Origin of the sequence: Methylobacterium endophyticum (genome assembly GCF_050591105.1) — a bacterium.
Lineage (GTDB): Bacteria > Pseudomonadota > Alphaproteobacteria > Rhizobiales > Beijerinckiaceae > Methylobacterium.
On record NZ_JBNHES010000009.1, the window covers coordinates 1 to 178,065 of the forward strand.

Below are 178,065 nucleotides of genomic sequence, written 5' to 3' on the forward strand. Positions count from 1 at the left end.
CACGACCAACATCCCGCGCAAGCCTCCCGTTCGAGCCGGAAGGCAGTGTGGATGACTTGTCCTGGGGTCCCGTTTGGACGCCGATTACCCCAAAAACGGGGTCCTTATTCCACGCCTAATCACAAAATAATGGTTTTTCATCAATCCTTTGCGGCAATTCGCCCGGTCGGGCGATTTCGGCAATCGCCACCCGCCGATCACGCAACGGCCGCGACTACGGACCGGGACGGGGCGGCCCCTCAGGCGCCCCCGATGGCGCGCGGACAGGCACAAGCGACCCTCGAATCGGGCACCGCGACCGCCCGAATCGCCGGCTAACGCGCGGCCGCCCGACGCTTTCCGGAGGCGCCCGGCCGGTCCGGTAGGCGAATCTTGCCGGCCTCCTCCGCCGCCGACGCGGGCTGGGTCGACGGCCGCCGGGCCAGCACCTCGCGCAGGAAGCGCCCGGTATGGCTCTCCGGCGCGGCGGCGATGGCCTCCGGGGTGCCCTGCGCCACCACCGTGCCGCCGCCGTCGCCCCCCTCGGGGCCCATGTCGATCACCCAGTCGGCGGTCTTGATGACCTCGAGATTGTGCTCGATCACGACGACCGTGTTGCCTTGGTCGACGAGTTCGTGAAGCACCTCCATCAGCTTGGCGACGTCGTGGAAGTGCAGGCCCGTGGTCGGCTCGTCGAGGATGTAGAGGGTGCGCCCGGTGGCGCGCTTCGAGAGCTCCTTGGAGAGCTTGACCCGCTGCGCCTCGCCCCCCGAGAGGGTCGTCGCCTGCTGGCCGACATGCACGTAGTCGAGGCCGACGCGCTTCAGGGTCTCCATCTTCTCGCGGATCGCGGGCACGGCCTTGAACAGCTCGGCCGCCTCCTCGACGCTCATGTCGAGCACATCGGCGATGGACTTGGCCCGATACTTCACCTCGAGGGTCTCGCGGTCGTAGCGCCGCCCCTTGCAGACGTCGCAGGTGACGTAGACGTCCGGCAGGAAGTGCATCTCGATCTTGATGACGCCGTCGCCCGAGCAGGCCTCGCAGCGGCCTCCCTTGACGTTGAAGCTGAACCGGCCCGGCTGGTAGCCGCGGGCCTTGGCCTCGGGCAGCCCCGCGAACCAGTCGCGGATCGGCGTGAAGGCGCCGATATAGGTTGCCGGGTTCGAGCGCGGCGTGCGCCCGATGGGCGACTGGTCGATGTCGATGACCTTGTCGAGATTCTCCAGCCCCTCCAGACGCTCGTAGGGGGCGGGGTGCTCCAGGGCGCCGTTGAGGCTCTTGGCCACCGCCTTGTAGAGCGTGTCGACGACGAGGGTCGACTTGCCGCCGCCCGAGACGCCGGTGACGCAGGTGAAGGTGCCGAGCGGAATCGCGACGGTGACGTCCTTCAGGTTGTGGCCGCGCGCACCGGAGAGGGTCAGCGTGCCCTTGCGGGCCTTTCGCCGGGCCTTCGGCATCCGCACCGACAGCGCGCCGGTGAGATACTTGGCGGTGAGCGAGGCGGGGTCCTTCAGGAGCTGCTCGGGAGTGCCCTGGGCCACGATCCTGCCGCCGTGGATCCCCGCGCCGGGTCCCACGTCGACCACGTAGTCGGCCTGGAGGATCGCGTCCTCGTCGTGCTCGACCACGATCACCGAGTTGCCGAGGTCGCGCAGGCGCTTGAGCGTGCCGAGCAGCCGCTCGTTGTCGCGCTGGTGCAGGCCGATGGAGGGCTCGTCGAGCACGTAGAGCACGCCGGTCAGCCCCGAGCCGATCTGCGAGGCGAGCCGGATGCGCTGGCTCTCGCCGCCCGAGAGCGAGCCGGAGCCGCGCGCCAGGGTGAGATAGACGAGCCCCACATCGACGAGGAAGCTCAGGCGGTCGCGGATCTCCTTGAGGATGCGGACCGCGATCTCGTTCTGCTTCGCCGTGAGCTTCTCGGGCAATTCGCCGAACCAGCGATGCGCCTCGCTCACCGAAAGCCGCGTGACCTCACCGATGTCCTGCATGGCGACCTTCACCGCGAGCGCCTCGGGCTTGAGCCGCTTGCCGCCGCAGGCCGCGCAAGGGGTCTCGCTCATGAAGCGGCCGATATCCTCGCGCGAGGCGTCGCTGTCGGTCTCCTTGTAGCGGCGCTCGAGATTCGGGATCACGCCCTCGAAGGGCTTGTTGACCTCGTAGGCGCGCAAGCCGTCATTGTAGGCGAAACGGATGCGCTCGCTCCCGGAGCCGTGGAGCACCGCGCGGCGCACGGCCTCCGGCAGCTCCCGCCAGGGGGTCGTCGGCTTGACGTTGTAATGGGCGGCGATGGCATCGAGGGTCTGGCCGTAATAGGGCGAGGTCGACTTCGCCCAGGGCGCCACCGCCCCGCGCCGCAGGCTCAGGCCGGGATCGGAGATCACCAGCTCGGGGTCGATGCGCATCTCGTGGCCGATGCCGCCGCAGGTCGGGCAGGCCCCGAAGGGGTTGTTGAACGAGAAGAGTCTGGGCTCGATCTCGGGGATCGTGAAGCCCGAGACCGGGCAGGCGAAGCGCGACGAGAACGTGATCTTTTGTGGGGTCTCGCCCTCGGGGGCATCGGCGTATTCGATGTCGGCGATGCCGTCGGCGAGCTCCAGCGCCGTCTCGAAGGACTCCGCCAGCCGCGAGCCGATGTCGTCGCGCACGACGATGCGGTCCACCACCACGTCGATGTCGTGCTTGAGCTTCTTGTCGAGCTTGGGCACATCGTCGATGGGGTAGTACTCGCCGTCGATGCGCAGGCGCTGGAAGCCCTTCTTCTGGAACTCGGCGATCTCCTTGCGGTACTCGCCCTTGCGGCCCCGCACGACGGGGGCGAGCAGGTAGAGCCGGGTCTTCTCGGGGAGCGCCAGCACCCGGTCGACCATCTGGCTGACCGTCTGGCTCTCGATGGGCAGCCCGGTGGCGGGCGAGTAGGGGATGCCGACCCGCGCCCAGAGCAGGCGCATGTAGTCGTAGATCTCGGTGACGGTGCCGACGGTGGAGCGCGGGTTCTTCGAGGTGGTCTTCTGCTCGATGGAGATCGCCGGCGAGAGCCCGTCGATCTGATCGACATCGGGCTTCGACATCATCTCCAGGAACTGCCGGGCATAGGCCGAGAGCGACTCGACGTAGCGGCGCTGGCCCTCCGCGTAGATGGTGTCGAAGGCCAGCGACGACTTGCCCGAACCCGAGAGCCCCGTGAACACCACCAGCTTGTCGCGCGGAATGGTGAGGTCGACGTTCTTGAGGTTGTGCTCGCGCGCGCCACGCACCGCGATCACCCGCGCCTGATCGAAGAGGGCTCCGAGCCTGGCGTCGCGCTCCGCTTCCGCGCCGTCCGGCGCCTGCGCGGCGGCGGCGGATTTGCCGCGCGCGGGGGCGGGCCCCTTGCGGGCATCGCGCCTGGCGGCGCTCGGGGCGGCGGCTTTGGCCATGGATCGGATCACTCCGGTCGGATCGCTTGGATCGGATCACTCGGGTCGGACCGCCCGCAGCCGTCTCTCGGCCGGCGGGCGCGACGTCATGCAGGGAGGCGGCCAAGGCACAGGCCCCGCGCGGGCGCGGGACCCTGCTAGAACAAACACAGTACAATCGCAATATCGGAGACGCTCCCCGCGACGGGAGCGGCGCCCGCGATCATCCGTGATGTAAGGCCGGCCGTCGCGAATCCAACGCGCGGCGACGCCCCTGCGACCGAGGAGGCCTCAGCTCGCCTTGCGGCGCCGGGCCTGACCCGGATCGGCCGGCGGGTCGATCTCGACGATGCGTCCCGCCTCGCCGTAGACCGCACCGAGCACCACCTCGAAATGGCGCTTGACGCTGCCGTGGCACTCGCAGGCCGAGCGCTCGGCGCCCGCCGGATCGAGGATAGTGATGCGCCCGCGCCCGACCTTGATCAGGCCCTGCACCTGGAGGCTGCGCAGGATGCGGGTGAGATAGGTGCGCTGCACGCCGAGCATCGAGGCGAGCAGCTCGTGCGTGACCGGCAGCGCATCGGAGCCGATCCGGTCCTGAAGGGTCAGCAGCCAGCGCAGGCAGCGCTGCTCGATGGGATGCAGGGCGTTGCAGGCGCCGGCCTGGAGCACCTGGGCGAGCAGACAGTCGGCATAGCGGGTGAACAGGTTGCGCAGCGAGACCGAGCGCTGCTGCAAGTCCTGAAGCTTCAGCGCCTCCATGCGCAGCACGGGGCCGGCGATCTGGATCAGCGCCTGCGTGGAGGCGGGGAGCCGCCCGTCGCTCACGACGCCGCCCACCGCGCCCTCCCGGCCGATGGTGGCGGTCTCGGCGGTGCGGCCGTCGCGCATGGCGATGACCAGCGTCACCACCGTCTGCTCGCAGGGAAAGGAGATGTAGGACACGTCCGAGCCCGCCTCGAACAGCGTCTCGCCCTTCTTGTACACCTCCCGTTCGAGATGCGGGGCGACGAGCGCGCGGTCGTCGTCGTTCAGAGCCTTCAGGAGAAGGTTTCCCTCGATATGGCTCTCGGAGAGGGACGTCATGGAAAGGGAGGCTTCACCAACGGCTTCGGCGCGGTCGTATCCCAGCAACAAGATTTAAGTCTGTCCGGTTTCATACAGAACCGGAAATAATTCCAATTGCGCGAAATCGAGTCGGTGCCGCGCTATTTCTGCGTGCACAATCCCCGCTGCGACAGGGCGGGGTGCTCGCGCGGGTCGCAATCGGTGGCGAGGAAGGAGGCCCATTCGGAGGGCGTGCCGTAGAAGGCGTTGCGGTCGACATCGCCGCGCACCCCCGGCACCCGGCCCGTGGAGGTGAACTGCCAGAGCATCCACTGCCGGTTGGCGAAACGCTGCTCCGGCTCGGCCGCGGTGGAGCGGACCCAGTGCGGATAGTCCGGCAGTTCGCCCTCGAGCACGTCCTTGTGGAAGGTGATGTCGGTGTAGATGATCGGCCGCTTGCCGGTATAGGCCTCCATCTCGGTGAGCATGGTGCGGATCATGGCGAGCGCCTCGGCCTTCGGCAGGGTGCGCGGGCACTTCACCGAATGACCGTTCCACTCCACGTCGAGCACCGGGGGCAGGGCGCTCGGATCGGCGGGCACGTTGCGCTTGAACCAGTCCATCTGCTCGCGCGCCGAGCGGCACCAGAACACGAAATGATAGGCCCCGCGCGGCACGCCGGCCGCGGCCGCGCCCTCCCAGTTCTCGCGGAAGCGCTCGTCGAGATGGTCGCCGCCCTCCGTCGCCTTGATGAAGGCGAACTGCGTGCCGGCGCCGCGCACCGAGGCCCAGTCGACAGGCCCCTGGTAGCGGGAGATGTCGATGCCCTGGATCGGGTGCCGCTTGGCCCTGGCGACCCCCGGATGGGGCTTCACGTCGCCCTTGGTGGGGTAGAAATCGTTGTTGGAGGCGCAGGCCGCGAGGCTCGCGAGCAGGGCGGCGGCGGCGATCCGGCGGCCGGACCGATAGGCGGCGCGGACCAGGGCGCCCGAACGTCCGGGCATCGACAGCGAGAACGTGCGCGTCAGCGACATCGATGCCAGGTCCGTCATTCCCGTACGCCACCAATCTGGCTAATCGATGCTCCGGCAGCGGTTAACAGAGCTTTGCCGTGATTGCGGCGGAATTCCGCAGGGCGTTGCGGCGCCGACACATAGGCGCGAGGACGGCAGGCGAGGGGATGCCGGCAAAGCCTTCGGACACTTGGCCTTTCTGGAGGAGATGCGCGTGGGCAACATCCTGTTCACCATCGGCTACGAAGGGCTCGGCCAGGAGCGTCTCGTCGCCGCGCTGACGGACGCGGGAATCGGCGTGCTGGCGGATGTCCGCGCCGTGGCGAACTCGCGCAAGCGCGGCTTCTCGAAGAGCGCCCTGAAGGCCGGGGTGGAGGAGGCGGGGCTCGTCTATGCGCATCTGCGTGCCCTCGGCACGCCGAAGGCGGGGCGGCAGGCCGCCCGCGCGCAGGATGCCGGGCTGATGCGCGCGATCTACTGCGAGGAGGTGCTCGACACCGCCGATGGCGGGCTCGCCCTGGACGCGCTCGCGGCGCTCGCCGCGCGGGCGCCGACCTGCCTGCTCTGCTTCGAGCGCGATCCCGCGCTCTGCCACCGGCGGGTGCTGGCCGAGCGGCTCGGCCCGCGCGGGTTCGCGGTCATCGACCTGTTCGGCTGAGCCTCAGGCCGCCTCGGTGCGCTGGGGTGCGGCTACCGGCGGGGCAAAGGCGTCGGCGAGGCGGTTGAGGCGCTGGGCGAGGTCGCGCACCTCGTTGAGGGCGATGGATTTCTGCCCCTCCTTCACCGCGCGGGTGATGTCGGCGACCTGGGTCGCGGCGAGGCGCTTCAGCTCGAGGGCGAGCTGATCCTTGGTCATCATCGGCGGGGTGTCCGGCGCGGGGAATCGATGGGCGCCAGCTTGCCGCGCCGCGCGTTACCGCAGGGTTTCCTCGCGCCTCCGCGCCCTCAATGGGCCGAGATTGCCTCCGGCAGACGGCGCGCCGCCTCGCGGTGGCGCCTGCGCTCGGCGGGCGTCGGACGCATCAGGCCGCAGAACAGCGGCGGCGGCAGGCAATCCGCGCGGATGACCGCCTCGTCGGACACGGCGTCCAGCAGGTCGGGCATCGCGGCCAGGAAGGACCGGGAGGCGGGCGGGGGAAAGGAGAGCTCTTCGATCGGCATGGCGGCGTATCCGAGGGCGGGTGTGGAGCCCGACGGACGGACCCGTTCCCGCGTTTCGAGGGATACGGCCGAGCCGGCGTTTCGTTCCCTCGCGGGCGCGGGCTGCGAGGTCGAAACCGGACACAATCCGGAATCATGGAGAGGCTACGGTGACGTTCGTCGAAGGCCCCGCCCCCAGGCTCTCGACGGAGGCCAGCGGCTCGCGAACGACCGCTCCCCGGCCCGGAGCCGCTGGCCTCCTTCCGATCCTTGTCCCGATCCTTGGCGACCCGATCCCTGCGACGTTTCCCGTCCGCGCGTCCGTTTTTCCCGGAACCTGCGCCGTCATCGGCGATTGCGCTGTCGGAACATGCCCGATGCATGGCGGCCCGCCGTCGCGGCGCCGAAGGAAACGTCGTCCCATGAAGCTCTTCAGCTGCCAGTCCTGCGGCAACATCGTCTATTTCGACAACCGCTCCTGCGAGCGCTGCGGCCACCGCCTCGCCTACATGCCGGAGGCCGGCACGCTCACCGCCCTGGAGCCGGCGGGCGGCATCGAGTGGACGGCCCTCGGCGACCGGCCGGGGCGCTCGCGCATCCTCTGTGTCAACGCCCAGCAGGACGGCTGCAACTGGCTGGTCCCGCCGGGAACGGGCGACGCCTTCTGCCGCGCCTGCCGGCACAACGGCACCATCCCCGACCTGACCCAGGGCGAGAACCTCGAACGCTGGCGGCTGATGGAGCTCGCCAAGCACCAGCTCTTCTACGCGCTGCTGCGCTTCGACCTGCCGCTCGCCACCCGCATGGAGGACCCGGAGCACGGGCTGATCTTCAACTTCCTCGCCGACCCGCCGGCGCAGGACGGCGACAAGGTGATGACCGGCCACGAGAACGGCGTCATCACCATCGCGCTGGTCGAGGCCGACGACGCCGAGCGCGAGAAGCGCCGGAGCGGCATGGGCGAGCCCTACCGGACGCTGATCGGCCATTTCCGACACGAGGTCGGGCATCATTACTGGGATCTGCTGGTGCGCGACGCGGGCAAGCTCGACGCCTGCCGGGCGGTCTTCGGCGACGACAGCGAGGATTACGAGGCGGCCCTCAAGCGCCATTACGACGAAGGCGTCCCGCCCGACTGGCAGGAGCGCTTCGTCTCCTCCTACGCCACCACCCACCCCTGGGAGGACTTCGCCGAGACCTGGGCGCATTACCTCCACATCGTCGATACGCTGGAGATGGCCAGCGCCTTCGGCATGGAGGTGAAGCCGAGCCTCGATACGGAGGGCTCCCTCTCGGCGCGGATCGACTTCGACCCCTACGCCGCCGAGAGCATCGAGCAGATCATCGCCGCGTGGCTGCCCTTCGTCTTCGCCATGAACAGCACCTCGCGGGCGATGGGGCAGGGCGACCTCTACCCCTTCGTGCTGGCCCCGGCGGTCATCGCCAAGCTCGGCTTCATCCACCGCCTGCTGCACCGCCAGGTGTGACGGAGGTGCCGTCCGCCACCGGGAGGGAGGCGGACGGCGCGGAGGGGCTCAGCCCTTGAGGCGCTTGTTGCACTCGGAGTAGTAGCCACCGCCCTTCTGGATCCAGTTCATGCCGCCGTTGCCGGTGGCGCCGGCGGCCTTGTTGGCGTTGTACTGGTCGAGACAGGTCTTCTGGCGGCCCTTTCCGGCGGATTCGCTGGCGTATTTCGGATCGACCGCCTTCGGGAACACCGCCGCTCCGGCGGCGGCCGGGGTGGCGGCCGGCGCAGGGGCGGGCGCGGGCTTGGCCGCCGCCGTCGGAGCGGGCGCCGCGGGAGCGGGAGCCGGCGCGGCGGTCTTCGTCGGCGCGGGAGCGGCGGCGGCGGGCGCGGGGGCCGGCGCGGCGGCGGCATCGCTGCACTGGGCCTTGCGGAAGTCGTTCCAGCTCTGGCCGTTCAGGGTGTTGGCGGATTTGGCCGCCTGATACTTGACCGAGCAGTCCTTGGCCGAAAGGGCGGCCGCCGGCCCGATGGGGGCGAGACTGAGGGCGAGGGCGGTGCAGACGGCGAGACGATGAGACATGACGAGCTCCCTTCCGACGATGCGGAGACGGCGGCGGCAATCTAGGCGCGCTCAAGGCCCCGCGCCACAGGCGTTCATCGACCGTCAATTCACAAATGCGCGCCGGTCCGCAGAGGGCCGCGAAGGGCCCGCCGGAAGCGCGGGACATGCTCGCTCGACGGTCTCAATCATCGCGGACGAGCGTTCGGCACGAAGACTGCTTTTCGCGCACTATCGGCCTGCCGCCGCGCGGCGTAGGGCAGGAAAACCGGCCCGACGCGGACGGTTCGTCGAAAATTCGCGCCGCCCCGCCGCCCGACCTCTGGACATGCTCCTGTCCGCTGCTTAGGTGGCCTTATTCGTGGGACAATGTCCCACAACTAGAAAGTGCGATGCCGCGGTTCTTCATCGACCTTCACGACGGTGCGAACTTCGTTCGCGACACGGTCGGCTTCGATCTGCCGGACGCGGCGGCGGCCCGCACGCGCCTCGTGCGGATCATGTCGAAGATCGCGCAGGATCTCGGCCCCGGCGACGAGAGGCAGGATTACCTCGCCGTCGTCCGGGACGAGGCGCGCCAGGTGGTGTTCCGCGCGCGCCTGTCCTTCGAGATCGAGGATGTCGGCCGGGTGTGACGGCTTACCAGCCGCCGTAGCCGTAGGGCCGGTCGCAGTCGCGGTTCCAGCGATGGGCGACGGGACGGTAGCCGTAGCCGACAGGGCCGGCGTCATAGGCGTCGAACCGGCGCGGGCGATAGACCGGCGCATCGTCGTCGTAGCGATGGACGTAGCCGTAGCGCGCCGGGCGGTAGGCCACGGCGGGCGCCTCCTCGTAGCCGTAGGCGGGCACGCCGTAGCCATAGGCCGGGGCGGCATGCGCCTCCGAGACGGCGGCACCCAGAAGGGCACCGGCCGCGAGCCCGCCGATGAGGCCGGCGGCGACCGCGCCGCCGCCGCGCGCCTCGGCGGCGGAGGGAGCGAGGGCGCTGAAGCCCATGAGGGCGGCGACCGAAAGCACGGCGAAAGTCTTCATGGCCTATCCCCTGACCTTGCGAGGAGGCCGGCGCCCGGCGGGCGCCCGGTCTCGGATGAGGCGGCTGGTGCCCGGCACCAACCGCAGAGACAGAATGGCCGGGCGTCGCTGTAGGAAGGCTGAGGGCGCCCGACAGGAATCGTTCAGGCGCAGGGGGAAGCGAGCGCAGCTCTCATAAAAAAGCCCCGCCGGACCCGGCGGGGCTGATGTCTGTCGCCGTCGCGGCGGCTCAGCGTCCGCCGCCGCCGCCCGCGTTGGGAACCGCCAGCTCCGGCTTGCCGGAATTGGCGTCCGCGCCCGAGTTGTTCGAGGTGCTGTCGGCCCCGAGCCCGCTCCGGGCCACCGTGCCCACCGAGCCCGGCCCGCCATTGTCGAGCCCGCCCGGCTTCACGAAGGTGGAGCCCGTGGCGTCGGGCGCCGCGACGCTCGGAGGAGCCGGCTGCCGGATCTCGGCGGGGGGATTGGCCTGGGCCAGGGCCGGCAGCGTCGCCGCGAGCATCAGGGCGCCGGCCGAGAGCGCGATCTTCGTCATCCTGCGTTCCTTCGAAACGTTTCGATGGAGAGAGCGGGACCAACGTCCTCGGGAGCGGCCGGTTTCCTTCACCCGGTCACGCCGCCGGCGCCCCGTTGGCCAGGGCCAGGAAGTTGCGCAGGGTCTGAGCGTGGCTGGCGCGGCTGGAGACGAGCCGCAGCCGGGCGAGCGGGACGGGGCCGTCGATGGGCCGGAAGCGGACCCCCGCCACGCGGACCTGCGCGAGGGAGGCGGGCACCAGCGAGACGCCGAGCCCGCTCGCCACGAGATTGATGATCGAGGGGAACTGCTGCGCCTCCTGCCCGCGCAGGGGCTCGAAGCCGGCCGCCCGGCAGGCATTCGTGATCGTGTCGTGCAGGCTCTCGCCCATGGGCCGTGGGAACAGCACGAAGCGCGCGCCGGCAAGGTCCGCGAGCCGCACCGCATCCGCTCCGGCGAGGGGGTGGCTCTCCGGCAGGGCGACCTCCATCGGCTCGTCCACGCCGCCATGGGCGCGCAGGGCCGGCGGCAGGCCCTCGTGCGGGCGCAGGAAGGCCGCGTCGAGGAAACCGGCTGAGAGGCGTTCGAGCAGCAGCCCGGTATTGCCCTCCTCCAGCACGACGGACACGTCCGGGTAGGCCGCGCCGAAGGCCCGCAGCGCCCCCGTGACGAGGGGGTTGAAGAAGCCCGATCCGGTGCAGCCGATGCGCAGGCGCCCGATCCGGCCTTCCGCCGCGCGGCGGGCGGCCAGCGCCGCGCGCTCGGCCGCCGCGAGGGCGGCGCGGGCCTCGTCGAGGAAGGCCGCGCCGGCCTCCGTCAGTTCCGCCCCGGTGGGCAGGCGCCGGAACAGCCGCGCCTCGACCTCCGCCTCGAGGTCCTTGATCTGCTGGCTGAGGGGCGGCTGCCCGATGCCGAGGCGGGTGGCGGCGCGGGTGAAGTTCCGCTCCTCCGCGACGGCAACGAAGTAGCGCAGGTGCCGCAGTTCCACGGGGTATCTCCAAAAGCGATCGCACGGACCTCCGCGAGATATTGGGCGGATCGACGAGCGGGCCATACCTCCTGGGCAACGGAGGACCCGATGTCCCACGAACCCATGCCTCACGAGCCCATGCCTCACGCGCCCGCACGCCCCCTTCGCAGCCTGCTGTTCACGCCGGCCACCCGGCCCGAGCGCTTCGCCAAGGCGGCCGAGGGCGGCGCCGATGCCGTCATCGTCGACCTGGAGGACGCGGTCGCTCCCGGCGACAAGGACGCGGCGCGCGCCAACGCCCTCTCCTGGCTGGCGACGCCCGCCGCGAGAGGGGGCCCCGTCCGGGCGCTGCGCGTCAACGCCGTCGAGACCCCGGCGGGCCTCGCCGATCTCGCCGCCCTCGTGGCGGGCCCCGCGGAGCCGGACGTCGTCGTCCTGCCGAAGGTCGAGGCCGCCGCCCATCTGCATATCCTCGACCGGCTGCTCGGCGCCGGCGGCAAGCGGGCGCGCCTCGTCGCCCTGATCGAGAGCGCGCGGGGGCTCGCCGCCCTGGAGGAGATCGCCCGCGCGACGCCCCGGCTCGCCGGCCTGATGTTCGGCGCCGCCGACATGGCCGCCGATCTCGGGGCGCAGACCGCCTGGGAGCCGCTGCTCGCCGCCCGGTCGCGCCTCGTGGCCGCCGCCGCCCTGTCAGGCATCGCCCCCATCGACACGCCGTTCTTCGACATCCGCGACGCGGACGGCCTGGAGCGGGAGACGCGGGCGGCGGCGGCGCTCGGCTTCACCGCCAAGGCGGCGATCCACCCGGCCCAGATCGGCCCGATCAACGCCGCCCTCACGCCGGACGACGCGGCGGTCGCCTGGGCTAGGCGGGTGCTCGCCGAGAACGCCAAGGGCGTCGGCACCGTCGACGGGCACATGATCGACGAGGCGGTGGCGCGCAAGGCCCGCCACCTGCTGACCGCCGCGGGCGAGCCCGTCCCGGCCGCCTGACCCCGAACCGCAACCCCAACCACGGAGACTGAGATGGACACGCTTCTGCCCGCCTACAAAAGCGTCGGAGAGCGGCGCTACCGGGAGACCTCGGGCCTCTATTTCGAGGATTTCGAGCCCGGCGACGTGTTCGAGCACCGGCCCGGCCGCACGGTTCTCGAGACCGACAACACCTGGTTCACCCTGCTGACGCTGAACGTCCAGCAGGTCCATTTCGACGCCGCCTACGCGCAGAAGACCGAGTGGAAGCGGATGCTGGTCGACTCGACCTTCACCCTGGCGCTGCTCACCGGCATGAGCGTGCGCACGGTCTCGGCCAAGGTCGTGGCCAATCTCGGCTGGGACAAGGTGAAGGCGACCCATCCGGTCTTCGCCGGCGACACGCTCTATGCCGAGAGCACCGTGCTCCACAAACGCGAGTCGAAGAGCCGCCCGACGCAGGGGATCGTCACCGTGGCGACGCGCGGCCTCAACCAGGACGGCAAGGAGGTGATGAGCTTCGAGCGGACCATGCTCGTGCACAGGCGCGGCCATTCGCCCGAAGAGGCGGCGGGCTACTGAGGGAGGCCGACATGACACCGAGCGAACTCTACCGCGCCAAGCTGGCGAGCCCCGAGGCGGCGGTGGCCGCCATTCCCTCCGGCAGCCGCGTCGCCATGGGCATGGCGATGGCCGAGCCCCCGGCGCTGCTGAAGGCGCTGGCGGGACGGGCCGAGGCCGAGCCCGCCCTCGACCTGCGGCTCTACTATTTCGAGGCGACCTCGATCGCCGGCGACACGGTGCTGGCCTACGGCCTTCGCGACCGGATCCGGCCCTATTGCATGTTCATGACCGGCATCGACCGCGCCCGCGTGAAGGAGGGGGTCGCCGACGGGAACACCAAGTTCCTGAACTACGTGCCGAACAACTTCCATCAGTCGCCGCGCCTCCTGATCGAGGAGGCGCAGGTGGACACCTTCGTCTGCACCGTCTCGGCGATGGACCGGCACGGCTACATGAGCTTCGGCACCGGCAACGACTATTCGACCGCCGTGGCGCGGGCGGCCAAGCGGCTGATCGTCGAGGTCAACCCGCGGATGCCGCGGGTGTTCGGCTCCGGCGCGGCGCTCCACGTCTCCGAGGTGACGGCAATCGTCGAGCACGAGGCGCCGCTCCTCGAACTGCCGGTCCGCTCGGGGTCCGACACCGACCGCACCATCGCCAAGACCATCGCCGGCATGGTGCCGGACGGGGCCTGCCTCCAGATGGGCGTCGGCGCGCTGCCCAACCTGGTCTGCGGCGAGCTGCGCGGGCGCAGCGACCTCGGCATCCACAGCGAGGTGATGTGTCCGGGCATGGTCGACCTGATCCGGTCCGGCAACGTCACCAACCGGGCCAAGGCGCTCAACCGGGGCAAGAGCGTCTTCACCTTCGCCATGGGGCAGACGGCGATGTACGATTTCCTCGACGACAACCCGGCGGTGGAGAGCTGGCCGGTCGACTACGTCAACGACCCGCGCACGATCTCGCGGAACGACCGCGTGGTATCGATCAACGGCACGATCGAGATCGACCTGACCGGGGCCTGCAACTCCGAGCACATGCTCGGCCACCAGTACTCGGCCTCGGGCGGGCAGCTCGACTTCGTGCGCGGCGCCTATGCCTCGCGCGGCGGCCTCTCGATCATCGCGGCCACCTCCACGGCCGCGCACGGAAAGGTCTCGCGGATCGTGCCGCGCCTGTCCGGCCCGGTGACGACCCCGCGCATCGACACGCACTGGATCGTCACCGAGCACGGCGCCGCGAACCTGAAGGGCCGCTCCTCCACCGAGCGGGCGCAGGCGCTCATCGGCCTCGCCCACCCGGACTTCCGGGGCGAGCTGACCGAAGCCGCCAAGGCCATGCACCTGATCTGAAGGGGAAGCGCGGAGACCGTCCGCGCCGCTCAGAACCGTCCGGCCAGCGTCAGCCGGACGGCGGTGGGCTCGGCCGGGTGGAAGTGCTTGTCGGCGACGCCCTCGGCCGGCTCGCCGGGCAGGCGGGACTCGTAAAAGTAGGTGATCTGGTCGGCCCTGGCGTTCGTCAGGTTGAGGATGTCGAGGGACAGGCTGAACCCGTTCTCGAAAGCGTAGCCGACGCGGCCGTTGAGGAGCGCCGTCGCCTTCGAGCGCACCGAGTTGTCCTCGATCAGCGGGCGGGGCCCGAAATAGCGCAGGCGCAGCGCGCCGAACCAGCCGAGCCCCTCGCCGAAGGTGATGCCGGTCGCGGCGATCAAGGTCGGCGCCTCCGGGATGCGGTTGCCGGCGGGGTCGTAGGACGAGAAGCGGGCATTGGTGAGCGTCAGGTCGCCGTCGAGCCTCAGCCAGGGCGCCAACGCGTAGCGGTTGGTCCACTCGACGCCGAAGCGCCGGCTCGGCCGGCTCGGCTCTGTGGTGCCGGTATCGCCCTGGAAGAGGTTTTCCGAGGCGAAATCGAGCCGGAACAGGGCCACCGCCGTCTCCAGCCCCGCGACCGAGCGGTTGCGGATGCCGATCTCGTAGCCCTCGGACGGCACCAGGAAAGGCGAACGCTGGAGATTGAACAGCGAGCTCGCCGGATCGACGGTGGCGGTGACGCCGCGCGCGTCGTTCGAGTGGAAGCCGCCGCCGTAATTCACGAACAGCTCGGTGCCGGCCCAGGGCCCGAGCACCAAGCCGAGCTTCGGGTTGGCGATGCTGTCGCGAGCCTTGCCGGAATTGGCCGCCGTGTCCGAGACCACGTCGGCATAGTAGGTGTCGACGCGAAAGCCGATGCTCGTGCGCAGCCAGTCGGTCCAGCGCACGCGGTTGTCGAGATAGAAGGCGCCGCTCGCCTCCAGCACCCGGTCGTCGAGAACGGTCGAGAGATAGCCGCGCCGCGCCGTGTTGAAGAGGCCGACCCGGATCGAGTCGGTGCGCGTCTGGACGCCGATCTCGGTCTCCATCGGCCGGCCGAGGAGGTCTCCCTTGAACACGCGCGAGACCTCGCCGCCGCCGAGGATGCGCTGGTCGACCTGATGGAATTGGTCGCCGTCGACGGGATTGTTCAGAAAGTAGGTGAAGTCGTTGAAGAGGCTCATCCGGTAGCCGATGACGTAGGCCGAGGCCCGCGTGATCCCGCCCGCGTCCGATGCGCTCCAGCGGCCGGAGAGGGAAAGGCGGCTGGTGTCGCCGCCATCGGTCGGGTCGAGCGTTCCGAAGCGGCCGATCAGGCCCTCGGAGACGGCCCGCTCCGGGATCTGGTTCGTCGCGGTCCAGCGGCCGGCATAGGCCATGCCGGTGATGGCGAAGCCGTCGGTTTGCGTGCCCTGGCTGTAGCGGGCGACGCCGTTGACCTTGCGCAGCCGGTCGGGAACGTCCCAGGGGCCGTCATAGGTCTGCGCCTCGCCGGCCACGAGCAGGGTGCCGGCCCCCAGCGGAGCCGAGGCGATGGCGAGCGCGCGCTTGTAGCCGAAGCTGCCGAAGCCGGTCAGGGCGAGATTGCGCTCGGTCTTGTCGAGATAGTCGATGCGCACCGAGCCGGCGGAGGCGAAATCGCCGTCGCGCACGAAATACGGGCCCTTGTGGAACTCCACCGCGCCAACGAGCTCGGGGATCAGGAAGTTGGCGTCGGCATAGCCCTGGCCATGGGCATGCGTGCGCATGTTGACCGGCATGCCGTCCACCGAAATGGCGATGTCGGTGCCGTGATCGAGATTGAACCCGCGCAGGAAGTACTGGTTGGCCTTTCCCTCCCCCGAATGCTGGGTGACGATGAGGCCGGGCACCGCTTCCAGCACCTCGCCGGGCCGGGTGACGGGGCGGCTGTTGATCGCGGCACCGGAGACCGTCCCGGCGCTCGCCGCATCGACGGTCGGCGGCGCGCCGCCGATGCCGCTGGCGCCACCACCGGCGGAGGGCGTCTCGGCAACCGGGGCCTGCGCCGAGACCGCCAGCTCGGACAGGCTCACGGCCTCGCCCCCTGCGGGCTGCGCCCAGGCGGTGCCGCCCGCCAGAAAGAGGCAGGCCGCCGCGCCGCCGCGGAGCGGGACGCGCGCGCCCGCCTGTCGACGGCGAGGGGCGGAACGGCGATGAAGGATCGGCATCGGCGGGGAGGGGCGGGCGTGGCGACAGCCCCCAGCTTACACGGCGCATGTATGAGAAAAATACGAAAACTTCATACGTTCGCGCGATCGCCCGGCCTGTTGCGGCGCAGCATCAGCCGGCGTCCGGGACGGTCTCCCGATGACGAGGATCGTGCGCGTGATCGTGTCCGCCAACCTCAGCCCTGCCTTCCGGGATCAGGTGCAGATGGCCGTAGCGGACGCCGCGCTGGGTGGTGACGCTGTCGGCATAAGCGCGCATGGCGTCGGCCGATCCGCGCAGCACCGCGACCTCCAGGCAATCGTCATGCGTGACATGGACATGCATGCTGGCCACGGAGACGCCGTGCCGGTGCCCCTCGTCGGTCAGGCGGCGCGCCAGGTCGCGCGTGGAGTGGCTGTAGACGTAGCTGAGCGCACCGTAGCAGGCCGGCGACCCCGCCTGCGCCGCCTGGGCCGGAGCGAGCGCGTCCCGGACGATGTCGCGCACGGCCTCCGAGCGGCTGCCGTAGCCGCGCGCGTCGCAAAGCCGGTCGATGTCCGCCAGCAAGGCGTCGTCGATGGTGATGGTGATGCGCTGCATGCCGATCCGCCCGTTGCCCGACCGCCTTGGTACGGGGACCGGCCCCGGCTGGCCAGATCGCCAACGCGGCCGTCGCGTTCGGCCTTCCGGCACCGTTGCCCTCGGCGGTCAAGCCGCCTATAGAACCCGCGTTGCCGAGAGCGCCCTTCGTCTATCGGTTAGGACGTCAGCCTTTCACGCTGAAAAGGCGGGTTCGACTCCCGCAGGGCGCGCCACGCCGGCTCGAGCGAGCTGTCGGCGACAGAGACCTTCCTGGACGGCGGGGAGGCGCAGGCCCGCTGGCACTCCCTCATCCAGGCAGGACGGCACCTCGCCCGGACCCTCACGCGCGCCGCGCGCGTTCAAAGCATGGCCGCAGTCCTGCACTTTCTGCGGCGCCTGCTCGCGACCTCGACGAGCCTGCGAAACGTCGGGCATTCCATATGCGACGGGGCGGGGCAGTCGGCGACATGGCGGAGCGTGTCGCGCAGCGCGGTCAGCTCGCGGATCCGCCGGTCGATCGCGTCGGCCTTCCGATGCAGCACGGCGCGCGGCAGGTCCGGCCGCCCGCCCGGCCCGAGCATGCCGGCGATCTCGCCGAGCGAGAACCCGGCCGATTTGCCCATCGCGATCAGCTCGAGCCGCAACATCACCTCGGGCGGGAACTGCCGGCGCAGCCCGTGCCGCGACACGGACGCGATCAGCCCGGCATCCTCGTAGAAGCGCAGCGCCGACGGCTTGACTCCGCTCCGCGCCGAGACCTCTCCGATATCCAGAACCTTCATGCTTGACCTCAAGCTCACTTGAAGTGGCAAGGTGCCGAGGATCGTTACCTCAGACAAGGCTATCGCCATGGACCGTCGGCAGAAGGTCGAACCACTGTCGTGGAATTCCCCTCGCGGCAACGCGTGGGCCGACCTGCAACCGATGCTCGATCGGCTGTTCCGGCCGTTCGAGGATTGGATCGCGGATTGCGTCGCCGACCGGGGTGCCCGTGACGTGCTCGATGTCGGGTGCGGCGCCGGCGCGACCAGCCTGGCCATCGCGCGGCGGCTGGAGCCGGGCGGATGTTGCACCGGCATCGACATTTCCTCGGTGCTGGTCGAGATCGCGCGGCGTCGCATCGCCGAAACCGGCCTGGACAATGTCCGCTTCCTGGCGGCGGACGCGCAACGCCATGACTTTGCCGGGCAACGCTACGATGCCGTCGTCTCCCGCTTCGGCGTCATGTTCTTCGACGATCCGCTCGAAGCCTTCGCCAATATCGCCGGCGCCGTCCGGCCGGGCGGAACCTTGCACTGCGCCGTATGGCGAGGCCCCGCCGACAATCCCTTCATGACGACGGCGGATCGGGCCGTCCCGGACATCCTGGGCGCGGCCGCCCCGCCCGATCCGCACGCGCCCGGCCAGTTCGCCTTCGCCGACGCGCAGAGGGTCGAAACCCTCCTCGCCGCGAGCGGCTGGGACGGTATCGAGATCCAGCCTCTCGACCTGCCCTGCACCTTGGCGGCGGGCGATCTGTCGGTCTACGCGCGCCGCATGGGGCGTGTCGGCATGATCCTGCCGACCCTGGACGAGGCCGCGCGCCGCGAGGCCGAAGCCAGGCTCGACCAGGCGTTCGCTCCCTTCGTCGCGGGGGGAACGGCGCGGTTCAACGCCGCCTGCTGGAACGTGAGCGCACGCAAGCGGTCGTCGGACTGAGGCGAGCGCGGGAGCCGGGCCCCTCACGCTGGAGGCCGAGAGCGCCCGCCGAGGCGGTCCGCCGGACGTCGCTTACGTCGAGCGTGGGCGCGAATCGGCGGACGGACCCGAGGCCAGCAGCAATGGCCTCCGGGACCATCTCATGCATTCGACCCTGTGAGCATGCGCGTTTTTGCTCCCGATAGCGCGCCGCCCCCCCCTCGGAAGCGCTCGCCCTCGCGCGAGCGGGATCGGGCGCTCGGCGCGGGCTCACCAGCGATAGCGGGCCGTGGCCAGCACCGTGCGCCCCTCGCCGAAGGAGCAGGATCCGAATCCGTTGCAGGCGGCGATGTATTCCTTGTCGAAGAGGTTCTTGACGTTGACCGTCAGGCTCAGGCCGAGCAGGCGGGGATCGCGCTTGCCGAAGTCGTAGGTGATCGCCGCGTCCCCCAGCAGGAAGCCCGGAACCTTGGACCGGCGGGTGACGTAGCCCGGCTCGTTCCAGACGTTGGACGCCGTCCCGTAGGTCGAGCTGATGTAGCGGATGCCTCCGCCGATCGCGAAGCCGTAGAGGGGGCTCGACGGCAGGAAGGCGTTGTCCGCCCACAGGGCGGCGGTGTGCCGCGGGACCGCGACCGGCACCTTGCCCTGGTTGGAGATGCTGCCGCTCCCGTCGATGAGGACGGTCGTCTCGGAGCTCTTCGTGACCTCCATGTCGATATAGGTGTAGCTGGCGATCAGGTTCAGCCCCTCGGACAGGCTCGCCTTCGCCTCCATCTCGAATCCGCGCGAGCGGATCTGGCCGTCGACGGTGACGTCGAAGGTCGGCGACACGGTGGCGACGTTGTTCTTGACGAGATCGAAGGCCGCGAAGGTGATGAAGGCGTTGTAGCCGGGGGGCTGGTACTTGAGCCCGACCTCCCATTGCTCGCCGGTGGTCGGCGGATAGGCGCTGCGCCCGCTCACGTTGGAGAGAGAGGGCTCGAACGAGGTCGCGTAGCTCGCATAGGGCGCGAGCCCGTTCTCGAAGAGATAGACGAGGCCGGCGCGGCCCGTGAACGCCTTGTCCGCCGCCTCGGCATTGCTGAGCAGCGTGCCGGTCGCGATCATGGTCCGGCTCGTGCCGATCTGCGACCAGTCGTGCCGCCCCGAGAGCCACAGCCGCCAGTTGCCGAAGGCGATCTGGTCCTGCGCGTAGACGCCGGTCTGCTCGATCCTGTTGCCGAAATGGACGAGGGGGCGCGGCTTGACGAAGGGCTGGCTGTTGTTGGGGGCGAGGATGTCGATCGTCGGGGCCGCCGAGAAGCCGTAGTCCCAGGGGCCGTCCATCCACTGATAGTCGACGCCCACGAGCGCGGTATGCGCCAGCGGCCCGGTCGAGAACTTCGCCTCGAGCTGGTTGTCGAGGGAGAGATTGGCGATCTGGTGCCGGGAGATCGTGGCGAAGCGCGACAGCGTCCGGCCGTTGGCGGCGAGCGCGCTGAAGTCGACGCTCTTGAACGTGTCGGTCAGTTCCCCGTAGCGCAGGTTCGAGCGGAAGGTCAGCGCCTCGTCGAAGCGGTGCTCGAACTGCGCGCCGATCCAGGCCTCGGTCCGCGCGAAGCGGTTCCAGCTCCTGTCGCCCTGGAAGAAGGTCTCCCGCACCCGGCCGCCGCCGGGGATGCCGAGGATCGTGCCGCGCGGCGAGACGAAGCCGGCATCCGAGGTGCTCGGATCGCGCTGATAGACCCCCTGGAGCGTGAGCGAGGTCTGGGCCGAGGGCCGCCAGGTGAGGGACGGCGCCAGAAGGACGCGCTGCTCCTCCTGGTAATCGACCTGGGTCCGGGCATCGCGCCCGAGGGCGACCATCCGGTAGAGGAAGGTGCCCTCGTCGTCGAGCCGGCCGCCGACATCCACGCCGCTCTCGACATAGCCGCGGCTGCCGACGCGGGTGAAGACCTCGCGCACCGGCACGTCGGTGGGCTTCTTCGTCACCAGATTCACGAAGCCGCCCGGCTGCGCCCGCCCGTAGAGCACGGAGGAGGGGCCCTTGAAGACCTCGACGCGCTCCAGCAGGTAGGGATCGAACTGGACGGCCGTGCGCGCCGGGAAGTTCCAGCGCAGGCCGTCGAGATAGGACACGTAGGAGGCATCCGCCGAGAAGCCGCCGAAACCGCGCACGAACACCGGATCGAACCGGCGGCTCTGGAGGCCGGCGGTTCCGGTGACGATGCCGGAGCTGTAGCGGAGCGCCTCGCTCACGGTGGTGGCGCCCTGCTCCTCGATCTGGTCCCGCGTCACCACCGAGATCGACTGCGGCGTCTCGATGATCGAGGCGTCGGTCTTGGAGGCGGTGGCCGAGCGGGAGGCGACGAAGCCGCGCACCGGGCCGTAGGCGCTCTCGGCGCCCGTGCCGCTGCCGATCACCGACAATTGGTCGAGGGCCACCACGCCGCTCTCCGTGCCGGGCACGGCGCTCCAGCTCGCCGGAACGATGGCGGCGGTTTCCGCGTCGGTGAAGCGATGCACCAGCCCGGTGCCCGCGAGCAGCAGCGTCAGCGCCTCGCGCGGGGCGTGGGCGCCCGTCACGCCCCCGCTCAGCCGGCCCGCGAGCAGGCTGCTTTCCGCGACGAGGCGGAAGCCGCTCGCCCGCTCCCAGGCGGCGGCGGCCCCGGCAAGGCCGCCCGCCGGGATGTCGAAGGAGACCGCCGCCGCCGGCGCGGTCGCGGCGTCCTGGGCCCATCCGGCGGAGGTCTGGACGAGGCCGAGGGCGGTCGTCACGAGCAGGCCGGCGAGGCGCAGGCGGAGGGAAGAGGGCAGGCGCGGCATGGGGCGGGCGACTTGGGGCACGGAGTCCTGAGAGGGGAGGCCGTCGTGCCGGAAGTCGACCGTCCCGATCACAAAGACGCCGCCGCCGGGCGGACGCACACCCTCCGTCGCAAAAAAATCCGGTCGGCAAAAAATCGGTCGTCAAGACTTTTGCCGGGCCGCCTTCAACGGGAGCCGGCGGCCCGTTCGGGATCCGCGCGGATCACCACGAGCCAGGGCAGCCGGAGCACGCGGATCGGCAGGGCGGCCTCCAGCGCGTCGAGCATGCGCTCGCTGTCGCCCGCCGCGAAGGTGCCGGTGACGCGCAGCCGGTCGAGCCCCGCCCCCGCCAGCACGATGCGGCCCCGCCGGTAGCGCCCGATCGCCGCCGCGACCTCGGCGAGGGGGCGTCCCTCGAAGGCGAGCCGGCCCTGGCGCCAGGCCGAGAGCTTGCGGGTGTCGACGGTCTCGACGGCGCCGAGCCCGGCGCGGGTATAGGCGACCTGCTGGCCCTCGCCCAAGGTCACGTCCTTCGCGCCGGCATCGACGCGGACCCTGTGCTCGGTCACGAAGACGCTCGTCCCCGTCTCGTCCTGGCGCATGTCGAAGGCGGTCCCCAGCGCCCGCGCCGTTCCCGTGTCGGCCTCCACGACGAAGGGCCGGCCCGCGTCCGGCGTCACGGTCACGAAGATCTGCCCGGCATACAGGACGAGCCGGCGCCGGCCGCCGTCGAACCTCACGTCGAGGCTCGTTCCGCCGTCGAGCTCGACCCGCGAGCCGTCCGCGAGGACGAGGTTGCGCCGTTCGCCCACCGCCGTCCGCTCGTCGGCGAAATAGGCCTCCGGCGGCCCGAAGGCGCCCGACAGGAAGAGGAAGCCGAGGGCTCCGGCGAGACCGAGACCGCCGACGAGCGCCGGCATCCGCGATTTGCGGCCGCGCAGGGCCGGCCCGAGGGCGCGCCACAAAGTCTCCGCCCGCCGTCCGGCGGCGCGATGGGCCGGGTCCTCGTCGAGCCAGCGGTCGTAGCCGGCGCGCGCGCCGGCCTCGTCCTCGCCCGCATGCAGGCGGACCTGCCAGTCGAGGGCGGTCTTCGTCAGCGGGTCGAGGGAGGCCGGATCGGGGGGGAGATCGTCGGGATCGGTGTTCGGATCCATCGCGGGGGGCGGGCTCGAGCGCGGGGACGCCGCCCCCGCTTCCATAAAGACGCCGGAAGGCGCCCGATCAACACGGCCGCCGCGCGAAATTCCCCGGCCGGGGTCGTCAGGGGGCGTCCGCGAGGGCGGCGAGACAGTGCTTGAGGGCGCTGCCGATATACTTCGCCACCGCGGTCGGTGAGACGCCGAGCCGCCGGGCGATGGCCGCGTGGCTCAGGCGCTCGACCCGGTTGAGCAGCAGCGCCTCCCGGCAGCGCGGCGGCAGGCGGGCGAGCGTGCCGCAGAGAATGCGGTACTCCTGGCGCGCGCAGAGCGTCCGCTCCGCGTCGGGCGCCGGATCGGCGACGATCTCGACCATCCCGTCGAGCGGGACATGGAGCCCCCGCCGCCTGTCCTGGCGCAGCATGTCGCGCGCCAGATTGGCGACGACCCGGCGCAGGAAATGCCTGGGGTTGGCCACGGGAAGCCCCCCTTCGGCCCCCGCGCTGAGAACGCGCACGACCGCGTCCTGAACGACGTCGGCCGCCCGCTCCCTGTTGCGCAGATGAGATTGCGCCAGCGCGTGCAACTCTTCGTAATACTGGCGGAGCAATCCATCGAGGATCGTTCCGTCGAGGCACACCGGCTCGATCGAGTGGCAAGAGGCCGTCATGGATATTTTCGGCTGGTTCTATGATGCTTGGATGTCGCTCGAAATCCTGCCGCCGAACAAGAGCGATGTTTTAGAGACGATCCAGACTGATCTCATCCTGAACGCGGCAAAGCCGCGATGATCTTGCAAGCCATTGAAGCGGCTTCGAAAAAATCCCGTCCGCGCGATCGCCGCCCTCATGGGCCGGGCCGCGGATTCGGGCGACGCGTGGATCCTGTGCAACATCCTCGGCGGGAGCGGCCTCCCGAAACGGGTAAGGGGAGGCAGGCGACGGGCTTCAGGCCGGGCGGCAGAGGGCCTGGGCATGGGCGACGCGCAGGGCGTTGCGCGCCTGCCGGTCCGCCGCGCAGGGCTCGCCCCCCGCCTCGACGGCCCGCTTGACCGCGAGCAGGCGGGGATCGCCCCAGCGCGCGAGCAGCGCCTGGAAGGCAGCGTGCCGCTCGGGCCGGTACGCGATGCGCCGGCCCTCGCGATCCTTGCAGGGGTGGGACGGATGGCAGGCCGCCAGCGGGACGAGCCCCGCCGGGATCGAGGCCGTCGCGGCATGGGTGCGGCCGCCGCGCAGCAGGCGCGGGACGATGAAGGAGCGCGGCCCCGGCCCCGCGCCGGGCGGCGCGAACAGCTCGATCCGGCCGATGCGGGCGACGAACAGCCGGTGCGCGTCGAGCGTGTCCAGCCGGCACAGGACCGGGACGTCCGCATCGAGGACGGAACGGCCGGCCGCCGCGCGCAGGGCCGCCAGCGTGGCCGGGTCGCGTGTTCGCAGGCAGGCGTCGGCGGCGGCAAGGCCCAGGCCGAGATCGAACAGCACGCCGCCGCGATCCTCGGGGCGCGCGGCCTCCGCATCGGGCCCGAGCTCGGTGAGCACCCTGCGCCGGCCCATGGCGCAGGCGGCTTCCGGGAGGCAGAGGGCGACGGCATGGCTCCAGTCCCGGCCGAAGGCGGTCTCGTAGGCGACGGGGCGCAGACCCGGCAGGTCGCGCAGGGCGATGGCGCCGCGCGCGGTGGCGAGGCCGAGGCGCCCGTCGGCGAGGGCGGAGACGGGCTCCTCGGGATCGCGCCGGAACTCGGCGAGCGCCCCGAATCCGCCGAGGCTCCACCCGGTCTCGGGATCGGCGAGCGCATCGCGCAGGAAGGCCGGCACCGCGTCGAGCCGCCGGCTCGGGAACGCCGTGCCGGGCAGGGTCAGCCGCGCTCCCAACCTTCGCGGGTCTCGGCGACGAAATCGGCGAGCCGCCCGTGGAGAATCGCCGTCCGCAGGCCCGCCATCAGGTCCTGGTAATAGGCGAGGTTGTTCCAGGTCAGCAGCATCATGCCCAGGATCTCGTCCGAGCGGACGAGGTGATGGAGATAGGCGCGGGAATAGTCGCGCGCGGCCGGGCAGGAGGAGGCGGGGTCGAGGGGCGCGGGGTCCTCGGCGTGGCGGGCGTTGCGCAGGTTCACCCGACCGTGCCGGGTATAGGCGAGGCCGTGGCGGCCGGCGCGGGTCGGCATCACGCAGTCGAACATGTCGATGCCGCGCTCCACCGAGCGGACGATGTCGTCGGGCGTGCCGACGCCCATGAGATAGCGCGGCTTCCCCGCCGGCAGATGCGGCTCCACCGTCTCGATCATGGCGAGCATCACCGCCTGCGGCTCGCCCACCGCGAGGCCGCCGATGGCGTAGCCCTTGAGGTCGAGATCGGCCAGCGCGCGGGCGCTCTCGACGCGCAGAGCCGGGATGTCGCCCCCCTGCACGATGCCGAACATGGCCTTGCCCGGCTGCTCGCCGAAGGCGACGCGGCAGCGCTCGGCCCAGCGCAGGGACAGGCGCATGGCCTTCTCGATGGCAGCTTCGTCGGCCGGCAGGCGCACGCATTCGTCGAGCTGCATCTGGATGTCGGAGCCGAGCAGCCCCTGGATCTCGATGGAGCGCTCGGGGCTCATGCGGTGGGACGAGCCGTCGATATGCGAGCGGAAGGTGACGCCGTCCTCGTCGAGCTTCCTCAAGCCGGAGAGCGACATCACCTGGAAGCCGCCGGAATCGGTGAGGATCGGGTGCTCCCAGCCCATCATCCGATGCAGCCCGCCGAGCCGGGCGACGCGCTCCGCGCCGGGGCGCAGCATCAGGTGATAGGTGTTGCCGAGCACGATGTCGGCGCCGAGCGCCCGCACCTGGTCGGCATACATCGCCTTGACGGTGCCCGCCGTGCCGACCGGCATGAAGGCGGGCGTGCGGATGTTTCCGCGCGGCGTCGCGATCTCTCCGGTGCGGGCCTGCCCGTCCGTGGCATCGACCCGGAACGCGAACTCGGTCATGGGGCGGGGTCCGGGAAGAGCAGGCTCGAATCGCCGTAGGAGTAGAAGCCGTAGCCCTCGGCGATCGCGTGGGCATAGGCCGCGCGCATGGTGTCGAGACCGGAGAAGGCCGAGACCAGCATGAACAGGGTCGAGCGCGGCAGGTGGAAATTGGTCATCAGCGCGTCGACGGCCCGGATCTTCGTGCCTGGCGTGATGAAGATGTCGGTGAGCCCGGCGAAGGCCGAGAGCCGGCCGTCCGCGTCCGCCGCGCTCTCCAGCAGACGCAGCGCCGTGGTGCCGACCGCCACGACCCGGTTGCCGCGCGCCCGCACGGCGTTGAGCGCCTCGGCGGTCTGCGCGTCGAGGAAGCCGGTCTCGGCATGCATGCGGTGCTCGACGGTGTCGTCGGCCTTCACCGGCAGGAAGGTGCCGGCACCGACATGCAGCGTCAGCCGGTGGCGAGCGATGCCCCGCGCGTCGAGCTCGGCGAGCAGCGCGTCAGAGAAGTGGAGGCCGGCGGTGGGGGCGGCGACCGCGCCGGGCTCGGCGGCGTAGACGGTCTGGTAGTCGGTGGCGTCGCGCGCGTCCGCCGGGCGCTTGCCGGCGATGTAGGGCGGCAGCGGCAGGGTGCCGATGGCGGCGATGCGCTCGTCCAGCAGCGGCCCGGAGAGCGCGAAGCGCAGGGCGATCTCGCCGCCCTCGCCCTTCTCCTCGATCGTCGCCGACAGCTCTCCGAGATCGCAGGGCGCGCCCTCGGCCCGCGCGCCGAAGCGCAGCGCGTCGCCGACGGCGAGACGCTTGCCGGGCCGGGCGAAGGCGCGCCAGAGATCGGGCGCCTCGCGCCGGTGCAGCATCGCCTCGACCCGGATCGCGGGCAGGCCGGCGCGCAGGCGGACACCCTCGAGCCGGGCCGGAATCACCCGCGTGTCGTTGAAGACGAGGGCATCGCCGGGAGAGAGCAGGGCGGGCAGGTCGCGGACCGCGCGGTCGGCCAGGGCCTCGCCGGGGCGCACCACGAGGAGCCGGCCGGCATCGCGCGGGACCGGCGGCCTCAGCGCGATCCGCGCCTCCGGCAGCTCGAAATCGAACAGGTCCACGCGCATGGCGCGGGCTCTGCACCCTTCGCGGGCCAGGATCAATGGCGGATGCCTTGACCCGGCCGCGCGAACGGCCACGTCTTCCCTCGTCGACAACAAGAGAGGGCAGGGGATGGCCGAGGATCGCAAACCGGCGGCGCGCAGGCCGAGGATCACCCTCGACGGCCAGCTCGTCGGCTACTGGGACCGCGAGGCGGCGCGCCTCGACGCGCTCGCCGCGCAGGCGCGATTCGGCTGGGTCGGCCGGCGCTATGCCCGCAAGGCCGGGCAGGCCCGCGCCCAGGCCGAGCGCAGCCGCGCGCGAGAGGCCGCGCGGGGCATCGCCCCAGAGCCGGAGGCCGACACGGTATAGCGCAAGCTAAACCGTTTGCCGTGGCCTTGCGGGGGGACGGCCCGGTAGAGGCGTCGCAGCCGACACATCCGCCGGACACCTCCCCATGGACCGCACACAGAAGGCCGCGCTCGCCAGCGCCGGCGTGGGCCTGCTCGTCACCGGGCTGAAATTCGCCGCCTGGTGGCTCACGGGCAGCCTCGCGCTCTACTCGGATGCGCTCGAGAGCATCATCAACGTCGTCGCGGCGGTCTTCGCCCTGGTGGCGCTGCGGGTGGCGGCGACGCCCGCCGATGCCGAGCACCCCTACGGCCACCACAAGGCCGAGTATTTCTCGGCGGTGATCGAGGGCGCGCTCATCATCGTCGCCGCCCTGCTGATCCTGCGCGAATCCTATTACGGCATCCTCGCCCCGAAAGCCCTGGACGCTCCCGTGCTGGGGCTCGCGGTCAACGTCGCCGCCACGGCGATCAACGGGGTCTGGGCGGTCTACCTGATGCGGCTCGGCCGGCGCTGGCGCTCGCCCGCGCTGATCGCGGACGCCAAGCACGTCATGGCCGACGTGTTCACCTCCGGCGGGGTGCTCGTGGGCCTCGGCCTCGTCATCGCCACGGGCTACGCCGTGCTCGATCCGATCGTGGCCGGGCTGGTGGCGCTCAACATCCTGTGGTCCGGCTGGGGCATGGTGCGCGAATCGGTCGACGGCCTGATGGACCGCGCCGCGCCGCCCGAGCTGGTGCGCCGGATCCGCGCGCTGATCTCGGTGCATGGCGAGGGCGCGCTCGAGGCCCACGACGTGCGCACCCGGCACGCCGGACAGGCGACCTTCATCGACTTCCACCTCGTGGTGCCCGCCGAGATGACCGTGCAGGAGGCGCACGCCATCTGCGACCGGGTGGAGGCCGCCATCGAGGCGGAGGTGGAGGGCGCCGTCGTCGTCATCCATGTCGAGCCCGCCGATCACGCCAAGGCGATGGGCGTGCCGGTGCTCTGACGCCGGAAATCCATCGACAATCTCCGGCAAACTCAAGAAACATCTTTCCCGATTTAGATCAGCAACATGGATGAAGGCTGCGTGACCGGGAAATATTCGCTGACACAGGCCCCGTTAACCATCCCGAGGTAAGCCTTCTCTTGCGCTGCACTTCGACGGCGCCAGCAAGAACGCTCACTTTCCGAGAACGCTCATGGGCCTCTTCGATGCCATGGCGACATCCACGATGGGGGTGTCGGCCCAATCGTATGCGCTGAACAACATCTCCGGGAACATCGCCAACGCCTCGACGGCGGGCTTCAAGGGCACCGACACCAGCTTCGCCGACCTGCTCGACCAGACCGGGAGCGGCGTGCGGATGACGTCGCGGGCCAGCACGCATGTGCAGGGGAGCGTCGCGACGAGCGACGTCGCCACCAACCTCGCCATCTCCGGCAACGGCTATTTCGTGGTCCGCCAGAACACCGGCAGCACCGACGCGCCGGCCTTCACGGGCGACACGGCCTATACGCGCCGGGGCGATTTCGCGCCGGATGCGAACGGCTATCTCGCCAACGGCGCCGGCAACTACCTGTTCGCCGGCCCCTCGGCGAGCGCGCCGGTGCGGGTTTCCAGCGCCGACAGCGCCTCCCTGGCGAGCGTATCGGTCGCCAATGACGGCTCCCTCACCGCGACCTATGGCGATGGAAGCACGAAAAGCCTCGGGCAGGTGACGCTGGCGCAGTTCGGATCGCAGGACGGCCTGGAGGCCACGGACGGCGGCGCCTATCTGGCGACCGACCGGTCCGGCCCGCCGAGCTTCGGCCTGAACGGAGCCACCCTCACGGCGGGCTCCGTCGAGCAGTCGAATGTCGGCATCTCGGACCAGTTCTCGAAGATGATCGAGACGCAGCAGGCCTACACGGCCAACACCAAGGTGCTCAACGCCTCCGACGAGATGCTTCAGGACGCGATCACCATGTATGTCTGAGCTCAGCCGCCGTCCGGCTCCACGGACACGGTCTCCCCAAAGATCGGCTCGAAGGCGGCGCGCAGGCGCATGTCGGCCTCCTCCAGGCTGACGATGCGCCCGAGATCGGACAGGCTCGTGACCCCGTGACCGGCGATGCCGCAGGGCACGATGCCGGAGAAATGCGAGAGGTCGGGCTCCACGTTCAGGCTGACGCCGTGGAAGCTCACCCAGCGCCGCACCCGGATGCCGATGGCCGCGATCTTGTCCTCCACCGCCTCGCCCTTCTCGGGCCGCCGCACCCAGACGCCGACGCGGTCCTCGCGGCGCTCGCCCCTGACGTTGAAGCTGTCGAGCGTCGCGATCAGCCAGGCTTCGAGCGCCGCCACGAAGGCGCGCAGGTCCCGGCGGCGGCGGCTGAGGTCGAGCATGACATAGGCCACGCGCTGGCCGGGGCCGTGATAGGTGTACTGCCCGCCCCGGCCGGTGCGATGCACCGGGAACCGGCCCGGCTCGACGAGATCGGCCGCGTTCGCCGAGGTGCCGGCCGTGTAGAGGGCGGGATGCTCGATGAGCCAGACGCGCTCGCGCGCCGCCCCCGCCGCGATCGCCTCGGCCCGCGCCTCCATCGCCGCCACCGCCGCCTCGTAGGGCACGGGCGCATCCTCCACGACCCATTCCACCGGCCCGGCCCCCTGCGCGGGCAGGAACGAGCGGGGGGCCGCCGAGAGCCTCTGATCGGGCGCGTTTACCAAGGCTTCACCCTCTTGCGCGGACTATCGGAACGGACGCCGCACGGTCGCGGCGCGGGGCTTGGGCGGCGCGTGGCGATTCTCGAAGATCTCAAGGTCGATCTCACGGTGGTGCTCGGGCGCAGCCACATGCCGCTGCACATGCTGCTGCGCATGGGCCGCGGCGCGGTGATCGAGCTCGAATCCAGCGAGACGGATATGGTCGAGATCCTCGCCAACGACCACCCGATCGCGCGCGGCCAGATCGTCGTCACCGGCAACCGCATCTCCGTGGAGGTGACGGAGCTGATCCGCAAGGCCGAGGTGGTCCGGGTTCCGGGCGTCACCATCGGCGAGGGCGCGGTGCCCGTGCTGGAGGCGCCGAGCTTGATGGCCTGAGAGGGCCAAGTGGGGCCGGGAGCCGAATGAACCCGCGAGCGCGCTTGTCGGGGCGGATTCGATCTGTTATCCGCTGCGCCGCTCCCGACGGTCTTGCGGCGGGACGCGATGCGGCCATGGCGGAATTGGTAGACGCGCTAGCTTGAGGTGCTAGTCCCGAGAGGGGTGGAGGTTCGAGTCCTCTTGGCCGCACCAACCTGATCCTTATTGCAGATCAAAAGGTTGGTGCTTTGCTTCGGCTTACGGGCGAGCGCGCTTCCATGCGGCGGTGCCCCATATGGCCCTCACGACAGCCCGATCCTGGAAAGTCCCGAAGGCAGGGGCCTCGCCCTCGTCGGCTCATGCCCCCGTGACTCTTCCGGCATGGGGAAGCCCGTCCCGAGCTTCCGTGCACGGCAGGGCGGGCTCGCTCCTCGCCTCGCGTGGCCGCGACGATCCTCGTTAACGCCTTGCTCACCACGCAGGGCAGCCATCCGGCATTGCGCCCGGCGCATGTGCGCCAGAGCACCCGAGCCCCTTAGGCTCGGCCTTAGACCACCGCCACGTAAGCGTGGCGTGAGGGTCCGGGGCTATGGCCTCCAAGGTGTTGTTGGTGCTGGCGATGCTGGTCTTTCTGGTGGACGGGCATGCTCCGGGGGCCCGCGAGATGCGCAACCCCGATGCCGAAGGCGGTGGCGGCAAGGGTCCGGGCTCGGCCCGCCTGTCGCTCACGGCCAAGCGAACCTGAGCGTGACGGCCGGCGTCTGTCCCGGCTCACCTCTCAGTGAGGAATGAAACGGAAGACGCGCCGCGCATCCACATCGAAGGAGCCGAGGAATGTCGGGCAGACGCCCTTGAGGGCCGGCCGGGGAGCGAGCTTAGGGTGCGCTGCGCCCCGCTCGACCTCGTAGGTGGCCAGGAAGTCGTGGAGAAGGATGCTCCCGGTCGAGGAGCGGCAGACCCTGACCCAAGAATACCCGCCGGTATCCATATCGAGGTCGAGGGTCGCCGCCGCCGCGCCATCCTGCTCGATGACGAGTCTTCTGTCGTACTCGGCCAGAAACCAGTGCACGGAACGGCGCTCGACAGCGACGTTCAAGCCGTCGAGCCGGGCTACCGCCCGGTCGTCGAAGTGATCCTCGCGTCCATCCGAGAAGACCATCGCCCCCAAGGCCAAGACGAGGCCGGCACCGACCGCCATCAGGCTGAGCCCAGGAAAACGCGGCATCGTCGCTCCGATCGAGGGGAGTGGGACGTGGAGCACCGAGCCGGCAGGCTCGCCGTGGCCGCAGGGAAGCAGCCGTTTCGGGGGCCGATCAGCGTCCCGCCGGATGCGCTTGGCGGAACAGGGTCCATTCCTCCACCACGCGCCCGTCGGGGAGCCGGCAATACCCGACCGTTCCGCCGGTCTCCTCGCGCATCTCCAGCGTCCCGCCGATCTCCAGGCAGTAGGCGGAGGCGGGGTTGGGAAGACCGGCGGCGGCCGCCCCGCCCGACGGTGCCGCCGCGAGCGCCAGCACCGAGAGGGTCGCGACGCCGATCCTTCGCATCCTCACGGTCCCCTCCCGGAGCGCCCCCCCTCGCGCGGGTGGCAAAACACGCCGAGCGGGAAGCATCGTCGCCCCGGCGGCGCGGCGCAAGCGGGCTCGTCGGGGCGCGGGCCGATCCGCTCAGCGGGCCTGGAGGAGCTTGTCCAGGAGGGGCATCAGCGCGTCCACGCAGGCCTTGGTGCTGTCCTCCGCCGCGCATTTGAAGTCGATGCCGGTTTCGCCCCGGCGGAACCGGAGATGGCCGCCCTTCATGCCCGGCATCGGCGGACGCGGATGCCATGCGCCGTCGCGGTCCCCCTCGGGCGGTCCCCGGCGCGGGCCATCGGCCATTCCGGGCGGGGGCGGCGGTCCGGGCGGGGCGGGAGGCGGCGGTTCGGCCAGGGCGGCGGACGCGCTCAAGGCGACGACGAGGCCGGCTGCGACGAGCGTCTTCATGGATGGGGATCTCCTCGGGTCCATCGAAACGGGTCCGCCGTAGCGGCCCGGCGTTTCTCCAATGCGTCGCGATCGAATCGGCTGCCTTCGAACGGCACGAGCCTCGTTCCTCGAGCCCCGTGCCTCAAGTCCTGCGCCTCTTGCGCCTGCGCCTCTTGCCGATGCGGCGCCGGGCGGCGATGAGGCATATCCGCCCCGTCCACAGCCGCCCGTCTCCGCGCCATGCTCATCCAAGAGGGCGATGCCCGCACCCCGCAGACCGACGAACGTCTCGCCTGGACCTTCGCCGCCGTCGCCGGGGCCCTCAACGCGGCGGGTTTCTACGCGTTCGGGTTCTACTCCTCGAACATGACCGGCAACGTCTCGGCACTGGCCGACCATCTCGGCATCGGGGAGGGGAGGCTCGCGCTCCAGGCCCTGGCGCTGGTGGCCGCCTTCGTCACCGGCGCGATGCTCGCCACGCTGCTGACGAACGCGGGCCGGCGCCGGCGCCTTCGCGGGGTCTACGCCTACAGCATCTTCGCGGAGGCGGTGCTGCTGGCCGTTCTCGGCGTTGCCGAGCCGTGGCTTACCGCCAGCGGGCGCGGGACCCTGCTCCCCCTGTGCCTGAGCTTCCTGCTGGGCCTCCAGAACGCGACGGTGACGCAGATCACCAACGCGCGGGTGCGCACCACCCATGTCACGGGGATGGTCACCGATATCGGCATCGGACTGGCCAATCTGCTGGAGCGCCACCCGACGATAGCCCGCGGCAAGCTCCGGCTTCACGTCGTCACCGTCGTGGCGTTCCTCCTGGGCGGCATCTGTGGCGTGCTGGCCTACAGGCTGATCGGCACCTCGCTGCTGCTCCTGGCCGCCGCCGCCCTGCTGATGATGCTGGCGTTGCCCGGCATCACCTCCCTGCGCCGGGACGGCATCGCACGCATGCCGCCGATGTCGTAAACAGGAACGCTCGCCCCCCCCCCGGAGCACCGCGATTTGACGCCTTCCGAAGCCCTCCGCCTGGCTGCCGGCCTGACCCTGGTCGCCGCGCTGTCCGCCCCTGCCGGCGCCGAGGAGATCGACAACGGCATCCTCGCCATCGGCGTCAGCGGACGGCACGGAGGGGCGATCGACTCCCTGCGGGTGCTCGGGCAGGAGACCGTCGACACGGCCGACCTGGGGCGCCACATCCAGGCCGTCCACTTCTTCCCCTTCGCCGAGTTGCCCGCCGGGGCGCCGCGCTGCGACGGCCCGAAGCCGCCCTGGGCCGCCCCCCAGGACGCCGGGGACCAATGCGCGGGCACCTCCGAGATCGTCGCCCTCGAGAGCAGTGGCCGGCGGCATCTCGGCGTGAATGTCCGTCCCAGGGAATGGGCCACGGGCGAGACCTTCCCCGGCCTGCGCTACGAGACGCGGATCGCGCTCGGGCCGCTCCCCTATCTCGATGCGCGGGAGGTCGCGGAGCTGCGCTACCGGGTCCGTTGGGACGCCTCCGCCGCCGGCCGTCCGCCGCCGCAAGCGATGCACGCGGTGGGCGCGGGCAACGGCGCGACGCCGGTGCCCTTCATCCCGGCCGCCTATTTCGGCAGCCGGACCCTGACGCGCCTCTACGGCCTGTCGCTCGACGGCGCGGCATGGCAGGAGGTGGCGCCGACCGTCAGCCCGGACGGCAACTACGCCCCCTCGAACTACCGCTTCCGGGCCATGGCCTGGATGCGCCCCGACCTCGGCTGGGGCGTCGGCTTCTACAGCCGGCGGACGCTGGACCAGCACTGCCACGGCGTGGCCTTCCCGATGGCCCTACCGGCCCAGGCCGGGCAATGCCCGAACTTCGCCGCGCAGGCCTTTCCGAACCACGGCACCAACAACGTCTCGGTTGTCGACCAGACGAGCGGCGCGCCGGACCGGACGCGGGAGGTCGAGGAGCTGATCTCCCACGTCTTCGTCGGCAACCTCGCCACCATCCAGGCGAACGTGAACACCGTCCACGGCTCCGGCCATTGAGGCGGCCCTCGGCCGGCGGCGGATGACCCGCCGCCGCCGAGATGATCCGCGCCGCAGCTCGTCCAGGATGCGGCATCGCGGTCGCCGGAGCGGGGTCGCGACCATCGAATTATTCCAAAAACAGGCAGCTCACCCAGAACAATAGGCTATTCATGCGTTTTGTGCATGGATAGCCCGCGCCCAGGCGGCGATCAACGCGCGGTCGCGACCTGCTACATCGGAGCATGCCCGCCGGCTTCGCCCGCGCCGGCCGCGAAGAGCGCGGCGGACGGGGAGCCGATGGTGTTCCAGCCTCTCGCGCATCGGACCTCCATGGACCGTCCTCAGGCCGCCCCCAAGCGTTCCTCCGCCGCCGGCGGCTGGGGCGCGCTGAAGAGTTGCGGGAAGCACCTTCTCGGCAGCCGGGCGCCGTTGTCGGGCGCCCGCGCGCTGCTCTCGGCCAACCAGCCGGACGGGTTCGACTGCCCCGGCTGCGCCTGGGGCGACCCGGCCCACGGCTCCTCCTTCGAGTTCTGCGAGAACGGCGTGAAGGCGGTCTCCTGGGAGGCCACCGACAAGCGCACCCCGCCGAAGTTCTTCGCGCGCCACACCGTCGCCGAACTGCGCGGCTGGACCGACTACGCCCTGGAGATGGAAGGGCGGCTGACCCACCCGATGCGCTACGACGGGCAAAGCGACCGCTACGTCCCCGTGACCTGGGACGAGGCCTTCGCCGAGATCGGCGCGACGCTCCGCGGCCTCGACCATCCCGACCGGGCGGAGTTCTACACCTCCGGCCGCGCCTCGAACGAGGCGGCGTTCCTCTATCAGCTCTTCGCGCGCCACTACGGCACCAACAACTTCCCCGACTGCTCGAACATGTGCCACGAGGCGAGCGGCATCGCGCTCACCGAGGCCATCGGCATCGGCAAGGGCACGGTGCTGCTGGAGGATTTCGAGAAGGCGGACGCGATCTTCGTCGTCGGCCAGAACCCCGGCACCAACCATCCGCGCATGCTGGCGGACCTGCGCCGCGCCGCAGAGCGCGGAGCGCGGGTCGTCGCCTTCAACCCCGTGCGCGAGCGCGGGCTCGAGCGCTTCGCCGATCCGCAGAACAGCGTCGAGATGCTGCGCGGGGCGAGCCGCCCCATCGCCAGCCACTACTTCCAGCCGCGCCTCGGCGGCGACATGGCGGCGTTCCGTGGGCTGGCCAAGGTGGTTTTTTCCCGCGACGACGCCGCGCGGGCGGCCGGCAAGCCATCGCTTCTCGACCGCGCCTTCCTGCGTAGCCAGACCTCGGATTTCGAGGCCTACCGGGCCGCCGTCGACGCCACATCCTGGGAAGCGATCCTCGACCAGTCCGGCCTGACCCGCGCCGAGATCGAGACGGCGGCGGACGTCTATCTCGGCGCCGACAAGGTCATCGCCACCTGGGCCATGGGCGTGACCCAGCACCGCCATTCCGTCGCGACGATCCGCGAAATCGCAAACGTCCTATTTCTGCGCGGAAATGTCGGGAGACCGGGCACGGGGCTCTGCCCGGTGCGCGGGCATTCCAACGTCCAGGGCGACCGCACCGTCGGCATCAACGAGAAGCCGCCGGCCGCCTTCCTCGACGCCATGGACCGCGCTTTTGGCTTCGTGTCGCCGCGCCGGCACGGCCACAACGTGCTCGCCGCCATCGGCGCCATGCTCGACGGATCGGCGAAAGCCTTCATCGGGCTCGGCGGCAACTTCGCCCGCGCCACGCCCGACACGCCCCTGGTGGCCAAGGCACTGGCGTCCTGCGAACTCACCGTCCACATCGCGACGAAGCTCAACCACTCGCACCTGCTGCCGGGCCGGGTCTCCTACCTGCTGCCCTGCCTCGGCCGCACCGAAATCGACCGGAATACGAAGGGCAAGGTCCAGATCGTGACCGTCGAGGATTCGATGAGCATGGTCCACGGCTCGGGCGGCATCAACAAGCCGGCCTCCCCGGAGCTGCGCTCGGAGATCGGCATCATCGCCGGCATGGCGGCGGCCACCGTCGGCTCGGAGCATGTGGACTGGGCGGCGCTTGCCGACGACTACGACCGCATCCGCGACCTCATCGAGCAGACCGTTCCGGGCTTCTCCGGCTTCAACGTCCGGGTGCGCCGGCCGCGCGGCTTCATGCTGCGCAACCTCGCCGCCGAGCGGGTGTTCGAAACGGCGAGCGGCAAGGCCGGCTTCTCGGCGGACGCGCTGCCCGTCGCCACCGCGCATCAGCGCGCGGCCGCCACGAGCGACACCTTCGTCCTCCAGACCTTCCGCAGCCACGACCAGTACAACACCACGATCTACGGCCTCGACGACCGCTATCGCGGCGTCTACGGCGAGCGCCGCGTGGTGTTCGCCCATCCCGCCGACCTCGCGGAATTGCGGGCGCGGGCGGGCGAGCGGGTCGATCTCGTCTGCGCCCACGAGGACGGCATCGCGCGGATCGCCGAGGATTTCCGCCTCGTGCCCTTCGACATGCCGCGCGGCTGCCTCGCCGGCTACTATCCCGAGCTCAACGTGCTGGTGCCGCTCTCCACCTTCGGCGAGCTCTCGGACACGCCGACCTCGAAATCGGTTCTGGTGAAGGTCCTGCCACGGGGCGGGGCGATGCCGGCGGCGGCATGAGCGAGCCCCCGGCCGACGCCGAGACCTTCCTCGCTGCCACCGACACCGTGGCGGCGATGCGCCCCGACCTCGGCCTGCTCGAAGCGGGCATCCTCGCCGGGCTCCATCTGGGGTTCGCCGCCGACAGCCGCAGTTTCGCGCGGGTCTTCGGGGTCGAGCACGCCCTGGTGCTGCGCGCCCTCGACGCGCTGGCCGGACACGGCCTCCTCGCGACGACGGCGCGCGACCGCCGCACCCAGCGCACCCGCTACGAGGCGAGCCCGGAAGGCGAGGCGGTCCTGCGCGGCCTGATCGCCTGAGCGGCAAGGACAGCCACAGGTTGTCGGCGGATGAACGGACGGCCGTCGTCTTGCGAAACACGCTCACGGCCACGGCGATGGATCGCTCTGCAAGCATAGATCCGACCGCCGAAGTCATCGCCTGCTTTTCGACTCTCCGAAAAAGCGTTCGCGCGCGGCCGATGCAAACGGTCCGGTAATTTTTGCTCGACAAACTCGCCAAAGATGCGCATTCGCTCTCAGGCGCTCTCGGGCGCCCCCCTCGGACCCATCGAGATTCCATCAGCATGTCACGCCAGCGCGTGCGGCGGTCGTTCACCGTCGAAGTGAAATCGGGCACCCGCCAGAGTGCCTCCCTCATGATCCCGAGCCGCGTCCAGGCCGCTCCGCGCCCCGAGCCGGTCCGGGCCCCCGCCTGGGACATCTTCGCGCCGGCAGCCCCCGCCGCGCCCCGCGTGCTCCCGAGCCTGCTGGTCCCGGAAGCTCCCCCGGAAGCCGAGCCGGCCCCGGTCGCCGCCGAGCCGCCGCTGCCCCGCGTCCGCCGGGTCAAGCGGGTCGTCAAGGCGGCCGCGCCCTTGCGGGACGAGCCGGAGGCCGCCGTTGCCGAGGCCGACGCTCCGAGCCCGGACGAGGACGCCGCTGGATCGCCGTCTCCGGCGCTGCCGGAGCGGTCGGCGAAGCGCCGCCTCGCCGCCGGCGCCGGAGCGCCCCTGCGGCGCGGGGAACGCTGGAAGAGGCGCCTGCCGCAGGCCTGCTGGTAGCCGCCCGCATCGTCGGTCGGCCGCTCCTCGCGGCGCCGTAACCCTCCGTTCACCCAACCGGACGCGCCCCCGCGCCGGCCGGCAGGGCTTAACACTCTCGAAAGCGCCCGATCCTAGGCACTGCCCCTTAACCACGAGGGGACCGCGCCATGACGCGCGCCATGACGGCGAGGACGGGTTCGAAGATCGTTCTGGCCTTGACGCTGCTGGCCTATCTGGCGAGCGGCCGTGCGCCCGGCATGCGCGAGCTGCGCAACCCCGACGCCGAGAGCGGCCTCGTCCGCGTGGCGGCAGCGGCCAAGCGCTCTCCGCCGACCTGACAAGACGCCCCGGCGCGGAACGTCCCGAGGCGGCGGCCGTTGGCCGGGCATCCGAACCGGCGCGCGAGGAGGCACGGCGGCCATGCCACGCTACTACTTCCACACCGACCTCGGGGACGACGTCATCGCGGACGACGCGGGCGTGGAGCTGCGCGATCCCGATCACGCCTGGGAGGTCGCCCGCGACACCATCCGCGCCACCATGGCGAGCACGAAGAGCCAGGCGAGGCTGATGAGCGCGCGGCTCGTCGTCACGGACGAGGCGGGCGAGGTGGTGCTGGAATTTCCCTTCTCGGAAGGCATCGAGGCCCCCGAGCCGGACCCTGGAACGGTTCATTGACGAAGAGCGGCGACGGCGCGGATTCCCCTGCCGAACCCCCTTGCCACGCCCCGCCGAACGGGCTTAGCCTCCCTTTTGCCGGCGCATCGTCCCCGCGCCGGCCGATAGAGACAGGAGGTCGGCCATGAGACATCACGGCAGTAGCTTCCATCAGCCGCGTGCCGCCGACGCGGACCAGGACACGCCACCCAACCACCACCGGCAGGGATAGTGGCCCCTCGCGCGACGAACGGTCGAGTTCCCCAGCCGGTCCGCTGCCGGTAGGGCCGAAGCTCCCTCGTCGGAACGAAGGGCGTGGACCCTGCATGAGGCCCGTCGGCTCGCGCCGGCGGGCTTTTTTCGGTTCGCGAGCGGGAAACGGGAGGCCGGCCCCGGCCTTCGGGACGACCATCGCGGGATCGGGAGGTCCGGGCGAGGACAGAGATGCCGACCGCTCACACGACCCTGCGCTCGCCGGTGGGCGAGCTGACGCTGGTGGCGACGCAGACCGGCCTCGCGGCGATCCTCTGGGAGGACGACGATCCGAGGCGCGTGCCTCTCCCCTGGGGCGCGCGGGATCCCGGCCACCCGGTGCTGCGCGAGACGGAGCGGCAGCTCGGCGAATATTTCGCGGGGGCGCGGCGCGCGTTCTCGCTGCCGCTCGATGTACGGGGCACGCCGTTCCAGCGGACGGTATGGCGGGCGATGGGCGAGATTCCCTTCGGCGAGACCCGCAGCTACGGCGATCTCGCCCGTCGGATCGGAAACCCCGGCGCGGTGCGGGCGGTCGGGGCCGCCAACGGCCGGAACCCGATCTCGATCGTCGGCCCCTGCCACCGTGTCGTGGGATCGTCCGGCAAGCTGACCGGCTTCGCCGGCGGGCTCGCCGCAAAGGCCTTCCTGCTGCGGCTCGAAGGCGCGCAGGCCGAATTCGGGCTCTCTACCTGAAGCGTCCGGGTCGCGGGCACGGAAAGCGCCCGCGACAGGCTCAGCCGCGCCGGTCGAAGCCCGGCATCAGGTTGCGCTCGAGGGCGGTGAGCGCGTTGGCATAAGCCTTCTGCTCGGTGGCCTGGGGCCGGTCCGACCGCTCGATGAGCTTGCCGCTGCGGCGCAGGGCCCAGCCGAAATAGCCGGCGGGCCGCTCGAGCGCAGCGACTTCGATGGAGTAGGGGTGGGGGACGTCCGTGAGATCTGCCATGGGCGCTCATATGGCAGTCCCGGCGGCGCAGGACCAGTCTCTCGTGTCGCGATCCTGCGCTGCACGGGTGGAAAGGGTCTTGCTAGAGCATTTCTTCGCGTGAGGTGGCGCCGGCTCACGCGAAGAAATGCGTTCCACCAAAAGGAGCGAGGCGTTTCCGCCGGAGGCGGAGCGACTCCGGGGATCGTTTCCATGGATCTCGACAGCATCGACGCAGTGCTCGCCCCGCGCACGCGGGACACGCTTCCCGCCTGGAGGCCGGGCGACGCCTGGCTCGCGGGGGGCACCTGGCTGTTCTCCGAGCCGCAGCCCGAACTCTTCCGGCTCGTGGACATCTCCGGCCTCGGCTGGCCGGCGGTGGAGATCGGCGAGGCGGGGCTCTCGGTCTCGGCGACCTGCACCGTGTCGGCCCTCGACCGGCTGGAACTCCCCGCCGCCTGGATCGCCGCGCCGCTGATCCCGCAATGCTGCCGCTCGCTGCTCGGCTCCTTCAAGATCCGCAACGCCGCCACCGTCGGCGGCAATCTCTGCATGGCGCTCCCCGCCGGGCCGATGACCTCGCTCGCCGCCGCCCTCGACGGCATCTGCGTGATCTGGACGCCGGAGGGCGCCGAGCGCCGGGTCGACGTCACAGACTTCGTGCGCGGCCCCCAGGCGACGGCCCTGCGCCCCGGCGAGCTCCTGCGCCGGATCGACATCCCGGCGGCGGCCCTGCGGCGGCGCACCGCCTTCCGCCGCGTCTCGCTGAGCCCCAACGGCCGCTCCGGCGCCCTCGTCATCGGGACGCTCGACCCGGAGGTTGGCGGCTTCGCCCTGACGGTGACGGCCTCCACCCGCCGGCCGCTGAGGCTGAGGCTACCGGCCATCCCCTCCGCCCACGCCCTGCGCGAAAACCTCGCGGCGCTGGTCCCGGACGACCTCTGGTACGACGACCTCCACGGCGCGCCCGCCTGGCGCGCGCATGTCACGCGCCTGTTCGCCGAGGAGATCCGGCGGGAACTGCACGAGGGAAGCGCGGCATGAGGCTTCTCGTCAACGGGCAGGAAACGGATGCGGCGCCGCGTCCCGGCCAGTGCCTGCGCACGTTCCTGCGCGAGCAGGGCTGGTTCGGCGTCAAGAAGGGCTGCGACGCGGGCGATTGCGGCGCCTGCACCGTTCATCTCGACGGCGAGCCGGTGCATTCCTGCGTCACCCCGGCCTTCCGGGCGGCGGGGCGCAGCGTCACCACCATCGAGGGGCTCGCCGGCCCCTGCGATCCTGAAGGCGGCGTGCCGGAAACACTCCACCCGATGCAGGACGCCTTCCTTGCGGCGCAGGGGTTCCAGTGCGGATTCTGCACGCCGGGCATGGTGATGACGGCCGCCGCCCTCGACCAGGGCCAGAAATGCGATCTCGGCGATGCGCTGAAAGGCAATCTCTGCCGCTGCACCGGCTACCGCGCCATCCGCGACGCGGTCGCCGGCATCGCCTCCATGGACGACCGCGACCGGGTCGACCCGGTGGGCCGGAGCCTGCCGGCGCCGGCCGGGCCCGGCGTGGTGACGGGGCGGGCCGCCTTCACCTTCGACATCGCCCTGCCGGGGCTGCTGCATCTGCGGGTGCTGCGCTCGCCGCACGCGCATGCGCGCATCCTGCGCATCGACCGCGAGGCGGCGCTGGCGCTTCCGGGGGTCGTGGCGATCCTCACGCATGAGGACGTGCCGCCGAGGCGCTTCTCCACCGCCCGCCACGAGAACCCGGCGGACGACGCCGCCGACACGCTGATGCTCGACAGCGTCGTCCGCTTCGTCGGCCAGCGCGTGGCGGCGGTGATCGCCGAGAGCGAGGCGGCGGCGGAGGCCGGGTGCCGCGCGCTGCGGGTGGAGTATGCGCCGCGCCCGGCGGTGCTCGACCCGGAGGCGGCGCTGCGGGCCGACGCCCCTCTCGTCCATGACGGATCGGACCGGCCGGGCGAGGACGCAGCCCCGCTATTCTCGCATCCGAACCTCGCGGCGGAAGCCCACGGCCATATCGGCGACGTAGAGGCGGGCTTCGCGCAGGCCCATGCGGTCTACGAGGAGACCTTCGTCTCCCAGCGCGTCCAGCACGCGCATCTGGAGACCCACGGCTCGCTCGGCTGGCTCGACCCGGACGGCCGGCTGACGATCCGCTCCTCCACGCAGGTCCCGTTCCTCACCCGCGACGCGCTGGCGAGCCTGCTCGGCCTTGAGCGGGAGCGGGTGCGCGTGGCCTGCGGCCGGGTCGGCGGGGGGTTCGGCGGCAAGCAGGAGATGTTGACGGAGGATCTCGTCGGGCTCGCCGTGCTGCGCACCGGCCGGCCGGTGAAATGGGAGATGACCCGCCGCGAGCAGTTTTGCGGCACCACCACCCGGCACCCGATGCGGGTGCGGGTGAAGCTCGGCGCGAAGGCCGACGGAACCCTGACCGCCATCGCGCTCCATGTCGTCTCGAACACCGGCGCCTATGCCAACCATGCCGGCGGCGTGCTGCATCACGGCTGCAACGAGGTGATCGCGGTCTATCGCTGCCCGAACAAGCGGGTCGACGGCTATGCCGTCCACACCCACACCCTGCCGAGCGGGGCGTTTCGCGGCTACGGCCTCAGCCAGACGGTGTTCGCGGTCGAATCCGCCCTGGACGAGCTGGCGCGACAACTCGGGATCGACCCGTTCGAGATGCGCCGCCGCAACGCCGTGCGCCCCGGCGACCCGATGGTCTCCACGAGCCTCGAACCGCACGACGTGGAATACGGCAGCTACGGGCTCGACCAGTGCCTCGACCGCGCGCAGGCCGCGATGGCCGATCCCGCCGGGGAGCCGGCGCCCGAGGGCTGGCGCGTCGGGCAGGGCATGGCGATGGCCATGATCGACACGATCCCGCCGCGCGGCCACTTCGCGCATGTCCGGATCACCCTGGAGGCGGACGGCGCCTACGCCCTCGACATCGGCACCGCCGAGTTCGGCAACGGCACCACCACGGTCCATGCGCAGATCGCGGCGGGAGCGCTCGGCACCACCACCGACCGCATCCGCATCCGGCAGGCCGATACCGACGCGGTCGCCCACGATACCGGCGCCTATGGCAGCACCGGCACCGTGGTGGCCGGGCAGGCGACGCTTCGCGCGGCGACCGCCCTCTCCGAGGCGATGCTCGCGGCGGCGACCGCGAAGACGGGCGTTCCCGCCGCCGACTGCCGGCTCACGCCGGAGGGCGTCGCGCATCCGGGCGGGCTGCTGCCGCTCGGCGCCCTCGGCCGGCTCTCGGCGGAGGGGAGGGCGGACGGCACGCCGCGCTCCATCGCCTTCAACGTGCAGGGTTTTCGCGTGGCGGTGCATCCCGAGACGGGGGAGCTGCGCATCCTCAAGAGCGTGCAGGCGGCCGATGCGGGCAAGGTCATCAACCCGATGCAGTGCCGCGGGCAGGTCGAGGGCGGCGTGGCTCAAGGCCTCGGCGCGGCCCTCTACGAGGATGTCCGCATCGATGCGGAAGGCCGCGTCGAGACGCCGGTCTTCCGCGCCTACCACATCCCCGCCTGCGCCGACGTGCCGACGACGCAGGTGATCTTCGCCGACACCCATGACGGCATCGGCCCGCTCGGCGCGAAATCCATGAGCGAGAGCCCGTTCAACCCGGTGGCGGCCGCGCTCGGCAACGCCATCCGCGACGCCACCGGCGCCCGGCTCACCGCGACGCCCTTCGCGCCCGACCGGATCTTTTCCGCCGTGAAGGATGCGATCTCAGCCGGCGAAGCATCCTCCTCCGCCGGCTGAGAACGGCTCAGGCCGTCCGCTCCGAAAAGATCGACTTCTTGACGATGGCGTGGACGCCCCAGTTGCCGTCCACCACCTGGGTGATGCCGAAATCCACCGCGATGGACATCAGCGAGATCGCCTCGTCCTCGGTCAGCCCCTTCGCCTGCATCAGGAACTGGCGCATCTTGCGGAAGGCGTCGCGCATGGCGAGGTCGATGGAGGACTTTGCGAAGATCGCGTTCTGCGCGTCCGGCCCGAGGTCCTTGAGGTAGTTCGGATAGCTGAAGCCCGAGAGCACCCAGTCGTCGGCGGTCTCGATCATGGGGAAGTCCAGCGCCTCGAGCGAGGTGCCGGCGAGATCGGCCTTCTTGTGCAGGACGAACTGGAAGGTGCCGGTCAGCGAGCACTCGATGGCCGTGCCACAGAGCTCGGAATCGCCCTGGCTAGCATGGGGATCGCCCACCGAGAACAGCGCGCCCGGCACGGCGACGGGGTAATACATCGTCGCGCCCTTGCCGATGCGCCAGTTGTCGATGTTGCCGCCGGTGTAGCTCGGGGGAATCGAGTTCACCATCTCGGCCTCGGCCGGCGCCAGCCCCATGGTGCCGAAATGCGGGCGCACCGGCAGGCGGATGCCCTTGAGCACCTCCCAGTTGCGCTTGGTCTTGGCGTGGTCGACGGGGATGCCGGGATAGTCGATGGTCGGATGCTCGACGCCGTAGGGGTCGGTCACGCCGGGCCACTGGAAGTTGTAGACCGCCTTCGCCCAATCGCGCCCGCCGGTGGCATCGACCTCGTAGATGGTGACGACCTCGCGCTTCTTGCCCCCCAGCATGTCGTTGTAGTGGTAGCCCCACCAGGCGGCGGCGTTGCTGCCGAAGGACGAGCCCTTGAACTTCGGGTTGGCGCTGGGGCGCGGCGTCACGTCGAGGATGCGCACCTCCAGCACGTCGCCGGGCTCGGCGCCGCGAACCGCCACCGGCCCGGTGCAGATATGGACGCCGAGCCCGCCGCCGGGGCCGAGCTTGGCATCCTCGGGCCCGGCGCCGCGCCGCGCCACGCCCTTCTTGTCCTTGGTCCAGAGGAAGACGCTCTCCGCGCCCGGATCGCCCGTCACCATGCGCTCGGCATCGTCGTTGGCGTGGTGGGTCAGGGTCTCGATGGTGACGAAATCGCCGGACGCGATCTCGACCTGGGGCTTGAGGCTCTTGCTGAAATAGCCCCAGTGCACCGTCTCGGCGGTGGCGGGCAGGTGATAATGGGCCGCCGTCTTGACGGCCTTGGCCGCCGCCTGCGCGAGGGCCGGGCTCACCAGGGAGAGGCCGCCGGCGGCCATCGCGGCGGCCCCCCCGGTGGCGACGAAGCCGCTCTTCAGGAAGGCTCGCCGCTCGGGGAGCATGTCGCGCTTGTAGCGCAGCCTATGCTCCTCGAAGGCCACGCAGTTCGGATCGTCGCCACGGCACATGGTCTTCGCTCCCTCATCCGTTCGCGCGGAGGATGTATGCAAAGGCACGGCCATGCCAGGGCCCCGACGCCATGTGCGGCGGCGCACGCCGGAACCGGGGCGTCATTCCCAGATCACGCATCACCAGGAGCACACGGCCACCATTTCGGAGACCGCGCGTCGTCTTTTCAGGATCGCGTCATGACCCTTCGTTTCACCACCGCCGCCCTCGCCGCCGCCCTGAGCCTTTCGGCCGGGGGCGCCTTCGCGCAGAGCTACACCGCCCCCGCCGGCATCCCGGCATCGGCCGCGTCCGCCAGCCTCGGCTACTCGGCGAGCCCGCTCGTGGCGCAAGGCTACCTGCCGGCCTATCAGGACGGCACCCGCGCCGAGCCCGCGACCACCGGCTCCGTGCAGCCGCGCGGCGCGCATCGTCACGTTCACTGAGTCTTCGGCACATGCCTCACGATATCGGGCCGGTCCCTCGCGGGGCCGGCCTTTTCGTGCGCGGGGGTCAGCCGAGGCTGCGCCGGGCGCGGCGGCGGCCGAGCCAGGTCACGGCGGTGAGCGCGCAGCCGATCACCAGGGCCGAGACCGCCGTGGTCAGGGTGCCGAGCGCGTAGATCTCGGGCGTCGTCACCGTCGTGGTGAGCCCCTGCAATTCGAGCGGCAGGGTGTTGCGGCCGCCGATGGCCTGGCTGGTGCGGGCGAGCTCGTCGAAGGAGAGCGTGAAGCCGAACAGCGCCACGCCCACCAGCGACGGCGCCAGGATCGGCACGACGACGTGGCGGAGCGTCTGGCCGCCGCTGGCGCCGAGGTCGCGCGCCGCCTCCTCGTAGGCCGGATCGAAGCGGTTGAAGACCGCGAACATGATGAGCAGGCCGAAGGGCAGCGTCCAGGTGAGATGCGCGCCGAGCGCCGAGGTGTAGAGCCCCATGCCCGTGCCGTAGTCTTGCAGGAAGCCCCAGCCGGTGGCGGATGCCAGCCCCTTCACGGCATCGTCGATGAGCCGGAACTCGAGCCCGATGCCCAGCGAGACCACGATCGAGGGCACGATCAGGCTGGCGATGGCGAACGCGAACAGCGCGCCCGAGCCCCGGAAGCCCTTGCGGAAGGCGAGCCCGGCGAAGAAGGCCAGCACCACGGTGAGCGTCATCACCACGAGCCCGAGCCGCAGCGAGCGCCCGAAGGCGGCCCAGATGTCGACGACGCCGACCCCCGCCCAGAGCCGCGAGAACCAGTGGGTCGAGACCCCGTTCAGCGGGAAGGTGAGGCCGCCCTGCGGGCCCTGGAAGCTGAGCACCAGGATCGTCAGCGTCGGCCCGTAGAGGAACAGCACGAACAGCGCGAAGAGCGCGGCCAGCACGTAGAAGCTGAAAGGTCGGGGACCGTCCTTCACAGCTCGCGCCTCAGGTCGATGAGCCGCGTGAGGCCGCCGATCATCAGCATGACGGCGCAGAGCAGCACCACGGCATTGGCGGCCGCCGCCGGGAATTGCAGGTAGGACATCTGCACCTGGATCACCTTGCCCACCGAGGCGATCTGCTGGCCGCCCATCACGCCCACCGTGACGAAATCGCCCATCACCAGGGTGACGACGAAGATCGAGCCGATGGCGATGCCCGGCTTGCAGAGCGGCACGACGACGTTCCAGAGGGTCTGGCGGCCGCTGGCGCCGCCGTCATAGGCCGCCTCGATCAGCGCCTTGTCGATGCGCGCCATGCTGTTGAAGATCGGCACGATCATGAACACCGTGTAGAGGTGCACGAAGGCGAGCGTCACCGAGAAATCGGAATAGAGCAGCCCCTCGATCGGCGCCCTGGTCAGGCCCACGGCCTGGAGCGTGTCGTTGACGAGCCCGTTGCGGCCGAGCAGCGGAATCCACGAGATCATGCGGATCACGTTCGAGGTCCAGAACGGGATCGTGCAGATCAGGAACAGCACCGTCTGCATCGTCTTGGTGCGGACGTGGAAGGCCAGGAAATACGCGACGGTGAAGCCGATCGCGAGGGTGAAGGCCCAGGTCAGCGCGCAGAACTTCAGGGTCGAGAGATAGGTCCGCGCCGTGGTGCAGAGGTCGCTGGCGTTGGTGCAGCCCTCGAACACGTCGCGGTAGTTCTGAAGGGTGAAGGCCGGGATGATCTCGTACTCGTTGTACTCCCAGAAGCTGACGACCAGCGTCAGCAGCAGGGGCACCGCGAGGAAGACGACGAACACGAGCGCCAGCGGCGCCGCCTGGAGATAGGTCAGGCGGTGCCGGCGGCGCGCGACCGCGCCGAGGCCGGCGGCGGGCGGGGCGGCGGCTCGCGCGGGAGCGGACAAAACGACGTCGGTCATGTCCCGCTCCGCCGACGAGCTTCCCCTCTCCCCGCGCGCGGGGAGAGGGGCGAGCCCCCCTTGCAGGGGGCGAGCCGAGCGGAAGCGACGGTGAGGGGGCGTCTCCGGGACTGACTTGTCCGGGCAAGCCCCCTCACCCTCGGCTGCCGCCTCGCTTCGCCGACGACGAGGTCGGCGAAGCCCTCTCCCCGCAGGCGGGGAGAGGCGGATGCGCGGAAATGCCGGCGAGACCGCATGCTCACGCCGCGATGAACTCGTTCCACTTGCGGACCATGTAGGTGTTCTCGTCCATCACCGCGTTCCAGCAGGCCACCGCCCCCATGCGGGTGTCGAAGGAGCCGCCGTCGCGGGTGGCGCCGGCCTTCTCCAGCACGGAACCGTCGGGGCCCTTGATGTCCTTCTCGGCGGGCTTGCCCTCCATCCAGTAGGCCCATTCGTAGGGCTCCATCTGGGTCTTGGCGGTCTCGAGCACGGCCGAGTAGTAGCCCTGGCGGTTCAGGTAGGCGCCGGCCCAGCCGGAGAGGAACCAGTTGATGAAGTCGTAGGTCGCGTCGAGCTTGCGCCCGGTGAGGGTCTTGGGCAGGCCGAAGCCCGTGGCCCAGGCGCGGTAGCCCTCCTTCAGCGGCTGATAGGTGCAGGCCACCCCTTGCGTGCGCACCTTGGTGACGGCGGGCGACCACATCGACTGGATCACCGTCTCGCCCGACGCCATCAGGTTCACGGATTCGTTGAAGTCCTGCCAGAAGGCGCGGAACTGGCCGGCGCGCTTGGCCTCGATCAGCACCTTGATGGTGCGGTCGATCTCGGCCTTGGTCATGTTGCCCTTGTCGGCATAGGTGTAGTCGCCGCTGGCCTCCACCACCATCGCCGCGTCCATGATGCCGATGGAGGGGATGTTGAGGATCGACGCCTTGCCCTTGAACTCGGGGTTCAGGAGCTCCTTCCAGCTCGTGATCGGGCGCTTGATGAGGTCGGGCCGGATGCCGAGCGTGTCGGCGTTGTAGGTGACGGGGATCAGGGTGATCCACTCGGTCGGCGAGGCGGCGAAGGACTTGCCGGTCTGGCCCTCGAGATAGAACACCTTCTTGGGCGCGGTGCCCTGGTCGCCGATCTTCTTGCCGGCGACCTCGCCCTTGGTGAAGACGGAGGTGATCTTGTCGGCGTTCTTGATGCGCTTGGCATCCATGCCGACGATGTTGCCCGAGGGGATGATCTTTTTCAGGCTGAAGAACTCGGTGTCGAGGATGTCGAAGGAGTTCGGCTGCGTCACGGCGCGCTTCGTCACCTCGTCGGTGACGACGGGGATGTATTCGAGCGTGATGCCGAGATCCTCCTTCACCTTCCGGGCGATGTCGGAGGACTGGTTCACGGCCGTGCCGAGATAGCGCAGCGTGATGGGCTCCGCCGAATGAACCGCCGGAAAGCCGGTGATCGGACCGGCCCCGAGCACCAGCCCGGCAGCGCCCGCGCCGGTGAGCACCGTGCGCCGGGAAGGTTTGGTGATGTCGCTCATCGCTGCTGCCTCGTGATCTCGGATGGTGCGTGAAGGGCGTCAGGCCCGGAGACGATGTGCCGCCGCCTCGTCCCAGCCCACCGCGACGGTGTCGCCGGGGGCGAGCGGCATGGCGGCGAAGGCGCCGTCGCCGACGACGGCGGTGAGCGCGGCGGGGCCTTCGGGCGGGCGCTCCAGCCCCTCGGCATCGAGGCCGACATGGACGCTGGTGCCCTGGTATTCCACCGCCACCACCCGCGCCATGCGGGCGCTCGGCCCCGCATCGAGCCCGAGGCGCATGCGGTCGGCGCGCACGGCGACGAGCCCGTCGGGCAGGGCGATGACGTTGTGGCCGCCGATGAAGCGGGCGACGAAGGCGCTCGCCGGGCGCTCGAACACGGTGCGCGGATCGGCGGCCTGCTCGATCCTGCCGCCGTTCATCACCACCACGAGGTCGGAGAGCGCCATCGCCTCCTCCTGGCTGTGGGTGACGTGGATGAAGGTCAGCCCGAGCTCCGCCTGGATGCGCTTCAGCTCCACCCGCATGCGCACGCGCAGGAAAGGGTCGAGGGCCGAGAGCGGCTCGTCGAGGAGCAGCACCTTCGGGCCGGTGACGAGGGCGCGGGCCAGCGCCACGCGCTGCTGCTGCCCGCCGGAGAGCTGCGCGGGCAGGCGCTCGGCGAGATGCCCCATCTGGACGAGGGCGAGCATCTCCATGGCGCGGGCGTGGCGCTCGGCCTTGCCGACCCCGCGCATCTTGAGGCTGAAGGCGACGTTGTCGCGGCAGTTCAGGTGCGGGAACAGCGCGTAGCTCTGGAACATCATCGCGGTGCCGCGCTCGGCCGGCGTCGCGTCGCCCACGGAATGCGGGCCGATGACGACATCGCCGGACGAGACGGCCTCGTGGCCGCCGATCATGCGCAGCGTCGTGGTCTTGCCGCAGCCGGACGGCCCGAGCAGGCAGCAATAGGCGCCCGAGCGGATCTTGAGGTCGATATTGTCCACGGCGAGCGTGTCGCCGTAGCGCTTGGTCAGCCGGATCAGCTCGACGTCCATGCGGCCCCGATCACCCGATGCATCCACCGCTGCCGCGAGCAAGCGCCGGGCCAGACGGTGCCACGGCTCACGCGGGCGGGCGCCCGTCCGGGTCGACGGCGCGCCGGATCACCGCCCCGCGTCCGGGCCGCGACAGGATACGGCCCTCCTCGGCGATCACCTCCCCGCGCGCGATGGTCATCACCGGCCAGCCGGTGACGGAGAACCCCTCCCAGGGGGTGTAGTCGCTGCCGTGGTGGAGGTTCTCCTGCCGGATGGTCTCGCGCCGGTTCGGGTCCCAGAGGGTGATGTCGGCGTCGAAGCCCGGCGCGATGGAGCCCTTTCGCGGATAGAGCCCGTAGAGCCGCGCGTGGTTGGTCGCTGTCAGCGCGACGAAGCGCTGGAGCGAGATGCGGCCCTTCGAGACCCCCTCCGAGAACAGGATCGGCAGCCGCGTCTCGATGCCGGGAATGCCGTTGGGAACCCAGCGGAACGACGTTTTTCCGCGCGGGTTCAGCTTGCCCTGCGGATCGTCGTAGCGGAACGGGCAGTGGTCGGAGGAGACCACGTCGAAGATGCCCCGCCGGATCCCGGACCAGATCGCCTCCTGGTTGTCGGCGTCGCGCGGAGGAGGGGAGCAGACGTAGCGGGCGCCCGCCATCGGGTCAGCGTCGCCGATGCCCTTCATGTCGTCCGCCGTCAGGGTGAGATATTGCGGGCAGGTCTCGGCATGGATCTTGAGGCCGCGCGCCTGCGCCCAGGCGATCTGCTCCATGGCGTCGCGGCCGGAGACATGGACGATGACGATGGGCAGGTCGACGAGCTCGGCATGGCTGATGGCGCGGTGGGCCGCCTCGCGCTCCACCGACGCGGGGCGGGAGAGCGCGTGCCCGTAGGGCCGGGTCGTGCCGGCGCGCTCGAGCTTCTCCGTCATGTAGCGGATGGCGTCGTAGCCCTCCGCATGGACCATGACGCGGGCGCCCTCGCGGCGGGCGAGGTCGAACACGTCGAGGATCTGGCGGTCGTTCAGGACGAGGTCGTCATAGGTCATGAAGACCTTGAAGGAGGTGTAGCCCTCCGCGATCAGCGCCGGCAGCTCCTGGCCGAGAACCGCCGGCGTCGGATCGGAGACGATCAGGTGGATCGCGACGTCCACATGGCACTGCCCCTCGGCCTTGGCGCGATAGGCATGCGTCGCCTCCCGTAGCGACGCGCCGCGCGGCTGGAGCGCGAAGGGCATCACCATCGTGTTGCCGCCGGCCGCCGCCGCGCGGGTGGCGGAGGCGAAATCGTCGGCCATGACGATGCCCGGCCCCGATGCTTGGGCGATGTGGACATGGCTGTCGATGCCGCCGGGCAGCACCAAGAGGCCGCGCGCGTCGATGGTGCGGGCGGCATCCGCCACGCGTTCGGCCACGGCCACGACGCGGCCGTCCCGGATGCCGATCTCGGCGGGAAAGGTGTCGGAGGCGGTGGCGACGGTGCCGCCGCGGATGGCGAGGTCGAACTCGGGCATCAGGTGTTGTCCACGCGCGCGATGATCGCCACCGGGCCGCCCCCGTCCGGCCCCTGGTGCTCGGCCCCGCCGGAGACGTAGAGGTCGGTCCGGCCGATGGCGGCGGCGGCCACGCCGCCGACGAGGGCGCGGGCGTGGCGGGTGGCGTTGATGTCGCTGTCGTCGTTCATGATGTGGCGCCGGCCCCGGATCAGCCCGTCACTGGCGGGTTCCGCCTTGGCGAGGAGGGCGACGACGCGCGCCTCCTGCTCGGGGGCGAGCTGGCCGGGCGCGTCGAGGCCGAGATCGGCGAGCGCCCCCCGGATCGCGGACAGATCGATGCCGTCGCGCATGACACGGTGCGCGATGCGCAAGGGGCCGCCCCAACCGGGGGCGTTGCCGAGCACGATGATCTCGTTGTGCATCAGCTCGATGCCCGCCGAGGCGCTGGCGCGGCCGGAATGGAGGTCGGTCCGGGCGCAGACCGCCGCGTCGTCGAGCGCGGCCTCGTCGATCTCGCCGAGCGCCAGGCCGATGCCGAGGGCCGAGGCGCCGCGCGAGAACCCCATCGACGCGTAGGTGTCGTGGCTGACCACCGTCTCCCCGCGTCCCTGGGCTTGCGCGATGCGGGCGCTGGTCAGCAGCGGGCATTTCACCTGCACGAAATGAATGTCGGCCGGGTCGGTGAGGCCGGCCGCCGCCATGGCGCGCCGCACCGCCTCGGCGGTGGCGCGCACCTGCGCCATCCGCCCGATATCCTCCGGCGCGAAGGCGGGGGTGAAGGCGGTGCCGACCGCGAGCGCCCCGGAGCCCGCCGCCCCGCCCTCGCGCCGGGCGAGCACGAGGAGATGGGGCGAGAGGCCGCCCTCGGTGCCGCCCGACATCACCAGCGCGACGCGGGCGCCGACCTCGGCCGGGGCGCAGCCGAGCCGGGCGGCGAGGGCGGCCTCCAGGGCCATGACGGCGAGCGGCCGCGAGAAGTCGTTCACGCAGCCGTTGCCCTCGGTCTTGCCGAAGACGGCGACGATCTCGGACGCCGCCACCTCACCGGCGTCGATGAGCGCGGTCAGCCCCGAGACGTCGGCGGGATGGCGGGTGGGCAGGCGGAAGACGAGGCACTCTGGCATGGGGAATCCGTGGGGCTTTGGGCGGAGGTCGTTCGGTCCGGCCTGTCGTGGCGGCGTGGCGCGCGATCGGGCAGCGCCGGAGCCGTCCTCCCGCTCCGGCACTGCCTTGTATACAGGCAGGGGCTCATCGCGGCGCGAGCAGCCGGGCCAGCGCCGGGCCGAGGCCGACGCTGTCGAAGCCGGCATCGGGATCGCGCGCGCCGTCGCGCGAGGAAGCGGCCGCCGCGATCGCCGCGCGGGTGCCGGCCTCGACGGAGCAGATCACCGGCACCGGGACGGACGGCTGAATGCGCTCGGCGAGGCCGGCGAGCGCCGCCCCGCCGAGGATCACGGCACCCGCCCCGTCCGACGCGGCATCCCGGCAGGCGCCGGCCAGCGCGTCGAGGGCGGCTGCCGGATCGCGCGCGATCTCGCCGCCGGTCGGGGCGATGGTGCGCACGCTCGCGAGCCGGTCGCCGAACCCGAGCCCGGCGACGATCTCGCGCAGCAGCGGCTCCCAGCGGGCGCCCCCCGTCACGATGGAGAAGCGCGCGGCGCGCGAGGACGCTTCCCGGCACGACGCCTCGACCATGCCGGCCACGGGCACCGGGGAGACCTCGCGCAGGGCCGCGAGCCCCGGATCGCCGAAGCAGGCGAGATAGACCGCGTCGCAACCCGCGACATGCTCGGCGAGGCAGTCGAGCGCGCCATGCGCGGCGATCGCCAGCGCCGCGCGGCTGGCGATGTAGGCCGCGCCGAAGCGCGCCGTCACCGGCACGAACTCGGCCTCCCCCGCCGCGATGCGTCGGACATGGCCCGTCACGAGATCGGTGACGCTCTCGCTCGTGTTCGGGTTGATCAGCAGGATCCGCATGCGCCTCGCCCGTCTGGGTCGGCTCCGGCACGCAAGGGCCGTGCAGAGCGAGCGCTCTCAGCCCTCACGCGCCAGCTCCACCGGGGCGATCCGCGCGAAGACGCAGTCCCCGTCCGAGCCGTCCTCGTGGACGAGCATGGCGAACACGCCGGGCGCGTCGAGCGTCACCATATGCGCGTGCCACGCGTTCGGATGGTAGCTCAGGCCGACGCCGCCGGGCACGAGGAAGGCGAGGAGCCCCGCCTCGTCCGGCACGCCGCCCGCGTCCGGTGCGACCACGACGACATAGGCCGAGACGGAGAGCGGCAGGAACGCCTGGCTCGAATGCGGATGCCGCTCCAGGCGCCGCAGCGGCATCGCGGTGGCGTAGGGCTCGCTGCGCACCAGGGCGAGATTGGCGGGCACGCCGGGACGCGTGTTCACGACGGCCGCCGCCCGGTCCTGGCGCGGGTCCTTGTCCGGGGCTTCGAGCAGGCTGCCGAAGGGGGCGAAGCGTGCCGCGTCGATGGGCACGATGGGTATCAGGCGCATGCGCGCGTCTCCGGCGGGGGCTTGTGTCGAAACGCTCTCCGGCGCCTTGCATGGCACGATGCATGCCCGGATCATCCACGCGAGCAAGCCAGAACCGAAGGATCCGATGACCCGTTCCGCGCCGCTGAACCGCTTCTCGGTCGCCCCCCTGAGCCGCATGACCCGGCGCCTCGCCGACGTCGCCGGCGGCCGGGCCGAGCCGGATCTCGTGATTACCGGCGCGCGCGTGCTCTCCACCTATTCCGAGCGCATCCTGCCCGACCGGGAGATCTGGATCGCGGGTGGGCGCATCGCGGCGGTCAAGCCGGCCGGCAGCCACAATGGCGCCGCGCCCCGCTACGACGTGCGCGGCGGGCTGATCGCGCCGGGGCTGGTGGACCCGCATCTGCACATCGAGAGCAGCATGATCACGGCCTGCGCCTACGCGGAGGCGGCGCTTCTCAACGGCACCACCACCATCGTCTGCGACAGCCACGAGATCGGCAACGTGCTCGACGTGAACGGCGTCGAGTGGATGCTGGAGGATGCCCGCGAGGCGGCGCTCAACATCTACCTCACGGTGCCGAGCACGGTGCCGGCCACCACGCCCGACCTCGAGACCGCCGGCGGCGACCTCACCCCGGAGAAGATCGCGGCACTCTTCGACAAATGGCCGGAGGCCCTGGCGCTCGGCGAGAAGATGGATTTCGTCGCCGTCGCCATGGGCGATCCGCGCGCGCATGCCATCATCGCCGCAGCATTGGAGCGCGGGCGCCCGGTCTCCGGCCATATCTACGGCCGCGACTTCGTGGCTCCCTATGCGGCGAGCGGCGTCACCGACACGCACGAGGCCATCGACGCCGACATCGCCGACGACCTGCTGGAAGCCGGCGTCTGGATCTTTTTGCGCGGCGGACCGCCGACTACCCCCTGGCACAGCCTGCCCAAGGCGATCGGCACCGTGACGGAGTACGGCGCCGCCTGGAAGCGCGTCTGCGCCTGCACCGACGACCGCGACGCCGAGGACCTGCTCGCCTTCGGGCTCGACTGGGTGGTGCGGGAGGCGGTGCGCATGGGAATCTCGAAGCCCGCCGCCTGGTCCATGGGCTCGCTGCATCCCGCGACCCGCTACGGCCTCGACGGCGAGATCGGCGGCTTGGGCGGCGGGCGCCGGGCCGACCTCGTGCTCCTCGACGACGGGCTCGTGCCGCAGGCGACCTGGTATGGCGGCGAGCTGGTGGTCGAGGATCGCAAGCCCACGCCCCGCCTGGAGCAGGCGCTCGAGAAGCCCTACCGCTACCCCGCCCCGGCCTATGCCACGATTCACCTGCCCGATCCGCTGCCAGCCCTGGTGCCGCCGCTGCCGGCCGCTCCCTGCACCGTCAACGCCATCCGCACCACGCTGCCGGGCATCGAGCTGGTGCACGAGCGCGTCGCGATCACCCCCGGCGCCGACTGGGCCGCGACGCTCGCCGGCAACGATCTCTGCCATGTCGCCGTCATCGAGCGGCACGGCCTGAGCGGGGAGGTCGCCCACGGGTTGCTGCGCGCCTTCGGGCTGAAGCGCGGGGCGGTGGCGAGCAGCGTCGGCCACGATTCGCACAACCTCGTCGTCGCCGGGCTGAACGAGGCCGACATGCGGGTCGCCATCGAGGCGGTCGCCGGGCTCCAGGGCGGCGTCTGCGTGGTCGAGGAGTGCCGGGTCGTCGCCATGGTGCCGCTGCCCGTGGCCGGCCTGATCTCGGACAAGCGCGTGGGCGCCGTCGCGGAGGAGGTGAGGGCGCTCAAGGTCGCCTGGGAGAGGGCCGGCTGCGCCATCCCCTATATGGGCTTCAACCTGATCCCCCTCTCGGTGATCCCGCAGATCCGCATCACCGACAAGGGTCTCGTGCTGGTGCCGGAGATGCGGCAGGTGCCGCTGTTCGAGCCCGCCTGACGCCGCGCCCTCGTCCCGAGGGGCGAGGGCCGCGACGGAGCGGGAGCCCTCAATCCCCGGCGGAGGCGACGTAGCCGCGCCAGCCGCCGTAATGGGTGATCTCCTGCGCGTCCGCCACCGCGTGGGCCTCACACAGGAAGCCCGCCACGGCGCCGCCATCCGCCAGCGCGATCCGCCCGATCCCGAGGGGCGCGGGGATCGCCGCGACGAAGCGCCCGAAGGCGGAGGGCGTCAGCGACCAGATCTCGACCTCGATCCCCGGCCCGTGGAAGCCGGGATCGCGCACCAGGCCAGGCTTGGCCGGCACCGTGCCGGGCAGCGCGTAGAGCCGGTAATCGGCCTTGGTGCGCGCCTTGCGCAGCAGGCCGGCGCCGAGTTCGACGAGCTCCCGGTTCAGCGGCAGGCGCGAGAGATGGGCGCCGACGACGGCGAGCGCGATTCCGTCCGGCTCCGCCTCCTCGGCGGGCGGCGGCTTTGGCACGGCGGCGGTCCGGTCGATCCCCATGCCGCAGGCGGCGCCGCGATGGACGAGATCGGCGAAGGGCGCCAGCGCCTCGTCGCCGCCCCCCGGCCCGACGAGGGTCACGCCCGCCGGCAGGCCGTCCGCGCGGAACCCGGCCGGCACGGCGATGGCCGCGAGCCCCAGCAGGTTGACGAAGTTCGTGTAGAGCCCGAGCCGGCTGTTGAGCACGATCGGATCGCCGCGCATCTCGGCCACCGTGTAGGTGGTGGGGGCGGTGGGCAGCAGCAGCAGGTCCACCTCCGCGAGGATCGCGTCGGTCGCCTGCTTCAGCGCCTCGAAGCGGTAGCGGGCCCTGAAGGCGTCCACCGCGCTGTAGCCTTGCGCGGCGTCGACGATCGCCCGCACGCTCGGATCGAACGCGTCGGCGTGGCTCGCGAAGAACGCCTCCAGCGCCGCCAGCCGCTCGGCCACCCAGGGGCCGCCATAGACGAGCGCCGCGATCTCGCGGAAGGGCGCGTAGTCGACGGGCACCGGCTTCGCGCCCATGGCGGCCAGGCGCGCGATCGCCGCCTCGTAGAGCCGCTCGGTCTCCGTATCGCCGAAGAACGCGCGATCCGCCGCCGAGAGCACGCCGAAGACCGGCGCCGAGGGCAACGGGACGGCCGCGACGCGCCGGGAATAGGCATCGGCCGGATCGAACCCCTCGGCGACGCGGCGCACGGCGATGCCGTCGGCGACGCAGGTCGAGAAGACACTGATGCAGTCGAGGCTGCGGCAGGCCGGCACGAGCCCCGTGGTGCTGAGCAGGCCCGGCGTCGGCTTGATGCCGACGATGTTGTTGAAGGCCGCCGGCACCCGGCCCGAGCCGGCGGTGTCGGTGCCGAGGGAGAAGCAGGCGAGCCCCGCCCCCACCGCCACCGCCGAGCCGGAGCTCGACCCGCCGGAGATGTGGTCGGCGGAAAACACGCTGCGCGGCGCGCCGTAGGGCGAGCGGGTGCCGTTCAGCCCCGTGGCGAACTGGTCGAGATTGGTCTTGCCCGTCACCAGCGCGCCCGCCGCCTTCAGCCTGGCGACGACGGCGGCATCGGCCTCAGGCGTATAGGCGAAGGCGGGGCAGGCCGCCGTGGTCGGCATCCCGGCGACGTCGATATTGTCCTTCACCGCGAAGGGCACGCCCCAGAGCGGCAGCGAGCCGGGACGGGGATGACGCTCCATGAGGGCGCGCGCGGCGTCGATCAGCGCGGCCCGCGCGACGGGGGTGATGAACGCGGCGGGGTCGGCGCCGGCCTCCATGCGGTCGGCGATCGCCCCGGCGACGTCGACCGGCGTGAAGGCCCCGGAACCGTAGCCCTCGGCGAGCGCCGCCAGCGTCAGGACCGCCGGGAGCCGGGCCGCGCCCGGTTGCTGCCCGCCAGCACTCATGGATGCCTCCGATGTATACACGATTGCACCGCGCAAAGGCACCGTGCCGGCGCTCCGATGCGCCTTCGGCAGACTACCAGCAAGCCCGCTGCCACTCATCCCGCCTGTTCGGCGAAGCGGCGGATCAGCCAGCGCCCGGCCGGTCCGGGGGGCCGGTCGGCGCGGTAGATGGCGGTGAAGGGCAGGCGCCGGTGCTTGGCCTCGGGAATGCGCAGCTCGACGAGGCGCCCGAGCGCGAGGTCCTCCTGCACCAGATGCGCCGGCATGCTGCCCCAGCCGATGCCGGCGCGCAGCAGCGTATGCTTGGAGCTGAGATCGGAGAGCCGCCAGGTGCGGGTCGCGATGACGCCGAACTCCTGGCCCGCCGAGAGCGGCGAGCGGTCGGCGACGACGAGCTGGGTATGCTCGCGCGCGAGCCCCGCCACGGTGCCGTCGGCCAGGGCGAGGGGATGCGAGGGGGCCGCGACGGTCAGCATCTCGACCTCGCCCACCGCGATCTGCTCGAGGGGATCGCCGCCCTGCTGCCAGATCTCGACGCTGACGCCCACCGCCGCCTTGCCGCTGATGACGTGCTGCTGGACGGCGCCGAGCGATTCCACGTTCAGGCGCAGGGCGACGGTGGGGAACTCCGCCTGGAAGGCGGTGAGCGCGTCGACCAGCCGCGAACCGGGCAGCAGCACGCTGACGACGAGGCTCACCTCCGCCTCCAGTCCCCCCAGCATGCCGCCGACCTTGGCGCGCAGCGCGTCGATGCTGTGGGCGACGGTGCGCGCCTCCGACAGCACCGCGCGCCCGGCCTCGGTGAGCTGGGGCTTGCGGGTGGATTCGCGGTCGAACAGGGGCAGGCCGAGCTGCATCTCCAGGTTGGCGATGGCGTAGCTGATGACGGAGGTGGCGCGGTTCAGCCGCCGCCCGGCCGCCGCGAAGCTGCCGACCTCGACCACGGTGAGGAAGACGGTCAACTGATCGAGGGTCGGTGTTCCGGGCCCCTGCATGCCGATGTCCTGACACCCCGGACGCGCGCCGTCCGACGAATGTCGTAAGCAAGCCCGAAGCCGGGCCCGGACACGGAAAAGCCGGCCCCGCGCGGGCGGGACCGGTTTCCGGCAGGGAGCGGGGCTTTCGGATCAGCGGCGGACGGGGCGGCCCTGGCGGGCGGGCGTCACCGAACCGGTGGCGAGGCCGTCATAGGCGTCCGGGGCGGTGACGGCGCGCGGCGCAGGCGCCACCGAGGCGGCCTGGGCGGAGATGCCGGCGGGGGCCGTGTAGCTCTGGGCCATGGCGCCGGTCGCGGACAGGCCGGCGGCGAGCGAGGCGGAGAGGACGGCGGCGGAAAGGATACGGGACATGACGGGCTCCATCTTCGGGCGATGACGGCACCGCCCCTGCGGCCCGTCCTTCGATGGAGAGAAGATGGCCCCGTCCCAGCCTTCCGAAAACCCGAATAAGATCGAACGAAACGGTCGAGAAAATCGAAAAGGCCGCCCGGCTCAGTCCGCCGTGCCGTCGATGACGCTGACATGGGCAGCGACCACCTTCCAGCCTTCCGGCAGGCGCACCCAGGTCTGGCTCTGGCGGCCGACCTTGCCGGGGGCGCCGGGGCGGGTGAACAGGGTCGAGGCCACCGCCATGTCGGTCCCGTAGGTGGTGACGACGGTTCGGGCGAGGTCGCGGGCCAGCCCCGCCGGAGAGCGACCCCGGCGGAAGGCGCGGATCGCGTCCATGCCGTAGAGGTTCTCCCCGACGCCGTAGCGGATGGTGCGGGGGTCGTCCCGGAAGAGGTCCTCCAGGGTCGCCACGTCGTTGCCGACCAGCGCCGCCTCGTAGCGGCGGAAGACGGCCTCGACCTCGGCCTTCGTCGCGGGGTCGTCGATGATCACGGGCAGCCTCGGGTCAGGAGAGGATCGCGGCGGGAGCGGCGGCGACGCCGTCGCGCTCCAGGGCCCTGGCGACGCGCAGCGCCGTCGCCTCGCGCCAGGGCGCGGCGATGACCTGCACGCCGAGCGGCAGGCCGTCGTCGATCCGCACCGGCACCGCCGCCACCGGCAGGCCGATGAAGGAGATCGGCTGCGTGAACACGCCGATATTGGCCCGCACCGGCAGCTCGACCCCGTCGAGGACGAAGGTCTTCTGCCCGGCCAGCGGCGCGCGGCAGGGGGTCGAGGGCGCCAGGATCACGTCGACGGACTCGAACAGTCGCAGCACCGCGTCACGATACCAGCGGCGGAAGCGCTGCGCGCGCTCCACCCAGGTCGCCGGCACCATCGCCCCCGCGATCAGGCGGTCGCGCACGGCGGGGTCGAAATCACTCGCCCGCGTCCTCAGGCGGTCGAGATGCAGCGTCGCCCCCTCGGCCGAGGTGATGAGATAGGCCGCCGCCCGCGCGCGGGCCGCCTCGGGGATCTCGACGGTCCCGTCCGCGCCGAGCGCGCGGGCGACCTTCGCCACCGCCGCGAAGGCGTCCGCGTCGCCGCCGCGGGCGAAATAGCCGCCGGCCACCGCGATGCGCAGGCCGCCGATGCCGGTCTCGAGGCCCGGCAGGGCCGGCTCGGCGGGGCGGGGCGATGCGGCCGGATCCTCGGGATCGGGCCCCTGCATGGCGTCGTAGGCCAGCGCGAGATCGGCGACGCAGCGGGCCATGGGGCCGAGATGGTCGAGGCTGCCGACGAAGGGGAAGCTGCCCGCCCGCGTCAGGCGCCCGTAGGTCGGCTTCAGCCCGAAGCAGCCGCAGAAGGCCGAGGGCACCCGGATCGAGCCGTTGGTGTCGGAGCCGAGCGTCAGCGGCACCAGCCCGGCGGCGAGCGCCGCGCCCGAGCCGCCCGACGAGCCGCCGGTCATGTGGCCCAGCGCGTGCGGATTGTGCGAGTCCCCGTCATGGACGTTCTCGCCGGTGAAGTCGTAGGCGTATTCGCCCATGTTGAGGGCGCCGACGAGCACGGCACCCGCCGCCTCCAGCCGCGCGATCAGGGTGGCGTCGCGCTCCGAGGGCGGCCGCTCGCGGTTGATCCTGGCGCCGGCCCGCGTCGGCAGGCCGGCGACGTCGAAGAGGTTTTTTGCCGCGAAGGGCACGCCGGCCAGCGGTCCCAGGGGCTCGCCCCGGCCGCGCGCCGCGTCGAGGGCCTCGGCGCGGGCGAGGGCGCGCCCGGCCACCACGTCGGTGAAGCTGTTCACGCGCGGATCGAGGCGCGCGATCTTGTCCAGCGCCGCCGATACGGCGGTCCGTGCACTGACGGTTCCCGACGAGACCGCCGCCGCGATCTCCGCCGCCGAGGCGAGGGTGATATCCTGCATCCCGCTCACGCCTCGAAGACCGGGGCGGCTTCCGCCTCGTCGGGGAGCGCGAAGCCCTCGACGAGGTCGGCGCAGGCGCGCAGCACTTTCAGATTGGCGACGATCGCCTCCGTCCAGGCGGGATCGACGGGCATGCGGATCACGGCGGCGGCCGCCTCCGCGAAGGCCGTGAGGTCCGGTGCCGACATTCCCGCTTCCGTCTCCGCCATGGTCCCGTCCCGTGATCCGCGCCCGAGATGCCTATTCCGCCGGCGCCTGCATGGGCGGTGCCATCCTCGGCATGGCGACGCCGCCGCGCGAGGCCGCGTAGAGCAGCGCCGCCACCATCATGTAGGCGAGCGCCAGGGTCGGGCTCACCGCGACGCCGACGGAAGGCCCGTGCATGAAGCCGAAGAAGGTCAGCACCCCGCCGGCCGCCGCGAAGGCGGAGGCGCGCAGGAAGTCCTTCTCGATGATGAACACCGCCACCGCGCCGAGGATCAACCCGCCGAGGATCGCGCCTTCGCCGAGCACGCCGAGCCCGTGATAGAGCACGCCGGCCTGCCCGAGCTTCTCCATGCCGACCGCCGCCGCGCTGGTGCCGGCGGCGCCGAGCGCTCCGTCGATCAGGGTCTTGGCCCAGGCCGCGAGATGCGGCGCGAAGGACAGCACGATCGCCGGCGCATGCGCGTGCGGCGTCTCCTGGAACGCCTGCGCCCCGATCAGCATGCCGATATAGAGCAGGATCGGCGAGATCGCGACGACGGGCACGAGGCTCGAGAGCAGCGAGATCAGGTTCAGCCAGGCGAGCAGCAGCACCACGATGCCGGTGGCGAAGGAGTAGCCGATCCGCCCGCCCATGGCCTTCCAGCCGGGGTGGCCGATATAGACCGCGTTGATGAAGGGGTTGCCCATCAGGCAGCCGATCAGGCTGATGACACCGTCCGCCGTCAGCACCCGCGTGGTCGGGTAGGGGTCGCCCGCCACCTCCGCGCTCTCCACGTTGTCCATGGCCTCGACGAGGTCGTAGATGCCGAAGGGGATCGCCGTGACGAGGATGATCCCGATGAACTCGAACCCCGAGAAGACGTGACCGAGCGCGGGCAGCGGCACCGAGAAGCCGATGCCGTGCAGCGCCGCCGAGAGGCCCGGCCCGCTCACCCCGCCGATGTCGAAGCCCACGAGCTTGGCGCCCCAGGCGATCGCCATGCCGAACAGGATGGCCACCAGCCCCGCCGGCAGGCGGCCGGGATAGCGCAGGCCCCCGAACCAGGCGAGCAGGATGATGGCGAAGGCGACGACGCCGATCACGGGCGTCTGGATCAGCTCCAGCGCCGGGCGCATGGCGATGAAGGTGACGGAGACGCCGGCCAGCGTCCCGAGCAGCGCCGCGCGCGGGGTGATCCGCCGGATCACCGGGGCGACGAAGCCGCCGGCCATCAGGATGAAGCTCTGGATGAACACCCAGGCGAGCCCGGCCTCCCAGCCCTTCACAGGGTCGCCGGTGGCGAGCTTGATCGGCAGCATGATGACGAAGACGACGATGAACATGTGCGGCACGCTGATGCCGGAGGGCAGCGCGCAGACGTCGTCGCGGCCGGTCTCCTTCGCCAGCCGGTAGCCGAGCCAGCCGTAATACAGGGTCGAGAGGCAGAGCATCAGCCCGACGGCGGGCAGGATGCGGCCGAAGGTGATGGCGTCGGGCATGCCCAGCACGAAGCGCAGCAGCCCCGTCAGCACCAGCATGTTGACGAGGATGTTGGTGCCGAAGCCGAAGAAGGCGTTCCAGTCGCCCGGCACCCACAGGGCGGGCCCTCCTGACGATGGGGTCGAACGGCCTGTCATGATGCCCTCCCTCGTGCTCGCCCGCGAGGCGCGTCTGCCCGCGGGCCCGAACCTCTGGAAATTCAGCTCTTCGCGGCGAGCGCGGCGATCGCCGCGGCGGAATCGGAGACCCAGCCGAAGATGCCGCCCTGCGCCTTGATCATCGCCAGGCCCGCCTCGTGGAAGGCGGGGATGTAGGAGCCGCAGGCATCCGCGATGACGGCGCAGCGGTAGCCCCGGTCGTTGGCCTCGCGCACGGTGGTGTGCACGCAGACCTCCGTGGTCACGCCGCAGACGAGCAGCGTGGCGATGTCGCGGGCCTCCAGCACGGCGGCGAGCTCGGTGGCGTAGAAGGCGCCCTTGCCGGGCTTGTCGATCACCGGCTCGCCGGGCAGCGGCGCCAGCGCCGGGACGATGTCGTGGCCGGGCTCCCCCCGGATCAGGATGCGGCCCATGGGCCCCGGCGCGCCGATGCGGGCGGTGGGCTCGCCGCGCTCCAGCTTCGCCTTGGGCGCGTCGGAGAGGTCGGGCTTGTGGCCCTCACGTGTGTGCACGACGAGGATGCCCGCCTCGCGCGCGGCGGCCAGCAGCGCCCGGCAGGGCGGCACGGCGGCGGCGAGCAGGCCGACATCGTTACCCAGCGTCTCGCCGAACCCGCCGGGCTCCAGGAAGTCGCGCTGCATGTCGATGATGACGAGCGCCGTGGTCGCGGCATCGAAGGGCAGGGGGGCGGGCTCGGCCCGGAGCAGGCTGGACATGCGCGTGAGACCCTCCGATGCGGCGATGCGAGGCGCTGGAATCGCTCCCATCATGTATGCAAGCCGCATCGGGCGCGCGCCCAAACGGACCGCTCTCAGCGCGAATATTCCGCAAGACTTGGCGTCTGCATGGGCAGCGGCGCGAAGACGCGCCGACGATTGCCGTCAGCGCCGGGCGCGCGCGGCCGTCCCCTTGCCGGCTGCGCCGCCGGCGCGGTCGCGGCGGTCGCGCGCCTCCTCGGCGGCCGCCTCGCGGTCGGCGGCGCTCGCCGCGTCGAGGGCCTCGAAGGCGTCCTCGACGACGCTCATATGCACGAGCATGGCGGCGTTGGCGGCCGCCGCGTCGCGGGCGAGCACGGCGCGCACCACCAGCCCGTGCTCGGCATGGGAGCGCGCGAGCCGCCCCGGCGCCGAGAACTGAGCCTTGCGGTAGGGGGTCAGGCGCCGGCGCAGGTTGAGCGCGAAGGATTCCACCACCGAATTATGCGCGCCGACATAGATCAGCGCATGGAAATCCTGGTTGGCGAGGACATAGCCCTCCTGGTCGCCGGCCTCCGCCATCTGGCCCATGCGCTCGTGGAGCGCGCGCAGCCCGTCGCGCTCCGCCCGGCTCATGGAGAGCGTGGCGAGCCGCGCGCAGGTCGCCTCGATCTCGCCCATGGCGATGAACATCATGTCGAGCTCGTCCGCCGTGATGGTGCGGACGGTGGCCCCGAAGCGCGGGCGCAGCTCGATCAGGCCGGTGCCGTTGAGCATGCGCAGGGCGTCGCGCACGGGCGTGCGCGAGACGCCGAAATGCCGGGCCAGGACCTGCTCGTCGAGATGGGTGCCCGGCGCGAAGGCCCCGCTCAGGATGGCGTTGGCGATCTGGTCGGACAGGCTTTCGGCACGGGTCGGGACGGTTGACACGGTACTCTCGTTCTGCGCGCCGACCCCATGGCCCGACGCTCGCGCATGCGCTGACCCCTGGAGATAAAGGCGAGTTTGCATCCCGCCGCAATGGGCCGCCCCGAACCGTGATCGCGCCGGGCGGCGGTCGCCGCGTATGCATGGCCGCCAATGGGGCGCGAGACCGGTTTTCGGGCAGACCGCTCGCGGCGAGGGCAGGCGGGGGCGCTCCTCACGGAGGCCGCGACCGGCTCCCGAGCGCGACTGTTCGACTTCTTGGAAGCAAAGCCGGACCGATCCGGCATAAAAACTGCGACGTTTTCGCCTTGGCCGATGAAAACGTTGCGATTCTGTGACACCCCCTCACGGGCGTTCGGACAACGCCGCCGATGGCATATCGGTTGCTGCCTGCTCCTCAAGATTTTTGCGAATGAGGAGAAGAAGATGTTCGCGCGGGGATTGTTGGCGGCCGTGACGTCGCTCGGGCTGGTCGGAGGAGCGCTCGCCGCCGATCTCGACGCGGTCAAGAAGAAGAAGGCCCCCGAGGTGGTCCCGGTGAAGGAGATGCCGTTCTTCCTCTTCGCCGACACGCAGGTGAGCTATCGCTACCAGTTCCCTGCGGCCGAGCCGGGCGTGCAGGTGCTGAAGGCCAACGGCCAGTTCGAGAACCGCGGCATCCCCAAGCAGATCTACAACATCTCCCATGCCGACGCCTGGGCCTACGGCACGAACTTCTTCTCGCTCGACATCCTGAAGTCGTCCTCGCAGGACCCGTCGGGCACCACCAACGTGCCGGGCGGCTTCTTCCAGGGCACCGAGGGCGCGACGGAAGCCTACGGCCTGTATCGCGGCACGCTCAGCCTCAACGCGCTCTCCGGCACCAAGGCGTTCACGATTCCGGGCCTGATCAAGGACGTGTCGCTCGCCTACGGCTTCGACGCCAACTCCAAGAACACCGCCTTCGGCCCGAAGAAGCGCGACGTGGTCGGCGGCCTCGCCTTCTCGGTGGACGTGCCGGCCGGCTTCCTCAACGTGTCGGTCCACGCCTACAAGGAGTGGAACCGCAACGGCTTCAACCTCCAGCCGAACCGCGACGTCAGCTTCAACACGGTCCCCGAGTTCGAGATCGTCTACAACTTCCCGCTGGCCTTCACCGGGCTGCCGCTGAGCCTCGCCGGCTTCAACAACATCGTCCTGCCCAAGGGCCGGGGCGTGCAGGACGTCACCGCCTTCGCCTTCAACCCGAAGACAGGCCTCGAATTCCTGTCGCGCACCAACCTCGTGCTCGACGTGGGCAAGCTCGTCTACGACCAGCCGAACAAGGTCGATGTCTTCGTCGGCTTCCAATACTGGCTGAACAAGTTCGGCAACCGCGAGACGGCGAACTTCAAGGGCACCGAGGAGAAGAGCTTCCTCGCCGGCGTCGCCTTCCACATCTTCTGAGGAGGCCGCATGGTCCGGGACTGGCATGGGTCCGCCGTCGCCCTCGGCGGACCCTCGGCAACGGAACGGACGCGCGCATGACCGACACCCCCGCCACTCCCCGCCGGCTCTGGATCAGGGATCCGATGGCGATCCTGGCGGAGGAGTCCGCCGGCGGGATCGTCGTCGAGGGCACCCGCATCGTCGAGCGGGTGCCGGCGGCGGGCAAACCCTCCGCACCCGTAGACGAGACCTTCGACGCCTCGCGCCATGTGGTCATCCCCGGCCTCGTCAACACGCATCACCACTTCTTCCAGACGCTGACCCGCGCCCATCCGGTGGCGATCAACAAGCCGCTCTTCCCGTGGCTGAAGTCGCTCTACACGGTCTGGGACAAGCTGAACCCCGAATCCTTCCGGCTGGCGAGCCGGCTCGCCTACGCGGAGCTGCTGCTCTCCGGCTGCACCACGGCGGGGGACCACCACTACCTCTTCCCGAAGGGCCTCGAAGCCTCCGTCGACATCCAGGTCGAGGAGGCGCGCGCGCTCGGTATCCGTGCCTTCGTCACGCGCGGTTCCATGAGCCTGTCGGAGCGCGACGGCGGCCTGCCGCCGGACGCCCTTGTGCAGGACGACGACACCATCCTCGCCGACAGCGAGCGGGTGCTGCGGCTGTTCCACGATCCGAGCCCCGGCGCCATGGTGCAGATCGGGCTCGCCCCCTGCTCGCCCTTCAACGTCACCAAGCGGCTGATGCGCGAGAGCGCTGCGCTCGCCGACGCCCATGACTGCCGCCTCCATACCCATCTCGGCGAGACCCTCGACGAGGACGCCTACTGCCTCGCCATGTTCGGCCAGCGCCCGGTGGACTATCTCGAGGAGGTCGGCTGGATGACGAACCGGGCCTGGCTCGCCCACGGCATCCACTTCAACGACGACGAGGTGGTGCGCCTCGGGCGTGCCGGTGTCGGAATCTGCCACTGCCCGACCTCGAACATGACGCTGGCCTCCGGCTGCTGCCGCACCTGCGAACTGGAGGCCGCCGGCAGCCCCGTGGGGCTCGGCGTCGACGGCTCGGCCTCCAACGACAACTCGAACCTGATCGAGGGCGTGCGCCACGCGCTGATGCTCAACCGGCTCACCTACGGGGCCGAGAAGGTCACGCATCTCGACGCGCTGCGCTGGGCCACCGAGGGCTCGGCCCGCTGCCTCGGGCGCTCCGACATCGGCCGCATCGAGGAGGGCCGCGAGGCCGATCTCGCGCTCTTCACCCTCGACGAGCTGCGCTTCTCCGGCAGCCACGATCCGCTCGCGGCGCTGGTGCTCTGCGGGGCCTACAAGGCCGACCGGGTGATGGTGGCGGGCGCCTGGAAGGTGATCGACGGCAATCCCATCGGCCTCGACACACGGCGCCTGCGCGAGGAGCACACCCGGCTCGCCCGCTCTCTGTTCGGCACCGCCTGAGATGGACGCGGCCGCCGCGCTCACTCCCTCCGCCGGGCCGACCCCGCTCTTCGGGGCCTACGGCATCGTCAAGCGCTTCGGCGACTTCACCGCCAACGACAAGGTGGACCTGGAGATCCGGGCCGGCGAGATCCACGCGCTGCTCGGCGAGAACGGGGCCGGCAAGTCGACCCTGATGAAGATCCTCTACGGCCTCTTGGAGCCGACGGAGGGCGTCGTCACCCACAAGGGCGACATCGTGAAGCTGCCGAACCCCGAGGCCGCGCGCAAGCTCGGCATCGGCATGGTCTTCCAGCACTTCTCGTTGTGCGACAACCTGACGGTGGCCGAGAACATCGCGCTCGTCATGCCCAAGGACCTGTCGGGCAAGGCGCTGGCGGAGCGCATCGCGGCGCTGGGCGCGACCTACGGCCTGCATCTCGATCCCCACCGGCCGGTCTGGTCGCTGTCGGCCGGCGAGCGCCAGCGCATCGAGATCGTGCGCTGCCTGCTCCAGGACCCGAGCCTCGTCATCCTCGACGAGCCGACCTCGGTGCTCACCCCCGGCGAGGCGGAGGTGCTGTTCACGGTGCTGGAGCGGCTGCGCGAGGAGGGCAGAGCGCTGCTCTACATCTCGCACCGGCTCGACGAGGTGCGGCGCCTGTGCGTGCGCGCCACCATCCTGCGCCACGGCAAGGTGGTGGGGGCCTGCTCGCCGCGTGACGAGACCGCCCGCTCGCTCGCCGCCATGATGGTCGGTCAGCAGGTCGGCGAGATCAAGACGCGCGACGCCCGGCCGGGCACGCGCGAGCGGTTGCGGGTGGAGCGCCTGTCGCTGCCGGCGCCCGGACTGCACGCCACCTCGCTGCGCGACATCTCCTTGAGCGTCTCCGGCGGCGAGATCTTCGGGATTGCCGGCATCGCCGGCAACGGGCAGGCGGAGCTTTTCGCCGCGCTCTCCGGCGAGAGCCTGTCCGCCGAGGCCGCCGCCGTGCGGGTCGACGGCAAGCCGGTCGGCCGTCTCGGCATCAACGCGCGGCGCCGGATCGGCTGCGCCTTCGTGCCGGAGGAGCGCAACGGCCACGCGGCCGCGCCCACCATGAGCCTCTCCGAGAACGCGGTGCTGTCGCGCTACGCCACGGCGCCGCTGACCCGCTTCGGGATGCTGCGCGGACGCGCCGCGCGCGACCTCGCCGCCCGCGTCATCGAGGCCTTCGACGTGCGCAAGGCCGGCCCCGATCCCGCCGCCGGCACGCTGTCGGGCGGCAACCTCCAGAAATTCGTGGTGGGGCGCGAGATCCTGGCCGAGCCCGGCGTGCTCGTCATCAACCAGCCGACCTGGGGGGTCGACGCGCTCGCCGCCGCCTTCATCCGGCAGGCGATCGTCGACCTCGCCGCCAGGGGCGCGGCGATCCTCGTCATCAGCCAGGATCTCGACGAGCTGTTCGAGGTCGCCGGCTCCATCGCCGTGCTGCATGCGGGCACGCTCTCCCCCGCCGTGCCGACCGCTGAGACCACCCGCGAGGCCGTCGGCCTGCTGATGGGCGGCTCCGGGGAGCCGGAGGCTCGGACGGACGGACCGATCGCAAGCCCGGAGACGGCGCATGCGCACTGACGTCACATGGAATGGCGGCGCTCCCTCCCCCCTTTGCGGGGGAGGGTGGGCCTCGCGTCAGCGAGGGTCGGGTGAGGGGAGCGCCGTCTCCGGTACCGTCGCTCCCCTCTCCCGACCCGTTTCGCGGGCCACCCTCCCCCGCAAAGGGGGGAGGGTCGTCGCGGCGCGTCTTTCGCGCAGGCCCGGAGCCGGTCATGCGCCTTGATCTCCGCCCCCGCGCGCGGCGCTCGCCGCTTGCCGGCGCGCTCTCGCCGGTGCTCGCCTTCGTCGCCGCCGTGCTGATCGGGGGCATCGCGGTGGCGGCGATGGGCGTCTCGCCGGGGGCGGCCTTCGCCACCTATTTCGTCGCCCCCCTGAGCGAGGTCTGGTCGTTGCAGGAGGTGGCGCTCAAGGCCGCGCCCCTCGCGCTCATCGCGACGGGGCTCGCCTTCTGCTACCGCGCCAATCTCTGGAACATCGGCGCGGAGGGCCAGTTCGTGGTCGGCGGGCTGGCCGGCGGCTGGGTCGGCGTGGCGACGCATGGAAGCGCCGGCTTCACCCTCTGGATCCTGCCGGCGATGCTGATCGCCGGCACGCTCGCCGGCATCGCCTACGCGATGATCCCGGCGGTGCTGAAGGTCCGCCTCGGCGTCTCCGAGATCCTGACGAGCCTGATGCTCGTCTATGTCGCCGAGCTCATGCTCGACTACATGGCCCGCGGCCCCTTGCGCGATCCGGCGGGGTTCAACTTCCCGCAGAGCGTGATGTTCGACGCCCCCGCCCGGCTCCCCTACCTGATGGAGGGCGAGAGCCTGCATGCGGGAGTGCTGGTGGCCTTCCTCGCGGTCGTCCTTGCCACGCTCGTGCTGGCGCGGACGCTGTTCGGGTTCGAGGTGCGGGTCGTCGGGTCGAGCCCGCGCGCGGCGCGTTTCGCGGGGTTCAGCGACGCGCGCCTGACGCTCGCGGCGTTTGCCATCTCCGGCGGCGCGGCGGGGCTCGCCGGGATCAGTGAGGTCGCCGGCAAGATCGGCCAGCTCCAGCCGACGATCTCGCCGGGCTACGGCTTCACCGCGATCATCGTCGCCTTCCTCGGACGGCTCTCGCCGCCGGGCATCCTGGTCGCCGCGCTCGTCATCGCGCTCACCACCATCGGCGGGGAGGGGGCGCAGATCGACCTGAAGCTTCCGCTCGATCTCACCCGCGCCTTCCAGGGGCTGCTGCTCGGCCTCGTGCTCGGCGCCGACGTGCTCGCCCGCTTCCATGTCCGCCTCGTGCCGGGAGGCCCCGCCGCGTGACCCTCGAGATCGTCCAGCTCGTCCTCGTCACCGTGGTGACGGCGGCCACCCCGCTCGTCATCGCCGCCATGGGCGAGCTGGTGGCCGAGCGCTCCGGCGTGCTCAATCTCGGCGTCGAGGGCATGATGGTGCTCGGCGCCGCCACGGGCTTCGCCGTCGCGGTGGAGACCGGATCGACCGTCCTCGGCGCCCTGGGCGGGGCGGGGGCGGGGCTGCTGCTCTCGGCGCTGTTCGGCATCCTCACCGTAGGGCTCGCCGCCAACCAGGTGGCCTCGGGCCTCGCGCTCACCATCATGGGGCTCGGGCTGTCGGGGCTCGTCGGCGCCAACTACGTGGGCCTGAAGCGCGAGCCGGCCGGGCATCTCCACGTTCCGGGCCTGAGCGAGATTCCGGGCGTCGGGACGCTGCTGTTCGGGGAGGACGCCTTCGTCTACGTCGCGCTGGCCCTCGTCGTCGGCGTGTCGTGGTTCCTCTGGCGCACGCGCGCCGGGCTGGTCCTGCGCGCCATCGGCGACGACCATACCGCCACCCACGCCCTCGGGCTGCCCGTCCGCAAGGTCCGCTTCCTCGCGGTGCTGTTCGGGGGCGCCTGCGCCGGGCTCGCGGGGGCCTATCTCTCGCTGTCCTACACGCCGTTCTGGGCGCCCGCGATGACCGCCGGGCGCGGCTGGATCGCGCTGGCGCTCGTCGTGTTCGCCTCCTGGCGGCCGTTGCGGGTGGCGGCCGGCGCGCTCCTCTTCGGCGGCGCGACGGTGCTCCAGCTCCATGCCCAGGCCGCGAGCATCGGGCTCCCCGGACAGGCGCTCTCGGCGCTGCCCTACCTCGCCACCATCCTGGCCCTGGTCTTGCTCTCCCTCGGGCGGCGCCAGGGCGGATCGCTCGCGCCGGCGGCGCTCGGGCGCGACTTCACCCCGCACCGCTAAAAGCGGGGACCACACAAGGGGATACCGGGCACATGCGTAAATTCACCGGCGCGCTTCTCGGCGCCCTGCTTCTCGCCCTCGGCCCGGCCAGGGCCGAGGACAAGCTCAAGGTCGGCTTCGTCTATGTCGGCCCCGTCGCCGACTACGGGTACTCCTTCCAGCACGATCTCAGCCGCAAGGCGCTGGAGGCGGCGCTGCCGGGCAAGGTCGAGACGACCTATCTCGAGAACGTGCCCGAGGCCGACAGCGAGCGCTCCATCGAGAAGCTCGCCCGCTCCGGCGCGGGGCTGATCTTCACCACCTCCTTCGGCTTCATGGAGCCGACCCTGAAGGTGGCCAGGAAGTTCCCCAAGGTGAAGTTCGAGCACGCCACCGGCTACAAGCGCGCGGACAACGTCTCGACCTACTCCGCCCGCTTCTACGAGGGGCGCTACGTCTGCGGGAAGATCGCCGGCAAGCTCTCGAAATCGGGCACGGTGGGCTACATCGCCTCCTTCCCGATCCCCGAGGTGGTGAGCGGCATCAACGCCTTCATGCTCGGCGCGCAGTCGGTGAACCCGAACATCAAGGTCAAGATCGTCTGGGTGAACACCTGGTTCGATCCCGGCAAGGAGGCGGAGGCCGCCAAGGCGCTGCTGGCGCAGGGCGCCGACATCCTCACCCAGCACACCGATTCCGCGGCGCCCCTCCAGGAGGCCGAGAAGGCCGGCAAGCTCGCCTTCGGCCAGTCCTCCGACCAGTACCGCTTCGCCCCGAAGGCGCAGCTCACCTCCATCACCGACGACTGGAACGGCTATGTCGTGGCCGAGGCCAAGGCCGTCATGGCCGGCACCTGGAAGAGCCACGACACCTGGGGCGGCATCAAGGACGGCATGGTCGTGCTCGCGCCCTTCACCAACATGCCCGACGACGTGAAGAAACTCGCCGAGGAGACGCGCGACGGCATCGCCGCCGGCAAGCTCCATCCCTTCCAGGGGCCGGTGACGAAGCAGGACGGCAGCGTGGCGGTGAAGGAGGGCGAGACCGCCCCCGATCCGATGATCCTCGGCATGAACTGGTACGTGAAGGGCATCGACGACAAGCTGCCGCAATAGGCGCTGGGAACGCCCGGCTGAATCGAAAAAAGGCGCCGCCGGATCGCTCCGGGGGCGCCTTCTTCGTTGTCGAGACGATCAGGGGCGCAGGGCCGGCGGCGGCGGGGGCGCGACCATGTCGGGAGCGGGCGGGGGCGCGACCACCACGGTGCCCGTGGCGGCCGGCGGAACGGCGATGGCATCGCCGGAGCGGACGGCCTCGACAGCGTTGCCGGGGCCGGCGGTCCCTTCGAGGCCGCCCGGCGCGGTCGCCGGATCGCGTCCGGCCGGCGCGCCGGTGGACTGGGCGAGCGCGCCGCCGCCGAGGCCGAGGGCGCCGAGCAGGGCCAACGTGGTGGTGAGCGTCGAACGCATGGGGCGGGGTCTCCCGATCCGGGCGGGCCTGAGAGTCAAGCCCTTACGATGACGGGAGAATTCGCCCGAGGGCGTGCAGGTTCCGGCCTATCGGCGGTGATGATGCCGCCAATGTGCATTCATTTTGTGCATGCGGCGGCGATGGGCAGCGCGCCCGAACCGTCCGCCCGGCGCCGTGACCCTCGGCTGGCCGGCAAGCGGCGTCACCGTGCCCTGCGCATACGCGGCCGGCGGTGTCGCGATCCCCGCGCCGAGGAAGCCGGCGGCGAGGGGAAGCAGGAGCAGGAGGCAGAGCCGTGGCCGTCGCATCGTGGGTCTCCCATACGGGCGCTCGTATTGGTCCTCGTGGGCGGCAGGCGCCGTGCCCGTTCAACTGCCGCGATAGGTCTGGTAGCTCCAGGGCGTCGCCACCAGCGGCACATGGTAGTGCCCCTCCGGGTCGCCGACGCCGAAGCGCAGGGGCACGACGTCGAGGAAGGCGGGATCGGGCAGCTCGAACCCGGCGCGGCGGTAGTGGTCGCCGATGGAGAAGCGCAGCTCGTAGGTGGCGATCGGCACCGGACGGCCGCCGATGAGCGGCGCGTCGGTGCGCCCGTCCGCGTTGGTGACGGCGCGCGCCACCACCACGGATTCGGTCGAGGAGACGAACTCGGCGAGCTCCACCTCCACCCCGGCCGCCGGGCGCCCGGACACCGTGTCGAGCACATGGGTGGAGATCCGCCCCGTCGTCCGCAGCGGCCCCTCGCCGGAGACGAGCGCGTTCAGCCGGATCGCGGCGATGCGCAGGACCTCCGCCTCGGCGGCCGCCCGCTCCGCCTCCGGCGTGGAGGCGAGGCGCGCCTCGAAGTTCCGCAGCAGCGACACCCGGCCGTGCCGCTTGATGCAGAGGATGTAGGGCAGGCCGAATTTTTCGCGATAGGCGGCGTTCAGCGCGGCGAACCGCGCGTATTCCGCCTCCGAGAGCCTGTCGAGACCGGCGGATGCCTGCTCGGCGACGGAGGCGGGCTCCATCCGGCCGTCACGGGCGGCGCGCCCGGCGAGCTCGGGATGGCCCGCGAGCAGGGCCAGCCGGCGCTCGTCGGAGGCGTTCCGCACCGCCGCGCGCATCGCGGCGAAGAGATCCTCGACGCGGGCGAAGGGCCGATGCGCGGCGGCGGCCTCCGCGACCCAGGGCGCGTGCTCGAACACGGCGCCCAGCGCCGCGACCACCTCGCCGACGGAGGCCGCGTTCAGCTCGGAGAGGGTCCGCGTCATCATGCTCTTCCATCTCTGGACCTGCCACCCCTGGACCTGCCCTGCGGCGAGGCGGGATCGGCCCGAACCGTGGGCAGCGCCGTAGCAGGCAACGGGCCAGCGGGCATCCGCGCGGGGTGCGTGCCGCCGCGCCCGGTCCTGGCATGTGCCTTGCGCCTTCCCGGCGATCCGCCGCCCGGCCTTCTCCCGGCGGCGGACCGACGAAGGCGCCCGCCCATGGCCGACAGCATCTCCGCGACCTCCCACGAGCCGCCCGTGCCGCTCGGCCCGGCGACGGCTCCGGTCGGCAAGGTCGGCTCCCTGGCCCTCGGGCTGCTCGGGCTTCAGCACGTCCTCGTCATGTATGCCGGCGCGGTCGCGGTGCCGCTCATCGTCGGGCGGGCGCTGAAGCTCGCGCCCGAGCAGGTGGCGATGCTGGTGAGCGCCGATCTCTTCGCCTGCGGCATCGCCACGCTGATCCAGAGCTGGGGCCTGCCGGGGATCGGCATCCGCATGCCGGTGATGATGGGCGTGACCTTCGCCTCCGTCACCCCGATGATCGCCATGGGCACCAACCCCGACCTGGGTCTCGCCGTCATCTACGGCTCGGTGATCGTGGCAGGCCTGTTCGGACTCCTCGTCGCGCCGCTGATCGGCCGGCTGCTGCCGCTGTTTCCCCCCGTCGTCACCGGCACGATCATCCTGGTGATCGGGGTGTCGCTCATGAAGGTCGGCGTCAACTGGGCGGCGGGCGGCGTCGGCAACCCGAATTACGGGGCGCCGGTCTTCCTCGGCATCAGCGCCTTCGTGCTGCTCGTCATCATGGCGATCACCCGCTACGGCACCGGCTTCGTCTCCTCGGCCTCGGTGCTCATCGGCATCGTCGTGGGGATGGTGGTGGCGGGACTGTTCGGCCTCGTCGACCTGTCGCGGGTCGCCAGCGCGCCCTGGTTCGACGTGGTGCGCCCCTTCGCATTCGGCTGGCCGGCCTTCGACCCGGTCTCGGCGGTGACGCTGTGCATCGTCATGATCGTGGTGATGATCGAGTCCACCGGCATGTTCCTGGCGCTCTCCGAGATCACCGCCGATCCGGTGGACGAGGCCCGCCTCACCAAGGGCCTGCGGGCCGACGGGCTGGGCACGCTGATCGGCGGCATCTTCAACACCTTCCCCTACACCTCGTTCTCGCAGAACATCGGGCTCGTCGGGGTGACGGGGGTGCGCTCGCGCTTCGTCACGGTGGCGGGCGGGGCGATCATGCTGGTGCTCGGGCTGATCCCGAAGCTCGCCGCCCTGGTGGAGGCGGTGCCGCAATGCGTGCTCGGCGGCGCCGGGCTGGTGATGTTCGGCATGGTCGCGGCCACGGGCGCGCGCATCCTCGGCGCCGTCGACTTCGCCCGCAACCGCAACAACCTCTTCGTGGTGGCGATCTCGGTGGGCTTCGGCATGATCCCGCTGGTGGCGCCGAACTTCTTCAAGCAGATGCCGCACGCGCTGCATCCCTTGCTCGAATCCGGCATCCTGCTCTCGGCGCTGGCGGCGGTGTTCCTGAACCTGTTCTTCAACGGGCTCGGCAACACGGCGGACGCGCGCGAGCAGGCCATGCGGCAGGCCCAGGCCGCCGAGGCTCACTAGCCGGCATCCCCTCAGGTCGGGCCGCATCGCCGCCGGGACCGATCCTCGACGGGTCGGGCTCGCCGGGAGCCGGCTCGGAACACTTCTTTTCCCTAGGAGACCACCATGGCCCTGACGGCATCCACCTACGGCAAGGGGCGGGTGCGGGTGATGCGGCTCGCCCGCGACGGCGACCACCACACCCCGCGCGAACTGACCCTCACGGTGCTGATGAAGGGCACCTTCGACGCCGCCTGGACGGCGGCCGACAACCGCGCCTGCGTGGCCACGGACAGCGTCAAGAACATCGTCAACGTCACCGCCGCGAAGAACCCGACCCTCGACAAGGAGGCGTTCGCGCAAGCCGTCGCGGCCGTCTTCCTCGACACCTATCCGCAGGTCGAGGAGATCTCCGTCGAAGCGAAGGAGACGCGCTGGCTGCGCCATTCCATCGGCGGCACGCCGCACGGCCACACCTTCACCCTGGACGGCAACGGCTTCGGCTACGTGAAGCTCGTGGCGAGCCGGGGCAAGGCGGCGATGCAATCGGGCCTGCGCGGCTTCACCTTCATGAAGACCACGCAGTCGGGCTGGGTCGATTTCGTCGACGACGGCTACAGGACGCTTGCCGACACCACCGACCGCATCGCCGCCACCGCCATGGATGCCACCTGGAGTTGGGCCGGGGTGCCGGCCGACTACACGGAGACGAACGCCAAGGTGCTCGAGATCCTTATCGCGGTCTTCGGCACCACCTACAGCTACGGCGTCCAGGACAGCATGTACCGCATGGGCGAGGCGGTGCTCGCCGCGATCCCAGAGATCGCCGAGATCGGCTTCGCCATGCCGAACAAGCATTACATCCCCATCGACATGGCCCCCTTCGGCCTGACGAATCCGGGGGTGGTGTTCCTGCCCACGGACGAGCCGCACGGGCAGATCGAGGCGACCATCGGGCGGACGGGCTGAGCCCGGCCGCGCGCCGCCCTTCCTGATCCGATCCACCGAGAGCCGGCCTCTGCCGGGGACCGCGTCCTCGGCGCCGTTTGGCGTGTGCGGAATCGCACTCTTCGGGAAAGCTTCGTGCCAACCTGCCGCCGGCATGGGCAGCGGCTCTTGGACGTCCGCACAAGCCCTTGAAGAAAATCGGATATTTTTGACAGAACCGTGGCCCTTCAGTCGAAGGCGGCGGCGGATACTGGCGTCGGCGCAGGGGTTTTGTTCAAATTCTGAGCAACAACTGTCACTTGTGATAGCAGACATGCACAAAATACAGGAACTTGAGCGGCGACAGCGCGTAAAGCTGCGCCGACAAGAACACCTGCAAGAACACCTGGGAGACCGTCATGTCCGCTCGCTTCGTCACGGGGGCCGCTCTCGCCCTCGCCACCGCCGTCCTCGCCACCGCCGCCTCGGCCCAGAGCTACACCGCCCCCGCCGGCATCCCGGCCGTGACCGCCCCCGGCGGCCTCGAGGGCCGCGCCGCGCTGCCGAACCTCCACGGCACCGAGAGCCGGGGCTACCTCCCCGCGGGCGCCGTCAATGACGGCCTCTCGACGGGGTCCGTGCGCGAGCCGCGTCACGGCGCCGGCCACCACAACCGCTGATATCCGCGCGTCCGGCGGCCTCGCGAGGGCCGCCGGCGGACACCGACCAAGGCCGGCCGGCTCGCAGCGGCCGGCTTTTTCATGCGCGCGCCCGCAGGGCCCGGAAGGGCCGCGAATCCGGGCCGTCGGACAAGGGCATCCGGCCCCTGACGGCTCTCGGGAAGCCGGCTACGAGATGCCGCGATTCCGTGCATACACAGGCCGATTTCTGAGCGAATCCAGTTCCCGGAGACCGTTCGCGCAGGAGAGCGCGCGCAATACAAGTGCCGAAAATCTCGGCTTCGCCGGCCCGAACGCCCCGCCTAGACTTCGTGCCGGCCATCGCCGTCGATGCCGACACGGAGCGTGCACGCGTGACCGACCCTTTCCTTTCGCGTCGTCGTCTCCTCGCGGGCACGGCCGCTCTCGGGCTCGCCGGACTGCCCGTCCTCCGGGCCAAGGCGGCGGGCAAGCTCACCGTCGGCTTCATCTATGTCGGCCCGAAGGACGATTACGGCTACAACCAGGCGCATGCGCAGGCCGCCAAGGCGCTGAAGGGCATGCCCGGCATCGAGGTCACGGAGGAGGAGCGCGTCCCCGAGACCAACGCCGTCGAGAAGACCATGGAGAGCATGATCAATCTCGACGGGGCGAGCCTGCTGTTCCCGACCTCGTTCGGCTATTACAGCCCCTACATGGTCGCGCAGGCCAAGAAGAACCCCAAGATCCAGTTCCGCCACTGCGGCGGCTTGTGGACCGAGAAGGACCCGGCGAATGCCGGCTCGTATTTCGGCTACATCGCCCAGGGCCAGTACCTGAACGGCATCGTCGCCGCGCATGCCTCGAAGTCGAAGAAGATCGGCTTCGTCGCGGCCAAGCCGATTCCGCAGGTGCTCAACAACGTCAACGCCTTCCTGCTCGGCGCCCAGAGCGTCGATCCGTCGATCACCTGCCAGGTGATCTTCACCGGCGAGTGGTCGCTGGCGGTGAAGGAGGCGGAGGCGACGAACGCGCTCATCGACGGCGGCGCCGACGTCGTCACCTGCCATGTCGACAGCCCGAAGGTGGTGGTGGAGACCGCCTCGCGGCGCGGCGCCTTCGTCTGCGGCTACCATGTCGACCAGTCGCCGCTCGCCCCGCAGAAGTATCTCACCGGCGCCGAGTGGAACTGGCTGCCGATCTACAAGGGCTTCATCGAGGCGATGCAGGCCGGCAAGGTGCCGGAGCATTTCGTGCGCGGGGGGCTGGCCGACGGCTACGTCAAGATGAGCCCCTATGGCCCTGCGGTCAGCGACGCCGCGCGGAAAAACGCCGACGCCGTGAAGGCCGAGATGCTGAAGGGCGGCTACCAGATCATCAAGGGCCCGCTCAAGGACAACGCCGGCAAGGAGATCCTCGCGTCCGGCAAGGGCTACCCCGAGAAGGCGGCCGAGCTCGAGAGCACGAACTACCTCGTGGCCGGCGTGAAGGGCTCCGTCTGAGCGGCGTGGCACGGTTTCTGCCGCGCATCTCGCGACACCGCGCAACGGGAGGGATCGCAGCATGGTCGCGGAGGCCGCTCCGGCGGGCGTGACGGGCATCGGCCGGACGGCCTCGCGCGGTCTTCAGGTTCGGGCCTGGATCGCGCGCCATTCCGAGTCCGTGGCGATCCCGGTGGGCGCGGCGCTGGTGGGGTTCGCGCTGTTCGGGGTGTTCCTGGCGCTGCTCGGCAAGTCGCCGCTGCAACTCGTCGAGATCGTCTATCGCGGCGGCTTCGGCTCCTCCTTCGCCCTCGGCAACAGCCTGCAACGGGCGGCCCCCCTGCTCTTCGCGGGCCTGTGCGTGGCGCTGCCGGCCCGGCTCGGCCTCGTCGTCATCGGCGGGGAGGGCGCCATCGTGCTGGGAGGGCTCGCCGCGGCCGCCGTGGCGCCGGCCCTCTCCGGCCTGCCGCCCGCCCTGGCGATCGCGCTCATGGCGCTGGCCTCGGCCCTGGTCGGGGCGGTCTGGATCGGCTCGGTCGGCTGGCTCCAGGCCTATCGCGGCGTCAACGCCACCATCTCCAGCCTGCTCCTGTCCTACATCGCCATCGCGCTGGCCAACCATCTGATCGAGGGGCCGCTGCGCGACCCGTCGAGCCTCAACAAGCCCTCGACCTATCCGCTGGGCGACGCCTTCATGATCGGGCCGATGCCGCTGATCGGCGTGCATTGGGGGCTCGGCTGCGGCGTCCTCGCCTGCCTCGTCGCCTATATGCTGATGGACCGCACGACGCTGGGCTTCGCGGCGCGGATCGCGGGCGGCAACGTGCGCGCCGCGCAGATCCAGGGCCTGCCGGTGGGCCGGCTGATCGTCGGCTTCACCGCGCTGGGGGGCGCCTTCGCGGCGCTCGCGGGCTTCTTCGAGGTGGTGGCCGTGCAGGGCACCGCCAACGCGACGCTGGTGGCCGGCTACGGCTATACCGGCATCCTCGTCGCCTTCCTCGCCCGCCAGAACCCGCTGGCGATCGTGCCCGTGGCCTTCCTGCTCGGCGGGATCGAGGCGTCGAGCGGGCTGATCCAGCGCCGCATGCAGCTCCCCGACGCCACCGTGCTGGTGCTGGAAGGACTGCTCTTCCTCGTGGTGCTGATGAGCGAGACGCTCTACGGCCGCTTCAAGGTCTTCAGCCCGCATCTGTGGAGCGAGAAGCGGGCGGCCGCGCCGGTCCCGGCGGGGAGCCCGGCATGAGGACACCGGCATGAGCGGCGATCTCGGCCTCTGGAGCGTGCTGCTCGCCGTGATCGGCGGCGCCATCCGCGTCTCGACGCCCTTCCTCTTCGTCAGCCTGGGCGAGACCATCACCGAGCGCTCGGGCCGGATCAATCTCGGCCTCGAGGGCACCCTCGTGTTCGGCGCGATGTCGGCCTACGCGGTCGCGGTGATGACGGACTCGCCCTGGGCGGGGGTGGCGGCGGCGGGGCTCGCGGGCGGGGTCTTCGGTCTGCTGCACGGCTATGTCTGCAAGTTCCCCGGCGTGAACGACGTCGCCATCGGCATCGCGCTGATGCTGTTCGGATCGGGGCTGGCCTTCTTCCTCGGAAAGCCGTTCATCCAGCCCTCCGCCCCGCCGCTGCCGGCGATCCCCTTCGGGTTCTGGTCGGGGGTGCCGCAGGTCGAGGCGGCGCTGCGCGTCAACGTGCTGTTCCTCGCGGGCGCCGCCCTCGCGCTCGTGCTGTGGTGGGGCTTCCGCAACACCAAGGCCGGCCTGATCCTGCGCGTCGTCGGCGACAGCGCGGATGCCGCCCGCGCCATGGGCTACGACGTCGACCGCGTGCGCCTCTACGCCACCGCCGCGGGCGGGGTGCTCGCGGGCATCGGCGGGGCCTATCTGTCGCTCTACTATCCGGGCTCCTGGAACGAGGGCGTCTCCTCCGGCCAGGGCCTGATGGCGGTGGCGCTCGTCATCTTCGCGCGCTGGAACCCGCTCGCCTGCTTCGGCGCGGCGCTGCTGTTCGGCGGCGCGGGCGCGCTCGGGCCGGCGCTGCAATCGGTCGGCGTCACGCAAGGGTATTACCTGTTCTACGCCGCGCCCTACGTCCTGACCCTGATCCTGCTGATCGCCACCTCCTCCCCCGACCGTGCGCTGGCCGGCGCTCCGGGCGAGCTCGGCGTGTCGAAATAGGGAAGTTCTCCATGAACGGACATTGGTCATGAACGGGCACTTCTGATGAACGGGCACTTCTGATGAACGGACTTGGCGGACTGAACAAATCCCCGAACGGCGTGGTCATCGGCCTCGTGCAGCTCCAGCTGCCGACCGTCGTCACCAAGGCCGATCTCGCCGCGCAGACGGCGCGCATCGTCGCCCTGGTGAAGAAGGCGCGGGCCAATCTCGGCACCATGGATCTCGTGGTCTTCCCGGAATACGCGCTCCACGGCCTGTCCATGGATACCAACCCGGAGATCATGTGCTCGCTCGACGGGCCGGAGGTCGCGGCCTTCAAGCAGGCCTGCATCGACAACAGGATCTGGGGCTGCTTCTCCATCATGGAGTTCAACCCGAACGGAAACCCGTTCAATTCCGGCCTCGTCATCGACGATACCGGCGCGCTCAAGCTCTACTATCGCAAGATGCACCCCTGGGTGCCCGTGGAGCCCTGGGAGCCCGGCGACATCGGCATCCCGGTGATCGAGGGGCCGAAGGGCGCCAAGCTCGGGCTCATCATCTGCCATGACGGCATGTTCCCGGAGATGGCGCGCGAATGCGCCTACAAGGGCGCCGAGATCATGATCCGCACGGCGGGCTACACCGCCCCGATCCGCCAGTCCTGGCGCTTCACCAACCAGTCGAATGCGTTCTGCAACCTGATGGTGACGGCCAATGTCTGTATGTGCGGATCGGACGGCAGCTTCGATTCCATGGGCGAGGGGATGATCGTCGATTTCGACGGCACCGTCATCGCCCACGGCACCACGGGGCGCGTCGACGAGATCATCACGGCGGAGGTGCGGCCCGACCTCGTGCGCGAGGCGCGCATCCACTGGGGCGTCGAGAACAACATCTACCAGCTCGGCCACCGCGGCTACACCGCCGTGAAGGGGGGCGCCCAGGACTGCCCCTACACCTACATGCACGACCTCGCCGCCGGCCGCTACCGGCTGCCCTGGGAGGACGAGGTGAAGGTCGTCGACGGCACCTCCTGCGGCTTCCCCGCGCCGACGCGCACCTTCGGCGAGACGTCCACCCCCGACACGCGGGAGGCTGCGGAATGAGGCGCGGCGTCCCGTCAGCGCCCCTTCAAGGCCGCCAGCATCTCGCGGCGCAGGATTGCGTTGATGCGGGTCTGGTAGCCCGACCCTTGCGCGCGCAGCCATGCCAGGACGTCGGAGTCGATGCGCAACGTCGTCGAAGTCTTGGTCGGCCGGTAGAGCGTCCCGCGCACGGCGTTCTTCCAGGCGTCCTCGGTCAGAGGCGGTATGTCGCCGTAGTCGATCGCGGCGTCGGACATGGCGGCGAGCCGCTCCAACTGGGCGCGGTCCTTCTCCGTGAGCGGCGGCAGGTCCGCAAGATCGACGGACCGGCTAACGAGGTTCTTCTTCATAGCGTCGTCTCTCCGAACGATCGGCCTTGCGGGCGGAGATGATGCGGATGACCTCCATGTCCTCTCCGTCCTCCACCGTCTCGCGAAGCGTGTGGACCACGAGCAGCAACACATACCCGGACGCCGATCCGAGGGTCTGCCAGCGCTGCTCACCGTCTTCGACCCGATCCTGGATCATGAGCAGGAATGGATCGGCGAAGACGCGCAAGGCCAAGTCGAAGGTGATCCCGTGCTTCCGCTCGTTGGCGGCGGCCTTGGCGGGGTCCCACTCGAAACGCGACCTCATGATCGCGGTGTTACTACAAATCTGTCCTGCCGGCCATCGATGGGAGGTCGCATGAGCGTCGTCGCGTTTCCCTCCGTCGATGAGGCGCCTCCGGGCGGCCTCTTCGTCGCATCCGAGCCCTATCCCTGGCCTTTCGACGGCGACCTGAGCCCTCGGAACACGGCGCTCGTCATCATCGACATGCAGACCGATTTCTGCGGCAAGGGCGGCTATGTCGACGCCATGGGCTACGATCTGGCGCTCACCCGCGCGCCCATCGGCCCGATCTCCAGGCTGCTGAACGCCGCGCGGGCGAAGGGCTACCACGTCATCCATACCCGCGAGGGGCACCGGCCCGACCTCGCGGACCTGCCGGCGAACAAGCGCTGGCGCTCCCGGCGCATCGGTGCCGGCATCGGCGATCCCGGCCCCTGCGGCCGGGTGCTGGTGCGCGGCGAGCCGGGCTGGGAGATCATTTCGGAACTCGCGCCGCTGCCGGGCGAACCCGTCGTCGACAAGCCCGGCAAGGGCTCGTTCTGCGCCACGGACCTGGAGCTGATCCTGACGAGCCGCGGCATCCGCAACCTGATCCTCACCGGCATCACCACGGATGTCTGCGTCCACACCACCATGCGGGAGGCCAACGATCGCGGCTTCGAATGCGTGATCGTCTCCGACGGCACCGCCGCCACCGATCCCGGAAACCACCACGCCGCGCTGAAGATGGTGACGATGCAGGGCGGCGTGTTCGGCGCCGTCGCCTCCTCCGAGGCCATCCTGAAGGCCATCGGATGAGCCTCATCCCTCCGGAACCCGAGCCCGGCACCGGCGCCATCGGCGTCGAGACCATCGGAATGACGAAGCGCTTCGGCGCCTTCGCGGCGCTCGACGACGTGTCGATGAAGATCGAGGCGGGGGGCTTTCACGCGCTGCTCGGCGAGAACGGCGCCGGCAAGTCGACCCTGGTGAAATGCGTGATGGGCTTCTACGCGCCGACCTCCGGCAGCGTGCTGGTCGATGGGCGCGAGGCCGAGATCACCAACCCGAAGGGTGCGCAGGCGCGCGGCCTCGGCATGGTCTACCAGCACTTCACCCTGGTGCCCTCGCTCACCGGCGCGGAGAACCTCGTCATCGCCCGCGCCGACGCCCCCGCGATCATCGACTGGGCGCGCGAGCGGGCAGTGCTGGCCGACTTCATGACGCGGATGCCGTTCCGGCTGAACCTCGACCGGCCCGTGGCCGAGCTCGCGGCCGGCGAGAAGCAGAAGCTCGAGATCGTCAAGCAGCTCTATCTCAAGGCCCGCTTCCTCATCCTCGACGAGCCGACCTCGGTGCTCACCCCGGCCGAGGCCGAGGAGGTGCTGGGCCTCTTGCGCGCCATGACCGACCGGGCCGAGCTGACGGTGCTGATGATCAGCCACAAGTTCCGCGAGGTGGAGACCTTCGCCCGCTCCTTGAGCGTGCTGCGGCGCGGCAAGCTCGCGGGGAGCGGCCGGGTCGGCGAGCTCTCCCGCGACGACATGGCGGCGATGATGATGGGCGAGCGCACCACGCGCACCCCCGCCCCCCGCATCGGCGAACCTGACCTGTCGCGCGAAATCCTGCGCGTCGACTCCGTGACCGCCACCGACGTCTCGGGGCTGCGCCACATCGACATCGCGGACCTTAGGGTCCGTTCGCGCGAGGTGGTCGGCATCGCCGGGGTCTCCGGCAACGGCCAGAAGGAGCTCGCCGACGTGCTCGGCGGCCAGATCAGGGCGACCGGCGGGCAGGTGGTGGTGGCGGGCAGCCGCTACACCGGCACGCGGGCCGAGAGCCGGGCGCGGCGCGTGCGCTTCATCCCCGAGGAGCCCCTGCGCAACGCCTGCGCGCCGCGCATGTCGGTGGCCGAGAACCTCGCCTTCCGCGCCTTCGACCGGCGCGGCGACGATGCCGGCAAGCCGCCGACGCTCTGGCTGGACCGGGGCGCCATGGGCCGGCGCGCCAAGGATCTCATCGCCCGCTTCAAGGTGAAGACGGCCTCCTCCGAGGCGCCCATCGCGACGCTCTCGGGGGGCAACGTCCAGCGCGCCGTGCTCGCCCGCGAGCTGACCGATCCGGTCGACCTGCTGATCGTGGTCAACCCGTGCTTCGGCCTCGACTTCGCGGCCGTCTCGGAGATTCGCGGCCGGATCGTCGCGGCGCGCAACGCCGGCGCCGCCGTGCTCCTCATCAGCGAGGATCTCGACGAGATCCTCGAGCTGTCCGACCGCATCGTGGTGATGTCGGAAGGCCGCCTCGTCTACGAGACCCCCGCCGCGCAGGCCGAGGTCGGGGTGATCGGCCGGCACATGGCCGGCCACCACTGAGCCGGCTAAACCGCCTTCAGCGCCCTGAGCGGCCGGGACTTCGCCGTCGGCGGCCGACGGCGGGGCAGGGGGTGGTAGCCCCTGTCGGCATAGACGAGCGCGTCCGCCTCGTCTGGCCCGACGAGGCCCGTCACCTCGCAGAACAGCACGTCATGGGTGCCGACGCTCGCCCGGCTGGCGATCCGGCAGCGGAAGGCGACGAGGGCGCCCGCCAGCACCGGGGCGCTCCCCGCCTCCTCGCGCCAGCGCGCGGCGGCGAAGCGCTCGGCCATGGGGACGCCGCCGGCGAAGGCTTCGGCGACCGGCTGCTGCTCCGCGCTGAGCGTGTTGACGCAGAGGCTGTCGTTCCGGCTGAGCGCCGCATGCGCCGAGGACCCGCGATTGACGCAGACGAGCAGCGTCGGCGGCGCATCGGTGACGCTGCATACGGCCGAGGCCGTGAAGCCGGCCCGCCCCCCCGGACCGTCCGTGGTGACGAGATGGACGGCGCTGGCGAGCCGCGCCATCGCGGCGCGGTAGGCGCCGGCCTCGACGGGAACGGTCTCGCTCACGGCTGTCTCGCTCATGGGCTCAAGCCTCTTAAAGGGACCACCCGGCTTTGCTCACGCCCGCGCCAGAAAGTCGAGGAGGTCGCGGTTGAACGCCTCCGCGCGGGTGACGCTATGGGCATGGCCGCCCTCCGCGGAAAGAGCGAGCCGCGCGTTCGGCAGCCCGGCCGCGAGCCGCTCGGAGGCGGTGTAGGGCACCAGCACGTCGTCGCGCGCCGCCATCGCCAGGGTCTCGTGCGGGATCGCGCCGAGCCGGCCGCGCAGATCGAAGCTCTCCAGGGCCGCGATCCGCGTCAGCACGGTCTCGGCGCCGGGGAAATGGGCGAGCGCATGAGCTTCTTCACCGGCAAGGCGCTCGGCATGGGCCGAGATCCAGGGGGCCGGGAACAGGAAGATCGCCTGAGCGCGCACATAGGCTTCCGGCCCGCCCCCGGAGAGGATCGCCTTGCGGGCGGCGAAGCAGCGGCGGGTGGCCGCCTCCATGGCGTCCCAGCCGTTGACGACGACGATGCGGCCGACCCGCTCGGGATGGTCCAGGGCGAGTTGCAGCGCGATCAGGCCGCCCAGCGCATGCCCGACGATGTCGGCCCGCTCGGTCCCGCTGGCGTCGAGCACCGCGCGCGCATCCGCCGCCATGGCGGCGATGTCGTGGCCGGGCTCCAGCGGGCCGGCCGAGCGCCCGGTGCCGCGATGGTCGTAGGCGACGACGCGGAAGCGTTCGGCCAGCGCCGGCATCTGCGGCGCGAAGTAGCCGGCCGACCCGCCGAGCCCCGGCGAGAGCAGCACGGTCCTCTCGCCACGCCCGTGGACCTCGTGATGGATGAAGGCCACGATGGTCAGATCGAGGCGCCGGCGGGGGCCGCCGACGGCTTGCCGACATGCGCCACGGAGGCGATCTCGACGAGCGCGTCGGGCTTCACCAGCCCGCACTGGATGCAGTAGCGGGCCGGCTTCTCGCCCGGAAAATACTCGGCATAGACGGCGTTGATCGCCGCGTAATCGGCCCAGTCCTTGAGGAAGATGTGGTTGAAGGTCACGTCGTCCATGACGCCGCCGGCGGCCTCGAGCACGCCCTTGATGGTCTCCAGCACATGCCGGGTCTGGGCGGCGGCATCCCCCACATGGACGACGTTCGCCTCCGCATCGAGCGGCAGGGTGCCGGACACGTAGAGCACGCCGTCGGCGAGCGTTCCAGGGACGTAGGGCGCCAGCGGCTTGCCTGTGCCGGGCGGGATCACGACGCTCTTGGGCATTTTTTTCGGACTTTCCGTTCGCGGGGCGTTCCTACTCGGCGGCGAGGCTGGCACCGGGCTTCAGCGCCGCCTCGAAGGAGGCGACGTCCGAGACCCAGCCGAAGAAGGTCTCGATGTTGAGGAGCGCGCCCTCCTGAAGGCTCGGCGGCCCGGCCTGATGGGTGGCGTCGGCGAGCACGATCCCGAAATATTCGAGGAAGAAGCCGTCCCGCAGGGTCGATTCCACGCAGACATTGGTGGCGATCCCGGTGAAGACGAGGGTGCGGATGCCGCGCGCCCGGAGCGTGCTGTCCAGCGCCGTGTTGTAGAAGCCGCTGTAACGGGGCTTCGGCATCACGATGTCGCCGGGCTCGGGTCTCAGCGCGTCGACGAGGGCGTAGTCCCAGGAGCCCTTCGCCAGCAGGCTGCCGGCGAGCTCCGGGCGCCTGCGCATGGTCTTGAGGGCATTCGACTTATGCCAGTTGGGGGAGCCGGGGCCGCCGGCCTCCACGTAGGCCGCGTCCCAGCCGTTCTGGAACCAGACGACGGCGATGCCCGCCGCCCGCGCGACGGCGACCGCCCGCGCGATCCTCTCGATCACCGGGCCTGTTTCGGAGACGTCGAAGCCGGCGAGGTCCAGATAGCCGCCCTTGGCGGCATAGGCGTTCTGCATGTCGACGACGATCAGCGCCGTGGCGCCCGCGTCGAAGGCGACGGGCTCGGGCCGCGCGGGCAGGCGGATCGCGCCGCAGCGGCCCGCGGGATCGCGGTATCCGGCGGGCTCCATCAGGCCACCTCGGCGAGCGGGGCCGATGCGGCGGCGACATGCCGGCGCGTCCGCATCAGGGGCTGGACCTGCCGGCCGAACACGTCGAGACCTTCGAGGAAGTCGTCGAAGACGAGGAGCACGCCGCCGACGCCGGGCACCGTCATCACCTCGTCGAGCAAGCGCGCGACGGTGGCCGGCGAGCCGACCAGCGTGCCCATGTTGATGTTCACCGGCGAGGTCGGGTCGGTCATCTGGCGCACGTTGGTGTCGCCGCCGGACTTGGTGTCGGCCGCCCCCTGCACGCCGAGCCAGGCGATGGCGTCCATGTCCGCGCCCACCTTGTAGTGCTCCCACTTGGCGTGGGCCGCCTCGTCGGTCTCGTCGCAGATGACCATGAACAGCACGTAGGAGGAGACCTCGCGGCCGGTCTTGGCCTTCGCCTCCTCCAGCCGCGCCACGGTGGGGGCGAAGGCGGTGGGGGTGTTCACGCCCTTGCCGAAGCAGAAATTGTAGTCGGCATAGGTCGCGGTGAAGGCCATGCCGGCGCCGCTCTGGCCGGCGCAGATGATCTTCATGTCGGCCTGCGGGCGCGGGCTCAGGCGGCAGTCGTCCATCTGGAAGAACTCGCCCTTGAGGTCGCTGGCGCCGGTCTCCCAGAGCTCGCGCAGGACGGTCGCGTATTCCGACAGGTACTCGTAGCGCCGGGCGAAATACTCGTCGCCGGGCCAGAGGCCCATCTGCGAATATTCCGGTCGCTGCCAGCCGGTGATGAGGTTGATGCCGAAGCGCCCGTTCGAGATCGAGTCGATGGTGGAGGCCATCCGCGCCACGAAGGCCGGCGGCAGGCACAGTGTCGGCGCGGTGGCGTAGAGCTTGATCTTCGTGGTGACGGCGGCGAGCCCCGCCATCAGCGTGAAGGATTCGAGGTTGTGGTCCCAGAACTCGGTCTTGCCGCCGAAGCCGCGCAGCTTGATCATCGAGAGGGCGAAGTCGAACCCGTAGGATTCCGCCTTCAGGGTCACATCTCGGTTCAGGGCGAAGCTCGGCTTGTATTGCGGCGCGTTCTCGGAGAGCAGCCAGCCGTTGTTGCCGATCGGGATGAAGACCCCGACATTCATCGCGGGAGCGGCTATCTCGGTCATCGGGCACCTCGCGGGAGGCTCGCGGCCCCGCCCGTCGCGAGACCTGGTGACATCGGACGTCCTTCGCGCGGGAGCGGCGCGAAGACTGTCGACCGGCCGGAACGATACGCAAGCGGACCGGATGGTCAAACTCCCGGACCCCGATTCTTGACCGTTTGCTCAAACTCTCCGCGCGATGCCCGCGCTTCGTGCGGGCCCTGCCTGCGGGAAGGGCGGCTCAGGCGATCCCGAGGCCGCCGAGCACCAGGCGCTGGGTGCTCTCCACCGTCGCCTCGAAGAAGTCTGGATCGTCCAGCGAGCGCCCCGTCACCGCGTCGACCTGGGCGGCGAAGTCGGCGTAATGCTGGGTGATCGCCCAGATCGCGAAGATCAGGTGCCGGGGGTCGTGCGGGGCGATCCGCCCGGCGGCGATCCAGCCGCGCAGGACGGCGGCCTTGGCCTCCACCAGATCGCGCAGCGGGCCCTCCAGCTCGGCGCGCAGGAGTTCCGCCCCGCGCACCACCTCCAGGCAGAACAGGCGCGAGGCCTGGGGCGCGTCGCGGGAGAGGGTGATCTTGCTGCGGATATAGGCGCGCAAGGCGTCCGCCGGCTCGCTCTCGGGGTTCAGCGACTGCAACGGGTCGAGCCAGACGTCGAGCACGCGGCGCAGCACGGCGACGTAGAGCTCCTCCTTCGAGGGGAAGTAGTAGAGCAGGTTGGTCTTCGAGAGCCCGGCGCGCTCGGCGATGGCGTCGAGGCTCGCCCCGTGCAGCCCGAGGCTCGAGAAGATCTCGAGCCCGGCATCGAGGATCGCCTCGCGGCGGATCACGCCGTCCTTGCGCCGCCGTCGCGCCGGGGCGCCGCCTGCCTGTAACGCCACGCCCGATCCGACCCGTCCGCCCCCGCTCGGGGCCCGCGAGTGTCGTCGCCCTCGCGCCCGGCCGCAAGGGGCGGGTGCAAGAGGTGCTCGTGGAAGGGGCGGCTCAGGCGTTGGGCGCCGCCACCGGGCTGCGCAGGCCGGCGATCACCGCGCGCAGCGCGTCCGTGCCCGGCGCGGCGGCGAAGGCCGCGCTCTCGCGCAGGGTGTAGATGCGCTCGTGCACGAAGGCGAGCTTGGCGATGACGGGGGGCGTGAGCTTGAACGGATAGAGGGCCGGCTGTCCCATGCTGCGGCTCAGCGAGTTCACCGCATAGGTGAGCGGCAGCCAGACCTCCACCAGCCGGTCGAAATCGGCGGTCTGGTGAGGGTCGAAATCGATGATCGCCGGCGCCTCGGGGCCGCGCCGCAGGCGGGGCCGCAGGGACAACTCGAAGGTGCTCGCCGTCTCGATGGTGTCGACGATGTGCAGGTAATGGGCGAAGGTCTCGGCGAAGTCCTCCCAGGGGTGGCTCGCGGCGTAGGCGGAGACGTAGCTCTCCTCCCAGCCCTCCTTCGGCCCCTGCGCGTAATGGCGCTGGAGGGCGGCCCCGTAATCGACGCTCTCGTCGCCGAACAGCGCCCGGAAGGTCCACAGGCACGGGTCGCCCTGCACCAGGATCGTCCAGAAGTAATGCCCGATCTCGTGGCGGAAATGGCCGAGCAGCGTCCGGTAGAACTCGCCGAACAGCATCCGCCGGCGCTCGCGCTCGACGTCGTCGGCCTCGGCGATGTTGAGGGTGATGAGCCCGTCGAGATGGCCGGTGAGCACGGGCGGCCCGGCGGCGAAGCTCTCGGCCGGGTCGACCAGGAAGTCGAAGGCGAGGCCGGCGCGGTCCTCGGTGCGCGCCCGCAAGGGCAGGTCGAGGCGCAGCAGCGAGTAGAACAACCGGTGCTTGGCCGTCTCGATCTGGCGCCAGCGGGTCAGGTTCCAGCCGAGCGAGAGGTCGGGCACCACGCGGTTGTGGCGGCAGGCGACGCAGAACGGCTCGGGGGAGGCGTCGTCGACCAGCCAGTTGCAGGCGTCGTGGACGGCGTTGGCGCAGAAGCGGAGCTTGACGCCGGGGCGGGCATAGGCGTGGAAGGCCGGCGCGGCGACCAGGGCCGACTGCCCGGACGGCTCCAGCGCGGAGACCTCGTGCACCTCGCAGACATAGCCGAGGCGCCGCTCGCAACTCGGGCACTGCGTGCTCTCGAAGCTCACGGGCTGGTCGCAGGCCTGGCACTGGAAGATCTTCATCGCTGGTCCCGGTGCCCGCACGCGCCGGGACACGGCCGCCGCTTCATCTCAAGGGACGGCCGATCCCGAAGTTCCCCGCCGCCGCCCGCGCGCAGGATAGACGAGGCGGGAGACAACGCGAAACGCATGGCGAAACGCGTGCATGAAACTTGCCTCGGCCAGCGCTCGCGGCCCGGAGCCGGGCCGTCGACGAACGGGCGCGCGGCGCGGACGACGGCATGGGGAGTTGTGACCCCGGCCGAGCCGGGCCATACCCGCCACCGGGCCCATCTCGCCCGGCGCCGGCGGGCGCTCTTCGACAGCCACCGCCCGGCCGCGCCGCCGGAGACCAGACCACGACGGGAGACCCCGTGTCGATCCAAGCAGCCCTGCACCACGTCACCCGCTACCGCTACGACCGGCCGATCGCGCTCGGGCCCCATGTCGTGCGCCTGCGGCCCGCCCCGCACACCCGCACGCGCATCCCCTCCTATGCGCTGAAAGTGAGCCCGGCCAACCATTTCGTGAACTGGCAGCAGGACCCCAACGGCAACTGGCTCGCCCGCCTCGTCTTCCCCGAGAAGACCGACGAGCTCGTGGTCGAGGTCGACCTCACCGCCGACATGTCGGTGATCAACCCGTTCGACTTCTTCCTCGAGGAATACGCCCAGACCTGGCCGTTCTCCTACGATCCCGAGCTGAGGGCCGAGCTCGCGCCCTTCCTGGCGCCCGACGACGCGGACGGGCCGGAGATGGACGCCTTCCTCGCCCACCTGCCCACGGAGACCACGACGATCCCGTTCCTGGTGGCGCTGAACGGCCTGATCGCCTCGCGGATCGCCTACGGGGTGCGCCTGGAGCCGGGCGTGCAGACGCCCGCCGAGACCCTGACGCTGAAGGGCGGCTCCTGCCGCGATTCCGGCTGGCTGCTGGTGCAGGTGCTGCGCCGGATCGGGCTCGCCGCGCGCTTCGTGTCCGGCTACCTGATCCAGCTCGTGCCCGACACCACCGCCGTGGACGGGCCGGAGGGGACCAAGAACGACTTCACCGATCTCCACGCCTGGGCGGAGGTCTACCTGCCGGGCGCCGGCTGGGTCGGGCTCGACGCCACCTCCGGCCTGTTCTGCGGCGAGGGGCACATCCCGCTGGCCGCGACCCCGCATTACCGCTCGGCCGCGCCGATCGAGGGCCTGGCCGAGCCGGCGAAGGTCGATTTCGGCTTCGAGATGAGCGTGACCCGGATCGCCGAGGCGCCCCGGATCACCCGGCCCTATTCGGACGACGTCTGGGCCGGGATGGACGCGCTGGGCGAGCAGGTCGACGCGGATCTCGCCGCGCAGGACGTGCGCCTGACGCTCGGCGGCGAGCCGACCTTCGTCTCCGTCGACGATTTCGAATCCCCCGAGTGGAACGCCGCCGCCGTCGGCCCGACCAAGCGCGGCCTCGCCGACACGCTGATCCGGCGCCTGCGCGAGCGCTTCGCGGCCGGCGGCGCGCTGCATTACGGCCAGGGCAAGTGGTATCCGGGCGAGAGCCTGCCGCGCTGGGCCTTCGGGCTCTACTGGCGCAAGGACGGCAAGCCGATCTGGCGCGACCCGGCCCTCATCGCCTCGGAGACCGGCCCGCGCGACGCCGGCATCCACCACGCCGAGGCGCTCGCCAAGGGCATCGCGCGCCGGCTCGGGCTGGACGACTTCGTGCTGCCCGCCTTCGAGGATCCGGGCTACTGGCAGGAGCGCGAGGCGGACCTGCCGGTCAACGTCTCCACCGACAAGCCGATGCTGGCCAACGCCGAATCCGACGCGCGCATGAAGCGCGTCTTCGCGCGCGGGCTCGGCAACGCGGCGGGCTACGTGCTGCCGCTGGCGAGCCTGCCCACCGGCAAGGACGGCGCCGACGCGGACCGGATCTGGATCTCGGAACACTGGCGGTTCCGGCGCGGGGCCGTGTTCCTGGCGCCGGGCGATTCGCAGCTCGGCCTGCGCCTGCCGCTCGCGACGCTCCCCTACGTGCCGCCGGAGCACTATCCCTACTACCAGCCGCAGGATCCGCTCCAGGACCGCGCCCCGCTGCCCGAGGGCAAGGGCGAGGGCGACGGCAAGGTCCGCAACGGCGCCGGCATCACGGGCGTCGCCGTGCGCAGCGCCCTGTCGGTGGAACCGCGCGAGGGCATCCTGCACGTCTTCATGCCGCCGGTGCAGCGGGTGGACGAGTATCTCGCCCTGCTCGGGGTGATCGAGGAGGCCGCCGCCGAGACCGGCAAGCCCGTGCATATCGAGGGCTACGAGCCGCCCTACGACCCGCGCGTCGGCATCATCAAGGTCACGCCCGATCCCGGCGTCATCGAGGTCAACGTGCATCCGGCCGCGACCTGGCGGGAGGCGGTGGAGATCACCACCGGCCTCTACGAGGACGCCCGCCAGACCCGGCTCGGCGCCCAGAAGTTCATGACCGACGGCCGCCACACCGGCACGGGCGGCGGCAACCACGTCGTCATGGGCGGCGTCACGCCCGACGATTCGCCCTTCCTGCGCCGGCCGGACCTGCTGAAGAGCCTCGTGCTCTACTGGCAGCGCCACCCGGCGCTCTCATACCTCTTCGCCGGCCTCTATATCGGCCCGACGAGCCAGGCCCCGCGCTCCGACGAGGCCCGCCACGACGGGCTCTACGAGCTCGAGATCGCCATGGCGCAGGTGCCGGCCCCCGACGAGCCGAACATCCCGCGCTGGCTGGTGGACCGGATCTTCCGCAACATCCTCGTGGACGTCACCGGCAACACCCACCGGGCCGAGATCTGCATCGACAAGCTCTACTCGCCGGACGGCCCCACCGGCCGCCTCGGCCTCCTGGAGTTCCGCGGCTTCGAGATGCCGCCGGACCCGCGCATGAGCCTCGCCCAGCAGCTCCTGCTGCGCGCGCTGGTGGCCTGGATGTGGCGCGAGCCCCAGGTCGGCGGCTGTGTCCGCTGGGGCACGTCGCTGCACGATCGCTTCATGCTGCCGCATTTCCTCTGGGCGGATTTCCTCGGCGTGCTGGAAGACCTGCGCGCCGCCGGCTACGCTTTCGATCCGACCGCCTTCGTGGCCCAGCGCGAGTTCCGCTTCCCCGTCTTCGGACAGGTGGAGCATGCGGGCGTCCGGCTGGAGCTGCGGCAGGCGCTGGAGCCGTGGCACGTCCTCGGCGAGGAGGGGACGTCCGGTGGCACCGTGCGCTACGTCGACAGCTCGGTCGAGCGGCTCCAGGTCAAGGTCGAGGGTTTCGTCCCCGGCCGGCACGTCATCGCCTGCAACGGCCGGCGCCTGCCCATGACGAGCACCGGCACCGGCGGCGAGGCGGTGGCGGGCCTGCGCTTCAAGGCGTGGCAGCCGGCCTCCTCCATCCACCCGACGATCCCCGCCCAGACCCCGCTCACCTTCGACATCCTCGATGCCTGGAGCGGGCGCTCGCTGGGCGGCTGCCGCTACCACGTCGCCCATCCGGGCGGCCGCAACTACGAGAGCCACCCGGTCAACAGCTACGAGGCGGAAGGCCGGCGGCTGGCCCGCTTCCAGGCGCACGGGCACACCCCCGGCAAGATCGAGATGCCGCCGGTGGAGTCGAATCCCGAGTTCCCGCTGACCCTCGACCTGCGGATGCCGCCCCCGAAATGAGCCCGACGGCGGTCGCGGATCGGGAGGACGTCCTCGCGCGGGTGGCCCGCTGGACGGGCGGCTATCGCCCGGTCCCCGGCCTGCCCGACGAGTTCGTCGGTCCCGACGGCTGGCCGCGCGGGGCGTGGCCGCGCTTCCTCGACCGGCTCGCCACCGCGGGCGATGCCGAGATCATCCAGCGCTTCGTCTCGGCCGAGCGCCACATCCGCGACGCGGGCATCTCGTTCCGCATCTACGGCGACCGGCGCGAGCATGCCTGGCCGCTGGGATCGCTCCCCCTCGTCATCGAGGCGCGGGAGTGGCGCGCCCTCAGCGAGGGGCTGATCCAGCGCGCCGAGCTGATGGAGCGCGTCCTCGCCGACGTCTACGGGCCGGGGCGGCTGGTCTCGGAGGGGCTGCTGCCGGCGGCCGTGGTGGCGGGAAGCCCGGAATTCCTGCGCCCGCTCCACGGCGTCACCCCGCCGGGGGGCCGCTACCTCAAGCTCTACGCCGCCGATATCGGGCGCGGCCCCGACGGGCGCTGGCGGGTGCTCGCCGACCGCACCCAGGCGCCCTCGGGCCTCGGCTACGCGCTGGAGAACCGGATGGTCCTGGCGCGGACCTTCCCGGACGTCTTCGACGACCTCCATGTCGAGCGCTTCCCCGGCTTCTTCCAGGCGTTCCGCGAGGGGCTGGCGGCGGGCGCCGAGCGCGCCGACCCGCGCATCTGCCTGCTCACCTCCGGGCCGTTCTCCTCGACCTATGTCGAGCAGGCGGCGCTGGCGCGCTATCTCGGCCTGATGCTGGTGCAGGGCGACGACCTCGTCATGCAGGACGGGCGGCTGCATGTGCGCACCGTCTCCGGCCTGAAGCGGGCCGACGTGCTCTGGCGCCGGATCGACGCCGACTTCCTCGACCCGCTGGAGCTCAACCCGGCCTCGCGCCTCGGCATCCCCGGCGTGCTGGAGGCGCTGCGCAACGGCAGCCTGGTGATGGGCAACATGCCGGGCTCGGGGGTCGTCGAATCCGGCGCCCTCGGCCCCTACCTGCCGGGCATCGCCCGCGCGCTGCTGGGCGAGGAGCTGCGGCTCGACAGCCCGCGCTCCTGGTGGTGCGGCGACCCGAGGGGGCTCGCCCATGTGCGCGACAATTTCCACGGCCTGAGCTTGCGCCCGGCGGCGACCCCGCAGCGCGGCGCCGGGCGCGACGCCATCCTCGGCCCGCTCACCCTGGAGGCCGAGCGCCACCGCGTGGTCCGCGCGCTGGAGGACCGCCCGTTCGACTACGTCGGCCAGGAGCCGAGCCCGCTCTCGACCATGCCCGGCTGGGAGCGCGACGAGACGGGCCTGCGCCTCGTGCCGCGCCCCTTCGCGCTGAGGGTCTTCGCGGCCTGGACCCCGGCCGGCTGGCAGGTGATGCCCGGCGGCTTCTGCCGCATCTCGGAGCGCGAGAATCTCGACCCCACGGAGATGCGCCTCGGCATCCGCTCCGCCGATGTCTGGGTGCTCTCGGAGGCGCCGGTCGAGACGCCGCCGCTGGTCTCCCAGCGCGCCGCCCGCCCGCGCCGGATCGCCGGGCACCTGCCCTCGCGGGCAGCCGACCAGCTCTTCTGGTTCGGGCGCTACACCGAGCGGGCGGAAGCCGTGATCCGGCTGGTGCTGGCGCATCTGCGCAGCGTCGGCGCGGCGGTGGCCACCGACGTCGTGGGCGACGCCAAGGCCGTCACGGCGCTGCGCATCCGGGGCCTGCTCGACGAATGGGGCGCGGTCAGCGCGCCCGACCTGCCGACTGCGGCCCTCGCCCAGGAGGCGCTCGTCGGGCGCGAGGTCCGCGCCTCCGCCCGCGCCCACATCCTCGAGGCGCGCACCAACGCGGCGGCCCTGCGCCCGCGCCTCTCGGGGGAGGCGTGGCGGGTGCTCGCCGACCTGACCGACCTGCTCTCCCTCGACGAGAGCCGCGACTTCGCCGAATCGCAGCTCCTCGGCCGGGCCGAGCGGGCGCTGAGCCACATCTCGGCGCTGGTCGGCCTCACCCACGAGAACATGAACCGCGGCGCCGGCTGGCATTTCGTGGAGATCGGGCGGCGCATCGAGCGGGCCATCAACACGTCGAGCTTCGCGGTCGCCTTCGCCTCCGACGAGGCGGGGGCCGACGATCTCGGGGTGATGCTGGCGCTGTGCGATTCGCAGATCGCCTACAGCGCGCGCTACATGCAGGGCGCGGCGCTGGCCCCGGTGCGCGACATGGTGCTGCTCGATCCCTACAACCCGCGCTCGGTGGCCTTCCAGGTCGAGGCGCTGGCGCGGCACCTCGCCGAATTGCCGCCGCTCACCGCCGACGGCATCCCCGAGCCGCATCGCCGGCTCGCCGCGAAGCTCTGCGGGGACTTCGCCGCCGGCGAGGCGCAGGCCTTCGACGGCGCCGCCATGGCCGGGATCGAGGGGGAGCTCGAGAAGCTCGCGGACGCCGTCGCCGCCCGCTACTTCGCCGGAGGACCGCTGGCGCTGCGCGCGGAGAAGCTCGCGGGGCTCGCGTGATCTACACGCTGCGCCACCTCACCACCTACAAGTACCGCAAGCCGGTGCGCTACGCGCGCTGCACGCTGCGCCTCGACCCGATGCAGGGGGAGGGGCAGACGGTGCTGGAGAGCGCCATCCGCGTCTCGCCGCCCCCCGAGAGCCGCACCCGGCGGCGCGACTTCTTCGGCACGGCCATCGATTCGATCGTCGTCGTCTCCCCCCACACCGAGTTCAGGGTCGAGGCGACCTCGCGCATCGCCGTCGAGCGACCCGTCCTGCCGGAGCCGGAGGGCGGCCCGTCCTGGGAGGCGGTGCGCGACGCGGCGGTGGCGCGCAGCCATCTCGGCCCGGCCGAGCCTGTGCATTTCCTCTTCCCCAGCCCCCGCGTCCCCCTGGTCGACGCGGTGACGGACTATGCCCGCGAGAGCTTTTCCCCCGGCCGCAGCGCCTATGGGGCGGCCTTCGACCTGATGGCCCGCATCCGGGCCGATTTCCGCTTCGACGCCAAGGCGACCACCGTCTCGACGCCCCTCGCGGACGCCTTCGCCCAGCGCGCCGGCGTCTGCCAGGACTTCACCCATGTGATGATCGCGGGGCTTCGCGGGCTCGGCATGCCGGCGGCCTATGTCAGCGGCTACCTGCGCACGGCGCCGCCCCCCGGCCGGCCGCGCCTGCGCGGGGCCGATGCCAGCCACGCCTGGGTCGCCGTGTGGTGCGGGGAGGGCTGGATCGGCCTCGACCCGACCAACGGCGTCTGCGCCAGCGACGACCACATCATGGTGGCGCGCGGGCGCGACTACGCCGACGTCTCGCCCATCGACGGAGTGGTGACGGGGTCCGGCCAGCAGAAGCTCAAGGTCGAGGTCGACGTCATCCCGGAGGACGAGGAGGCCCCCGCCCGCGCCGCCTCCTGGGTCTGAGGACCGCCCGTCCGCGATGGACTTTTGCGCCCCGGCTGGCTAATGGCCCGCGCTCCGGGGCGACCGGGCAGGGGACGAGCATTCCGGTGTCTGTCGAAACGCAAAGCGCGGTGCGCGAGGCGATCCTCGCCTTCATCGCCGCCCGCAATCCCGGCCTGCCGCCGGGCTCCGTCACGGCCGGGACCTCGCTGGTGACGAGCGACGCCCTCGATTCGATCGGCGTGCTCGACCTCGTGCTCGATCTCGGCGAGCGCTTCGGGGTCGAGGTCGGGGAGGACGCCTTCGCGCTCGAGAACTTCGAGAGCGTCGATGCGCTCGCCGCCTTCATCGACGGCAAGATCGACGGCAACCGGGCCGGCTGATCCGATCCCCATGAGCGCGCCGGTCCTGCTCCACGACCTGATCGACGGCCCCGCCTGCGCCGCCGGCCGCACCGCGCTCGTCCATGGCGAGGACGCCCTGAGCTACGGGCCCTTGCGCGAGCGGGTCGCGCGCCTCGCCGGCCGTCTCGTCGCGGCCGGGCTGAAGGCGGGGGACCGGGCGGCGGTGCTGCTGCCGAAATCGATCCCCGAATGCGTGGCGCTCTTCGCCGTCTCCCGCGCGGGCGGCGTGGTCGTGCCGGTGCATCCGAGCCTCAAGGGCCCCCAGGTCCGCCATATCCTCGCCGATTGCGGGGCGCGGGTGCTGATCTCGGACGCGGCGTCGCTCACCGGGCTCGGCGGCGCTCTCGACGGGCTGGCGGACCTGCGCGTGGTCGCGGCGGCGGAGGATGCGGAGACCGTCGCCGGGCCCCTGCCGGAGCGGCGGGAAGCCACGGATCTCGCCGCGATCCTCTACACCTCCGGCTCCACCGGCCTGCCCAAGGGCGTGATGCTCTCGCACGCGAACCTGATCGCGGGGACGCGCATCGTGCGGACCTATCTCGGCATCGGCCCAGACGAGCGCATCCTCTCGGTGCTGCCCTTCTCCTTCGACTACGGGCTGAACCAGCTCCTCACCGCCCTAGAGCAGGGTGGAGCCTGCGTGCTGCTCGATTTCCGCTTCGGCGACGAGGTGGTGCGCGCGCTCGAGCGGTATCGCATCACCGGGCTCGCCGGCGTGCCGACCCTGTGGACGCTGCTGACGCGGGCCGCGCCGAGCCTCGCCCGCGCCGACCTATCGTCCCTGCGCTACCTCACCAATTCCGGCGGCGCGGTGCCGCAGGAGACGGTGGAGCGCCTGAGACGCGCCCTGCCGCAGGCCGACATCGTGCTGATGTACGGCCTCACGGAAGCCTTCCGCTCCACCTGGCTGCCACCTGCCGAGCTCGACCGGCGCCCCGGCTCCATCGGCCGCGCCATCCCCGAGACGGAGATCTTCGCGCTCACGCCGGAGGGCCGCGTCGCCGGGCCCGGAGAGCCCGGCATCCTGCATCACGCCGGCCCCACCGTCTCGATGGGCTACTGGAACCGGCCCGAGGACACAGCCCGCGTCCTCGTGCCCGATCCGCGCGATCCGTCGCGCGGCCTCGTCTGCCGCTCGGGCGACAGCGTGGTCGGGGACGCGGAGGGCTATTTCCGCTTCCTCGGCCGCGAGGACGCGATGATCAAGACGCAGGGCTTCCGGGTCAGCCCCACGGAGGTCGAGGCCGCGCTGATGGGCACGGGCGCCTTCCGGCAGGCGGCGGTGATCGGCCTGCCGGACCCGAGCCTCGGCCAGCGCATCCATGCCGTCGCGGTGGCGGCGGAGGAGGGCGCGCCGGATGCCGAGATCCTCGCGGCGATGCGCGGCGCCCTCGCCCCCCACATGGTGCCCCGCGCCATCGAGCGGGTGGCGCGGCTCCCGGTGACGCCGAACGGCAAGGTCGACTACAAGCGCCTCGTGGCAGAGCGGACGGCCGGTGCCTGAGGAGACGCTGGCCGAGCGCCTGATCGCCGAGAATCTCGGCCGCCGCGACGGCGTGCTCCATGCCGGCGGCCTCGACCTGCGCGGGCTGGCCGAGCGCCACGGCACCCCGCTCTTCGTCTACGATTCCGGCCTGATGCGCCGGGCCTATCGCGACCTGTCGCGGGCGGTCGCCGGCTTCGCGCGGGTGTATTACTCGGTGAAGGCCAACCCGCGCCCGGAGGTGATCCGGGTGTTCCGGGAGGAGGGCGCCGGCGCCGAGGTCGCCTCGGCGGCCGAGTTGCGCGCGGCGATCGCCGCCGGCGTTCCGCCGGAAAGCATCTTGTTTGCCGGCCCAGGAAAAAGCGATGCCGACATCGCGGCGGCGGTCGCCGCCGGCATCGCCGAGATCCATCTGGAGAACCGCGAGGAGGCGGCCCGCGTCGCCGAGGCCGGACGCCGGCACGGGCGGGCCGTAGCGGTGGCGATCCGGGTCAATCCGGGCGCGGCGGCGCAGGGCGGGGCGATGCGCATGGGCGGCAAGCCCTCGCCCTTCGGCTTCGACGAGGAGGAGCTCGACGAGGTCGCAGACGCCATCGAGGCGGAGCCGGCCCTGCGCCTTACGGGGCTGCATCTCTTCGCCGGCACGCAAGGGCTGAGCGCGCCGACGCTGCTCGCGCAATGGGCCTACGGGCTCGACCTCGCGGAAACACTCGCGCGCCGCATCGGCCGGCCGCTGGAGACGATCGATCTCGGCGGCGGGCTCGGCATCCCGTATTTCCAGGGCGACGCGGCCCTCGATCTCGGCGCGCTGGAGGCGGGCGTCCCGTCCCTTGCCGCGCGGGCGGCGTCCGATCCGCTGCTCGCCCCGGCCCGGATCGTCCTGGAGCCCGGCCGCTTCCTCGTCGGCGGGGCCGGGGTCTACGTGGCGCGGGTGCGGGCGGTGAAGCTGTCGCGCGGCAGCCGCTTCGTCGTCACGGACGGCGGCATGCACCACCACCTCGCCGCCTCCGGCAATCTCGGGCAGATCGTGAAGCGCGATTTTCCGGTCGTCGCCGTGGCGGAGAAGGCGGGCGCGGAGCGCAGCCCGGCTGCGGTGGTCGGCCCACTCTGCACGCCCCTCGACATGCTGGCCCGCGCCGCGCCGCTGCCGGAGCTGAAGGCCGGAGACCTCGTCGCCGTGCTGCAATCGGGCGCCTACGCGCTGACCGCCAGCCCCACCGGCTTCCTCGGCCATCCGCCGCCGGCGGAGGTGCTGGTCGACGCCGGCCGCGAGATCGCCATCGGCGCCTGAGCGGCTCAGGCGGACGGGCGCCCGTCCGCGAAGCGCCGGAACGCCTCCAGCGTCTCGCCGCTGACATGATGCTCGATGCCCTCGGCGTCGCGGCGCGCCGTCTCCGGGCTGACCCCGAGGGCGCAGAGGAAGCGCTCCACCACGCGGTGGCGCTCGCGCGACTGCTCCGCGAGCACCCGGCCGGCGGGCGTCAGGAAGACCCCACGATAGGGCCGCTGCTGCACGAATCCGTCCTCGGCCAGGCGCTTGAGCATCTTGGCCACCGTCGGCTGGGCGACGCCGAGGCGCGCGGCGATGTCCACCTGCCGCGCCTCGCCGCCGTCGCCGATCAGGTCGGCGATCAGCTCCACGTAATCCTCGACGAGTTCGAGCCGGCGCGCCTCGCGGGCCTGCCGGAAGCTCTCGACATGGACTTCCGGGTCGAGCAGCGCGGGCTCGGGCGCGGGGCGGGGAGGATCCTGCATGGTCTGGCGCCGTCTCCCTCTCGCCGCCGAAGCGGGCTGCCGGCCCTGTCTAGCAAAGGTCGCGGGCGAGGGGAGCCCCGTCGCGGCGAGATCGCGGGATACGCCCTTGACCTGAGCCGAGGCGCAACCTTATAGCCAATGCTATATGAACCGCCTACGGGAGCCGAGATGGCCGGCGCCAGCCTGACGAAACCGAGCGCCGGACCGACGGGCGGGGGCTTGAGCGGATCGACGGAGCGCGAGATCCGCGACGTGCTCGACGGGCGCCATCGCGGGCGCGGGCGCTTCCTGCTCTTCACCGGGCCGGCGGTGATGGCCTCCATCGCCTACATGGACCCCGGCAACTTCGCGACGAACATCCAGGCCGGCGCGAAATACGGCTACGGCCTGCTCTGGGTGGTGCTCGTCGCCAATCTCGTGGCGATGCTCTTTCAGGCCCTGTCGGCGAAGCTCGGCATCGTGACCAACCGCAACCTCGCCGAGGTCTGCCGCGACGAGTTCGGCAAACCCGTGCGGCTCTCCATGTGGCTGGTGAGCGAGCTCGCCGCCATGGCCACCGACCTCGCGGAGTTCTTAGGCGGCGCCATCGGGCTGGCGCTGCTCACCGGCATGCCGCTGATGGCCGGCATGGGGGTGACGGCGGTGATCACCTACGCGATCCTGCTGCTCGAGCGGCGCGGCTTCCGCCACATGGAGATCGCCATCGGCGCCATGGTGGGCACCATCGCGCTCTGCTACCTCGTCGAGGTCTTCATCGCGCCGATCGCGTGGGGCGAGGCGGCCAAGGGCCTCGTGACGCCCCGCATCCCCGACGCCGAGGCGCTCACCATCGCGGTGGGCATCATCGGCGCGACGGTGATGCCGCACGCGCTGTTCCTGCATTCCGGCCTGACCCAGACCCGCACCGTCGCCCGCCACGACGAGGACCGCCGCCGGCTGCTGCGCTACTCCAACCGCGAGGTGGTGATCGCGCTGGCGGTGGCGGGCTTCGTCAACATCGCCATGGTGCTGATGGCGGCGGCCGCCTTCCATGCCGGGCACAGCGACGTCGCCGAGATCTCCCAGGCCTACCACACGCTGACCCCGCTCCTCGGCTCGGCGGCGGCAGGGGTCTTCCTGGTCTCGCTGATCGCCTCCGGCATCTCCTCCTCCGTGGTCGGGACCATGGCGGGACAGCTCGTGATGCAGGGCTTCGTCGGCTGGCGCATCCCGCTCATCGTGCGGCGCCTCGTGACCATGCTGCCGGCCTTCGTCGTGGTCGCCGTCGGCGTCGATCCGACGCGGGCGCTGGTGCTCTCGCAGGTGGTGCTATCGCTGGCGCTGCCGGTGCCGATGATCGCGCTGGTGCTGTTCACCCGCCGGCCCGACATCATGGGCGCCTTCGCCAACGGACGCGCCACTCAGGCCGCCTCCATCGCCGGCGCGGCGATCGTGCTCGGCCTCAACATCGTCCTGCTGGCGCAAGCCTTCGGCGTGCCGGTGCCGGGGCTCGCGGGAGGCTGAGCCTCCTCACGCCCGCAGATGCGCGACGAAATCCCGTGCGAAGGGCGGCAGCGCGGACAGGTCCCGCAGGCAGAGCGTCAGATCGCGCACGGTCCAGGGATCGGTCAGCGGCACCACGGCGACCGCCATACCCCGCGCCGCGCGCCGGGCCGTGCTCTCGGGCACGATGCCGAGGCCGACCTCGCATTCCACCAGCCGGCAGAGCCCCTCGAAGCTGCGCAGCTGCACCCGCAGCCGCATGGCCTTGCCGATGCGCGCCGCGCGCTCGCCGAGGAAGCGGGTGATGGCGCTCGCCCGGTCGAGCCCGACGAGATCGTGGTCGAGCACCTCGGCGAAGGAGATCGCGTCGTGCCGCGCCAGCGGATGCGCGCGGCTCGCCACCAGCACGAACCGGTCTTTGCGGAAGGGAAAGACCTGGAGCGCCCCCGTATCGACGGTGCCCGACAGGATGCCGAGATCGGCCGCGCCCTCGGCCACGAGACCGACGATCTCGTCCGACGTGTGCTCGTCGAGATCGATGCCGATGCCGGGATGCCGGGCGAGATAGGCCGAGAGCACCTCCGGCAGGAACTCGGTGAGCGCGTGGGTGTTCGAGACCACCCGGATCTGGCCGGCCGTGCCGCCGGAATAGGCCGAGAGGTCCCCCTGGAGCCGGTCGATGCCGGCGAGCAGGGCGCGGGCATGGGCGAGCAGCGTCCGGCCGGCGGCGGTGGGCACCACGCCCTGGCGGTGGCGGGTCAGCAGCGCGGCGCCGAGGGTCTCCTCCATGGCGCGGATGCGGGTGGAGGCGGCCGCGAGCGCCAGATGGGCGCGGGCCGCGCCGCGGGTGATCGAGCCGGCCTCGGCCACATGGCGGAAGAGGGCGAGATCGACGAGATCGAAGCGCATCATCGGCAAGCCGCCCATTCCTGCCCCGGCCTGCGTCCAGGACGAAGCCTTGCCGCATCCGCCCGTCCCGATGCCGGCGGGAAACCATCGTAGAGGGCCCATCGAGCGCGGAACAGCCTTCGTTCGCGACGAAGCCACCCTCGCTCTTTTTCGAATTGCGGCGCGCTCCGGTTTTCACGACAGTCCCGCCCCCGGCGCGGTCGGCCGGCGGGAGGTGAGGGCGGATGGTCGGCGATCTCGGGGCAGGGTTCGCGAGCTGGATCGGCAACGGCGGAGCGGTGCTCGCGGGGGGCCTGCTCGTGCTCTGCATGGGGCTGTGGGCCACCGCCGTCGTGCCGGAGGTCGTGACCGCGCTGCTGTTCTTCGCGCTCGCCATGCTGCTCGGCCTCGGCGCCCCGGCGGTGGTCTTCTCGGGCTTCGCCTCCTCCGCCTTCTGGCTGGTGCTGTCGGGCATGGTGGTCGGGCAGGCGATGACCGAGACGGGGCTCGGGGCGCGGCTCGCCCGCTCGCTCAGCGGGCGGCTGTCGGGCTCCTATGCGCGCTTCATCGCCGGGCTGGTGGCGCTGTCCTTCCTGCTCTCCTTCGTGATGCCCTCGAACCTCGGGCGCATCGCGCTGCTGGTGCCGGTGGTGCTGGCGCTCTGCGACGGATTCGGCCTGGCGCCCGGCCGGCCGGGACGCGTCGGCGCGGTGCTCGCGGTGGGCATCGCCACGCCGGTCCTGTCGGCGGCGATCCTGCCCGCCAACGTGCCGAACCTCGTCATGGCCGGCACGGCCGAGGGCCGCTACGGGCTCCACCTCGCCTATCTGCCCTATCTCTGGCTGCACGCGCCGGTGCTGGCGCTGGTCAAGGGCGCGCTCCTCGCCTGGCTCGCCGTCAGGCTCTTCCCCGACCGGCTGGAGGCGCGCGGGCCGGACGCGGCGACGGCGGCAACGCCCCTCTCGGCGGCGGAAGGGCGCCTGTCGGCGATCCTGCTCGCGACCCTGGCGCTCTGGGTGACGGACAGCCTCCACCACATCGCGCCCGCCTGGGTGGGGCTCTCGGCCGCGGTGATCTGCCTGATGCCGCGCATCGGCGTGATCCCGCCGGAGTCCTTCGCCAAGGTGAACCTGCGGACCTGCTTCTACATCGCCGGGCTGCTCGGGCTCACCGCCGTGGTCTCGGAGACCGGGCTCGGGGCGGTGCTCGGGCGGGCGCTGCTGGCGGTGGCGCCCCTCGAGCCGGGACACGACGCGCGCAACTTCGCGGTGCTGACCCTCATCGCCACGGCGCTGGCCTTCGCGGTGACGGCGAACGGCGCGCCGGCCCTCTATACGGCCATCGCGGGCGAGCTCTCGCGCGCCAGCGGGCTCGACATCATGAGCGTGGTGATGGTGCAGGTCGTCGGCTACGCGACGCTGTTCCTGCCCTATCAGGCCCCGCCCATCGTCTTCGCCAGCGATCTCGGCAAGGTCGGGCTCGCCGACGCGACCCGACTCACCGCCGCCACCGGGCTCGCGTCGCTCTTGATCTGCGCGCCGCTGGACTACCTGTGGTGGCGCGGACTCGGGCTGCTGTCGTGACAGAACGGCCGCGCTGTCAGGTGCGGGCACAAGGAGCCGTGCCGCATTGCGGCATTGCGGGTTGCACCGCTCCGCTCTAGCCCTACGACCTTAGACACACTCCAATTCGCGACTGCGCCTTCACCGAGCCTCGAGGATCCCGCCACGATGGCACCCACCGCAAGACCGACCGTCGCCTCCCCGCTCTCGCCCCATCTCCAGATCTACCGCTGGACCTGGACGATGGCGATGTCGGTGGTCCACCGCGCCACCGGCTGCGCCCTCTACGGGGGCACCGCGCTGGTGGCGATCTGGCTGCTGGCGCTGGCCTCCGGGCCGGCCGCCTATGGCTGGGCGGCCTGGTTCTTCGGCTCGCTTCCGGGCAAGCTGGTGCTGTTCGTCTACACCTGGGTGCTGCTGCACCACATGCTCGGGGGCCTGCGCCATTTCGTCTGGGACGCCGGCATCGGCTTCGAGCGCGCCCGGCGCATGGGGCTCGCCCGCCTGACCCTCGTCGCCTCCACGGCGCTCACCCTCGCGATCTGGGCGGTCGCCCTGATCGCGCGCTGACGGAACCGGGAGAGATCGCCATGGCCGGAAACAGCCAAACCTCCATCCGCACCCCGCGCGCCCGCGTCCGGGGCCTCGGCGCCGCCGGCCACGGGGCCGGGCACTGGTGGATCCAGCGCGTCACGGCCGCCGCCAACGTGCCCCTGATGATCGCCTTCGTGATCGTCGTGGCGATGATGGCCGGGCGGCCCTACCCGGAGGCGGCCGCGCTCGTCGCCAACCCGCTGGTGGCGGTGATCCTGATCCTCGCCGTGGTCTCGGTCTGCATCCACATGCGGCTCGGCATGCAGGTGGTGATCGAGGACTACCTCCACGATCACGTCCTGAAATACGCGGCGCTGCTCGCCAACACCTTCTACGCCGTCGCGGTCGCGGCCGCCTGCCTCTACGCGATCCTGCGCGTCGGGCTCAGGGCTCTCGGCTGACCCCGCGCGAAAACCTCTCCAAGGGACATCACCCCATGGCCGCAAACGGATCGAACGGAACGCGTCCGTCCTACACGATCAACGACCATACCTTCGACGTGGTCATCGTCGGGGCGGGCGGCGCCGGGCTTCGCGCCACGGTGGGCTGCTCCCAGGCGGGCCTGCGCACCGCCTGCATCACCAAGGTCTTCCCGACGCGCTCGCACACGGTGGCGGCGCAGGGGGGCATCTCGGCCTCGCTCGGCAACATGGGCCCCGACGACTGGCGCTGGCACATGTACGACACCGTGAAGGGGTCGGACTGGCTCGGCGACCAAGACGCCATCGAGTACCTCGTTCGGAACGCCCCGGCCGCCGTCTACGAGCTGGAGCACTGGGGCGTGCCCTTCTCGAGGACCGAGGAAGGCAAGATCTACCAGCGGCCCTTCGGCGGCATGACCACCGACTACGGCAAGGGCACGGCCCAGCGCACCTGCGCGGCGGCCGACCGCACGGGGCACGCCATGCTCCACACCCTCTACGGGCAGGCGGTGAAGAACCAGACGAACTTCTTCATCGAGTATTTCGCCCTCGACCTCATCATGGACGAGGAGGGCCGCTGCCGGGGCGTCATCGCCCTCGATCAGGCGACCGGCGAGATCCACCGCTTCCGCGCGCAGATGGTGGTGCTCGCCACCGGCGGCTACGGCCGCTCCTACTTCTCCGCGACCTCGGCCCATACCTGCACCGGCGACGGCAACGCCATGGTGCTGCGCGCCGGCCTGCCGTTGCAGGACATGGAGTTCGTGCAGTTCCACCCGACCGGCATCTACGGCGCCGGCTGCCTCATCACGGAAGGCGCGCGAGGGGAGGGCGGCTACCTCACCAATTCCGAGGGCGAGCGCTTCATGGAGCGCTACGCGCCGAGCGCGAAAGACCTCGCCTCACGCGACGTGGTCTCGCGCTCGATGACCATGGAGATCCGGGCCGGGCGCGGCGTCGGCAAGGGCGGCGACCACATCTTCCTGCATCTCGACCACCTGGATCCGAAGATCCTGCACGAGCGCCTGCCCGGCATCTCGGAATCGGCCAAGATCTTCGCCGGCGTCGACGTCACCCGCGAGCCGATCCCGGTGCTGCCCACCGTGCACTACAACATGGGCGGCATCCCCACGAACTATCACGGCGAGGTGCTGACGCTCCGCGACGGCAACCCCGACACCGTGGTGCCGGGCCTGATGGCCATCGGCGAGGCGGCCTGCGTCTCCGTGCACGGCGCCAATCGTCTGGGCTCGAACTCGCTCATCGACCTCGTGGTGTTCGGCCGCGCGGCGGGCCAGCGCTGCGCCGAGATCGTCGAGGCGGGCGGGCGCCAGCCGGAGCTGCCCAAGGGCTCGGCCGACAAGGCCCTCGGCCGGCTCGACCGCTTCCGCTACGCCGACGGCGGCACGCCGACGGCAGAGCTGCGCCTCGACATGCAGAAGACCATGCAGAACAACTGCGCCGTCTTCCGCACCGGCGAGGTGCTGGAAGAGGGCAAGGGCCTGATCCACAAGGTCTGGAACGCCGCCGCCGACATCCGCGTCACCGACCGCTCGCTGATCTGGAACACCGATCTCCTCGAGACGCTCGAGTTCGACAACCTCATCGGCCAGGCCGTGGTCACGATGGAATCGGCGGCCAACCGCAAGGAGAGCCGCGGGGCGCATGCTCGCGAGGACTTCCCCGACCGCAACGACAAGGAGTGGATGAAGCACACCCTCTCCTGGCTCGACGAGACCTCGCATCGGGTCACGATCGATTACCGTCCGGTCCACACCTACACGATGTCGAACGAGATCCAGTACATCGAGCCGAAGGCGCGGGTGTACTGATGCCGCTTCGCCTCGCGAGGATCGGAGCGGCGGCCGTGGCGATGCTCGGGGCGGCTCCCGCCTCGGCCGCCGGCCCCGCCGCCGATCCCTGCGGGGCGGCCGCCGCCCAACGCTTCGTCGGCCGCCCCGTCGAGGAGGCGCGCGCCGCTCTCACGCCCGGCCCGGACACCCGCATCGCCTGCGAGGAATGCCCGGTGACCTTCGATTTCCGGCCGAACCGCCTGACCGTCCGCTTCGCGCGGGACGGCCGCGTGACCTCGGCATCCTGCATCAACTGACGCGAGCGCCATGGCCGAGTTTGCACTCCCCAAAAACTCCCGCATCACCGAGGGCAAGTCCTGGCCCGCGACGACGGGAGCCAAGAACCTCCAGGAGTTCCGCATCTACCGCTGGAACCCCGACGACGGGCAGAACCCGCGCATCGACACCTATCAGGTCGACCGCGACGATTGCGGGCCGATGGTCCTCGACGCCCTGCTCTGGATCAAGAACAAGATCGATCCGACGCTGGTCTTCCGGCGCTCCTGCCGGGAGGGCATCTGCGGCTCCTGCGCCATGAACATCGAGGGCCAGAACACGCTCGCCTGCACCATGGGCATCGACGAGTGCCGCGAGCATCTCAAGGCCAAGACCGGCGCGGTGAAGATCTACCCGCTGCCGCACATGCCGGTGCTGAAGGACCTCGTCCCGGACCTGACGAACTTCTTCGCCCAGCACGCCTCCGTCGAGCCCTGGCTCCAGACCGACACGCCGGCCCCCGAGCGCGAGTGGAAGCAGACGCCGGAGGACCGCGCCCAGCTCGACGGGCTCTACGAGTGCATCCTGTGCGCCTGTTGCACCACCTCCTGCCCGAGCTACTGGTGGAACGGCGACAAGTTCTTAGGGCCGGCGGCGCTGCTCCAGGCCTATCGCTGGCTGATCGACAGCCGCGACGAGGGCACGGGCGGGCGCCTCGACGCCCTGCACGATCCCTTCCGGCTGTATCGCTGCCACACGATCATGAACTGCGCCAACACCTGCCCGAAGAGCCTCAACCCGGCGAAGGCCATCGCCGAGATCAAGAAGATGATGGTCTTCCGCGAGGTCTGAGGACGGCCTCCGGGGCCGGTGCGGCGCGCCGGCCACACTCGGCCCGAAAGGCGGCTCCCGCCGCGCTTGCCGCCCGCACCGCCTTGCGGGCAGCGCAATTCCCCCCGAGGCAGTCCGCCGAAGCTGCTCCGGGCATCGAGCCTGCCGGGAGCGCGCGAGGGGAAGTGTTGTCCATGCCGCGTCCGTTGCTGTCGACCGCCGCCGTCATCGCGCTCGCCGCGAGCCTCGGCGCCTGCGCCTCCTCGCGCCTCGAGGGCCCGAGCCGCCGGGCGGGGCCCCAGGTCGCAATGGTCGAGCCAGTGACGCCGCTGCCCTCGGGGACCGTCACGACCGCCCCGCTGGCGCCGCCGCCCGGCGTCGCGGCGGCCCCGGACGGGGCGCCCCCCTCCGCGCCGGGCGCCGTCGCCGTGGCCCCCGGCACCGCCGTGATCGCCGAGCCCGTGGTGCCCCCCGCCCCGCCGCCGCCGGTGGTGACGACGGGCCGCTCCTCGGTGGTCGGCTCCTGGAACGCGCGCGACGCCACGGGCGGCACCTGCAAGGTCTCGCTGTCGAGCGCCCCGGCCCTCGACCTCTACAAGGCCACCGCCTCGGGCTGCCCGAACAAGGATCTCGCCAAGGTCACGGCCTGGGACTACCGCGACGGCGAGGTCTATCTCTACCAGCCCGGCGGCACGGTGGCCGGGCGCCTGCGCCAGGCCGGCGGCAGCCTCGAGGGCGCCCTGTCGAAGTCCGGCGCGTCCCTGGCGCTCGCGCGATGAGCCGACACCTCATGGGGCATCGCCCCGTGAGGTCCGATGCGCGCGCGGGCCGCGCGTGAGCCCCGCCGGCGAAGCGCCCCGGCAGGCGGGGGCCTATCCCGCCGCCCTCGGCGGCATGACGGTGCTCGCCGTCGCGATGGGCATCGGCCGCTTCGTCTACACCCCGATCCTGCCGGCGATGCAGGAGGCGCTCGGCCTCTCGGGCAGCGCCGCCGGGTTGATCGCAGCGGCGAATTTCGTCGGCTATCTTCTCGGCGCGCTGCTGGTGGCGCTGCCCGGCCTGCCGGGCCGGCGCCGGACCTGGATGTTCGGCGCGCTGCTGGCCAGCGCGCTCACCACGGGGGCGATGGGCCTCGCCGACGGCCTTGCCGCCTTCGCGGTGCTGCGCTTCCTCAGCGGTGTCGCCAGCGCCCTGGCCTTCGTCTTCGGCGCGGCCCTCGTCCTCGACCAGCTCGCCGCGCGCGGGCGCCCCGGCCTCTCGGCCCTGTATTTCGCGGGCCCCGGCATCGGCATCGCGCTCTCCGGGATCCTGGTGCCGGCGCTGGAGATGGCGGGCGTCGGCTGGCACGGCCTCTGGTTCGCCTGCGGGCTGGCGAGCCTCGCGGGGCTCGGCGTGGCGGCCCTGCTGATCCCTTCGGACGAGCCCGGCGCGGCGCGGGCGAGGGCGGCCGATCGCGGCGACGGGCGGCCGCTCGGCCCGCTGATCCTGTCCTACGGATTGTTCGGCTTCGGCTATGTCATCACCGCGACCTTCCTGGTGGCCATCGCCCGCGCCGATCCGGCGCTGCGCAGCTTCGAGCCGGCGCTGTGGCTCAGCGTCGGGCTGGCCTCCGCGCCCTCGGTCTTCCTCTGGCGCGCCGCCGCCCGGCGGATCGGGACGCTGGCCGCCTACGCCCTCGCCTGCGGGGTCGAGGCGGTCGGCGTCGCGGCGAGCGTGCTGTGGCCGTCCTGGGCGGGCGTGCTTCTCGCGGCGGTGCTGCTCGGGGGCACCTTCGTGCCGCTGACGGCGCTGGGCTTCGACGCCGCGCGGGTCCGGGCGGGCGGCGCGGCCCGGCCGCTCGCCCTGATGACCGCGAGCTTCGGGGTCGGGCAGGTGATCGGCCCCGTGGTCGGCGGCCTGATGCGGGACGCCTTCGGCAGCTACCGGGCGCCGAGCCTCGTCGCCGTCGCCTTCCTGGTGACGGCGGGCCTGATCGTGCTCGCCGAGATCAGGCGCGCTTAGAGCCGCATCCGATAGCACTGCGACGGATCGCGTCTCCAAGTTCCTGTCTTGAAGCTCCTGTCGTGCCGCGCACGCGCGCGCCGAACCGGCATCCCCTTCGGCGGAGGGCGCTCAAGGGTTCACCCGCAACCCGAACAGGACGGTGTTGTCCGAAAAGCTCGATCCGGCCGAGGAGCTGTTGATCTCCTGATAGATGTAGGAGCCGCGGAAGGTCAGCCAGCGGTTGAAGCGGTAGTCGAGCCGGGCGGTGGCGGAGAAGCCGGTCTCCTTGATGCGCGCGCCCTGGTAGTCGTTGCTGAGCAGCGCCCCGCCCAGCGTGATCGAGAGGTTGCGCAGCAGGTCGTGCTGCACCTCCAGCGTCACGGCGTCGGTGAGGACGCCGCTCGACCCGGCGACGGAGGTCTCGGTCACGCCGGTGACGGCGTTGAAGCGGACCGTGGTGAGCGGGCTCGCCGACCAGATCAGCGCGGCGTTGACGAGCGGCGCGTCGATGGCCTTGAGGGTCGGGTCGACATAGCTGCGGTGCTGGATCCCGGCCGAGACCTCGCCGGTAAGGAAGCGGGTCAGCGCGAAGGAGGCGCCCGCCGTGATCGCGACCCCGTCCGAGTCGCGGCGCACGCCGTTCTGGTCGCGCCGGCTGTCGTAGATGCGTGTGTCGGCGAGCAGATCGACGAAGGGCGTGACGACGGGCGAGATCTCGTAGGCCGTGCGCAGGCGCAAGGAGTACTGGTTCATGTTGCGGTCGCTCTGGATCACGGTCTGACCGTTGGAGAGCCGCGCGTCCTCGAATTCCGAGCGGTCGACGGAGCCGCGCAGGGACACCTGCAACCGGTTGAAGCTCTGCGTCGCGCCCACCGAGGTGCCGTAGGTGGCCACGATCGGCCGGCTGACCACGGCAGCCTGGAGATCGGGGCTGCCGGCGCGCTGGGTGTCCACCAGGAAGCGGCCCTCGACGTCGAACCGGAGGTCGCGGTTGGCGTCGAGGCGCAGGCGCACGCTGCCGGCCCCGTTGGGGCGGCTCGCCTGATCGGTCTCGGGAAAGCTCGAATAGCCGCCGCGCAATTCGCCCGCGAGCTCGTGCGCAGACCAGTCCGAGCGGAAGGCGACCTCGCCCTCGCTGCGCAGCGCCGCCGAGCCCTTCGCCGCGCGGGGCGTCGTCTGGTCGGGGTTCGAATCGTAGCCGACGAACTGCGTGAAGGCCGGCAGCACCGTGAAGCTGCCGAGCCTCAGCCCGAGGGGCGCGTAGGCGCTGTCGACGGGTGCCGGCCGGCGCAGCGCATTGCCGAGCAGCGCGCCGGGGGTGATGAGGCCCAGCGTCGACGCCGCGACGGGGAGCGGCACGCCGACCACCGGCGCCTGCACCACCGGCGAGAGCCTCAGCGCCGTGGGGGAGACCTGCGTGGCCTCGCGGGTGATGCGCCGGGTCGACAATCCGATGCGGCGCGGAGGAGCGGCGCGCAGGCGCAGCAGGCTCGTCGGCGCCGTGTTGGCGCTGCCGGCCCCGCCCGTGCGCGCGCCGCCGGAGCGGACCTGCGTGTCGAGCCCGCTCAGTTGCGCGCCCGAGAGCCCGGCGCCCGAGAGCCCGCTGCGCAGGCCGGGAGGAGGGGGATCGCCGGAGGCCGCATCGCCTCCGCCGGAATTCGCGCGCAGCGCCGGCAGGCCGTTGCTCCCCTGGACCTGTCCACGGCCGGGATTGCCGGGCAACGGCGCGGTGGCATCGAAGCCGGGGGACTGGGCAAGGGCGGGCAGAGGGGCGAGCGCGGCCCCGACGGCGAGGACGAATAAGGGGCGGGCGAGCAGGGAGAGGGCGGGCACGGCGCGGGCCGCCTCGAATCCCCTCGCGCTCGGCCCAAGCCCCTTCACCGACGGTCGTCTCCCGGACGGGCCGGCGACAAGCCGGGGAGCGGCCTTCGACCCATGGTTAACGGATCTATGCCGGACGTGGTTAATGGGCCGTCAACGCGGGGCGCGCCCGGTCCCGTCTCCGGCCCCGTTGCCACCACATTCGCCGGCCAAGGACGGCGCCGAAGAGACGGACACTGGCGCCGGACCAGGGAGACGACCGGGCATGGCTCTCGCACAGCGGGTCGAGGACGCGGATCGAGGAGAGGCGCATCACGCCCCGGCGGTGGCCTCGGCCCTGCGCACCATCGGCACCGAGCGCGACGGCCTCGCCTGCCTGATGGAGGCGGTCGGCAACGGCCTGGGAGACGCCTTCACAGCGGCGGTCGCCCTGATCTCCGGGGCGCGCGGGCGGGTCATTCTCACCGGCATGGGCAAGTCCGGCCATATCGGCCGCAAGATCGCGGCGACGATGGCCTCCACCGGCACGCCGGCCCTCTACGTCCATCCGGCCGAGGCCAGCCACGGCGACCTCGGCATGGTGCAGCCGGAGGACGTGGTGGTGGCCCTCTCCTGGTCGGGCGAGACCACCGAGCTCGCCGACATCATCGGCTACGCCCGGCGCTACCGGGTCGGCCTCGTGGCGATCACCTCCAACACCGGCTCGACGCTGGGCCGGGAGGCGGATGTCTGCCTGACGCTACCGAAGGCCAGGGAAGCCTGTCCCAACGGGCTGGCGCCGACCACCTCCACCGCCATGCAGCTCGCCCTCGGCGACGCCCTCGCCGTGGCGCTGCTCGAAGCGCGCGGCTTCTCGGCCCGCGAGTTCGGCATCTACCATCCCGGCGGCCGGCTCGGCGCCTCCCTGCGCCAGGTCCGCGAGGTCATGCATGGGGGCGGCCAGATGCCGGTGGTCCCGCGCGGCACGCCCATGCGCGCGGCCATCGCCGAGATCGACGCCAAGGGCTTCGGCTCGGTGCTGGTCGTAGAGGCGGACGGACGGCTCGCGGGCATCGTCACCGACGGCGACATCCGCCGCAACATCTTCCGCAACGACCTCGACGCCCTCAACGTCGAGGCGGTGATGAGCACGAAGCCCCGCACGGTCGGGCCCGAGACCCTGCTCGCCAAGGCGCTCGAGATCCAGGAGAGCATGAAGATCACCGCCCTCGTCGTGGTCGAGGACGGGCGCCCGGTGGGGCTGCTGCACTACCACGACCTGCTGCGCTCGGGCGTCGCCTGAGGACAGGCCGGAAGGGGTCCGCCGGCCCGATTCCGGGCCTCGCGCGCGGGCGGCGGATCGCCCGCCGGGTGCGCCCGCGCACCGTCCTGCATCCGCTTTCCGGCGAAGGTCGCGCCAACAAAAAAGCGCGCCGGCTTTGAGGCGGCGCGCTGAAGTCTGAGGTTGCACACGCATCCGGGCGACCGGATGCGGCCCGCCCACCTGGCGCTCTTGAATACACTTCGTAAATAGGTTTCCGGCGGCGGATGATCACGTTCCCGCGGACGTGTCACCGGGCCGCAACAAAACGCCGCATGCCGCGCCATGGCCTGGCGCTTGCGGGCTCGTGCGGTACGCGATGGATCGACACCGTATCGGTGTTTATAGTCGCGCGCCATCCTCTCGCGCCCAATCAGGCAATGTTCATGCCGCACCGCCCGGTCCGCCGCCTCGACGCGGTGCTCGTCGACCGGATCGCGGCCGGCGAGGTGGTCGAGCGGCCGGCCTCCGCCGTCAAGGAACTGGTCGAGAACGCCGTCGACGCCGGCGCGGGCAGCATCGAGATCGGCATCGAGGCAGGCGGCCGCCGGCTGATCCGCGTCGTCGACGACGGCGCCGGCATGAGCCCTGAGGATCTGGCGCTCGCGGTCGAGCGCCACGCCACCTCCAAGCTGCCCGAGGGGGATCTCGCGCGCATAGACTCCCTCGGCTTTCGCGGCGAGGCCCTGCCCTCCATCGGCGCCGTGGCGCGGCTCTCCATCGTGAGCCGCACGGCCGATGCCGAGAGCGGCGCCGGCCTCACCGTGGATGCCGGCCGCAAGGGCGAGGTCCGTCCGGCGCCGGCCGCGCGCGGCACCCGCGTCGAGGTCGCGGATCTCTTCTCCGCCACCCCCGCGCGGCTCAAGTTCCTGAAGTCGGACCGGGCCGAGACCGCCGCCGTCGCCGACATCGTCCGCCGGCTGGCGCTGGCCAAGCCCGGCATCCGCTTCAGCCTGAGGAGCGACGGAGGCACGCCCCTCGTCTTTCCCGCCGAGATGGGCGAGAGTCCGGACGCGGTGCTGCGCCGGCTCTCCGCCGTGCTGGGGGCGGAGTTCTCCGCCAACGCGCTGCCCGTGGAGATGGCCCGCGAGGGCTTCTCGCTCTCGGGCTTCACCGGCCTGCCGACCTATCACCGGGGGGCGGGGACCCATATCCATTTCAGCGTCAACGGCCGCCCGGTGCGCGACCGGCTGTTGCTCTCGGCGGTGCGCGGCGCCTATGCCGACACCATGGCCTCCGACCGGCACCCGGTGCTGGGGCTGTCGATCGCCTGCGATCCCGGCCTCGTCGACGTCAACGTGCATCCGGCGAAGACGGAGGTACGCTTCCGCGATCCGGGGCTGGTGCGCGCGCTGGTGGTCAGCGCCATCCACGACGCCCTGCGCCGGGGGGGCGCCCGCTCTGCGACCACCGGCGCCGCCCGGACCCTGGAGGCCCTGCGGCCCGCAGCCTTTTCCGGGGCGGGATGGTCGGGGCCGCATCGCGAGGGCGCACGCTTCAGCCCTGGCCTGCCCTCGGTCGGCGCGCCGGCCGGCTTCCGGGGGATGCGCGAGGATCGGCAGGGCCTGGACGATCGGCTCGGCCTGGGGGAGGGCGCGCAGGCGCGTTTCGAGGATGCGCTCGCCCCGCCCTCCGCCGATATCCGCGCCCAGGGCGAGGAGGACGGGCTCGACGGCGCGCCGCTCGGGGCCGCCCGCGCCCAGCTCCACGAGACCTACATCCTCGCCCAGACCCGCGACGGCATCGTGCTGGTGGACCAGCACGCGGCGCATGAGCGCCTCGTCTACGAGCGGCTGAAGCGCGAGCGGGCGGCCGGCGGCATCCCGCGCCAGGGGCTGCTGATCCCCGACGTGGTCGAGATGGCCCCCGCGGACGCCGCCCGGCTCGTCGCCGCCGCCCCCGATCTCGACCGGCTCGGCCTCTCGCTCGAAGCCTTCGGGCCCGGCGCCGTGCTGGTGCGCGCGGTGCCGTCAGCGCTGTCGGGGGCCTCCGCCAAGGCCCTCGTCGCCGACATCCTCGACGCGCTGGACGAGAGCGGCGCGGAGGAGGGCACCGCCTCGGAGGAGGGCGGACCGCTGGCCCGCCGCCTCGACGCGATCCTCTCGCGCATGAGCTGCCACGGCTCGATCCGGGCCGGGCGGCGGCTGCGGCCCGAGGAGATGAACGCGCTGCTGCGCGAGATGGAGGCGACGCCGCTCTCGGGCTCGTGCAACCACGGCCGCCCGACCTTCGTGGAGCTGAAGCTCTCCGACATCGAGCGCCTGTTCGGGCGGCGCTGAGGGGAGGGTATCGTTCCGGGCGAGGGGGCGAAGCCCGGCACTCCGGACAGGCGGGCCCGCCGCAGTCCTTGAAACAACCGTGCCAATGGCAGATAACAATGGCGTGGGATCCAAGCACCGTGACGTTCGAGTTCCGAGAGGACGGGCTCTCGGACGACACCGTCGTGACGGTTCGGATCATCACTCCGCACGGCATCGTGCATGTGATGGCCGAAGTGCGGGAAGTCGGTGGCGGGTTGCGGCTTTCCGGGCTGCACATCCACTCCGACACGGGCAGGAACACCCTGGGTCACGCCAGGCTGCGCCAGTTGGCGCAATGGGCTCTCAAGGAGACCGGCTACGATGAAATCGTCGTTGAAGGAGCGGCTCGGACGTCTGGGGCCAATCCGGGACGTACCCCGCGTCGCCTCAGGTTCACCCTTGATCCTGTCCCTGAGCCCGAACCGGACGGCGCGGGAGGTCCTGACGGTCCCGGCGACGCTGGCCCTGGCTAAGCGGGGCCTGACTCTCCTGAAGGCGAAGCGGGTGATCGAGGAGATGCTCGACAAGGGGCGCGCCGTCGCCCGCGTGCCGACGGTCGAGGACGAGGGTGCCATGGCCCGTGAACTGGGCGAGGCCGGCTGCCGCGCGTCCCGACTGGATCGTCCGGAGGTCGACGTTCGCGCCCTGCGCGAGCGTCTCGGATTGACCCAGGAGCAGTTCGCTCTTCGCTATGCCCTGGATGTCGATACGCTCAGGAACTGGGAGAGCAAGAGGCGGCATCCGGATGCGGCGGCCCTCGCCTATCTCGGCGTGATCGCCAGCCTGCCCGAGCAGGTGAGCATGGTGCTGGAGCGGCCATTGGCGTCCGCGCAGGCGCCAAAGGCGGAACCGCTTCGATAGCGGGCGATGGCGGTCGGCGCGATCGCAGGACAACCGGCTGGGGACATGAGCGTGGCGGACGGCAACCTCTTCGCGGACCTGCCGGCTTCCGCGCCGGACGAGATCGTCGGCCTCCTCGCGGCGGGGCGGGGCGTGCGGATCGAGCGCATCGTCTCGACGGGGCAGGCGAGCCCGCCGAGCTTCTGGTACGACCAGCCCCAGGCCGAATGGGTCGTCCTGCTGTCGGGCTCGGCCGTGCTGCGCTTCGCCGACGAGCCAGGCCCGAGGGCGCTGAACCCCGGCGACCACCTCTTCATCGCCCCCCGCCGCCGGCACCGGATCGAGGCCACCGACGCGAACCGGGCGACGGTCTGGCTCGCGGCGCATTTCGACGCCGATCAGCCTTCCGCGTAGCGGGCGATCGCCACCACCGTCTCGCCGTAGCTCCGCCGCTCCAGTTCGGAGAAGGCCGGCGGCAGGACGAGGGCGGCGCTCGCGGCCTCCTCGACGATCACCAGCGCGTCCGGCGAGAGCCAGCCTCCGGCGGCGGCCGAGACGAGGGCGCGCGGGGCGAGGTCGCGCCCGTAGGGCGGATCGCAGAAGACGAGATCGAAGCGGCCGCTCGGGCCGGAGGCACCGAGCTTTCCGGCGTCGCGCCGGAACAGGCGCGTCGCGCCCTCCAGGCCCAGCGCCTCGATGTTCTCGCGGATGAGCGCGCGCGCCTCCGATCCCTCGTCCACGAGGAGCGCGTAGGCCGCCCCGCGCGAGATCGCCTCGAAGCTCAGAGCCCCGGTGCCGGCGAAGAGATCGAGCACACGCGCCCCGTCGACGGCGTCGGCATAGGCATGCGCGAGCACGTTGAAGAGCGCCTCGCGCAGCCGGTCGGAGGTCGGACGGATCGCGTCCGTGCGCGGCCCCGCGAGCCGGCGCCCCTTGAGGGCGCCGCCGACGATCCTCACGGGATCCGCCTAGCGGCCGGCGCGGGGCGGACGCCCGCCCCCGGAGCGGCCGCCGGAACCGCCCGGCCGACTCGGGCCCCCGGTGCGTCCCGATCCGCCGGGCGGACGGCCGCCGCCGCCACTGCGCGGGCGCTCGCCCTGATCGCGCGGGCCCTTGAAGCCGCCGGACTTGAACCCGCCTCCCTTGGAAGCGCCTGCTCCGGCCGCTCCCTTGAAGCCGGGCTTGCCGCCGCCGCGATAGCCGCCTTCCTTGCCGGAACCGGCGCGATCGTCGCGGCCGGAGCCCGCCCGATCGCCCTCGGAGCGCGGTCCCGCCGAACGTCCGGGCTTGGCCCCGCCGAAGGGCTTCTCACCGAAGGACCTGCCGCCGCCGCCGGACGGCTTGTCGGACGAGCGGAAGGGCCGGGCCGCCGGGCGCCCGCCTTCCGCGCGCTCGCCGCCGGCATCGCGCGAGCGGACCGGAGGGCGGGACGGACGCTCGCCGGAGGAGGCGCCGCGCGAAGGCCGCTCCTCGCGCGCGCCGCTCCGGGGCATGTCCCCGCCGCGCGGGGCCTCGTCGCCGCTCTTGCGGAAACGGGTGCGGCGATGGGGCTCCGCCACGGGTTCGGGGGGGCTCGCCTTCAGGCGCTCCACCACCACCCGGCGCTCGCCGGTCTTGATCGCGCCGACGCGCTCGCGGCCACGCTCGGCCGCCACGGCGCGCTCGGCCTTCGGATCGGCGCCCCGGCGCGGGGGCTTGGACGGCCGCACGAACCCGGCCGCCGCCTCGGTCTCGTCGGCGGAGCGCCAGACCGAACGGCGCGGGCCGGGGCCGGCGCCGCCGGTGGGCACGCGCGCGGGCTTGGCCGGAGCGGCGGGGGCGCCGCGCGGCCGGCGATCGCCGGAGGGCGCGTCGCGGCGCTGCCGGGCGGGAGGCGCCTCGGACCCGCGGGCGGCGGCCTTCGGCGAGCCGAACGGGGCGACGGGCTCGCGCACGGCGCTGTCGAAATCGACGCCCGCCGCCTCGGAGAGGCTGCGGCCGAGCTGCTCCTTCAGCACCTTGGTGCGCACCTCCTCGACGAGGCCGACCTCCAGCTCCCCGAGCTGGAACGGCCCGAAGGACAGGCGGATCAGCCGGTTCACCGAGAGCCCGAGATGCTCGAGGATGCGCTTGACCTCGCGGTTCTTGCCCTCGCGCAGGCCGAGGGTGATCCAGAGGTTGTCGCCCTGCACGCGGTCGAGGGTCGCCTCGACGGGCCCGTATTCCATGTCGTCGACGGTGACGCCCTTGCGCAGGCGGTCGAGCTCGACCTGCGTGGTCTCGCCATGCGCGCGCACCCGGTAGCGGCGCAGCCAGCCGGTGTCGGGATGGGCGATGACCTTGGCGAGGCCGCCGTCGTTGGTCAGCAGCAGCAGCCCCTCGGTGTTGATGTCGAGCCGGCCCACCGCCACCACGCGGGGCATCTCCTCGGGCAGCGCCTCGAACACGGTCTGGCGCCCTTCCGGGTCGCGGGCCGTGGTGACGAGGCCGCGCGGCTTGTGGAAGATCCAGAGCCGGGTGCGCTCGCGCGCCGGCAGCGGCTCGCCGTCGACGGTGATGCGGTCGGATTCGGTGACGTTGAGCGCGGGCGAGTCGATCACCGCGCCGTTGAGGGTGACGCGGCCCTCGCGGATCATCTCCTCGGCGTCGCGGCGGGAGGCGATGCCGGCCCGCGCGATGGCCTTGGCGATGCGCTCGCCCTCGAAGGTCTCGGGGGCCGCCGTTTCGGGAGCCGCCACGGTATCCTCGGGCTCCTCCCCGGACGAGGCCGCGGACCCGGCGAGGTCGCCGTCGGCGGGATGCGGCGCGGCCTCGCTCTCGGCAACCGGCGCGGCCTTCACGGGCCGGGCCGGGGCCTTGCGCTTGGGCGGCGCCTTCCCGGCGGGGGCCTGCTCGTGCGTCGTCGCGTCGGTGGCCGGGGACCACGGCTGCGAGGACGAGGGGGTATCGGCCGGCTCGTCCGGCGGCGCGCCGGCGCCGGTCTCAGTCATGTCGCTCATGCGCGCCCCATACCAGAGCGGGTGGACGGGCGCGAGGAGCCTCGGCCGCCGGAACGGAAAAAGGCGGCCCCGAGGGGGGGGCCGCCTCGTCCGCTCGTGGCGAGGATGAGTTCGTCAGAGTCGCGGGGCGCGCCCGCGCATCGCCCCGAACACCGCCGAGATGACGAACAGCGCGATGGCCACGAAGAAGACGATCTTGGCGGCTTCCACGGCCGTGCCGGCGATGCCGCCGAAGCCGAGCAGCGCCGCGACCAGCGCGACGACGAGGAAGGTGATGGCCCAACCGATCATGATGCTCTCCGCTCTGCTGCGATGAGAATTTGCGCGACGGCCGGGCCGGACACTTCGGTCCTGCCCGGCGCGGAGGCCGCTCAGAGGCCGGTCTTGTCCTTGATGACGTCCTTGGTCTCGCCGACCTTCTTCTGGGCGTCGCCCTTCAGTTCCTGAGCCTTGCCCTCGGCCTCGAGCTTCTCGTTGCCCGTCATCTTGCCGACGCCCTGCTTGACGTTGCCGGCAGCTTCGTTGGCGAGGCCCTTGATCTTGTCCGTGGTGCTGCTCATGGCGACTTGTCCTTCGTTTCTTCTGCGGCGGCGCCGCTTCGTGGGACAGAAACAGCCGACCCGCGCGGAATGTTCCGGGATTTTACATGCCCGCGCGGCGGAACCCGGAGCGATCGGGCAGGGCGACGTTTCCGCCGAAGCGCCGAGCGCCTGGAGTATGTCCAGGAGAAGTGGGTCCCGGTTCTCCGTCCGGACAGACGGGAGAACGAAGGACCGAGAGTCTGTCGGGTGCTTCTGAAAGCGCCCGACAGACTCTAGAAGCGTGGACGTGTCCGCCCCGCCGCCTCCCTTCGATCCCTTGGGCCTCGCCTTCGATCAGGCCCGCCGCGCCGCCGCCGCCGGGGAGGTGCCGGTGGGCGCGGTCGTCGTCCGCGACGGGGTGCTGCTGGCGGCCGCCGGCAACAGCCCGCGCGCCTCGCGGGATCCGACGGCGCATGCGGAGATCCTCGCCATCCGCGCGGCCTGCGCGGCGGTCGGCGACGAGCGCCTGACGGGCTGCGATCTCTACGTGACCCTGGAGCCATGCCCGATGTGCGCGGGGGCGATCGCGCTGGCGCGCATCCGGCGCCTCTACTTCGCGGCCTTCGACCCGAAAGGCGGGGGGGTCGAGCACGGGGCGCGGGTCTTCAACCAGCCCACCTGCCACCACGCGCCGGAGGTCTACGGGGGCCTGCGCGAGGCGGAAGCCGGGGAGATGCTGCGCGCGTTCTTTCGCGACAGGCGGGACTGAGTCACCGCCACCGGAAGCAAGGCGCGCCCTCACCCGCGTCGGCGGCAAGCGCGACCGCGCGCCGCCGCCCATGCGGCGAACGCCGCCGGCCCGAGAATCGGGCCGGCGGCCACCAAACTCAGGCCGCCGCGCCCGGACCGTGGGCGGTGTAGGACTTCACCAGGCCGAGCGCCCGCTCGCTGGCGATGGTCGCCCCCGGCAGCAGGGCGGCCACGTCGCGGCGGGTGAGCAGGTGCACCTCGTCGAAATAGGCGTCCATCTTCTCGCGGGTCGGGCGGTTCATCAGCGCCCAGACCCCCAGCGGCACGAAGCGGCGGCCGAGCGCGCGCGGCATCCAGTGCAGGGCCGGGAAGACGAAATGCGGCTCGATGGGGAAGGCGTAGGCTGGCGTCTGGACGAAGTAGTATTTCGCCACCCGGCGGATCTCCCGGCAGAGCTGCTCGCGCTGGTCGAGGGGAACGTGCTCGATCACCGAGTTGCAGATCACCACGTCGAAATGGCCGTCCGGGTAGGGGATGTGCTGGCCGTCGTAGAGCACGACCTTGAGGTCGTCGAAGCCGCCGGTATGGCTGCGCGACTGGCCGTCGTCGGCGACGTTGAGGAGGGTCAGGTCGGAGGGCACGAGGTCCTTCGGCATCGCCTCCCAGAAATGGCGCGAGCCGCCGAGATCGCAGACCCTGAGGCGCGACAGGTCGGGCTGGAGGCTGCGGTAGAGGGCGCTGCGGCCCCGGCGGAAATGGCCGGAAATCGTGCCGACGAAGCGGATCCAGGCGGACATGCGGTCTTTCCCGAAAGGCCGGGGCGCCTCGCCTCGCGCGGGACGGCCCTCGATATCCCGCACTGTACAGCAAGCGGTGAACCAGCCGTTTCCGGCCCGGCGCGGCACGGCTTTTTCCGTTTCGCCCCGGCGCTGTCCCGATTCGGGGCGGGTCAGCCGGCGAGGAAGGGCGCCAGCGCGGCGAGCACGGCCTCGGGGTTCTCCTCCGCCATGAAATGCCCGGAGGCGATCTGCGCGCCCTCGGCCTTCGGCGCGAAGGTCCGCCGCCAGGCGGCGAGCGCCGTCTCGGGCTTGTCCCTGTCGAGATAGGCGTCGCTCGCCAGCACCAGGACCGGCATCGCCAGGATGCGCCCGGCGGAGAGGTCGGCGGCGTCCGCCGCGCGGTCGGGACCGGCCCCGGCCCGGTAGTCCTCGCACATGGCATGGACGCGCTCGGGCACGCCCCAGGCCTGCCGGTAGAGACGCAGCGCGCGGGGATCGAAGGCCGAGAGGTCGCCGCGCCCCGACCAGAGCCGCATGAGCCCCTCGAAATAGGCGTCCGCGTCCCGGCCGATCTCCGTCTCCGGGCCTGGGGCCGGCTCGGCCAGGAAGCGCCAATGCGCGTTCAGGCCGGGATGCGCCTCGATGCGCTCCCACTGGACGAGGGTCGGCACCACGTCGAGGAGGGCGAGGCGCGAGACCCGGCCCGGCTCGTCGAGGGCGAGCCGGTAGGCGACGCGCGCCCCCCGGTCGTGCCCGGCGATCGCGAAATGGACATGCCCGAGCTGTTCCATCAGCGCGACGGCCTCGCGGCCGAGGGTCCGCTTGGAATAGGTGTCGTGGGCGGCATCGCCCTCCGGGGCCGAGGACCAGCCGTAGCCCTTCAGGTCGAGGCAGATCACCCGGCGGTCGCGGGCCAGGGCCGGGGCGAGGCGGTGCCACATCGCGTGGCTCTCGGGGAAGCCGTGCAGCAGCAGGAGCGGGGGCGCGTCGGGCGATCCGCCGGCCCGCGCGAAGGCGCGGCCCCAGGGGCCGTCGATCCAGAGGGATTCGAAACCCGGAAACAGGTCCTGGTCCATGCGTCCTCAAGCTCCCGTTCGGCAGAATCACTTTGTACACTATCATGCACTTGAGCGCGAACAACCGCGCGGGAACGATCACCTGATAGAAGTTGCGGAAAGTCTTTCTTTATCAAGACGGGCCGCCGCCTTCCAGGGATCGAAGTTTGTTAAGCCATCTGAGCCATTGATGAGAGAACCGATCCGGTGGTTCGATGCCCGCAAAACTCCTGGACAATTTCAGCGCGATCAGCTCCGACTGGTTCTGGGAGACGGACGAGTCCTCGCGGCTCGTCTACCTCTCCGCCGGTGCCGAGGGCGTGCTCGGCCAGCCGGTCGAGGCCCTGATCGGGCGCAGCCGCGAAGCCATCGCCAGCAACACCGCCGACGAGACCTTCTGGCGGCCCTATCGGGACGCGGTCGCCAGCCGCCGCGAATTCCGAGACTTCGACTACCCCTACGACCATCCCGACGGCGGCACGCGCTGGTTCAAGGTCAGCGGCGAGCCCCGTTTCTCGACGGAGGGGATCTTCCTCGGCTTCCGGGGCGTGTGCAGCGACGTCACCGAGCATCGCCGGACGCGGGACGCCCTGGCGGCGGCCCTGCGGGACCTCCAGCAGTCGAACGAGGAGCTCGGCGAGCAGCTCCACCGTTTCGACGCGGCCCTCGCGAACATGACCCAGGGGCTGTGCATGTTCGACGCCGCCTCGCGGCTGGTGGTCTGCAACGCCCGCTACCGCGAGATCTTCGGGCTCACGGCGGGCGCGATCAGAAGCGGCATGACCCAGTGGGAGATCTGCGAGGTCCTGGTCGGGCAGGGCACCTACCGCAAGGACGTCACCGTCGACAGCCTCTGCGAGGGCACGCGCCTCGCGCTCGCCGACGTGCTCGGCGTCCCCTCCCACCGCGAGCTCGCGGACGGGCGGGTGATCGCCATCATCTACCGCCGCATGGACGGCGGCGGCTGGGTCTCGACCTTCGAGGACATCACCGAGCGCCGCCGCAACGAGGCCCGGATCGCCCACATGGCGCGCCATGACGGCCTGACCGACCTGCCGAACCGCACGGCCCTGCGCGAGAAGGGCCTCGAGATGCTCGGCCGCGGCCGCGAGGATGCGGGCCCCGGCGTGGCCCTGCTCTGCCTCGACCTCGACCGCTTCAAGGCGGTCAACGACATGTACGGCCACGCCGTCGGCGACGAGCTGCTGCGGGCCGTGGCCGAGCGGCTGCGCGTCAACGTCCGCGAGGGCGACGTGATCGGCCGGCTGGGCGGGGACGAGTTCGCCGTGCTCCACCGGGTCTCCGACGAGGGCGGCGCGCTGGCGCTGGCGCATCGTCTGGTGCGGGCGCTCAGCGCGTCCTACGAGATCAACGGGATGATGCTCGATATCGGCACCAGCGTCGGCGTCGCCATGGCGACGGGCGAGGCGGACGACATCGAGCGGCTTCTCAAGAACGCCGACGTGGCGCTCTACCATGCCAAGGGTGCGGGCCGGGGCACGGCGAGCGTCTTCGTGGCGGCCATGGACGAGAACGCCAAGGCCCGCCGGGTGCTGGAGCGGGAGCTGCGCGAGGCCCTCGTCGCGGGGAACTTCGAGCTGCACTACCAGCCGCTGGTCGACCTGCGCCGGGGTCGCGTCACCGGGCTCGAGGCGCTGGTGCGCTGGCGCCATCCCGAGAAGGGGCTCATCAGCCCCGCGACCTTCATCCCGCTGGCCGAGGAGACCGGCCTGATCGTGCCGCTCGGCGAATGGGTGCTGAGCCAGGCCTGCCGGGACGCGGCGGCGTGGCCGGAGGACATCACCATCGCCGTCAACGTCTCGGCCGTGCAGCTGCGCCAACGCAACTTCGCCCAGACCGTGCTGACCGTGCTGAGCGCGGCCTGGATGCGGCCCGAGCGGCTGGAGCTCGAGATCACCGAGAGCGTGCTGCTCGACGACACCGAGTCGAACCTGGAGACGCTCCACCTCCTGCGCCGCACGGGCATCCGCATCTCGATGGACGATTTCGGCACCGGCTACTCGAGCCTGAGCTACCTGCGCCGCTTCCCCTTCGACAAGATCAAGATCGACCGCTCCTTCGTGCGCGACGCCGAGAAGCGCAGCGATGCGGGGGCGATCCTGAAGGCGCTGGTGGGGCTCGGCGGCAATCTCGGCATCACGACCCTCGTCGAGGGCATCGAGACCGAGGCCCAGCTCGCCTCGATCCGGGCCGAGGGCTGCGAGCAGATGCAGGGCTTCCTGTTCAGCCCGCCACGACCCGCCTCCGAGATCGCGGCCCTGCTCGACTCCGAGCTGGCCGCCGCCGCCTGACGGGCGGGGAAACGCTCTAGATTCCGCCCCCGGCGACCTCGCGCGCCACCGCGCGGCTGCCGATGTCGCGCCGGCAGAAGCCCTCCGGCCAGTCGAGCCGGGCGACGGCGGCGTAGGCGCGCGCCTGCGCCTCCATCACGCTCTCGCCGAGCGCCGTGACCGCGAGAACCCGGCCCCCGTCGGCGAGCAGGCGCCCGCCCTCGGCGCGGGTGCCGGCGAGGAACACGAACACGTCGTCGCCGGCCGCCGCCTCCGCGACGCCGCGCACCTCCGAGCCGCGCACCACCGTGCCCGGATAGCCCGCCGCCGCCATCACCACGGTGAGCGCGGCCTTGCGGTCGTCGAATTCGAGGCCGACGCCGGAGAGGTCGCCGTCGCAGGCCGAGAGCAGGGCGGGCACGAGGTCCGAGGCGAGGCGCGGCATCAGCACCTGCGCCTCCGGGTCTCCGAAGCGGGTGTTGTACTCGATGAGCTTGGGCCCCTCGGCCGTCAGCATCAGCCCGGCATAGAGGATGCCCTTGAAGGGGATGCCGCGCGCCCGCATCCCGGCGAGCGTCGGGGCGATGATCGTCTCCATCACCTCGCGCTCGAGGGCGGGGGTGAGGATGGTGGCGGGGGAATAGGCGCCCATGCCGCCCGTGTTGGGGCCCCGGTCGCCGTCGAAGACGCGCTTGTGGTCCTGGGCCGTGCCGACCGGGATGGCGCGGGTGCCGTCGCACAGCGCGAAGAAGCTCGCCTCCTCGCCGGTCAGGCATTCCTCGATCACGATCTCGGCACCGGGCTCGGCGAAGAGCGCGCGCACGGCGGCCTCCGCCTGGTCGAGGGTCTCGGCGACGGTGACGCCCTTGCCGGCGGCGAGCCCGTCGGCCTTGACCACGATCGGCGCGCCCGTCTCCCGCAGATAGTCGAGGGCCGGCTGGAGGGCGTCGAAGCGCGCGAAACCGGCGGTGGGGATGCCGAACTCGGCGCAGAGATCCTTGGTGAAGCCCTTCGAGCCCTCGAGCTGCGCGGCGGCCCTCGTCGGCCCGAAGGCGCGGATGCCGGCGGCCGCGAGATCGTCCACCAGCCCGGCGACGAGGGGCGCCTCGGGCCCGACCACCACGAGCCCGATGCCGGCCTCCTCGCAGAAGGCGCGCACCGCCGCATGGTCCGACACGTCGAGATCGGGCCGGTTCTCGCCGTGCTGCGCCGTGCCCGGATTGCCCGGCGCCGTGAACAGCCGCGCGCAGAGCGGGCTCTTCGACAAGGCGTAGGCGAGGGCGTGCTCGCGGCCGCCGGACCCGATCAGCAGGATGTTCATGGACCGAAGGGTTTTGCCGAAAACGCGCGCCGGGGAAAGGGTTGAGCACGCGAATCCGGCCGCCCATGCACCGGAACCGCTCCGGCCCAGGGTCGGAATGGCGGCCGCCACGGGCTCGACCCGGAGCCGCGCGGCGGCTAGCGTCGGGCCATGGCCGTTCCGCGCGCCGCCGCGCCCAAACCCTCGCCCGAGCCGTCCGAGAGCCCGCCCACCAACCAGCCCGAATGGTCGGTGGGGGAGCTCGCCTCCGCGCTCAAGCGCACCCTCGAGGATTCCTTCGGGCATGTGCGCCTGCGCGGCGAGATCTCGGGCTATCGCGGCCCGCACAGCTCCGGCCACGCCTATTTCTCGCTGAAGGACGGCACAGCGCGCATCGACGCCGTGGTCTGGCGCGGCACCTTCAACCGGCTGCGCCAGCGCCCGCAGGAGGGGCTGGAGGTCGTCGCCACCGGCAAGATCACCACATTTGCCGGCAAGTCGTCGTATCAGATCGTCGTCGAGAGCCTGGAGCCCGCCGGCATCGGCGCCTGGATGGCGCTGCTGGAAGAGCGCAAGCGCGTCCTCGCCGCAGAGGGCCTGTTCGCCGCCGAGCGCAAGCGGGCGATCCCCTATCTGCCCGGCGTGGTCGGCGTCGTGACCTCGCCGACCGGCGCCGTCATCCGCGACATCCTGCACCGGCTCGCCGACCGTTTCCCGCGCCCCGTTCTAGTCTGGCCGGTGCGGGTGCAGGGGGAGGGCGCGGCGGAAGAAGTCGCCGCCGCCATCCGCGGCTTCAACGCGCTCCCGCCGGACGGCCCGATCCCGCGGCCGGACGTGCTGATCGTGGCGCGCGGGGGCGGCTCCATCGAGGATCTCTGGGCCTTCAACGAGGAGATCGTCGTCCGCGCCGCCGCCGAGAGCGCGATCCCGCTGATCTCCGCCATCGGCCACGAGACCGACACCACCCTCATCGACCTCGCCGCCGACCGGCGCGCGCCGACCCCCACCGGCGCGGCCGAGATGGCGGTGCCGGTGCGCTCCGACCTGCTCGCCGAGGTGGACGACCTCGCCCGCCGCCTGCGTTCGGCGGTCGCGCGCCGGATCGATCGCGAGCGCGCGGACCTGCGGGCGCTGCTGCGGGCCATGCCGGGCCCCGACGCGGTGCTCGGCGCCAAGCGCCAGCGGCTCGACCTCGCCGAGGCCCGGCTGATGCCGGCGCTCGCCGGCAACGCCCGCCATTTCCGCGAGCGGCTGTCGCGGCTGCTCGACCGGCTGGGCCGGCGCACGCCCGAATTGCAGCTCGCCCGCGCCCGCGCGCGGCTCTCGGCCCTCGATCATCGCCCGCAGCGGGCCCTCAACCACTTAGCGGCCCGGCGCGCCGATGCGCTGGACGGGCTCGGACGGCGCCTCGTCGTCGCCCGCGCAACGACGCTCGCCAGGGCGGCGGCCGAGACCGCGCGCTCCCGCGACAGGCTGGAGACCGCGCGGGAGCGCCTCGCCCGCGCCGCCGCCCGGCTGCTGGAACGCCGGCGGCAGGCGCTCGCGGCCTCGGCGAGCCTCCTCGGCTCGCTGAGCTACCGCGCGGTGCTGGCGCGCGGCTTCGTCCTGGTGCGCGACGCGGCGGGCGGCGGCATCCGCCGCGCCTCCCAGCTCGCGCCGGGCCAGGAGCTGACCCTCGAATTCGCCGACGGCCTGGCGGCCGCCCGCGCCGAGGCGGGCGGCGGGACGGAGCCGCCGCTCAAGGCGCCGGCCAAGATACCGGCCAAGACACCGGCCAAGACACGCAAATCCGCCGCGCGGCGGCCGCGCGCCACGGACGACGACGGCACCGGATCGTCCGGGCAGGCCGGCGCGGAGGAGGGCGGCCCGCAGGGCTCGCTGTTCTGAACGGCGGCCTGACGAGGAAAACGAGGCCGCCAGCCTCGAGGTCTGGACGAGCCGGCGGCGGCGCTTGACGGCCGAGCCCGCGTTTGCGACCGCAGCGGCACGGCTCGTGCCTTCCGGTCCAAGGCGGACGCGGCGGGCGGGGGCGCGGCGCGAACGGCTTTGAGCGAGGCGGAATGACGACCCAGATCGACAGCGACCAGCGGCTGCACCTCGTCTTCGGCGGCGAGCTGAAGGACCTCGAAGGCGTCAACTTCAAGGACGTGAAGGGCCTCGACATCGTGGGCATCTTCCCGGACTACGCCTCCGCCCAGACCGCGTGGCGGGCCAAGGCCCAGGCCACCGTCGACAGCGCCCAGACGCGCTACTTCATCGTGCACCTGCACCGCCTGCTGGAGCCGTGAGGCCGGCGCCCCGGCCGGGGCGGGTCCTGCGTGCAAGCCGGACCTTCCGTGAAAGCCGGGTCCTTCCGTGAAAGCATTGTGACGATCGGCCGCCGCTGGTAAGAGCCCGGCCGGTCGACCCGGCCGGACGATAGTCACTCCGGGATCACCGACGTGAGCGTGCCCGCATGAAGTCCTCGATCAAGATCATCGCCGGCAATGCCAGCCGGCCATTGGCCGAGGCCATCGCCGGCTATCTCGAACTGCCGCTCGCCAAGTGCATGGTCCGGCGCTTCGCCGACATGGAGATCTTCGTCGAGCTTCAGGAGAACGTGCGCGGCGAGGACGTCTTCATCGTCCAGTCGACGTCGTTCCCGGCCAACGACCACCTGATGGAGCTGCTCATCATGATCGACGCCGCGCGGCGCTCCTCGGCGCGGCGCATCACGGCGGTGATCCCCTATTTCGGCTATGCCCGGCAGGACCGGCGCACCTCGGGCCGCACGCCGATCTCGGCCAAGCTCGTGGCCAACCTCATCACCGAGGCCGGCGCCGACCGCGTGCTGACCCTCGACCTCCATGCCGGCCAGATCCAGGGCTTCTTCGACATCCCCACCGACAACCTCTTCGCCGCCCCGGTGATGGTGCGCGACATCAAGGAGAGGCTGCCGACCACGGACCGCATGGTGGTCTCCCCCGACGTCGGCGGCGTGGTGCGCGCCCGCGCCATCGCCAAGCGCATCGACGCCTCCCTCGCCATCGTCGACAAGCGCCGCGAGCGGCCCGGCGAATCGGAGGTGATGAACATCATCGGCGAGGTCGAGGGCCGCTCCTGCATCCTCGTCGACGACATCGTCGATTCCGGCGGCACCCTGGTGAACGCGGCCGAGGCGCTGCTCAACGCCGGCGCCAAGGAGGTCTCGGCCTACATCACCCACGGGGTGCTCTCGGGGGGCGCGGTCTCGCGCATCGCCGCCTCGCGGATGAAGGAGCTCGTCATCACCGACTCCATCCAGCCGACCCAGGCCGTACGGCTCGCCCGCAACATCCGCGTCGCCTCGATCGCGCCGCTGCTCGGCGAGGCCATCGGCCGGACCGCGACGGAAGCCAGCGTGTCGAGCCTGTTCGACTGAGGTCGAGTCGAGCCCCGCGACACCGCCGGGGCGGTCGCGGCGCGTTCCCGATTGCGTCGGACGGGGTGGCGCGCCTATATAGACGGCATTCCCCTATTGCAGCGTGAGACGGGATGCTTCGGGCCGTCGCCCCGGAGCCGGCGGACTCCTGTCCGTGGATCGGGCCTCATCGATGCCCGTCGTCGCGCATCGCCGGAGTCGCCTCGCATGTCCCAGGGTCCGCTGATGCCCAAGGCCACCGCCGTATGGCTGGTGGAGAACACCTCGCTGGCCTTCGAGCAGATCGCCGATTTCTGCAAGCTGCACCCCCTCGAGGTGAAGGGCATCGCCGACGGCGAGGTCGCCGCCGGCATCAAGGGCCTCGACCCGATCACCACCGGCCAGCTCACCCGCGACGAGATCGAGAAGGCGCAGAAATCCCCCGCCTACCGCCTCAAGGTCGCGGTCTCGAAGGTGAAGCTGCCTGAGGTGAAGCGCACCACCAAGGGCCCGCGCTACACGCCCCTCTCGCGCCGCCAGGACCGGCCGAACGCCATCCTCTGGCTGCTGCGCAACCACCCCGAGCTCAAGGACGCGCAGATCATCCGCCTCGTCGGCACCACGAAGTCGACGATCGCGCAGATCAAGGGCCGCACCCACTGGAACTCCGGCCAGCTCCAGCCCCTCGACCCGGTGACGCTCGGCCTGTGCTCGCAGATCGACCTCGATTTCGAGGTGCAGCGCGCCGCCAAGGACCGCCCGGCCGTGGTCCCCGCCGAGGCCGGCGCCCCGCTGCTGCCGGCCGACGTCTCCACCGCCCCCGACTACGAGGCCGAGGAGGCCCCGGCGCGCGGCGGCCGCGAGGAGCGCATCGACGCGGACTCGGTCTTCGCCAAGCTCAAGGGCATGCGCCGCGACGAGATGGACGACGAGGACTGACGGGTCCGAGAGACGAATATCGGCAAGATAATTCAGCTTTCGTCTAGAAGATACGGGGTGCCGGCGGGTTTTTCCTGACGGCGAGGCTCGCCAAGCGCGCCGATATGCGCAATCATGCCTGATTGCGGCGCTCGCCCGAGCGCCGGGACAGGACGATCCGATGGCCGCGCCCGACACCGCGACGCCGATGAGCGCCGCGTCTCCCCCGCCCAGGGAGGCGCCGGGCGAGGGGGAGCCGGTGACGCTCGCCGAGTCTCTGATCGCGGAAGCCGGCTGGAGCGCCCTCAACTTCGGCGGGACGGGGCCGAACCCGTCCTATCTGCGCATCGGGGGCCGGCTCTCTCCCGTGCTGCGCGAATACGAGCCGTGCTTCTCGTCCTTCCGGCGCGACAGGGTTCTGTTCCGCTCCAAGGTCCCGATGGCCGGACATCTCGCCAAGTTCGGCCAGATGATGATCGACCCCATCGCCTTCGAGGAGTGCTACGGCCCCGGCGAGGGCACCGAGGCGAGCTTCCCCTTCGGCACCTGGCTGGTCATCCGCGGCGTCGCCTTCGACGGCGTCGCGCTGTGGGGCAAGCCCTACGGCCGGGTGCTGCTGCCGCTGGAACCGCTCTCCGTGGCCTCCGCCATCTGGCTGCGCGGCAAGCCGATGCGCACGCCCCTCGACGCCTGACGACCACCGCGGTTGCCGCGGGCGCCCCGATATTGTATGGACCCCGCGCGCTCGCCGGGGTGGAATCGCCTCGGGGGTCACGGCTTTTTCCGCCGGAGCCCGGACGATCCCGGAGAGCGCGAAGCCCTCGACCATCGCATGACGATCGCGTCGGCACGCTCCTTCGGGGCGGCGGTGGCGGAGGCTTTCCGAAACACGAGCCGCCGACGCGTGGGCCCTCGCGAGCCGAGGGCCTCCCCAGGAGACAGTATGACCGCTGGTACCGCGCTTTCGCGCCAACCGAGCCGTGACGATTTCGCGGCGCTGCTGGAGGAATCCTTCCTCAGCCACGAGATCACCGAGGGCTCCGTCGTCAAGGGTCGCGTCGTCGCGATCGAGAAGGACGTCGCCGTCATCGACATCGGCGCCAAGACGGAAGGCCGTGTCGCCCTCAAGGAATTCAACGGCCCCGGCCGCGAGGGCGATCTCGCCGTCGGCGACGAGGTCGAGGTCTATGTCGACCGCATCGAGAACGCGCTCGGCGAGGCCGTCATCTCGCGCGACAAGGCGCGTCGCGAGGAGTCGTGGGTGAAGCTCGAGAAGGCCTTCGAGGCCAACGAGCGCGTCACCGGCACGATCTTCAACCAGGTCAAGGGCGGCTACACCGTCGATCTCGACGGCGCCGTGGCCTTCCTGCCGCGCTCTCAGGTCGACATCCGCCCCGTGCGCGACGTGACCCCGCTGCTCGGCACGCCGCAGCCCTTCCAGATCCTCAAGATGGATCGCCGCCGGGGCAACATCGTCGTCTCGCGCCGGACCGTGCTCGAGGAGAGCCGCGCCGAGCAGCGTAGCGAGCTGGTGGCCAACCTCGAGGAGGGTCAGGTCATCGACGGCGTCGTCAAGAACATCACCGAGTACGGCGCCTTCGTCGATCTCGGCGGCATCGACGGCCTGCTCCACGTCACCGACATGGCCTGGCGCCGCGTGAACCACCCGTCCGAGGTCGTGACCATCGGCCAGACGGTCAAGGTCAAGATCATCAAGATCAACCACGAGACGCACCGCATCTCGCTCGGCATCAAGCAGCTGCTCGCCGATCCGTGGGAGGGCATCGCCGCCCGTTACCCGGTCGAGGCCAAGCTCAAGGGCCGCGTCACCAACATCACCGACTACGGCGCCTTCGTGGAGCTGGAGCCGGGGATCGAGGGCCTGATCCACGTCTCCGAGATGTCCTGGACGAAGAAGAACGTCCATCCGGGCAAGATCGTCTCCACCTCGCAGGAAGTGGAAGTGCAGATCCTCGAGGTCGATCCGGTCAAGCGCCGCATCTCGCTCGGCCTCAAGCAGACCCTCCAGAACCCCTGGGAGGCCTTCGCCGAGAAGCACCCGGTCGGTTCCGAGGTCGAGGGCGAGGTCAAGAACAAGACCGAGTTCGGTCTGTTCATCGGCCTCGAGGGCGACGTCGACGGCATGGTCCACCTCTCGGACCTCGACTGGCAGCGCCCCGGCGAGCAGGTCATCGAGGAGTTCAAGAAGGGCGACATCGTCAAGGCCCAGGTCCTCGACGTGGACGTGGAGAAGGAGCGCATCTCGCTCGGCGTCAAGCAGGTCGGCGGCGATCCCTTCGCCGAGGCCGGCGACGTCAAGAAGGGTCAGGTCGTGACCTGCGAGGTGCTCGAGGTGAAGGATTCGGGCGTCGAGGTGAAGATCGTCGACACCGACCTGACCACCTTCATCCGCCGCGCCGAGCTCGCCCGCGACCGCGGCGATCAGCGCCCCGAGCGTTTCGCCGCCGGCGAGAAGTTCGATGCCCGCGTGATCCAGTTCGATCGCAAGGCCAAGCGCGTCCAGCTCTCCATCAAGGCCCTCGAAATGGCCGAGGAGAAGGAGGCGATGGCCCAGTTCGGCTCCGCCGACTCGGGCGCCTCGCTCGGCGACATCCTCGGCGCGGCCTTCAAGAAGGCCCGCTCGGACGACGACAAGTAGCATTCGGACCGCCCGGATATCCTCCGGGCGGTTTTTTCGGGACCTCGGCCCGCGTCGGATCGCATCCGGCGCGGGCTTTTTCGTGGGCCGCGACCGGACAGGCGGCGCCGGCCGTCGCCCGCGGCGCCTCTCGGCTTCGCGAAGGGCCTTGCCGGCTCGCACCGGCGAAGGCTAGAACACGCCTCCCCGGCGGCGCCCGGCGCCGCGAGAGGCAGGCGCGCCAATGACTTGCGTGCATATCTCGCGGCGGCGCGCCCCGTACCCGAAAGGGAAGGTGCGGAGCGGGCCGGGATGTGGGACACCGAAGGCGTCGCCCCTCCGTCAGGGGGACATCGGCCGACGCCAGGCGGAAGACCGGAACCGGCGCCGCGAGCCGGGACGCTTGAGGGAGTTCAGCACCGCATGGCCGCAGACCCCGAACTCCTGATCGATCGTCGGCGCCTGCGACGCAGCTTGTCGTTGTGGCGGGTGCTCGGCATCGGCGCCCTTGTGGTGGCGGTGGCGGCCATCGGCCTGCGGGTGCGGGCCGGAACCGACGCCTCCATGTTCGGCGCGGTGCAGCCGCAGATCGCGCGCATCTCCGTCTCCGGATTCATCGCCGGCAGCGAGGCCACGGCGCGGCTGATGAAGCGCGTCGGCGAATCCTCGGCGGTGCAGGGGGTGATCGTCTCGATCAACTCGCCCGGCGGCACCACCACGGGTTCCGAGGAGATCTTCCGCAACCTGCGCGCGCTCGCCGAGAAGAAGCCCATCGTCGCCTTCGTCGACGGCACGGCGGCGTCGGGCGCCTACATCACCGCCATCGCCACCGATCACATCGTCGCCCGCGAGACCTCGCTCGTCGGCTCCATCGGCGTGCTGTTCCAGTACCCGGACGTCTCGGGGCTTCTCGACAAGGTCGGGGTGAAGGTGGAATCCGTGAAGTCCTCCCCCCTCAAGGCCGAGCCCTCGGGCTTCACGCCGACCTCGCCGGAGGCGCGCGCGGCCCTGGCGGCCGTGGTCGGCGACACCTTCTCCTGGTTCAAGGGCCTGGTGGCCGAGCGGCGCGGCATGAGCGAGGGCGAGCTCGCCAAGGTCGCGGACGGGCGCGTGTTCAGCGGGCGCCAGAGCGTCCCCCTCAAGCTCGTGGACGAGCTCGGCAGCGAGCGCCAGGCGGTCGCGTGGCTGGAGAACGAGCGCAAGGTGCAGAAGAACCTGCCCGTGCGCGACTGGAAGCCGGCGACGGACAGCGGATTCAAGCTCTGGTCGGCGCTCGGGCTCGGGGCCGACCTCCTCGGGCTCGATACCCTCGGCGACCGGCTCAGGGCCGCCGGCGAGCGGACGGCCCTGCTCAGCGAAGGCGGCCTCCTCGTGCTCTGGCGCCCGGAGCCGTCCGCCGCGCCCTGAGGATGGCGGCGTGCGCGGCGTCACAGGCGCCGCGCCGAAGATGTGATGAGGGAGGCGGTCGGGCGCTTTCCGCCTCAGCCCCCCAACAGCCGACGACGCCGAGAAGACCGCATGATCAAGTCAGAGCTCGTTCTGAAGATCGCCGAGCAGAACCCGCATCTCTACCAGCGCGACGTCGAGACCATCGTGAACGCGATCCTCGACACCATCGCCGAGGCGCTCGCGCGCGGCGACCGGGTGGAGCTGCGCGGCTTCGGCGCCTTCTCCGTCAAGCACCGCGACGCGCGGCGCGGCCGCAACCCGCGCACGGGGGCGGCGGTGGCCGTCTCCGAGAAGGCGATCCCCGTCTTCAAGACCGGCAAGGAGATGCGCCTGCGCCTCAACGCCGCCGGGATCGGGGAGGGCGCCCCCGCGTCCTGAACGATCCGCTGAGAACCCGTTTCCGTGGCGCCGGAGCGGCGCTATCTAACGCTCGCGGGCGCCTCGCGCGGTCCCGCGCCGATGGAGTGACCCCGCCGATGATCCGCTTCCTCAAGGGCCTGGTGCTGCTGCCGGTGGCGATCGTGGTGATCCTGCTCGCGGTGGCGAACCGCGACGCCGTGCGGCTCTCCCTCGATCCCTTCTCCGAGACGCCGGTCTTCAGCCTCACCGTGCCGCTCTACGCGGTGGTGTTCGCGGCGGTGGCGCTCGGCATCGTCGTCGGCGGCATCGGCTCCTGGCTCGGCCAGGGCGGCACGCGCCGCAAGTCCCGCGAGCGCCATCGCGAGGTCCGCCGCCTGGAGGGCGAGACCGCGCGCCTGCGCAGCGCCCTGCCGCAGCAGCCGGAGAGCGCCCCCTCCTATGCCGGCGGCACCCGCGTCGCCCTGCCGTCCCCGCGCTGAGGGGCCGTGACGGTCAAGCCCCTCGTCAAGATCTGCGGACTGAGCACGCCGGAGACCCTCGACGCCGCCCTCCAGGCCGGTGCCGACTGGATCGGGCTCGTCCATTTCCCCCGCAGCCCCCGGCATGTGGCGCTCGACCGGGCGGCCATGCTGTCGCGGCGGGCGCGCGGCAGGGCGGGGCGCGTCGTGCTCCTGGTCGATCCGGGCGACGATCTCGTCGCCGCCGCCGTCGCGGCGATCGATCCCGACCTGATCCAGCTTCACGGGCGCGAATCCCCGGAGCGCGTGGCGGCCATCCGCGCGCTGACTGGGCGCCCGGTGATGAAGGCCCTCGGCATCGCCACGGCCTCCGACCTCGACGCGGTCCCGGCCTACGCGGGGATCGCCGAGCGCATCCTCCTCGATGCCAAGGCGCCCCCCGGCGCCGCGCTGCCGGGCGGCAACGGCCGCGCCTTCGACTGGAGCCTGATCGCCGGCGCCACGCTTCCCGAGGGCTGGATGCTCTCCGGCGGCCTCACGCCGGAGAGCGTCGCCGAGGCGCTCGCGCGCACGGGCGCCCCGGCGGTGGACGTCTCCTCGGGGGTCGAATCGGCACCGGGCGTGAAGGACCCGGCCCGGATCGCGGCCTTCGTGACGGCGGCGCGGGGCGGATTCTGAGCGTCGCCGCCGGGCCGCCATCCCGTTCGCCCAAAGCTCGGAACGGCGGGACAAGGCGGCGGTGCTATGGTGGGCCGACGCGCCCCGCCACGGGCTGCCGCATTGCCATCCTCCCCCGGACGGGTCTAACCCCACCCGAACGTCTCCCGCGAAGGACCAGCATCCCGTGACCGTCGCCCCCACCCCGAACTCGTTCCGCACCGGCCCCGACGAGCGCGGCCGCTTCGGCATCTTCGGCGGACGCTTCGTCGCCGAGACGCTGATGCCGCTGATCCTCGAGCTGGAGACGGCTTATGCCGAGGCCAAGGCCGACCCGGCCTTCCACGCCGAGATGGACGGCTACCTGACCCACTATGTCGGCCGGCCGAGCCCGCTCTACTACGCCGAGCGGCTGACCGAATACCTGCGCGCCAAGGCGGTGCCGGGGAAGGGCGCGAAGGTCTACTTCAAGCGCGAGGAACTGAACCACACCGGCTCGCACAAGGTGAACAACGTGCTCGGCCAGATCCTGCTCGCCCGCCGCATGGGCAAGCCCCGGATCATCGCCGAGACGGGCGCGGGCCAGCACGGGGTCGCCACGGCCACGCTCTGCGCGCGCTTCGGGCTGAAATGCGTGGTCTACATGGGCGCCGTGGACGTCGCCCGGCAGGCCCCCAACGTCTTCCGCATGAAGATGCTCGGCGCCGAGGTGATCCCGGTCCAGTCCGGCACCAAGACGCTGAAGGACGCCATGAACGAGGCCCTGCGCGATTGGGTCACGAACGTCGCCGACACCTTCTACTGCATCGGCACGGTGGCGGGCCCGCATCCCTATCCGGCCATGGTGCGCGACTTCCAATCGATCATCGGCCGGGAGACGCGGGAGCAGATGCTCGCCCAGGAGGGCCGCCTGCCGGATTCCCTCGTCGCCTGCATCGGCGGCGGCTCGAACGCGATGGGCCTGTTCCACCCCTTCCTCGACGACCGCGAGGTCGAGATCTTCGGGGTGGAGGCGGCCGGGCACGGGGTCGAGAGCGGCCTGCACGCCGCCTCGCTCACGGGCGGGCGCCCCGGCGTGCTGCACGGCAACCGCACCTATCTCCTGATGGACGAGGACGGCCAGATCGCCGACGCGCACTCGATCTCCGCCGGGCTCGACTATCCCGGCATCGGGCCCGAGCACGCCTTCCTGCACGAGGCCGGCCGGGTCACCTATCTCTCGGCCACCGATTCCGAGACCCTGGAGGCGTTCAAGCTGTGCTCCTCGCTGGAGGGCATCATCCCGGCGCTGGAGCCCGCCCACGCGCTCGCCAAGGTGCTCGAGCTCGCCCCCGAGCGCCCGGCCGATCACCTCATGGTGCTCAACCTCTCGGGGAGGGGCGACAAGGACATCCCGCAGGTGGCCGAGATCTTCGGCACGCGCCTGTGAGACGCGCTCCGGCGCGCGAGGGCCGTTGACACCCCGGCGGGGATGTCCCTATACCGCCCGCGTTCGCCGGAACGGCCCGCTCGCGCGGGCCTTCACGGCTTGGGGCGGGGTAGCTCAGCTGGTTAGAGCAGAGGAATCATAATCCTTGTGTCGGGGGTTCAAATCCCTCCCTCGCTACCAAAATTTCAGCCCGCAAAGTCAATGACTTGGCGGGCTTTTTCATGGGTCGCCGACGCCTGCCCCCGAACCGGCGCATGACGCGAGCGTGAACCGGCCCTCGCCGCCGACCGTGCTATCCTCCTCGCGGATCGCATGAAGGAGTGCCGAGAATGGCAGGCCGGACGTTCAGCAGCGGCGTCACGCCGGATCGCAGGCTCGCCCGCCTCGTGGTCGAGCAGCCCGGCAAGCGGAAGATCACGCTCCAGGAGCTCGACGCGGCCGAGATCGACGCGCTGATCGGGAGCCTGGTCGCGGCGCGCGCGGAGATGCAGCCGCCCGTGCCGGACCAGCGGCAGGTCGGCGAGATCCAGTTCCTGCTGGCCTATCAGTGGAGCGGCATCGGCATGCGGGCGAACGGCAAGCGGCCGCTCGCCATCCGCCACCCCGGCCTCGGCTGGTTCGGCCTGCTGATGCCGGACGAGGACGCCGCCCGCCTCGCCGCCTGGGCCACGGGCCCGATGATCGACGACACGCCCAAGGGCAACGCCTGACGATCGAAGGGCAACGCCTGACGATCCTTTGGCGCGCGCGATGCGTTGACGGGCCACGGGCTCCGATGGGGGCGCCCGCCGGACGAGGAAGAGACGATGTCCGATCTCGATGCGAAACGGGAGGAGATCGCGGCGGCGATCGCCCAGGGGCTCGGCCTCGGCGGGCTCGCCTCCCTTGGTGCGGACGAGCGGGCCGAGGTCGACCGGCGCACCGCCGAGGCCCTCGCGGCAGGCGCACCGGGCGTGCCGGACGATCCGCCGACCGAGACCGGGACCCGGCTGCGCTGGCTGCTGGCGGAATACCGCGACCTGGAGGCGCTGCGGGCCGACACGGCCAATGCCCGGCTGGCGGAGGAGGGCGAGGTCTTCGCCCCCGAGGACGACGCCTGAGGGCCGGAATCTGTCCAGGAGAAGCGGATCCCGGTTCTCCGTCCGGACAGACGGCAAACCGATGACAGGCTCTATCGGAAGAGGCCGTCGCGGTTCTTCCGGCGGTAGAATTCGCGCTCGTCGGCGCACCAGTCGGCATCGCGGTTCGGCGCCAGGGAGCGCCTGAACTCGTCCGAGACGGTCTCGACGGTCTTCTCGAAGGCATCGGCGCCGAACTCCTCGTAGCCCTTCACGAGGAGGTTCCTCGCCATGGTCGAGGCGAGCCCCTGGTCGATGGCGAGGAAGGCCGGGCAGACCTTCTGGAGATGGACCAGCCGGACGAGCGCCAGGGCGACCTCGCGGCCGGTCTCGGCGGTCCGCGCCTGCGCCGTCGCCGGAAGGCAGAGCATCAGCATCACGGAGAGCCTGCGGGTCTGGGGCGTCATCTCGGGCTCGCGGGAAAGGATGTCCGGGCCCAAGCTTATGGCTCGGATGCCGCGACACGGGAAAGCCGGCGCGCGCATCGCCGGCACGGGTTACGGCGTCCGGGTTCCTGCGCCGGGCTTCATCAGCCCGTCGATGGCGCGCTCGACCTGGAGGCGGGCCGCGTAATGCGTCATGTGGCCGATGCCGGGCAGGCGCTTCAGCGTGCTGCCGGCGATCTCGCGGTGCAGCCGGACGGACTGCTCCTCGGCCTCGACCACGGCGTCCGCGTCGCCGGCGAGGATCGCCACCGGCATCCGCAGACGGCGGTAGCGGTGCTCCATCACCGCCGCCGCGTTGTTCATGGTCGCGGCGTCCTCGGTGGCGGCGCGCATCTGGGTCGCGCCCGTGGCGATCTCCACGGGGAAGCGGGCGGTGAAGCGCGCCGGCACCGGCTGCGGCCGGAAGACATGGCGGAAGGACTGCGCCGCGAGCGCCCGGCCCATGGCGCGCGGGATCAGCGACCGGGCCGCGTCGCCGAAACCGGGGAGGGCAAGCGGCGCCGAGAGCGTCACGTCGGCACGCCGGCTCGGGTAGAAGTAGCCGGACAGGAGCACCAGCCCGCGCAGCTCCCTGGAACCGCCCGTGGCCAGCGCCAGGGCCACGAGCGTGCCCCAGGAATGCCCGACGACGAGGGGGTTCTCGACCTTGAGGCGCGTCAGCACGCGATCCAGGAAGCCGGCCTGTACCGCCGCCGTCCAGAGGCGGTGGCGCGGCCGGGGCGAATGCCCGAACCCCGGCCGGTCGACGGCGATCACCCGGTATCGCGCGGCGAGCCGGTCGAGCAGGCCGCAGAGGACGAAATCCTCGGCCATGGTGCCGTTGCCGTGGATCAGCACCACGGGCCGCCCCTTGCCGCGCGCGATGTAATGGACGCGCACGCCGTCGACCTCCACGAAGCGGCCCGGCGCGGGACCCTCCGGCGCCGCCCCTGCCCGCATCTTGGCGCGCATCTCGGCGAGGGTGCTCCCGCCGGACGGTGCCGCCGACGAGCGGGCGGCCTTGCGGGTTCCCGAACCCGCCGGGGTCAGGGCCTTGGCGATGCGCGAGGCGGCGCGGCGGACGATCCGCTTCGTGCCGCGGCGGGTGACGAAAGGGAACACGGCGGGGCCTCGCGCTCGGGTGAGGGGTCGTCGGGGCGGCCCTGCGGCCGGAGACGTCGCCGTCCCGGCAGTCAGACGCGCGAGGACGGCCGATGGGTCCATCGGCGGCTCCCGCATCGCGGCACGCACCGGCGCGCATCCGATTGCGGAACGGAGCCCGAGGGGCTACCTACGCCCCGAACAAGGCCGCGACCCCGGCCTCGCCCGACGGGCGTGGCGGACATCCGGCTCCGCCGGCATCGGCCTCCCTCAAGCAACAGGCGGCCCCTTGCCGCCGTCGCGAGCATCGATCCCGACATGGCCAAGCGCACAAAATCGAAACCGCTGGAGCGGGGCTCCGTGCTGTTCGACGTCGTCTACGAGGACGGCTCCCAGGCCTCCAACCGGCGCGTGCCGATGGAGCTGCTCGGCGGCCTCGACGGCGACGAGCCCGCCCGCCAGCTCATCGAGGAGCAGGACGAGGCGATCGCCCAGAAGTCCGGCCGCCCCCGGCGCACCATCCAGAGCCTGACCCGCTCGCCCGCCAGGCCCGCGACGCCCCCGGCCTGAGGCAAAAGCCCTCAGCGCAGGTGGTCGGCGATCCAGAGCGCGCCTCCCAGAACCAGGACGACGGCGACCCCGTGCAGGACGCGGCGCCATACGGACGGGGGCGGGGGCGCGGCGTCGCTCATGGCATCTCGGGCCGGGGCGGCGGCCGCCCGGCGCGGCCGCTTGCGCCCGCGAGGGTATCGCGAGGGCCCGGCTGCATGCAATTTGAACGTTTGACCGAACGCCTCCTTGTGGGATCGGCGCCTAAGCTCGGCGTGCTGGACAACAGGGAGACCACCGGCAATGCAGGACCGTCGCGCCGCGCCGAGGCAGCGCATCGATGCCGGAGGGCTCATCGTGGTCGACGAGCATCGGTCGATCGCGTGCCTCGTCTATGACCTGTCGAACGGCGGCGTGCGGCTGACCATGCCGGACACCTCCGAGGTGCCCGCGACCTTCCTCCTCTCCGGGGAGGGTCTCGGGGACGCCGATGTCTGCGTCGCCGTCTGGCGGACGCACGAGGAGATCGGCGCCCGCTTCGCGTCGGCGGCCGCCTGATCCCGCGGGCGCCCGCTCACGGGCGGGTGAGCACCCGGTAGAACCCGTCCGCGTCGTCGTGCCCGCTCGCCCGCGCGGCGGCGAGCCCCGTCACGATGCGGCCGGCCACCGGCAGGCGGTAGTGCAGCGCGTCCCAGTAGTTCTCGTCCCGCGTGGTGACGGGGGACGGGATGCGGAAATCGACCACCGTCGCGCCGCGTGCCCGCCCGATCTCCGCCACCCGCGCCTTGCAGGCGGCCTCGCGCCGGCCGCGCTCCGTGCCGGCCGTCCCTTGCGCCGCCGCATGCACCGGCATGAAGGCGACGAGCCGCAGGGCGGAGGCCGGCATCCGCGCGAGCAGTCCGTCGAGCCAGTCGAGTGCCGGCATCGCCGGATCGGCGGACTCCTCCCGTCCCTCGACGGGAGCCTCGGACACCGCCTCCTCGAGGGGCGAGCCGCCGCTATGGATGTGCCGGCTGGCGCGGGCCGCGTCGTAGTGCGATTCCGGCGGGGTGAAGACGGCATAGCCGTCGCCGCGGATGCGCTCGGGCAGGCGGCCGAGACGATGCAGGAGCACCCGCCCGGCGATGGCCAGCGACTGCCAGTTGACCTGCCGCAGCACCGCGAAGGGAGCCGCCTCCTCGTAGAGCCAGGCCGGAAACGGACGGGCGGTGGCCCGCCGCCGGTCCGCGTCGGGCTCGCACCAGGTGGAATCGAGGGCGAAGAGCGCCCCGCGCGCCCCGCCGGCCCGCGCCGCCTCGCGCAGAAAAAGCCGGGCCATGGCCGTCTGCTCGAAAGGCGTCGCGGCGTTGACGGCGAGGTTGGCGAAGCGCAGGCCGAAGGCCCGGTCGAGGGCGTCCGGGTCGATCAGCCGGGCGGTCGAGGTGCCGAACACGGCCGCGTCGAAGGCGCCTCCGCGCGCGATCTGCGGATAGAGGAAGCGCTGGTTGGCATCCATGAGCGGCCCCGGCGCCCGCCCCGGCGCCGCGCGCAGGCCGTAGGGATCGAGGACCGCGACGACGGCGATGGCGGCGGCGCCGAGGAGAAGGGCGGCGAGGAGAAAGCCGGCGACGAACCCGCGCCAGGGATCGGACGGGACGGATCGGGGATGGGACGAACGCGCCATGCGCCGCCTCTGCCGCCCAAGCGTGGCGCCAGCACGGCGGCCCGGCGCGATTGACCGCATCCGGCCGCTCCCCTATTGCACCCACGCCGCCCGGCGCGTGAAAGCGCGCGGGCATCCGTGCGCAAGGCGGCTTTGCGCGAGCGCGTAGCTCAGTTGGTAGAGCAACGGACTTTTAATCTGTAGGTCCTGGGTTCGAGTCCCAGCGCGCTCACCACCATCCGACGCATCCCTTGCCCGGACGCATGGCCCCGATCGGCCCGCCGGATCTCCGCCGCCGGTCCATGACGCTCCGGCCCGCTGCGGAACGCGGGGGGGGGATCGCCGGCGCGAAAATAGCCCGTCCCGCCGCCGCGACACGCGCGATCGGCCGATAATCTCCCCGTTTGCGCGGCACACCGCGCCTTGCGAGGGAAACTCAAGTGTTGCTAGGTCCGTAAGGCGATGTGAACCGGCGATATTCGCCGACGTGACAGGAAATTTTGATGACAGCGACCAGTCTGATCCCGGAGGAGGTCGTGGCGTTCCTTCTCTCCGACGACGGGTTCGACCTGCGGGAGGACGTGAAGTGCTGGCGCAACTGGCGCAAGCTGCCCGTCGACGACACGCCCGCCCTGCTGTCGGAATCCATCTGGTCCCTGTGGACCCTGCACTCCGAGTTCCGCTCCCTGGTCGACTACCGGCTGCGCGTCAGCAAGCGCTTCGCCGGCGCTCCGCTCATCCTGCCGAACTACAAGCGCGCCACCGACCTCTACATCTATCCGGAATCGCTCGGCCCCCGCTGCCGCATCCAGCACGGCCACAGCACCTGGGTGATGGGCAAGATCGGCTCGGACTTCCTGGTGCGCCACAACTGCACCATCGGCCATCACCCGACGAAGGGCGCGCCGACCATCGGCAACAACGTCTCGGTCGGCACCGGAGCGGTGGTGTTCGGCAACGCCGTCATCGGCAACAACGTCTCCATCGGCCCGAACGCGGTGGTGGACATGAGCATCCCCGACGATCACGTCGTCTTCGCGCCGCGCCCGGTGATCCGCCCCCGCAAGAGCGGGCTTCCGCCGATGCAGCAGCAGGCGGCGGGGGATTCGCCCTCGGCCTCCGGCGGCCCGCAGGAGCAGCCCCGGCCGGAACCGGCGGCCACCGCCGGCTGACGAAGCGCCCGGCTCAGCGCGGTCCGGGCCGGCTGCGGGCGGCGTGGAAGGCGAGGCCGATCCCGGCCGCGATCATCTCGGTGACGAGCTTGCGCTCGCTCGGCGGCACGTCGAGCATCGGCGCCCGCAGGGCCTCGCCGATGATGCGGTTGCGCAATTCCGTCAGCTCGTCCTCGCGATCGGGACCGATCTCGGCCGCGAGCTGCTGCAAGACCTGACGCAGGGCGTCGATCAGACCCACGCGGACCACGTCGATCTGCTCGATCGTCGGCCGCACGCCGCTGCCTTTCGCGTCCATCCGCGTCTCCCCGATGCCGAAGCGCCCCCGCCGGCGGCCGCCCGCGAGGGGCATCGGCCGGTTTCGGCCTTGTTAACCTTGACCGTCTACTAACGCGAGAGATTTGCGCCGTCCGGGCGGCTTTCGAGCCGGCGCCGGGCTTCGATTCGAGCTATCTCGGGCCGGACGCCGACACGCGGGCCGGGCCGGGACACAGGTCCAGCGGAGCGGGACGCGCCGATTCTGGCCGTGACGCCGCGAGGCGGAAGCGGGGGGAGGGACTTCGCATGGCCTACCATCCGCCAGGGCTCGCCGCGCCGGCCGTCGCCATCGGGACGATCGCGGGCGACGACGTCGTCAACGCCGCCGAGCATGCCGGTCTTCTCTCGATCTCGGGCACCACCACCGGCATCGAGGACGGGCGGACCCTCACCCTCGGGCTCGCCGGGGCGCGCTATCAGGTGACGGTGACGGGCGGCGTCTGGACCGTGAGCGTCCCGGCCTCCGCGGTCGGCGCGCTCAGCGATGCCGGCTCGCTCTACCGGGTCAGCGCCGACGTCTCCGATCTCGCCGGCACGGCCGCGCCCCAGGCGTCCCGCGCGCTCGCCGTCGATACCGGCGCCGACATGGGCGACGCCGCGACCCTCGGCGTCGGGATCACGCCGGACCGGATCGTCAACGCGCCCGAATCCGCCTTCGTGCCCTTCCGCGTCACGGGGCTGGACGCCGACGCGCATGCCCTCGCCACCTTCAGCGACGGCACCCATGTGGCGCAAGCCGAGGTGCTCGCCAACGGCGCCTACCGGATCGACCTGTCGGGATTCGACGGGCCCGTCACCGGCACGCTCGCGATCACGGATACCGCCGGCAACCGGGCGTCCGCCACGGGCAACACCATCATCGTCGACCAGAAGGCGCCCGTCACCTTCGATCCCGACGGCCCCGGCGCGCCGCGCGTGGCGCTGACCCGCGACAGCGGCCTCTCGGCGACGGACGGCGTCACCTCGGACGCGCATCTCACCGTCACCCCGGCCGGGGGCGAGCTCGCCCTCGTCACCATGGTCGACGGGCAGGTGGTCTCCTCCTACGATCCCTCCACGCTGGCGGACGGCCGCCACGTCGTCACGGTCACGCCCATCGACGGCCTCGGGCGGGCGCTGTCGGCGGGGACCGCGAGCTTCACCCTCGACCGCGCCGCGCCTCAGGTGGCGGTGACGGGGGCGAGCGGCGACGCCCGCCTCGTCGACCATGTGCTCTCGGGAAGCCTCGGCGCGGAGGATGCCGGCGCCTCCGTGACGGTCCGCGACGGCGGGACCCTGCTCGGCACGGCGATCGCGGACGCGCAGGGCGCCTGGAGCCTGCCCTTCGCCTTCGAGGGCGACGGCACCGGCCACGCCTACGCCCTCGCCGCGAGCGTCACGGACGCCGCCGGCAACGCCGGCACCAGCGACGTCTTCCACTTCGCCCTCGATTTCAGCGGCAACCGCCCGCTGTTCGAGACCGTGGTCCACGACGCCCACGGCGCGGCGGCGCAGGTCCATGCCCTCTACGAGGCGCTGCTCGACCGCGCCCCGGACCTGCGCGGCTGGGAAGGCTGGGTGCCGGCGATCGAGCACGGGATGACGGCGCACGATCTCGCCGCGCAGCTCTTGAACTCCGCCGAATACGCCGCCCGCTTCGGCTCGCCGGCCGCCGGAAGCGGCGCCGATTTCGTCGCGCATCTCTACGAGACGGCCCTCCACCGCGAGGCGGGTGCGGGCGAGATCGGGTACTGGACCGACGCGCTCGCCTCCGGTTCCTCGCGGGCGGATGTGGCGACCGCCATCGCCTTCTCGGCGGAGAACACGGTCGGCATCGAGGCGGCCTTCCGCTCCGGCGTCGCCGTCCCGGATGCGGCGGCGGCCGAGGCGGCACGGCTCTATCACGGCCTCCTCGACCGGGCGCCCGACGCGGCCGGACTGTCGCAGGCCGTCGCCGCGCTCCATGACGGGGCGAGCCTCGGTGGCATCGCGCGGGGCCTGCTCGACTCGGCCGAATACGCGGCGCTGCATCCGGTCCGCGCGAGCGACGCCGATTTCCTCGGCGCGCTCTATCAGGACGCCCTCGGCCGCGGCGCCGGCGGCGCGGATGCCCAGCCCTGGCTCGACGCCCTGGCGCAGGGTGTCTCGCGCGCCGACGTGGCGGTCGCGGTCGCCGAGAGCGCGGAGGCGATGCAGCATCTCGCGGGCCGGATCGAGACCGGCTGGCACCTGCACGGCTGAGGGCCGCGCGGACCCGATCCTAAGCGGCGAGCCGCGCCAGCCGGTCGAGCAGGGCGCGGTCGTGCAGCAGCGCCATGCGCTCCTTCGGGGTCAGCCACGCCTTCGCCTCGCCGATGGTCTCGGCCTCCACCACCTTGGCCTGCGCCAGCGCGTGATCGGCGTCGATGCGCCCGCGCGGGCGCGTCTCGGCCGGCGGCAGCATGGCGGCATGCGCCGAGGCCAGGGCGCCGTCCTGGTGGAGCGCCTCCAGCCCGTCCCGGTCGTCGAGGCCGAGGGCGGCGTTGCGCGCCGCGATCTCGCCGGCGCGGACGATGATGGAGGGCGGATCGCGCTCCTCCGGGATCATCAGCAGGCCCCGGCGTTTCAGCGCCAGCCCGAGCCCGAGCTGGCCGCTTGCCCAGGAGATCGGGATCGCGAGCACGAGGCCGAGGATCGTCGGCGACATCCAGAGGAACAGCGAGGTGGCGATGGCGAAGGCGGAGGCGCCCGCCACCACCCCGAGCAGCATGTGCCAGCGGTGCCGGCGCACGATGTCGCGGAAGGGGATCGAGCCGTCGTCGCGCCGCTGCGGGTTCCAGCCGGTGTCGCGCCCGAGCAGGATCTCGAAGACCGAGCCCGACTGGATCAGCATGGCGATGGGCGCGATCAGCGCCGAGAGCAGGATCTCGATGAGACAGGAGGCGACGAGCCTGAACGCCCCGCCGCAGGCCCGGCGCAGGCGACCGTCGCAGAGCGCCAGCGCCAGTCCCAGGAATTTCGGGGCGAGCAGGATGCCCATGGTCAGCCCGAAGAGCTGGAGCGCGCGCACCGGGTCGAATCGCGGGAAGACCGGATAGAGCCCGAACTCCGAGGTGAAGTATTCCGGCCGTACCCAGGCGGTCTGGACCACCAGCGCGATACCGATGACGAGTTGCATCAGCCAGAGCGGAGAGGCGACGTAGCCGGCGATGCCGGTGGCGAAATGCTGGCGCGAGGCGAGCTTCAACCCCGCCGCGCCGATGATGCGCGCGTGCTGGAGGTTGCCTTGCGCCCAGCGCCGGTCGCGCACCGCCACGTCGATGAGGGAGGGGGGGCTCTCCTCGTAGGAGCCCTCGAGGCGCGGCAGCATCCGCACCGACCAGCCGGCCCGGCGGATCAGCGCGGCTTCCACGAAATCGTGGCTCAGCACATGGCCGCCGAAGGGCGGCTTGCCGGGCAGGTCCGGCAGGCCGCAGGCTTGCGCGAAGGCCTGCGTGCGGATGATGGCGTTGTGGCCCCAGTAGTTGGCGTCGCGCCCCGACCAGACCGAGAGGCCGGTGGCGATCACCGGGCCGTAGATGCGCCCGGCGAATTGCTGCACCCGCGCGAACAGGGTGTTGCGGTTCACGATCAGGGGCAGGGACTGGACGATGCCGGCATCGGGGTCCGCCTCCATGGCCGCCGTGAGATGCAGGATGCAGTCGCCGGTGAGCAGGCTGTCGGCGTCGAGCACCAGCATGTGGTCGTAGGCCCCGCCCCAGCGGGTGACGAAGTCGCCGATATTGCCGGCCTTGCGGTGATGGTTGCGCCGCCGGTGCCGGTAATAGAGCCGGGCGTCGGGCCCGAGCCGGTCGCGTAGGGCGAGGAAGGCGCGCTCCTCCGCGATCCAGGCGTCGCTGGAGGTGGAATCGGAGAGCACGAACCAGTCGAAGGCGGCCCCGTGTCCCGTCGCCTCGACCGCCTCGCGCATGGCCTCCACGGCGGCGAAGGTGCGCGCGGTGCCCTCGTTGTAGACCGGCATCACCACCGCCGTGCGCGTCGCGAGCCGGTCCGGCAGCGGCGGGGCGGGGGGGCGGCGCAGGAGCGCGGCGAAGCCGAGGAGGGCGCCGGCGAAGGCGAGCGCGATCCAGGAGAAGTTGAGGGTGAAGAGCGCGAGCAGCACGTATTGCAGCCCGGTGATGCCGCCCGAAACCGACACCACCTCGTACATCTGCACCGCGCCGTAGAGGGTCAGCGCCGCCGCGACCCCGAACACGAAGAGCCGCGCGGCGACGGGCCTCGCATGGGGCGCCGCCGGGCGATGGCCCCTGGCCGGGTCCCAGGAGGCGAGGTCCTGCACCGGCATCGCCAGCGGCGCCTCCGGCGGGAGCGCGGCGCGGATCTGCGGGGAGGGCGCGCGGACGGCGTCGGCGAGGGAATCGGGCACGCGGGTGTCCTCTAAGGCGTCCAGCGGTAGAGCCAGGTCTCGGTGAGCCTCTTTCCGGCGCGGGAGAGGGCGAGGCGCAATTCGCAGGCCCGCTCGCCGCCCGGATCGAGCTCGAAGGCGACGCGCAGGGTGCGCCGGTCGGGATAGGAGTAGGGGGTGCGGCTGACGATGCGGCCGGGGCTCGCGCTCAACGCGATCTCGATTCCCTCCGGCCCGAGATCGTCGCCGGTGAAGTCCACGAGGAACAGGCGCTGCGAGCCGGTGCTGCCATGCCCGCTGCGGGTGCCGCTGACGCGGGCGACGGGGGCCCGCTCCGGCGTGTCCCAGCCCCAGGACTGGCGGTAGCGGAACGGCGTCTCGGCATCCGCCGCCAGCGGAGCGGCGGGGCGCCAATAGACCAGCACGTTCTCGTTGAACTCGGAATCGCTCGGGATCTCGAGGAGCGTCACCGCGCCCTTGCTCCAGTCGTCCCCCGGCTCCAGCCAGAGCGAGGGGCGCTTCTCCCAGAGCTGCACGTCGTCCTCGAAGTCGCGGTAGTCGCGGGCGCGCTGCACCAGCCCGAACCCCTTCGGGCCGTCGTCGAGGAAGGAGGAGATCTGCAAGGTCTCGGGGTTGTGGACCGGGCGCCAGATCGGCTCGCCGGCGCCGTTGCGGATCTGGAGGCCGGTGGCCTCGTAGGCTCCCGCGCGGGCGTCGTCCGTGCCGCGCCGGTCGTGCGGGCCGAACAGATAGGCCGCCTGCATGCCGCCCAAGCCCAGATGGTCGATGGCCTTGCGCGGCACGATCGTGCCGGAGACCTCGGCGACCGACAGGGCACCGGGCCTCAGGACGAGGGTGAGGGCGCCGGCGGCGGATTCGGAATCGATCAGGGCATGGACGGTGAGCGTCCCCTCGGCCGTCGGCGGCGCGATGGCGAAGGCCCGGAAGCGCGGGAATTCCTCGCCGCGCGTGTCGGCCGGACGCAGCGTCAGGGCGCGGGCGGTCACGCCGAAGCGCTGGCCCTTCGCCAGCAGGCGGAAGAAGGAGGCACCCTGGAAGAGCGCGAACTCGGTGGGCTCGCCGCCCTCGAAGGGCGCCCGCACCCGGAAGCCGGAATGGCCGCGATGCTCCGGCAGGTCGGGCAGCGCAAGCCCGTCCGTCTCGAAGGCGGCGCGGTCGTAGGGGAGGGGCCGGACCTGTCCGTCGACCACCAGGGAAAGCTCCACGGGATCGCTGAAGACCGAGCCGCGCAGCAGCGGCTCGACGGTGAAGCCGTGCCCATCCGCAGTCCAGGCCGCCTTGCCCGGAGCCGGGCGGATCGCCTGGTACTGCTCGCGCGTCAGACCTTTGAGCGCGCTCGGCAGATCGCCGCCGGCAGGGGCGGCATAGGGCGCCTTGGCCAGGCGCCGCGCCAGCTCCAGCATGGTGCCCGCCCCGAAGGCCGAGCCCGGCGCCAGCAGCCAGGGGGATGCCGGCTCCGCCGCCGCCGCGGAGGCCGCGCTCCAGCCCGCGACCCCGGCGAGCCCTCCGGCCGCGACCTTCAGCAGGTCGCGGCGGCTGTGATCCCGTGATCCCGTGACGCCAGGATCGCAGGACGCGGCGGCCGAGGAAGGCGAGGGGAGGCGATGTGTCATGCGCGCGTCGCGGTCCGTGTCGATGCGCCGCCGCCGCGGGGCGCGGCAGCGATCGGCTGGGAAACGCCCGTCATCGGGAAACCGTCGCGTTACAATGCGCCCCGGCCGCCGTCTACCACGCCCGCCCCTGAACCGGGCGTTAAGCGCGGCTGCGACGCATCCTTGCGCCCGCCGGGCGATGCGCTAATCCCTCCGGCTGGTCGATCACCAGAACGCTACCGGACGACGCTGATGACGAGTTCCGACACCGGCGCCCCCCGGCGCAGCCTCACCGCGGTGGTGCTCGCGGCCGGCAAGGGCACGCGGATGCGCTCCGACCTGCCGAAGGTGCTCCACGCCGTCGCCGGCCGGACCATGCTCGGGCATGTGCTCGCGGCGGTGCAGGAAGCGGGCGCCACCCGCGTCGCCGTGGTGGCCGAGCCCGGCCGCGCCGACGTCGCCGCCGAGATCGAGCGCATGGCGCCGGGCGCCGATGTCTTCTCGCAGGCCGAGCGCCTCGGGACGGCGCATGCGGTGCTCGCCGCCCGCGCCGCCCTGGAAGAGGCGAGCGACGACGTGGTCGTCGCCTTCGGCGACACCCCCCTCGTCACCGCCGAGACCTTTTCCCGCCTGCGCGCGCCGCTGGCGGCGGGGGCGGCGATCGCGGTACTCGCCTTCGAGACCGACAGGCCGTCCGGCTACGGCCGCGTGCTGACGGAAGGCGAGCGCGTGGTCGCCATCCGCGAGGAGAAGGACGCCACCCCGGAGGAGCGCCAAGTGCGGCTCTGCAATGCCGGGCTGATGGCGCTCTCGGGCCGGCACGCCCTCGCGCTGCTGAGCCGCATCGGCAACGACAACGCCGCCGGCGAGTACTACCTGCCCGACGCCGTGGCGCTGGCGGCGGCGGACGGCCTGCCGGTGGTGGTCGTGCCCGTGGAGGAGGCGGAGGCGCAAGGGGTCAACGACCGGGTGCAGCTCGCCGTCGCGGAAGCCGAAATCCAGCGGCGGCTGCGCCGGAGCGCCCAGCTCGGCGGCGCGACCCTCGTCGCACCCGAAACGGTTTTCCTCAGCGTAGACACGGTGTTGGGCCGGGACGTTCTCATCGAACCTCATGTAGTGATCGGCCCGAAGGTGAGGATCGGCGACGGCTGCCTGCTGCGCGCCTTCTCGCATCTCGTGGAGACGACGCTCGAATCGGGCGTCGATATCGGGCCGCATGTGCGCCTGCGCGGCGGCGCGGTGCTGGAGCGGGGCGTCCATCTCGGCAATTTCGTCGAGGTCAAGAACGCCCGGCTCGGCCCCGGCGCGAAGGCGTCGCATCTGAGCTATCTCGGCGATGCCGAGGTCGGCGCGGGCGCCAATATCGGGGCCGGCACCATCACCTGCAATTACGACGGCGTCTCGAAGCACCGCACGGTGATCGGGGCCGGCGCCTTCATCGGCTCGGACAGCGCCCTCGTCGCCCCCGTGACGGTGGGCGCGGGCGCCTATGTGGCCACGGGCTCTGTCATCACCGACGACGTGCCCGAGGGCGCCCTCGCCATCGCGCGGGGGCGCCAGACCAACAAGCCCGGCTGGGCCAAGGCGAAGCGGGCGGCGCTCAAGGCCGCCAAGGCGAAAAAATCCTGATCCCGGCAGGGCTTTGCGGACGGCTCTCAACCTTTGCTTGAGACACCTCGCGCATCCTGGCTGTCCCGGAGGCGATCCATAGCCGGCGGGGCTGGCGGCGACCTGTGCCGTTCCGGTACAAGTCGCGGGCCGGACGGCCGGTCCGGGCCTTGCGCCGGAGCGGTCTCCGTGACGCCCCATGGCCCCCGCCGAGACGGATCGCCATCTGGTGTCAGGGCGCGAACGACAAGCTGAAGGGACGACCATGTGCGGCATCGTGGGCATCGTCGGGCGTGAGGCGGTGGCGGGGCAGGTGATCGAGGCGCTGCGCCGGCTCGAATACCGCGGCTACGACTCGGCCGGCATCGCCACCCTGGAAGGCGGCCGGCTCGAGCGGCGGCGCGCCGAGGGCAAGCTCGCCAATCTCCAGCTCAAGCTGATCCAGGCGCCGCTCTCGGGCGCCATCGGGATCGGCCATACCCGCTGGGCCACCCACGGGCGCCCCAACGAGACCAACGCCCACCCGCACGCCACCGAGCGGCTGGCCGTGGTCCATAACGGCATCATCGAGAATTTCCGCGAGTTGAAGAGCGAGTTGCAGGCCAAGGGCGTGCGCTTCGAGACGGAGACCGACACGGAGGTGGTCGCCCAGCTCGTGAGCCACGCCATGGGGCAGGGGCTCGGGCCGATCGCGGCCGTGGAGGCGACCCTGCCGCGCCTGCGCGGCGCCTTCGCGCTGGGATTCCTCTTCGCCGGCGAGGAGGACCTGCTGATCGGCGCCCGCCACGGCGCGCCGCTGGCCATCGGCTTCGGCGACGGCGAGACCTATCTCGGCTCCGACGCGCTCGCGCTCGCGCCCTTCACCGACGAGCTCTCCTACCTGGAGGAGGGCGACTGGGCGATTCTCTCGCGCGAGGGCGCCGAGATCCGCGACATCGCCGGGAACGTGGTCTCCCGGCCGCGCCAAAAAATCGCGACGCAGGCCTACCGGATCGACAAGGGCAACCACCGCCACTTCATGGGCAAGGAGATCCACGAGCAGCCCGAGGTGGTGGGCCGCACGCTGGCGCATTACGTCGACCTCGCCAACGGGCGGGTCGCTCTCCCCGAGGAACTGCCGTTCAAATTCGAAGACCTGTCGCGGCTGACCATCACCGCCTGCGGCACGGCCTATTACGCGGGGCTCGTGGCCCGCTACTGGTTCGAGAGCCTGGCGCGGCTGCCCGTCGACATCGACGTCGCCTCCGAGGCCCGCTACCGCGAGGCGCCCCTGGAGAAGGGCGGGCTGACCCTCGTCATCTCGCAATCGGGCGAGACGGCCGACACGCTGGCCTCGCTGCGCTACGCCAAGTCGCAAGGCCAGCACACCCTCGCCGTGGTCAACGTGCCGACCTCGACCATCGCGCGCGAATCCTCCGCCGTGATGCCGACGCTGGCCGGCCCCGAGATCGGCGTCGCCTCCACCAAGGCGTTCTCCTGCCAGCTCACCGTGCTGCTCTGCCTCGCCATCGCGGCAGGCCGGGCGCGCGGGGTGCTCTCGGCCGAGCGCGAGCGCGCCCTCATCGACGCCCTCATCACCGTGCCCGGCCAGATGGCGGAGGCGGTGAAGCGCGAGGCCGACATCGAGGGGCTCGCCCGCGAGATCGCCAAAGCCCGCGACGTGCTCTATCTCGGGCGCGGCACCGCCTACCCGATGGCGCTCGAAGGCGCGCTGAAGCTGAAGGAGATCAGCTACATCCACGCGGAAGGGTATGCCGCCGGCGAGCTCAAGCACGGGCCCATCGCGCTCATCGACGAGAGCGTGCCCGTCATCGTCATCGCGCCCCACGACGCGGTCTTCGAGAAGACGGTCTCGAACATGCAGGAGGTCGCCGCGCGGGGCGGGCGCATCATCCTGGTGGGCGATGCCAAGGGCGCGGCCGAGCACGGGCTCGACACGCTCGCCACACTCACCATGCCGGATCTCGATCCGGTGGTGGCGCCCATCGTCTACGCCGTGCCGATCCAGCTCATCGCCTACCACACGGCGGTGTTCATGGGTAAGGACGTCGACCAGCCGCGCAACCTCGCGAAATCCGTCACCGTGGAATAGGCCCCGCATGGCGGACGCGCGGGAGACGACCTCGCCGCTCACCGTCTGGGCGGGGCGCACCATGCGGAGCGATCTCGGGCTGCTCGCCTGGGGCGGCCTGTATCTGCGCGACGCGCGGCTGCGCGCCCTGATCCCGCTGCGGCGCCGGGACGCTGGGGGGCCCGAGGCGCCTTGAGCCGGGCGGGCGCAACCGCTACCTGTCGCCTCGGGACGCGGCTCCCGCCGGGGTCCCGGTAGGCCGCTCGAAGCCCGGCCGAGAGAGCATCCGTGGCGCCAGTCATCCCGCCGATCCCGGAGCCGCCGGACACCGCCGGCAAGCGAAAGCGCGTCAGCGCCCGCGGCCGCCTGAGGACCTACTTCCTCACCGGCATCATCGTCGCCGGGCCGCTGGCGATCACCGCCTACATCACCTGGTGGATCATCGCCCTCATCGACGGCTGGGTGAAGCCGCTGATCCCGGCGAGCTACCTGCCGGACCACTACCTGCCCTTCTCGATTCCGGGCCTCGGCCTCGTCATCGCCTTCGTCGCGGTGACGCTGCTCGGCTTCCTGACGGCCAATCTCGTCGGCCGAAGCGTGGTGGAGTTCGGCGAGGTGCTGCTCGCCCGCACGCCCGTGATCTCGGGCCTCTACCGGGGCCTGCGCCAGATCTTCGAGACGCTGTTCTCCGCCAACGGAACCTCGTTCCGCACGGTGGGGCTGGTGGAATTCCCGGTGAAGGGGACGTGGTCGGTGGTCTTCCTCTCGGCGCCGGCGGCGGCCGAGGTGCAGGGCGTGCTGCCGGCGGGCGAGGGCGAGACGCCCCACGACTATGTCGGCGTTTTCCTGCCCTGCGCGCCGAACCCGACCACGGGGTTCTTCTTCTACCTGCCGCGCAGCGAGATCCGGGAGGTGCCGATCAGCGTGGACGACGCGGCCAAGCTGGTGATGTCGGCGGGCGTCATCCAGCCGGAGGATCCCCAGGCCCGCCTCCATGCGATGGCGGGCACCCTGTGGGCGACCCATTCCGAACCGGAGGCGACGACGGAGACGGAGACCGCGGAAAGGGAGCCGGCCCTACAGCCGGCTCCCGTGGTCCGTCCTCAATCGTGATGAGAGCCGGCGAAGGCGGCCGTCTGCGCGGGGATCGTCGGCGGCGCGGCCTGGGCCATCGGGCCGGGAATGCTGCGCGCGGGAGCCATCCAGCCCGTCGTGGCCTGGATCGTCAGCATGAGACCGAGGGCCACGCAGAGCGCGTTCGCCGCGATCCAGAACGGGCGGCTCGCCTGACGCACGGCGTTCCGCAGGGATTCGTCCGTCGCCGAGGGAGCGGCGTCCGGCCGGTCGGAGATGGGAAGCAGCCAGGGCTCGCAAGCCAGGGTGTTCGCGCCCGCCGTCTCGTGGGAGCCGGATAGGTGTTGGAACGGTCCGATAGACATTGCTGTCCTCCTGATGATTCCAGTGGCGACCCCAAAGTGCAGGTCCGTCGTTCATCTCCAGTTAATGTGGAAAGACGGCCGTTTCAAGGAATTTCGGCCTGAAGGCTCCCTGCCCGCCCGTCGCGCAGGCTCGCGCGACGCCTCAGCCAACTCCAACAAGAATTTGTTCTAAAACAGAAAATCCGATTCTTCGCAGGGAGGCCATTCCGCCGCACCCGGTGTGGTTTCACGCATCCGGCGGCGGCTCCTGTGCCATTCAGAAAACCGCTTCCTGAACGATATTCAGGACTCCGCCCGGCTCATCCGGCCCCGAGGAGGCGGATCGCGACATCCCGCTCGAACAGGTAAAGCAGGGCCCGCAGCGCCTGACCGCGCTCGCTGCGAAGCAGGGGATCGCGCTCCACCACGAGCCGGGCGTCGTCGCGGGCGGTCTCCAGCAGGTCGCCGTCGCTCTCCAGCCGGGCCAGGCGGAAGGCCGCCGCGCCGGACTGGCGGGTGCCGAGCACCTCGCCCTCGCCGCGCAGCTTCAGGTCCGCCTCGGCGATGCGGAAACCGTCCTCGGTCTCGCGCATCATCTCGATGCGGGCCTTGGCCACCGCGCCGAGCGGCCCCCGGTAGAGAAGCAGGCAGGAGGAGTCGGCGCTGCCGCGCCCGACCCGCCCCCTCAACTGGTGGAGCTGGGCGAGGCCGAAGCGCTCGGCATGCTCGATCACCATGATGGTGGCCTCAGGCACGTCGACGCCGACCTCCACCACCGTCGTGGAGACCAGGATCCTGGTATCACCGGACGCGAAGCGGGCCATGGCGGCATCCTTCTCCGGCCCCGGCATCCGGCCGTGGACGAGCCCGACGGCATCGCCGAAATGCTGCTTGAGATCGTCGAAGCGGTCGGCCGCCGCGGCGAGGTCCGTGAACTCGGAATCCTCGACCAGGGGACAGATCCAGTAGACGCGCTCCCCCCGCTCCAGGGCGCGCGAGAGGCCGGCCACCACCTCGCCGATGCGCTCGGTGGGGATCGCGAGGGTGCGGATCGGCCGGCGGCCGGCGGGCTTCTCGTCGAGCACCGAGACGTCCATGTCGCCGAAGCAGGTCAGCGCCAGGGTGCGCGGGATGGGGGTGGCGGTCATCACGAGGATGTCCACCGCCTCCCCCTTGGCGCCGAGCGCCAGGCGCTGGTGGACGCCGAAGCGGTGCTGCTCGTCCACCACCGCGAGCCCGAGGTCGCGGAAGGCGACGCTCTCCTGGAAGAGCGCGTGGGTGCCCACCGCGATGTCGATCCCGCCGGCGGCGAGGTCGGCGAGCGCGGCCCGGCGCTCGGCCGCCTTGTCGCGCCCGGTGAGGAGCCGCAGCCGCAGGGCCCCGGCGAGGTCGCTCAGGCGCTCGAAATGCTGGCGGGCGAGGATCTCGGTGGGCGCCATCAGGGCCGCCTGCCGCCCGGCCTCCACGGCCGAGGCCATGGCGAGGAGCGCCACCGCCGTCTTGCCCGAGCCGACATCGCCCTGGAGCAGGCGCAGCATCCGCCTGTCGCTGGCGAGATCGGCCCGGATCTCGGCCACCGCGCGGGTCTGCGCGCCGGTCAGCGCGAAGGGCAGGGCCGCCTCGATGCGGGTCGCGAGATGGCCGTCGCCGGCATTGCGGCGGCCGGGCTTCCGGCGCTGGCGCGCGCGGATCAGGGCGAGGGCGAGCTGCGAGGCGAGGAGCTCGTCATAGGCGAGGCGGCGGCGCGCCGGGGTGGCGGGCGGCGGGGTTTCCGGCTCCCCACCGGCGGGCGAGGGCGCCTCCTCGGGCCGGTGCTCGGCCCGCAGCGCCTGGGCGAAGTCCGGCCAGCCCTGTCGGCGCAGCCAGGCGCCGTCCTGCCATTCCGGCAGCACGGGCAAGCGTTCGAGCGCCGAGACGGCGAGCTTGCCGATGGCGCGCGAGGTCAGCCCCTCGGTGGCGCCGTAGACCGGCTCGACCGCGGGGAGGGCGGCAAGGCCCTCCTCGTCGGTGATGCGGGAGGGATGCACCATCTGGCGCTGCCCGTCCCAGAGGTCGATGCGGCCGGAGACATAGCGATGGCTGCCGAGCGGCAGCATCTTCTCCACCCGCGCCCTGGGCATGCCGAAGAAGACGAGGGTCACGTCGCCGGTGGGGTCTTCCACGCTCACCCGGTGCGGGCGCCGGCCCGGTCCCGGCGCGGCCGGGCGGTGCGCGGTCACGGTGACGCCGAGCGTCACCGGCTCGCCGGGGGGCGCCTCCGCGATGGAGCCCTTGAGCGCGCGGGGCACGCCGCCCTGGGGCAGGTGGAAGAGCAGGTCGACGACGCGCGCGGGCCGTTCCGGCGTGCCGAGCAGGCGCTCGATCAGCGGCGCCATCTTCGGGCCGACGCCGGGCAGCCGGCGTGCCTCCGCGAAGAGCGGATCGAGGATGCTGGGGCGAAGCGGCGGGGAGGGAGCGGGGGGGTCTTCGTCGGACATGATGGCTCGGGCGCCGGAGCCCCGATCCTATAGCCGACCCGGCGCTCCCGCACAGGGCCGACGCACAGGGCCGAGCCGCCCCCTCGCCCGTCACGGGATCACGGCTTCCTGGGATCGTCGGATCACAGGAGACGGGGAGCGCATGCCCGGCGCGGCGATGCGGGGGGTTGCCAGACGCGAGGCACGGGCTCAGGGAACCGGGATCGGATCACCAGCACGGGAACCACCCATGTCCGGCACGACCCGCTCCAGCGCGGATCTCGACCCGCGGCGGCGGCGCACGCTGTTTCGCGCCTGGCATCGCGGCATCCGCGAGATGGACCTCATCATGGGGCGCTTCGCGGACGCCGAGATCGGGACCCTGACGGAGAGCGAGCTCTCCGATTTCGAGGCGCTGATCGAGGTGCCCGACCGCGACCTGTTCCGCTGGCTCACCGGCGAGGACGAGACCCCGCAGAACTACGACAGCCCGGTCTGGCGGCGCCTGAAGGCGTTCCACAGGCACGACGCGCCGATCCATTCCTGACCGTCCGGCCGCCTCGCAGAGGGGCGCCCCGACCAACAGAAACCGTCCGACCGCCTCATGGCCAAGCCTGCCCAGAAATCCCCCGCGCCCGCCGCGAAGCCGCAGGCGGCCCGCTTCGCCCTGCCGAAATCCGGCCCGCTGGCGAAGGCCGTCGCGGCGCTGAAGGCCGGCGACGGCCCGATCCTGTCGCGGGTGCCGGACGGATTCGACGCGGTGGTCGCCGCCGATCTCGCGCGTGCGCTGTCGGCCGCCTCGGAAGGCCCGGCGGTGCTGGTGCATGTGGCGCGCGATTCCGGGCGCTCGAACGCCTTCCAGAACGCGCTGCGCTTCATCGCCCCGGAGATCGAGGCGATGGCCTTCCCGGCCTGGGACTGCCAGCCCTACGACCGCGTCTCGCCCAATGGCGGCATCGCGGCGCAACGCATGACGGCGCTCTCGCGGCTGACCCGCTCGCGCTCGTCCGAGGAGAGCCCGCGCATCCTCTGCACCACCGTCGACGCCCTGGTGCAGCGGGTGCCCCCGCGCGACCGCATCGCGGTGGAGACCTTCTCCGCCGCCATCGGCAACGTCGTGCCGATGGAGCGGGTGACGGCCTGGGTCGAGGCCAACGGTTTTCTGCGCGCGGGCACGGTGCGCGACACGGGCGAATACGCCGTGCGCGGCGGCATCCTCGACCTGTCGCCCCCCGGCCTGCCGAACCCGATCCGGCTCGACTTCTTCGGCGACACACTGGAATCCATCCGCGCCTTCGATCCCGAGACCCAGCGCACGGTGGGGCAACTGCGCTCGCTGGACCTCGTGCCGATGAGCGAGGTCCAGCTCACCACCGAGACCATCCGGCGCTTCCGCCAGGGCTACGTCGCCAATTTCGGCGCGGCGACCCGCGACGACCGGCTGTACGAGACCGTGAGCGAGGGCCGGCGCTACGCCGGGCTGGAGCACTGGATGCCGCTCTTCTACGAGCGCCTCGACACCCTGTTCGACTATGTCGGCGGGGTGCCGCTGCTGCTCGACGGGCAGGCCGAGGAGGCGGCGGCCGAGCGGCTCGCCCTCGTCGGCGACTATTACGAGGCGCGCGAGAGCGCCGCTCCCCAGGCGGGCGTCGCGCCCTACAAGCCGCTGAAGCCGGACGCGCTCTACCTGACGCCGGCCGAATGGGCCCGCCGCATCGAGGGCGCCACCGTCGCGCGGATCACCCCGTTCGACGCGCCGGACTCCGCGAGCCGCATCGTCATCGACTGCGAGGGCCGCGTGGGCCGCAGCTTCGCCCCCGAGCGCGCGGACGAGGCGGCCAGCGTCTTCGACGCCGCCGTGGCCCATATCCGCGATCTCCAGGGATCCGGGCATCATGTGATCCTGGGAGCCTGGTCCGAGGGCTCGCGCGACCGCCTCTCCGGCGTGCTGACCGACCACGGCCTGAAGAAGCCCATCGCCATCAACCGGCTCGGCGACGTCTTCGCGCTGAAGCGCGGCACCGACGTCGCCGCCGCCGTCTGGGGGCTGGAGGCCGGGTTCGGCACCGCCGAGATCGCCGTGGTCTCGGAGGGCGACATCCTCGGCGACCGGCTGGTGCGCCAGAAGCGCAAGGCCAAGCGCCCGCAGGACGTGATCCTGGAGGTGCAGGCCCTCCAGCCCGGCGACCTCGTGGTCCATGCCGATCACGGCATCGGCCGCTTCGTCGGCCTCAAGACCGTGACGGCGGCCGGCGCTCCGCACGATTGCCTGGAGCTTCAATATACCGGCGGGCTGCTGCTGCTGCCCGTGGAGAACATCGAGCTCCTGACCCGCTACGGCTCCGAGGATGCGGAGGTGGCGCTGGATCGTCTCGGCGGCGGCGCATGGCAGGCCCGCAAGGCCAAGATGAAGAAGCGCATCCTCGAGATGGCGGGCGCGCTCATCAAGGTCGCGGCCGAGCGCTTCGTGAAGGCCGCCCCGCATCTCGCGCCGCCCGAGGGCCTGTACGAGGAATTCGCCGCCCGCTTCCCCTTCGAGGAGACCGAGGACCAGGGCAACGCCATCGCCGCCGTGCTGGACGATCTCAACGCCGGCCGCCCCATGGACCGGCTGGTCTGCGGCGATGTCGGCTTCGGCAAGACCGAGGTGGCTTTGCGCGCGGCCTTCGCCGCCGCGATCTCCGGCAAGCAGGTGGCGGTGGTGGTGCCGACCACGCTGCTGGCGCGCCAGCACCACCGCACCTTCGTCGAGCGCTTCAAGGGCCTGCCGATCAAGGTGGCTCAAGCCTCGCGCTTCGTCCCTGCGGGCGAGTTGAGGGAGGTCCGCGCGGGGCTCGCCGCCGGCACTGTCGACATCGTCGTCGGCACGCACGCGCTGCTGGCGAAAAACATCACCTTCAAGGATCTCGGCCTCATCATCGTCGACGAGGAGCAGCATTTCGGCGTCGCCCACAAGGAGCGGCTGAAGGCGCTCCAGGCCGACGTGCATGTGCTGACGCTCTCCGCGACCCCGATCCCGCGTACCCTTCAGCTCGCCATGACCGGCGTGCGCGAACTCTCGATCATCGCCACGCCCCCCGTCGACCGGCTGGCGGTGCGCTCCTCGGTGACGCCCTTCGACCCGCTGCTGATCCGCGAGGCGCTGCTGCGCGAGCGCTACCGGGGGGGCCAGGCCTTCTACGTGGTGCCGCGCATCGAGGATCTCGCCGAGGTGAAGAGCTTCCTCGACCGCGAGATGCCCGAGACCAAGGTGGCGGTGGCGCATGGCCAGATGGCGGCGGGCCAGCTGGAAGACGTGATGACGGCCTTCTACGAGGGCAAGTTCGACGTGCTGCTCTCGACCACGATCGTGGAATCGGGCCTCGACATCCCCACCGCCAACACGCTCATCGTCCACCGGGCGGACATGTTCGGGCTGTCCCAACTCTATCAGCTCAGGGGCCGCGTCGGACGCTCGAAGGCGCGCGCCTATGCGCTGTTCACGGTGCCGGCCAACAAGACCATGACCACCCAGGCCGAGAAGCGGCTCGGCGTGCTCCAGAGCCTCGACACGCTCGGGGCCGGATTCCAGCTCGCCAGCCACGATCTCGACATCCGCGGCGCCGGCAACCTGCTCGGCGACGAGCAGTCAGGCCACATCAAGGAGGTCGGCTACGAACTCTATCAGCAGATGCTGGAGGACGCCGTCACCGCGCTCAAGGCCGGCATCGAGGAGCCGGTGGAGGAGGCGTGGTCGCCCACCATCGCGCTCGGCGCGCCGGTGATGATCCCGGAGGAGTACGTCGCCGATCTTGGCGTGCGCCTCGCGCTCTACCGCCGGCTCTCGACCATTCAGGACGACGCTGAGATGGAATCCTTCGGCGCAGAGCTCATCGACCGATTCGGGCCGCTGCCGCCGGAGGTGGAGCAGTTGCTGCGAATCGCCACCATCAAGGGCCTGTGCCGGAAGGCGAACGTCGCCAAGGTCGAGGCCGGGCCGAAGGGCGTGGTCGTCCACTTCCGCGACCGCTCCTTCGCCAACCCGCAGGGGCTCGTCGGCTATGTGGCGGAGCAGGCGTCCTTCGCGAAGGTGCGGCCCGACATGAGCGTGGTCTTCATCCGCGAGCTCGACACGGTGAAGGACCGGCTCGACACGACGACGCAGATCCTGCGCAGCCTCGTGAAGATCGCCGGCCGGTCGAGGAAGGCGGCGTAAGGGGCTTTAAGTTATCGGCTTGCCGTATGTCCGGGCGGAGAACCGGGACCAAACACCTAGAGATCGGGCTCGTTGAGCACGTAGGGGCCGATGCAGCCCTTCAGGTCCACCGGAGCGGAGGCGCGGCGGTCGCTCTCCGCATCCACCAGGATGACGGGGATGCCCGCGAGCCGCATGCGCTCGCGCAGGCCCGCGGCGCGGGTCTCGAAGACGGCGCCGCCTCGGGCGGAGGTCTGGAGGAGGATGGCGGCGGGGCGGGCGATCACCGCCAGCACGTCGTCGGCGGCCTCGAGCGAGGTCGTCACGCTGGCATAGCCCAGCTCCGCCAGCTCGGCGGCGAGAGAGTGGTCGACGGCCCGGATGCCGTCATCCACGACGAGAACCTGTTGCAGCGCACCCATAACCTTGAGCGTTACCTCATCGTGTGTCCCGAGGAAAGGGACCGGACCGATAACTCCTCCGCCGGCAATTGGTTCGCCGACGCGATTGCGGTGCAAAGAGACGCTAGGCGGCCTGAGCGGAGGATGAACCGGGTTCCGCAATGCCCTCCGAGAATGAGGTATCGCATTGAGAAACGCGCGCAACAGATTGACGGTCTGAGATTTTATCCCGGCCGATGGTAAATCGCCTCGCGCCGGGCCGGACATAGGCGCCAGGCGCGCAAAAAGGCGCGGCCGCCTCCGATGTGCGGCGCGTCAAGAATCTGTGGACGGTTCAGGCGGCTTCGACGGCGATGGCGGTATCGGCGAACAGCGTCGGCCGGTAGCCGGAGGAACGCCAGTCCGCGACGCCGGGAAAGTCCGTGCCGCCGCGTTGCAGCACGGCGCAGCGGCTGCCCTGGCCGCGAATCGCGAATCGCCCATCCTCCTCGCGGCGCAGGCCGAGAAGCTGTGGCGGCAGGGCGAGTCGGCCGGGATCGGCGAGCGCCAGGGCGAGATCGTCGGCTCCTCGCGCACATGTGAGGACCGCGTCCTCGTCGAGGGCGAGCACGTCGAGGACGGCCGGGGCCGCCTGCGGGCCGCCCCCGAGACCCGGCCGCAGCAGGCGCCCGGCGAGGCGGGCCGGAGCCCGGTGGAGGAAGGCGAGGGAGCGCAGGCAAGCGGGGCGGCGCTCCGTCCGCAGGGCGGCGGCGAGCCCGTCTTCGAGGAAGGCAGGCACCACCAGATGCGTCGGCACCGTCTGGGAGAGCGCCGCCGCGAGGTCGGCGCTGCGGAAGACCGGCAGCGTCTCCAGGCTGGCGCCGGCCACCAGCGCCGCGCCGAGGCCGGTCACGAGACCGCGCAGGTCCGGGCCGGCGGCGAGGCTGAGGATGCGCTCCCCCGGCGCCACCCGCGCCGCCACGAGATGCGCCGCGACGGCCGCGAGCAGGCCGTCGCCGGGCCTCAGGACGGGCCGGGTGGGATCGGCGCCGGCGAAGGTCACGAGGCCGCCGCCGGTATCGGCGATGACGGGGCCACCGCCCCGGTTGAGCACCAGCTCGTCGAGATTGAGCACCCCGTCGGGCACGTCGGGACCGAAGGCGGCGAGATAGCGCAGGCCGAAATAGCGGGCCGCGATCCGGCACAGCGTCTCCGCCGGGCGGCCCGAGCCGAGCCGGGCCAGGGAGAGCACCGCGCCGAGCCCGGCGGCCTGGATGCCGGCGGCGAGCGCCTCCTCGTCCCAGGTCACGGGCAGCAGGCAGGGCACATGCCCGGCGGCTTCCACGGCGAGATGGGCGAGCAGCCCCTCTATGGTGGCGGGCAGATGCAGGCCGATCCGGCTTCCCGGCGGCAGGCGCCAGCTCCGCAGGCCGCGGGTCAGCCGGGCGACGATCTCGGCGGCGGTGGCATAGGTGAGGGTCATCGCCGGGCGGCCGCTCCAGGCGGCCTTGTCGGCGCAGTCGATGAAGGCGATCCGCGTGGGATGGCGCCGGGCCGTCGCCGCCAGGAGGGCGCACAATCCCGTACGCCGCAGAGGCAGCTCCGGCGGGTCCGCCTCCACCGCCGCGCCCCAGAGATGGGGCAGGGGCGGCGGAACGGGCGAGGCCGCCTCCGGATCAAACGCCGCCGAATGGACAGACGACCGGGCCGACACCTGCATCGCGCTCCTTCACGAGGGGCGATTCATGGACCATCAAGGTTAACCCTCCGCTAACCGGCGGCGCCGGAGCGGCGGAGTTCGAGCGGTCACGCTTGCACAGCGGCCGCGAACCGGGCAGAGGGGCGCACCGGCACGGCACCGGTGTCATGTCTTCGCCTCATTCGGGGGGAAATCAGGCGCCCGCCGTAGGAGCGGAGTCGCGAGACGCCGCGCCGGCACGGTGGACTTCGGCGACCGCGGACTTCGGCGGCGAAGGCCCGAGCGAAGCCATCCGCCGGGCGTATCCGGCTCGCGCGTCCATGTCCGGTTCAGCACGTCCCGCCGCCCGAGTCCCATCGTCCCTTGCGGGCCCCGGCCCGCACAGCGAACCCGTCCCGAGCGCACGTCACAGTCGCCTAGCGCCTTACCCGAGGGGATCAGACCCGATGTTCTTCGCCAACCGCCAAGCGGGACCGCTGCGCGCCGCCGCGTTCCTCGCGCTCGCCGGCCTCGCGGGGCCCGCTCTCGCCCAGGCGCCGAAGAAGCAGGCCGCTCCTGCCGCTCCCGCGCCGGCCGCGCCCGTTCCCGGAGCCCCGGTTCCCGGCGCGCCGACCCCCGCCGCCCAGACCGGCCCGCAGATCATCAACGTCAAGTCCGAGCCGAGCCAGGCCGAGTGGACCAAGGTCTGCGGCAAGGACCAGGGCAGCGGCACCGACGTCTGCTACACCACGCGCGACTTCGTCTCCGACCAGGGCCAGCCGGTGCTCGCCGCCGCCGTCTACGAGATGAAGAACGCCGCCGCCAAGCAGGAGGTGCGCGTGGTGCGCTTCCTGCTGCCGCTCGGGCTGATGCTCGCGCCGGGCATCCGCTTCACCATCGACGGACAGCAGGCGACCGCCGGTAAGTTCGCCGTCTGCTTCCCCAACGGCTGCTTCGCCGAGGCCGGCGGCCTAGGCCCCGAGTTCATCGCCGCCCTGAAGAAGGGCACCACGCTGAACGTCTCGGTGCAGAACCAGACTCAGCGCGAAGTCACCTTCGCCGTGCCGATCGCCGGCTTCGGCAAGGCCTTCGACGGTCCCGCCATGGACCCCAAGGTGCTGGAAGAGCAGCAGAAGAAGCTCCAGGCCGAGCTCGAGAAGCGCAGCGAGGACATGCGCAAGAAGCTCGAGGAGCAGCAGAAGTCCGGCGCCGCCGCGCCTGCCGCCGGAGCGCCCGCGCCGAAGCCCTGAGCCTCGGCGACGACCTTCGAGAATGGAAAAAGGCCGGGCGCGATGCCCGGCCTTTTTTCATGACGACGGCCCGGCCGGACAATCAGTTCGGGTGGCGGTCCCTGACGCGGTAGAGGCCGCTCGAATCCCGCTCGAACACCTCCGAGACGCCGGCATGGCGCAGGGCCTCGCCGGAGGTGTCCGGCACCAGGTTCTGCTCGGAGACGTAGGCGACGTACTCGCTCTCCGCGTTCTCGGCGAGGAGATGGTAGAAGGGCTGGTCCTTGGCGGGCCGTACCTCCTCGGGAATCGCCAGCCACCACTCCTCGGTATTGTCGAAGACCGGATCCACGTCGAACACGATCCCCCGGAACGGATAGATCCGGTGGCGCACGACGGCCCCGAGGCCGAACTTCGCTTGTCTTACCCTCGTCGCGGTCATGGGGGTCTAGATAGGTCCGCGGCGGGCGCCTGTCACGGGCGCCCGCGAGTCATGTGTCGATGCCCGCGACTCTTGGTTCAGAGTCCGTAGCTGCTCAGAGCCCGTAGCTCTTGGCCAGCTCGGGATCCTTCTCGGCCACCAGCTTGGCGAGGTCGACGATGACCTTGGCCTGCTTCCAGGTGGCGTCGTCCTGCATCTTTCCGTCGAGCATCACGGCGCCGGTGCCGTCGGGCATGGCCTCCACGATGCGCGCGGCGAAGGCGACCTCGGCCGGATCGGGGGCGAAGACGCGCTTGGCGATGGCGACCTGGCTCGGATGGAGCGTCCAGGCGCCGGCGCAGCCCATCAGGAAGGCGTTGCGGAACTGCGCCTCGCAGGCGTCGCCGTCCGCGAAATCGCCGAACGGGCCGTAGAACGCCTTGATGCCGTTGGCCATGCAAGCATCGACCATGCGGGCGATGGTATAGTGCCAGAGATCCTGCTGGGCGGAGACGCGGGGGGTGTCGCCGGCCGGATCGGCGAGCACCTTGTAGTCCGGGTGGCCGCCGCCGACGCGGGTGGTCTTCATGCCGCGCGAGGCCGCGAGATCGGCGGGGCCGAGGCTCATGCCGTGCATGCGCGGCGAGGCGCAGGCGATGGCATCGACATTGGCGACGCCCTCGGCCGTCTCCAGGATGGCGTGGACCAAGATCGGCTTCTCGACCTTGTGGCGCGCCTCGAGCTGGGCGAGGAGCTGGTCGATGTAGTGGATGTCCCACGGTCCCTCGACCTTCGGCACCATCACCACGTCGAGCTTGGAGCCGACCTCGGAGACGACCTCGAACAGGTCGTCGAGAATCCAGGGGCTGTTCAGGGCGTTGATGCGCGTCCACAGGCCGGTGCCGGTGGCGGCGAAGTCGGTGGCCTTGGCCATGGCGACGAAGCCCTTGCGGGCCGCCTCCTTCTGGTCGATCGGCACCGCGTCCTCGAGGTTGCCGAGCACGATGTCCACCGTCCCGGCCAGCTCCGGCACGCGGGCGCGGACCTTGTCGATATGGGGCGGCACGAAGTGGATCATCCGCTCGAGCTTCACCGGCAGGTCGCGGAAGGGAGCGGGCGCGCCCGCGGCGAGCGGCTGGAAGAAGCGGCGCGGCAGTTTCATGGACATCCTCGGTCTCGCCGCCGCGCGGGAATCGGGCCTCCCGAGGATTTCGGGAGCGCGAGCGGCCTCGGGTTCCGTGTAACGGGTCGGCCTGCGGGCGCAAGGGGAGGTGGCCCCAGGCTCCATGTGCGCAAGCACACACTCCCTTTACCGGACCGGGCGCAGACTTCGGATGCGGGGAACCCACAACTCCGCGCACCAGTTTGAATCGCCGAGGCGGGGGCTGTCAGGTTTTACACGGGGATCCGGGCCATGTCGGGATCGATCACGCATTGTCTTCGCGTCGGCGCCGTGGTGGCGATGCTTGGAAGCGTCGCGCCGATACAGGCGCTCGCCGCGCCGGAAGCCGGCCGCAACGCGGAACGCACGGCCTTCACCGCCGGAGAACTGGCCTCGAGCCGGCAGGCGGGCATCGCCGCGCCGGTGCGGATCGCGGGCGACGACACCGCCGCCTTCCAGGCGCTGATCGGGAAGGCGGCAAGGGCGGGGGATCCGTGGCTCGTCATCTCCGGCGGCGGCGAGAACGGTGCCTTCGCCGCCGGCATCCTCGCCGGATGGAGCCAGTCCGGCGGCCGGCCTGATTTCGGCGTCATCACCGGCGTCAGCACGGGCGCCCTGATCGCGCCCTTCGCCTTCATCGGGCAGCGGGGCGACGTGGCCCTGCGCGAGGCCTACACCACCATCTCGGCCTCCGACGTGTTCGAGTTCGGCGGCACCGACGAATCCCTCACCGACACCTGGCCGCTCAAGAAGCGCATCGACAAGGCGGTGACGGCGGACCTTCTCAAGGCAGTCGCCGCCGAGAACGCCAAGGGCCGCCGCCTGCTGGTGGCGACCACGGAGCTCGACAGCGAGCGGCCGGTGCTCTGGGACATGGGCGCCATCGCCCAGGCCGGCACCCCGAAGGCGCTCAGTCTGTTCCGCGCCATCGTGCTCGCCTCCTCGGCGGTGCCGGGCATCTTTCCGCCGGTAATGATCGATGCGGCCTCCCCCGACGGCAAGACCTTTCAGGAGATGCACGCCGATGGCGGCACCACGGCGCCGTTCTATCTCGCCCCCGCCGCCGCCATCGACGGCTCGGCCGGGCTCCGCCTTCCGGCGAGCCGCGTCTACCTGATCGTGAACAACAAGCTCACGCCGTATTTCCAGATGGCCCGGCGCGACACGCTGAGCGTGCTCGGGCGCTCGCTCTCGGCGGCGATCAAGGCCCAGACCAGGGCGGCGCTGAGCCTGAGCCGGTCCTTCGCCGAGCGCTCGGGGCTCGATCTGGAGGTGGCGGAGATCGACGGCCGCTTCACCAAGGAGACCCCGGCGCCCTTCGACCGCGACTACATGCGCGCCCTGTTCGCCCATGGCGAAAGCCTCGCGCGGAACGGCAGCGCCTTCGCCCCCGCCGCCACCGAGATGCAGGCCCACGACGCATCCGATGGTCGCGACTTGGCCACCGGCTCGAACCGACGCCAGCCCGCTCCCCCGCAGCAGGAGGTCGCCAACCGCTGAAGGAAGTGCGCCGCCTTCAGGGCGCGCGCATCAGCTCCGGCGCGTCGAGGCGCGGCAGAACGCCCTCGCGCATCACCGCGCGCCGCAGCGGCCCGATGGCCGTCATGGCGAGGAGCCCGGCCCCGCGCAGGGCGTCGACGGGAGCCAGATCCGCGAGGAGGCTGCGGTTCAGGAGGTCGACGGCGGTGCCGCGCAGGGCCGCGTCCCGGCGCCGCGAGCGCGCGAAGGCGGAGAGGACGGCCCCCGATCCCGGATCGCGGCCGTCGCGCAGGGCACGCGTCACCGCGTCGCGCAGGCAGGCCCCGTCCCGCAGGCCGAGATTCAGCCCCTGCGCCCCGATCGGCGGGAAGACATGCGCCGCCTCGCCGATGAGCGCCAGTCGCTTGGCGACGGAGGTCGCCACGGAGAGCCCGCGCATGGGCACGAGCCCGCGCGGTCCATCGACGCGCATGCCGCCGAGGAAGCCCTGCGCCTGACGCTCCACGGCCTGCGCCAGGGCCGCGTCGTCCAGCTCCGCCAGCCGCCGGGCCGCCGCCTCGCCCGTGACCCAGACCAAGCTCGACCGATACCCGCCCGGCAGCGGCACCAGGGTGAAGGGTCCCTGCCGTGTATGGAACTCGGTGGAGACGTCGCGATGGGGCTGCTCATGGGCGAGGAGCGTCGTCACGGCGCCCTGCGGATAGGACCATTCCTTCACGGGGATGCCCGCGGCGGTACGCAACGGCGAGCGCCCGCCATCGGCCCCGACGATCAGCCGGGCGTTCAGCCGTCGTCCGTCGGAGAGGACGAGTTCGGCATCGCCCTCGGCCGGCCGCATCCCGGCGGCGTCGCATTCGGCGAGATGCAGGTTGGAGGCGGCACGGGCGGCCTCGCGCAGCAAAGCGACGAGCCGGGCGCTCTCGACGTTCCAACCGAAGGCGTCGAGCCCGATCTCCCCGGCCTCGAAGCGGGCGGGCGGCGGGCGGAACAGGCTGCCGCTGTCGTCGACGATGTGAAGCTCGGCGAGAGGCGCGGCATGGGGCGCGATCGCCTCCCAGACCCCGAGCGCCTTCAGGAATCGCACCGAGCCGTCGAGCAGGGCGACGGTCCGGCCGTCGGGCGGGGCGCCATGCGCGCCGACGAGGGCGGTGCTCACGCCCGCCCGTGCCAGCGACAGGGCGCAGGCGAGGCCCGCCGCGCCGGTCCCGACCACCGCGACATCGAAGGAATCCGTCCTCGAAGCGTTCACGGGTGCCGATCCTCGCCAGCGCGCGGAGCCGGCGGGAGGCCGGGTTGCGCGGGACATGATATAGGCGCCCCGGTCCGGCGCGTCTCGTGTCCGCCGGCCTCGATCGCGGGTGAGCCCGCGCCGTCCGCCATTGCCATGGCGGCTCGGGCGCTTATCTCGCGCCGGGACGACAGGATCACGCGATACCGGGAGAGATCGGGATGCCCAAGGCGATCCGGGTTCACGAATACGGCGGCCCCGAGGTGATGGCCTTCGAGGACGTGCCGCTGGCCGAGCCGGGACCGGGTCAGATCCGCGTGCGCCAGACCGCCATCGGCGTGAACTTCATCGACATCTATTTCCGCAGCGGGCTCTACAAGGCCGCGCAGCTTCCCTTCACCCCCGGCAAGGAGGGCGCCGGCGAGGTCACCGCCGTGGGCGAGGGCGTCGAGGGGTTCAAGGTCGGCGACCGGGTCGCCTATGCCACGGGCGACGGCACCTATGCCGAGGAGCCGGTGATCGCTGCCGCCGGCGCCGTGCATGTCCCGGAGGGCATCGAGGACGCCACCGCCGCCGCGATGATGCTCAAGGGCCTCACCGCCGAGTACCTGCTGCATCGGGTCTACCGGGTGAAGCCCGGCGACACGATCCTCTTCCACGCCGCCGCCGGCGGGGTCGGGCTCATCGCCTGCCAGTGGGCCAAGCATCTCGGCGCCACTGTCATCGGCACCGTCGGCTCGCAGGAGAAGGCCGAGCTCGCCCGCGCCCATGGCTGCGACCACGTCATCCTCTACCGCGACGAGGATTTCGCCGCCCGCGTCCGCGAGATCACCGGCGGCAAGGGCGTGCCGGTGGTCTATGACGGCGTCGGCAAGGACACCTTCCCCGCCTCCCTCGACTGCCTGTCGCCGCTCGGCACCTTCGTCAGCTTCGGCGCGGCCTCGGGGCCCATCGCCGCCTTCGACATCGGGCTGCTCGCGCAGAAGGGCTCGCTCTTCGCCAACCGGCCGACGCTGTTCACCTTCACCAGCACGCGCGCCACCCTCGACGCCATGGCCGAGAACCTGTTCGGCGCCGTGTCGGGCGGCGCGATCACGATTCCCGTCCATGCGCGGTCGAGGCTCGCGGACGCGCAGCAGGTCCACCGCGACCTCGCCGGCCGGCGGACCACCGGCGCGACGGTGATGATCCCGTGATCCCCCGATCCTGGGATCTCCTTATCCCGGAAGCCTTGGACGCTTGAGGGACGGGCGAGTGCGGATCGAGCCCGCCGACGTCCTGCTCGTCATCGACGTGCAGAACGACTTCCTGCCCGGCGGGGCGCTGGCGGTGCCCGATGGCGATGCCGTCATCGCGCCGGTCAACCGGCTCGCCGCCCGCTTCCCCCATGTCGTCCTGACCCAGGACTGGCATCCGCCCGGCCATGTCTCGTTCGCATCGAGCCATGCGGGCCGGCGCCCGTTCGAGACCGTGCCGCTGCCTTACGGGACGCAGGTCCTCTGGCCGGACCATTGCATCCGGGGGACGGCCGGGGCGGCCCTGGCCGCCGGGCTCGAGGTCGAGCGGGCGGAGCTGGTGATCCGCAAGGGCCACGCGCGCGATGTCGACAGCTACTCGGCCTTCCTCGAGGCGGACCGGACCACGCGGACGGGACTGGCCGGCTACCTGCGGGAGCGCGGGCTCGGCCGGCTCTTCCTGTGCGGGCTGGCCACGGATTTCTGCGTGGCCTGGAGCGCCCTCGACGCGCGGGCCGAGGGGTTTGCGACCTTCATCGTCGCTGATGCCGTACGCGGCATCGATATCGACGGTTCGCTCGATCGCGCCTTCGCCGAGATGGACGCGGCGGGGATCCATCGCTTAACCAGCGGGGAGATCGGCTGAGGGCGGAGGGAGAACCGCATGGCGGGACGAGGCAAGACGGGCTTCCTGCGGGCGCGGGGCGGCCACTCGCATGCGCGGGTCACGAATATCGAGCTGTTCTTCGACCTCGTCTTCGTCTTCGCCATCACCCAGCTCTCGCACACCCTGCTCCATCACCTCTCCATCGGAGGCGCGTTGCAGACCGGGCTGCTGTTCCTCGCGGTCTGGTGGGTCTGGATCTACACGTCCTGGGTCACGAACTGGCTCGATCCCGAACGCGGGCTGGTGCGTCTCGCGCTGCTCCTGCTGATGCTGGCGGGGCTGGCGCTCTCGACCTCGCTGCCGAAAGCCTTCGCCGAGAAGGGGCTCGCTTTCGCCTCGGCTTACGTCTTCATGCAGGTCGGGCGCTCGCTGTTCATGGTCTGGACGCTGCGCGGCCACAGCCCCGGCAACGCCCGCAATTTCCAGCGCATCACTCTGTGGTCGGCGGCCGCGGGCGTGCTCTGGATCGTAGGAGCCCTGCTCGAAGGGGAGAGCCGGTTCGGGCTCTGGGCGGCGGCGCTCGCCATCGAATACGCGGGGCCGAGCCTGGGCTTCTTCGTGCCCGGCCTCGGCGCCTCCACCACGGCGGACTGGGACGTGGAGGGCGAGCATCTCGCAGAGCGCTGCGGATTGTTCATCATCATCGCGCTCGGTGAATCGGTGCTGGTGACGGGCGCCACGATGGCCGATCTGGCCTGGGACGCCACCACCCTCACGGCCTTCGCCGTCGCCTTCGTCGGCAGCGCGGCGATGTGGTGGATCTATTTCGACACGGGGGCGGAGCGCGGCAGCAGGCTCATCGGGGAATCCGAGGATCCGGGCCGGATCGCGCGTCTCGCCTATACCTATCTCCACCTGCTCATCGTGGCGGGCATCATCGTCGCCGCCGTCTCCGACGAGCTGCTTCTGGCCCATCCCCACGGCCATGTGGAGGCGTCCACCACCGCCGCGATGCTCGGCGGGCCGGCCCTCTTCGTCGCCGGCAACATGCTGTTCAAGTGGGTGGTGGCGGGACGCTGCCCGCTCTCGCATCTCGGCGGCCTGGTGCTGTTCGCGGTGCTGGTCCCGCTCGCCCACGACCTGACGCCCCTGCTCCTGGCGGCGGGGGCGGCTCTGGTCCTCGTCGTCGTGGCCGGCTGGGAGTGGGCGTCGCTCCGGCACCACCGGGCGAACGTGCCGGTCCGGTCCCACACCTGATCCCGTGATTCCCTGACGACGGGATCCGGGGATCACAGGATCAGACCGCGATGCCGTGCAGGTCGTAGGTGTCGGCGCGCTCGATCTTCACGGTGACGATGTCGCCCTGCCGCAGGGGCCGTCGCGAGGCGACATGCACGCTGCCGTCGATCTCCGGCGCGTCGTATTTCGAGCGGCCGCGCGAGACGGTTGGACCGGGCTCGTCGATGATGACGGGGAGCCGCTTGCCGACCTTGGCGCGCTGGAGCTTGAGCGAGATGGCGGCCTGGGCCTCCATGAAGCGGCGCTTGCGCTCGGCCTTCACCTCGGCGGGGATGAGCTCGCCGAGATCGTTCGCCACGGCGCCGCGCACGGGCTCGTATTCGAAGCAGCCGACGCGCTCCAGCCTCGCCTCGCCGATCCAGGTGAGCAGTTCCTCGAACTCGGCCTCCGTCTCGCCGGGGAAACCGACGATGAAGGTCGAGCGGATGGCGAGGTCCGGGCAGGTCTCGCGCCAGCGGCGAATGCGCTCCAACTGGCGCTCCTGGTTGCCCGGCCGGCGCATGCGCTTGAGGACGCTCGGGCTCGCATGCTGGAGCGGCATGTCGAGATAGGGCAGCACCTTGCCCTCGGCCATCAGCGGGATGACCTCGTCGACATGGGGGTAGGGGTAGACGTAGTGCAGCCGCACCCAGGCCCCGAGGCTGCCGAGTTCGCTCGCGAGATCGGCGAAGCGCGTGCGGACCTCGCGATCCTTCCACATGCTCGTCGCGTAGCGGGTGTCCAGCCCATAGGCGCTGGTGTCCTGCGAGACCACCAGCAGTTCCTTCACGCCGGCAGCCACCAGTTTCTCGGCCTCGCGCAGCACGTCGCCCGCCGGGCGGCTGACGAGATCGCCGCGCAGGCTCGGGATGATGCAGAAGGTGCAGCGGTTGTTGCAGCCCTCCGAGATCTTCAGATAGGCGTAGTGGCGCGGCGTCAGCTTCACCCCCTGCGGGGGGATGAGGTCGAGGAACGGATCGTGGGCCGGCGGCACCGCCTCGTGCACGGCCGCGACCACCGATTCGTAGGCCTGCGGGCCGGTGACGGCCAGCAGGTTCGGGTATTTCTCGCGGATCTCGTCGGGCTGCGCGCCCATGCAGCCGGTGACGATGACCCGCCCGTTCTCGGCCATGGCCTCACCGATAGCGGACAGGGATTCCGCCTTCGCCGAATCGAGGAAGCCGCAGGTGTTGACGATGACGACGTCCGCCCCGTCGTGCCGCCGCGACATCTCGTAGCCCTCCGCCCGTAGGTGGGTGAGGATACGTTCCGAATCGACCAGCGCCTTGGGGCAGCCGAGGGAGACGAAGGAGATGCGCGGCGCGGCGCCCTTGTTGGTGACGGATGCGGTCATGACGGCTCGGGGCGCCGGTCGAGCGGGCTCGGACCGGCCGTGACGGCGTGGATTGCAGGGTTGCACGATCCTATAGCGGCATCGGCGGACCCTGGCGAGGGCCAGACAAGGGGCGAAGCAGGGGGCCAGGCAAGGGGCCAGCTATGACGGCGTTGCCGGCCGCGCAGGCGCCGTCCGGCGCGCGGGGCGGTTTACGCGGCGCTTCCGATCGCTCACAGGACGAGACGCGCCGCGCGCGGGACGCCTAGCCCCGCCCGCAAGAGCGTCGAGAGGAGGAAGCCCGAGACCGTCATGTGGACCCGCGAGATCCCCCCGATCGATCCGGTGACGGCGGCCGCGCGTCTCGAGCGGCTTCCCGGCCTCGCCTTTCTCGACAGCGCGATGCATCATGACACGCTGGGGCGGATCTCCATCGTCGCGGCCGATCCCTTCGCCCGGTTCCGCTGCCGCGACGGCGTCTCGACCCTCGACGGCGAGCGCGTCGAGGGGACGCCGCTCGAGGCCCTGCGGGCCTGCCTCGCGCCCTGGCGGGCTCTGGCCGATGCCGGCTTTCCGGGAGGCGCCATCGGCTATCTCGCCTACGATCTCGGGCGCTCGCTGGAACGGGTCGCCGTGCCGCCGCGCCGAGCCGGCCTGACGGACGACATCGCCTTCAATCTCTACGACACCGTTCTCGTCATCGACCACGAGGCGCGGACCTGCCGCCTGGTTTCCTGCGGCTTTCCCGAACATCCGGCGGACGCACGCGAGATGCGCGCGCGGGAGCGCCTGGATCGTTTCGCCGATCTGCTGGCGCAATCGGCCGAGCCTTCTCGGCCCTGGTCGGGCCCTCTCGCGTGGCACTCGAACTTCACCCGAGAAGCCTATGAAGCCGCAGTCGAAAAGGTCCGCGACTACATCCGCGCCGGCGATATCTACCAGGCCAATATCGCGCAGCGCTTCACGGCCTCGCTGCCGCCGGGATTCGACGCCTTCGGCCTCTATCGGCGCCTGCGCGAGACGAACCCCGCGACCTTCGGCGCCTATCTCGCCTTCGAGAGCCTGCGGGTGGCCTCGAGTTCGCCGGAACGTTTCCTCAAGCTCGATGGGCGGCAGGTCGAGACCCGTCCGATCAAGGGCACCGTCCGGCGCGTGGCCGACTCGGACGCGGACCGGGCGCTCGCCGAGGCGCTCCAGTCCAACCCGAAGGAGCGTGCCGAGAACATCATGATCGTCGACCTGCTGCGCAACGACCTGTCGCGCATCTGCGAGCCGCATTCGGTCGCGGTGCCGGTCCTGTGCGGGCTGGAAACCTATGCCTCCGTCCACCATCTCGTCTCGGTGGTGACAGGGACGCTCCGGGACGGCGCGGATGCCGTCGATCTCGTCGCGGCGACGTTTCCGGGGGGCTCGATTACCGGCGCGCCGAAGCTCAGGGCCATGGACATCATCACGGAGATCGAGGGCGACGCGCGGGAGCTCTATTGCGGCGCCATCGGCCGCATCGGCTTCGACGGCTCTCTCGACACCTCCATCGCCATCCGCACCGTGTTCATGGACGGGGAGACCGCCGTGCTCCAGGCCGGCGGCGGCATCACCCTGCTCTCCGAGCCCGGCCCCGAATACGAGGAGACGCTGACCAAGGCCGCCCGCGTCTTCGCCGCCTTCGAGGAGCCGGCATGATCCTCGTCCTCGACAACTACGATTCCTTCGTCTTCAACGTCGTCCGCTATTTCGAGGAGCTCGGCGCGCAGGTGCGCGTCGCTCGCAACGACGCCCTCGACGTCGACGGCATCCGGGCCCTGCGGCCGGACGCCCTGGTGATCTCTCCCGGCCCCTGCACCCCGGCGGAGGCCGGCGTGACGCTCCCTGCCATCAAGGCGCTCTCGGGGGAGCTGCCGATTCTCGGCGTCTGCCTCGGCCATCAGGCCATCGGCGCAGCCTTCGGAGGCGCGGTGGAGCGGGCGCACCGGCCTCTGCACGGGCAGGCCACCGCGATCCGGCATGACGGGACGCGGCTCTTTTCCGGCATCCCGAGCCCCATGCGGGTCGGGCGCTACCACTCGCTGATCGTCGCGCCGCGACCGGGCATGGAACAGACGCTCACCGTCGACGCGCTTTCGGAGGAGGGCGAGGTGATGGCCCTCTCCCACCGGAGCCACCCCACCTACGGCATCCAGTTCCACCCGGAATCGGTGCTGACCGAGCACGGGCACGCGCTGTTCTCGAACTTTCTGGAACTCGCCCGAGCCTGGCGCATGCGGGACCAGGGTTCCGGCCCGTCCGGCCGCATGGCGGCGATTCATGCTGTGGCTTGACGACCGCCTGATCGAGGGCAGCGTCGCGCCCTTCGACTTGACCGATCGCGGTCTCACCCTCGGTGACGGCCTCTTCGATACGGCGCTGGCGATCGGCGGCCGCATCGCGTTCGAGGAACGGCATCGGGAGCGCCTCGTCGCCGGCGCCCGCACCCTCGGCTTCACGGTCGAGCCCGTGCGTATCGCGCGCGCGATGCGTGCCCTGGCGGATCAGGGGCCGCGCCTGTCGGTCCGCACGACGGTCACGCGCGGCACCGGCCCTCGCGGCATCCGGCCGCCACAGGATCCGAGGATCACGGTCTTCGCCATGGCCACGCCGGTGGTTGCCACCGCGAGCTTCGCTCCGCTCCGGCTGTATCCGGTCTGCATCCGGCGCAATGAGACCTCCCCCGCCGCCCGTCTCAAGACGCTCGGCTATCTCGACGCGGTCCTCGGATCGGCCGAGGCCGTGCGGGAGGGTTTCGACGAGCCGCTCTTCCTCAACACAAGAGGAGCCGTCGCCTGCGCCGGGAGCGGCAACCTGTTCGTTCTGCGCGGCCGTGAGTTGGCGACGCCTCCCCTCTCGGATGGGGTGCTGGACGGAATCGTGCGGGAGGAGATCTTGACGCTTGCCGGAGGAAACGGAATCGCGGCGAGCGAGCGAAGCCTGTCGCCGGACGATCTCGACGGAGCGGAGGCGGTGTTTCTCACCAACTCGCTGCGTCTCCTGTCTCCCGTCACGGCGATCGGGTCTCGAGCCATGGAAAGCCCCGACCATCCGGTCGTGAGGATGCTTCAGGCGGCTCTGCGCCGGCGGGTGGCGGAGGATTGCGGGATCGCTCCCGACGACGTCGCATGAGCCCTGCGCGTGGCTCGCGGGTCTTCCCGGCATCGAGAGCGATCCTGACGGGTGTGCTGGTCCTGCTCTTTGCCGGGGTCGGGACCGTTCATGTCGTCAGCCCCGACAGGCTGATGCCGATCATGCCCGCCTGGGTGCCGTATCCGCGGTTCGTCGTCGTCGCGACGGGGATTCTCGAACTGCTCGGCTGCGTCGGGCTGATATGTCCGGGCCTGCGATCCTGGGCCGCCGGATCCTTCGCGCTCTACGCCGTCTGCGTGTTCCCGGCCAATCTGAAGCACGCCTTCGATCACGTTCCCGTGGCCGGATTGCCCGATAGCTGGTGGTATCACGGACCTCGCCTGGCGTTTCAGCCGGTCCTGGTCTGGGCTCCGTTGTTCGCAGGCGGATTGATCGATTGGCCATTCCGGCGCCGAGAGCCAGACCATCCAGGGATCACGGGATCCCGTGACGGGCCGGAAGACTGAAACTTCGACCGTCCGGCAAACGTTCGGAGAGATGCGGTGTGCCCCCGGCGTCGTGGCGGGATCCTGCGAGGTTTGATAGCGAACGGCCATGCTGAAGAGCACCGATTCGAACCGGCCGAAACCGGTACGGCCCGCTCCGCCAGCCGGGCATCCGCCACGGCGCGAGGAGGTCGAGCGCGCCATTGAGGATATTCTCGACCGTCTGCGCCCCAAGCCTCGCCGGACGACCAGACCGCAACCGGATGCATCGGTTCGGGTGCCCGGAAGCCCGAGGCACCTGACCCTCGTTCCCGATACGGGCGGTGGCCGGCCCTGACGGGCGTCACTCCCGCGCCCGTTCCGCCTGCTTGACCGCCTGCCAGGCGTCTTCCATCGCCGCCAGATCGCTCTCCGCGAGACCGCGTCCGGTATCGGCGAGATACTGGGCCATCGTGGCAAAGCGCGCTTCGAACTTGAGCGTGCCGGCGCGCAGGGCCGTCTCGGGATCCACGTCGGCGTGACGGGCCAGATTGGCGACGGAGAAGAGCAGATCGCCGATTTCCTCCGAGACCGCGGCCATGTCTCCGGCCTCGATGGCCTCCGCGACCTCGTCGAGCTCCTCGCGCACCTTGCCGATGACGGAGCTGTCAAAAAGCGTTGGAACGGGACCCCGGATCGGCGTGCAATGGGGACCCCTTCGCAAGCTCGGCACGGTGCGGCTGAGCTGATCCGAAGCCCAGCTTTGGCGTCGTAGGTTCTGGCCTCAGGC

General features: G+C 71.4%; 170 protein-coding genes and 4 tRNA genes. 97 read left to right on the forward strand and 77 right to left on the reverse strand.

Annotation, left to right across the window (positions count from 1 at the left end):
* Positions 1-314: 314 nt before the first annotated feature.
* The 3 genes from uvrA to ACP56T_RS11685 form a co-directional block, all read right to left on the reverse strand.
* Positions 315-3,398: an excinuclease ABC subunit UvrA gene (uvrA, locus tag ACP56T_RS11675; protein WP_430912286.1), complete on the reverse strand. Its 3,084-nt coding sequence runs from the start codon at positions 3,396-3,398 to the stop codon at positions 315-317.
* A gap of 270 nt (positions 3,399-3,668) precedes the next feature.
* On the reverse strand, positions 3,669-4,463 hold the full coding sequence (locus tag ACP56T_RS11680; protein ID WP_430912287.1) for a Crp/Fnr family transcriptional regulator: 795 nt from the start codon (positions 4,461-4,463) through the stop codon (positions 3,669-3,671).
* Positions 4,464-4,585: 122 nt separating this feature from the next.
* Positions 4,586-5,428 carry a glycoside hydrolase family 25 protein gene (locus ACP56T_RS11685; RefSeq protein ID WP_430912448.1) on the reverse strand — a complete coding sequence of 281 codons (843 nt, stop codon included), beginning with the start codon at positions 5,426-5,428 and terminating at the stop codon, positions 4,586-4,588.
* Between the two features lie 223 nt (positions 5,429-5,651).
* Here ACP56T_RS11685 and ACP56T_RS11690 point away from each other — a divergent pair, with 223 nt between their 5' ends.
* Positions 5,652-6,095 carry a DUF488 domain-containing protein gene (locus tag ACP56T_RS11690; protein WP_430912288.1) on the forward strand — a complete coding sequence of 148 codons (444 nt, stop codon included), beginning with the start codon at positions 5,652-5,654 and terminating at the stop codon, positions 6,093-6,095.
* 3 nt (positions 6,096-6,098) lie between these two features.
* On the opposite strand, the gene ACP56T_RS11695 is transcribed toward ACP56T_RS11690, so the two are convergent.
* Both ACP56T_RS11695 and ACP56T_RS11700 read right to left on the reverse strand, forming a co-directional pair.
* Complete coding sequence (locus tag ACP56T_RS11695; RefSeq protein ID WP_430912289.1) at positions 6,099-6,296, reverse strand: hypothetical protein; 198 nt, start codon at positions 6,294-6,296, stop codon at positions 6,099-6,101.
* 86 nt (positions 6,297-6,382) lie between these two features.
* On the reverse strand, positions 6,383-6,598 hold the full coding sequence (locus ACP56T_RS11700) for a hypothetical protein (RefSeq protein WP_430912290.1): 216 nt from the start codon (positions 6,596-6,598) through the stop codon (positions 6,383-6,385).
* Positions 6,599-6,999: 401 nt separating this feature from the next.
* Between ACP56T_RS11700 and ACP56T_RS11705 the strand changes: the two genes are divergently transcribed.
* Complete coding sequence (locus ACP56T_RS11705; protein ID WP_430912291.1) at positions 7,000-8,064, forward strand: zinc-binding metallopeptidase family protein; 1,065 nt, start codon at positions 7,000-7,002, stop codon at positions 8,062-8,064.
* Positions 8,065-8,112: 48 nt separating this feature from the next.
* Here the strand turns inward: ACP56T_RS11705 and ACP56T_RS11710 are convergent, their stop codons facing one another.
* Positions 8,113-8,625, reverse strand: a complete 513-nt coding sequence (locus ACP56T_RS11710; protein WP_430912292.1) for a hypothetical protein — start codon at positions 8,623-8,625, stop codon at positions 8,113-8,115.
* A 371-nt stretch (positions 8,626-8,996) separates the two neighbouring features.
* On the opposite strand from ACP56T_RS11710, the gene ACP56T_RS11715 reads away from it, so the two are divergent.
* Positions 8,997-9,239, forward strand: a complete 243-nt coding sequence (locus tag ACP56T_RS11715) for a DUF6894 family protein (protein WP_430912293.1) — start codon at positions 8,997-8,999, stop codon at positions 9,237-9,239.
* Positions 9,240-9,243: 4 nt separating this feature from the next.
* Here ACP56T_RS11715 and ACP56T_RS11720 read toward each other — a convergent pair whose 3' ends face one another.
* From ACP56T_RS11720 to ACP56T_RS11730, 3 genes are all read right to left on the reverse strand, one after another.
* The gene (locus ACP56T_RS11720) at positions 9,244-9,636 is read right to left on the reverse strand and encodes a hypothetical protein (protein WP_430912294.1); all 393 of its coding nucleotides are present in this window, start codon (positions 9,634-9,636) and stop codon (positions 9,244-9,246) included.
* A 229-nt stretch (positions 9,637-9,865) separates the two neighbouring features.
* On the reverse strand, positions 9,866-10,168 hold the full coding sequence (locus tag ACP56T_RS11725) for a hypothetical protein (protein ID WP_430912295.1): 303 nt from the start codon (positions 10,166-10,168) through the stop codon (positions 9,866-9,868).
* A 76-nt stretch (positions 10,169-10,244) separates the two neighbouring features.
* A complete protein-coding gene (locus ACP56T_RS11730) occupies positions 10,245-11,135 on the reverse strand; it encodes a LysR family transcriptional regulator (protein WP_430912296.1) in 891 nt (296 codons plus the stop codon).
* A gap of 120 nt (positions 11,136-11,255) precedes the next feature.
* Here ACP56T_RS11730 and ripC point away from each other — a divergent pair, with 120 nt between their 5' ends.
* From ripC to ACP56T_RS11745, 3 genes are read left to right on the forward strand one after another with little or no spacing between them, the layout of a single operon-like run.
* Positions 11,256-12,110, forward strand: coding sequence for an itaconate degradation C-C-lyase RipC (ripC, locus tag ACP56T_RS11735; protein ID WP_430912297.1), 855 nt, complete (start codon positions 11,256-11,258; stop codon positions 12,108-12,110).
* 33 nt (positions 12,111-12,143) lie between these two features.
* A complete protein-coding gene (ripB, locus tag ACP56T_RS11740; protein ID WP_430912298.1) occupies positions 12,144-12,671 on the forward strand; it encodes a (R)-specific enoyl-CoA hydratase RipB/Ich in 528 nt (175 codons plus the stop codon).
* An 11-nt stretch (positions 12,672-12,682) separates the two neighbouring features.
* Complete coding sequence (locus tag ACP56T_RS11745; RefSeq protein WP_430912299.1) at positions 12,683-14,005, forward strand: acetyl-CoA hydrolase/transferase family protein; 1,323 nt, start codon at positions 12,683-12,685, stop codon at positions 14,003-14,005.
* 29 nt (positions 14,006-14,034) lie between these two features.
* Here the strand turns inward: ACP56T_RS11745 and ACP56T_RS11750 are convergent, their stop codons facing one another.
* Both ACP56T_RS11750 and nikR read right to left on the reverse strand, forming a co-directional pair.
* Complete coding sequence (locus ACP56T_RS11750; RefSeq protein WP_430912300.1) at positions 14,035-16,191, reverse strand: TonB-dependent receptor; 2,157 nt, start codon at positions 16,189-16,191, stop codon at positions 14,035-14,037.
* A 112-nt stretch (positions 16,192-16,303) separates the two neighbouring features.
* Positions 16,304-16,771, reverse strand: a complete 468-nt coding sequence (nikR, locus tag ACP56T_RS11755) for a nickel-responsive transcriptional regulator NikR (RefSeq protein WP_430912301.1) — start codon at positions 16,769-16,771, stop codon at positions 16,304-16,306.
* A gap of 140 nt (positions 16,772-16,911) precedes the next feature.
* Here nikR and ACP56T_RS11760 point away from each other — a divergent pair.
* Positions 16,912-16,986: transfer RNA gene (locus ACP56T_RS11760), tRNA-Glu, on the forward strand.
* 126 nt (positions 16,987-17,112) lie between these two features.
* Here ACP56T_RS11760 and ACP56T_RS11765 read toward each other — a convergent pair.
* Positions 17,113-17,535, reverse strand: coding sequence for a helix-turn-helix domain-containing protein (locus tag ACP56T_RS11765; protein ID WP_430912302.1), 423 nt, complete (start codon positions 17,533-17,535; stop codon positions 17,113-17,115).
* A 67-nt stretch (positions 17,536-17,602) separates the two neighbouring features.
* On the opposite strand from ACP56T_RS11765, the gene ACP56T_RS11770 reads away from it, so the two are divergent.
* On the forward strand, positions 17,603-18,451 hold the full coding sequence (locus ACP56T_RS11770) for a class I SAM-dependent methyltransferase (RefSeq protein ID WP_430912303.1): 849 nt from the start codon (positions 17,603-17,605) through the stop codon (positions 18,449-18,451).
* A gap of 249 nt (positions 18,452-18,700) precedes the next feature.
* Here the strand turns inward: ACP56T_RS11770 and ACP56T_RS11775 are convergent, their stop codons facing one another.
* From ACP56T_RS11775 to ACP56T_RS11785, 3 genes are all read right to left on the reverse strand, one after another.
* The gene (locus tag ACP56T_RS11775) at positions 18,701-21,259 is read right to left on the reverse strand and encodes a TonB-dependent siderophore receptor (RefSeq protein WP_430912304.1); all 2,559 of its coding nucleotides are present in this window, start codon (positions 21,257-21,259) and stop codon (positions 18,701-18,703) included.
* 143 nt (positions 21,260-21,402) lie between these two features.
* Positions 21,403-22,371 carry a FecR family protein gene (locus ACP56T_RS11780; protein ID WP_430912305.1) on the reverse strand — a complete coding sequence of 323 codons (969 nt, stop codon included), beginning with the start codon at positions 22,369-22,371 and terminating at the stop codon, positions 21,403-21,405.
* Positions 22,372-22,477: 106 nt separating this feature from the next.
* Positions 22,478-23,023 (reverse strand): RNA polymerase sigma factor, encoded by a 546-nt coding sequence (locus tag ACP56T_RS11785; protein ID WP_430912306.1) that lies wholly within the window; start codon positions 23,021-23,023, stop codon positions 22,478-22,480.
* Between ACP56T_RS11785 and ACP56T_RS11790 the strand changes: the two genes are divergently transcribed.
* On the forward strand, positions 23,022-23,144 hold the full coding sequence (locus ACP56T_RS11790) for a hypothetical protein (protein ID WP_430912307.1): 123 nt from the start codon (positions 23,022-23,024) through the stop codon (positions 23,142-23,144). The two genes, ACP56T_RS11785 and ACP56T_RS11790, sit on opposite strands and share 2 nt — an antisense overlap.
* 156 nt (positions 23,145-23,300) lie before the next feature.
* Here ACP56T_RS11790 and ACP56T_RS11795 read toward each other — a convergent pair whose 3' ends face one another.
* From ACP56T_RS11795 to queA, 3 genes are read right to left on the reverse strand one after another with little or no spacing between them, the layout of a single operon-like run.
* Positions 23,301-24,224: a DUF6925 family protein gene (locus tag ACP56T_RS11795; RefSeq protein ID WP_430912308.1), complete on the reverse strand. Its 924-nt coding sequence runs from the start codon at positions 24,222-24,224 to the stop codon at positions 23,301-23,303.
* The gene (gene tgt / locus ACP56T_RS11800; RefSeq protein WP_430912309.1) at positions 24,209-25,321 is read right to left on the reverse strand and encodes a tRNA guanosine(34) transglycosylase Tgt; all 1,113 of its coding nucleotides are present in this window, start codon (positions 25,319-25,321) and stop codon (positions 24,209-24,211) included. Before tgt ends, ACP56T_RS11795 begins: the two co-directional genes overlap by 16 nt.
* Positions 25,318-26,406, reverse strand: a complete 1,089-nt coding sequence (gene queA / locus ACP56T_RS11805) for a tRNA preQ1(34) S-adenosylmethionine ribosyltransferase-isomerase QueA (protein WP_430912310.1) — start codon at positions 26,404-26,406, stop codon at positions 25,318-25,320. The genes tgt and queA overlap by 4 nt, the downstream gene beginning before the upstream one ends.
* Positions 26,407-26,512: 106 nt before the next feature.
* On the opposite strand from queA, the gene ACP56T_RS11810 reads away from it, so the two are divergent.
* The 3 genes from ACP56T_RS11810 (at position 26,513) to ACP56T_RS11820 (ending at position 28,695) form a co-directional block, all read left to right on the forward strand.
* Positions 26,513-26,752: a hypothetical protein gene (locus ACP56T_RS11810; RefSeq protein WP_430912311.1), complete on the forward strand. Its 240-nt coding sequence runs from the start codon at positions 26,513-26,515 to the stop codon at positions 26,750-26,752.
* Positions 26,753-26,837: 85 nt separating this feature from the next.
* Complete coding sequence (locus tag ACP56T_RS11815) at positions 26,838-27,725, forward strand: cation diffusion facilitator family transporter (protein ID WP_430912312.1); 888 nt, start codon at positions 26,838-26,840, stop codon at positions 27,723-27,725.
* A gap of 193 nt (positions 27,726-27,918) precedes the next feature.
* Positions 27,919-28,695, forward strand: a complete 777-nt coding sequence (locus tag ACP56T_RS11820) for a flagellar hook basal-body protein (RefSeq protein WP_430912313.1) — start codon at positions 27,919-27,921, stop codon at positions 28,693-28,695.
* A gap of 2 nt (positions 28,696-28,697) precedes the next feature.
* On the opposite strand, the gene lipB is transcribed toward ACP56T_RS11820, so the two are convergent.
* On the reverse strand, positions 28,698-29,429 hold the full coding sequence (gene lipB / locus ACP56T_RS11825; protein WP_430912314.1) for a lipoyl(octanoyl) transferase LipB: 732 nt from the start codon (positions 29,427-29,429) through the stop codon (positions 28,698-28,700).
* 69 nt (positions 29,430-29,498) lie between these two features.
* On the opposite strand from lipB, the gene ACP56T_RS11830 reads away from it, so the two are divergent.
* The 3 genes from ACP56T_RS11830 (at position 29,499) to ACP56T_RS11840 (ending at position 30,531) form a co-directional block, all read left to right on the forward strand.
* Positions 29,499-29,804 carry a FliM/FliN family flagellar motor switch protein gene (locus tag ACP56T_RS11830; protein ID WP_430912315.1) on the forward strand — a complete coding sequence of 102 codons (306 nt, stop codon included), beginning with the start codon at positions 29,499-29,501 and terminating at the stop codon, positions 29,802-29,804.
* 110 nt (positions 29,805-29,914) lie between these two features.
* Positions 29,915-29,999 (forward strand) — tRNA-Leu (locus ACP56T_RS11835).
* 376 nt (positions 30,000-30,375) lie between these two features.
* On the forward strand, positions 30,376-30,531 hold the full coding sequence (locus tag ACP56T_RS11840) for a hypothetical protein (protein WP_430912316.1): 156 nt from the start codon (positions 30,376-30,378) through the stop codon (positions 30,529-30,531).
* Positions 30,532-30,564: 33 nt separating this feature from the next.
* Here the strand turns inward: ACP56T_RS11840 and ACP56T_RS11845 are convergent, their stop codons facing one another.
* The 3 genes from ACP56T_RS11845 to ACP56T_RS11855 form a co-directional block, all read right to left on the reverse strand.
* Positions 30,565-30,984, reverse strand: coding sequence for a hypothetical protein (locus ACP56T_RS11845; protein WP_430912317.1), 420 nt, complete (start codon positions 30,982-30,984; stop codon positions 30,565-30,567).
* 115 nt (positions 30,985-31,099) lie between these two features.
* The gene (locus tag ACP56T_RS11850; protein WP_430912449.1) at positions 31,100-31,333 is read right to left on the reverse strand and encodes a putative hemolysin; all 234 of its coding nucleotides are present in this window, start codon (positions 31,331-31,333) and stop codon (positions 31,100-31,102) included.
* Between the two features lie 120 nt (positions 31,334-31,453).
* On the reverse strand, positions 31,454-31,768 hold the full coding sequence (locus tag ACP56T_RS11855) for a hypothetical protein (RefSeq protein WP_430912318.1): 315 nt from the start codon (positions 31,766-31,768) through the stop codon (positions 31,454-31,456).
* A 222-nt stretch (positions 31,769-31,990) separates the two neighbouring features.
* On the opposite strand from ACP56T_RS11855, the gene ACP56T_RS11860 reads away from it, so the two are divergent.
* From ACP56T_RS11860 to ACP56T_RS11895, 8 genes are all read left to right on the forward strand, one after another.
* Entirely contained in the window at positions 31,991-32,710 is a 720-nt protein-coding gene (locus ACP56T_RS11860) for a YoaK family protein (RefSeq protein ID WP_430912319.1), read from the forward strand.
* A 36-nt stretch (positions 32,711-32,746) separates the two neighbouring features.
* Positions 32,747-33,754: a hypothetical protein gene (locus ACP56T_RS11865; RefSeq protein WP_430912320.1), complete on the forward strand. Its 1,008-nt coding sequence runs from the start codon at positions 32,747-32,749 to the stop codon at positions 33,752-33,754.
* A 312-nt stretch (positions 33,755-34,066) separates the two neighbouring features.
* Entirely contained in the window at positions 34,067-36,379 is a 2,313-nt protein-coding gene (locus ACP56T_RS11870; protein ID WP_430912321.1) for an FdhF/YdeP family oxidoreductase, read from the forward strand.
* Complete coding sequence (locus ACP56T_RS11875; protein WP_430912322.1) at positions 36,376-36,678, forward strand: hypothetical protein; 303 nt, start codon at positions 36,376-36,378, stop codon at positions 36,676-36,678. Before ACP56T_RS11870 ends, ACP56T_RS11875 begins: the two co-directional genes overlap by 4 nt.
* Before the next feature lie 266 nt (positions 36,679-36,944).
* Positions 36,945-37,418, forward strand: coding sequence for a hypothetical protein (locus tag ACP56T_RS11880; protein WP_430912323.1), 474 nt, complete (start codon positions 36,945-36,947; stop codon positions 37,416-37,418).
* Between the two features lie 149 nt (positions 37,419-37,567).
* Positions 37,568-37,738, forward strand: a complete 171-nt coding sequence (locus tag ACP56T_RS11885; RefSeq protein WP_430912324.1) for a hypothetical protein — start codon at positions 37,568-37,570, stop codon at positions 37,736-37,738.
* Between the two features lie 82 nt (positions 37,739-37,820).
* Positions 37,821-38,078: a DUF6894 family protein gene (locus ACP56T_RS11890; protein ID WP_430912325.1), complete on the forward strand. Its 258-nt coding sequence runs from the start codon at positions 37,821-37,823 to the stop codon at positions 38,076-38,078.
* Positions 38,079-38,501: 423 nt separating this feature from the next.
* A complete protein-coding gene (locus ACP56T_RS11895) occupies positions 38,502-39,005 on the forward strand; it encodes a methylated-DNA--[protein]-cysteine S-methyltransferase (protein WP_430912326.1) in 504 nt (167 codons plus the stop codon).
* Positions 39,006-39,045: 40 nt separating this feature from the next.
* On the opposite strand, the gene ACP56T_RS11900 is transcribed toward ACP56T_RS11895, so the two are convergent.
* The gene (locus ACP56T_RS11900; protein WP_430912327.1) at positions 39,046-39,255 is read right to left on the reverse strand and encodes a hypothetical protein; all 210 of its coding nucleotides are present in this window, start codon (positions 39,253-39,255) and stop codon (positions 39,046-39,048) included.
* Positions 39,256-39,447: 192 nt separating this feature from the next.
* On the opposite strand from ACP56T_RS11900, the gene ACP56T_RS11905 reads away from it, so the two are divergent.
* Positions 39,448-40,278 carry an FAD binding domain-containing protein gene (locus ACP56T_RS11905; RefSeq protein WP_430912328.1) on the forward strand — a complete coding sequence of 277 codons (831 nt, stop codon included), beginning with the start codon at positions 39,448-39,450 and terminating at the stop codon, positions 40,276-40,278.
* On the forward strand, positions 40,275-43,025 hold the full coding sequence (locus tag ACP56T_RS11910; protein WP_430912329.1) for a molybdopterin-dependent oxidoreductase: 2,751 nt from the start codon (positions 40,275-40,277) through the stop codon (positions 43,023-43,025). Before ACP56T_RS11905 ends, ACP56T_RS11910 begins: the two co-directional genes overlap by 4 nt.
* A gap of 7 nt (positions 43,026-43,032) precedes the next feature.
* On the opposite strand, the gene ACP56T_RS11915 is transcribed toward ACP56T_RS11910, so the two are convergent.
* Entirely contained in the window at positions 43,033-44,472 is a 1,440-nt protein-coding gene (locus tag ACP56T_RS11915; RefSeq protein WP_430912330.1) for an acetamidase/formamidase family protein, read from the reverse strand.
* 180 nt (positions 44,473-44,652) lie between these two features.
* On the opposite strand from ACP56T_RS11915, the gene ACP56T_RS11920 reads away from it, so the two are divergent.
* Positions 44,653-44,898, forward strand: coding sequence for a hypothetical protein (locus ACP56T_RS11920; RefSeq protein ID WP_430912331.1), 246 nt, complete (start codon positions 44,653-44,655; stop codon positions 44,896-44,898).
* 67 nt (positions 44,899-44,965) lie between these two features.
* Here the strand turns inward: ACP56T_RS11920 and ACP56T_RS11925 are convergent, their stop codons facing one another.
* From ACP56T_RS11925 to ACP56T_RS11960, 8 genes are all read right to left on the reverse strand, one after another.
* Complete coding sequence (locus tag ACP56T_RS11925) at positions 44,966-45,850, reverse strand: ABC transporter permease (RefSeq protein ID WP_430912332.1); 885 nt, start codon at positions 45,848-45,850, stop codon at positions 44,966-44,968.
* Complete coding sequence (locus ACP56T_RS11930) at positions 45,847-46,788, reverse strand: ABC transporter permease (protein WP_430912333.1); 942 nt, start codon at positions 46,786-46,788, stop codon at positions 45,847-45,849. Before ACP56T_RS11930 ends, ACP56T_RS11925 begins: the two co-directional genes overlap by 4 nt.
* A 238-nt stretch (positions 46,789-47,026) precedes the next feature.
* Positions 47,027-48,301: an ABC transporter substrate-binding protein gene (locus ACP56T_RS11935; RefSeq protein WP_430912334.1), complete on the reverse strand. Its 1,275-nt coding sequence runs from the start codon at positions 48,299-48,301 to the stop codon at positions 47,027-47,029.
* 39 nt (positions 48,302-48,340) lie between these two features.
* Complete coding sequence (locus ACP56T_RS11940) at positions 48,341-49,336, reverse strand: ABC transporter ATP-binding protein (protein WP_430912335.1); 996 nt, start codon at positions 49,334-49,336, stop codon at positions 48,341-48,343.
* A 67-nt stretch (positions 49,337-49,403) separates the two neighbouring features.
* Positions 49,404-50,831 carry a dihydropyrimidinase gene (hydA, locus tag ACP56T_RS11945; RefSeq protein WP_430912336.1) on the reverse strand — a complete coding sequence of 476 codons (1,428 nt, stop codon included), beginning with the start codon at positions 50,829-50,831 and terminating at the stop codon, positions 49,404-49,406.
* Positions 50,831-51,937: a cyanuric acid amidohydrolase gene (gene atzD / locus ACP56T_RS11950; RefSeq protein ID WP_430912337.1), complete on the reverse strand. Its 1,107-nt coding sequence runs from the start codon at positions 51,935-51,937 to the stop codon at positions 50,831-50,833. Before atzD ends, hydA begins: the two co-directional genes overlap by 1 nt.
* Before the next feature lie 124 nt (positions 51,938-52,061).
* Positions 52,062-52,790, reverse strand: coding sequence for an aspartate/glutamate racemase family protein (locus tag ACP56T_RS11955; protein WP_430912338.1), 729 nt, complete (start codon positions 52,788-52,790; stop codon positions 52,062-52,064).
* A 57-nt stretch (positions 52,791-52,847) separates the two neighbouring features.
* Positions 52,848-53,321 (reverse strand): ureidoglycolate lyase, encoded by a 474-nt coding sequence (locus ACP56T_RS11960; RefSeq protein WP_430912339.1) that lies wholly within the window; start codon positions 53,319-53,321, stop codon positions 52,848-52,850.
* Positions 53,322-53,427: 106 nt separating this feature from the next.
* Between ACP56T_RS11960 and ACP56T_RS11965 the strand changes: the two genes are divergently transcribed.
* Positions 53,428-55,236, forward strand: a complete 1,809-nt coding sequence (locus ACP56T_RS11965; RefSeq protein WP_430912340.1) for an adenine deaminase C-terminal domain-containing protein — start codon at positions 53,428-53,430, stop codon at positions 55,234-55,236.
* A 49-nt stretch (positions 55,237-55,285) separates the two neighbouring features.
* Here the strand turns inward: ACP56T_RS11965 and atzF are convergent, their stop codons facing one another.
* From atzF to ACP56T_RS12010, 9 genes are all read right to left on the reverse strand, one after another.
* On the reverse strand, positions 55,286-57,121 hold the full coding sequence (atzF, locus tag ACP56T_RS11970) for an allophanate hydrolase (RefSeq protein WP_430912341.1): 1,836 nt from the start codon (positions 57,119-57,121) through the stop codon (positions 55,286-55,288).
* Positions 57,122-57,216: 95 nt separating this feature from the next.
* On the reverse strand, positions 57,217-58,116 hold the full coding sequence (locus tag ACP56T_RS11975; protein ID WP_430912342.1) for a LysR family transcriptional regulator: 900 nt from the start codon (positions 58,114-58,116) through the stop codon (positions 57,217-57,219).
* Between the two features lie 132 nt (positions 58,117-58,248).
* Positions 58,249-58,470, reverse strand: a complete 222-nt coding sequence (locus ACP56T_RS11980; RefSeq protein ID WP_430912343.1) for a hypothetical protein — start codon at positions 58,468-58,470, stop codon at positions 58,249-58,251.
* Between the two features lie 141 nt (positions 58,471-58,611).
* Positions 58,612-59,001, reverse strand: a complete 390-nt coding sequence (gene hpxZ / locus ACP56T_RS11985; protein WP_430912344.1) for an oxalurate catabolism protein HpxZ — start codon at positions 58,999-59,001, stop codon at positions 58,612-58,614.
* Between the two features lie 13 nt (positions 59,002-59,014).
* Positions 59,015-60,412 (reverse strand): AtzE family amidohydrolase, encoded by a 1,398-nt coding sequence (locus tag ACP56T_RS11990; RefSeq protein ID WP_430912345.1) that lies wholly within the window; start codon positions 60,410-60,412, stop codon positions 59,015-59,017.
* Between the two features lie 5 nt (positions 60,413-60,417).
* On the reverse strand, positions 60,418-60,600 hold the full coding sequence (locus tag ACP56T_RS11995; RefSeq protein WP_430912346.1) for a DUF4089 domain-containing protein: 183 nt from the start codon (positions 60,598-60,600) through the stop codon (positions 60,418-60,420).
* A 52-nt stretch (positions 60,601-60,652) separates the two neighbouring features.
* A complete protein-coding gene (locus ACP56T_RS12000) occupies positions 60,653-62,236 on the reverse strand; it encodes a regulator (protein ID WP_430912347.1) in 1,584 nt (527 codons plus the stop codon).
* A 62-nt stretch (positions 62,237-62,298) separates the two neighbouring features.
* Positions 62,299-62,973, reverse strand: coding sequence for a cysteine hydrolase family protein (locus tag ACP56T_RS12005; RefSeq protein ID WP_430912348.1), 675 nt, complete (start codon positions 62,971-62,973; stop codon positions 62,299-62,301).
* A gap of 165 nt (positions 62,974-63,138) precedes the next feature.
* Entirely contained in the window at positions 63,139-63,882 is a 744-nt protein-coding gene (locus ACP56T_RS12010; protein WP_430912349.1) for a GntR family transcriptional regulator, read from the reverse strand.
* Between the two features lie 423 nt (positions 63,883-64,305).
* Between ACP56T_RS12010 and ACP56T_RS12015 the strand changes: the two genes are divergently transcribed.
* From ACP56T_RS12015 to ACP56T_RS12040, 6 genes are all read left to right on the forward strand, one after another.
* Positions 64,306-65,304 (forward strand): hypothetical protein, encoded by a 999-nt coding sequence (locus ACP56T_RS12015; RefSeq protein WP_430912350.1) that lies wholly within the window; start codon positions 64,306-64,308, stop codon positions 65,302-65,304.
* A gap of 77 nt (positions 65,305-65,381) precedes the next feature.
* Positions 65,382-66,746: an 8-oxoguanine deaminase gene (locus ACP56T_RS12020; RefSeq protein ID WP_430912351.1), complete on the forward strand. Its 1,365-nt coding sequence runs from the start codon at positions 65,382-65,384 to the stop codon at positions 66,744-66,746.
* Position 66,747: 1 nt separating this feature from the next.
* Positions 66,748-68,340, forward strand: a complete 1,593-nt coding sequence (locus tag ACP56T_RS12025; protein ID WP_430912352.1) for an ABC transporter ATP-binding protein — start codon at positions 66,748-66,750, stop codon at positions 68,338-68,340.
* Positions 68,341-68,534: 194 nt separating this feature from the next.
* Positions 68,535-69,614, forward strand: a complete 1,080-nt coding sequence (locus ACP56T_RS12030) for an ABC transporter permease (protein WP_430912353.1) — start codon at positions 68,535-68,537, stop codon at positions 69,612-69,614.
* Entirely contained in the window at positions 69,611-70,537 is a 927-nt protein-coding gene (locus ACP56T_RS12035) for an ABC transporter permease (RefSeq protein ID WP_430912354.1), read from the forward strand. The genes ACP56T_RS12030 and ACP56T_RS12035 overlap by 4 nt, the downstream gene beginning before the upstream one ends.
* 32 nt (positions 70,538-70,569) lie before the next feature.
* On the forward strand, positions 70,570-71,631 hold the full coding sequence (locus ACP56T_RS12040) for a BMP family ABC transporter substrate-binding protein (RefSeq protein WP_430912355.1): 1,062 nt from the start codon (positions 70,570-70,572) through the stop codon (positions 71,629-71,631).
* Between the two features lie 78 nt (positions 71,632-71,709).
* On the opposite strand, the gene ACP56T_RS12045 is transcribed toward ACP56T_RS12040, so the two are convergent.
* Positions 71,710-71,985: a hypothetical protein gene (locus ACP56T_RS12045; protein ID WP_430912356.1), complete on the reverse strand. Its 276-nt coding sequence runs from the start codon at positions 71,983-71,985 to the stop codon at positions 71,710-71,712.
* Positions 71,986-72,354: 369 nt separating this feature from the next.
* Complete coding sequence (uraD, locus tag ACP56T_RS12050) at positions 72,355-73,242, reverse strand: 2-oxo-4-hydroxy-4-carboxy-5-ureidoimidazoline decarboxylase (RefSeq protein WP_430912357.1); 888 nt, start codon at positions 73,240-73,242, stop codon at positions 72,355-72,357.
* A gap of 213 nt (positions 73,243-73,455) precedes the next feature.
* Between uraD and ACP56T_RS12055 the strand changes: the two genes are divergently transcribed.
* From ACP56T_RS12055 to ACP56T_RS12085, 7 genes are all read left to right on the forward strand, one after another.
* Positions 73,456-74,853, forward strand: a complete 1,398-nt coding sequence (locus tag ACP56T_RS12055; protein ID WP_430912358.1) for a nucleobase:cation symporter-2 family protein — start codon at positions 73,456-73,458, stop codon at positions 74,851-74,853.
* A gap of 105 nt (positions 74,854-74,958) precedes the next feature.
* On the forward strand, positions 74,959-75,801 hold the full coding sequence (pucL, locus tag ACP56T_RS12060; protein ID WP_430912359.1) for a factor-independent urate hydroxylase: 843 nt from the start codon (positions 74,959-74,961) through the stop codon (positions 75,799-75,801).
* A gap of 377 nt (positions 75,802-76,178) precedes the next feature.
* Positions 76,179-76,439 (forward strand): hypothetical protein, encoded by a 261-nt coding sequence (locus tag ACP56T_RS12065; RefSeq protein WP_430912360.1) that lies wholly within the window; start codon positions 76,179-76,181, stop codon positions 76,437-76,439.
* A 353-nt stretch (positions 76,440-76,792) separates the two neighbouring features.
* The gene (locus tag ACP56T_RS12070; RefSeq protein WP_430912361.1) at positions 76,793-77,899 is read left to right on the forward strand and encodes a BMP family ABC transporter substrate-binding protein; all 1,107 of its coding nucleotides are present in this window, start codon (positions 76,793-76,795) and stop codon (positions 77,897-77,899) included.
* 61 nt (positions 77,900-77,960) lie between these two features.
* Complete coding sequence (locus ACP56T_RS12075) at positions 77,961-79,121, forward strand: ABC transporter permease (protein WP_430912362.1); 1,161 nt, start codon at positions 77,961-77,963, stop codon at positions 79,119-79,121.
* A 10-nt stretch (positions 79,122-79,131) separates the two neighbouring features.
* The gene (locus ACP56T_RS12080; protein ID WP_430912363.1) at positions 79,132-80,055 is read left to right on the forward strand and encodes an ABC transporter permease; all 924 of its coding nucleotides are present in this window, start codon (positions 79,132-79,134) and stop codon (positions 80,053-80,055) included.
* 62 nt (positions 80,056-80,117) lie between these two features.
* Entirely contained in the window at positions 80,118-81,146 is a 1,029-nt protein-coding gene (locus ACP56T_RS12085; RefSeq protein ID WP_430912364.1) for a formamidase, read from the forward strand.
* Between the two features lie 14 nt (positions 81,147-81,160).
* Here the strand turns inward: ACP56T_RS12085 and ACP56T_RS12090 are convergent, their stop codons facing one another.
* Together ACP56T_RS12090 and ACP56T_RS12095 are read right to left on the reverse strand one after the other, a co-directional pair.
* Positions 81,161-81,475 carry a BrnA antitoxin family protein gene (locus tag ACP56T_RS12090; protein WP_430912365.1) on the reverse strand — a complete coding sequence of 105 codons (315 nt, stop codon included), beginning with the start codon at positions 81,473-81,475 and terminating at the stop codon, positions 81,161-81,163.
* The gene (locus tag ACP56T_RS12095) at positions 81,456-81,761 is read right to left on the reverse strand and encodes a BrnT family toxin (protein ID WP_430912366.1); all 306 of its coding nucleotides are present in this window, start codon (positions 81,759-81,761) and stop codon (positions 81,456-81,458) included. Before ACP56T_RS12095 ends, ACP56T_RS12090 begins: the two co-directional genes overlap by 20 nt.
* A gap of 51 nt (positions 81,762-81,812) precedes the next feature.
* On the opposite strand from ACP56T_RS12095, the gene biuH reads away from it, so the two are divergent.
* Positions 81,813-82,535 carry a biuret amidohydrolase gene (gene biuH / locus ACP56T_RS12100; protein WP_430912367.1) on the forward strand — a complete coding sequence of 241 codons (723 nt, stop codon included), beginning with the start codon at positions 81,813-81,815 and terminating at the stop codon, positions 82,533-82,535.
* Entirely contained in the window at positions 82,532-84,088 is a 1,557-nt protein-coding gene (locus ACP56T_RS12105; RefSeq protein WP_430912368.1) for an ABC transporter ATP-binding protein, read from the forward strand. The genes biuH and ACP56T_RS12105 overlap by 4 nt, the downstream gene beginning before the upstream one ends.
* Before the next feature lie 5 nt (positions 84,089-84,093).
* Here the strand turns inward: ACP56T_RS12105 and ACP56T_RS12110 are convergent, their stop codons facing one another.
* From ACP56T_RS12110 to ACP56T_RS12140, 7 genes are all read right to left on the reverse strand, one after another.
* Positions 84,094-84,654, reverse strand: a complete 561-nt coding sequence (locus tag ACP56T_RS12110) for a flavin reductase (protein WP_430912369.1) — start codon at positions 84,652-84,654, stop codon at positions 84,094-84,096.
* Between the two features lie 36 nt (positions 84,655-84,690).
* Entirely contained in the window at positions 84,691-85,470 is a 780-nt protein-coding gene (rutD, locus tag ACP56T_RS12115) for a pyrimidine utilization protein D (RefSeq protein ID WP_430912450.1), read from the reverse strand.
* Positions 85,471-85,472: 2 nt separating this feature from the next.
* Positions 85,473-85,889, reverse strand: a complete 417-nt coding sequence (rutC, locus tag ACP56T_RS12120; RefSeq protein ID WP_430912370.1) for a pyrimidine utilization protein C — start codon at positions 85,887-85,889, stop codon at positions 85,473-85,475.
* A gap of 31 nt (positions 85,890-85,920) precedes the next feature.
* Positions 85,921-86,655, reverse strand: coding sequence for a pyrimidine utilization protein B (gene rutB / locus ACP56T_RS12125; protein ID WP_430912371.1), 735 nt, complete (start codon positions 86,653-86,655; stop codon positions 85,921-85,923).
* Positions 86,655-87,755: a pyrimidine utilization protein A gene (gene rutA, locus ACP56T_RS12130; RefSeq protein WP_430912451.1), complete on the reverse strand. Its 1,101-nt coding sequence runs from the start codon at positions 87,753-87,755 to the stop codon at positions 86,655-86,657. The genes rutB and rutA overlap by 1 nt, the downstream gene beginning before the upstream one ends.
* A gap of 241 nt (positions 87,756-87,996) precedes the next feature.
* Positions 87,997-88,638 (reverse strand): HTH-type transcriptional regulator RutR, encoded by a 642-nt coding sequence (gene rutR / locus ACP56T_RS12135; RefSeq protein WP_430912372.1) that lies wholly within the window; start codon positions 88,636-88,638, stop codon positions 87,997-87,999.
* A gap of 103 nt (positions 88,639-88,741) precedes the next feature.
* Positions 88,742-89,914, reverse strand: a complete 1,173-nt coding sequence (locus ACP56T_RS12140; protein WP_430912373.1) for a zinc-binding metallopeptidase family protein — start codon at positions 89,912-89,914, stop codon at positions 88,742-88,744.
* Positions 89,915-90,264: 350 nt separating this feature from the next.
* Here ACP56T_RS12140 and ACP56T_RS12145 point away from each other — a divergent pair, with 350 nt between their 5' ends.
* The 6 genes from ACP56T_RS12145 to ACP56T_RS12170 all read left to right on the forward strand — a co-directional run bounded on the left by ACP56T_RS12145 (position 90,265) and on the right by ACP56T_RS12170 (position 100,118).
* Positions 90,265-93,543, forward strand: a complete 3,279-nt coding sequence (locus ACP56T_RS12145) for a transglutaminase family protein (protein WP_430912374.1) — start codon at positions 90,265-90,267, stop codon at positions 93,541-93,543.
* Positions 93,540-96,059 (forward strand): circularly permuted type 2 ATP-grasp protein, encoded by a 2,520-nt coding sequence (locus ACP56T_RS12150; protein WP_430912375.1) that lies wholly within the window; start codon positions 93,540-93,542, stop codon positions 96,057-96,059. Before ACP56T_RS12145 ends, ACP56T_RS12150 begins: the two co-directional genes overlap by 4 nt.
* Positions 96,056-96,961: a transglutaminase family protein gene (locus ACP56T_RS12155; RefSeq protein WP_430912376.1), complete on the forward strand. Its 906-nt coding sequence runs from the start codon at positions 96,056-96,058 to the stop codon at positions 96,959-96,961. Before ACP56T_RS12150 ends, ACP56T_RS12155 begins: the two co-directional genes overlap by 4 nt.
* Before the next feature lie 86 nt (positions 96,962-97,047).
* A complete protein-coding gene (locus tag ACP56T_RS12160) occupies positions 97,048-97,323 on the forward strand; it encodes an acyl carrier protein (RefSeq protein ID WP_430912377.1) in 276 nt (91 codons plus the stop codon).
* A gap of 10 nt (positions 97,324-97,333) precedes the next feature.
* Positions 97,334-98,848 carry an AMP-binding protein gene (locus ACP56T_RS12165; RefSeq protein WP_430912378.1) on the forward strand — a complete coding sequence of 505 codons (1,515 nt, stop codon included), beginning with the start codon at positions 97,334-97,336 and terminating at the stop codon, positions 98,846-98,848.
* Positions 98,841-100,118: a type III PLP-dependent enzyme gene (locus tag ACP56T_RS12170; RefSeq protein ID WP_430912379.1), complete on the forward strand. Its 1,278-nt coding sequence runs from the start codon at positions 98,841-98,843 to the stop codon at positions 100,116-100,118. The genes ACP56T_RS12165 and ACP56T_RS12170 overlap by 8 nt, the downstream gene beginning before the upstream one ends.
* 5 nt (positions 100,119-100,123) lie before the next feature.
* Here ACP56T_RS12170 and mntR read toward each other — a convergent pair whose 3' ends face one another.
* Positions 100,124-100,582, reverse strand: a complete 459-nt coding sequence (gene mntR / locus ACP56T_RS12175; protein WP_430912380.1) for a manganese-binding transcriptional regulator MntR — start codon at positions 100,580-100,582, stop codon at positions 100,124-100,126.
* Positions 100,583-100,750: 168 nt separating this feature from the next.
* Between mntR and ACP56T_RS12180 the strand changes: the two genes are divergently transcribed.
* The gene (locus ACP56T_RS12180; protein WP_430912381.1) at positions 100,751-102,085 is read left to right on the forward strand and encodes an Nramp family divalent metal transporter; all 1,335 of its coding nucleotides are present in this window, start codon (positions 100,751-100,753) and stop codon (positions 102,083-102,085) included.
* A 6-nt stretch (positions 102,086-102,091) separates the two neighbouring features.
* Here the strand turns inward: ACP56T_RS12180 and ACP56T_RS12185 are convergent, their stop codons facing one another.
* Positions 102,092-102,976, reverse strand: a complete 885-nt coding sequence (locus ACP56T_RS12185) for a LysR family transcriptional regulator (protein ID WP_430912382.1) — start codon at positions 102,974-102,976, stop codon at positions 102,092-102,094.
* A 305-nt stretch (positions 102,977-103,281) separates the two neighbouring features.
* On the opposite strand from ACP56T_RS12185, the gene ACP56T_RS12190 reads away from it, so the two are divergent.
* The 8 genes from ACP56T_RS12190 (at position 103,282) to ACP56T_RS12225 (ending at position 110,431) form a co-directional block, all read left to right on the forward strand.
* Complete coding sequence (locus tag ACP56T_RS12190; protein ID WP_430912452.1) at positions 103,282-104,535, forward strand: SLC13 family permease; 1,254 nt, start codon at positions 103,282-103,284, stop codon at positions 104,533-104,535.
* 147 nt (positions 104,536-104,682) lie between these two features.
* Complete coding sequence (gene sdhC / locus ACP56T_RS12195; RefSeq protein ID WP_430912383.1) at positions 104,683-105,084, forward strand: succinate dehydrogenase, cytochrome b556 subunit; 402 nt, start codon at positions 104,683-104,685, stop codon at positions 105,082-105,084.
* Between the two features lie 20 nt (positions 105,085-105,104).
* Positions 105,105-105,509, forward strand: coding sequence for a succinate dehydrogenase, hydrophobic membrane anchor protein (gene sdhD / locus ACP56T_RS12200; protein ID WP_430912384.1), 405 nt, complete (start codon positions 105,105-105,107; stop codon positions 105,507-105,509).
* 35 nt (positions 105,510-105,544) lie between these two features.
* Positions 105,545-107,362, forward strand: a complete 1,818-nt coding sequence (gene sdhA / locus ACP56T_RS12205) for a succinate dehydrogenase flavoprotein subunit (RefSeq protein WP_430912385.1) — start codon at positions 105,545-105,547, stop codon at positions 107,360-107,362.
* Positions 107,362-107,640, forward strand: a complete 279-nt coding sequence (locus tag ACP56T_RS12210) for a hypothetical protein (protein WP_430912386.1) — start codon at positions 107,362-107,364, stop codon at positions 107,638-107,640. Before sdhA ends, ACP56T_RS12210 begins: the two co-directional genes overlap by 1 nt.
* Positions 107,641-107,650: 10 nt before the next feature.
* Complete coding sequence (locus ACP56T_RS12215) at positions 107,651-108,451, forward strand: succinate dehydrogenase iron-sulfur subunit (RefSeq protein WP_430912387.1); 801 nt, start codon at positions 107,651-107,653, stop codon at positions 108,449-108,451.
* 173 nt (positions 108,452-108,624) lie between these two features.
* Positions 108,625-109,209, forward strand: a complete 585-nt coding sequence (locus ACP56T_RS12220; protein WP_430912388.1) for an AprI/Inh family metalloprotease inhibitor — start codon at positions 108,625-108,627, stop codon at positions 109,207-109,209.
* A 55-nt stretch (positions 109,210-109,264) separates the two neighbouring features.
* Positions 109,265-110,431 carry a YbfB/YjiJ family MFS transporter gene (locus ACP56T_RS12225; RefSeq protein WP_430912389.1) on the forward strand — a complete coding sequence of 389 codons (1,167 nt, stop codon included), beginning with the start codon at positions 109,265-109,267 and terminating at the stop codon, positions 110,429-110,431.
* 111 nt (positions 110,432-110,542) lie between these two features.
* On the opposite strand, the gene ACP56T_RS12230 is transcribed toward ACP56T_RS12225, so the two are convergent.
* Entirely contained in the window at positions 110,543-112,246 is a 1,704-nt protein-coding gene (locus ACP56T_RS12230; protein WP_430912453.1) for an outer membrane beta-barrel protein, read from the reverse strand.
* A gap of 253 nt (positions 112,247-112,499) precedes the next feature.
* On the opposite strand from ACP56T_RS12230, the gene ACP56T_RS12235 reads away from it, so the two are divergent.
* The 4 genes from ACP56T_RS12235 (at position 112,500) to ACP56T_RS12250 (ending at position 117,088) form a co-directional block, all read left to right on the forward strand.
* The gene (locus tag ACP56T_RS12235; RefSeq protein WP_430912390.1) at positions 112,500-113,516 is read left to right on the forward strand and encodes a KpsF/GutQ family sugar-phosphate isomerase; all 1,017 of its coding nucleotides are present in this window, start codon (positions 112,500-112,502) and stop codon (positions 113,514-113,516) included.
* Between the two features lie 404 nt (positions 113,517-113,920).
* Positions 113,921-115,813: a DNA mismatch repair endonuclease MutL gene (gene mutL, locus ACP56T_RS12240; RefSeq protein ID WP_430912391.1), complete on the forward strand. Its 1,893-nt coding sequence runs from the start codon at positions 113,921-113,923 to the stop codon at positions 115,811-115,813.
* Between the two features lie 342 nt (positions 115,814-116,155).
* Positions 116,156-116,695, forward strand: coding sequence for a helix-turn-helix domain-containing protein (locus ACP56T_RS12245; protein ID WP_430912392.1), 540 nt, complete (start codon positions 116,156-116,158; stop codon positions 116,693-116,695).
* Positions 116,696-116,740: 45 nt separating this feature from the next.
* Positions 116,741-117,088 (forward strand): cupin domain-containing protein, encoded by a 348-nt coding sequence (locus tag ACP56T_RS12250; protein WP_430912393.1) that lies wholly within the window; start codon positions 116,741-116,743, stop codon positions 117,086-117,088.
* On the opposite strand, the gene rsmD is transcribed toward ACP56T_RS12250, so the two are convergent.
* From rsmD to ACP56T_RS12270, 4 genes are all read right to left on the reverse strand, one after another.
* On the reverse strand, positions 117,073-117,633 hold the full coding sequence (gene rsmD, locus ACP56T_RS12255; protein WP_430912394.1) for a 16S rRNA (guanine(966)-N(2))-methyltransferase RsmD: 561 nt from the start codon (positions 117,631-117,633) through the stop codon (positions 117,073-117,075). The two genes, ACP56T_RS12250 and rsmD, sit on opposite strands and share 16 nt — an antisense overlap.
* Positions 117,634-117,642: 9 nt before the next feature.
* Positions 117,643-119,652, reverse strand: a complete 2,010-nt coding sequence (locus tag ACP56T_RS12260; RefSeq protein ID WP_430912395.1) for a pseudouridine synthase — start codon at positions 119,650-119,652, stop codon at positions 117,643-117,645.
* A gap of 114 nt (positions 119,653-119,766) precedes the next feature.
* Complete coding sequence (locus ACP56T_RS12265; protein ID WP_430912396.1) at positions 119,767-119,943, reverse strand: DUF1328 domain-containing protein; 177 nt, start codon at positions 119,941-119,943, stop codon at positions 119,767-119,769.
* Between the two features lie 80 nt (positions 119,944-120,023).
* Positions 120,024-120,212 carry a CsbD family protein gene (locus tag ACP56T_RS12270; protein ID WP_430912397.1) on the reverse strand — a complete coding sequence of 63 codons (189 nt, stop codon included), beginning with the start codon at positions 120,210-120,212 and terminating at the stop codon, positions 120,024-120,026.
* Between the two features lie 268 nt (positions 120,213-120,480).
* On the opposite strand from ACP56T_RS12270, the gene ACP56T_RS12275 reads away from it, so the two are divergent.
* A complete protein-coding gene (locus ACP56T_RS12275) occupies positions 120,481-120,942 on the forward strand; it encodes a nucleoside deaminase (protein ID WP_430912398.1) in 462 nt (153 codons plus the stop codon).
* Between the two features lie 118 nt (positions 120,943-121,060).
* On the opposite strand, the gene ACP56T_RS12280 is transcribed toward ACP56T_RS12275, so the two are convergent.
* Positions 121,061-121,720, reverse strand: coding sequence for a class I SAM-dependent methyltransferase (locus tag ACP56T_RS12280; RefSeq protein WP_430912399.1), 660 nt, complete (start codon positions 121,718-121,720; stop codon positions 121,061-121,063).
* Between the two features lie 152 nt (positions 121,721-121,872).
* On the reverse strand, positions 121,873-122,778 hold the full coding sequence (locus ACP56T_RS12285; RefSeq protein WP_430912400.1) for an alpha/beta fold hydrolase: 906 nt from the start codon (positions 122,776-122,778) through the stop codon (positions 121,873-121,875).
* A gap of 194 nt (positions 122,779-122,972) precedes the next feature.
* Here ACP56T_RS12285 and ACP56T_RS12290 point away from each other — a divergent pair, with 194 nt between their 5' ends.
* A complete protein-coding gene (locus ACP56T_RS12290) occupies positions 122,973-125,069 on the forward strand; it encodes a putative bifunctional diguanylate cyclase/phosphodiesterase (RefSeq protein ID WP_430912401.1) in 2,097 nt (698 codons plus the stop codon).
* 16 nt (positions 125,070-125,085) lie between these two features.
* Here ACP56T_RS12290 and purD read toward each other — a convergent pair whose 3' ends face one another.
* Positions 125,086-126,369: a phosphoribosylamine--glycine ligase gene (gene purD, locus ACP56T_RS12295; RefSeq protein ID WP_430912402.1), complete on the reverse strand. Its 1,284-nt coding sequence runs from the start codon at positions 126,367-126,369 to the stop codon at positions 125,086-125,088.
* A gap of 150 nt (positions 126,370-126,519) precedes the next feature.
* On the opposite strand from purD, the gene xseA reads away from it, so the two are divergent.
* From xseA to ACP56T_RS12365, 14 genes are all read left to right on the forward strand, one after another.
* Positions 126,520-128,235 carry an exodeoxyribonuclease VII large subunit gene (gene xseA / locus ACP56T_RS12300; RefSeq protein WP_430912403.1) on the forward strand — a complete coding sequence of 572 codons (1,716 nt, stop codon included), beginning with the start codon at positions 126,520-126,522 and terminating at the stop codon, positions 128,233-128,235.
* Positions 128,236-128,408: 173 nt separating this feature from the next.
* Positions 128,409-128,636, forward strand: coding sequence for a DUF4170 domain-containing protein (locus tag ACP56T_RS12305; protein WP_430912404.1), 228 nt, complete (start codon positions 128,409-128,411; stop codon positions 128,634-128,636).
* Between the two features lie 167 nt (positions 128,637-128,803).
* Positions 128,804-129,748, forward strand: coding sequence for a ribose-phosphate pyrophosphokinase (locus ACP56T_RS12310; protein ID WP_430912405.1), 945 nt, complete (start codon positions 128,804-128,806; stop codon positions 129,746-129,748).
* Between the two features lie 207 nt (positions 129,749-129,955).
* On the forward strand, positions 129,956-130,666 hold the full coding sequence (locus ACP56T_RS12315) for a DUF1013 domain-containing protein (protein ID WP_430912406.1): 711 nt from the start codon (positions 129,956-129,958) through the stop codon (positions 130,664-130,666).
* A gap of 160 nt (positions 130,667-130,826) precedes the next feature.
* A complete protein-coding gene (locus ACP56T_RS12320) occupies positions 130,827-131,339 on the forward strand; it encodes a hypothetical protein (RefSeq protein ID WP_430912407.1) in 513 nt (170 codons plus the stop codon).
* A gap of 249 nt (positions 131,340-131,588) precedes the next feature.
* Entirely contained in the window at positions 131,589-133,304 is a 1,716-nt protein-coding gene (gene rpsA / locus ACP56T_RS12325) for a 30S ribosomal protein S1 (protein WP_430912408.1), read from the forward strand.
* A gap of 402 nt (positions 133,305-133,706) precedes the next feature.
* Entirely contained in the window at positions 133,707-134,690 is a 984-nt protein-coding gene (gene sppA, locus ACP56T_RS12330; RefSeq protein WP_430912409.1) for a signal peptide peptidase SppA, read from the forward strand.
* Between the two features lie 111 nt (positions 134,691-134,801).
* Positions 134,802-135,110 (forward strand): integration host factor subunit beta, encoded by a 309-nt coding sequence (gene ihfB, locus ACP56T_RS12335; protein WP_430912410.1) that lies wholly within the window; start codon positions 134,802-134,804, stop codon positions 135,108-135,110.
* A 98-nt stretch (positions 135,111-135,208) separates the two neighbouring features.
* Complete coding sequence (locus ACP56T_RS12340) at positions 135,209-135,571, forward strand: lipopolysaccharide assembly protein LapA domain-containing protein (protein WP_430912411.1); 363 nt, start codon at positions 135,209-135,211, stop codon at positions 135,569-135,571.
* 6 nt (positions 135,572-135,577) lie between these two features.
* A complete protein-coding gene (locus ACP56T_RS12345; RefSeq protein ID WP_430912412.1) occupies positions 135,578-136,228 on the forward strand; it encodes a phosphoribosylanthranilate isomerase in 651 nt (216 codons plus the stop codon).
* A gap of 166 nt (positions 136,229-136,394) precedes the next feature.
* Entirely contained in the window at positions 136,395-137,636 is a 1,242-nt protein-coding gene (gene trpB / locus ACP56T_RS12350; protein ID WP_430912413.1) for a tryptophan synthase subunit beta, read from the forward strand.
* A gap of 103 nt (positions 137,637-137,739) precedes the next feature.
* Positions 137,740-137,816 (forward strand) — tRNA-Met (locus tag ACP56T_RS12355).
* A gap of 149 nt (positions 137,817-137,965) precedes the next feature.
* Positions 137,966-138,346: a hypothetical protein gene (locus ACP56T_RS12360; RefSeq protein WP_430912414.1), complete on the forward strand. Its 381-nt coding sequence runs from the start codon at positions 137,966-137,968 to the stop codon at positions 138,344-138,346.
* Positions 138,347-138,442: 96 nt separating this feature from the next.
* Positions 138,443-138,736, forward strand: a complete 294-nt coding sequence (locus tag ACP56T_RS12365) for a hypothetical protein (protein WP_430912415.1) — start codon at positions 138,443-138,445, stop codon at positions 138,734-138,736.
* Between the two features lie 71 nt (positions 138,737-138,807).
* On the opposite strand, the gene ACP56T_RS12370 is transcribed toward ACP56T_RS12365, so the two are convergent.
* Complete coding sequence (locus tag ACP56T_RS12370) at positions 138,808-139,161, reverse strand: hypothetical protein (protein ID WP_430912416.1); 354 nt, start codon at positions 139,159-139,161, stop codon at positions 138,808-138,810.
* 90 nt (positions 139,162-139,251) lie between these two features.
* The gene (locus ACP56T_RS12375; RefSeq protein ID WP_430912417.1) at positions 139,252-140,301 is read right to left on the reverse strand and encodes an alpha/beta fold hydrolase; all 1,050 of its coding nucleotides are present in this window, start codon (positions 140,299-140,301) and stop codon (positions 139,252-139,254) included.
* 297 nt (positions 140,302-140,598) lie between these two features.
* Between ACP56T_RS12375 and ACP56T_RS12380 the strand changes: the two genes are divergently transcribed.
* The gene (locus ACP56T_RS12380; protein ID WP_430912418.1) at positions 140,599-140,850 is read left to right on the forward strand and encodes a hypothetical protein; all 252 of its coding nucleotides are present in this window, start codon (positions 140,599-140,601) and stop codon (positions 140,848-140,850) included.
* 282 nt (positions 140,851-141,132) lie between these two features.
* Complete coding sequence (locus tag ACP56T_RS12385) at positions 141,133-141,387, forward strand: PilZ domain-containing protein (RefSeq protein ID WP_430912419.1); 255 nt, start codon at positions 141,133-141,135, stop codon at positions 141,385-141,387.
* 16 nt (positions 141,388-141,403) lie between these two features.
* On the opposite strand, the gene ACP56T_RS12390 is transcribed toward ACP56T_RS12385, so the two are convergent.
* The gene (locus ACP56T_RS12390) at positions 141,404-142,492 is read right to left on the reverse strand and encodes a hypothetical protein (RefSeq protein ID WP_430912420.1); all 1,089 of its coding nucleotides are present in this window, start codon (positions 142,490-142,492) and stop codon (positions 141,404-141,406) included.
* A 138-nt stretch (positions 142,493-142,630) separates the two neighbouring features.
* Here ACP56T_RS12390 and ACP56T_RS12395 point away from each other — a divergent pair.
* Both ACP56T_RS12395 and ACP56T_RS12400 read left to right on the forward strand, forming a co-directional pair.
* Positions 142,631-142,706, forward strand: a tRNA-Lys gene (locus ACP56T_RS12395).
* A 268-nt stretch (positions 142,707-142,974) separates the two neighbouring features.
* A complete protein-coding gene (locus tag ACP56T_RS12400; protein ID WP_430912421.1) occupies positions 142,975-143,643 on the forward strand; it encodes an LbetaH domain-containing protein in 669 nt (222 codons plus the stop codon).
* 13 nt (positions 143,644-143,656) lie between these two features.
* On the opposite strand, the gene ACP56T_RS12405 is transcribed toward ACP56T_RS12400, so the two are convergent.
* Complete coding sequence (locus tag ACP56T_RS12405; protein ID WP_430912422.1) at positions 143,657-143,995, reverse strand: hypothetical protein; 339 nt, start codon at positions 143,993-143,995, stop codon at positions 143,657-143,659.
* Between the two features lie 212 nt (positions 143,996-144,207).
* Between ACP56T_RS12405 and ACP56T_RS12410 the strand changes: the two genes are divergently transcribed.
* The gene (locus tag ACP56T_RS12410; protein WP_430912423.1) at positions 144,208-146,181 is read left to right on the forward strand and encodes a DUF4214 domain-containing protein; all 1,974 of its coding nucleotides are present in this window, start codon (positions 144,208-144,210) and stop codon (positions 146,179-146,181) included.
* A gap of 19 nt (positions 146,182-146,200) precedes the next feature.
* On the opposite strand, the gene mdoH is transcribed toward ACP56T_RS12410, so the two are convergent.
* Together mdoH and ACP56T_RS12420 are read right to left on the reverse strand one after the other, a co-directional pair.
* A complete protein-coding gene (gene mdoH, locus ACP56T_RS12415; protein ID WP_430912454.1) occupies positions 146,201-148,369 on the reverse strand; it encodes a glucans biosynthesis glucosyltransferase MdoH in 2,169 nt (722 codons plus the stop codon).
* The gene (locus ACP56T_RS12420) at positions 148,357-149,958 is read right to left on the reverse strand and encodes an OpgD/OpgG family glucan biosynthesis protein (protein WP_430912424.1); all 1,602 of its coding nucleotides are present in this window, start codon (positions 149,956-149,958) and stop codon (positions 148,357-148,359) included. Before ACP56T_RS12420 ends, mdoH begins: the two co-directional genes overlap by 13 nt.
* Positions 149,959-150,189: 231 nt before the next feature.
* Here ACP56T_RS12420 and glmU point away from each other — a divergent pair, with 231 nt between their 5' ends.
* From glmU to ACP56T_RS12440, 4 genes are all read left to right on the forward strand, one after another.
* On the forward strand, positions 150,190-151,566 hold the full coding sequence (gene glmU / locus ACP56T_RS12425) for a bifunctional UDP-N-acetylglucosamine diphosphorylase/glucosamine-1-phosphate N-acetyltransferase GlmU (RefSeq protein WP_430912425.1): 1,377 nt from the start codon (positions 150,190-150,192) through the stop codon (positions 151,564-151,566).
* Positions 151,567-151,810: 244 nt separating this feature from the next.
* Entirely contained in the window at positions 151,811-153,637 is a 1,827-nt protein-coding gene (glmS, locus tag ACP56T_RS12430; protein WP_430912426.1) for a glutamine--fructose-6-phosphate transaminase (isomerizing), read from the forward strand.
* A 7-nt stretch (positions 153,638-153,644) separates the two neighbouring features.
* Positions 153,645-153,812, forward strand: coding sequence for a hypothetical protein (locus ACP56T_RS12435; protein ID WP_430912427.1), 168 nt, complete (start codon positions 153,645-153,647; stop codon positions 153,810-153,812).
* A gap of 92 nt (positions 153,813-153,904) precedes the next feature.
* Positions 153,905-154,729: a DUF502 domain-containing protein gene (locus tag ACP56T_RS12440; RefSeq protein ID WP_430912428.1), complete on the forward strand. Its 825-nt coding sequence runs from the start codon at positions 153,905-153,907 to the stop codon at positions 154,727-154,729.
* On the opposite strand, the gene ACP56T_RS12445 is transcribed toward ACP56T_RS12440, so the two are convergent.
* The gene (locus ACP56T_RS12445; protein WP_430912429.1) at positions 154,720-155,055 is read right to left on the reverse strand and encodes a hypothetical protein; all 336 of its coding nucleotides are present in this window, start codon (positions 155,053-155,055) and stop codon (positions 154,720-154,722) included. The two genes, ACP56T_RS12440 and ACP56T_RS12445, sit on opposite strands and share 10 nt — an antisense overlap.
* Before the next feature lie 299 nt (positions 155,056-155,354).
* Positions 155,355-157,511, reverse strand: a complete 2,157-nt coding sequence (recG, locus tag ACP56T_RS12450) for an ATP-dependent DNA helicase RecG (RefSeq protein WP_430912430.1) — start codon at positions 157,509-157,511, stop codon at positions 155,355-155,357.
* Positions 157,512-157,740: 229 nt separating this feature from the next.
* On the opposite strand from recG, the gene ACP56T_RS12455 reads away from it, so the two are divergent.
* Together ACP56T_RS12455 and mfd are read left to right on the forward strand one after the other, a co-directional pair.
* Positions 157,741-158,037 carry an FAD assembly factor SdhE gene (locus ACP56T_RS12455; protein WP_430912431.1) on the forward strand — a complete coding sequence of 99 codons (297 nt, stop codon included), beginning with the start codon at positions 157,741-157,743 and terminating at the stop codon, positions 158,035-158,037.
* A 57-nt stretch (positions 158,038-158,094) separates the two neighbouring features.
* Entirely contained in the window at positions 158,095-161,685 is a 3,591-nt protein-coding gene (gene mfd, locus ACP56T_RS12460) for a transcription-repair coupling factor (protein WP_430912432.1), read from the forward strand.
* A 56-nt stretch (positions 161,686-161,741) separates the two neighbouring features.
* Here the strand turns inward: mfd and ACP56T_RS12465 are convergent, their stop codons facing one another.
* Positions 161,742-162,086 (reverse strand): hypothetical protein, encoded by a 345-nt coding sequence (locus ACP56T_RS12465; RefSeq protein ID WP_430912433.1) that lies wholly within the window; start codon positions 162,084-162,086, stop codon positions 161,742-161,744.
* Positions 162,087-162,399: 313 nt separating this feature from the next.
* On the reverse strand, positions 162,400-163,758 hold the full coding sequence (locus ACP56T_RS12470; protein WP_430912434.1) for an AMP-binding protein: 1,359 nt from the start codon (positions 163,756-163,758) through the stop codon (positions 162,400-162,402).
* Positions 163,759-164,189: 431 nt separating this feature from the next.
* Between ACP56T_RS12470 and ACP56T_RS12475 the strand changes: the two genes are divergently transcribed.
* Positions 164,190-164,972: an invasion associated locus B family protein gene (locus ACP56T_RS12475; RefSeq protein ID WP_430912435.1), complete on the forward strand. Its 783-nt coding sequence runs from the start codon at positions 164,190-164,192 to the stop codon at positions 164,970-164,972.
* Between the two features lie 82 nt (positions 164,973-165,054).
* On the opposite strand, the gene hspQ is transcribed toward ACP56T_RS12475, so the two are convergent.
* Positions 165,055-165,393, reverse strand: coding sequence for a heat shock protein HspQ (hspQ, locus tag ACP56T_RS12480; RefSeq protein WP_430912436.1), 339 nt, complete (start codon positions 165,391-165,393; stop codon positions 165,055-165,057).
* A gap of 94 nt (positions 165,394-165,487) precedes the next feature.
* Complete coding sequence (locus ACP56T_RS12485; RefSeq protein WP_430912455.1) at positions 165,488-166,534, reverse strand: HpcH/HpaI aldolase/citrate lyase family protein; 1,047 nt, start codon at positions 166,532-166,534, stop codon at positions 165,488-165,490.
* A gap of 252 nt (positions 166,535-166,786) precedes the next feature.
* On the opposite strand from ACP56T_RS12485, the gene ACP56T_RS12490 reads away from it, so the two are divergent.
* The gene (locus ACP56T_RS12490; protein WP_430912437.1) at positions 166,787-168,034 is read left to right on the forward strand and encodes a patatin-like phospholipase family protein; all 1,248 of its coding nucleotides are present in this window, start codon (positions 166,787-166,789) and stop codon (positions 168,032-168,034) included.
* A 16-nt stretch (positions 168,035-168,050) separates the two neighbouring features.
* Here the strand turns inward: ACP56T_RS12490 and ACP56T_RS12495 are convergent, their stop codons facing one another.
* On the reverse strand, positions 168,051-169,262 hold the full coding sequence (locus tag ACP56T_RS12495) for an FAD-dependent monooxygenase (RefSeq protein ID WP_430912438.1): 1,212 nt from the start codon (positions 169,260-169,262) through the stop codon (positions 168,051-168,053).
* A 200-nt stretch (positions 169,263-169,462) separates the two neighbouring features.
* Between ACP56T_RS12495 and ACP56T_RS12500 the strand changes: the two genes are divergently transcribed.
* From ACP56T_RS12500 to ACP56T_RS12510, 3 genes are read left to right on the forward strand one after another with little or no spacing between them, the layout of a single operon-like run.
* Complete coding sequence (locus ACP56T_RS12500) at positions 169,463-170,437, forward strand: quinone oxidoreductase family protein (RefSeq protein ID WP_430912439.1); 975 nt, start codon at positions 169,463-169,465, stop codon at positions 170,435-170,437.
* A 43-nt stretch (positions 170,438-170,480) separates the two neighbouring features.
* Positions 170,481-171,122, forward strand: a complete 642-nt coding sequence (pncA, locus tag ACP56T_RS12505; RefSeq protein ID WP_430912440.1) for a bifunctional nicotinamidase/pyrazinamidase — start codon at positions 170,481-170,483, stop codon at positions 171,120-171,122.
* An 18-nt stretch (positions 171,123-171,140) separates the two neighbouring features.
* Positions 171,141-172,340, forward strand: a complete 1,200-nt coding sequence (locus tag ACP56T_RS12510; RefSeq protein ID WP_430912441.1) for a low temperature requirement protein A — start codon at positions 171,141-171,143, stop codon at positions 172,338-172,340.
* 40 nt (positions 172,341-172,380) lie between these two features.
* On the opposite strand, the gene rimO is transcribed toward ACP56T_RS12510, so the two are convergent.
* Positions 172,381-173,715, reverse strand: a complete 1,335-nt coding sequence (rimO, locus tag ACP56T_RS12515) for a 30S ribosomal protein S12 methylthiotransferase RimO (protein WP_430912442.1) — start codon at positions 173,713-173,715, stop codon at positions 172,381-172,383.
* A gap of 291 nt (positions 173,716-174,006) precedes the next feature.
* Here rimO and pabB point away from each other — a divergent pair, with 291 nt between their 5' ends.
* From pabB to ACP56T_RS12535, 4 genes are read left to right on the forward strand one after another with little or no spacing between them, the layout of a single operon-like run.
* On the forward strand, positions 174,007-175,377 hold the full coding sequence (gene pabB, locus ACP56T_RS12520; protein ID WP_430912443.1) for an aminodeoxychorismate synthase component I: 1,371 nt from the start codon (positions 174,007-174,009) through the stop codon (positions 175,375-175,377).
* Positions 175,374-176,012 carry an anthranilate synthase component II gene (locus ACP56T_RS12525; RefSeq protein ID WP_430912444.1) on the forward strand — a complete coding sequence of 213 codons (639 nt, stop codon included), beginning with the start codon at positions 175,374-175,376 and terminating at the stop codon, positions 176,010-176,012. The genes pabB and ACP56T_RS12525 overlap by 4 nt, the downstream gene beginning before the upstream one ends.
* Positions 175,999-176,850, forward strand: a complete 852-nt coding sequence (locus ACP56T_RS12530) for an aminotransferase class IV (protein WP_430912445.1) — start codon at positions 175,999-176,001, stop codon at positions 176,848-176,850. The genes ACP56T_RS12525 and ACP56T_RS12530 overlap by 14 nt, the downstream gene beginning before the upstream one ends.
* Positions 176,851-176,903: 53 nt before the next feature.
* Complete coding sequence (locus ACP56T_RS12535; RefSeq protein WP_430912446.1) at positions 176,904-177,317, forward strand: DoxX family protein; 414 nt, start codon at positions 176,904-176,906, stop codon at positions 177,315-177,317.
* Positions 177,318-177,639: 322 nt separating this feature from the next.
* Here the strand turns inward: ACP56T_RS12535 and ACP56T_RS12540 are convergent, their stop codons facing one another.
* Complete coding sequence (locus ACP56T_RS12540) at positions 177,640-178,008, reverse strand: MazG nucleotide pyrophosphohydrolase domain-containing protein (RefSeq protein WP_430912447.1); 369 nt, start codon at positions 178,006-178,008, stop codon at positions 177,640-177,642.
* Between the last annotated feature and the right edge of the window lie 57 nt (positions 178,009-178,065).

Excerpts from the sequence above, each read along its gene's own strand:
- uvrA (WP_430912286.1), bottom strand. The coding sequence starts at position 3,398 with ATGGCCAAAGCCGCCGCCCCGAGCGCCGCCAGGCGCGATGCCCGCAAG.
- ACP56T_RS11680 (WP_430912287.1), bottom strand. The coding sequence starts at position 4,463 with ATGACGTCCCTCTCCGAGAGCCATATCGAGGGAAACCTTCTCCTGAAG.
- ACP56T_RS11685 (WP_430912448.1), bottom strand. The coding sequence starts at position 5,428 with ATGCCCGGACGTTCGGGCGCCCTGGTCCGCGCCGCCTATCGGTCCGGC.
- ACP56T_RS11695 (WP_430912289.1), bottom strand. The coding sequence starts at position 6,296 with ATGATGACCAAGGATCAGCTCGCCCTCGAGCTGAAGCGCCTCGCCGCG.
- ACP56T_RS11700 (WP_430912290.1), bottom strand. The coding sequence starts at position 6,598 with ATGCCGATCGAAGAGCTCTCCTTTCCCCCGCCCGCCTCCCGGTCCTTC.
- ACP56T_RS11705 (WP_430912291.1), top strand. The coding sequence starts at position 7,000 with ATGAAGCTCTTCAGCTGCCAGTCCTGCGGCAACATCGTCTATTTCGAC.
- ACP56T_RS11710 (WP_430912292.1), bottom strand. The coding sequence starts at position 8,625 with ATGTCTCATCGTCTCGCCGTCTGCACCGCCCTCGCCCTCAGTCTCGCC.
- ACP56T_RS11715 (WP_430912293.1), top strand. The coding sequence starts at position 8,997 with ATGCCGCGGTTCTTCATCGACCTTCACGACGGTGCGAACTTCGTTCGC.
- ACP56T_RS11720 (WP_430912294.1), bottom strand. The coding sequence starts at position 9,636 with ATGAAGACTTTCGCCGTGCTTTCGGTCGCCGCCCTCATGGGCTTCAGC.
- ACP56T_RS11725 (WP_430912295.1), bottom strand. The coding sequence starts at position 10,168 with ATGACGAAGATCGCGCTCTCGGCCGGCGCCCTGATGCTCGCGGCGACG.
- ripC (WP_430912297.1), top strand. The coding sequence starts at position 11,256 with ATGCCTCACGCGCCCGCACGCCCCCTTCGCAGCCTGCTGTTCACGCCG.
- ripB (WP_430912298.1), top strand. The coding sequence starts at position 12,144 with ATGGACACGCTTCTGCCCGCCTACAAAAGCGTCGGAGAGCGGCGCTAC.
- ACP56T_RS11745 (WP_430912299.1), top strand. The coding sequence starts at position 12,683 with ATGACACCGAGCGAACTCTACCGCGCCAAGCTGGCGAGCCCCGAGGCG.
- ACP56T_RS11750 (WP_430912300.1), bottom strand. The coding sequence starts at position 16,191 with ATGCCGATCCTTCATCGCCGTTCCGCCCCTCGCCGTCGACAGGCGGGC.
- nikR (WP_430912301.1), bottom strand. The coding sequence starts at position 16,771 with ATGCAGCGCATCACCATCACCATCGACGACGCCTTGCTGGCGGACATC.
- ACP56T_RS11765 (WP_430912302.1), bottom strand. The coding sequence starts at position 17,535 with ATGAAGGTTCTGGATATCGGAGAGGTCTCGGCGCGGAGCGGAGTCAAG.
- ACP56T_RS11770 (WP_430912303.1), top strand. The coding sequence starts at position 17,603 with ATGGACCGTCGGCAGAAGGTCGAACCACTGTCGTGGAATTCCCCTCGC.
- ACP56T_RS11780 (WP_430912305.1), bottom strand. The coding sequence starts at position 22,371 with ATGGATCCGAACACCGATCCCGACGATCTCCCCCCCGATCCGGCCTCC.
- ACP56T_RS11790 (WP_430912307.1), top strand. The coding sequence starts at position 23,022 with ATGGATATTTTCGGCTGGTTCTATGATGCTTGGATGTCGCTCGAAATC.
- ACP56T_RS11785 (WP_430912306.1), bottom strand. The coding sequence starts at position 23,023 with ATGACGGCCTCTTGCCACTCGATCGAGCCGGTGTGCCTCGACGGAACG.
- tgt (WP_430912309.1), bottom strand. The coding sequence starts at position 25,321 with ATGACCGAGTTCGCGTTCCGGGTCGATGCCACGGACGGGCAGGCCCGC.
- queA (WP_430912310.1), bottom strand. The coding sequence starts at position 26,406 with ATGCGCGTGGACCTGTTCGATTTCGAGCTGCCGGAGGCGCGGATCGCG.
- ACP56T_RS11810 (WP_430912311.1), top strand. The coding sequence starts at position 26,513 with ATGGCCGAGGATCGCAAACCGGCGGCGCGCAGGCCGAGGATCACCCTC.
- ACP56T_RS11815 (WP_430912312.1), top strand. The coding sequence starts at position 26,838 with ATGGACCGCACACAGAAGGCCGCGCTCGCCAGCGCCGGCGTGGGCCTG.
- ACP56T_RS11820 (WP_430912313.1), top strand. The coding sequence starts at position 27,919 with ATGGGCCTCTTCGATGCCATGGCGACATCCACGATGGGGGTGTCGGCC.
- ACP56T_RS11840 (WP_430912316.1), top strand. The coding sequence starts at position 30,376 with ATGGCCTCCAAGGTGTTGTTGGTGCTGGCGATGCTGGTCTTTCTGGTG.
- ACP56T_RS11845 (WP_430912317.1), bottom strand. The coding sequence starts at position 30,984 with ATGGCGGTCGGTGCCGGCCTCGTCTTGGCCTTGGGGGCGATGGTCTTC.
- ACP56T_RS11850 (WP_430912449.1), bottom strand. The coding sequence starts at position 31,333 with ATGCGAAGGATCGGCGTCGCGACCCTCTCGGTGCTGGCGCTCGCGGCG.
- ACP56T_RS11855 (WP_430912318.1), bottom strand. The coding sequence starts at position 31,768 with ATGAAGACGCTCGTCGCAGCCGGCCTCGTCGTCGCCTTGAGCGCGTCC.
- ACP56T_RS11860 (WP_430912319.1), top strand. The coding sequence starts at position 31,991 with ATGCTCATCCAAGAGGGCGATGCCCGCACCCCGCAGACCGACGAACGT.
- ACP56T_RS11870 (WP_430912321.1), top strand. The coding sequence starts at position 34,067 with ATGGACCGTCCTCAGGCCGCCCCCAAGCGTTCCTCCGCCGCCGGCGGC.
- ACP56T_RS11875 (WP_430912322.1), top strand. The coding sequence starts at position 36,376 with ATGAGCGAGCCCCCGGCCGACGCCGAGACCTTCCTCGCTGCCACCGAC.
- ACP56T_RS11880 (WP_430912323.1), top strand. The coding sequence starts at position 36,945 with ATGTCACGCCAGCGCGTGCGGCGGTCGTTCACCGTCGAAGTGAAATCG.
- ACP56T_RS11885 (WP_430912324.1), top strand. The coding sequence starts at position 37,568 with ATGACGCGCGCCATGACGGCGAGGACGGGTTCGAAGATCGTTCTGGCC.
- ACP56T_RS11890 (WP_430912325.1), top strand. The coding sequence starts at position 37,821 with ATGCCACGCTACTACTTCCACACCGACCTCGGGGACGACGTCATCGCG.
- ACP56T_RS11895 (WP_430912326.1), top strand. The coding sequence starts at position 38,502 with ATGCCGACCGCTCACACGACCCTGCGCTCGCCGGTGGGCGAGCTGACG.
- ACP56T_RS11900 (WP_430912327.1), bottom strand. The coding sequence starts at position 39,255 with ATGGCAGATCTCACGGACGTCCCCCACCCCTACTCCATCGAAGTCGCT.
- ACP56T_RS11905 (WP_430912328.1), top strand. The coding sequence starts at position 39,448 with ATGGATCTCGACAGCATCGACGCAGTGCTCGCCCCGCGCACGCGGGAC.
- ACP56T_RS11910 (WP_430912329.1), top strand. The coding sequence starts at position 40,275 with ATGAGGCTTCTCGTCAACGGGCAGGAAACGGATGCGGCGCCGCGTCCC.
- ACP56T_RS11915 (WP_430912330.1), bottom strand. The coding sequence starts at position 44,472 with ATGTGCCGTGGCGACGATCCGAACTGCGTGGCCTTCGAGGAGCATAGG.
- ACP56T_RS11920 (WP_430912331.1), top strand. The coding sequence starts at position 44,653 with ATGACCCTTCGTTTCACCACCGCCGCCCTCGCCGCCGCCCTGAGCCTT.
- ACP56T_RS11930 (WP_430912333.1), bottom strand. The coding sequence starts at position 46,788 with ATGACCGACGTCGTTTTGTCCGCTCCCGCGCGAGCCGCCGCCCCGCCC.
- ACP56T_RS11935 (WP_430912334.1), bottom strand. The coding sequence starts at position 48,301 with ATGAGCGACATCACCAAACCTTCCCGGCGCACGGTGCTCACCGGCGCG.
- ACP56T_RS11940 (WP_430912335.1), bottom strand. The coding sequence starts at position 49,336 with ATGGACGTCGAGCTGATCCGGCTGACCAAGCGCTACGGCGACACGCTC.
- hydA (WP_430912336.1), bottom strand. The coding sequence starts at position 50,831 with ATGCCCGAGTTCGACCTCGCCATCCGCGGCGGCACCGTCGCCACCGCC.
- atzD (WP_430912337.1), bottom strand. The coding sequence starts at position 51,937 with ATGCCAGAGTGCCTCGTCTTCCGCCTGCCCACCCGCCATCCCGCCGAC.
- ACP56T_RS11955 (WP_430912338.1), bottom strand. The coding sequence starts at position 52,790 with ATGCGGATCCTGCTGATCAACCCGAACACGAGCGAGAGCGTCACCGAT.
- ACP56T_RS11960 (WP_430912339.1), bottom strand. The coding sequence starts at position 53,321 with ATGCGCCTGATACCCATCGTGCCCATCGACGCGGCACGCTTCGCCCCC.
- ACP56T_RS11965 (WP_430912340.1), top strand. The coding sequence starts at position 53,428 with ATGACCCGTTCCGCGCCGCTGAACCGCTTCTCGGTCGCCCCCCTGAGC.
- atzF (WP_430912341.1), bottom strand. The coding sequence starts at position 57,121 with ATGAGTGCTGGCGGGCAGCAACCGGGCGCGGCCCGGCTCCCGGCGGTC.
- ACP56T_RS11975 (WP_430912342.1), bottom strand. The coding sequence starts at position 58,116 with ATGCAGGGGCCCGGAACACCGACCCTCGATCAGTTGACCGTCTTCCTC.
- ACP56T_RS11980 (WP_430912343.1), bottom strand. The coding sequence starts at position 58,470 with ATGTCCCGTATCCTTTCCGCCGCCGTCCTCTCCGCCTCGCTCGCCGCC.
- ACP56T_RS11990 (WP_430912345.1), bottom strand. The coding sequence starts at position 60,412 with ATGCAGGATATCACCCTCGCCTCGGCGGCGGAGATCGCGGCGGCGGTC.
- ACP56T_RS11995 (WP_430912346.1), bottom strand. The coding sequence starts at position 60,600 with ATGTCGGCACCGGACCTCACGGCCTTCGCGGAGGCGGCCGCCGCCGTG.
- ACP56T_RS12000 (WP_430912347.1), bottom strand. The coding sequence starts at position 62,236 with ATGACAGGCCGTTCGACCCCATCGTCAGGAGGGCCCGCCCTGTGGGTG.
- ACP56T_RS12005 (WP_430912348.1), bottom strand. The coding sequence starts at position 62,973 with ATGTCCAGCCTGCTCCGGGCCGAGCCCGCCCCCCTGCCCTTCGATGCC.
- ACP56T_RS12015 (WP_430912350.1), top strand. The coding sequence starts at position 64,306 with ATGTTCGCGCGGGGATTGTTGGCGGCCGTGACGTCGCTCGGGCTGGTC.
- ACP56T_RS12020 (WP_430912351.1), top strand. The coding sequence starts at position 65,382 with ATGACCGACACCCCCGCCACTCCCCGCCGGCTCTGGATCAGGGATCCG.
- ACP56T_RS12025 (WP_430912352.1), top strand. The coding sequence starts at position 66,748 with ATGGACGCGGCCGCCGCGCTCACTCCCTCCGCCGGGCCGACCCCGCTC.
- ACP56T_RS12030 (WP_430912353.1), top strand. The coding sequence starts at position 68,535 with ATGCGCCTTGATCTCCGCCCCCGCGCGCGGCGCTCGCCGCTTGCCGGC.
- ACP56T_RS12040 (WP_430912355.1), top strand. The coding sequence starts at position 70,570 with ATGCGTAAATTCACCGGCGCGCTTCTCGGCGCCCTGCTTCTCGCCCTC.
- ACP56T_RS12045 (WP_430912356.1), bottom strand. The coding sequence starts at position 71,985 with ATGCGTTCGACGCTCACCACCACGTTGGCCCTGCTCGGCGCCCTCGGC.
- uraD (WP_430912357.1), bottom strand. The coding sequence starts at position 73,242 with ATGATGACGCGGACCCTCTCCGAGCTGAACGCGGCCTCCGTCGGCGAG.
- ACP56T_RS12055 (WP_430912358.1), top strand. The coding sequence starts at position 73,456 with ATGGCCGACAGCATCTCCGCGACCTCCCACGAGCCGCCCGTGCCGCTC.
- pucL (WP_430912359.1), top strand. The coding sequence starts at position 74,959 with ATGGCCCTGACGGCATCCACCTACGGCAAGGGGCGGGTGCGGGTGATG.
- ACP56T_RS12065 (WP_430912360.1), top strand. The coding sequence starts at position 76,179 with ATGTCCGCTCGCTTCGTCACGGGGGCCGCTCTCGCCCTCGCCACCGCC.
- ACP56T_RS12075 (WP_430912362.1), top strand. The coding sequence starts at position 77,961 with ATGGTCGCGGAGGCCGCTCCGGCGGGCGTGACGGGCATCGGCCGGACG.
- ACP56T_RS12080 (WP_430912363.1), top strand. The coding sequence starts at position 79,132 with ATGAGCGGCGATCTCGGCCTCTGGAGCGTGCTGCTCGCCGTGATCGGC.
- ACP56T_RS12085 (WP_430912364.1), top strand. The coding sequence starts at position 80,118 with ATGAACGGACTTGGCGGACTGAACAAATCCCCGAACGGCGTGGTCATC.
- ACP56T_RS12090 (WP_430912365.1), bottom strand. The coding sequence starts at position 81,475 with ATGAAGAAGAACCTCGTTAGCCGGTCCGTCGATCTTGCGGACCTGCCG.
- ACP56T_RS12095 (WP_430912366.1), bottom strand. The coding sequence starts at position 81,761 with ATGAGGTCGCGTTTCGAGTGGGACCCCGCCAAGGCCGCCGCCAACGAG.
- biuH (WP_430912367.1), top strand. The coding sequence starts at position 81,813 with ATGAGCGTCGTCGCGTTTCCCTCCGTCGATGAGGCGCCTCCGGGCGGC.
- ACP56T_RS12105 (WP_430912368.1), top strand. The coding sequence starts at position 82,532 with ATGAGCCTCATCCCTCCGGAACCCGAGCCCGGCACCGGCGCCATCGGC.
- ACP56T_RS12110 (WP_430912369.1), bottom strand. The coding sequence starts at position 84,654 with ATGAGCGAGACAGCCGTGAGCGAGACCGTTCCCGTCGAGGCCGGCGCC.
- rutC (WP_430912370.1), bottom strand. The coding sequence starts at position 85,889 with ATGCCCAAGAGCGTCGTGATCCCGCCCGGCACAGGCAAGCCGCTGGCG.
- rutB (WP_430912371.1), bottom strand. The coding sequence starts at position 86,655 with ATGGAGCCCGCCGGATACCGCGATCCCGCGGGCCGCTGCGGCGCGATC.
- rutA (WP_430912451.1), bottom strand. The coding sequence starts at position 87,755 with ATGAATGTCGGGGTCTTCATCCCGATCGGCAACAACGGCTGGCTGCTC.
- ACP56T_RS12140 (WP_430912373.1), bottom strand. The coding sequence starts at position 89,914 with ATGAAGATCTTCCAGTGCCAGGCCTGCGACCAGCCCGTGAGCTTCGAG.
- ACP56T_RS12150 (WP_430912375.1), top strand. The coding sequence starts at position 93,540 with ATGAGCCCGACGGCGGTCGCGGATCGGGAGGACGTCCTCGCGCGGGTG.
- ACP56T_RS12165 (WP_430912378.1), top strand. The coding sequence starts at position 97,334 with ATGAGCGCGCCGGTCCTGCTCCACGACCTGATCGACGGCCCCGCCTGC.
- mntR (WP_430912380.1), bottom strand. The coding sequence starts at position 100,582 with ATGCAGGATCCTCCCCGCCCCGCGCCCGAGCCCGCGCTGCTCGACCCG.
- ACP56T_RS12180 (WP_430912381.1), top strand. The coding sequence starts at position 100,751 with ATGGCCGGCGCCAGCCTGACGAAACCGAGCGCCGGACCGACGGGCGGG.
- ACP56T_RS12185 (WP_430912382.1), bottom strand. The coding sequence starts at position 102,976 with ATGATGCGCTTCGATCTCGTCGATCTCGCCCTCTTCCGCCATGTGGCC.
- ACP56T_RS12190 (WP_430912452.1), top strand. The coding sequence starts at position 103,282 with ATGGGGCTGTGGGCCACCGCCGTCGTGCCGGAGGTCGTGACCGCGCTG.
- sdhC (WP_430912383.1), top strand. The coding sequence starts at position 104,683 with ATGGCACCCACCGCAAGACCGACCGTCGCCTCCCCGCTCTCGCCCCAT.
- sdhD (WP_430912384.1), top strand. The coding sequence starts at position 105,105 with ATGGCCGGAAACAGCCAAACCTCCATCCGCACCCCGCGCGCCCGCGTC.
- sdhA (WP_430912385.1), top strand. The coding sequence starts at position 105,545 with ATGGCCGCAAACGGATCGAACGGAACGCGTCCGTCCTACACGATCAAC.
- ACP56T_RS12210 (WP_430912386.1), top strand. The coding sequence starts at position 107,362 with ATGCCGCTTCGCCTCGCGAGGATCGGAGCGGCGGCCGTGGCGATGCTC.
- ACP56T_RS12215 (WP_430912387.1), top strand. The coding sequence starts at position 107,651 with ATGGCCGAGTTTGCACTCCCCAAAAACTCCCGCATCACCGAGGGCAAG.
- ACP56T_RS12220 (WP_430912388.1), top strand. The coding sequence starts at position 108,625 with ATGCCGCGTCCGTTGCTGTCGACCGCCGCCGTCATCGCGCTCGCCGCG.
- ACP56T_RS12235 (WP_430912390.1), top strand. The coding sequence starts at position 112,500 with ATGGCTCTCGCACAGCGGGTCGAGGACGCGGATCGAGGAGAGGCGCAT.
- mutL (WP_430912391.1), top strand. The coding sequence starts at position 113,921 with ATGCCGCACCGCCCGGTCCGCCGCCTCGACGCGGTGCTCGTCGACCGG.
- ACP56T_RS12245 (WP_430912392.1), top strand. The coding sequence starts at position 116,156 with ATGAAATCGTCGTTGAAGGAGCGGCTCGGACGTCTGGGGCCAATCCGG.
- ACP56T_RS12250 (WP_430912393.1), top strand. The coding sequence starts at position 116,741 with ATGAGCGTGGCGGACGGCAACCTCTTCGCGGACCTGCCGGCTTCCGCG.
- ACP56T_RS12260 (WP_430912395.1), bottom strand. The coding sequence starts at position 119,652 with ATGAGCGACATGACTGAGACCGGCGCCGGCGCGCCGCCGGACGAGCCG.
- ACP56T_RS12265 (WP_430912396.1), bottom strand. The coding sequence starts at position 119,943 with ATGATCGGTTGGGCCATCACCTTCCTCGTCGTCGCGCTGGTCGCGGCG.
- ACP56T_RS12270 (WP_430912397.1), bottom strand. The coding sequence starts at position 120,212 with ATGAGCAGCACCACGGACAAGATCAAGGGCCTCGCCAACGAAGCTGCC.
- ACP56T_RS12280 (WP_430912399.1), bottom strand. The coding sequence starts at position 121,720 with ATGTCCGCCTGGATCCGCTTCGTCGGCACGATTTCCGGCCATTTCCGC.
- ACP56T_RS12285 (WP_430912400.1), bottom strand. The coding sequence starts at position 122,778 with ATGGACCAGGACCTGTTTCCGGGTTTCGAATCCCTCTGGATCGACGGC.
- ACP56T_RS12290 (WP_430912401.1), top strand. The coding sequence starts at position 122,973 with ATGCCCGCAAAACTCCTGGACAATTTCAGCGCGATCAGCTCCGACTGG.
- purD (WP_430912402.1), bottom strand. The coding sequence starts at position 126,369 with ATGAACATCCTGCTGATCGGGTCCGGCGGCCGCGAGCACGCCCTCGCC.
- xseA (WP_430912403.1), top strand. The coding sequence starts at position 126,520 with ATGGCCGTTCCGCGCGCCGCCGCGCCCAAACCCTCGCCCGAGCCGTCC.
- ACP56T_RS12305 (WP_430912404.1), top strand. The coding sequence starts at position 128,409 with ATGACGACCCAGATCGACAGCGACCAGCGGCTGCACCTCGTCTTCGGC.
- ACP56T_RS12310 (WP_430912405.1), top strand. The coding sequence starts at position 128,804 with ATGAAGTCCTCGATCAAGATCATCGCCGGCAATGCCAGCCGGCCATTG.
- ACP56T_RS12315 (WP_430912406.1), top strand. The coding sequence starts at position 129,956 with ATGTCCCAGGGTCCGCTGATGCCCAAGGCCACCGCCGTATGGCTGGTG.
- ACP56T_RS12320 (WP_430912407.1), top strand. The coding sequence starts at position 130,827 with ATGGCCGCGCCCGACACCGCGACGCCGATGAGCGCCGCGTCTCCCCCG.
- rpsA (WP_430912408.1), top strand. The coding sequence starts at position 131,589 with ATGACCGCTGGTACCGCGCTTTCGCGCCAACCGAGCCGTGACGATTTC.
- sppA (WP_430912409.1), top strand. The coding sequence starts at position 133,707 with ATGGCCGCAGACCCCGAACTCCTGATCGATCGTCGGCGCCTGCGACGC.
- ihfB (WP_430912410.1), top strand. The coding sequence starts at position 134,802 with ATGATCAAGTCAGAGCTCGTTCTGAAGATCGCCGAGCAGAACCCGCAT.
- ACP56T_RS12340 (WP_430912411.1), top strand. The coding sequence starts at position 135,209 with ATGATCCGCTTCCTCAAGGGCCTGGTGCTGCTGCCGGTGGCGATCGTG.
- ACP56T_RS12360 (WP_430912414.1), top strand. The coding sequence starts at position 137,966 with ATGGCAGGCCGGACGTTCAGCAGCGGCGTCACGCCGGATCGCAGGCTC.
- ACP56T_RS12365 (WP_430912415.1), top strand. The coding sequence starts at position 138,443 with ATGTCCGATCTCGATGCGAAACGGGAGGAGATCGCGGCGGCGATCGCC.
- ACP56T_RS12370 (WP_430912416.1), bottom strand. The coding sequence starts at position 139,161 with ATGACGCCCCAGACCCGCAGGCTCTCCGTGATGCTGATGCTCTGCCTT.
- ACP56T_RS12380 (WP_430912418.1), top strand. The coding sequence starts at position 140,599 with ATGGCCAAGCGCACAAAATCGAAACCGCTGGAGCGGGGCTCCGTGCTG.
- ACP56T_RS12385 (WP_430912419.1), top strand. The coding sequence starts at position 141,133 with ATGCAGGACCGTCGCGCCGCGCCGAGGCAGCGCATCGATGCCGGAGGG.
- ACP56T_RS12390 (WP_430912420.1), bottom strand. The coding sequence starts at position 142,492 with ATGGCGCGTTCGTCCCATCCCCGATCCGTCCCGTCCGATCCCTGGCGC.
- ACP56T_RS12400 (WP_430912421.1), top strand. The coding sequence starts at position 142,975 with ATGACAGCGACCAGTCTGATCCCGGAGGAGGTCGTGGCGTTCCTTCTC.
- ACP56T_RS12405 (WP_430912422.1), bottom strand. The coding sequence starts at position 143,995 with ATGCCCCTCGCGGGCGGCCGCCGGCGGGGGCGCTTCGGCATCGGGGAG.
- ACP56T_RS12410 (WP_430912423.1), top strand. The coding sequence starts at position 144,208 with ATGGCCTACCATCCGCCAGGGCTCGCCGCGCCGGCCGTCGCCATCGGG.
- ACP56T_RS12420 (WP_430912424.1), bottom strand. The coding sequence starts at position 149,958 with ATGACACATCGCCTCCCCTCGCCTTCCTCGGCCGCCGCGTCCTGCGAT.
- glmU (WP_430912425.1), top strand. The coding sequence starts at position 150,190 with ATGACGAGTTCCGACACCGGCGCCCCCCGGCGCAGCCTCACCGCGGTG.
- glmS (WP_430912426.1), top strand. The coding sequence starts at position 151,811 with ATGTGCGGCATCGTGGGCATCGTCGGGCGTGAGGCGGTGGCGGGGCAG.
- ACP56T_RS12435 (WP_430912427.1), top strand. The coding sequence starts at position 153,645 with ATGGCGGACGCGCGGGAGACGACCTCGCCGCTCACCGTCTGGGCGGGG.
- ACP56T_RS12445 (WP_430912429.1), bottom strand. The coding sequence starts at position 155,055 with ATGTCTATCGGACCGTTCCAACACCTATCCGGCTCCCACGAGACGGCG.
- recG (WP_430912430.1), bottom strand. The coding sequence starts at position 157,511 with ATGTCCGACGAAGACCCCCCCGCTCCCTCCCCGCCGCTTCGCCCCAGC.
- ACP56T_RS12455 (WP_430912431.1), top strand. The coding sequence starts at position 157,741 with ATGTCCGGCACGACCCGCTCCAGCGCGGATCTCGACCCGCGGCGGCGG.
- mfd (WP_430912432.1), top strand. The coding sequence starts at position 158,095 with ATGGCCAAGCCTGCCCAGAAATCCCCCGCGCCCGCCGCGAAGCCGCAG.
- ACP56T_RS12465 (WP_430912433.1), bottom strand. The coding sequence starts at position 162,086 with ATGGGTGCGCTGCAACAGGTTCTCGTCGTGGATGACGGCATCCGGGCC.
- ACP56T_RS12475 (WP_430912435.1), top strand. The coding sequence starts at position 164,190 with ATGTTCTTCGCCAACCGCCAAGCGGGACCGCTGCGCGCCGCCGCGTTC.
- hspQ (WP_430912436.1), bottom strand. The coding sequence starts at position 165,393 with ATGACCGCGACGAGGGTAAGACAAGCGAAGTTCGGCCTCGGGGCCGTC.
- ACP56T_RS12485 (WP_430912455.1), bottom strand. The coding sequence starts at position 166,534 with ATGAAACTGCCGCGCCGCTTCTTCCAGCCGCTCGCCGCGGGCGCGCCC.
- ACP56T_RS12490 (WP_430912437.1), top strand. The coding sequence starts at position 166,787 with ATGTCGGGATCGATCACGCATTGTCTTCGCGTCGGCGCCGTGGTGGCG.
- ACP56T_RS12500 (WP_430912439.1), top strand. The coding sequence starts at position 169,463 with ATGCCCAAGGCGATCCGGGTTCACGAATACGGCGGCCCCGAGGTGATG.
- ACP56T_RS12510 (WP_430912441.1), top strand. The coding sequence starts at position 171,141 with ATGGCGGGACGAGGCAAGACGGGCTTCCTGCGGGCGCGGGGCGGCCAC.
- rimO (WP_430912442.1), bottom strand. The coding sequence starts at position 173,715 with ATGACCGCATCCGTCACCAACAAGGGCGCCGCGCCGCGCATCTCCTTC.
- pabB (WP_430912443.1), top strand. The coding sequence starts at position 174,007 with ATGTGGACCCGCGAGATCCCCCCGATCGATCCGGTGACGGCGGCCGCG.
- ACP56T_RS12525 (WP_430912444.1), top strand. The coding sequence starts at position 175,374 with ATGATCCTCGTCCTCGACAACTACGATTCCTTCGTCTTCAACGTCGTC.
- ACP56T_RS12530 (WP_430912445.1), top strand. The coding sequence starts at position 175,999 with ATGCTGTGGCTTGACGACCGCCTGATCGAGGGCAGCGTCGCGCCCTTC.